A 205277-nucleotide genomic window follows, 5' to 3' on the forward strand; every position below is an offset into this window, starting at 1 on the left:
AGCAGCTGTTCGGTGAGGTCGAGCCAGGTCTGCAGGGTGTGCGCCGGGCTGGTGGTGTAGCTGAGGGTGCCCTGGGCATGGGCGCCGTGGCGGCGGACCGCCTGCAGGGCGGCCTGCATGTTGCGCGGGTCGTTCATGGCATCAAAGACGCGGAAGACGTCCATGCCGTTTTTGACGGCGCGCTCCACAAAGCGCTCCACCACGTCATCGGCGTAGTGGCGGTAGCCGAGCAGGTTCTGGCCGCGCAGCAGCATCTGCAGCGGAGTTTTCGGCATCGCTTTTTTCAGCTCGCGCAGGCGGACCCACGGGTCCTCGCCGAGGAAGCGGATGCAGGCGTCAAAGGTGGCGCCGCCCCAGCATTCGAGGGAGCGGTAGCCGACGTCATCCAGCTGAGCGGCAACGGGCAGCATATCGTCGAGGCGCAGACGGGTGGCGAACAGGGACTGGTGGGCGTCGCGCAGGACGACATCGGTAATGGCAACGGTCATGAATTCCTCCGTGAATTAAGAATTAAGGCGGCGATGGTGATGAATGGCGGCGACAATCGCCGGCTTTAAACGGGCGAAGTCGTCAGCGGGCGCGACGGCCGCAGGCGCCGGTTTGGGCGCGGCAGGCGGCTCAGGGAACAGACGGGTAACGGCGAGAGACATTCCCCGGATGGCGAAAATGAGCAGCAGCAGAAACGCCAGCACAAAGCCCATGCCGAGGAACATCAGGGTGAAGCCTTCGCCTAACAGAACGGCATCAGTCATAAAAAATCTCGAATAAGGGCACGATGGCGCGTTGGTTGGCGAGCTTGTCGACGCTTCCGGCTAAGGAGCAGGGTGGATTTCCCGCAGCCGCCCCCGGCGCTGGTCCCTGACTGGGTCAACTTCTTCGGCCGCTCAACGGCGCCATCGTGCGTATGGGTTAAATCATCATGCCGAACACGATGCTGGCGATGACCAGCACAATACCGCCGCCCAAACGGGAGGAGATTTGCGCATAAGAGATAAGGCTCATACGGTTACAGGCAGAAAGAACTTCCAGGTCGCCGGAACCGCCGCGGTTAGCCATACACAGGCCAGCGGTGATCGCTGATTCAATTGGGAAGAAGCCCATCATCCAGCCGCCGATCGCCGCGCCGATCACTGCGCCGATAACGATAATGGCGGCGATAACGACGTTAGCGAAGGTGATGGCGTTGATGATTTCCTGCAGGTCGGTGTAGCAAACGCCGACGCCGACCATCAGTACCCACAGCAGCTGTTTAGAGAAGAAATCAGACAGACGCTTGGCGCCGGCTTTGATTTCCGGTGAACACAGGCCGGAGGCGTTCAGCGCTGCAACGATCAGCACCATCCACGCGAAGTAGTGAATCGAAACGCCGCCAATGCTTGGCAGGATTTTCTTCGCGACGACGTACGCCAGCAGGAAACAGGTCGTGGCAAGCACCAGACCGACGGCGGTTTCACGATGCGTGATTTGTCCCGCTTTCTCGTCATCTTCGACTTTGAACGAGGCTTTACGCACCAGTTCGCCTTCGCCGCTCATCCAGGTGTGTTTTTTGCCGATGATATCGAGGACGGCGGCAAAGACGATGGCGAAGATGTTAGCGATGGTCAGAATAGCGATAGCGGTTGAGTAGTACTCTTCGCGAGAACGACCGGTGACGGAGTGATAGATCTCCGACAGCGGAACCGCGCCCGCGCCGTTGCCGCCGCCCATGATCGGCAGGACGTACAGCATCATGATGCGATCCACCGGAATACCGAACACCAGGCCGATAGCGATACCGAAAATAGACGCGCCGACAATGCCCATCAGGATGGTTGGAATATAGCCGAGCAGTGATTTCAGCAGCAGCCGGCGGTTTACCGACAGAATTGCTCCGGTAATTAATACCGCGATGAATAAGTTAAGGAAGTTACTCTTATCCATAACGTTGCTGATAGCATCGATTTCTTTCTGCGTAAAAATACCGGCGTAAACGAAATAGGCGGCTACCAGGAAAATCATTACTGGAGCACCGCCTATATATTTGTTGAATATTGGCAGGCGTTTGCCAATTTCACCGAATATAGCGCCGATGATAAACATGATGGCAAAACCGCCGACGATGTCGGTGGGTAAAGCGTTATAAAAATGTGAAAGTAATAGCGTAATTAACGCAAACGCGTAAAGGGGGAGCGGCATACCGAAGATTTTAAATCCCAGCAGGTCGCTAACGCCCTTTTTCTCCGTCGCCGGAGCCTGACTCATGTTAGTCATAAACGTTTTCCTGTTTATTGATGGAGTAATAATACCGGCGCATAGTAATAAATAGCTTTAGTGGTAAGGTGTGATTACCTTCACTGAATACTCGTGTTTTTTATTAATTTAATTGGTTTAATGATGCTGAATTAATTAACAACATAAAAACCATAAAGCCAATTAAGCCACGAGAAAAACTGTGACTTAAATACAAGTATCAACAGCCGAACGCTGGCGAAATACAGTTCGTTTTGGAATAACGAAGCGCTAAAAATGACTCTGATATTAAAACGCGTTCAGCTATTAAAAGATAAACCGCGGCGAGAAGCGATCGATCGGTTTCTTCGCCAGCATCAGCTGTCGTTAGAAGCCGACTGTGAAATGGCGATCGTCGCCGAGTATCAACAGCGGCTGGTCGGCTGCGGTGCTATTGCCGGCAATGTACTGAAATGTATTGCCATCGATCCCTCGCTGCAGGGGGAAGGGCTGAGCCTTAAATTACTGACCGAGCTCCTGACGCTGGCCTATGAACTGGGGCGCAGCGAACTGTTTTTGTTCACTAAACCTTGCAATGCCGCGCTATTTTCCGGCGCCGGCTTCTGGCCGATAGCCCAGGCGGGCGACCGCGCCGTGCTAATGGAAAATAGCCGCGAACGACTGACTCGTTACTGCCGACAGTTGGCGATGTACCGTCAGCCGGGAAGAAAAATCGGCGCTATCGTGATGAACGCCAACCCCTTCACCTTTGGCCACCGCTGGTTGGTGGAACAGGCGGCCAGCCAGTGCGACTGGCTACATCTGTTTGTGGTCAAAGAAGATGCGTCCTGCTTTTCCTATCACGATCGCTTCAAACTCATTGAACAGGGGATTGCCGGCATCGATAAGGTGACGCTGCATCCTGGTTCGGCGTATCTGATCTCGCGGGCGACGTTCCCCGGCTATTTCCTGAAAGAGCAGGGGGTGGTTGATGACTGCCACAGCCAGATTGACCTACAGCTCTTCCGCGAGCGTCTGGCCCCGGCGCTACAGATTACCCATCGCTTTGTTGGCACCGAGCCGCTGTGTCCCCTGACCCGTAATTACAACCAGCGCATGAAGTCCCTGCTGGAAGCGCCAGGCGACGCGCCGCCCATTGAAGTGGTTGAGCTGGCGCGAATCGAAAAAAATGGCGGACCCGTGTCGGCCTCCCGAGTGCGCGAACTCTATCGACAGCGCAACTGGCAGGCGGTCGCGGCGCTGGTACCGCCGGGGACCCTCTCTTTTCTGATGCAACTGGCGGAAAGCGAACATCAAACCGCCTGATTTTTATGCCCTAACTAAGGATTTTCCCCTATGGAAATGAAGATTGACGCCCTGGCCGGCACGCTGGAATCCAGCGATGTGATGGTCAGGATTGGACCGGCGGCGCAGCCGGGCATTCAGCTGGAAATCGACAGCATTGTGAAACAGCAGTTTGGCGCCGCAATTGAGCAGGTAGTCAGAGAAACGCTGGCGCAGCTTGGCGTGAAGCAGGCCAACGTGGTGGTCGATGATAAAGGCGCGCTGGAGTGCGTACTGCGGGCCCGCGTACAGGCCGCGGCGCTGCGCGCGGCGCAACAGTCCCAATTACAATGGAGCCAGCTATGAAACCACGTCGCAGTATGCTGTTCATCCCTGGCGCTAATGCCGCCATGTTAAGCACTTCATTCGTTTACGGCGCCGATGCGGTGATGTTCGACCTTGAAGATGCCGTTTCGCTACGCGAAAAAGATACCGCCCGCCTGCTGGTGCATCAGGCGCTGCAGCATCCGCTGTATCAGGATATCGAAACCGTGGTGCGCATTAACCCGCTGAATACGCCGTTCGGTCTCGCCGACCTTGAAGCGGTAGTCCGCGCGGGCGTGGATATGGTGCGTCTGCCGAAAACCGACAGCAAAGAAGATATCCATGAGCTGGAAGCGCATGTTGAGCGGATTGAACGCGAGTGCGGCCGGGAAGTGGGCAGCACCAAGTTAATGGCGGCGATCGAGTCGGCGCTGGGCGTGGTGAACGCGGTGGAGATCGCCCGCGCCAGCCCGCGTCTGGCGGCGATCGCGCTGGCGGCCTTCGATTACGTCATGGATATGGGCACCTCCCGCGGCGACGGTACTGAACTGTTCTACGCCCGCTGCGCTGTACTGCATGCCGCGCGCGTTGCCGGCATCGCCGCCTATGACGTGGTGTGGTCGGATATCAATAACGAAGAGGGCTTCCTGGCGGAAGCGAATCTGGCCAAAAACCTCGGTTTTAACGGCAAATCGTTGGTTAACCCACGACAAATTGAACTCCTGCATCAGGTCTATGCCCCGACGCGCAAAGAGGTCGATCACGCGCTGGAAGTGATTGCCGCGGCGGAAGAAGCCGAAACGCGAGGTCTTGGCGTGGTATCGCTGAACGGCAAGATGATCGATGGACCGATTATCGACCATGCTCGCAAAGTGGTGGCGCTCTCGGCTTCCGGTATTCGTGATTAAGGGGAATAAGATGAAAGAGACAGTAACAATGCTTAATCAGCAGTACGTGATGCCGGAAGGGTTAGCTCCTTATGCGGGCGTGACGGCGAAAAGCCCGTGGTTGGCGAGCGAAAGCGAAAAACGTCAGCGTAAAATCTGCGATTCGCTGGAAACGGCGATTCGTCGTTCCGGTTTGCAAAACGGCATGACCATTTCGTTCCACCACGCGTTTCGCGGCGGTGACAAAGTCGTCAATATGGTAGTGGCGAAGCTGGCGGAAATGGGTTTTCGCGATCTGACGCTGGCATCCAGTTCGCTGATCGACGCCCACTGGCCGCTGATCGAGCATATTAAAAATGGCGTGATCCGCCAGATCTACACCTCCGGCCTGCGCGGCAAGTTGGGCGAGGAGATCTCCGCCGGTTTGATGGAAAACCCGGTACAGATCCACTCCCACGGCGGTCGCGTACAGCTGATTCAAAACGGCGAGCTGTCGATTGATGTCGCGTTTCTCGGCGTTCCTTGCTGCGATGAGTTTGGCAACGCCAACGGCTTTAGCGGTAAATCACGCTGCGGTTCGCTGGGCTACGCGCGCGTTGATGCGGAACATGCCAAATGCGTAGTGCTGCTGACCGAAGAGTGGGTGGATTATCCTAACTATCCGGCCAGTATCGCCCAGGATCAGGTCGATCTGATAGTCCAGGTGGACGAAGTCGGCGATCCGGAAAAAATCACCGCTGGCGCGATCCGTCTGACCAGCAACCCGCGTGAGCTGCTGATCGCCCGCCAGGCGGCGAAAGTTGTTGAGCATTCCGGGTACTTTAAAGATGGTTTTTCGCTGCAGACCGGTACCGGCGGCGCCTCGCTGGCGGTGAGCCGCTTCCTCGAAGATAAAATGCGCCGTAACGATATTACCGCCAGCTTCGGCCTTGGCGGCATCACCGGGACGATGGTTGACCTGCACGAAAAAGGGTTGATTAAAACGCTGCTCGATACCCAATCGTTCGATGGCGACGCGGCGCGTTCATTGGCGCAGAACCCAAACCACGTTGAGATCTCCACCAACCAGTATGCCAGCCCGGGCTCTAAAGGCGCCTCCTGCGAGCGCTTAAACGTGGTGATGCTCAGCGCGCTGGAAATCGATACCGACTTTAACGTTAACGTGATGACCGGCTCTAACGGCGTGCTGCGCGGCGCGTCCGGCGGCCATAGCGATACCGCCGCCGGCGCGGATTTGACCATCATTACCGCGCCATTAGTTCGCGGCCGTATTCCCTGCGTCGTGGAAAAAGTGCTGACCCGCGTCACGCCGGGAGCCAGTGTAGATGTGCTGGTCACCGACCACGGCATAGCGGTAAACCCGGCGCGCCAGGATCTGATCGACAATTTGCGCAACGCGGGCATTCCGCTGATGACTATTGAGGAACTGCAGCAGCGTGCGGAACTGCTAACCGGCAAGCCGCAGCCGATCGAGTTTACCGATCGGGTGGTGGCGGTGGTGCGCTATCGCGATGGCTCCGTGCTTGATGTTATTCGTCAGGTGAAAAACAGCGACTAAATGCAGAGGGGGAAGGGCAATGAGCGAAGTGTTAATCAATCCGCAGCGTTCGCTGCGCGTGAAACCGCTGAACGCTGAAGAGGTGGTCAGCGCGGTAGAGCGCGCGCTGTTGACCGAAGTTCGCCTGACCCCAAAGCCCGGGTTGGTGGATATTCGTAACGCTGGCGCCCATCACGATATGGACCTGGCCTCGTTTGAGGCCAGTACCGCGGTGGTGGCGCCGTGGATGGAGAAATTTTTCATCATGGGCCACGATACCGCGGCGATCGTGCCGGAACAGGTGTTAATGATGCTGCGTCCAGTGGGAATGGCCTGTGAGAACGATATGCTGGAGGTCACCGGCGGGGTGAATACCCATCGCGGGGCGATCTTCGCTTTCGGTTTGCTGAGCGCGGCGGCGGGAAGGCTGGTATCGAAAGGCGAGCCGATTGAACAGCATCGGCTGTGCGATCAGGTGGCGCGATTCTGTCGCGGCATGGTTATGCAAGAACTCTCCGCTTCCAGCGGCGAACCGTTAAGCAAAGGCGAAGCCCATTTTCTACGTTATGGTCTCTCCGGCGCCCGCGGCGAGGCTGAGAGCGGCTTTCGTACCGTGCGAACCCAGGCGCTACCGGTGTTCAACCGCATGATGGAAGAGACTGGCGATAGCAACCTGGCGTTGCTGCAAACCTTGCTGCATCTGATGGCGTGGAATGATGACACCAATCTGGTCTCACGCGGCGGGCTTGCCGGCCTGAACTTTGTGCAGCAGGAGGCGCAGCGGCTGTTGTGGCAGGGCGGCGTCATGGCTGACGGCGGGCTGGAGGCGTTGCGTCAATTCGATGACGAACTGATTGCCCGCCACCTTAGCCCCGGCGGCAGCGCCGATTTGTTGGCGGTAACCTGGTTTTTGTCCGCTTTTCCCGCCGGTGAGCTTTTCCCTCTTTGATTTAGTACAACAACGCCTTAGCCCGCACCGCGCGGGCGGGGCGCTACCGTACCCCCACCCGAATTCCACTACTTAAACGCCGAATCGCGGCACAATCATATAGTTTTTACTGATATCGACCGCCGTTTGTCATAAATTTCTAATTATCGGCGTTTTTGAGTAGCGGCTATGCAACGGGCTGGTTACTCTGAAAACAATTCACGTGAAGTTAACAAAAGAGAATAGCTATGCAAGATGCACAAATCCGCGTGGCCATCGCCGGCGCGGGAGGCCGGATGGGACGCCAGTTAATTCAGGCTGCGCTGCAGATGGAAGGCGTGGCGCTTGGCGCGGCGCTGGAGCGCGAAGGTTCAAGCCTGGTGGGCAGCGATGCGGGCGAGCTGGCAGGCGCAGGCAAATCAGGCGTTACGGTACAAAGTAGCCTGGCGGCGGTAAACGATGATTTCGATGTATTGATCGATTTTACTCGCCCGGAAGGCACGCTCAACCATTTGGCTTTCTGCCGTCAGCACGGCAAAGGGATGGTGATCGGCACCACCGGTTTTGATGATGCCGGAAAGCAGGCGATTAGCGATGCCGCGCAGGACATTGCCATCGTCTTTGCCGCTAACTTTAGCGTTGGCGTCAACGTGCTGTTAAAGCTGCTGGAGAAGGCGGCGAAGGTGATGGGCGATTATACCGATATCGAAATTATCGAAGCGCACCACAGGCATAAAGTGGATGCGCCATCAGGTACCGCGCTGGCGATGGGCGAGGCGATCGCCGGGGCATTGAACAAAGATCTGAAGGACTGCGCCGTCTACAGTCGTGAAGGTCATACCGGCGAACGCGTTCCTGGTACCATTGGCTTTGCTACCGTTCGCGCGGGCGACATCGTCGGCGAACATACGGCGATGTTCGCCGATATCGGGGAACGTATCGAAATTACCCACAAGGCTTCCAGTCGGATGACTTTTGCCAATGGCGCCGTTCGTTCTGCTTTGTGGTTGAAAGACAAAAAAAATGGTCTCTTTGACATGAAAGATGTGCTTGATCTGAATGCTTTATAATGATTATTACCCATCGTGATGTGGTTATTGCATTCAATATGTGATTGATTGCAAAGGGCAATATTTTATTGCCCTTTTTTATTTTTCCCTTTTGAACTATTTTTCTTTGTTAGTGGTTTAAAAATCTGGATTATCTCATGATTTATGGTTATTGGATTGTAAATTTTGACCATCTGGTCCACTTTTTTCCCCTCCGGTGACTGATTTTACAGTTTTCCACGCCCGCAAGCGTTTTCTCAACCAGGTTAGTTGATCTTTTTACCGTAAAAATCGCCCGTTACGCGCCAGTGGCGTAAAATAAGGTTAAAAATATCTGCTTTAAGTTGACTTTTACCCGACATCTCTCCAGAATGCCGCCGTTTGCCAAAATTCTGCGGGCAAAAATTTGCATTGATTCAGATCTATGTCTGAATTAATATGCAAATAAAGTGAGTGAATATTCTCTGGAGGGTGTTTTGATTAAGTCAGCGCTTTTGGTTCTGGAAGACGGAACCCAGTTTCACGGTCGGGCCATCGGGGCAACCGGCACGGCGGTTGGGGAAGTCGTTTTCAATACTTCAATGACCGGTTATCAAGAAATCCTCACTGATCCTTCCTATTCCCGCCAAATCGTCACTCTTACTTATCCCCATATTGGAAATGTCGGCACCAACGCCGCCGATGAAGAATCTTCTCAGGTACATGCACAAGGTCTGGTCATTCGCGACTTGCCGCTGATTGCCAGCAACTTCCGCAATACCGAAGACCTTTCTTCTTACCTGAAGCGCCATAACATTGTGGCCATTGCCGATATCGATACCCGTAAGCTGACGCGTTTACTGCGTGAGAAAGGGGCGCAGAATGGCTGCATCATCGCCGGCGATAATCTTGATGCCCAACTGGCGCTGGAAAAAGCCCAGGCATTCCCTGGTCTGAACGGCATGGACCTGGCGAAAGAGGTCACGACCGCAGAGACTTACGCCTGGACCCAGGGGAGCTGGACACTGGCGGGCGACCTGCCGGAAGCGAAGGCGGAAAGCGATCTGCCGTTCCACGTCGTGGCTTATGACTTCGGCGCCAAGCGCAATATCCTGCGGATGCTGGTTGACCGCGGCTGCCGCCTGACTATCGTTCCGGCGCAAACGTCGGCAGAAGACGTGCTTAAGCTGAATCCGGACGGTATTTTCCTCTCCAACGGCCCTGGCGACCCGGCGCCGTGCGATTACGCCATCGCGGCGATTGAAAAATTCCTCACCACCGATATTCCGGTCTTTGGCATCTGTCTCGGCCATCAGCTGCTGGCGCTGGCGAGCGGCGCGAAGACCATTAAGATGAAATTCGGCCACCACGGCGGTAACCACCCGGTTAAAGATATCGATAACAATGTAGTGATGATTACCGCTCAGAACCACGGCTTTGCCGTTGATGAAGCGACGCTGCCTGCCAACCTGCGCGTGACCCACAAGTCACTGTTCGACGGCACCCTGCAGGGGATCCATCGTACCGACAAGCCGGCGTTTAGCTTCCAGGGGCACCCTGAAGCGAGCCCGGGCCCGCACGATGCCGCGCCGCTGTTCGACCACTTTATCGAGTTAATTGAGCAATACCGTCAGTCCGCGAAATAATCAGGAGTAAAAGAGCCATGCCAAAACGTACAGACATAAAAAGTATCCTGATTCTGGGCGCGGGCCCGATTGTTATCGGTCAGGCGTGTGAGTTTGACTACTCTGGCGCCCAGGCCTGTAAAGCCCTGCGCGAAGAGGGTTACCGCGTTATTCTGGTGAACTCTAACCCGGCGACCATCATGACCGACCCGGAAATGGCCGATGCGACCTATATCGAGCCGATTCACTGGGAAGTGGTGCGTAAAATTATCGAAAAAGAGCGTCCGGACGCGGTGCTGCCGACCATGGGCGGCCAGACCGCGCTGAACTGCGCGCTGGAGCTGGAGCGTCAGGGCGTGCTGGCAGAGTTCGGCGTGACCATGATTGGTGCGACCGCCGATGCGATCGATAAAGCGGAAGACCGCCGTCGCTTCGACGTGGCGATGAAAAAAATCGGTCTCGACACCGCGCGTTCCGGCATTGCGCACACCATGGAAGAAGCGCTGGCGGTGGCCGCTGAAGTTGGCTTCCCATGCATCATCCGTCCGTCCTTTACTATGGGCGGCACCGGCGGCGGTATCGCCTATAACCGCGAAGAGTTCGAAGAAATCTGCGAACGCGGTCTGGATCTCTCTCCGACCAACGAACTGCTGATTGATGAATCGCTGATCGGCTGGAAAGAGTACGAGATGGAAGTGGTGCGCGATAAGAACGATAACTGCATCATCGTCTGCTCGATTGAAAACTTCGATGCCATGGGGATTCACACCGGCGACTCCATCACCGTCGCCCCGGCGCAGACCCTGACCGACAAAGAATACCAAATCATGCGTAACGCCTCGATGGCGGTACTGCGTGAAATCGGTGTGGAAACCGGCGGTTCTAACGTACAGTTCTCGGTGAACCCGAAAGATGGTCGCCTTATCGTTATCGAAATGAACCCGCGCGTCTCCCGCTCTTCGGCGCTGGCCTCGAAAGCGACCGGCTTCCCGATTGCCAAAGTGGCGGCGAAACTGGCGGTAGGTTACACCCTCGATGAGCTGATGAACGATATCACCGGCGGCCGTACCCCGGCTTCCTTCGAACCGTCCATCGACTATGTTGTGACCAAAATTCCACGCTTTAACTTTGAAAAATTCGCTGGCGCTAACGACCGTCTGACCACGCAGATGAAATCCGTCGGCGAAGTGATGGCGATTGGTCGCACGCAGCAGGAATCTCTGCAGAAAGCGCTGCGCGGCCTGGAAGTGGGCGCCACCGGCTTCGACCCGAAAGTCAGCCTCGACGATCCGGAAGCGCTGACCAAAATCCGCCGCGAGCTGAAAGACGCGGGCGCCGAGCGTATCTGGTACATCGCTGATGCCTTCCGTGCGGGCCTCTCCGTCGACGGCGTCTTCAACCTGACCAATATCGACCGCTGGTTCCTGGTACAAATCGAAGAGCTGGTGCGCCTGGAAGAGAAAGTGGCGGCAGTGGGCATCAACGGCCTCGACGCTGACTTCCTGCGCCACCTGAAGCGTAAAGGCTTTGCCGATGCGCGTCTGGCGAAACTGGCAGGCGTGCGCGAAGCGGAAATCCGCAAGCTGCGCGATCACTACAACCTGCACCCGGTCTACAAGCGCGTGGATACCTGCGCGGCGGAATTCGCCACCGATACCGCCTACATGTACTCCACTTATGAAGACGAGTGCGAATCTAATCCGTCCGTCGACCGCGATAAAATCATGGTGCTCGGCGGCGGCCCGAACCGTATCGGCCAGGGTATCGAGTTTGACTACTGCTGCGTACACGCCTCGCTGGCGCTGCGCGAAGACGGTTACGAGACCATCATGGTCAACTGTAACCCGGAAACCGTTTCGACCGACTACGACACCTCCGACCGTCTGTACTTCGAGCCGGTAACGCTGGAGGACGTACTGGAAATCGTGCGCATCGAGAAGCCGAAAGGCGTCATCGTGCAGTACGGCGGTCAGACCCCACTGAAGCTGGCGCGTGAACTGGAAGCCGCAGGCGTGCCGGTTATCGGCACCAGCCCGGACGCCATCGACCGCGCTGAAGACCGCGAGCGCTTCCAGCATGCGGTTGACCGCCTGAAACTGAAGCAGCCGGCGAATGCCACCGTGACCGCGATTGAGCAAGCGGTTGAGAAGGCAAAAGAGATCGGCTATCCGCTGGTGGTGCGCCCGTCTTACGTGCTCGGCGGCCGCGCGATGGAAATTGTTTATGACGAAGCTGACCTGCGCCGTTACTTCCTGACCGCGGTGAGCGTCTCCAACGATGCGCCGGTACTGCTGGACCGTTTCCTCGACGACGCGGTTGAAGTCGACGTCGACGCTATCTGCGATGGCGAAATGGTGCTGATTGGCGGCATCATGGAACATATCGAACAAGCGGGCGTGCACTCCGGCGACTCCGCCTGTTCTCTGCCAGCCTACACTCTGAGCAAAGAGATTCAGGATGTGATGCGTGAGCAGGTGCAGAAACTGGCCTTCGAACTGCAGGTTCGCGGCCTGATGAACGTACAGTTCGCGGTGAAAAACAACGAAGTGTACCTGATTGAAGTCAACCCACGCGCGGCGCGCACCGTACCGTTCGTGTCGAAAGCCACCGGCGTACCGCTGGCGAAAGTGGCGGCACGCGTAATGGCCGGTAAAACGCTGGCGCAGCAGGGCGTCACCAAAGAAATCATCCCGCCGTACTACTCGGTGAAAGAGGTGGTGCTGCCGTTCAACAAATTCCCGGGCGTTGACCCGCTGTTAGGGCCGGAAATGCGCTCTACCGGGGAAGTGATGGGCGTGGGCCGCACCTTCGCGGAAGCGTTCGCCAAAGCGCAGCTGGGCAGCAACTCCACGATGAAGAAACAGGGCCGCGCGCTGCTCTCCGTTCGCGAAGGCGACAAAGAGCGCGTTGTCGACCTGGCGGCAAAACTGCTGAAACAGGGCTTCGAGCTGGATGCAACCCACGGTACCGCGATTGTTCTGGGTGAAGCCGGTATCAATCCGCGTCTGGTGAACAAGGTGCATGAAGGTCGTCCGCACATTCAGGACCGTATCAAGAATGGCGAATATACCTACATCATCAACACCACCGCAGGACGTCAGGCGATTGAAGACTCCAAGCTGATTCGCCGCAGCGCGCTGCAGTACAAGGTGCATTACGACACCACCCTGAACGGCGGCTTCGCCACCGCGATGGCGCTGAATGCCGATGCGACCGAGAAGGTGATTTCGGTGCAGGAAATGCACGCGCAAATCACTAAATAAGCGTACCGGCCGGGCCGGATAGCGACACACAGGGGCTGACGATATCGTCGGCCCTTTTTTTATGGCAATCATCTTCGGAGAGTTCTGCTTTTATCTGCCTGCCGGGTCAGGCTAACTATAGTTAGCACGATAACGATACCAATTGATGAAAAGACAGGAGGATACAATGCGGAACAAAATTCTGGTGGCATCCGCGCTGGCGGCAACGGCGCTGGTATTTGTGGCAGGTTGCTCATCAAATCAGTCGCTCAAAACGACAGATGGCAAAACAATTGTGACCAGCGGTAAGCCGCAGGTCGATGATGATACAGGCCTGGTATCCTACAAAAATGCGGAAACCGGTCGCGTGGAGCAGATTAATCGCGACCAGGTGAAGTCAATGGACGAGCTGGATAACTAAAAAAAAGCAGTGGCTTCGGCCACTGCTTTTTACCTTTCAGTGTATAGCCATTACCAACGGTGATTCAGCAGAATGTGGCCGCCATACGCGGCGTAGCTGTTTTCACCCCATTCGCCGCTGGCGCGCAGCGAGATGGTGGTCGTCTCGTTCACATTACCGGTTACGCCCAGCTCTAACTGACCGCGATCGTCCGGCGTATCGTTGCTGACTTTTTCGCCATTGAATGCCAGATCGTTTTGACCCGCGCCTTTCAGCCAGTTCACGGCAACATAAGGCTGCCACGCTTTAACATCGTGTTGCTCGAAATAGCTGCTCTTCACGCCGAGACGGCCAAACAGGCTATTGTTATCCACGGTCGTTACCCGCACGCCATCCGGATCGGTATGATTTTCCTGATCGAGATAGCTGTAGATCATCTGCGCCTGAGGTTCAATCTTCCAGGTACGCGCATTGTCTGAAGGGATCACCCATGCATGGCCGACTTCGACAGAGGCGGCAAAGCCTTTGCTATCATACTTTTCATTGTTGCGATTGCTGGTGACCGTGTTGTTATACCAGCTGTAGGACGCCCAGGTATCGATGTAGCTGCCCAGACGTAATTTCGGATCTTCCTGCCAGGTCGCGTACAGGCCAACGTTGAAACCGTCGACTTTACCCTGCGCGTCACGCACGTTGTGTTTCGCATCCGAGTCTGTTTTCGCCTGGCCCGCGCCAAACATGCCGCCGGCACGCAGTATCCCTTTGTCCATCGGCTTGCTCATGAAATCACTGCCGACCTGAAGCACGGTGGTAGTGGTGTCATAGCTGACTTTATCGCCGCCGGCATCGTTCTCATGATAGCGGCCCTTAACGTACATCCAGGTGTTCAGATTGTCTTCGTTGCGGAACGTGAGCTGGTCGCGATCGTCACGTTTATGCAGGAACATACTCTGTGCAGCAAGGTAGTTACCCAGATAAGCGCCGACTTCCGGCGCCATCACTTCTGGCGCGGATTGACCGCCATTATCGGTATTGCTGCCGCCATCAGTGCCGCTACCGCTATCGCTGCCGCTGTCACCATCGTCAGTATCATCCGACGGATCGTCAGACGGGGTCGCTTTGGATTCCAGATACCAGTTGCCGTTGTCATGTTGATACAGACCATACTCATAAGCCCCGGCGACAACCGGTTTGGATAAGGTTAGCTGGGCTTCGGAGCTGCCGCTGACGCTGACAATCTCCATACCATTGACGGTTTGCGCGCCCAGCCCGCCGATATTGGCGATGCTGACGCCAGACTGGCCGTAGCTGCTGCCGGTGATGGACAGATGGTCGGTCGGCGCGCTGTCTTCGCCGAGGGTGCTGTTCATTACGATCTGGCTGCCGGCGGAACCGGTATAGTCGCCGTTAATCGTAAAATTGTTGCCAACGCTATTATCGGCGGCGCTGAGTAACAGCGTACCGCTGTTGGTCACATTGCCGTTAATCGTATCGACGCCGGATGTTCTTAGCGTTGCGTTACCTTCAACCGCATTCCACGCCGCGAGGATACCGCCGCTGAGAATATCAATGTTGTTATTCACTTCGCCGGCGCTGGCAAATTGCGCGCCATTTTCGATGGTGATGGTGGCGTCGCTGTCTGCTACACCGAGAGTGGCGCCTTCCGCGACCAGAGTGGTGCCGCTTTTCAGAAGGGTATTGCCGGTATAGCTATTGGTGCCGGTTAAGGTCAGGGTATTGGCATCGACTTTCTCCACGTTGCCGCTACCGATGATGCTGGTGGCAAACGTAGAGTCGCTTCCCTGATTGAAGATTACTGTACCGTTGTTGGTCATGCTGCCGGTGAGGGTCGCGGTTTTCTGCCCGTTGCCTAACTGTAGCGTAGCCGCTTCCGCGACCAGCGTATTGCCGCTATTCGCGACAGCGCCCGCTAGCGTTAACTGGCCGCTATTAACCTGGAGGGAATCGCCGCTGCCGATGATGTCGAGGTTGCCGGTGAGCGTCCAGGCCTCGCCGTTCATTTTCACGGAGGCAAAACCGTCGCCGTCATTCAGGCCGACGAAGTTGCTGTCTTCTGTGCCAGAACCGACCAGCGAGAGTGTATTACCCGTTGAGCCCGTGGAGATGACATCGCCGATGAGCGAGGAACCGGTATTGAGCACCAGGCTGTTATTTTTGCTGCTGGCGAACATGACGGCCGTACCGCCGCCGCCGCCGAGTAAACCGCTGTTGATGATATCGGCTTTCGCGCTATCAACAACGTTGATCCCGTTCTCGCTGCCCTGCACGGTGCCGCTGTTGTTGATTTTGCTGTTGCCGTCGCTTAACGCAATACCATCGCCAGCGGTACCGGTGATGGCGCCGCTGTTATCTAACCCGACGCCAATTTGCGAACTCAGGCCGTTTTTGCCGGTAATCACGCCGGTATCGGTATTGGTGATACTAATTGCCGATGACTCTTCGCTAACGAAAATACCGTTGTTAGCGCCAGTAATGATTCCGCTATTATTAAACGTACCCGCCATTGATTGCACGTTAACGGCATTATCAGTTGCAGATGAAATAATTGCATTTTCATTATTATTAATTTCGACTGATTGTGCATCGATATTAATATCCAGACCGATACCCGCTCCGGCAATATTACCTTCGTTGGTGACTTTTTCTACGTTCATCCCGCCAACGGATACTGCTGGGGTGTTATCTGCGGAGGAGACGGTAACGTCTCTATTAATAACGTATTCGCTATCAGCCGAGAAGTCTTGCGGCGCGGAGGTTGACTGGTCAATGGTTGCCGCGCCGACAACTATTGGCGTTAACATTAATAAGGCGGGAAATATCCTTGCCAGCATTTTGGTTGTTCTGTTTAGTTCAAAGTGTTTATTGCTCATGTACACATCCATTTGAGTAAATAGCGGTCCGGGATATCGCTATAAATTAGTGTTTATATTTAGTGTAAAGAATGGGCTCAAAACGAAGAGCGTAAAATTATTGGATTTACTTTCTATGGTGTATAGGGTTATTTATTAAATAATGCTTTAAGGTTCCCTTAAAATATATGACGATTGTATTATTGATAATTATTAATTCGTAGAGTGGATTATTTTCGCTATCAACGCGTGTTTTGCTTACCAACATGTCACTACGGCAGGAAAACTTGGCAATAGCTGTGATTGCCTTTTCTCTCGCTATTCCCCCCTTTCAGTGAGCGAGTTAACTGTCTACACTCACTGCTACAAGAATACAAAAGACAGGCCCATTCATGATTCTGATAATTTACTCGCATCCTTATCCGCATCACTCGCATGCGAATAAACGGATGCTTGAGCAAGCAGGGACGCTTGATGGCGTAGAGATACGCTCCCTCTATGAGCTATATCCCGACTTCAATATCGATATCGCTGCCGAGCAGGCGGCGCTGGCGCGCGCCGATCTGGTTATCTGGCAGCATCCAATGCAGTGGTACAGCGTACCGCCGCTGCTAAAACTGTGGATGGATAAAGTGCTGTCTCACGGCTGGGCGTACGGCCACAATGGTATTGCGTTGCATGGTAAATCGCTGATGTGGGCGGTTACTACCGGCGGCGGCGAAAGCCATTTCGATATTGGTTCATTCCCCGGCTTTGACGTGCTGGCGCAGCCTCTGCAGGCGACGGCGCTGTACTGTGGCATGAAATGGCTGCCGCCGTTTGCCATGCACTGTACCTTTATCTGCGATGACGAAACGCTGCAGGCGCAGGCCCGTCATTATCGTCAACGCTTAATCGAATGGCAGGAGGCGCATCACAATGGATAGCCATACGCTAATACAGGCGCTGATCTACCTCGGATCCGCTGCGCTTATCGTGCCGATCGCCGTGCGTCTGGGGCTGGGGTCGGTACTGGGGTATTTGATCGCCGGCTGCGTTATCGGCCCGTGGGGGCTGCGCTTGGTCACTGACGCTGAGGCGATTCTGCATTTCGCCGAAATCGGCGTCGTACTGATGCTGTTTGTCATCGGTCTTGAGCTGGATCCGCAGCGCTTATGGAAGCTGCGCGCCTCGGTATTTGGCGGCGGCGCGCTGCAAATGGTGGTGTGCGGCGCGTTTATCGGGCTGTTCTGCATGCTGCTTGGATTGCGCTGGCAGGTTGCGGAGCTCATCGGGATGACGCTGGCGCTGTCGTCGACGGCGATTGCGATGCAGGCGATGAATGAACGTAACCTGACGGTGACGCAACTGGGGCGTAGCGCCTTTGCCGTGCTGTTGTTCCAGGATATCGCCGCTATTCCTTTGGTTGCGATGATCCCGTTGCTGGCGGCCAGCGGCGGCTCAACGACCCTGGCCGCGTTTGCGCTGTCGGCGTTGAAAGTCGCCGGCGCGCTGGCGCTGGTGGTGCTGTTAGGGCGCTATCTGACCCGGCCGGTACTGCGCTTCGTTGCCCGTTCCGGCCTGCGCGAAGTATTCAGCGCCGTGGCCTTGTTCCTGGTCTTCGGCTTCGGATTGCTGCTGGAAGAAGTGGGACTGTCGATGGCGATGGGCGCGTTTCTTGCCGGGGTGCTTCTGGCAAGTTCGGAATACCGCCATGCGCTGGAAAGCGATATCGAACCGTTTAAAGGGTTGCTGTTGGGGCTGTTCTTTATCGGCGTCGGCATGTCTATTGACTTCGGTACCCTCGTCACCCATCCGCTACGTATCCTGATCCTGCTGGTGGGTTTCCTGGCGATCAAAGCCCTGATGCTGTGGCTGATTGCTAAACCGCTGGGCGTACCGCGCGCGCAGCGCCGCTGGTTTGCCGTGCTGCTGGGGCAGGGGAGTGAGTTCGCTTTCGTGGTCTTCGGCGCCGCGCAGATGGCCGATGTGCTGGATAGCGAATGGGCGAAGGCGCTGACGCTGGCGGTGGCGTTATCCATGGCGGCAACGCCCATCCTGCTGGTGCTGCTGACGCGGATGGAGAAATCCGCCAGCGGCCAGGAGCGCGAAGCGGACGAGATTGATGAAGAGCAGCCGCGAGTGATTATCGCCGGTTTTGGCCGCTATGGGCAGATTGCCGGGCGCGTGCTGCTTTCCAGTGGCGTGAAAATGGTTATCCTCGATCACGATCCGGATCACGTTGATACCCTGCGCAAGTTCGATATGAAGGTGTTTTACGGTGATGCCACGCGAGTGGATCTGCTGGAATCGGCAGGGGCGGCAAAGGCAGAAGTGCTGATTAACGCCATCGACGACCCGCAGGCCAGTCTGCAACTGGTGGAGCTGGCGAAAGAGCACTTCCCGCATCTGCAGATCATTTCGCGTGCCCGCGATGTCGATCACTACATTCAGCTGCGCCAGGCCGGTGTGGAAGCGCCGGAGCGTGAGACCTTCGAATCGGCGCTGAAAAGCGGCCGCATGACGCTGGAAGCCCTGGGCCTTGGCGCTTATGAGGCCCGCGAGCGCGCCGATCTGTTCCGTCGTTTCAACCAACAGATGGTAGAAGAGATGGTGGCGATGGCGGAAAATGATGCCGCCTCGCGGGTGGCGGTGTTTAAACGGACCAGCGATATGCTTACCGGCATTATCAACGAGGACCGTAATCATCTGTCGCTGGTGCAGCGCCACGGCTGGCAAGGTACTGAAGAAGGACGGCACACCGGAGACGTTCGCGATGAGCCGGAGAATAAGCCTTCAACCTGAGGTGGTAAGCAAATGTTGCGTTAACTTTACAGCTAACATTTTGTTTTCAATTTAGTTCCTGATCTGGCGGCTCATAAGGGTTACGTGGGCTCGCCAGCAAATCTAAAAATTTTCATGTTCTTTACTCTTCGTTCAGTCGACGAAGTATTACGCTTTCCGTATAGTGGCGGCAATTTTTTGCATTCGGGAAATTTTCAATGATTAGTCTGATTGCGGCGTTAGCTGTAGATCGCGTAATTGGCATGGAGAACGCTATGCCATGGGACTTGCCTGCCGATCTCGCCTGGTTTAAACGTAATACCTTAAACAAGCCGGTGGTTATGGGGCGTTTGACCTGGGAATCTATCGGTCGCCCGTTGCCAGGACGTAAAAACATCGTTATCAGTAGCAAGCCGGGCAGCGACGATCGCGTGCAGTGGGTGAAGTCTGTTGATGAAGCGATTGCCGCCTGCGGCGACGCGGAAGAGATTATGGTGATCGGCGGTGGTCGCGTTTACGAGCAGTTCCTGCCAAAAGCGCACAAACTCTACCTGACCCATATTGATGCGGAAGTGGAAGGGGATACCCATTTCCCGGATTACGATCCGGACGAATGGGAATCGGTATTCAGCGAGTTCCACGATGCTGATGCGCAAAACTCCCATAGCTACTGCTTCGAGATCCTCGAGCGCCGTTAAGCGAAATCACATGGATTAAAAAACCCCGGTCGCGTCAGGCGTGGCCGGGGTTTTGTTTTATCAGGAATCTCCCGATTACCGTCCGGTACGGGCCGTAGGCCGGGTAAGGCGTTAGCCGCCACCCGGTAAACAAACGGCGCCGTGGGTAGATACTGTTATCAGTTTGCAATGGTTTCGCTCCTGGAAAAGCGGTTGTTCTGTGCTGTTTCCGAACATATTGCGCTCCCAATATTTCTTCTGCGTTATGTCTCTCATGGCGCAGGGAGCGCACAGAGGGCGGCCAGTCGCCGCCGCCCTCTGTACTCCCGGGCTCTGGCCGCCAAAATCGCCACTTCGTGGTGCCTTCGACTTATCCCTGCAGGCTTCGGGTCGGGCCGAGGCAGCGTCCTTGCAAATCACGGCCCTCAGCCCGCATCCATGCGGGCTGCCCCGGCCTGCCGGGAACGTCTCAGCGATTTTGAGGCCACCAACACCGGCAGTTTCAGTAGCCATGGGGAGAGAGGTAGAGTTGAGAGCTTCAGCTCACAACGGTACAGGCCGTAGGTCGGGTAAGGCGTAGCCGCCACCCGACAAAAAAAACGGCGCCGCGGGTAGCCCGGATAAGGCGCAGCGCGCCGCTATCCGGGATCGACTCAGGAGGCGACCGCTTCGCCCTCGTCGAGGCTTTTCTGGCGGTTGGAACGCTGGGTGAAATACGTTTTATCTTCCCAGCGCAGGCAGGTCAGATCGCCACCCCAGCAGCAGCCGGTATCCAGCGCGTAGATCCCTTCCGGCGTACCGCGGCCTTCCAACGACGCCCAGTGGCCAAAGGCGATACTGTACTCGCGAGCGACAGGGCCCGGAATGGCAAACCATGGCTTCAGCGGGGCGGGCGCGTCTTCCGGCGCCTCTTTGCTGTACATATCCAACTGGCCGTTCGGGAAGCAATAGCGCATGCGGGTGAAGGCGTTGGTGATAAAGCGCAGGCGCGCCAGGCCGCTGAGCTCATTGCTCCAGTGGTTCGGCATATCACCATACATCGCGTCGAGGAAGAACGGATAGGAGTCGCTGGCCAGCACGGCTTCGACATCGCGCGCGCACTGTTTGGCGGTTTCCAGATCCCACTGCGGCGTGATGCCGGCATGAGCCATCACCAGCTTTTTCTCTTCGTCCACCTGCATCAACGGCTGGCGACGCAGCCAGTTAAGGAGTTCGTCAGCGTCGGGCGCTTCCAGCAGCGGCGTCAGGCGGTCTTTGGGTTTGTTGCGGCTGATGCCGGCAAATACCGCCAGCAGGTGCAGGTCATGGTTGCCCAATACGATGCGCACGCTATCGCCGAGCGTTTTCACAAACCGCAGCACTTCCAGAGAGCCGGGGCCGCGTGCGACCAGATCGCCAGTGAGCCACAGTGTGTCCGTATCAGGGTTAAACTCCACCTGCTCCAGCAATGCGATCAGTTCATCGTAGCAACCATGAACGTCGCCAATAAGGTATGTAGCCATTGTTTTAATGTATAAGCGTTGGAACTGCGAGACGGAAGACAGGGATCTCGATATTGAACGGCACGCCGTTGCTATCAATCATCTCATAGTGACCCTGCATAGTGCCCAGCGGCGTTTCGATAACCGCGCCGCTGGTATATTGATACTCTTCGCCGGCAGGGATGTGCGGCTGTTCGCCGACCACCCCTTCACCCTGGACTTCCGTCTCGCGACCGTGTCCATTGGTGATAAGCCAGTAGCGGCCGAGAAGCTGAACCTGACTCCGCCCCAGGTTGCGAATGGTGACGGTGTAAGCGAAGACGTAGCGCTCTTCTTCCGGAGAAGATTGCGATTCGATATAGACGCTTTGCACCTGGACGCAAACACGAGGCGAATTAATCATGGTTAGCTCTCCTTCGAAGGCAGATTGTTGGATAACCAGTTGGCCATCTTACAGTACTGCTCTACAGAAATATTTTCCGCACGTACCGCCGGGTCGACGCCCAGCTCCGTCAGCACTTCAACGCTAAACAGATTGCCGAGACTATTACGAATGGTCTTACGGCGCTGGTTGAAGGCTTCAGTAGTGATACGGCTCAGCACGCGGACATCCTTCACCGGGTACGGCATGGTGCGGTGCGGCACCAGACGCACGACGGCGGAATCCACTTTTGGCGGCGGCGTAAAGGCGGTCGGCGGAACTTCAAGTACCGGGATCACCTGGCAGTAGTACTGCGCCATTACGCTTAAACGACCATACGCTTTACTGTTCGGCCCGGCAACCAGACGATTAACCACTTCCTTCTGCAGCATAAAATGCATATCGGCAATGGCATCAGTATAGCTGAAGAGGTGGAACATCAGCGGCGTTGAGATGTTGTACGGCAGGTTGCCGAAGACGCGCAGCGGCTGGCCCATTTTCTCCGACAGTTCGCCGAAGTTCATGGTCATCGCATCCTGCTGGTAAATGGTCAGCTTAGGTCCGAGGAACGGATGCGTCTGCAGGCGGGCCGCCAGATCGCGGTCCAGCTCGATAACGGTTAATTGATCGAGGCGTTCGCCGACCGGTTCGGTCAGCGCGGCGAGACCCGGGCCGATTTCGACCATCGCCTGGCCTTTCTGTGGATTGATGGCCGAGACAATGCTGTCGATCACGAACTGATCGTTGAGAAAGTTTTGCCCGAAGCGTTTACGGGCTAAATGGCCCTGATGGACTCGATTATTCATTGGGTATTAACAATCATTTTGATGGCGAGATTAAGCGCCGTGATAAAACTGCCGACGTCCGCTTTTCCCTGACCGGCTAATTCCAGCGCGGTACCGTGGTCAACGGAGGTACGAATAAAAGGTAAACCGAGCGTAATATTCACGCCACGGCCAAAGCCCTGGTATTTTAGCACGGGCAGGCCCTGATCGTGGTACATCGCGAGTACCGCATCGGCATTATCGAGATATTTTGGCTGAAAAAGGGTATCCGCAGGCAGTGGACCGCTAAGATTCATGCCCTTCGCCCGCATCTCTTCCAGCACCGGAATGATGGTATCGATCTCTTCCGTCCCCATGTGGCCACCTTCGCCGGCGTGGGGATTCAGGCCGCAAACCAGCACGTGCGGTTGAGCGATGCCAAATTTATGCCGCAGATCGGCATCCAGGATGGTAATCACTTCGCGCAGCAGCTCCGGCGTAATCGCCTCGCTTATTGCCTTTAGCGGAAGATGGGTCGTGGCCAGCGCGACCCGCAGCTCCTCGGTCGCCAGCATCATGACCACTTTACTGGCGTGAGCGCGCTCTTCGAAGAACTCGGTATGGCCGGTAAAGGCGATGCCGGCGTCGTTGATGTTGCCTTTGTGCACCGGCCCGGTAATCAGCGCCGCGAATTCGCCATTAAGGCAGCCATCGCAGGCGCGCGCCAGCGTTTCCACCACATAGCCGCCATTCTCGACATTGAGCACGCCCGGCTGCACCGGCGCGTTGAGGGGGACGGAAAGCAGCGTGAGCGTTCCTGCCCGCTGCGGCTGCGGAGGGCGCGTTGGATCGTAGGGGAGGAGCGATAAAGGAAGACCGAGCTGGCGGGCTCGGTCAGTTAACAGGGCGCCATCGGCGCAAATAACCAGTTCAACCGGCCAGTCGCGCTGCGCAAGCTCGGCGACAAGGTCGGGACCAATCCCTGCGGGTTCGCCGGGAGTGATAACAACACGTTGCATAGAAACGTTCCTTCGGGCTCGTTATTGCCCGGCTACGCAGTCAACCCCAGCGTTTGCTGGGGCGACCGGTCTACCCTCTGGCATGTCTTAACGTGGTGCAGAGGGCTGAACTTTAGTTGCTCAGAATTTTGACGTAAGCGCTGGCGCGCTGTTCCTGCATCCAGGTTGCCGCTTCTTCAGAGAATTTGCGGTTCATCAGCATGCGGTAAGCGCGGTCTTTCTGCGCGGCGTCGGTTCTGTCGACGTTGCGGGTATCCATCAGTTGGATCAGGTGCCAGCCGAAGGAGGAGTGAACCGGACCGCTAGTCTGGCCTTTGTTGAGGCGCATCAGCGCATCGCGGAACGCAGGATCGAAGATATCCGGCGTTGCCCAGCCTAAGTCGCCGCCCTGGTTGGCGGAGCCCGGGTCCTGAGAAAACTCTTTCGCTGCTTTATCGAAAGTCGTTTTACCGCTCTTAATGTCTGCCGCAATCTGCTCCAGCTTCGCCTGGGCCTGGGCGTCATTCATGATCGGCGACGGCTTCAGCAGGATGTGACGGGCATGAACTTCGGTGACGGAGATATTCTGGCTGCCGCCGCGCATATCGTTCACTTTCAGGATGTGGAAGCCGACGCCGGAACGAATCGGACCGACAACATCGCCTTTCTTCGCGGTGCTCAGCGCCTGCGCGAAGATGCCCGGCAGCTCCTGAATACGGCCCCAACCCATCTGGCCGCCTTTCAGCGCCTGCTGGTCAGCGGAATAGGTGATAGCCAGTTTGCCGAAGTTAGCGCCGCTACGGGCCTGTTCAACGACGGACTTCGCCTGTTCTTCCGCAGCCGCAACCTGATCGGAGGTCGGGTTTTCCGGCAGCGCGATCAGGATGTGGCTCAGGTTCAGCTCGGTGCTGGCATCGTTCTGATCGCCAATCTGCTTGGCCAGCGCTTCAACTTCCTGCGGCAGCACGGTGATGCGGCGGCGCACTTCGTTGTTACGCACTTCCGAAATCAGCATCTCTTTACGGATCTGGTTACGGTAGGTGTTGTAGTTGATGCCTTCATAGGCCAGACGGCTACGCATCTGATCCATCGACATGTTGTTCTGTTTGGCGATGTTAGCGATGGCCTGATCAAGCTGATCGTCGCTGACTTTTACGCCCATTTTCTGCCCCATTTGCAGAACGATCTGGTCCATGATCAATCTTTCGAGGATCTGATGACGCAGGGTTGCGTCATCCGGCAGCTGCTGTCCCGCCTGACCAGCGTTGAGCTTCACCGACTGCATCAGACCATCGACGTCGCTTTCCAGAACAACGCCATTATTGACGACAGCCGCTACTTTATCGACCACCTGCGGGGCGGCGAAACTGGTATTCGCGATCATGGCGATACCGAGAAGCAGCGTTTTCCAGTTCTTCATACTTTTTCCATTTCAATTAACCGCAAATGCGGATTACGTTTTAAACCAGACGCCTTACAGGGAGCTCTGGTACGGCAAAATGTTCGAGCGCAGCATCTGCTGGGTGCCAAGACCGTAGTTGGAGCTCAGACCACGCAGTTCGATGTTGATACCGAAGGTGTTATCGTATTTGCTCTCGCCGCCGTTGCTGTTGTTATCCCAGCCGTTGAGCTTACGTTCGTAGCCAAGGCGGATAGCGTAGCAGCAAGAGTTGTACTGCACCCCTAACATCTGGTTAGCCGCTTTTTTGGTATTGGTATCGAAGTAGTATGCGCCGACCACAGACCAACGATCGACAATCGGCCAGCTGGCGGTCATACCTACCTGAGAAATACCCTCTTTGTACTGCTGAGCGGTGGAATACGAAGGCAGCGTCGCCTGAATATATTCCGGACTCGCATAACGGTAGTTCAGTTGCACTAAGCGGTTTTCGTCGCGGCGGTATTCAATGGTTCCGTTGCCGGTTGCGACGTTATCCAGACGCGTATCATACTGGATCCCCCCGCGTAAACCCCAGTCATCGGAGATGCGCCAGTAAGTGTCGCCGGCCCACACCAGTGAACCCGTGGTGTCGTTATTCTCCCAGTTGATGTTGTCCGCACCGGTCCGAGACTCGGTGAAATAGTAGATTTGACCAACGGAAATATTAAAACGTTCAACGGCCGCGTCATCATATACGCGAGATGTGACTCCGGTGGTAAGCTGGTTTGCCGAGGCAATACGGTCCAGACCGCTGTAGGAGCGGTCGCGGAACAGGCCGCTATAGTCGGACTGCAGCAGGGTCGAGTCGTAGACGCCGATATGGCTCTGGTCGCGATACGGGATATACAGGTACTGCATGCGCGGTTCCAGGGTTTGGGTATAACCCTCCTGCATATCGCGCTCGAAGACCAATTTGCCGTCAATTTTGAATTGCGGCATCACACGGTTAACCGAATCTTTCAGAGCATTTGCGGAGTTTAGTGCGTTCTGATTATCGCTCGATGGATTGTTGTTATATTGCCGCTGCGCGTATGCACGGTACTCATCAATGTTGTTCTGCTGATAGTGGGTCGCCAGCAGCTTCGCCTCGGTATTGATGCTTCCCCAGCCGTTAGACAGCGGCAGGTTGATCGTCGGCTCCATGTGCAGGCGCGTTGCTTCCGGCATATCGCCGTTGGTGTTGACGAAGTGCACCGCCTGCGCATACAGATGGGTGTCGAACGGGCCAACGTCATTCTGATAGGCGTTAACATCCAGCTGCGGTTCGGCGCCGTAGGAGTTGCTTGAGCTACGGTCGAAGACCTGGAACTGCTTAGTCGACACGGTGGCGTCAAAATGCTGGTTAACGTAACCGGCGCTGAATTTCTGCGTCGCGTAGCCGTCGGTACTGGAGCCGTACTTAGAGCTAAAGTCGTTAAAGTAATCCGGGTCGCTGACTTTGGTGTAGTCGGCGTTCAGACGCCACACCTGATCGATAACCGCGTTGTGGTTCCAGTAGAACATCCAGCGGCGGCTGTTGCTGTCGTTGGAGTGATCGTCTTCGTACACTTTATCGGAAGGCAGGTAATCGAATTCGAATAAACCTGCGCCCGCCTGGGTCAGATAACGGAATTCGTTTTCCCACATTACGCCGCCGCGTTTATTCATATAGTGCGGCGTAATGGTGGCGTCGAAGTTCGGCGCGATATTCCAGTAATAGGGCAGCGAGAACTCAACGCCATTTTTAGTGCTGTATTTGGCGTTGGGGATCAGGAAGCCGGAGCGGCGCTTATCGCCGACCGGGAGCTGCAGATACGGGCTATAAAAAATAGGGACGGAGCCAAGCTTGAAGCGCGCGTTCCAGATTTCGGCAACCTGCTCTTCGCGGTCATGGATAACCTCGCTGCCGACGACGCTCCAGGTATCAGAACCCGGCAGACAAGAGGTAAAGCTGCCGTTTTCCAGAATGGTATAGCGGTTTTCGCCGCGTTGTTTCATCAGGTCGGCGGTACCGCGCCCCTGACGGCCAACCATCTGATAGTCGCCTTTCCAGACGTTGGTATCCTTGGTATTCAGGTTCGACCACGCCTTTGGTCCCTTCAGAATGACCTGGTTGTCGTCGTAATGAACGTTGCCAAGCGCATCAACGGTACGCACCGGCTGCGGTTGTCCCGCCGGCTGCTGCTGATGCAACTGCACCTCGTCGGCCTGTAGGCGACTATTCCCCTGATTAATATCAACGTTGCCGGTAAATACGGCATTATCAGGGTAGTTGCCTTTCGCATGATCGGCGTTAATCGTCACCGGCTGATCGTTAGGCTTCCCTTCAACGAGAGGGCGATTATAGCTTGGCACGCCAAGCATACATTGCGTGGCGAGATCGGCGGCCATGCCCTGTTGGCTATACAAGGCGCTGGCGATCATGGTGGCCAGGAGGCTGGGGATACGTTTTTTCATACGTTTTATTTGTTGTTCCGTCATCTTGTGGCAGCGGCTTGCAAACGGTCAGAGCCTAACGTACTCATCTTAATCGCGCTAGTCTTAATCCGCTCGTTTCGTTTCTGAGCGTTAGGCACCGTGTAGAATGGCGAGTATGATAAAGCAAATTATAGGCGATGTCCCACATGACCGTGGCGTCAACGCTTGGTAACGTGCGGTCAGATATAGCTTAACTGGTAGCGGAAAGATTGGGGAGTCTATGCAGTATTTGGGTAAAGTGATTGGTGTAGCGGTTGCATTATTGATGGGTGGCGGCTTCTGGGGCGTGGTGCTTGGCTTTTTAGTCGGCCATATGTTTGACCGGGCCCGTAGCCGTCGCCTGAATTTATTTGCCAACCAGCAGGAGCGGCAGTCGCTGTTCTTTTCCACCACTTTTGAAGTGATGGGGCATCTGACCAAATCGAAAGGCCGCGTCACGGAAGCCGATATTCATGTGGCGAATGTGCTGATGGATCGAATGAACCTGCACGGCGAGTCGCGCACCGCGGCGCAGCAGGCTTTTCGCGCCGGTAAGGCCGATAATTATCCGCTGCGCGAGAAAATGCGTCAGCTGCGTAGCGTCTGCTTTGGTCGCTTCGATTTAATTAGGATGTTTCTGGAAATTCAGCTGCAGGCGGCCTTCGCCGACGGCGAATTACATCCCAATGAGCGCGAAGTATTGTTTGTTATCGCCGACGAGCTCGGTATCTCGCGCGCGCAGTTCGAGCAGTTCCTGCGTATGATGCAGGGCGGCGCGCAGTTCGGCGGCGGCTCGCAACAGCAATCCTATGGTCAGCGCGGCGGCAATGGCGGCTGGCAACAGGCGCAGCGCGGCCCGACCCTTGAAGACGCTTGTAACGTGCTCGGCGTGAAACCGACCGATGATGCCACAACCGTCAAGCGCGCCTATCGTAAATTAATGAGCGAACATCATCCGGACAAGCTGGTGGCCAAAGGGCTGCCGCCGGAGATGATGGAAATGGCGAAACAGAAAGCGCAGGAGATCCAGAAAGCCTGGGAGCTCATCAAAGAGCAGCGCGGCTTCTGAAAACCGTGAGGCTTCTCCTGCGGGGAGAAGCCTTAGTTCGCGCCCCGCGCGCGGCGATACATCCGCCGCGGGTGGCCAATCTTACCGTACAGCATTTCCACTTCCAGAAAACTCACTTCTACGCAGTGCTCGAGATAACGACGGGCGGTGGTCTTGCTCAGTCCGGTTTCGCTGACCACTTCGTCCACTGAAAAGCAGTGCGTTTCGCGGCCATGAAATAAATTTTGCACCAGCGCCAGGGTCTTTTCCTCGATGCCCTTGCTGCCGTTATCGGCGCGAAAATTTTTAGCCTGCAGCTGATACAGGGAATCAACGTTTTGCTGATCGACGATTTTCCATTCCCGCTGCTGGTCATAAAACTGAATAAAGCGCTCCAGCGACTGGCTCAGCCGTTTCCATGAGACCGGCTTGAGAATGTAGTCGAAGGCGCCATTGCGTATCGCCTGGCTGCAGGTTTCCATATCGCTGGCGGCGGTGATGAAAATGACCGAACAATTGGCGTTGGCCAGAAGCGGGTCGGTCATCAGCGTAACGCCTTTGCCGTCCGGCAGATAATTATCCAGCAGGACCAACTGCGGCGGTCTGGCGTTCAGCATCTGCCGTGCCTGGGAAAGCGAGGCGGCCGTTCCCGCCAGCCGCATGCGCGGGTGTTTCTGAATGAGCTCGGCGTGCAGGCGGGCCAGCTCGTTTTCATCTTCGATGATCAGCACATCGACCAGATCATGATGCATCGTTGGTCTCCGGTTGCGGATGGGCTGGCGGGTCGGCGGGAATAAACAGAGTAAATATCGTTCCGCGCGGCGCATTATCGGCGACTTCAATCGTGCCGCCAGCCTGAGTCACATAATGTTCAATAAGATACAGACCAATACCGTGATCGCCACGGGTTTTCGTCGTCACTCCACGTTCAAAAATACGCTCGCGGATATCCGGGCGGATACCGACACCGCGGTCGGCCACCTCAATCATCAGCTCGCGGGCGTTGAGTTGAATCAGTACCTCGACCGGCTCGTGCGGTAGTTCGGCGCGTTGCGTGGCTTCAATGGCGTTATCCAGCAGATTGCCGATGATCGAAATAAGTTCCGACTCCATCAGCGACGACAGCGGGCGATCGATACGGCAGGCCGGATCAAAGCTCAGTTCAACGCCTTTTTCATAGGCGCGGGTGGCTTTACCCAGCAGTAGGCCGCATAGCGTCGGCGAACGGAAACGCGAGGAGATGAAGTCCAGTAGCTCCTGGGCATGCTCCGATTGCGCCTGTATATAGCGAATAGCTTCGTCGTAGTGGCCCATATGCAGCAGGCCAGATAGCGTGGTCATGCGGTTGAGCTGTTCGTGGCGCATAATGCGCAGGTTATCGACATAGCGTTTTACCTGGCTGAGTTGAGCGGTGAGGGCGTTAATTTCATCGCGGTCGCGGAAGGTGATCACCCAGCCCTGTAGCGAGTTTTCCAGCATGATGCGCACCCGGCTGGCGAGTACCGTCAACTGGTTAAAGCGACACAGTTCATCGTGAGTATCATTCGCCAGCATTGCGCCGCTGGCGAAGAACGGCTGCGGGGCGATCACGCTATCAATCGATTTGCCGCGCAGCAGATGCGCGGGCTGCTTAAGCCCCAGCAGGCTGCGGGCGGCGTGGTTAATCACCTCAATCCGTCGCTGGCTGTCGATAACGATAACTCCTTCGAAAATCGATTCCATCATCGCTTTTTGCTGGCGTACCAGCAGGCCAATTTCGCGCGGCTCCAGCGAAAAAATCTGTTTTTTAATACTGCGGGTAAAATACCAGGAGAAGATAAACAGGGCGATCAGCAACAGAATGGCGGCGACAAAAATATTCACCACCTTTTGCACGGTAATGCTGTCGAGATAGCTGGTCAGATAGCCGACGGAGACAATGCCGATCACCCTCCCGTTATCATCGACAATGGGCGTTTTACTGCGTAGCGAGACGCCTAAACCACCTTTACGGATGGTGGTGATAGTTTTGCCTTCCAGCACCGCCTGGTTATCGCCGCCCACTAAGCGGGTGCCGACCCATTCCGGGTGTACGGAATGAAACAGGTGCACGCCTTTATCATCACCGATGACGATAAAGCTGGCGTCGCTGTGGACGGCGATTTGCTTCATGAAGGCGCCGATAGCCTGCGGGTCGTGCAGGCTAACCTGCTGGCGCAGATTGGGCATCAGCGCAATCTCTTCGGCCTGAATTTTCGCCCTGGCGCTCATTTCCTGATACAGCTGGCGGCTGGCGTCGAGATAATAATAAACCCCAAGCAGAGCGAATAAGATGGAGAAAAAGGCCACCAGGGAGATGAACAGCTTAAATTGAAATGAAACTTTCATAGTTATGCGCACAGTATTTGAGATGCGGCAACGATATCGTCAGCGGCCAGAAGGACAATTTATCTACTGGCGCCTATTTATAAAGGGTAATTATCCGGTTATTAAAAAAACCATAAAAACCACGCTAAGAAATTAGATATATATCACTAGAATCAATAGAAACCATAAAAACCATAACGACCATTAAAACTTCTTTTTTAATCTGCCCCCTCTCACATTAACGCCGTGCTCCCCCCTCTACCCTGAACAGGAATAATAACTACAGGGCTGAATTTATGAGCACCACAGACAACGCATTCTCTGCAACCCTTGAACCTATTAACAAACCGAAGGCCTCGCTGAAGCAGCGCTGGTGGCACGTGATGGATAGCTGGAAAGTGGGGATTATCCCGCTGCCGCTATTTTTGTTGGCCGGCGGTCTTATCGCGCTGGACTGCCTTGGCGGCAAGCTGCCGAGCGATATCGTGGTGATGGTGGCGACGCTGGCCTTCTTCGGTTTTGCCTGCGGCGAGTTCGGCAAGCGCCTGCCGGTACTTGGTAAGCTTGGCGCGGCGGCGATTTGCGCCACCTTTATTCCTTCCGCGCTGGTCCATTACGGCCTGCTGCCGGATGTGGTGGTTGAATCCACCACCAAATTCTATAAATCGACCAATATTCTTTATCTCTACATCTGCTGCATTATCGTTGGCAGCATTATGAGCATGAACCGCACCACGTTGATTCAGGGGTTCCTGAAGATCTTCCTGCCGATGCTGTGCGGCGAAGTTGTCGGTATGTTGGTCGGCGTGGGAGTTGGCAGTCTGTTGGGGATGGATCCGTTCCAGGTCTTCTTCTTTATCGTGCTGCCGATTATGGCCGGCGGCGTGGGCGAGGGGGCGATCCCGCTGTCGATTGGCTATGCGGCGCTGATGCATATGGATCAGGGCGTTGCGCTGGGACGCGTGCTGCCGATGGTGATGCTGGGCAGCCTGACGGCGATTGTCATCGCCGGCTGTCTGAACCAGCTTGGTAAACGCTTCCCGCATCTGACCGGCGAAGGCCAGCTAATGCCGAACCGCAGTAATGAAACCCGCAGCCTGAGCGAAAGCGAAGGATTTGGCGGTAAAACGGATGTGGCGACGCTGGCCTCTGGCGCGCTGCTGGCGGTGCTGCTGTATATGATGGGCATGCTGGGACACAAATTGATTGGCCTGCCGGCGCCGGTTGGCATGCTCTTCCTCGCGGTGCTACTGAAGCTGGCGAATGTGGTTTCGCCGCGCCTGCAGGAGGGCTCGCAGGTGGTGTATAAATTCTTCCGCACCGCGGTGACTTACCCGATTCTGTTTGCCGTTGGCGTGGCGATTACCCCGTGGCAGGAGCTGGTAAACGCCTTCACGCTGACCAACCTGCTGGTCATTGTCTGCACCGTGTCGGCGCTGGTGGCCACCGGGTTCTTCGTCGGCAAGAAAATGGGGATGCATCCGGTCGACGTGGCGATTGTCTCCTGTTGCCAGAGCGGGCAGGGCGGCACCGGCGACGTCGCTATTCTGACTTCCGGCAACCGTATGAACCTGATGCCGTTTGCTCAGATAGCCACCCGTATCGGCGGCGCGATTAATGTGTCGTTAGGGCTGCTGTTCTTAAGTCATTTCTTATCGTGATTTAGTGCTGCGCTAATAGCAAAAACTGCCATTTCCCTCCGCAGGACGAAGAAAATTTCTTTGTCCTGCGCCCTAAATTCTGTGCAATTAGCGATACAATAGGCGGCGTTATCCGCGATAGCGACGGCAGCCCCGAGCTGTCTTTTTGATCATTAAAGGAGAGGAAAGAATGTCAGTGCATACTCCCGCCCGGGCGGGCGTCAGCATGGAAAATCTGCTGGCGGCGAAAGAGCAGCGCGCAGCCCGTCAACAAGACTGGCTCAACCATTATCAACAACCGGTCATTTCTCTCACTCTGGTAACGCCAGGGGCGGTAAAAGACAGTATTCGCTATCGCAATATGATGGGTGTTGCGCTGCAGGCCTGTGACCAACTTCTGTGGCAGCAGCGTTGGAAAACGCTCGACCGCCAGGTGTTGTGGCTGCCTACCGGCCCGGAAGCGATGTGGTGCGTTGAGCACTCCGCGGAAGAGATCAAAGCGCTATGCAGCGAACTGGAACAGAATCATCCGCTGGGTCGCCTGTGGGATATCGATGTCATTTGTCCGCAAGCGGGGCTGATTAGCCGCCAGGCGCAGGGCGAAGCGATGCGCCGCTGCCTGCTGTGCGATGAACCGGCCCACGCCTGCGCGCGCAGCCGTCGTCACGACACCGGGCTGGTGGTCGCTCGCGTTGAACAGATGATTGATGCGTGGTTTGCCCGCGATTAATCGCGTTAGCGTTAGAGACTTCCCCGGCGGCGTAGCGCGACCGGGGCGTCCGGATAACGACTTAAAAGTCGATCGGCGCGCGGAAGGTCATCGCGTTGCCGTAGGCGGGATGGGTGATGGTTAACGTTTCGGCATGCAGTAGCAGGCGCGGGGCCATCGCCAGCGCCTCCGGCGTGGCGTAAAAGCGGTCGCCGAGGATCGGATGCCCTAACGCCAGCATATGCACGCGAAGCTGATGCGAGCGCCCGGTAATCGGCTTCAGGCGCACGCGGGCGGTGTTGTCCTCCGCGTACTCCAGCACTTCATATTCGGTTTGCGCCGCTTTGCCGGTTTCATAACACACCTTCTGCTTTGGCCGGTTCGGCCAGTCGCAAATTAGCGGTAAATCCACCAGACCTTCCGCAGGCTGCGGATGACCCCAGACGCGGGCGACGTACTGCTTTTTCGGCTCGCGCTCGCGGAACTGACGCTTTAGTTCACGCTCGGCGGCCTTATTCAGCGCCACCACAATCACGCCGCTGGTAGCCATATCCAAGCGATGCACCGATTCGGCCTGCGGGAAATCGCGCTGGATACGCGTCATCACGCTATCCTTATGCTCCTCCAGCCTGCCGGGCACGGACAACAAGCCGCTCGGCTTGTTGACCACCATAATGTGCTCATCCTGATACAGAATCACCAGCCAGGGATCCTGCGGCGGATTGTAGTTTTCCATCGCCATTTTCGCGTTCCGTTACTGGTGAGTGACGACGATCAGACGCAGCGCGTCCAGACGCCATCCGGCCTGCGCCAGCGCATCCATCACCTGCTGGCGGTTGCTTTCGATAGCCGCCAGTTCGTCGTCACGGATGTTCGGGTTCACCGCTTTCAGCGCTTCGAGACGCGACAGTTCCGCCGTCAGTTTATCATCGGCTTCGTTACGCGCCGCATCGATCAGCGCCTGCGCCGCTTTGGCTATCTGCGCTTCGCCCTGCTGCAGAATCGCGTGAACGTCCTGCTGCACCGCGTTGACCAGTTTGCTACCGGTATGGCGGTTGACCGCGCTCAGCTGGCGGTTGAAGCTTTCGAACTCCACCTGCGCGGCGAGGTTGTTGCCGTTTTTATCCAGCAGCATGCGAACCGGGGTCGCCGGCAGGAAGCGGTTAAGCTGTAATTGCTTCGGCGCCTGCGCTTCGACAACGTAGATTAGCTCCAGCAGCAGTGTGCCAACCGGCAGCGCCTTGTTCTTCAGCAGCGAAATAGTGCTGCTACCGGTATCACCGGAGAGGATCAGATCCAGACCGTTGCGAATCAGCGGGTGTTCCCAGGTGATGAACTGCGCGTCTTCACGCGACAGCGCCACGTCACGCTCGAAGGTAATGGTGCAGCCATCTTCCGGCAGGCCCGGGAAATCCGGCACCAGCATATGATCGGACGGGGTCAGGACGATCAGGTTTTCGCCGCGGTCATCCTGGTTGATGCCGACGATATCGAACAGGTTCATCGAGAAGGCGATCAGGCTGGTATCGTCATCCTGCTCTTCGATGCTCTCCGCCAGGGCCTGCGCTTTTTCGCCGCCGTTGGAGTGGATCTCCAGCAGACGGTCGCGGCCCTGTTCCAGCTGCGCTTTCAGCGCTTCATGCTGCTGGCGGCAGGATTTGATCAGATCGTCGAAGCCATCGGTGGATTCTGGCGCGGCAAGGTAGTTTATCAGCTCATCATGGACGCTGTCGTAGACGGTACGGCCGGTCGGGCAGGTATGTTCGAAGGCGTCGAGCCCTTCGTGATACCAGCGCACCAGCACCGACTGCGCGGTTTTTTCCAGATACGGCACGTGGATCTGGATATCGTGCGCCTGGCCGATACGGTCGAGACGGCCAATACGCTGCTCCAGCAGATCCGGGTTAAACGGCAGGTCGAACATCACCAGGTTACTGGCGAACTGGAAGTTACGCCCTTCGGAGCCGATTTCGGAACACAGCAGCACCTGCGCGCCGGTGTCTTCTTCGGCAAACCACGCCGCGGCGCGGTCGCGTTCGATAATCGACATGCCTTCATGGAATACCGCGGCGCGGATACCTTCACGCTCGCGCAGTACCTGCTCCAGCTGCAGCGCGGTAGCGGCCTTGGCGCAAATCACCAGCACTTTCTGCGAACGGTGGCTGGTCAGGTAACCCATCAGCCATTCGACGCGCGGATCGAAGTTCCACCAGGTGCCGGTATCGCCTTCAAACTCCTGATAGATCTGCTCCGGATAAAGCATATCGCGCGCGCGCTCTTCCGCGGTTTTGCGCGCGCCCATAATACCGGAGACCTTGATGGCCGTCTGGTATTGGGTAGGTAGCGGCAGGCGAATAGTGTGCAGCTCGCGTTTCGGGAAACCTTTCACGCCGTTACGGGTGTTACGGAACAGCACGCGGCTGGTGCCGTGGCGGTCCATCAGCATTGAAACCAGCTCCTGACGCGCGGCCTGAGCATCTTCACGATCGCTGTTGGCAGCCTGCAGCAGCGGCTCGATGTCCTGCTCGCCGATCAGATCGCCAAGGGTATTGAGTTCATTATCGTTCAGCTTGTTGCCCGCCAGCAGCAGGGCGACGGCGTCGGCGACCGGGCGATAGTTTTGCTGTTCTTCAACAAACTGTTCAAAATCGTGGAAGCGGTTTGGATCCAGCAGACGCAGGCGCGCAAAGTGGCTCTCCATGCCCAGCTGTTCCGGCGTCGCGGTCAGCAACAGGATGCCCGGTACGTGTTCGGCCAGCTGTTCAATGGCCTGATATTCACGGCTCGGCGCCTCTTCGCTCCATACCAGGTGGTGCGCTTCATCGACCACCATCAGGTCCCACTCGGCGTCGCACAGGTGCTCCAGGCGCTGCTTGCTGCGGCGTACGAAGTCTAAGGAACAGATCACCAGCTGTTCGGTTTCGAACGGGTTGTAGGCGTCGTGCTGCGCTTCGGCATAGCGTTCGTCGTCAAACAGCGAGAAGCGCAGGTTGAAGCGGCGCAGCATTTCCACCAGCCACTGGTGCTGGAGGGTTTCCGGGACCACGATCAGCACGCGCTCGGCGGCGCCGGAGAGCAGCTGCTGGTGCAGGATCATCCCGGCTTCGATGGTTTTACCTAAGCCCACTTCATCGGCCAGCAGAACGCGCGGCGCGTGACGACGGCCTACGTCGTGGGCGATGTTCAACTGATGCGGGATCAGGCTGGTGCGCTGGCCGCGCAGGCCGCTCCACGGCATGCGGTACTGTTCGCTCTGGAACTTACGCGCGCGGTAGCGCAGGGCAAAGCGGTCCATCCGGTCGATTTGCCCGGCGAACAGGCGGTCCTGCGGCTTGCTGAAGGCGAGCTTACTGTCGAGCAGGACTTCGCGCAGGGTAACATGTTCTTCTTGCGTATCCAGGCGGGTGCCGGTGTAGGACAGGAGCCCATTTTCTTCATTTACTTCGTCAACGTGGAGCTGCCAGCCTTCGTGGCTGGTAATGGTATCACCCGGGTTAAACATCACGCGGGTAATCGGGGAATCGTTGCGAGAGTACAGACGGTTTTCGCCGATGGCGGGGAAAAGGAGAGTGACCATGCGCGCATCCAGCGCTACCACTGTCCCTAGTCCTAGTTCGCTCTCTGTATCGCTAATCCAGCGTTGACCAAGTGTAAAAGGCATATGTGTTCGGCTCTTTGTTCTTTAATTGCAGGCAATAGTGCATCCTCAGCATAGTTACGCTGAGGAATCAAAATTGGGTCCAGGAATGGAAAGGGCGCTATGGTACTGGATGCCGCGGTGTTAGTCACCTGTCAAAATAGCCCCAGTTGCCCTGTCACTATTGTAGCAAAGTCGTCGTTGACGAAGGGAAGGATTCCTTCCGCCACCGGCTGCAATTGCTTTGACAGATAGTGATCGTAATCGAGCGGCGACTGCTGGTAATCCACCGGCTCCGGGCCGCCGGTAGTCCAGACGTATTTAATGGTGCCGCGCTGCTGATACTGCTGCGCCCGCCCAAGCTTCACGTTGTGTTCATCCGCCAGCCTCGCGGCGCGCACGTGCGGCGGCACGTTACGTTGATACTCTGCCAGCGGTCGGCGCAGGCGCTTGCGATAAACCAGTTGCTCATCGAGCTCGCCGTTCATCAGCCTGGCGATAGTCTCCCGTACATAATCCTGATACGGCTGATGGCGGAAGATGCGTAGATACAGCTCCTGTTGAAACTGCTGGGCCAGCGGCGTCCAGTCGGTGCGTACCGTCTCCAGCCCCTTGAACACCATGCGCTGGGCATCGCCTTCCTGAATCATCCCGGCATAACGTTTTTTACTGCCGGTATCGGCGCCGCGGATCGTCGGCATTAAAAAGCGGCAAAAGTGGGTTTCATACTCCAGCTCCAGCGCGCTGGTCAGTTGGCTTTTAGCCAATTCCTGCGCCCACCAGTCGTTGACATAGGCAACCAGCTTGCGGCCGATTTCTGCCGCCTGCGCTTCGCTATGCGGGCGCTTGAGCCAGACGAAGGTGGAGTCGGTATCGCCGTAGATAACGTCATAGCCCTGGGCTTCAATCAGCGCTTTGGTCTGGCGCATGATCGCGTGGCCGCGCATGGTGATCGACGACGCCAGCCGTGGATCGAAAAAGCGGCAGGCGCTGGTCCCCAGCACGCCGTAAAAGGCGTTCATGATGATCTTCAGCGCCTGCGACAGCGGCTTATTATGCTGACGCTTGGCTTCATCGCGGCCGTGCCAGATCTGCCCGACGATGCCGGGCAGGCAGTGCTTTTCGCGCGAGAAGCGGGCGCCGAGAAATCCTTCGGTGCTGTGGCGGTCATCGGGCTGCGCCAGCCCTTCAACCAGGCCGACCGGATCGATTAAAAAGGTGCGGATGATCGACGGATACAGGCTTTTGTAGTCCAGCACCAGTACCGAGTCATACAGGCCGGGGCGGGAATCCATGACATAGCCGCCGGGACTGGCCTGCGGGGGAATTTCGCCGAGATTCGGCGCCACGTAGCCCAGCCGGTGCATGCGCGGGAAATAGAGATGGCTGAAGGCGGCGACCGATCCGCCGTGGCGATCGGCGGGCAGACCGTTAACCGTCGCCCGTTCGAGCAGAAACGGCATGATCTCCGTCTTGTGAAAGATCCGTGTCACCAGCTCGCAATCCTGTAGGTTATAGGTGGCCAGTGCCGGTTTATCTTCATGAAAGCGGCGATCGATTTCGTCCATCCGATCCCACGGGTTGTCGATAGCTTTACCTTCGCCCAGCAGCTCGCGGGCGACGGCCTCGAGTGAAAATGAGGAGAAGTTCCAGAACGCCGATTTTAGCGCTTCGATGCCGTCGATAATCAGCCGGCCGTTGGCTTGGGCGAAAAAGACGCCGTTCTTAAAACCGTGCTCGCGCCACTCCAGCTCGCTATTGCCGCGGCCGAGCAGCAGCGGGATGCGGTAGCGCTCGGCGTGTTTTTGCAGGACCCGCAGATCGAACTGCACCACATTCCAGCCGATCAGCACGTCGGGATCGTGTTCGGCAAACCAGGCGTTGAGCTTTTCCAGCAGCAGTGGGCGGCTGGCGACATAGACCAGGCTGAAGCCCACATCCGGCGGCGTGGCGGGCTCGGGGCCTAACATGTAGACCACCCGCTGGCCGCAGCCTTCCAGGCCGATGCAGTAGAGCTCGCCGTGGCGGCTGGTTTCGATATCCAGCGAGACCCATTTCAGCGGCGGGCGGTAATCCGGATTAGGTTTCATGCGCGCGTTAACCAGCTGCGAACCGCGCGTTTCGCCTTCTACCCACACCGGGGCGGTGATAAAGCGCTCCATCAGGTAGCGCTCCGGCGGGCGGATATCGCCTTCGTAAACGGTGACGCCGTTTTCACGCAGCTTTTTTTCCAGCCGCATCAGCTGGCGATGCGCGCGGCAGTACAGGCCGAAAACCGGCTGGCGGTGGAAATCTTTTAGCGCAAGCGGGGCCAGACGGTAGCCGTTTTCACCCTGCAACAGGCTTTCAGCCTGCCGCCGCTGCGTTTCGGGGATAAACGCCACGGATTCCTGCGGCGGCAGCGTGACCTGCAGCGGGCCGTTATCGGTCGCCAGCCAGAAGGCCAGTTCCGTTCCCTGCGGGGTATCCCGCCAGTGACGGGTGAGTAAAAATCCTGCTTGCGGCTGCGTCACGCGTGCTCTCAACGATAAAAAACCAGGCCTGATTATAGCCTGGTTTCACGATGGGTGCTGGGGTTTTATACAGGGGTGATTACTGGCCGTAGTAGGCTTTGGCCCCGTGCTTACGCAGATAGTGCTTATCGAGCAGCGTCTGCTGCATATCCGGCAACTGCGGCGCCAGCTGGCGGCAGAAGATCCCCATATAGGCGATCTCCTCCAGCACGATGGCATTGTGTACCGCGTCTTCGGCGTTTTTACCCCAGGCAAATGGGCCGTGGGAATGCACCAGCACGCCGGGCATTTGCGCCGGATCGATTCCCTGCTGACGGAAGGTTTCGACAATCACATTGCCGGTTTCCCACTCATATTCGCCGTTGATCTCCGCATCGGTCATCAACCGGGTGCAGGGGACCGGGCCATAAAAATAGTCTGCGTGGGTGGTGCCGGTCGCCGGAATAGATTGTCCGGCCTGCGCCCAGATGGTGGCGTGGCGCGAATGGGTATGCACAATCCCGCCAAGCGTCGGAAACGCCTGATACAGCAGGCGATGGGTCGGCGTATCGGAAGAGGGCTTTTTGTTGCCTTCCACCACTTCACCGGTTTCCAGGCTGACGACGACCATGTCGTCAGCGGTCATCAGGCCGTAATCTACGCCGGAGGGTTTAATAACCAATACCCCTTTGTCACGATCGACGGCGCTGACGTTACCCCAGGTTAAGGTCACCAGATTATGCTGCGGTAGCGCTAAGTTGGCCTCCAGCACCTGGCGTTTGAGATCTTCTAACATCTTGTTCTCCCTGCCCGATGAGCGGATTGTCATCGGGCATTATGCTTGTGCGCTTAGCGTTTGCTACCGTAATAGACTTCATTCCAGCGCAGCGCGTCTTTGAACGACGGCAGGCGGGTGTCGTTGTCGATGACGGTCAGCTCAATATCCTGCAGCTCGGCAAACTGGCGCATATCGTCGAGGGTTAGCGCATGGCTGAAGACGGTATGGTGCGCGCCGCCGGCGATGATCCAGGCTTCCGAGGCGGTACGTAGATCCGGTTGCGCCTGCCACAACGCGTTGGCCACCGGCAGCTTCGGCAGATCGTGCGGCGTCGCGACGGTTTCGATGGTGTTGACCAGCAGGCGGAAGCGATCGCCTAAATCAATCAGGCTGGCGACGATCGCCGGGCCGGTTTGGGTGTTGAAGATCAGACGGGCCGGATCGGCCTTACCGCCAATTCCCAGCGGCTGGACGTCGAGGATCGGCTTCTCGGCGGTAGCGATAGTCGGGCACACTTCCAGCATGTGCGAGCCCAGCACCAGATCGTTGCCGTTGTCGAAGTGATAGGTGTAATCCTCCATAAAGGAGGTGCCGCCCTGCAGACCGGTCGACATCACTTTCATGATGCGTAGCAGAGCGGCGGTTTTCCAGTCGCCTTCGCCGGCAAAGCCGTAGCCCTGCTGCATCAGGCGCTGTACGGCGAGACCCGGCAGCTGTTTCAGGCCGTGAAGGTCTTCAAAGGTGGTGGTAAAGGCGTGGAAACCGCCTTGCTCAAGGAAGCGTTTCATCCCCAGTTCGATGCGCGCGGCGTCCAGCACATTCTGGCGCTTATCGCCGTGCACCTGCGCTGCTGGCGTCAGGCGGTAGCTGCTTTCGTATTCATCGACCAGCGCGTTGATATCGCCGTCGCTGATGCTATTCACCACCTGCACCAGATCGCCGACCGCCCAGGTGTTGACCGAGAAGCCGAACTTAATCTGCGCCGCCACTTTATCACCGTCGGTTACCGCCACTTCTCGCATGTTATCGCCGAAGCGGCACACTTTCAGATGGCGGGTATCCTGCTTAGAAACCGCCTGACGCATCCACGCGCCGATGCGCTGGTGCGCTTCTTTATCCTGCCAGTGGCCGGTGACGACGCTGTGCTGCTGGCGCATGCGCGCGCCGATAAAGCCGAATTCGCGGCCGCCGTGCGCGGTCTGGTTGAGGTTCATAAAGTCCATATCAATGCTGTCCCATGGCAGGGAGGCGTTGAATTGGGTATGGAATTGCAGCAGCGGTTTGTTGAGGAGCGTCAGGCCGTTAATCCACATTTTCGCCGGTGAGAAGGTGTGCAGCCAGACCACTAATCCGGCGCATTTATCATCGTAGTTGGCGTCGCGGCAAATATGCGTGATTTCATCCGGCGTGGTGCCGAGTGGTTTCAGCACCAGCTTGCACGGCAGTTTTGCTTCCGCATTCAGGCTATTCACCACATGTTCGGCATGTTTCGTCACCTGGCGTAGGGTCTCCTGGCCATACAGGTGCTGGCTGCCAATTACGAACCATACTTCATAGTTATCAAAAATCGTCATTTTCGTATCCTTAATGGGTGAGCGCTGCCGGAGATTGCGGGGCGTTTTCCGCCTTTGCAGCCGAAGGGAGATAGTGTTGTTCCGCGCTAGCCGACCACTGCTGGTAGCGCTGATACAGTTGTTCGAAACGTTGCGCCTGTTGCGCGCGCGGCTGCAGGGTGTTTTCCACCTCGCTTGCCATGTTGCGCTGCGCGGCAGGGATATCCGGATAGACGCCCGCGGCGACGGCGGCGAAGATGGCGGCGCCCAACGCGCAGCATTGATCGGAGGCGACGATTTGCAGCGGGCGGTTCAGGACGTCGCAGCAGGCCTGCATGATGACCTGGTTCTTGCGCGCGATGCCGCCGAGCGCCATCACGTTATTCACCGGAATGCCCTGCCCGGTGAAGCACTCCATAATGGCGCGGGCGCCGAAGGCGGTGGCGGCAATCAATCCGCCGAACAATGCCGGGGCGTCGGTGGCCAGATTTAAATCGGTAATAACGCCTTTCAGCCGCTGGTTGGCGTTCGGCGTGCGGCGGCCGTTGAACCAGTCCAGCACCACCGGCAGGTGATCGAGGGAGGGATTATTGGCCCAGGCTTCGGTGAGCGCAGGCAGCAGCTGTTTTTGACTGGCTTTGATTGGCTCGCGCAATTCAGGGTGCTGTTGGGCCAGCTGTTCCAGCGGCCAGCCGAGAATGCGGCCAAACCAGGCATAGATATCGCCGAATGCCGACTGACCGGCCTCCATACCGATGAAATCCGGCACCACGCTGCCGTCCACCTGGCCGCAGATACCTTTCACCGTGCGGTTGCCCACGCTCTGTTTATCGGCGATCAGAATGTCGCAGGTGGAGGTGCCGATCACTTTAACCAACGCGTTAGGCTGCGCGCCGGCGCCGACCGCGCCCATATGGCAATCGAAGGCGCCGCCGGAAATGACCACCGTTTCCGGCAGACCGAGGCGCTGCGCCCATTCGGCGGTCAGGTTGCCGACGGGGAGATCCGCGGTCCAGGTGTCGCGGAATAGTGGCCAGGTAAGGTGGCGGTTAATAATCGGGTCGAGTTCGTCGAAGAAACTGGCGGGCGGCAGTCCACCCCAGCTTTCGTGCCACAACGATTTGTGCCCGGCGCTACAGCGACCGCGACGGATATCCTGCGGACGGGTGGTGCCGGAAAGCAGGGCGGGTACCCAGTCACAAAGCTCAATCCACGACGCCGCGGCCTGCGCGACGGCGCTATCTTCGCGAGTGACGTGAAGGATCTTGGCCCAGAACCATTCGCTGGAGTAGATGCCGCCGATATAGCGCGAGTAGTCTTCTTTACCCGGCGCGTGGCACAGGCGGGTGATGGCCTCCGCCTCTTCCACCGCGGTGTGATCTTTCCACAGCACGAACATGGCGTTCGGGTTGTCAGCGAATTCTTCGCGCAGCGCCAGCACGTTTCCGTCTGCATCAATCGGCGCCGGGGTTGAGCCGGTGCTGTCGACGCCGATACCGACCACCGTCGCCCGTTGTTCAGCGCTTAATGCCGCCAGTACGCTTTTCAGCGCTGATTCCATGGATTCAATGTAATCACGCGGGTGATGGCGGAAGCGGTTATTCGGCCCATCGCAGAACAGCCCTTCCTGCCAGCGTGGATACCACTCAACGCTCGCGGCCAGCTCCGCGCCGGTAGCGCATTCCACCGCCAGCGCGCGTACTGAGTCACTACCAAAATCGAGGCCAATCGCAATTGCCATCTTGTTACTCCATGCTGAAATCATTCATGCAGCAACAGTAGATATCCCCGGCCAAATCCGTCAGGCTGTATTCGCTAATCTTATGGATTATATTGCTGTCACCTTGCAAAGTGTGACGCCGTGCAAATATTCGATGTGGACTTTCCTGCCGTATTTATAGACACTTTTGTTATGCGCTGGATCAACGCGGAATGCGTGCTGGTAGCGCTTTTTTCGCTAGCCGTGCGGGTTTTTGTCTAAATTCCCACCGGTATCGCAGTCGAAACGGCGTGGATGGCGATAAAATGATGAATATGGACAATTGGTGTCAAAAAACTCGTGGAGAACGACGCTTATGGCCGAAACGCAAAACGATCCGCTGCTGCCGGGCTACTCCTTTAATGCCCATCTGGTCACCGGCCTGACGCCGATTGAGGCGCAGGGATATCTCGATTTCTTTATCGACCGCCCGCTGGGCATGAAAGGCTATATTCTCAACCTGACGATCCGCGGCGAGGGGGTGATCAACAACCACGGCGAACAGTTCGTCTGTCGCCCCGGCGATATGCTGCTGTTTCCGCCGGGGGAGATTCACCACTATGGCCGCCATCCCGACGCCAGCGAGTGGTATCACCAGTGGGTCTATTTCCGCCCACGTGCCTACTGGCATGAATGGCTCAACTGGCCGACGATCTTCGCCCATACCGGTTTCTTCCGCCCGGATGAGCAATGGCAGGCGCGGTTTGGCGAACTGTTCGGGCAGATCGTTGACGCCGGGCAGGGGGCGGGGCGCTATTCCGAACTGCTGGCGATTAACCTGCTGGAACAGTTGCTACTGCGGCGCATGGAGGCGATTAACGAATCGCTGCATCCGCCGCTGGATAACCGGGTGCGCGACGCCTGTCAGTACATCAGCGACCATCTGGCGGACAGCCATTTCGATATCGCCAGCGTCGCCCAGCACGTCTGTTTGTCGCCTTCTCGTTTGTCGCATCTGTTTCGCCAGCAGTTGGGGATAAGCGTACTTGGCTGGCGGGAAGACCAGCGAATTAGCCAGGCCAAACTGCTGTTGAGTACCACCCGGATGCCGATTGCCAGCGTCGGCCGCAACGTTGGCTTCGAAGATCAGCTCTATTTTTCGCGAGTCTTTAAAAAATGCACCGGCGCCAGCCCCAGTGAATTCCGCGCAGGATGTGAATAAAAAGTAAAGAAAGTGAAATGATGACCCGCTTAAATGTCACAGCCAGTAAACTATTAAGACAATTGGTGGCTTGACGACGACGTGACGGCTCCGGAGAATCCGGGCTTCGTTTTTTAACCGGGTACATTATGCAGGCATTGCTGGAACACTTTATCACCCAATCCACGGTCTACTCGTTGATAGCCGTGATGCTGGTGGCATTTCTTGAGTCGCTGGCGCTGGTGGGGCTTATCTTACCCGGCACGGTCATGATGGCTGGTCTGGGGGCGCTTATCGGCAGCGGCGAAGTTAACTTCTGGCAGGCGTGGCTGGCGGGGATTGTCGGCTGCCTGTTGGGAGACTGGATCTCATTCTGGCTCGGCTGGCGCTTTAAAAAGCCGTTACACCGCTGGTCGTTTATGAAAAAAAATCGCGCGCTGCTGGAGAAAACCGAACACGCGCTGCACCAGCACAGCATGGTGACGATTCTGATTGGCCGCTTTGTCGGGCCGACGCGGCCATTGGTGCCGATGGTCGCCGGGATGCTCGACCTGCCGGTAGCGAAGTTCGTGCTGCCGAATATTATTGGCTGCCTGCTCTGGCCGCCGCTCTATTTCCTCCCCGGCATTCTGGCGGGGGCGGCGATAGATATTCCTGCCGATGAAAACAGCGCCAGCTTCAAGTGGCTGCTGCTGGGCGCGGCGCTGCTGGCGTGGCTGGCGGGCTGGCTGTGCTGGCGGCTGTGGCGGAGCGCGAAAACTTCCGGCGATCGTCTGACCCGTTGGTTACCGCGTGGACGCCTGCTGTGGCTGACGCCGTTGATGGTGACGCTGGCGGTAGCGGCGCTAACGTTTGTCTTCCGCCACCCCCTGATGCCGGTCTACCTTGAGATACTGCATAAGGTCATTTCGCGCTAATTCCCAACAGCGCCGAGGCGCTGCTGTTGCCGCTTAACAGGTCGTCAGTGGCGCCGTCCCAGGCAATGCGCCCTTCGGCGACCACGATGGAGCGAGGCGCAATGCGCGCCGCATCCTCCACGCTGTGCGATACCATCAACAGCGTCAACTGCTGCCGCTGACAGACATCGGCGACCAGCGTTAGCATCTCCTGGCGCAGTGCCGGATCAAGCGCCGAGAAGGGTTCATCAAGCAGCAGCACCGGCTGTTGGCGCACCAGACAGCGGGCCAGCGCCGCCCGCTGCCGCTGGCCGCCGGATAGCTCGCCAGGCAGGCGATCCAGCAGCGTATCCATTCCCATCTGTCCGGCTATCGCCGTGACCTGCGCGCGCTGCTCGCGGTTCAGCTTCAGGCCGGGGTGAATGCCGAGGCCAATATTCTGCCGGACGGTGAGATGGTTAAACAGGTTGTTCTCCTGAAACAGCATAGAAACCGGACGCTGTGCCGGCGGCGTGGTGTTATGCTTCTCGCCATCGATCAGCAGGCTACCGCTGGCGGGGGGCAGAAACCCGGCAATCAGATTCAGCAGCGTGCTCTTTCCGGCGCCGCTGGGACCGAGCACGGCGATGCGCTCTCCGCGCTCGACGCTGAGCGTAAAGCGCATCGGCAAGTGCTGATACAGCCAGGTGACATCATTGAGTTTTAGCATCGCGTCCCGGTAGTTTCTCGATCAAAGTAAAAAGGATAAAGCACAGCAACAGGAGCAGGAGGGCGGTGACCGCGCCGTCCTGGCTGCGGTAGGAGCCGATCTGCTGATACAGATAGAACGGCAGCGTGCGGAAAGATTCATTGCCGAATAGCGCCACCACGCCGAAGTCGCCGATTGACAGCACGCAGGCGAAAGCCAGGGCCTGCGCCAGCGGCCGTTTCAGCGCACGCAGCTCCACTACCCGCAGCCGGTTAAAACCTTGTAGCCCCAACGACTGACACAAAGCGCCATAGCGGGCGGCAATATCGCGCATTGGATTTTCCAGCACTTTCAGAGCATAGGGGATAGCCATCAGCGCGTTGGTAAAGATGACAATCCCGTCGGCGGATTCCGGCAGGCCGACGCTGTTATTGAGCAGCAGGAAGAAACCGGTCGCCAGCACAATCCCCGGCATGGCGAGGATGAGCATACCGCTGAGCTCCAGCGTCTGCCCGGCCAGCGGCAGGTTGCGGGCGCGCAGTTCGCGACTGCTCCACAGCAGCATCATGGTCAGGATAACGCTGAGCACACCGGCGGCGAGGGCGATACGCAGCGAGGTCCACAGCGCCTGCCATAGTGCGGCTTGGCCCAGCACCTTCGGCAGATTGACGTTGAGACCATCGACGATCACCGCCAGTAGCGGCGGAAGCAGCAACAGCAGAGCGAGCGCGATTAGCGCGTAATCACACAGGCGACTATGCAGACGGTCGTCGGGGTCGCGCCAGCCTTGTACCTGACTGGCGCCGATCGCCACGGCTTTGCTCAGGCGCTGGCTCAGCAGCACCAGCCCAAGGCAGAAGATCATTTGAATAATCGCTAACAGCGCCGCCCGTGCCGGGTCGTAATCAAAGCTCAGCGCCTGATAGATAGCCAGCTCAATGGTGGTGGCCCGTGGCCCGCCGCCTAGTGACAGCACGGTGGCAAAACTTGCGAAGCACAGCATAAAAATCAGCGCGGCCACCGGCGGGATCTGCCGACGCAGCCACGGCCATTCCACAAGACGGAAGAAGACGAAACCGCGCATGCCGAGCTGAGCGGCGATTTGCCGCTGTTCGCCGGGGATGTTTTCCAGCGCCTGCAGCAGCAGGCGGGTCGCCATCGGCATATTAAAGAACACATGGGCCAGCAGGATGCCCTGTAAGCCATATGGCGAGAAATCCCACTGCCAGCCGAGCGCGTGGAATAGAGCGGCGAGCCAACCCTGGCGGCCATAGACGCTGAGGATGCCGAACACCGCCACCAGAACCGGCAGGATCAACGTCATCGCGCACAGGCGCAGCAGCAGCGTGCGCCCCGGAAAGCGGCGGCGATACAGGGCGCGGGCGAGGAATATCGCCGGCACTACCGAAAATAGCGCCGACAAAAACGCCTGCCAGAAAGAGAAGCGTACGACGTGCCAGAGATAGCTATCGCTGAGGATCGTCTGCCAGGGCGCCTGCGGCGCCTCCAACCACAGCGCCAGAAACGCCGCCAGCGCTACGATGACCAGTAAGCAGGCCGCGGCGCCGCCGGGGATCAGCCAGCCGAAACTTAGCGGCTGACGGCGCGTTGCCATGAACCGATCCAGTTTTGACGTTCAGCGGCGACCTGCTGCGGGGTGAACTGCAGCGTGGTTTGCGGTTTGGTTAGCGTATTGAAGCCGGCCGGCAGCGCCACCTGGGTCACCGGGTACATCCAGTTGCCGGTGGGGATGGCGTTCTGGAAGCCTGGAGAGACCATAAATTTCAGGAACTTTTCCGCCAGTTCCGGCTGCTTGCTGGCGGCGGTACGCGCGGCGACTTCAACCTGCAGATAGTGGCCTTCGGTAAAGTCCGCCGCGGCATAATTATCTTTTTTCTCTTCGATGAGGTGATAAGCCGGCGAGGTGGTGTAGCTCAACACCAGGTCGCTTTCGCCTTTCAGGAACAGGCCGTAGGCTTCGCTCCAGCCCTTGGTGACGGTGACGGTTTTGGCCGCCAGCTTCTGCCAGGCTTCCGGCGCCTTATCGCCATACACCTTTTGCATCCACAGCAGCAGGCCGAGCCCCGGCGTACTGGTGCGCGGGTCTTCGTAAATCACGCGCCATTTCTGCGGGCTCTCGACCAGCTCTTTCAGGCTTTTCGGCGGGTTTTTCAGCTTGTTTTTGTCATACACGAAGGCGAAGTAGCCGTAGTCGTAAGGTACAAAAGTGTCATTATCCCAGCCGCCCGGTACGCTGACTGCGCTGGCCGGCACGCCGCTTTTGGCAAACAGTTTGCTCTGCGCCGCCGCTGCCAGCAGATTGTTATCAAGGCCGAGCACGACATCGGCTTTGCTGTTTTTGCCTTCCATTCGCAGCCGGTTAAGCAGCGATACGCCATCTTCGAGGGCGACATATTTCAGCTCGCAGCCGCAATCGGCCTCAAATGCCTTTTTCACCGCCGGGCCAGGGCCCCAGTCGGCAGAGAATGAATCGTAGGTGTAAACGGTCAGGACCGGTTTAGCAAAGACCGGGGCGGCGACCAGCGCCAGCAGGGGAAGCAGTTTTTTCAACACTTTGCACCTCAGTATATGGGGAGGCAAAGGATTTTGAGTAGGCCTCAAATCCCTTCGCCGGCGTTATCCGGATCAGGTTCGACGGGTATTTTCTCAGCCCATACGCTTCATCCTTCAAGCCGCATCTGCGTTAGCTTCGCGCGTTCACCCCAGTCACATAGTTATCTATGCTCCAGGGGATTCACCCGCTTGCTGCCTTGATGCAACTTGAATGATATTGCGTATGTTTATTAGCACCCCGTTGAGAACGGCGATAGTGTAATGATTTTGTTAGATGACGCAAAGCATTCAGGGCTCCGGCGGGGCGAACCACGCCGATTTAAAGTCGAACCAGCCGAGGGTGTTCATGCGCACGCCGCGCATACTGCGCTGGCCCTGAATCATTAGCCAGTGGTGGATCAGCGGTACAATATGCTGCTTCTCCAGCAGTTGCTGGCTCCAGGTCGCCGGGTTGAACTCGCCTGCGCGCCAGCGGTTGGCGTCAGCCTCCCAGTCGATGGGAATGCAGTGATGCATCAGCGGCACTTCATATAAATAGGCGAACAGGGAAAAATCGATCGGCAACGTGAAATTGACGCTGTTGAGCCAGATATCGCTCACCGTTTCGCCGCGATGCCAGTCATCGTACTCCAGCTCCTGAATGTTCAGCCTCACCTGATGTTCCGCCAGCAGCGCCCGCATGATCCCGCCAATGACCCGATGTTCCACATGATCGCGATAGTAGGTGAGGGTAACTGACTCCAGGCCGGCTGGTTTTTCGCAGGCGTGACTGCGGGCGTGGTGCCAGCGCGGCAGCAAGCCGTAGGCCGGGAACCAGTTGCCTTGATAGTGCTCGCCGGCGTGATACAGCAGGTTGGCGGGCTGGAACAGATAACTTAACCAGCGGCGCACATCATCATTACCGCCCAGCGGACTGCGACTATCAAAGAGCAGGTAATAGCACCCTTCTTCCAGGCGGCTCTCTACGGCTTTTTCGCTCTCGGTATTGCCCTGCAGGGTTAAGCCGCCGTTGGGTTCTTCGCTAATTTCCGGCAGCACCCAGACGTTAACCTCATCGATCAGCGCCCGATAGCCGAAGTACTCTTCGAAGGCATGGATTTTTAACTGGTTTTGATTATTGCGCGCGACCGCGTAAGGGCCGGTACCGATAGGCATACTGGAAAAGTTCTCCATCGTCCGCCATTCCTGCGGCAGCGCCATCGCCGGGACCTGGCCTAACAGCCAGGGCAGCCAACGATCCGGCTGGCTGAGGTGAATATCCAGCGTCCAGGCGGTCGGCGAGACGATGCGCTCGATATGGGAAAATAGCGGCAGTTCGCTGCTGCGCTGTAGCGAGGAGATAACGTCGGCCATCTCCAGCTCCCGGCCATGATGGAAATGAATGCCGGGACGCAGAAAAAAGCGCCAGTGGTTAGGCGAAATTTGCTGCCAGTGGTGGGCGATATCGGCCTCCAGTTCCCCATTTTCCTCATTTACCCGCGTCAGCGCGCTAAAAATTTGCCGTGCGATGTGGGTCTCCGAACGGCGCAACGCGCTGCCAGGCAGCAGATTCTTCATCGGCCGATAGTAGAGCACGCGCAGGATGTGGCGCCCCTGGCGGAAGCTGCGGCCAAGATGGGAGATCAACATCTGTCTGACCGCGGTTTTATCGCCAACCAGTTGCACCAGCTGATCGATGCGATCCTGCTCCAGTAGATCCTCGGCGCGCTGCTGCTGTAGCGCCAGACCGGTATAAAGGAAGGTCAGTCGTGAACGCTTGCCGCGCCCGGCTTCGGATTCCCAGGCAAGCCAGCCGCGCGCTTCCATCAGATTAAGTAAGGTGCGCATATGGCGGCGCGAACAACTGAGCATTTCCGCCAGTTCGTTGAGGGTGGTCTGCTGCGACCTACCGTCGCAGCATTGCCACAGGCGGATGAACTGTTGTTGCAGACGACTGGAAGGCATAAAAGGGGAACTCCTGACGAAAACTCAGCAATTTATCAGTTCCTATATTAAGCCAATAATGGACCTCGATGAAGTAAGGAGATGAATATGACGAGGTCAACCACTAAGCAGTTCTATCAACGGTACTTTTCTGCGACGCAGGGAGCGTCCTGGCTGGCCCGCCAGTTAGCAGGTAGGCAGCAGAAAATGCTGGAGGAATTGATGCAGTGGGGAGTTACGTCGCCGACCTCCGATCGTTGACTTGCCGACATCATGTGTGACTGAGTATTGGTGTTATACTCGCCATCTTCAGGCTGCAAGCGCATTGGCTGCAACTCGAAATCCAGAGTATTGAATCACCCGCCAGCAGATTGCTTCTGCTGGCTTTTTTCGTTTACTTCGCGTGTGTTAAGGATATTTCATGCTGTGGTTGATGACGATGGGGCGACGGCTAAACGGCGTCTACGCCGCCTTTATGCTGGTGGCTTTTATGATGGGGGTGGCCGGGGCGCTGCAGGCGCCGACGCTTAGCCTGTTTCTCAGCCGTGAAGTCGGCGCGCAGCCGTTCTGGGTTGGCCTGTTTTATACGGTGAATGCGATTGCCGGTATCCTGGTGAGCCTGGCGCTGGCCAAACGATCCGATAGCCGCGGCGATCGTCGGCGGTTAATTATGTTCTGCTGCCTGATGGCGGTGGGTAACGCGCTGCTGTTCGCTTTCAACCGCCATTATCTGACGCTTATTACCTGCGGCGTCATGCTGGCTTCGGTCGCTAATGCGGCGATGCCGCAGCTGTTTGCCCTCGCCCGCGAATACGCCGATAGCTCTGCCCGCGAAGTGGTGATGTTCAGCTCGGTGATGCGCGCCCAGCTGTCGCTGGCGTGGGTCATTGGTCCACCGCTGGCTTTTATGCTGGCGTTGAATTATGGCTTTACGACCATGTTCTCCATTGCCGCCGGGATTTTTGTCATCAGCCTGGCGCTGATTGCCTTTAAGCTGCCTTCGGTGGCGCGAGTGACGCAACTGCAGGAAGGCAGCAGCCTGCCGGAGCTGGAAGGCGGCTGGCGCGATAAAAACGTGCGCATGCTGTTTATCGCTTCTACGCTGATGTGGACCTGCAACACGATGTATATCATCGATATGCCGTTGTGGATCAGTAGCGATCTTGGCCTGCCGGATAGCCTGGCAGGGATACTGATGGGCACGGCTGCCGGTCTTGAAATTCCGGCGATGATCCTGGCCGGCTACTACGTTAAGCGTTGGGGTAAACGCAAAATGATGGTGGCGGCAGTCGCCGCCGGCGTGCTGTTCTATGTGGGGCTGATTATGTTCCATGGCCGCACGGCGCTGCTGGCGCTGCAGCTATTCAATGCTATTTTCATCGGTATTATCGCCGGGATCGGCATGTTGTGGTTCCAGGATCTGATGCCGGGGCGCGCCGGGGCGGCGACCACGCTGTTTACCAATAGTATCTCCACCGGGGTTATTCTGGCCGGAGTGATTCAGGGAGCGCTGTCGCAAAGCTATGGTCACGGTAGCGTGTACTGGACAATCGCGGCGATTTCTCTGCTGACGCTGTTTTTGACCAGCCGGGTTAAAGATATTTAAGTCAATCTCCCGCGCCGGCCATGCTGGCCCGGCGCGGGATAGCGTTACTTCAGTACGATTCGCTTGATGTCGCCGATAATAAAGATGTAGGCAATCACCCCGATCAGGGCGGTCACGCCAACGTAAATGAGAGCGTAAAAGAAGTTACCGGTGGCTGATATAATCACGCCAATGATGAGTGGCGCGATAATTGATGCCAGGTTGGCGCAGAAGTTAAATATACCGCCGGTCAATCCAGCCATATTATCCGGGGCAATATCAGATATTAACGTCCAGCCCAGACCGACCATTCCCTGACCAAAGAAAGCGATCGACATAATAATAATCACCGTCGAATTCGCGCTGACCCAATTGGCGGCGATAATGCAGCTGGAAAGGAGTAATCCGGAAATTATTGGAAGTTTTCGGCTTATGTTTGCCGAGCCGGTACGCTTAAGTAGCCTGTCGGAAAGCCAGCCGCCGAAGATGATGCCAACCGCGGCGGCCAGGAAGGGCCAGGTGGCGAAAAAACCTACATGAAGCCACGGCAGATGGCGTTCGTTGGCGAGATAGGTTGGAAACCAGGTGAGGAAAAAGACCAGCGTGGTGTTACCGGCAAACTGCCCCAGGCTGGCGCCGATAATTTGTCGGCAGCACAGTAGCCGCCTGGCATCACGCCAGTTAAATGGAATGTTTTCACTCTTATTGGCAATCTGGTTGGCGCCAATATAATCCAGTTCTGCTTTATTTGCTGTTTTCGATTCATGTGGCTCATGATAAAAACGCCACCATACGAAAGTGAATAAAATTCCCAGCCCGCCGGTCAGAAAAAATAAGGTGCGCCAGCCGTGGTGTTCGAGGATTAAAAATAACAATGGCGAGAAGGCGGCTAACCCAATGTATTCACCAACCGTATAAGTTGCGGTAGCCCTGGCCCGTTCATGCTGGGGAAACCATTTGCTGACGATGCGGCTATTGGCCGGAAAGCAGGGGGCTTCACTGACGCCCAGGCCCAGACGCAAAAGGAGCAAAGATTTCAGCCCCAGAGAGAAGCTTTGCAGCAGCGTAAACAGAGACCAAAAGAAGATGGAGAGGGCGTAGGTCAATTTATTACCGAATCGGTCTAAAAACATGCCGCCAGGAATTTGCGCCAGCGCATAAGTCCAGGCAAAAGCGGAAAAAACAATGCCCATCATCGCCGGATCAATATGGATTTCAGTGGTTAATTTTGGAGCAACGATTCCAAGAATGGTACGATCGAGATAATTAATCATCGTACCCAGCGATAACAGCGATAAAATAAAAATACGCGTTCTGCTTCTTTTTAGCGTGCCGGGCGATGATGCCAGGCTCCCTTGAGCGTCAGGTATGCACATAAAGATTTCCTTTAAAGTTTAAAATATTTTTGCATGTATTTATGCATGCAGAAATACTCTAAGGATTCATAGACTGGGTCTATGAATGGCAACGCTTTGTTACGCACAAAAAGAAATATCAAATAATATTTGATGTGAATCTGATATTGACTCGTTGTAGCGTATTATCAACCTGCCGCATGGTATATTAAACGCAGTGGTCTTATTCTTATATTATACGGACAAAAATAATGAACCTGAAGCAACTTTATTATTTTAAGCGATTGAGCGAGACGGAGCATTACACCGAGGCAGCATCCAGTCTGTTCATTACTCAACCCTCGCTAAGCCACGCCATATCTGAGCTTGAGAAGGAACTTGGCGTGGCGCTGTTCGCCAGAAAAGGACGCAACGTCAAAATTACGCAAAACGGTAAACGTTTTTTGCCCTATGTGGAGGATGCGCTCGCTTCTCTGGAGAACGGGCGTCTGACGCTGCAAAACAATGATAGTGAAAAGAAAGAGAATATTCGTATCGCCTTTATTTATACGATGGGTGAATCTGTTGTTCCGCAGTTAATTAATAAATACACTAATTCACCTTCCAGTCACAAGGTGACTTTTTCCTTTACGCAAGGCACTTCGCTTTCGTTATTACAGGCGTTAAAGGCAGGAAAAACCGATCTGGCGATTTGTTCATATATTGCCGATGAACCCGAAATCGACTTTATTCCTATTATTCAGCAGGAGTTGGTGGTGGTGACCGCGAAAGATCATCCGCTTGCCCGGCTGTATGATAATGAGGTCGATTTGGTAGAGACGATTCACTATCCCTATATCTATTTTTCAGAGAACAGCGGTCTGCGGCCTTTTATTGATAATGTCTTTATGCAACAAAAACTGGTACCGGATATCGCCTGCTACGTCGATGAAGATACTGCGATGGCGGGGCTGGTTAGCATCGACTATGGCATTGCGATTATGCCGAGGATCTCCGCACTGGCAAATTATAACGTGCGCATTCTGAAGATTAAAAATGCGATCCCACCTCGTTATATTTACCTCGCAACAATGAAGGAAAGGGTACTTTCCTCAGCGATTCAATCGTTTAAAAACGTCATCATTAACGATAGCCAGAGAATCAACTGAGCAAGCGCCCGGAGACTGGCTCCGGGCAGCCTGTTTATCAGGACAAAATGTCCATTAGTTCGCGCAGCTTAGCGATGGCTATTTGGCCCGGCGCGGAGGCCTGGCCGACGGTGCCAAAGGTCATCGCTGAACCGAACAAGCGACCGGTTACCCGGCTCACGCCGCCGGATTTGCCCATCGACATGGTGATCAGCGGGCGCGTCGCATACTTCTCTTTCATGGTCAGCGTGGCGGAAAGCAGAGTGAGAACGTCCTGAGGCGTCAGTGGCATCACCGCGATCTTCGGCAGATCGGCACCCAGATCCTGCATTCGACGCAGTCGATAGATGATATCTTCCTGCGCCGGCGTTTTATGGAAATCATGATTGCTCATGATCACTTTTACGCCGGCCTGATGGGCGTCGTTCACCAGCGCGCGAATTTGCGCTTCATCGTTAAACAACTCGATGTCGATAACATCGACTAATCCGCTTAGCGCCGCCTGGCGGTTAAGTTCAAAATACGCTTCGTCGCTGATTTCCGTTTCGCCGCCTTCTTTCTTACTACGGAAGGTGAACAGCAGCGGGAGTGCTTTCAGGGTATGACGGATTTCCGCCAGTGCGGCCAGCACCTGGGGGATTTCCCGGACGTGAGTAAAATGGTCAACGCGCCATTCGATAATATCAGCGCCCGCGTCAACCAGGCCCTGAGCATTAGTCAGCAGTTCATCCAGCGTTTTTCCGATCAGCGGTACGCAAATTAAGGTTTCGCCTTCCTTGAAGGTGATGTTCTTTACGGTTACTGCAGTTGTCATGTAGGTATCCATTATTGTTGTCGTTGAACCTCAGGCGGTGACGGTGGTGCGAGACACTCTTTGCGCCGCGCGAGCCTGAAGTTGACGATAGCCGATGTACAGGGCGATCACAAAGCCGATGACGGCGATCAGGAAATCAAACCACATAATGCTGGCAATGCTAATCTGCGAAAGCTTTGCGGTGATAAGCGGGATCGTGAAGCTCGCGATGCTGCCTGCGGTGTAGAAAATCCCTGTTGCCTTGCCTTTGCCGTTCGGAAAGCTCATTGCCATGATGGTTGCCCCCAGCTGCAGTACCCCGCCCGCGGCGGCAAAGCCGATGACGAAAGCGAAACCGGTAACCATCATCGGTGTCGGGAATAAGCACACTAACAGCAGTGAGACCATCGACAGACAGGTGTAGATGATCATGGCTACCGCGGAACTGAACACCTCTTTGACGAAGGCGGCGGTCACGAAGACGCAGACCAGTGAACCGACGGTATAGATACTCAGCAGCTTGATCGCCGAGGCATAAGGCATACCGACCACGAACTGGCCATATTGCGCCAGCCACTGGCTTACCAGGTAAAAGGTCGCCATGCCGATATAGCCGTACAGGGTAAAGATTACCATGTCCAGTTTGTTGGCTTGCGGTTTAGCGGAAGCCGCTGCCTGCGCCGCTGGGATCTCTTCTTTTTTGGCCGCCTGGCTATCGGGGAACGGCATCTTGAGCAGATAGATTGCGCTCAAGATAAACAGAGCCGCCGCAATCACAAACGACCAGCCAAACCACAGATTTGCCCATATCAGCAGGCTGATAATGAACGGCAGCAGGAACTGCCCTGCGGAAACGAAGGCTTTGATGAGCACGTTAGCGCGGCTGGCGGAGTGCGGGAAAGACTCCATCAGCGCCGGATAGGTTGCGGAGTCGAGGAAGCTGTTCGCCAGACCAGCCATGATGCCGAACACGTAGGCCAGATAGATATTTTTGGTCAGCAGAATGCCGACGAAGAAGATCAGATAACTCAGGATCCCTAGATAGATAAAAGGCTTACGACCAAAGCGATCCGACAAAAAGCCGGTCACGATCGTCGCCAGCTTACCGATACCTAATGAGGAGATAACGATCGATACGCCGGCAGCGTCTGTTCCCCACTGTTCCTGAAGATGGGCCATGTTGAGGGTGATTAACAGCACCCCCATGCCATGGATCAGGTAGTTGAGATACAGCCCTGCCGCAGTAGGGATGTATTTATTTTTCATCTCTGGCCTCTTAGAACAGAATGCTCTTGACGTATTCAACCGGCATTTCTTTGCCCGTCCAGATTTCGAACGCGCGCGCGCCTTGCCACAGCATCATTCCCAGGCCGTTGAGGGTCCGGCAGCCTTTTTTCTCCGCCACTTCCAGCAGATAGGTTTTACGCGGGTTATAGACGACGTCGGAGACAATCAGGTCCGGGCGCAGGAAGCTGTCGTTTGGCAGCAGCATTTGGCCTTCGAAAGGCTTCATACCGACGCCGGTGGCGTTGGTGAGGATCACGCTGCTGTCGATTTCGGCGCGCAGCTTGTCATGATCGTCGAGATCGAAAAGGTGGATCTCGCAGTCGGTGTTATCGCGGATCTTGGCCACGGTCTGCTCGGCATTGGCGAAGAACTTGTCTTTGCGGTTGAAGATCGAGATGGCCTTCACGCCGTCGAGCGCGGCCTGTACGCTGATGGCGGTAGCCGCGCCGCCTGCGCCGAGGATGGTCATCTTTTTGCCGATGATATCGATACCAGCCTCCGACAGCGCGCGCATATAGCCGGTGCCGTCGGTAATGTGGCCGGTTAACACGCCATTATCGTTGACCACGGTATTGACCGCACCGACCAGCTGCGCCGCCGGCGAGAGCTTATCGAGATACTGGCAAATTTCGGTTTTATTCGGCATTGAGACGTTGTAACCGCGCAGCTTCAGCGCGCGGAAACCCTGTACGACATCTTTTAGCTCCTGGTTATCGACTTCGAACGCCAGGTAGGCGTAATCCAGGCCAAGATGCGCAAAGGCTTCGTTGTGCATAGTCGGCGACATGCTATGACGAATCGGGGTAGCGATTAAGCCAATCAGTTCGGTATGACCGGTAAGACGTTCTGCCATGATAAATATCCTCAATATGTTAAAAATGGAATCTGTTGCGCTTCGCGATTGCCGAGTACGCCCATGTCTTCGAGTATCTCCAGCACGTTGCGGCCTTCGCGCACGCCGTCGATAATTCGCCGGGCCGACAGGCTGTCGCCGATATTCATGATTTTTACGTTGTTGGCGGCGGCCCACTGGGCGATGTCGTCGAGACCAGCACGGTTGGCGCGCATCCCCAGGCAGACAAAGCCGTAGTCGAAGGGAATATCGAACGTGCCACTGGCGGTACTCACGGTGAAATGGTCTGGAGCGACGGCGGTTAATCGGGTCTGCATGTGTTGTTCCACCTGGTGTTCTTCCAGCATGGTCAACATCGCGTTTTTGGTAATAATGTCGAGGTCCTGCCCAGGCGCGTCCTGCATCTCGATCAGCACCGTCTCAGCGCCGCGCGTGGAGAAGTATTCAATGACGTCCAGGCCGACGGCGCCGCCGCCAACCACCACGATGCGTTTACCTGCGGCATCGGCAAAGGTGTCCAGATGGTTAATCATTCCGGTTATCGAGAACAGGCGACCACCTTCGGCGTCAATGTTCTCGCGCAGGCCGTCGATAGGCGGCAGCAGAGGAACCGAGCCGGTGGCATTGACGATGAGCTGTGGATGCAGCGCGGCGACTGAAGCGACATCGGCGCGTTTACCGACCTGCAGCATCAGATTGCTTAGCCCGGAAAGGCGGTTTTTCATAAATTGCGGGAAATCAGCGATCCGTTTTTTCTCCGGCAGCAGCGCAATGGTGCTGGCCAGGCCGCCGACGTGGCTTTTCTCTTCCAGCAGCCAGGTGTTGCAGCCGACTTCCGCGGCGGTACAGGCGGCTTCCATTCCGGCCGTGCCGGCGCCGATCACCACGACGTTGGTTTCTCGTGAGACTCGCTGCTGCTTGTAAGCGTCGCCGTGGATAATGTCCGGATTGATCGAGCAGCGCAGCGGGCGAGAGCGGGCGATACGGTGATCCGCACAGCCGATATTGCAGGAGATGCATTTGCGCATCAGACGCTCATTGCCGCTTTGTACTTTCTGCACCCATTCTGGCTCGGCAATCAACCCACGACCAATGGCGATCAGATCGGCATCGCCGGTAGCGAGGATATCTTCGGCGATTTTTGGCGAACGAATGTTGCCGGCGATCACCGTCGGCTTATGGAATTTGTCGCGTACCGCGCGGGAGAGGTAGCGCTTCCAGCCGTCTTCCAGCGACATCTGGTCGATTTGCAGGTTCAGGTTATCGTTCTGCGCGGCAGAGACGTTAATGATGTCGACTTTGTCCTGGCACAGTTCGAGGATGCGCAGCGAATCTTCCAGCGTGTTGCCGCCCTTTAAGAAATCGTCGGCGCTGATGCGCAGGCTGATTGGGAAACGCGGCCCGACGCAGGCGCGAACCTTATCGATAATCAGGCTTAATATGCGGGTGCGGTTTTCGATACTGCCGCCAAATTCGTCGGTACGTTTATTAAATAACGGTGACAAAAACTGGCTAATTAAATAGGAATGGCCGCCATGAATTTCTACACAGTCAAATCCGGCGCGGCGCACGCGCTCCGCGGCGTCGCCGAATTTGTCCACCGCGTGATAAATTTCCTCATGGGTCATTGGCCGCGGAATATTACCGTGCTTTTTCGACGGCGTGCTGGAAGCCGATAACGGCGTCTGCCCATTCAGGCGATAAGCATAAGCCGAAGCTCCCGCGTGGTTCAGCTGAATCGCTACGCAAGCGCCGTGTTTATGAAGGGTTTCGGTTAATTTAAACAGGCGTGGGATATATTGATCGTTATCGATGCGTAACTGCGTTGTACCATTGGAGGCGAAGGGAAAATCGATGCAGATATTTTCCACGGTAATGAGCCCGGTGCCGCCTTTCGCCCGCAGTTCGTAGTATTCAAGCTGTTCCTGCGAGACCTCGCCGTTGAGGGTAGCCATATTGGTGCCCATCGGCGGCATAATAATACGGTTTTTTATGGTCATCCCGTTGATGGTCAGCGGGCTGAATAGGTGAGGATAGTGGCTCATTTAGGCTCTCCACAAGAACGCCCGGCGGCCCACGAGGTGATGTAGGCGGCGTGGCGTATCTAAAGTTAATATTTCTCTGTCTGGAAAGATAACGAGCCGGGGAGGGGAAAAATAATGCTTTTTTTTGCGCTGAGCTATAGGGGTTTTCTATGGAGTTAACCGTTAATTCACATATTGCTCGGTTTGTTTTAAATAGTTCCGTTGATTATTTACTTGTCATTGTGGATATATACAAAAATAGCCTGCTAATGCCGGTATAAATGCACGATGAGGGATGGGAAGGATAAAATTATCTATTAATTATACGTATTAATATGCGCCTGAGAGGGGCAAAAAGAGAAAGCCCGGCTTGTTCACCGGGCTTGAAGATTAGTTCATAAAGGCGGGCTGTTGGCGTTCGTAGGCGGAAATCGCCTCTTCATGCTGCAGCGTCAGGCCGATGCTATCCAGGCCGTTGAGCATGCAGTGGCGGCGGAAGTCGTCGATTTTAAAGCTGTAGGTTTTATCCCCGGCTTTAACCACCTGCTCTTCAAGGTCTACTTCAAAGCTGATGCCCGGGTTAGCCTGTACCAGCTTAAACAGCTCGTCCACCTGCTCATCGCTGAGCGTCACCGGCAGCAGCTGGTTATTAAAGCTGTTGCCGTAAAAGATATCGGCAAAGCTTGGCGCAATCACCACTTTGAAACCGTAATCGGTTAACGCCCACGGCGCGTGCTCGCGCGAGGAGCCGCAGCCGAAGTTTTCACGCGCCAGCAGAATAGACGCTCCCTTATATTGCGGGAAGTTCAGCACGAACTCCGGGTTCGGTTGCTGCCCCTGGTCGTCGAGGAAACGCCAGTCGTTAAACAGGTGCGCGCCAAAGCCGGTACGTGTCACTTTCTGCAGGAACTGCTTAGGAATGATCGCATCGGTATCGACGTTTGCGGCATCCAGCGGAACCACCAGGCCAGTATGTTGGGTAAATTTCTCTGCCATGATGGTCTCCTTATTTCAAGTTACGGATATCGGCGAAATGGCCGGTTACCGCTGCCGCCGCGGCCATCGCCGGGCTGACTAAATGGGTGCGTCCGCCGCGGCCCTGACGGCCTTCAAAGTTACGGTTGCTGGTAGAGGCGCAACGTTCGCCGGGATTCAGGCGGTCGTTGTTCATCGCCAGACACATGGAGCAGCCCGGTAAACGCCACTCAAAACCGGCGTCGATGAAAATCTTATCCAGACCTTCGGCTTCCGCCTGCGCTTTCACCGGTCCGGAGCCGGGAACGACCAGCGCCTGTACGCCCGGCGCCACTTTACGCCCTTTGGCAATTTCCGCCGCCGCACGTAAATCTTCGATTCGCGAGTTAGTACAGGAACCGATAAAGACTTTATCGATCGCGACCTCGGTCAACGGCACGCCGGATTTCAGGCCCATATAGGCCAGCGCTTTTTCGGCACTGGCGCGCTCGACCGGATCGCTGAACGACGCCGGATCCGGGATAATATCGGTAACCGAGATGACCTGGCCTGGATTGGTGCCCCAGGTGACCTGCGGCGCAATCTCTTCCGCCTGCAGCGTCACCACGGTATCGAAGGTGGCGTCATCATCGGTTTTCAGCGTTTTCCAGTATTCCACCGCGTCGGCGAAATCCTGGCCCTTCGGCGCGTGCAGGCGGCCCTGCACGTAATTGAAGGTCGTCTCGTCCGGCGCGACCAGACCCGCTTTGGCGCCCATTTCGATTGCCATATTGCACAGGGTCATACGGCCTTCCATGCTCAGGTCGCGAATGGCTTCGCCGCAGAATTCGACCACGTGACCGGTACCGCCGGCGCTACCGGTTTTGCCGATGATCGCCAGCACAATGTCTTTCGCGGTAATGCCCGGCGCCGCTTTGCCACGAACCTCGATTTTCATGGTCTTCGCGCGACCCTGTTTCAGGGTCTGGGTTGCCAATACGTGTTCCACTTCGGATGTGCCGATACCGAACGCCAGCGCGCCGAATGCGCCATGGGTCGCGGTATGGGAATCGCCGCACACGATGGTCATCCCCGGCAGGGTGACGCCCTGTTCCGGGCCCATCACGTGTACGATGCCCTGGAACGGGTGATTTAAGTCATACAGCTCAACGCCAAATTCTTTGCAGTTCTTAATCAGTTCCTGCATCTGGATGCGGGCCATTTCGCCGGAGGCGTTGATATCTTTGGTCTGCGTCGAGACGTTGTGATCCATAGTGGCGAATGTTTTACCCGGCTGACGCACCTGGCGGCCATGGGCGCGCAGCCCGTCAAACGCCTGCGGAGAGGTGACTTCGTGCACCAGATGGCGGTCGATATACAGCAGCGGGGTTTCGTTCTGCGCTTCGTACACCACGTGCGCATCAAACAATTTTTCGTATAACGTCTTTGCCATGATTACACCCCTTCCGCGACATAGCGGGCAATGATATCGCCCATTTCATCTGTACTGACCGCCGCCGTACCGCGCGCTAAGTCGCCGGTACGAATGCCTTCTTCTAATGCGCGGTTGATAGCGCGTTCAATGGCGCTCGCCGCGTCGCCCGCATCCAGGCTGTAGCGCAGCAGCAGCGCCAGCGACAGGATTTGCGCAATCGGGTTGGCGATATTTTTGCCCGCGATGTCCGGCGCCGAGCCGCCCGCTGGTTCATACAGTCCAAAACCTTGCTCGTTGAGGCTGGCGGACGGCAACATGCCCATAGAGCCGGTGATCATCGCGCACTCGTCGGACAGGATGTCGCCAAACAGGTTGGAGCACAGCAGTACGTCGAACTGCGACGGATCTTTAATAAGCTGCATGGTGGCATTATCGATATACATATGCGCCAGTTCGACGTCCGGATACTCTTTGCCAATCTCGTTGACGATTTCGCGCCACAGGATAGAAGACTGCAGGACGTTGGCTTTATCGATTGACGTCACTTTATGGCGACGCTTGCGCGCCGATTCAAAGGCAATACGCGCGATGCGCTCAATTTCAAAGCGATGGTATACCTCGGTATCGAAGGCTTTTTCGTGCTGGCCGCTGCCTTCACGACCTTTCGGCTGACCGAAGTAGATGCCGCCGGTCAGTTCGCGCACGCACAGAATGTCGAAGCCATTGGCGGCGATATCGGCGCGCAGCGGGCAGAATGCTTCCAGCCCCTGATACAGTTTAGCCGGGCGCAGGTTGCTGAATAATTTGAAGTGCTTACGCAGCGGCAGCAGCGCGCCGCGCTCCGGCTGTTCGGCCGGCGGCAGATGTTCCCACTTCGGGCCGCCGACGGATCCGAACAGAATCGCGTCAGCCTGCTCGCAGCCATCAACGGTGGCTTGCGGCAGCGGCATGCCCTGACGGTCGATGGCGATGCCGCCCACGTCGTACTGGCTGGTGGTGATACGCATTGAAAAACGGTTACGAACGGCTTCCAGTACTTTCATCGCCTGGTTCATCACTTCCGGGCCAATTCCATCACCCGGCAAAACGGCAATATGATAATTCTTCGACATTACACGGTTTCCTTGTTGTTCTCTTTATTATGAGCCTGGCGTTGCAATTCTTTTTCGACTTCGGCGGCGCGCCAGATGTTGTTAAGCACATGTACCATCGCTTTTGCTGAAGATTCGACGATATCGGTCGCCAGGCCGACGCCGTGGAAGCGGCGACCGTTGTATTCCACGACAATATCCACCTGACCCAGCGCATCTTTGCCGTGGCCTTTGGCGCTTAAGCCATACTTCACTAAGTCGATGTTGTAGTCTGTCACACGGTTGATTGCCTGGTAGATAGCGTCAACCGGGCCGTTGCCGTTGGCGGCTTCGGTTTTGATGTCATCACCGCAGGCCAGCTTGATAGAGGCGGTAGCGATATCGCTGGAGCCAGACTGGACGCTGAAGTAGTCCAGACGGAAATGCTCTGGCTCTTCCTGCTGTTTATTGATAAATGCCAGCGCTTCCAGGTCGTAGTCGAAGACCTGGCCTTTTTTATCCGCCAGCTTCAGGAACGCGTCATACAGATGATCCAGGTTGTAGTCGCTCTCTTTGTAGCCCATCTCTTCCATACGGTGTTTCACCGCCGCGCGACCGGAGCGTGAAGTCAGGTTCAGCTGTACCTGGTTCAGGCCGATGGATTCCGGGGTCATGATTTCGTAGTTTTCGCGGTTCTTCAGCACGCCATCCTGATGAATACCGGAAGAGTGGGCGAAGGCGCCGGTACCGACGATAGCTTTGTTAGCCGGGATCGGCATATTGCAGATTTGGCTGACGGTCTGGCTGGTACGCCAGATTTCATGGTGATTGATATTGGTGTGCACGTTCATGATGTCTTTGCGCACCTTGATCGCCATGATGACTTCTTCCAGCGCGCAGTTACCGGCGCGTTCGCCGATACCGTTCATCGCGCCTTCTACCTGACGAGCGCCTGCGTGGACGGCGGCGAGGGCGTTGCCGACGGCGATACCTAAATCATCATGGGTGTGGACTGAAATAATTGCTTTATCAATGTTTGGTACGCGTTCATACAGGCCGCTGATGATGTTGGCGTATTCGAATGGCATGGTGTAGCCGACGGTATCCGGGATATTAATGGTCGTGGCGCCGGCGCGGATAGCCGCTTCAACGACGCGAGCCAGATCGTCGATCGGCGTACGGCCTGCGTCTTCACAGGAGAATTCCACGTCGTCGGTATAGTTACGCGCACGTTTCACCATATAAATAGCGCGTTCGATGACTTCATCCAGCGTGCTGCGCAGCTTGGTGGCGATATGCATCGGAGACGTGGCGATGAAGGTGTGGATGCGGAACGCTTCCGCCACTTTTAAGGATTCCGCCGCCACGTCGATATCTTTCTCAACGCAGCGCGCCAGCGCGCAAACGCGGCTATTTTTGATGGTGCGAGCGATGGTCTGTACCGATTCAAAATCGCCCGGGGAAGAAACCGGGAAACCGACTTCCATTACATCGACGCCCATACGTTCGAGGGCCATGGCGATCTGCAGCTTCTCTTTCACGCTCAGGCTGGCCTGTAACGCTTGTTCCCCATCACGTAAGGTCGTATCGAAAATAATGACTTGCTGGCTCATGGTTGAGATCCTTAATCTGTTGCCTGGCGCCTTGCTTCGAGCATAAAAAAACCCGCGCAATGGCGCGGGTTTAGTGTCTTGCTGGAAGATGACTTAACGCTGAACGTCGCCCAACAGCCTACCGCGCACAATGGATGCGTTTAGTAGTAGTAGGCTGGTGAAGCGAGTGGTGCGAATCATGCGTCATACTCCAGTTGAAATCGATATGCTTTTAGAGTTACTGGATAGCGGTTTTGATGTCAACCCCAGGCAAGATAAAAACTGTTTTTAACCCGTCAGATGAATTAGCTAATTGTGCTGGATTATCCCTCATTTCGCCGACGATCCTTTTTGAGACATTCATCGACTGCTGGAAAAATAAAACAATTAGAAAAAATAATTTTCATTCAAGGACTCAATGTCAATGGGGGATGCCTGGTTGATAAGGTAATGAAACATAAAGTGTTATATGCCTTTTACCTTTATGCGCTGCCGCATTTAGTCGTTCGAAAGGATAACGAAGTGTTAATTTTTATCAGGTAAAAAATAGATAGTTAATTAATACTTAAATTGCAATTAACTATTGGTGGTGTTGTTTATTCCTGTGATCTATGGGTACACTTTATATCATCAAGTAAATGATATGTTTTAGGCGGGTTCCGGTGATATCCAGTGAGGTTTTTCGTCGCTACTCATAACCTTGATATATTCCTAAAATTCCATTTTGCCCTTTTGCAGATTTAATATGCATGATAAATGATATTGTCTTAATTAATTACTGCACTTTGGTAAAAGGAATTTAGCGTGACGGTGGAGTTAGATATGTTAATTGAAAATACTGAATATAAATCAGCCCCGGGACAGGAAGTCGTCAAACCACAACTGCGGATGGTGGATCTTAACCTGCTGACCGTCTTTGATGCGGTGATGCAGGAACAAAATATTACCCGTGCGGCCCACACTCTCGGCATGTCCCAACCGGCGGTGAGTAACGCGGTATCTCGTCTCAAGGTAATGTTTAATGATGAACTGTTCGTTCGCTATGGGCGCGGCATTCAGCCAACGGCGCGGGCCTACCAGCTGTTCGGCTCAGTACGCCAGGCATTGCAACTGGTGCAAAATGAGTTGCCGGGTTCCGGTTTTGAACCGCTGAGCAGTGAGCGCGTATTTAACCTCTGCGTTTGTAGCCCATTGGATAATTACTTAACCTCGCTAATATTTAATAAAGTTGGTGAAATCGCGCCAAATATTCATCTGGTCTTTAAATCAGCGCTACATCAAAACACCGAACATCAGCTGCGTTATCAGGAAATTGAATTCGTTATCGGTTATGAAGAGTTCCGTCGCCCGGAGTTTGCCTGCATACCTTTATTCAAAGATGAAATGGTTCTGGTGGCCAACCGTAAACATCCGCGTATTTCCGGGCCGCTAACGGAAGCGGATATTTATCAGGAAGAGCACGCGGTCGTCGCATTGGATCGTTATGCGTCATTTAGCCAGCCGTGGTATGACTCCGTGGATAAACAATCCTGTATTGCTTATCAGGGTAATGCCATGGTTAGCGTATTAAACGTGGTGTCGCAAACCCACATGGTGGCAATAGCGCCACGTTGGTTGGCCAATGAATTCGCTGATAAATTAGATTTGCAGATCTTACCGTTGCCGCTGAAGGTCAACAGCCGTACCTGCTTCCTCTCCTGGCACGAAGCGGCCGGTCGTGATAAAGGCCATCAATGGATGGAAGAGTTATTGGCGAATATCTGTCAGCGCTAATCGACGTTATCGACCAACGGCGGCGAAAGCGCCAGCTTATCTGAGTAAACTTTAAAAAAGCAGAATATTATTCTGTTTATCACCGCGGGTTCTCGCAACCCGACGGTGAAAAATGGATGATTTTCTGCCGTAAGCCGTTTCTCCCGAGTATTGGCTATCTCATTTTGTTATTCCTGAAGCAATCCTCCATATATTTCTCCAGATGCTTTCTTTTCTGCTTTTAAGAGGCGCGCTATACGCTCTCAGGCGAATTGCCTGCCTGTTGGCGAGCAGTTATGTTAATGCACAGCAAGTCGTTCACCTCAATGCGCTGTCTTGACGGCGCATCATACGACGCGCGCGGAAAATGACTTCCGCCGTCGTGAAAACAATAAGCCTGGAGGCAAACCATGGAGATGTTGTCAGGAGCCGAGATGGTCGTCCAATCGCTTGTCGATCAGGGCGTCAAGCAAGTATTCGGCTATCCCGGAGGCGCGGTCCTCGATATCTATGATGCATTACATACCCTCGGCGGCATTGACCATGTGCTGGTCCGCCATGAGCAGGCGGCGGTGCATATGGCCGACGGGCTGGCGCGCGCAACCGGCGAAGTCGGGGTGGTGCTGGTGACCTCCGGTCCGGGAGCGACAAACGCTATTACCGGTATCGCAACGGCTTACATGGATTCTATTCCACTGGTCATTCTTTCCGGGCAGGTCGCCACCTCGCTGATTGGCTACGATGCCTTCCAGGAGTGCGATATGGTCGGTATCTCGCGCCCGGTGGTCAAACACAGTTTCCTCGTGAAACAGACTGAAGATATCCCCGGGATTTTAAAGAAAGCCTTCTGGCTGGCGGCCAGCGGCCGACCGGGGCCGGTAGTGGTCGATTTGCCGAAGGATATTCTCAATCCGGCGAAAAAGCTGCCTTATGTTTGGCCGGATGCGGTCAGCATGCGTTCCTATAACCCGACAACCAGCGGTCATAAAGGGCAGATCAAACGTGCGTTGCAAACGCTGGTGGCGGCGAAAAAACCGGTCGTATACGTTGGCGGTGGGGCAATCAATTCGCAGTGTGAAGCACAGCTGCGTACGCTGGTCGAAAAGCTGAAGCTACCGGTGGTCTCTTCATTAATGGGTTTAGGCGCTTTTCCGGCGACTCATCAGCAGGCGCTGGGGATGTTGGGGATGCACGGTACCTATGAAGCCAACATGACCATGCATCATTCCGACGTTATTTTTGCAGTCGGCGTCCGCTTTGACGATCGTACCACCAACAATTTGGCTAAGTACTGCCCGAACGCCACGGTGCTGCATATTGATATCGATCCCACGTCGATCTCCAAGACCGTCCCGGCGGATGTGCCGATCGTCGGCGACGCGCGCCAGGTGCTTGACCAGATGTTTGATCTGCTTGAGCAGGAAGAGAGCCAGCAGCCGCTGGATGAGATCCGCGACTGGTGGCAGCAGATCGAACAGTGGCGTTCCCGTCACTGTCTGCAATACGACACGCAAAGCGGCAAGATCAAACCACAGGCGGTAATCGAGGCTATCTGGCGCCTGACCAACGGTGATGCTTACGTGACTTCCGACGTTGGACAGCATCAGATGTTCGCCGCGCTCTATTATCCATTCGATAAACCACGGCGTTGGATTAACTCCGGCGGCCTCGGCACGATGGGCTTTGGCCTGCCAGCGGCACTGGGCGTGAAGATGGCGCTACCGCAAGAAACCGTTATCTGCGTGACCGGCGATGGCAGCATCCAGATGAACATTCAGGAGCTTTCCACCGCCCTGCAGTATGAACTGCCGGTGCTGGTGCTGAACCTGAATAACCGCTACCTCGGAATGGTAAAGCAGTGGCAGGATATGCTCTATTCTGGCCGCCATTCGCAGTCCTATATGGAATCGCTGCCGGACTTCGTTCGCGTCGCCGAGGCTTATGGCCACGTTGGTATTCGTATCAGCGAGCCGCAAGAGCTTGAAGCGAAGCTGGCGGAAGCCCTGGAGCAGGTGCGTAATAATCGTCTGGTGTTCGTTGATGTTACGGTTGATGGTAGCGAGCATGTTTATCCCATGCAGATCCGCGGCGGCGGCATGGACGAAATGTGGTTGAGCAAAACGGAGAGAACCTGATTATGCGCCGGATATTATCTGTATTACTGGAGAACGAATCGGGAGCGTTATCCCGGGTGATCGGCCTCTTTTCGCAGCGCGGCTACAATATTGAAAGCCTGACGGTAGCGCCAACCGACGATCCGACGTTGTCCCGCATGACCATCCAGACGGTGGGCGACGAAAAAGCCATTGAGCAGATTGAAAAGCAATTACATAAGCTGGTGGACGTGCTGCGGGTCAGCGAACTGGGTCAGGGCTCCCACGTCGAACGTGAAATCATGCTGGTGAAAGTGCAAGCCAGCGGTTATGGCCGCGAAGAGGTGAAACGCAACACCGAGATCTTCCGCGGGCAGATCATTGACGTCACGCCATCTATTTATACCGTGCAGTTGGCCGGAACCAGCGATAAGCTGGATGCGTTCCTGGCTTCTTTACGCGATGTCGCGCGCATTGTTGAAGTGGCGCGATCCGGAGTAGTCGGCCTGTCGCGCGGCGATAAAATCATGCGCTAACCCCTGACAAACTGACGTAAAAACAGCCCGACACGAACTGTCGGGTTATTTTTTTGCGAATTCCGTAGGAACTGTGGACGAAAGCGGTTGCCGCGCTATCTATTCTGCGTTTAGATGTTATAAAAATGGAACTCTATACTCTAATGAGTATGTCTATTTAATGGTTGTTTTTTGTACTTCTTACCCAAGGGGCAATTGTGAAACTGGATGAAATCGCCCGGCTGGCCGGTGTTTCAAGAACCACCGCGAGCTATGTGATTAATGGCAAAGCGAAGCAGTATCGCGTCAGCGATAAAACGGTCGAGAAGGTGATGGCGGTGGTGCGCGAGCACAACTACCACCCGAATGCGGTCGCTGCTGGCCTGCGCGCAGGACGCACGCGTTCAATCGGTCTGGTGATCCCGGATCTCGAAAATACCAGTTATACCCGTATTGCGAACTATCTGGAGCGCCAGGCGCGTCAGCGCGGCTACCAGTTGCTGATCGCCTGCTCGGAAGATCAGCCGGATAACGAAATGCGCTGTATTGAGCATCTGCTGCAGCGTCAGGTGGATGCAATTATCGTTTCGACTTCGCTGCCGCCGGAGCACCCGTTCTATCAGCGCTGGGCGAACGATCCTTTCCCGATTGTCGCGCTCGACCGCGCGCTCGATCGTGAACACTTTACCAGCGTCGTCGGCGCCGATCAGGACGACGCCGAGATGCTTGCCGCCGAGCTGCGCAAATTCCCCGGTGACCGAGTGCTCTATCTGGGAGCGCTGCCGGAGCTGTCGGTGAGCTTCCTGCGTGAGCAGGGTTTCCGTTCAGCCTGGAAAGACGACCCGCGCGAGGTGAACTTCCTCTATGCCAACAGCTATGAACGCGAAGCCGCGGCCCAGCTGTTTGAACGGTGGCTGGAAACGCATCCGATGCCGCAACTGCTGTTCACCACCTCTTTCCCGCTGCTGCAGGGGGTGATGGACGTCACGCTGCGCCGTGAGGGCAAACTGCCATCTGAGCTGGCCATCGCCACCTTCGGTGATAACGAACTGCTCGACTTCCTGCAGTGCCCGGTGCTGGCGGTCGCGCAGCGTCATCGCGACGTTGCCGAGCGCGTTTTAGAGATTGTACTGGCAAGCCTGGATGAACCACGTAAGCCGAAACCGGGCTTAAGTCGTATACGTCGTAATCTCTATCATCGCGGAAGTTTGAATCGTCGCTGATTCATTTGCGAAAAAAGGTTAAGATTCTTCGTAGGTTATTCGCCAGATGGATCAGCATCTGGCGATATTCCATACAATTTACGTAGAGATTCGTAAATCTATTCGCTTTCAGACAAATCCCTAAACTTCTTTACGCCTTATTTTGTTTTATTCTGGAGCAGGCTTTTTTTGTATCCAAATGGTGCAAGAAAAAGCGCAGCGGCATTAATTTGAATTGTTTTGTTACATTCTTCGTAATAATTGCTGAATTAACAATCGCTTTATCCCACCTTCACCGCCGCTGAGAGCGTCAGGCCGCGGCACAAGTGCTTCTCCGTCCACAACAGGCACTGTTAACGGACATCAGAATGACCTAAAATGCCGCTCGCGTCGCAAACTGACACTTTATATTTTCCCGCTGAAGATATTTTGTCGTTTTTAACTGTTACGGGTTTGTTGGTTATTTTCTTACACGTATTCATAACGTTAATTTGCCTCGTTTGTTGGTGATTTATTCATCAGGGCTAATATCGGCTGTAAATAATGGGTTTTTGCGCTCCGTTGGCATTAGTGCTGGCTTGACAAGCTTTTCCTCCGCTCCGTAAACTCCTTTAGGTGGGAATTTGTGGGGTAAAGTGGCGAAAAGGGGTGAGGCTGGCATGTTCCGTGGAGCAACGTTAGTCAATCTCGACAGTAAAGGCCGTTTGGCCGTACCGACGCGCTACCGCGACGGGCTGATCGAGGATGCTTCTGGTCAAATGGTATGCACCATTGACATTCATCACCCGTGCCTGCTGCTTTATCCTTTGCCTGAATGGGAAATCATCGAGCAAAAATTGTCGCGTTTGTCGAGCATGAATCCCGTTGAGCGGCGCGTACAGCGCCTGCTTTTGGGGCATGCCAGCGAATGTCAGATGGATAGCGCCGGACGATTGCTAATCGCGCCGGTGCTGCGGCAACATGCCGGGCTGACAAAAGAAGTGATGCTGGTCGGACAGTTTAATAAATTTGAACTGTGGGATGAAACGACCTGGTATCAACGGGTCAAGGAAGATATCGACGCTGAGCAGTCCGCTACCGGTGAACTGTCGGAGCGCCTGCAGGATTTGTCTTTATAAAATGATGGAAAATTTTAAACATACTACGGTACTTCTGGATGAAGCCGTTAACGGCCTGAATATTCGTCCAAATGGTATCTACATTGATGGAACCTTTGGCCGCGGTGGTCACTCGCGTCTGATCCTCTCCCAACTGGGGGCGGAAGGGCGCCTGCTGGCAATCGATCGCGACCCGACGGCTATTGCCGTTGCGCAAACCATCGATGACCCACGCTTTTCCATCGTACATGGTCCTTTCTCGCAGCTGGCTGACTACGTCGCCGAGCGCAATCTTACCGGCAAGATCGACGGTATTCTTCTCGATCTTGGCGTTTCTTCACCGCAGCTGGACGACGCGGAACGCGGATTCTCCTTTATGCGCGATGGTCCGCTGGACATGCGCATGGATCCGACTCGCGGTCAGTCCGCCGCCGAATGGTTACAGACCGCCGAAGAAGCCGACATCGCCTGGGTAATCAAAACCTTTGGCGAGGAGCGTTTCGGTAAACGTATCGCGCGCGCGATCGTTGAGCGTAACCGCATTGAGCCGATGACCCGTACCAAAGAGCTGGCGGAAGTTATCGCGGCGGCAACGCCGGTGAAAGATAAGCACAAACATCCCGCGACCCGTACCTTCCAGGCGGTGCGCATTTGGGTGAACAGTGAACTGGAGGAGATAGAGCAGGCGCTAAAAAGCTCGCTCGGCGTGCTGGCCCCCGGTGGTCGGCTGTCGATTATCAGTTTCCATTCGCTGGAAGACCGCATTGTGAAGCGCTTTATGCGTGAGCAAAGCCGCGGTCCGCAGGTTCCAGCAGGGATCCCGATGACTGAAGAGCAGCTCAGGAAACTGGGCGGCCGTCAGTTGCGAGCACTAGGCAAGTTGATGCCGGGCGAAGAAGAGGTGGCAGAGAATCCACGCGCCCGTAGTTCAGTGCTGCGTATCGCAGAGAGGACGAACGCATGATCGGCAGAGTGACAGTAGCCTTAAGCAAAGTTAAAGGATCGTTAGGAAGCAACGAGCGCCATGCCTTGCCTGGCGTTATCGGGGACGATCTTCTGCGGTTTGGGAAGCTGCCACTCTGCCTGTTCATTTGCATCATCATAACGGCAGTGACCGTGGTGACGACGGCGCACCATACCCGTCTGTTAACCGCGCAGCGTGAACAATTGGTTCTGGAGCGTGACGCTCTGGATATTGAATGGCGCAACCTGATCCTCGAAGAGAACGCCCTTGGCGATCACAGTCGGGTTGAGCGGATCGCGACAGAGAAGTTGCAGATGCAACACGTTGATCCATCACAAGAAAATATAGTGGTACAGAAATAAGGATTATTGCGACGCATGAAAGCAGCGCCGAAAACGCCAAAAGCAAAACGTCAGGAAGAACAGGCCAACTTTATTAGTTGGCGTTTTGCGTTGCTGTGCGGATGTATTTTAATCGCTCTCGCCTTCCTGCTTGGCCGCGTCGCGTGGCTGCAGGTGGTGAGCCCGGATATGCTGGTGCGTCAGGGAGATATGCGTTCCCTGCGTGTGCAGGAAGTGTCAACCGCGCGCGGCATGATTACCGACCGCTCCGGCCGCCCGCTGGCGGTCAGCGTGCCGGTCAAAGCCATCTGGGCCGACCCGAAAGAGCTGCATGATGCCGGAGGCGTGACGCTCGATAACCGCTGGAAAGCGTTAGCCGATGCGCTGAACATGCCGCTGGACCAGCTGGCATCGCGCATCAACAGCAACCCGCGGATGCGTTTTATCTATCTGGCGCGTCAGGTGAACCCTGACATGGCTGACTACATCAAAAAACTGAAGCTGCCGGGGATTCATCTGCGTGAGGAGTCTCGCCGTTACTATCCGTCAGGCGAAGTAACCGCTCACCTCATTGGCTTCACCAACGTCGATAGCCAGGGGATTGAAGGGGTTGAGAAAAGCTTTGATAAGTGGCTGACCGGCCAGCCAGGCGAGCGTATCGTGCGTAAAGACCGCTATGGTCGCGTGATTGAAGACATTTCTTCCACCGACAGCCAGGCGGCGCATAACCTCGCGTTGAGCATCGACGAGCGCCTGCAGGCGCTGGTTTATCGCGAACTGAATAATGCGGTGGCGTTCAACAAAGCGGAATCAGGCACCGCCGTTTTGGTTGACGTCAACACTGGTGAAGTGCTGGCGATGGCGAATAGCCCGTCGTACAACCCGAATAATTTCGCGGGTACGTCCAAAGATACCATGCGTAACCGCGCCATCACCGACGTATTCGAACCGGGTTCAACGGTCAAACCGATGGTGGTGATGACGGCGCTGCAGCGCGGCATCGTCAATGAAAATACCGTGCTGAACACCATTCCATATCGAATTAACGGCCACGAAATCAAAGACGTGGCGCGCTATAGCGAATTAACCCTGACCGGGGTGCTACAGAAGTCGAGTAACGTCGGCGTTTCTAAGCTGGCGTTAGCGATGCCGTCCTCAGCGTTAGTAGATACTTACTCACGTTTTGGGCTTGGAAAGGCGACCAATTTGGGGTTGGTCGGAGAACGCAGTGGCTTATATCCTCAAAAACAACGGTGGTCTGACATAGAGAGGGCCACCTTTTCTTTCGGCTACGGGCTAATGGTAACTCCGTTACAGTTAGCGCGAGTCTACGCAACGATTGGCAGCTACGGCATCTATCGCCCGCTGTCGATTACCAAAGTTGATCCACCGGTTCCGGGCGAGCGCGTGTTCCCGGAATCACTGGTTCGTACCGTCGTTCATATGATGGAAAGCGTGGCGCTGCCCGGCGGCGGCGGCGTGAAAGCGGCGATCAAAGGGTATCGCATCGCGATTAAAACCGGTACGGCGAAAAAAGTGGGGCCGGATGGCCGCTACATCAACAAATATATTGCTTACACCGCAGGCGTTGCGCCCGCCAGCCACCCGCGTTTCGCGCTGGTGGTGGTGATCAACGACCCGCAGGCAGGTAAATACTACGGTGGCGCCGTTTCCGCGCCGGTATTCGGTGCCATCATGGGCGGCGTATTGCGCACCATGAACGTCGAACCGGATGCGCTGGCAACGGGCGAAAAAAGTGAATTTGTGATTAATCAAGGCGAGGGAACAGGTGGCAGATCGTAATTTGCGCGACCTTCTCGCTCCGTGGGTGCCAAATGCGCCGGAGCGAATTCTGCGAGAGATGACGCTGGACAGCCGCGTGGCGGCGTCCGGCGACCTCTTTGTCGCGGTACAGGGTCATCAGGCGGACGGGCGTCGTTATATCCCGCAGGCGATAGCGCAAGGTGTTGCTGCCATTATTGCTGAGGCGCAGGGCGAGGCCGCAGACGGCGAAGTTCGCGAGATGCACGGCGTGCCGGTCATCTACCTGAGCCAACTGAACGAGCGGTTATCCGCGCTGGCCGGGCGTTTTTACCAACAACCTTCGCAGCAGATGCGTCTGGTGGGCGTCACCGGTACTAACGGTAAAACCACGACTACGCAGCTGTTGGCGCAGTGGGCAAAGCTGCTCGGCGAAACCAGCGCGGTGATGGGTACCGTCGGTAATGGCCTGCTGGATAAAGTGGTGCCGACCGAAAACACCACCGGCTCTGCGGTCGATGTTCAGCACGTGCTTTCCGGCCTGGTAGGGCAGGGGGCGACTTTCGGCGCGATGGAAGTCTCTTCTCACGGGCTGGTTCAGCATCGCGTGGCGGCGCTGCAGTTTGCCGCCTCGGTGTTTACCAACCTGAGCCGTGACCACCTCGACTACCATGGCGACATGGAACATTACGAAGCGGCGAAATGGCTGCTCTATTCCACCCACCATTGCGGCCAGGCCATTGTTAACGCTGACGATGAAGTCGGGCGTCGCTGGCTGGCGAAACTGCCGGATGCGGTGGCGGTGTCGATGGAAGATCATATCAATCCGAACTGCCACGGCCGCTGGCTGAAGGCGACCGCGGTCAACTATCACGACAGCGGCGCGACCATTCAGTTTGACTCGAGCTGGGGCAAGGGCGAAATCGAAAGCCGCCTGATGGGCGCCTTTAACGTCAGCAACCTGCTGCTGGCGCTGGCGACGCTGCTGGCGCTGGGCTATCCGCTGGCGGATCTGCTGAAAACCTCTTCGCGTTTACAGCCGGTGTGCGGCCGTATGGAAGTGTTCAGCGCGCCGGGCAAACCGACCGTGGTGGTTGATTACGCCCATACGCCTGACGCGCTGGAAAAAGCGCTGCAGGCCGCGCGTCTGCACTGCAGCGGCAAGCTGTGGTGCGTCTTCGGCTGCGGCGGCGACCGCGACAAAGGTAAACGCCCGCTGATGGGCGCTATCGCGGAAGAGTTTGCCGATATCGTGGTCGTGACTGACGATAACCCACGTACCGAAGAACCGCGGGCGATTATCAATGACATTCTGACTGGCATGCTTGATGCCGGGCAGGTGAAGGTGATGGAAGGCCGCGCGGAAGCGGTGACCGGCGCGGTGATGCAGGCGAAAGCGAACGACGTTGTGCTGGTAGCGGGCAAAGGCCACGAAGACTATCAGATCGTCGGTAACCGCCGTCTGGATTATTCCGACCGCGTTACCGTTGCGCGTCTGCTGGGAGCGGTAGCATGATTCGCTTTACATTAAGCCAGCTCGCCGAGATCACCCGCGGCGAACTGCAGGGTAGCGATATCGCTATCGATGACGTGACGTCCGATACCCGCAAAGTCACGGCAGGTTGCCTGTTTGTGGCGCTGAAGGGCGAGCGATTCGACGCGCATGATTTTGCCGAACAAGCGAAAGCGGCGGGCGCAGGCGCGCTGCTGGTTAGCCGCCCGCTGGCCTGCGATTTACCGCAGGTGGTGGTGAAAGATACCCGTCTGGCTTTCGGCGAGTTAGCGGCCTGGGTGCGTCAGCAGGTGCCGACCCGCGTCGTTGCGCTCACCGGTTCGTCCGGTAAGACCTCGGTGAAAGAGATGACCGCGGCGATCCTCAGTCAGTGCGGCAACACGCTGTATACCGCCGGTAATCTGAACAACGATATCGGGGTTCCGATGACGTTGCTGCGTCTGAATAAAGATCACCAGTATGCGGTGATTGAACTCGGCGCCAACCATCAGGGCGAAATCGCCTGGACCGTCAGCCTGACGCGTCCGGAAGCAGCGCTGGTCAACAACCTCGCCGCCGCGCACCTCGAAGGGTTCGGCTCGCTGGCGGGCGTGGCTAAGGCGAAGGGCGAAATCTTTACCGGTCTGCCGCAAAACGGCATCGCGATTTTGAATGCCGACAACAATGACTGGCTGAACTGGCAGAGCGTGATTGGCGATCGCAAAGTGTGGCGCTTCTCGCCGAACGCGGCGAACAGCGACTTCACGGCGACCAACGTGCATATCACCAGTCATGGTACCGAATTTACGCTGCAGACCCCGTTCGGCAACATCGACGTACTGCTGCCGCTGCCGGGGCGCCATAACATCGCTAACGCGCTGGCGGCAACATCGCTGGCGATGGCGGTCGGCGCCGATATGGCCGCGGTGAAAACCGGGCTGGCGCAGCTGCAAGCGGTGCCGGGACGTCTGTTCCCGATTCAACTGGCGGAAAACCAGCTGTTGCTGGATGACTCCTACAACGCCAACGTCGGTTCGATGACCGCCGCGGTACAGGTGCTGGCGGAAATGCCGGGCTTCCGGGCGATGGTGGTCGGCGATATGGCGGAGCTCGGCGCGGAAAGCGCGGCCTGTCATCGCGAAGTGGGCGAAGCGGCGAAAGCGGCGGGGCTGGATTGCGTCCTCAGCGTCGGTTCCCTGAGCGCGGATATCAGCAGCGCCAGCGGCGTGGGCGAACATTTTAACGATAAAGCCGCCGTGGTAGCTCGCCTGCGCGAGCTGCTGGCAGAGCATAAAATCATGACCATTTTAGTGAAGGGTTCACGTAGTGCCGCTATGGAAGAGGTAGTACGCGCATTACAGGAGATTGCGACATGTTAGTATGGCTGGCCGAACATCTGGTCAAATATTATTCCGGCTTTAACGTCTTTTCCTATCTGACGTTTCGCGCCATCGTCAGCCTGCTGACCGCGCTGTTTATCTCTCTGTGGATGGGCCCGCGCATGATCGCCCGTCTGCAAAAACTGTCCTTTGGTCAGGTCGTTCGTAACGACGGCCCGGAGTCCCACTTCAGCAAACGCGGTACCCCAACCATGGGCGGGATCATGATCCTCACCGCGATTACCGTTTCCGTCCTGCTGTGGGCTTATCCGTCCAATCCATACGTCTGGTGCGTGCTGACGGTATTAATCGGCTACGGCATCATCGGGTTTGTCGATGATTACCGTAAAGTCGTGCGCAAAGACACCAAGGGCCTGATTGCCCGCTGGAAGTATTTCTGGATGTCGGTGATTGCGCTGGGCGTAGCGTTCGCGCTGTATCTGGCGGGGAAAGACACCCCGGCGACCGAGCTGGTAGTGCCGTTCTTTAAAGACGTGATGCCGCAGCTGGGACTGTTTTACATCCTGCTGGCTTACTTCGTCATCGTCGGCACCGGCAATGCGGTCAACCTGACCGACGGCCTCGACGGCCTGGCGATTATGCCGACCGTCTTCGTCGCTGCCGGCTTTGCGCTGGTGGCGTGGGCCACCGGGAACATGAACTTCGCCAACTACCTGCATATTCCTTATCTGCGTCACGCCGGCGAGCTGGTTATCGTCTGCACGGCGATTGTCGGCGCGGGCCTGGGTTTCCTGTGGTTCAACACCTACCCGGCGCAGGTCTTTATGGGTGACGTCGGTTCGCTGGCGCTCGGCGGCGCGCTGGGCATTATCGCCGTACTGCTGCGCCAGGAATTCCTGCTGGTGATTATGGGCGGCGTTTTCGTCGTGGAAACCCTGTCGGTTATCCTGCAGGTCGGCTCGTTCAAGCTGCGCGGCCAGCGCATCTTCCGTATGGCGCCGATTCACCACCACTATGAACTGAAAGGCTGGCCGGAACCGCGCGTTATCGTGCGCTTCTGGATTATTTCGCTGATGCTGGTGCTGATTGGCCTGGCGACGCTGAAGGTACGTTAATCATGGCAGATTATCAGGGTAAAAAAGTCGTCATTATTGGGCTGGGTATGACCGGCCTGTCATGCGTGGACTTTTTCATGGCGCGCGGCGTAACCCCGCGCGTGATGGATACCCGCGTCGCCCCAGCCGGGCTTGATAAGCTGCCGGAAGCCGTTGAGCGCCACGTGGGCGGTCTTAACGACGATTGGCTGCTGGCGGCGGATCTGATTGTCGCAAGCCCCGGGATTGCCCTTGCGCACCCTTCACTGAGCGCTGCGGCCGACGCTGGCGTGGAAATCGTCGGCGATATCGAGCTGTTTTGCCGCGAGGCGCAGGCGCCGATTATCGCCATTACCGGCTCTAACGGAAAAAGCACCGTCACTACCCTGGTGGGCGAGATGGCGAAGGCGGCGGGCGTGAACGTCGGCGTTGGCGGCAATATCGGCCTGCCGGCGCTGATGTTGCTGGATCCGGCGCGCGAACTGTACGTGCTTGAACTTTCCAGCTTCCAGCTGGAGACGACCTCCAGCCTGAAAGCCGTCGCGGCAACCATCCTCAACGTGACTGAGGATCATATGGACCGCTATCCGCTGGGGCTGCAGCAGTACCGCGCGGCGAAACTGCGGGTCTATGAAAATGCTAAAACCTGCGTGGTGAATGCCGATGACGCGCTGACCATGCCGGTACGCGGCGCTGACGAACGCTGCGTCAGCTTCGGCGTCGATGTCGGCGACTATCACCTTAACCGCCAGCAGGGCGAAACCTGGCTGCGGGTGAAGGGTGAGAAAGTGCTGAACGTGAAAGAAATGACCATCAGCGGCCAGCACAACTACAGCAATGCCCTGGCGGCGCTGGCGCTGGCGGATGCCGCGGGCTTGCCGCGCGCCAGTAGCCTGAAGGCGCTGACTACCTTCACCGGCCTGGCGCACCGTTTCCAGCTGGCGCTGGAGCATAACGGCGTGCGTTGGATCAATGACTCCAAGGCGACCAACGTCGGCAGTACCGAGGCGGCGCTGAACGGCCTGCATCTTGACGGCACGCTGTATCTGCTGTTGGGCGGCGACGGTAAATCCGCCGACTTCACGCCGCTGAAACGCTATCTTGGCGGCGATAACGTTCGTCTGTACTGCTTCGGCCGCGACGGCGCTCAACTGGCGGCGCTGCGTCCGGAAATCGCGGTGCAAACCGAAACCATGGAACAGGCGATGCGGCAGATCGCTTCGCAGGTCAAATCAGGCGATATGGTCTTACTGTCGCCAGCCTGCGCGAGCCTGGACCAGTTTAAAAACTTTGAACAACGGGGCGATGTCTTTACCCGTCTGGCGAAGGAGTTAGGTTGATGCGTTTCTCTCTCCCACGCCTGAAAATGCCACAGCTGGGCCTGCCCCGGTTGAAGCTGCCGCGACTGCCGGGAATGTTTATTTTTGCCTGGCTGTTCGCCGCGCTGAAAGGTTGGGTGATGGGCTCGCGCCCGAAAGATAACGATAGCCTGGTCATGTATGACCGGATGCTGCTGTGGCTGACCTTCGGCCTGGCGGCGATCGGTTTTATCATGGTGACCTCGGCATCAATGCCGGTCGGACAGCGTCTGGCGAACGATCCGTTCCTGTTTGCTAAGCGTGATGGTCTGTACATTGTGCTGGCCTTCGCGCTGGCGATGATTACGCTCCGTCTGCCGATGGAGTTCTGGCAGCGCCACAGTACCGCGATGCTGATCGCCTCGATTGTGATGCTGCTGATCGTACTGGTGGTGGGGAGTTCGGTTAACGGCGCCTCGCGTTGGATCGCGCTCGGGCCGCTGCGTATTCAGCCGGCGGAGTTTACCAAGCTATCGCTGTTTTGCTACATCGCCAACTATCTGGTGCGTAAAGCGGATGAGGTGCGTAACAACCTGCGCGGCTTCTTAAAACCGATGGGCGTGATTTTCGTACTGGCGATTCTGCTGCTGGCGCAGCCTGACCTCGGTACGGTTGTCGTACTGTTCGTGACCACGCTGGCGATGTTGTTCCTGGCCGGCGCGAAGCTCTGGCAGTTTATCGCCATTATCGGCATGGGGATCTCGGCGGTGGTGCTGCTGATCCTCGCCGAACCGTATCGTATTCGCCGCGTCACTTCCTTCTGGAACCCGTGGGAAGACCCGTTTGGCAGCGGCTATCAGCTGACCCAATCGCTGATGGCCTTTGGTCGCGGCGAGATGTGGGGACAGGGCCTCGGCAACTCGGTGCAGAAACTGGAGTATTTACCGGAAGCGCACACCGACTTCATCTTCGCCATTATCGGCGAAGAACTCGGTTATATCGGTGTGGTACTCGCGCTTTTAATGGTATTCTTCGTCGCCTTTCGCGCCATGTCGATTGGTCGCAAAGCGCTGGAGATTGACCACCGCTTCTCCGGCTTCCTGGCCTGTGCAATCGGCGTGTGGTTTAGCTTCCAGGCGTTGGTTAACGTCGGGGCGGCGGCGGGGATGCTGCCGACCAAAGGTCTGACCCTGCCATTGATTAGTTATGGTGGTTCCAGTCTGCTGATTATGTCGACGGCCATTATGTTTTTATTGCGAATTGATTATGAAACGCGCCTCGAGAAAGCGCAGGCGTTTACACGGGGTGTTCGATGAGCGGTCAGGAAAAGCGGTTAATGGTGATGGCGGGCGGCACTGGCGGACACGTGTTCCCGGGGCTGGCGGTCGCGCACCATTTAATGGACCAGGGCTGGCAGGTTCGCTGGCTGGGCACCGCCGATCGTATGGAAGCGGATTTAGTGCCGAAACACGGCATTGATATCGATTTTATCCGCATCTCCGGCCTGCGTGGCAAAGGGCTAAAAGCGCAACTGTTAGCGCCGGTGCGGATCTTCAACGCCTGGCGGCAGGCGCGGGCGATCATGAAACGTTTCCAGCCGGATGTGGTGCTGGGCATGGGCGGTTATGTTTCCGGGCCTGGCGGCCTGGCGGCATGGTCGCTCGGGATCCCTGTGGTGCTGCATGAACAAAACGGGATTGCCGGCCTGACTAATAAATGGCTGGCAAAGATTGCGAAGAAAGTGATGCAGGCGTTTCCCGGCGCCTTCCCGCATGCAGATGTCGTCGGGAATCCGGTACGTACCGATGTTCTCGCGCTACCGCTGCCAGGGCAGCGTCTGGTGGGCCGGCAGGGGCCGATTCGCGTGCTGGTGGTTGGCGGCTCCCAAGGCGCGCGCGTACTGAACCAGACTATGCCGCAGGTGGCCGCGAAGCTTGGCGATGCGGTGACTATCTGGCATCAGAGCGGAAAAGGCGGCATGGATACCGTGCGCCAGGCGTATGCCGCCGCCGGTCAGCCGCAGCATAAAGTGACTGAGTTTATTGATGATATGGCGGCAGCCTATGCCTGGGCCGATGTGGTTGTTTGTCGTTCCGGCGCGCTGACGGTCAGCGAAATCGCTGCCGCAGGTTTACCGGCATTGTTCGTCCCGTTCCAGCACAAAGATCGTCAGCAGTACTGGAATGCGCTGCCGCTGGAAAAAGCCGGCGCGGCGAAAATTCTCGAACAACCCGAGTTCACGGCGGATGCTGTGGCGGCCACCCTGGCCGGTTGGGATCGGGAAACCCTGATGGATATGGCGGAACGAGCGCGTGGCGCTTCGATTCCGGATGCTACCGAGCGGGTAGCGGAAGAGGTCAGCGCCGTAGCTTTGGCGCGCTAATCGCGGTGATTTTCACCGCCCGAATAAAGAAGTTGATGGCGTAAAGAATGAATACACAAGATTTGGCAAAACTGCGTTCCATAGTGCCCGAGATGCGTCGCGTCCGGCACATTCACTTTGTCGGCATCGGCGGTGCCGGTATGGGCGGTATTGCCGAAGTGTTGGCGAATGAAGGCTACCAGATTAGCGGCTCCGATCTCGCGCCGAATCCGGTGACTCAGCAATTGTCGCAGCTTGGCGCCACCATTTATTTCAACCATCGCCCGGAAAACGTGCGCGATGCCAGCGTTGTCGTGGTGTCCAGCGCGATCTCCGCGGATAACCCGGAAATCGTCGCCGCGCACGAAGCGCGCATTCCGGTGATCCGCCGCGCGGAAATGCTGGCGGAACTCATGCGTTTCCGTCACGGGATTGCGATTGCCGGTACGCACGGCAAAACCACGACCACCGCGATGGTATCCAGCATTTACGCCGAAGCCGGCCTCGATCCGACCTTCGTCAACGGCGGGCTGGTGAAGGCGGCGGGCGTACATGCCCGTCTTGGCCATAGCCGCTACCTGATTGCGGAAGCGGATGAGAGCGATGCGTCGTTCCTGCATCTGCAGCCGATGGTCGCCATTGTGACCAACATCGAAGCTGACCATATGGATACCTATCATGGAGACTTCGAGAACCTGAAGCAGACCTTTATTAACTTCCTGCACAATCTGCCGTTCTACGGGCGCGCGGTGATGTGCGTGGATGACCCGGTGATTCGTGAACTGCTGCCGCGCGTCGGCCGCCAAATCACCACCTATGGTTTTAGCGATGACGCCGACGTACGCATTGAAGAGTATCGTCAGCTGGGCGCGCAGGGCCATTTCCGCCTGGTACGCCAGGATAAAGAGGTCATGCAGGTGACGCTGAACGCGCCGGGCCGCCACAACGCGCTCAACGCTGCCGCGGCCGTTGCCGTCGCGACGGAAGAGGGCATTGAAGACGAGGCGATTCTGCGCGCGCTGGAAAGTTTCCAGGGCACCGGCCGCCGTTTCGACTTCCTTGGCGAATATCCGCTGGCGGAAGTCAACGGCAAGAGCGGTAGCGCGATGCTAATTGACGATTACGGCCATCATCCGACGGAAGTTGACGCCACTATCAAAGCGGCGCGTGCCGGCTGGCCGGATAAAAATCTGGTGATGGTATTCCAGCCGCACCGTTATACCCGTACTCGCGATCTGTACGATGATTTCGCCAACGTGCTGACCCAGGTTGATGCGCTGCTGATGCTGGATGTATATCCGGCGGGCGAAGCGCCGATCCCAGGCGCCGATAGCCGCTCGCTGTGCCGCACGATCCGCGGTCGCGGCAAAGTTGACCCGATTCTGGTTTCCGATCCGGCGCAGGCCGCGGAGATGCTGGCATCGGTATTGACCGGCGACGATCTGGTGCTGGTGCAGGGCGCCGGCAACATAGGAAAAATCGCACGTCACCTGGCTGAAATCAAACTGGTACCGCAAAAAACGGAGGAGGACCGACATGGCTGATAAAATCGCGGTTCTCTTCGGCGGAACCTCCGCTGAACGTGAAGTCTCGCTGAATTCAGGCGCTGCGGTGTTGGCCGGGCTGCGTGAAGGCGGGGTGGATGCTCACCCGGTCGATCCGCGCGACGTTGATATCACCCAGTTGAAGAACATGGGCTTTAAGAAAGCGTTTATTGCCCTGCACGGGCGCGGCGGCGAAGATGGCACGCTGCAAGGCCTTCTTGAGCTCATTCAACTGCCGTACACCGGCAGCGGCGTAATGGCTTCCGCTATTTCTATGGATAAGCTGCGCAGTAAATTACTGTGGCAGGGTGCGGGATTACCGGTCGCGCCGTGGGTTGCATTGACCCGCGCGCAGTTCAACGCAGGACTTTCTGCTGGCGTTTCTGAGCAGATTGCGGCGCTGGGGCTGCCGGTTATTATCAAGCCGAGCCGCGAAGGGTCCAGCGTCGGCATGTCGAAAGTTAGCGAAAGTTGTGCAATGCAGGATGCATTGGCGCTGGCTTTTCAGCATGATGATGAAGTTCTGATTGAGAAATGGCTCAGTGGCCCGGAATTTACCGTCGCTATCGTCGGTGAAGAAATTTTACCGTCAATTCGTATCCAGACGGCTGGAACCTTCTATGATTATGAGGCGAAGTATCTCTCTGATGAGACGCAATATTTCTGCCCTGGTTTTGAGGAACCCGCCCGCGAGTCAGAAATCCAGAGCCTGGTGCTTAAAGCCTGGAATGTTCTGGGTTGCAAAGGATGGGGACGTATTGATGTGATGCTGGACAGCGATGGCCAGTTTTATCTGCTGGAAGCGAACACCTCACCGGGGATGACCAGCCATAGTCTGGTGCCGATGGCGGCCCGTCAGGCGGGGATGAGCTTCTCGCAGCTTGTTGTACGAATTCTGGACCTGGCGGGGTGATATGTCGCAGGCGGCGCTGAATACGCGGAACCAGGAAGAAGAATCGATTGCTTCTTCGCGTCGGAATAATGGAACCCGGCTGGCAGGGATCGTTTTCCTGCTGGCGGTGTTGTGTACCGTATTGGTCAGCGGATGGATGGTTCTTGGTTGGATGGAAGATGCGCAACGTCTGCCGTTGTCGAAAATGGTCGTCACCGGCGAACGTCACTACACGCGTAACGATGATATCCGTCAGGCTATTCTGGCGTTGGGCTCGCCGGGCACCTTTATGACTCAGGATGTCAACATCATCCAGAGCCAAATTGAGCGCCTGCCGTGGATTAAACAGGCGAGCGTAAGAAAACAATGGCCCGATGAATTGAAGATTCATCTGGTTGAATATGTGCCGATTGCGCGCTGGAATGATCAACATATGGTAGACGTCGAAGGAAATTCTTTCAGCGTGCCGGCGGATCGTACCAGCAAACAGAACTTACCGATGTTATACGGCCCGGAAGGCAGCGAAAATGAAGTGCTGCAGGGATACCGCGACATGGGACAGGTGCTGGCAAAGAATAAGTTCACGTTGAAAGTGGCGGCAATGACCGCGCGTCGCTCCTGGCAGTTGACGCTTAATAACGATATTAAGCTCAACCTTGGCCGCGGCGACACCATGAAACGGCTTCAGCGCTTTATGGAACTCTACCCGGTTCTTCAGCAGCAGGCACAGACCGACGGCAAACGGATAAGCTACGTTGATTTGCGCTATGACTCGGGTGCGGCGGTAGGTTGGGTACCTGCTCCCGTAGAGGAAAATAATCAACAACAGAATCAGGCACAGGCAGAACAACGATGATCAAGGCGACGGACAGAAAACTGGTAGTTGGACTGGAGATTGGCACCGCGAAGGTTGCCGCTTTAGTAGGGGAAGTTCTGCCCGACGGTATGATTAATATCATTGGCGTGGGCAGTTGCCCATCGCGCGGCATGGATAAAGGCGGGGTGAATGACCTCGAGTCGGTAGTGAAATGTGTACAGCGCGCTATCGACCAGGCTGAACTAATGGCCGATTGCCAGATCTCATCAGTGTATCTGGCGCTTTCAGGTAAGCATATTAGCTGTCAAAATGAGATTGGCATGGTGCCTATCTCCGAAGAAGAGGTGACGCAGGATGACGTGGAAAACGTCGTTCATACCGCGAAATCGGTACGCGTACGCGACGAACATCGCGTACTGCACGTCATCCCGCAGGAATACGCCATCGACTACCAGGAAGGTATTAAAAACCCGGTAGGGTTATCCGGCGTGCGTATGCAGGCGAAGGTACATCTGATTACCTGCCATAACGATATGGCGAAAAACATTGTTAAAGCGGTTGAACGTTGTGGTTTGAAAGTTGACCAACTTATTTTCGCCGGTTTAGCGGCCAGTTATTCCGTATTAACGGAAGACGAACGTGAGCTGGGTGTCTGCGTCGTGGACATCGGCGGTGGTACAATGGATATCGCCGTGTATACCGGCGGCGCGCTGCGTCACACCAAAGTGATCCCTTACGCGGGCAACGTGGTGACCAGCGATATCGCCTATGCCTTCGGTACGCCGCCGAGCGACGCCGAAGCCATTAAGGTTCGTCACGGTTGCGCATTAGGTTCAATCGTCGGTAAAGACGAGAACGTGGAAGTACCGAGCGTGGGCGGACGTCCGCCGCGCAGCCTGCAGCGTCAGACGCTGGCAGAGGTGATTGAACCGCGTTATACCGAACTGCTCAATCTGGTTAACGAAGAAATCCTGCAGCTGCAGGAACAGCTCCGTCAGCAAGGGGTCAAACACCATCTGGCGGCGGGGATTGTATTAACCGGCGGCGCCGCGCAAATTGAAGGCCTGGCGGCCTGCGCGCAGCGCGTGTTCCATACGCAGGTGCGCATTGGCGCGCCGCTGAACATCACCGGTTTAACGGATTACGCTCAGGAGCCGTACTATTCGACGGCGGTTGGGCTGCTGCACTACGGAAAAGAGTCACATCTCAGTGGTGAAGCAGAAGTAGAAAAACGCGTGACGGCGTCAGTGGGCTCGTGGATTAAGCGACTCAACAGCTGGCTGCGAAAAGAGTTTTAATTTTTTAAGAGAACGCAGACAATTAGCGTTCTCAGGCGACAGGCACAAGACGGAGAGAAACTATGTTTGAACCTATGGAACTGACCAACGACGCGGTGATTAAAGTCATCGGCGTCGGTGGCGGCGGCGGTAATGCCGTTGAACACATGGTGCGCGAGCGCATTGAGGGTGTTGAATTCTTCGCGGTGAACACCGATGCGCAGGCGCTGCGTAAAACGGCTGTTGGCCAGACTATCCAGATCGGTAGCGGTATTACCAAAGGTCTGGGTGCAGGCGCGAACCCGGAAGTGGGCCGTAATGCGGCTGACGAAGACCGTGAAGCGCTGCGCGCTGCGCTTGATGGCGCGGACATGGTCTTTATCGCGGCGGGTATGGGCGGCGGTACCGGTACCGGCGCGGCGCCAGTGGTCGCGGAAGTGGCGAAGGATCTGGGTATCCTGACCGTTGCGGTCGTCACTAAGCCATTTAATTTCGAAGGCAAGAAGCGCATGGCGTTTGCTGAGCAGGGGATCACCGAGCTGTCCAAGCACGTTGACTCACTGATCACCATCCCGAACGACAAGCTGCTGAAAGTACTGGGCCGCGGTATCTCTCTGCTCGACGCTTTCGGCGCGGCAAACGACGTACTGAAAGGTGCGGTGCAGGGTATTGCCGAACTGATTACCCGTCCGGGTCTGATGAACGTCGACTTCGCGGACGTCCGTACCGTGATGTCGGAAATGGGCTACGCGATGATGGGCTCCGGTGTGGCGAGCGGTGAAGACCGTGCGGAAGAAGCGGCTGAAATGGCTATCTCTTCTCCGCTGCTGGAAGATATCGATCTGTCCGGCGCGCGCGGCGTTCTGGTCAACATCACGGCTGGCTTCGACCTGCGTCTGGATGAGTTCGAAACCGTTGGTAACACTATCCGCGCCTTTGCTTCGGATAACGCGACCGTGGTTATCGGTACCTCTCTGGACCCGGATATGAACGACGAGCTGCGCGTAACCGTTGTTGCTACCGGTATCGGTATGGACAAGCGTCCGGAAATTACCCTGGTGACCAACAAACAGGTACAGCAGCCGGTAATGGATCGCTACCAGCAGCACGGTATGGCTCCATTAACTCAAGAGCAGAAACCGGTGGCGAAAGTGGTGAACGACAATACGCCGCAAACCGCGAAAGAGCCGGATTATCTGGATATTCCAGCTTTCCTGCGTAAGCAAGCTGATTAAGAATTGGCTGGAAGTTGGGCATCTGCGCTCTTTGTGCTAAACTGCCCTGCCGAATGTATAGTACACTTCGGTTGGATAGGTAACTTGGCGAGATTATACGATGATCAAACAAAGGACTCTTAAACGTATTGTTCAGGCGACTGGTGTCGGTTTGCATACCGGCAAGAAAGTCACGCTGACTTTACGCCCTGCGCCGGCAAATACCGGGGTCATCTATCGTCGCACCGACTTGAATCCACCGGTTGATTTTCCGGCTGATGCCAAATCTGTGCGTGATACCATGCTCTGTACTTGCCTGGTGAACGAGCATGACGTGCGGATTTCTACAGTCGAGCACTTAAATGCCGCACTGGCTGGCCTGGGCATCGACAACATTATTGTTGAAGTCGATGCGCCGGAAATCCCGATTATGGACGGTAGCGCCGCTCCGTTCGTTTATCTGTTGCTGGATGCCGGCATCGATGAACTGAACAGCGCCAAGAAATTTGTGCGTATCAAAGAGACGGTTCGCGTTGAAGATGGCGACAAATGGGCTGAGTTTAAGCCGTATAATGGTTTTTCGTTGGACTTTACCATCGACTTTAACCATCCGGCGATCGACTCCAGCACCCAACGCTATGCGCTGAACTTCTCGGCCGATGCGTTCATGCGTCAGATTAGCCGTGCTCGTACTTTCGGTTTCATGCGTGATATCGAATATCTGCAGTCCCGTGGCCTGTGCCTGGGCGGCAGCTTCGATTGTGCCATCGTTGTTGACGATTATCGCGTACTGAACGAAGACGGTCTGCGCTTTGAAGATGAATTTGTTCGCCACAAAATGCTGGATGCGATCGGTGACCTGTTTATGTGTGGTCACAACATTATCGGCGCATTCACGGCGTTCAAATCCGGTCACGCGTTAAATAACAAACTGCTACAGGCTGTTCTGGCAAAACAGGAAGCCTGGGAGTATGTGACCTTCGAAGACGACGCAAAACTGCCGCTGGCATTCCGCGCACCGTCAATGGTTCTGGCGTAAGCCTGACCATTCAGTAAATTCGACTGGTAACCTGGTACTCTCTCCGTCCAGGGAACCAGTCGTTTTTCTTTTTAGCCTCCCTAAACCGCTTTTCACTGTGTTTCGCCGGCAATAATATGTGCGCGTTCGCTGCTTTATTAAGCGTTTTCCCGCAGCATTAGCGTTCATTCCTGCTGTCTCGGCGCGGTATTAATGTTAGTATTTGGGCGCAAAATTTTTCTCTGGGTTGCTTTATCCTGTCGATTTCAGGCTGTACTGCGAAGACCGCCAATAAAATGGACCGCCTGAAAGGACGCAGGAATACCAACTAAAGGTAAAGAAAGTGAGTGGATTGCTGACGCGTTGGCGACAGTTTGGCAGACGGTATTTTTGGCCGCATCTCCTGTTGGGGATGGTCGCGGCTAGCCTCGGCCTGCCTGCGCTTAACAACAGCCACGAAACCACTACGCCGGCGAAAGCCACGGCCAGCAACCATAATCCGAATAAAGTTAACTTCTCCCAGCTGGCGCTGCTGGAGGCCAATCGTCGGCCGAACTTTACCGTCGACTACTGGCATCAGCATGCGATTCGCACCGTCATTCGCCATCTGTCGTTTGCGATGGCGCCGCAGGCTTTGCCGGTGGCGGAAGAATCATCGCCGCTGCAGGCCCAGCATCTGGCCCTGCTCGATACGCTCAGCGCGCTGCTGACCCAGGACAGCAAACCGCCGGTGGTTATCCGCCAGGCGGCTTATATCCCTTCTTCTTACTCTGCCTTCCGCGTCAGCGCCTGGATAAGCCAGGTAGCGGGGATCCGCGCAGGGCCTCAACGTCTCAGCTGAAAATAAACACGGACCATCCTATTTTTTTGACTCCGCACCGCGGGGCGTTTGAGATTTTATTATGCTAATTAAAATGTTAACTAAAGTGTTCGGTAGCCGTAACGACCGTACGCTGCGTCGTATGCGCAAAGTCGTCAACATCATCAACGGTATGGAACCGGCGATGGAAAAGCTCTCTGATGACGAGCTGAAAGCCAAAACCGGAGAATTCCGCGCGCGTCTGGAGAAAGGTGAAAGCCTGGAAAGCCTGATCCCGGAAGCGTTTGCCGTGGTGCGTGAAGCGAGTAAACGCGTCTTCGGCATGCGCCACTTCGACGTGCAGCTGCTGGGCGGTATGGTACTGAACGACCGCTGCATCGCGGAAATGCGTACCGGTGAAGGTAAAACCCTGACCGCGACGTTACCGGCGTACCTTAACGCGCTGACCGGTAAAGGCGTTCACGTCGTTACCGTCAACGACTATCTGGCGCAGCGTGACGCCGAAAACAACCGTCCGCTGTTTGAATTCCTTGGTATGAGCGTGGGCATCAATATGTCCGGCCTGCCTGCGCCGGCGAAGCGTGAAGCCTACGCGGCCGACATCACTTACGGCACCAACAACGAATACGGCTTCGACTACCTGCGCGATAACATGGCGTTCAGCCCGGAAGAGCGCGTACAGCGTAAACTGCACTATGCGCTGGTGGATGAGGTGGACTCCATCCTGATCGACGAAGCGCGTACGCCGCTGATCATTTCCGGCCCGGCTGAAGACAGCTCCGAAATGTATCGCAAGGTAAACAAAATTATTCCGCACCTGATCCGCCAGGAAAAGGAAGACTCCGACACCTTTACCGGTGAAGGCCACTTCTCCGTAGATGAGAAAGCTCGCCAGGTTAACCTGACCGAACGCGGTCTGGTACTTATTGAAGAGCTGTTGGTGCAGGAAGGCATCATGGAGGAAGGCGAATCACTGTATTCTCCGACCAACATCATGCTGATGCACCATGTTACCGCCGCGCTGCGCGCCCACGCGCTGTTTACCCGCGACGTTGACTACATCGTGAAAGATGGCGAAGTCATCATCGTCGATGAACACACCGGCCGTACGATGCAGGGGCGTCGCTGGTCCGATGGCCTCCACCAGGCGGTAGAAGCCAAAGAAGGGGTGGAGATCCAGAATGAGAACCAGACTCTGGCATCCATCACCTTCCAGAACTACTTCCGCCTGTACGAGAAACTGGCGGGGATGACCGGTACCGCGGATACCGAAGCCTTTGAATTCAGCTCCATCTATAAACTGGATACCGTTGTCGTCCCGACTAACCGTCCGATGATCCGTAAGGATATGGCGGATCTGGTCTACATGACCGAAGCGGAAAAAATCCAGGCGATTATCGAGGATATTAAAGATCGTACCGCTGCCGGTCAGCCGGTGCTGGTCGGTACTATCTCAATCGAAAAATCTGAAGTGGTTTCCCGTGAACTGACGAAAGCCGGCATCAAGCACAACGTCCTGAACGCCAAGTTCCACGCCAGCGAAGCGGATATCGTCGCCCAGGCGGGTTATCCGGCTGCGGTTACCATCGCCACCAACATGGCGGGCCGTGGTACCGATATTATGCTCGGCGGTAGCTGGCAGGCAGAAGTCGCCGCGCTGGAAAATCCAACGCCGGAGCAGATTGAAAAAATCAAAGCTGACTGGCAGGTGCGCCACGATGCGGTCCTGGCCGCAGGCGGTCTGCACATCATCGGTACCGAGCGTCATGAATCCCGTCGTATCGATAACCAGCTGCGTGGCCGTGCTGGCCGTCAGGGTGATGCCGGTTCTTCCCGCTTCTATCTGTCGATGGAAGATGCTCTGATGCGTATCTTCGCCTCCGATCGCGTATCCGGCATGATGCGTAAACTGGGGATGAAGCCGGGCGAAGCTATCGAGCACCCGTGGGTGACCAAAGCGATTGCCAACGCCCAGCGTAAAGTGGAAAGCCGCAACTTCGACATTCGTAAACAGCTGCTGGAATATGATGACGTCGCCAACGATCAGCGTCGCGCTATCTATACCCAGCGTAACGAGCTGTTGGATATCTCCGACGTGAGCGAAACCATCAACAGCATCCGCGAAGACGTCTTCAAAGCCACTATTGATGCGCATATCCCGCCGCAGTCGCTGGAAGAGATGTGGGATATTGAAGGCCTGCAGGAACGTCTGAAAAACGACTTCGACCTTGAGCTGCCAATCAAAGAGTGGCTGGATAAAGAGCCGGAGCTGCACGAAGAGACCCTGCGTGAACGTATTCTGCAGAGCGCGGTAGAAACCTACCAGCGTAAAGAAGAAGTGGTCGGCGCCGAAATGATGCGTCACTTCGAGAAAGGCGTCATGCTGCAAACGCTGGATTCCTTGTGGAAAGAGCACCTGGCGGCGATGGACTACCTGCGCCAGGGTATCCATCTGCGCGGCTACGCGCAGAAAGATCCGAAGCAGGAGTACAAGCGCGAATCCTTCTCGATGTTTGCCGCTATGCTCGAATCGCTGAAGTATGAAGTTATCAGCACGCTGAGCAAGGTACAGGTGCGGATGCCGGAAGAAGTCGAAGAGATGGAACAGCAACGTCGCGAAGAGGCAGAGCGTCTCGCGCAGATGCAGCAGCTGAGCCATCAGGATGACGATACACTGGCTGCCGCCTCGCTGGCTGAACAGACCGGCGACCGTAAAGTCGGGCGTAACGATCCGTGCCCGTGCGGTTCCGGTAAAAAATACAAACAGTGCCACGGCCGTCTGAGCTAAGGGCTGATAAAAAGAAAACCAGGGCGCAGATTTCTGCGCCTTTTTTATGGAGCTGTTTCAATGAAAAAACTGCAAATCGCCGTCGGGATAATTCGCAATCCGCAAGGCGAAATTTTTATTACCCAGCGTGCTGCAGACGCGCATATGGCCAATAAACTGGAATTCCCCGGCGGAAAAATAGAATCAGGTGAGACGCCGGAACAGGCGCTGGTACGTGAACTGCAGGAAGAGGTCGGGATTACGGTGACGACGTCCACGTTGTTCGACAAACTGGAGTATCAATTCCCGGATCGCCATATCACGCTATGGTTCTTCCTGGTGGAAAACTGGCAAGGTGAGCCGTGGGGCAAAGAAGGACAACCGGGGCAGTGGATGGCGCAGCAGGCGTTGGATCCGCAGGCATTTCCGCCGGCGAACGAGCCGATAATTAATAAACTTATTACGCTTGCCTGAGCGCCGGGCAACCCGGCGCAGGCCTGAAACGCTAATCCGGAACGTCCCGGATTAGCGATAGGAAAGGTTACTGCTGCGGCTCGCTCCAGTCATCGCTGTCGGATAAGTCGCCGGAACTGGGGATACGTTTCTCTTCCGCCGCCCACTCGCCAAGATCGATCAGCTGGCAGCGCTTCGAGCAAAACGGGCGAAACGGGCTTTGCTCGCTCCAGACGACGTTTTTACCGCAGGTTGGGCAGTTAACGATAGTCTCTTCTGACATAGTGTCTCCTTAGCAACAAGCCAGTTCAAAATCAAAGCGTTCCGGCACGATACCATGCTCGCTGTCCAGCGGCAGGAAGCGGATGGCAAAGCGGCTTTTATGGCCGGAAATTTGCGGGTATAGCTGGCTTGCGAGATCCAGGCGCAGGCGCAGCAGATCGGCATCGTCGCCATTATCCTGATAAAAGCCATTGAGGCTGGTCTGCTTACGGAAAGGCGCGGAGTTACGAATCAAATCAAGGATCAGCTCCAGCGACTGCATCAGCGGCGTCAGGCTCGCTAACCATTTTGCCACCTGCTCATCGCGATACTCTTGCGGCATATGCAGCCAGATATGTAGCGTTGGCAAATCAAAGCCGCAACAGCCGCCAGGGATGCTCAGACGCTGGCGCACCAGGCCAATCAGCCGATCTTCACGAAGAAACTGGCCAATACGCGGAGCGGAGATCAAGGTGCTGCCGGACAGTTTGAGCTGCTGACGTAGGGCTTCAATACGCTGCTGATCGACGCCGGGCACTTCGGCCCAGGTTTGTAATTTCCGCTGTTGTCGCTCCAGCTCTTTCAGCAAATCGGTACGCACTTCGCCACGTTCCAGCACGTCCAGTAGATCGCCGGTATTGCGGAAAAAATGGAGAGCGTCCGCGTAGCTGGCAATGGCCGGGCGGGAAGAGAGCTGCTGAAATAAAAATTCAATGCGCAGCCAGGTGCGCATTTTCTCATTGAGCGGATGTTCGAAGAGAACAGGGGTATGCATTACGGTTTTTCCTGTGAGGCGGCCTGCGATGCCAGCATTAAATACTTATCGTGCAGGCGGGCGACGTGGGATGCGACGGCATCCGCGGAGCCCATGTTTTCAATAACATCATCCGCTGCGGCAAGACGCTGTTCGCGCGTCGCCTGGGCGGCAAGAATATGTTCAGCGTGTTCACGACTGACCCCATCGCGGCGTATGGTGCGCTCGATTTGCGTCTCTTTTGGCACATCGACAACCAGTATGCGATCGGCTTTATCGGTCAGGCGGTTTTCGACCAGCAAGGGTACGACCCAGAGGAGATAAGGTGAGGTTGAGGCCTGCATCTGACGGCGCGTTTCTTGCTGAATCAGCGGATGCAGCAGCGCGTTAAGCCAGGCCTTGTCCTCGCTATGAGCAAAAATGCGTTCGCGTAAGCGGCGGCGATTCAGACTGCCATCGTCGTTGATCATCTGTGGACCAAACCTTTCAGCGATAGCAAGCAGGGCGGGAGTGCCGGGCTCTACAACCTGACGCGCAATAATATCGGCGTCGATGACGGTTACGCCCAGGTGAGCAAATTCGTCGGCGACGGTACTTTTACCGCTACCGATGCCGCCTGTTAACGCTACCGTATACCCCATACACTTCAATCCCGATGTCACATTATTGTTCAAAACCCTGGCGATTCACCGCGCCATTCAGACCCAGAGGATAGCTTAATCAAGATTTTGTTAAATCGAAAAAGTATCCATAATGTGAATTGTGATTCACTTTATATATAAAAAACAATTGGTTAAAAATGACGCAATGGTAAGGAAAGCACACGAACGTGTTTTTCGCTATTCACCAGGTAAATTTTAACGATTGTAGCGTAAAAAAAGTGAAAATCGCAGTCTTGCGCGGCTATGATTCGTGCGTATGATAGCGTCACTGGAGTTGTGCTCTCACATTAATGCAATTAACCCCAGGAATTCGCACATGCGTATTGAAGAAGATCTGAAGCTAGGTTTTAAAGACGTTCTTATCCGCCCGAAACGCTCTACCCTCAAAAGCCGTTCTGATGTTCAACTGGAACGTGAATTCACCTTTAAGCATTCAGGCCAGACCTGGTCCGGCGTACCGATTATCGCTGCTAACATGGATACCGTCGGTACCTTCAGCATGGCGAAAGCCTTGTCCGCTTTTGGAATTCTGACCGCCGTGCACAAACACTACAGCGTTGAAGAATGGCAGGCGTTTGTGCAGAGCGAGTCCGCAGAAGTGCTGCAGCATGTGATGGTTTCCACCGGTACCTCTGACGCGGACTTTGAAAAAACTCAGCAGATCCTGACCCAGAATCCACAGCTGAACTTCGTCTGCATAGACGTGGCTAACGGCTACTCTGAACACTTCGTTCAGTTTGTGGCGAAAGCGCGCGCCGCCTGGCCACAAAAAACCATTATCGCCGGCAACGTGGTGACCGGTGAAATGTGTGAAGAACTGATTCTCTCCGGCGCTGATATCGTTAAAGTGGGCATTGGCCCTGGCTCCGTCTGTACTACCCGCGTGAAAACCGGCGTTGGCTACCCGCAGCTGTCTGCGGTGATTGAATGTGCCGATGCCGCGCACGGTCTCGGCGGCCAGATCATCAGCGACGGCGGCTGCACCATGCCGGGTGATGTTGCGAAAGCTTTTGGCGGCGGTGCCGATTTTGTCATGCTCGGCGGGATGCTGGCGGGTCACGAAGAGAGCGGCGGTACCGTGGTGGAAGAGAACGGTGAAAAATTCATGCTGTTTTACGGTATGAGCTCTGAATCGGCGATGACTCGCCACGTCGGCGGCGTCGCGAAATATCGTGCCGCGGAAGGTAAAACCGTTAAGTTGCCGCTGCGCGGCCCGGTTGATAATACCGCGCGTGATATCCTCGGTGGCCTGCGTTCAGCATGCACCTATGTTGGCGCTTCCCGCCTGAAAGAGCTGACCAAACGTACAACCTTTATCCGCGTACAGGAACAAGAGAACCGCGTGTTCAACAGTCTGTAATGACGATGGCTGGCGCTCTGGCGCCAGCCATTAACTCCCCATTGTGCCCAGCGCGTCCCCCAGATGAAAAACAGGTAGGTACATCGCTACCACCAGCACACCGACGATCGTTCCGGTCACCACCAGCAGTATTGGCTCCAGCAGCGTCGCCAGATTATCCGCCTGTTGATGAGTTTGCTCGCTATGATGGCGCGCCAGGTTATCGAGCATCGTATCCAGCGCTCCTGATGCCTCGCCGGTACGAATGAGCTGCAGGCACAGCGAGGTAAATCCGCCACAATTCGTTAGCGCCTGCCAGATTGGTTGGCCATGGATAATCTCTGCGCGCGCCTGTGCAATCCGCTGCCGCCACAGCGGGCAGCCCACGGTTTCCTCGACGCTCTCCAGCCCCTGGACAAAGCTTATACCCGCGCTTTGGGTCAGTGAAAGAATGGTAAATACCTGGCTCAGTTGCTGACCGTTGAGCAGCCGACCCGCTATTGGAATCGCGTGAAATAATCTTTGCCTTAACAGCAGCCAGCGTGGCCGCCGCCGGGCCAGCCGGTTGAGAAATAGTGGAATAGCAAAAAAAGGCGGCAGCAACGGCCAGTAGCGGGCTAACGCGTCGCCAAGGTGAATGACCATTTGCGTCAGCAAGGGGAGCGGCGTGTTGAAGGTCCGATAGATGGCGGTAAATTCCGGCAGAACGAAAAACAGCATCGCCACGACCAGCGCCAGCGCTAATGTCAGGATAACGATCGGATAGCGCAGCGCCTTCTTTACCTTTTCTGTCAGACGCTGTTGTTCCTGCTGCTGTTGCGCGAGTTGAAAGCAGCAGCGTTCCAGCTTACCGGTGAGCTCGCCGGTGCGGATCATCGCCAGATAGAGCGGAGGGAAGACCTGCGGCCATTGCGCCAGGCCGCTGGAGAGAGAAACGCCATTTGCCAGTTCCTGCGCCAGCACTCGTAGCAACGCCTGCCACTGTTTGTGCGGCTGTTGTTGGGCCAGCAGCTCCAGCCCTTCAGCCAGCGGTAAACCAGCCTGCAGCAGCGTGGCAAGCTGGCGGATAACCTCACCGCTGTAGCGCGGGCGCCACAGCGAATTCTGTACCGTTTTACGCCGTAGCGCCAGCGGCAGGATCCGCTGCTGTTCCAGTGATGCCAGCGCCTGCCCACGCGTTTCTTGCCACAGGGCGCCCTCGCACATCATTCCTTGCTTATTCATCCCCCGCCACTGCCAAAGCTGCTTAGTCGCCATGTGGGATCCCCAGAACGCGCACGACTTCTTCCAGGCTGGTCAACCCGCGCTCCACCGCTTCACAGCCGCTTTCAAACAGTGTCATCATGCCGGCTTCGCGGGCCAGCGTTTCGATTTCCGCCGCGCTGAGATCGCGATTAATGGCCTGACGCAGCGCGCTATCCACCGGCAGCAGTTCGAATAAGGCCAGGCGGCCGTAGTAACCGTGGTAGCACTGTGGGCAGCCAACCGCCAGCCAGCCGGGTAATGGGCGTGGCCAAAGACTGTGCGGCACCTCGGTAGGGCGGCCGCCATCGCGCCGGCAGTGGGGACACAGTTTTCGCACCAGCCGCTGGGCGACTACCAGCGATAGCGCCGAGGAGATCATCCAGCGCGCTACGCCCATTTGTTGCAGGCGAATTAACGTTTCGCTGGTGGAGTTAGTATGCAATGTAGAGAGCACCAGATGCCCGGTTTGTGCGGCTTTAATGGCGATTTCCGCGGTTTCGGCATCGCGAATTTCTCCGACCATGACGATATCCGGATCCTGACGCAGCAGCGCCCGCAGGACGCTCTGGAAGGTAAGCCCGGATCGCGGGTTGATCTGCGTTTGGTTGAGCCCGGTAAGCGGGATCTCCAGCGGATCTTCCACGCTGCAGATATTGACCTCTTCGCGGTTTCGCGCCTGCAGCGCGCTGTACAGGGTGACAGTTTTGCCACTCCCCGTAGGCCCGGTAACCAGTAGCAACCCCTGCGGCTGGTTCAATGCGGCGCGGAAAAAAGCCAGCTGACGAGAGGAGAGCCCCAGAGCTTCCAGATCCAGCGCCTGCTCCACCTGGTGTAATAAACGCAGGACGATTTTCTCCCCGCCGCGGCAAGGGAGGGTTGCGATGCGAAAGGAGACCGTGCGCCCGGCCAGCGTCAGAGTGAACTGTCCATCCTGCGGTAGACGATGCTCGGCAATATCGAGGTTGCCCAGCACCTTAAGCCGTGCGGCTATTGGCGCAGCCAGCGCGGCCTCAAGTAACGGTAGGGCATGCAACACGCCATCGACACGCAGACGTATCCGCAGCTGATTTTCCGCCGGCTCAATATGGATATCAGAGGCTCGCTGGCGCAGCGCCTGCTCCAGAATTTGATTCAGCAGATCGGTTACGCCCTGGGGGGTACCCGTGGCGGAGTCTGCTGCTGACCGCTGTGCCTCATGCTGATGCTTATCCATCCGCTCCTGGCTCCAGCATTCAATATCGATGCGCTTTTGGGTAGCGAAGCGCAGCGCTTCCATCAGTTCTGGAGACGGCGTATCCACAACGGCGATAACAATGGTCTGCTCGTCGCTCTTCAACAACAGTGCGTGATGGCGCTGACAGAGTGAGAGTAGCTGTTCGGTTTTCATGGCTGTCACCTCAGTTAAAGCGGAAGACATCTTCGCAGGCCTGCTTTAACGCGCTGTCATCGCCGATGGCGCAGACGCGCTGCCAACCGGTGATACCGTTGGCGTTATCCCAGGAAGGGGTCAGGGTGACGGCCAGGCCGTTCAGACTCTCCTGCCCGGTCAGCGTGACCACCCCCTGGGCGACGCTCATCGCTGATACATAGCGGGTAGTCGACGGTGAAGGGATTCCGTTACTGCCGCCATCGCAGCTGGTTAGTCCGCCGTGGTCCAAGGCGCACAGCTCTATTGCCGTGCGGTAGGGCACAAAGGTTTGCAGCATATCGGTGAGGGCGGCTTTGCGTAGGTAGTTTTGGTAGGCAGGGATGCCGATGGCGCTGAGGATGGCGATAATGCCGATAACCACCATTAATTCGATCAGGGTAAAACCACGTTGCTTATCCATAAGTCACTCCTTGTTGGTTGTGGGGTGACTTTGGCGCGATTACGTCGCGGCGGCGAGGAGGAAAAATACGCTTAGGATGCAGGCATCCAGCTTTTCGGTAGCATTTTCAAAGATGCACGGGAAGCGTGCGAGGCGTCTCGCAAAAATAACCCCGATACCCGGCGGATATCGGGGAGAGAATTAACGAAAACGCATGGACAGGTCGAGGGCCCGTACGTGCTTGGTGAGTGCGCCGACGGAAATATAGTCAACGCCGGTTTCCGCGAATTCGCGAATGGTATCGAAGGTTACATTGCCGGAGACTTCCAGCGCCGCCTGGCCGTTGGTACGTTTCACCGCCTCACGCATCAGGTCGGTGGTGAAATTGTCGAGCATGATGATATCAGCGCCGGCTTTTAACGCTTCATCCAGCTCATCCAGCGTTTCGACTTCGACTTCCACCGGTACGTCCGGGTGCAGCCAGAAGGCTTTTTCCACCGCCTGACGTACCGAACCAGAGGCGATGATATGGTTTTCTTTGATCAGGAAAGCGTCGAAGAGGCCCAGACGGTGGTTCGCGCCGCCGCCGCACAGCACCGCATACTTCAACGCGGTGCGCAGGCCTGGTAACGTTTTACGCGTATCAAGCAGTTGCGTTTTGGTGCCTTTGAGCAGGTCGACGTAGCGGCGTACTTCGCTTGCTACCCCGGAGAGGGTCTGCACGAAATTCAGCGCGGTGCGTTCGCCGGTCAGCAGCACCCGCGACGGCCCGTCCAGTTCGAACAGCGGCTGATCGGCTTTTACCGTATCGCCGTCAGCCACGTGCCAGGTGATGCGGACATCGTCGCCGGCAAGCTGAATGAAAACTTCTTCTACCCAACGCTTACCGCAGAATACCCCATCTTCGCGGGTGATAACGACGGCGTGAGAGCGCGCGTCCGATGGCAATAATTGCGCGCTGATATCGTTGTTAGCGTCAACTTCGCCGCCCAGATCTTCGCGTAATGATTGCGCGACGGCGTCGGTAATATCGAGATTAATACGTTCCAGCAGCGCGTCACGGCGGCGGTCGGGGCTGTAGCGACGAGGCGTCATGATAAAGCTCCAGATAGATAAGATTCAGAAGTGGGAAACATGCTAACCTGAACCACGTTTCTGTACCACACATACCCAATGGATTTCGCGTCGCCTGTGGGGCCGCCGGGATCCACGTTTGCGAAAGGAGATTCCCCATGCAGTTGAATGGCGGATGGCTGGTGGGCGCGCGTCGGGTGCCTTCGCCGCATCACGATTGCCGCCCGGACGATGAAAACCCTTCTTTACTGGTGGTACATAATATCAGCCTGCCGCCGGGGGAGTTTGGCGGCCCGTGGATTGACGCGCTATTTACCGGAACATTGGATGCCGACGCGCATCCTTACTTCGCCGGGATTGCTCATCTGCGCGTTTCGGCGCATTGTCTGATTCGTCGCGATGGCGAGATAGTCCAGTATGTACCCTTTGATAAGCGCGCATGGCATGCGGGCGTCTCCAGCTATCACGGCCGCGAGCGCTGCAATGATTTTTCGATCGGCATTGAGCTGGAAGGGACGGATACTCAGGCCTACACCGAGGCGCAGTACCAGCAGTTAGTGGTGATTACCCAGGCGCTCATCCAGCGTTATCCTGGTATTGCTGATAATATTACCGGCCATTGCGATATCGCGCCGATACGTAAAACGGATCCCGGCCCGGCCTTTGATTGGGCAAAATACCGCGGTATGTTGGCCGCATCGTCACATAAGGAGATACCATGACGTTGTTTACTACGCTGCTGGTTCTCATCGCCGAGCGTCTGTTCAAACTTGGCGAGCACTGGCAGCTCGATCATCGCCTGGAGGTACTGTTCCGCCGCGTGAGGCATTTCTCGCTGTTCGGCACCGTGCTGATGACCGTCGTCGCGGTGGCGGTGGTATATGTTATTCAACGCCTGCTACAGGGGCAGCTATTTAACGTACCGCTGCTGGTGTTCTGGATTTTGCTTGGCCTGCTGTGTATTGGCGCGGGCAAGGTGCGCCTGCATTATCATGCCTATCTGAAGGCGGCGGCGAACAACGATAGCCACGCCTGCGATTCTATGGCCAGCGAACTAACGCTTATTCACGGCGTGCCGCCGGGCTGCGATCGTCAGGAGTATCTTCGCGAGCTGCAAAACGCACTGCTATGGATCAACTATCGCTACTATCTCGCGCCTCTGTTCTGGCTGGTGGTCGGCGGCCCGTGGGGGCTGTTGACGCTAACCGCTTATAGCGTCCTGCGCGCCTGGCAGACCTGGCTTGCGCGCTATCAGACGCCGCGCCATCGTTTACAGTCCGGCATTGACGGTATTCTGCATATTGTCGATTGGGTGCCGGTGCGCCTGGTTGGCGTGGTATACGCGCTGCTGGGGCACGGCGAAAAAGCGCTGCCTGCGTGGTTTGCCTCGCTAGGCGATCGTCACTCTTCACAGTATCAGGTATTAACTCGTCTGGCCCAGTTCTCATTGGCCCGCGAGCCGCACGTCGATGCGGTTGAGACGCCAAAAGCGGCGGTTTCCATGGCGAAGAAAACCTCGCTGGTGGTGGTGGTGATTATGGCGCTGCTGACCATCTACGGAACGTTGATTTAACAGCCCGAAGCCAGGCGCTGCTGGGCTTGGCGCCCTCATGTCGCCGGATGGCGCTGCGCTTATCCGGCCTACGCTCCGCGGCCCGGTAAGCGCAGAAGCGGTAGCCCTGCTAAGCGCAGCGCAAGCAGGGAAAATCCCAGTGGTGGCGTTGGATCCCGGACGGCTCGCTGTTCACTCGCTACAGCGTATCAGCGGGCGGGATGCCGAAGTCGGGCATCCCGTTTTCTTGCCAGCGCACTAACTTCAGCCGGGTGTGACGGTTAGGATCGTACAGCGGGTCGCCTTCGATTTCGGTGTAGTTGCGCGCGTGGTACACCAGCACATCTTCCCCCTCCGGCGTTTGCGTAAAGCTATTGTGGCCGGGACCATACTGGCGGTTTTCGTAGCTGGTGCGAAATACCGGCTGCGGGGATTTGTGCCAGTTAGCCGGCTGTAGCGGATCGGCCTGAATATCTATCCATAATAATCCCATGCAGTAGTTTTCATCGGTCGCGCTGGCGGAATAGCTGATAAACAGCTTATCGCCGTGTACCAGCACCGCAGGCCCCTCATTGACCATAAATCCCCGGCATTCCCAGGCAAACTCCGGCTTACTCAGCATGATCGGCGCGCCTTTTAGCGTCCACGGGTTTTCCAGCTCCGCCAGATAGAGATTGGTATTGCCGGCGATCTGCGGGTCTTTCTGCGCCCATAAATACCAGCGTTTCCCTTGATGGCAGAAAGTGGTGGCATCGAGGGCGAAGGTATCGAACGGGGTGATAATTTGCCCTTTTTCCTGCCAGCGGCCGCTGAGCGGATCGCTGTCGGTACACTCAAGGGCGAACATCCGGTGCTGGAACATCCCCTGGGCGTCGAGGTCATGGGTCGGGGCGGCGGCGAAATAGATATACCACTTGCCGTCGATGTGGTGGAGCTCAGGCGCCCAAATCAGCTGGCTCATCGGACCGCTTTGCGGCTTGCGCCAGACGGTCACCGGCTCGGCTTCACGCAGGCCTTCCAGCGTGGCGGCGCGGCGAATCTCCAGCCGATCGTATTCCGGCACGGAGGCAATAAAATAGTAGCTGTCGTGATGGCGCAGGATAAAAGGGTCCGCGCGTTGTTCAATAAAGGGATTCGGCCAGTTGTTCATCAGGCTTTCCTTACGTGTTCACTGGTTTTCAATTCCTGGAGTTCATTCAGTTCGCTGTAGTTACTGCGGCGTTTTTCCAGATCGCTCTGGATTTGGCGCATCAGATCACGGTCAACTTTCAACAGGCGTACGACGCCTGCGGTAATCAGGTAGCCAACGCCGGGGATCACTGAGAACAGCAGTACGATACCGTTTAGCGCCGAGGCGCTTTGCTGCTTCGCGCCGGCATCGTAGCCGTACCACGACAGCAGGAAACCCACCATGGCCCCGGCGACCGCCAGCCCCACTTTCAGGAAGAACAGGTTACCGGAGAAGCTGATGCCGGTGATCCGTTTACCGGTTTTCCACTCGCCGTAGTCATCAACGTCGGACATCAGCGACCAGTGCAGCGGCGACGGGATTTGATGCAGGATATTGAGCAGGAAGTAGAGCACCAGAATCAGCGTTGTGGCATGCGGATTAAAGAAGTAGAACGCGCAGGAGAAGACTGCCAGTACAATGTTGGTCCAGAAAAAGACCTGCAGTTTACACCAGCGGTCGGTCAGCACTTTCGCCAGCATGCTGCCGATCATCATGCCGACCACGCCAAGGCTGATAAACAGAGTGGCGAAGTGGGTGCTTTGCCCCATCACCCAGGTGACGTAGTACATGGTGGCGGCCATGCGGATAAAGCCGGGGCAAACGTTACATAGGGTTAAGAGCAAAATGCGAACCCACTGGTCGTTTTTCCACACGTCTTTGAGGTCTTTTTTCAGCTCGTCGTTGGTTTGTACCGCAGGACGTATGCGCTCGCGTACGGTGGCGAAGCAGAACAAAAACATACACATGCCGATGAACGCCAATACGGTCATCGCCATTTGATAACCTTTCGCTTTATCGGCGCCGCCGAACCACTCCGCCATAGGCAGCAGAGTCAGCGAGAGCAGAAGCGTCGCGATACCGACCAGCACAAAGCGGTATGACTGGCAGGCGACACGTTCTTGCGGGTCGGATGTCATCACCGTCCCCAAAGAGCAGTAGGGGATGTTAATCGCGGTATAGGTTATCGACAGCAGGAAGTAGGTGACGAAGGCATAGATAACCTTGCTGTTGTAGGTCCATTCCGGGGTGGTGAACATCAGCACGCTGAACAGGGCGTAGGGGAAGGCCATCCACAGCAGCCATGGGCGAAAGCGGCCATATTTACTGCGGGTGCGGTCGGCCATCGCCCCCATGATCGGGTCGGTGACGGCATCGATGACGCGCACCGAAAGCAGCAGCACCCCAACCAGCGCCGGCGCAAGACCAAAAATATCCGTATAAAAATAGTTAACGAACAACATGATGGCGCCAAAGATAATGTTACATCCGGCATCGCCCATCCCGTAGCCAATCTTTTCTTTCAGCGAAAGTGTATTGCCTGTCATCCTGGAACTCTCCATTGCAGTCTGGAGAGAATTATTGGTCTTAGCGTCGGGAATTACGTTGCAGTAATCCGTCATCGATATGGATAAAACTGTTACAGGAAGGAAAGTGTGAAGCAGATAACAATGCGCCGTGCCCGTCGCTCGAGGACGGACACGGCGTGACGAGATGTATTATTGTGCTTTTACGACGCCGGCGCTTTTCTGCTTAAACAGATAGCCAACGCCGAGAACGGCAATCCATACCGGTATCAGCCACACCGAAATCGCCATTCCCGGGGTCATCAGCATGATGGCCAGTACCGCGACCATAAATAGCAGGCATACCCAGTTACCCAGCGGGTAGAACAGCGCCGGGAAACGTGTTTTCACGCCTTCCTGCTGCTTAGCGCGACGGAATTTGATGTGCGCGAGGCTAATCATCGCCCAGTTAATTACCAGCGCGGAGACCACCAGCGCCATCAGCAGTCCGAACGCCGATTCCGGCGCCAGGTAGTTGATCAGCACGCACAGCGCGGTGACTACGGCGGATACCAGAATGGTGTTGACCGGTACGCCGCGTTTATCGAGAGTCAGCAGCGCTTTCGGCGCATTACCCTGCTGCGCCAGGCCGAACAGCATACGGCTGTTACAGTACACGCAGCTGTTGTAAACCGAGAGCGCGGCGGTGAGCACCACGATGTTGAGGGCGTTTGCCACCAGCGTATCGCCGAGTTCGTGGAAGATCAGCACGAACGGGCTGGTATCGGCGGTGACGCGCGTCCACGGCAGCAGGGAGAGCAGCACGGCCAGGGAGCCTACATAGAAAATAAGGATACGGTAGATAACCTGATTGGTGGCTTTCGGGATGCTCTTTTCCGGGTTGTCCGCTTCTGCCGCGGTGATGCCCACCAGTTCCAGACCGCCGAAGGAGAACATAATGATCGCCATCATCATCACCAGCCCGGTGAAGCCGTGCGGCAGGAAACCGCCCTGATCCCACAGGTTACTGACCGTCGCCTGCGGGCCGCCGTTGCCGCTGAACAACAGCCAGGCGCCGAACAGAATCATGGCCACTACCGCGACGACTTTAATAATCGCGAACCAGAACTCCATTTCGCCGAACACTTTTACGTTGGTCAGGTTAATGGCGTTAATGGCGATGAAGAAGACCGCCGCGGAGGCCCAGGTAGGGATTTCCGGCCACCAGAACTGGATATATTTGCCCACGGCGGTCAGTTCCGCCATGGCGACAAGGACATACAGCACCCAATAGTTCCAGCCGGAGGCAAAGCCGGCAAATCCGCCCCAGTATTTATAAGCAAAATGGCTGAATGAACCGGCTACCGGTTCTTCGACGACCATTTCGCCGAGTTGACGCATGATCAGGAAGGCGATAAACCCGGCGATAGCGTAGCCGAGAATAATACCAGGACCTGCAGATTGAATCACTGACGCACTACCCAGGAATAAGCCCGTACCAATAGCGCCTCCTAGCGCAATGAGCTGTATATGGCGGTTCTTCAAGCCGCGCTTGAGTCGATCGCCATGCTGTTGACCTTCCATCATGAAACCTCGTGTGTGGTTATTATGTTTATACGCTTCATCCTTCAGGTTGCTGCTTTGCTGTCCGTCTCTGCCAAATAGCATAGTTAGCTAATTTCAAGGCGTTTGAGGCCAGTTTTTACCCGAGTGACGCAACGCACACATTGTTGTGTTTGTGTAATTATGAAATTCCATTTTTGTATTGATTTCTTTACGGAAAGCAAAGCGGAAATTCCCTCAAAGACCTTTCGCCTGATGAAGAATAATGGTAAGGGCGTGCGAATGCACCTGCTTTATGAAGGGATGATGACGGAACGAACAAAAAGACACCGTTTGTCATTTTTTCTTACCACCGCCACCGCTACTCTTTATTGGTTATCTATTCACTTTATTGGTTTATAAATGCACTTTTTCGCTTCTTGAATCGGTTCAGAAAGCGTAATTTTTCGTTTATATAAAGTTAATGCTACCCCTTGCTGGGTAAATGTAAGTTTTGTGCAAGGTTACATTTCTGAAACGTTATTTCTGTAAGGTTGTTAAAAAAGGCCAGGTTTACTGATTTCAATCAAAACCTGTATGGACAGGAGGTGAATACTTTGTTACTTTAGCGCTACGAACTTTAAATTGGTAAGACCAATTGACTCCGGGCGAATGGCAGAGACAGGGAATATGGCCTACAGCAAGATCCGCCAACCAAAACTTTCTGATGTGATAGAGCAGCAGCTGGAGTTTCTGATTCTTGAGGGGACGTTGCGCCCCGGTGAAAAACTCCCGCCTGAACGCGAACTGGCAAAACAGTTCGACGTTTCCCGTCCCTCGCTCCGTGAGGCGATTCAACGCCTCGAAGCCAAGGGCCTGTTGCTTCGTCGCCAGGGCGGTGGAACCTTTGTACAAAGCAGCCTGTGGCAGAGCTTTAGCGACCCGTTGGTCGAGCTCCTGTCCGACCACCCTGAATCCCAATTCGATTTGCTGGAAACCCGTCACGCGCTGGAAGGCATCGCGGCTTATTACGCGGCGCTGCGCAGCAATGATGAAGATCGCGACCGTATTCGCGAGCTGCATCAAGCCATTGAGCGGGCCCAACAGTCCGGCGATCTCGACGCCGAATCCGGCGCTGTCGTCCAGTACCAAATCGCCGTCACCGAAGCGGCGCACAATGTGGTGTTGCTCCATCTGCTAAGGTGTATGGAGCCGATGCTGGCACAAAACGTTCGTCAGAACTTTGAATTGCTGTATGCCCGCCGGGAAATGCTCCCGTTGGTCAGCAACCATCGTACTCGCATTTTCGAGGCGATAATGGCCGGGGAGCCGGAGCAGGCGCGTGAGGCGTCGCACCGTCACCTGGCGTTCATTGAGGAAATTTTGCTGGATCGTAGCCGTGAACAGAGTCGTAGAGAACGTTCACTGCGTCGTTTACAGCAACGAAAGGACGAGAACTCCGGTTCTTAAGCGCCATTTTTTAGAGCGCGGCAACTAAACGCAGAACCTGTCTTATTGAATTCTTGGTTGTTCATCAGAGTGAAACGCTAAAGAGTTCAATGGGACAGGTTCCAGTTAAATCAACGATTAGATAGATAAGGAATACCCCCATGTCAGAACGTTTCCAGAATGACGTGGATCCGATCGAAACTCGCGACTGGCAACAGGCGATCGAATCGGTCATCCGTGAAGAAGGTGTTGAGCGTGCTCAGTATCTGATCGACCAGCTTCTTTCTGAGGCCCGCAAAGGCGGCGTGAAAGTAGCGGCCGGTGCGGCAGCGCATAATTACGTCAACACTATTGCCGTTGAAGATGAACCGGAATACCCGGGCAATCTGGAGCTGGAACGCCGTATTCGTTCAGCGATCCGTTGGAACGCCATCATGACCGTTCTGCGCGCATCGAAGAAAGATCTGGAGCTGGGTGGCCACATGGCATCCTACCAGTCTTCCGCTACCTTCTACGAAGTCTGCTTCAACCACTTCTTCCGTGCGCGCACTGAGAAAGACGGCGGCGATCTGGTTTACTTCCAGGGCCACATCTCTCCGGGCGTATATGCACGTGCCTTCCTGGAAGGTCGTCTGACTGAAGAGCAGATGAACAACTTCCGTCAGGAAGTTCACGGTAATGGTCTGTCCTCTTATCCGCACCCGAAACTGATGCCGGAATTCTGGCAGTTCCCGACCGTATCAATGGGTCTGGGGCCGTTGGGCGCAATCTATCAGGCTAAATTCCTGAAATATCTGGAACACCGTGGTCTGAAAGACACCTCTGCGCAAACCGTTTACGCCTTCCTGGGCGATGGCGAGATGGATGAGCCGGAATCTAAAGGCGCTATCACCATCGCGACCCGTGAAAAACTGGATAACCTGGTCTTCGTCATCAACTGCAACCTGCAGCGTCTGGACGGCCCGGTCACCGGTAACGGTAAAATCATTAACGAACTGGAAGGCATCTTCGGTGGTGCTGGCTGGAACGTTATCAAGGTTATCTGGGGCGGTCGTTGGGATGAGCTGCTGCGTAAAGACACCAGCGGTAAGCTGATTCAGCTGATGAACGAAACCGTTGACGGCGACTACCAGACCTTCAAATCCAAAGACGGCGCCTACGTTCGTGAGCACTTCTTCGGTAAATATCCGGAAACCGCCGCGCTGGTTGCCGACTGGACTGACGAGCAGATCTGGGCCCTGAACCGTGGCGGTCACGATCCGAAGAAAGTCTACGCTGCACTGAAAAAAGCGCAGGAAACCAAAGGCCAGCCGACCGTGATTCTGGCGCATACCATTAAAGGTTATGGTATGGGCGACACCGCGGAAGGTAAAAACATCGCGCACCAGGTTAAGAAAATGAACATGGACGGCGTTCGCTACGTCCGCGATCGTTTCAACGTGCCGGTGGCTGATGCCGATATCGAAAAACTGCCGTACGTGACCTTCCCGGAAGGTTCCGAAGAGCACACTTACCTGCACGCTCAACGTGAAAAGCTGAACGGCTACCTGCCGACTCGTCAGCCGAAATTCACTGAGAAACTGGAGTTGCCGACTCTGGCCGACTTCAGCGCGCTGCTGGAAGAGCAAAACAAAGAAATCTCTACCACTATCGCTTTCGTTCGTGCCCTGAACGTGATGCTGAAGAACAAGTCGATCAAAGATCGTCTGGTGCCGATCATCGCCGATGAAGCGCGTACTTTCGGTATGGAAGGTCTGTTCCGTCAGATCGGTATCTACAGCCCGAACGGCCAGCAGTACACCCCGCAGGACCGTGAGCAGGTTGCATACTACAAAGAAGACGAGAAAGGCCAGATTCTGCAGGAAGGTATTAACGAGCTGGGCGCAGGCGCATCCTGGCTGGCTGCTGCGACCTCCTACAGCACCAACGACCTGCCGATGATTCCGTTCTACATCTACTACTCGATGTTCGGCTTCCAGCGTATCGGCGATCTGTGCTGGGCGGCTGGCGATCAGCAGGCTCGCGGCTTCCTGATTGGCGGTACTTCCGGTCGTACTACGCTGAACGGCGAAGGTCTGCAGCACGAAGATGGTCACAGCCACATTCAGTCGCTGACTATCCCGAACTGTATCTCCTACGACCCGTCTTACGCGTACGAAGTCGCTGTCATCATGCATGACGGTCTGGTACGTATGTACGGCGAAGCGCAAGAGAACGTTTACTACTACATCACTACACTGAACGAAAACTACCACATGCCGGCCATGCCGGAAGGCGCCGAGGAAGGTATCCGTAAAGGTATCTACAAACTCGAAACCCTCGAAGGTAGCAAAGGTAAAGTTCAGCTGCTGGGCTCCGGTTCTATCCTGCGTCACGTTCGTGAAGCAGCGCAGATCCTGGCGAAAGATTACGGCGTAGGTTCTGACGTGTATAGCGTCACCTCCTTCACCGAACTGGCGCGTGATGGCCAGGATTGCGAACGCTGGAACATGCTGCACCCGCTGGAAACTCCGCGCATACCGTACATCGCTCAGGTGATGAACGACGCTCCGGCTGTAGCATCCACTGACTATATGAAACTGTTCGCCGAGCAGGTTCGTACTTACGTACCGGCTGATGATTACCGCGTACTGGGTACCGATGGCTTCGGTCGTTCCGACAGCCGTGAAAACCTGCGTCACCACTTCGAAGTCGATGCTTCCTACGTGGTCGTTGCGGCGCTGGGCGAACTGGCTAAACGTGGTGAAATCGATAAGAAAGTTGTGGCTGACGCCATTGCTAAATTCGACATCGATGCAGAAAAAGTTAACCCGCGTCTGGCGTAAGAGGTAAGAGAATAATGGCTATCGAAATCAAAGTACCGGACATCGGGGCTGATGAAGTTGAAATCACCGAGATCCTGGTCAAAGTTGGCGACAAAGTTGAAGCTGAACAGTCGCTGATCACCGTAGAAGGCGACAAGGCCTCTATGGAAGTTCCGTCTCCGCAGGCTGGCGTCGTGAAAGAGATTAAAGTCTCCGTCGGCGACAAAACCGAGACTGGCAAACTGATCATGATTTTCGATTCCGCCGAGGGTGCAGCAGCCGCTGCACCTGCGCAGGAAGAGAAAGCGGCTGCTCCGGCACCGGCACCGGCAGCAGCGCCGGCGGCAAGCGCAGCGAAAGAAGTTCACGTACCGGATATCGGCGGCGATGAAGTTGAAGTCACCGAGATCATGGTTAAAGTGGGCGACACCATCGCTGCTGAGCAATCCCTGATCACCGTCGAAGGCGACAAAGCTTCTATGGAAGTTCCGGCGCCGTTCGCGGGTACCGTTAAAGAGATCAAAATCAACACTGGCGACAAAGTGTCCACCGGCTCCCTGATCATGATCTTCGAAGTGGCGGGCGCTGCGCCTGCAGCCGCTCCGGCACAGGCTGCCGCTCCGGCTGCCGCGGCACCGGCTGGCGTGAAAGACGTTAACGTACCGGATATCGGCGGCGACGAAGTTGAAGTTACCGAAGTGATGGTAAAAGTCGGCGATAAAGTGGCTGCTGAGCAGTCACTGATCACCGTCGAAGGCGACAAAGCTTCTATGGAAGTTCCGGCGCCGTTTGCGGGTACCGTTAAAGAGATCAAAATCAGCACCGGCGACAAAGTATCCACCGGCTCTCTGATCATGGTCTTCGAAGTGGAAGGCGCCGCGCCTGCTGCTGCTCCGGCTCAGGCCGCGGCACCGGCACCGGCTGCTGCACCTGCACCGGCTCAGAAAGCTGCCGCGCCGGCTGCGAAAGCAGAAGGTAAAACCGAATTCGCTGAAAACGAAGCTTACGTTCACGCGACTCCGCTGATTCGTCGCCTGGCGCGCGAGTTCGGCGTAAACCTGGCGAAAGTGAAAGGGACCGGCCGTAAAGGTCGTATCCTGCGCGAAGACGTTCAGGCTTACGTGAAAGAAGCGGTTAAACGCGCTGAATCCGCACCGGCTGCTGCCGCAGGCGGCGGTCTGCCGGGCATGCTGCCATGGCCGAAAGTTGACTTCAGCAAGTTTGGCGAAATCGAAGAAGTGGAACTGGGTCGTATCCAGAAAATCTCTGGTGCGAACCTGAGCCGTAACTGGGTGATGATCCCGCACGTTACGCACTTCGACAAAACCGATATCACCGATCTGGAAGCGTTCCGTAAGCAGCAGAATGCCGAAGCTGAGAAGCGCAAACTGGACGTGAAATTCACCCCAGTGGTCTTCATCATGAAAGCCGTTGCCGCTGCGCTTGAGCAGATGCCGCGCTTCAACAGCTCGCTGTCCGAAGACGGTCAGCGCCTGACGCTGAAGAAATACATCAACATCGGTGTGGCGGTTGATACTCCGAACGGTCTGGTGGTTCCGGTCTTTAAAGACGTGAACAAGAAGAGCATCACCGAGCTGTCTCGCGAGCTGACCACCATCTCGAAGAAAGCGCGCGATGGCAAGCTGACTGCTGGCGAAATGCAGGGCGGTTGCTTCACCATCTCCAGCATCGGCGGCCTGGGTACTACCCACTTCGCGCCGATTGTTAACGCGCCGGAAGTGGCCATCCTGGGCGTGTCTAAGTCCGCGATGGAGCCGGTATGGAATGGTAAAGAGTTCGTTCCGCGTCTGATGCTGCCGATCTCTCTGTCCTTCGACCACCGCGTCATCGACGGTGCTGATGGTGCCCGCTTCATTACCATCATTAACAACACCTTGAGCGACATTCGCCGCCTGGTGATGTAAGCGAAAAAGCCGGCCTGACGGCCGGCTTTTTTCTGATAACCTCAGGCTGTTGAGGATTATCAGCAACAAAGGACAAAATCGTTTGCCGTTTGTTGTTTAAAAATTGTTAACAATTTTGTAAAATACACGCGGATAGAACGTCCCGGTGGACTTGGGCGTAATAATAAAAGCGTCAGACCCGCCGGATATAAATTACAGAGGTCATGATGAGTACTGAAATCAAAACTCAGGTCGTGGTACTTGGGGCAGGCCCTGCAGGCTACTCTGCAGCCTTCCGTTGCGCTGATTTAGGTCTGGAAACCGTCATCGTAGAACGTTACAGCTCTCTGGGTGGTGTTTGCCTGAACGTGGGTTGTATCCCTTCTAAAGCACTGCTTCACGTTGCTAAAGTTATCGAAGAAGCGAAAGCGCTGGCCGAACACGGCATCGTTTTCGGCGAACCGAAAACCGACATTGACAAGATCCGCACCTGGAAAGAAAAAGTTATCACTCAGCTGACCGGTGGTCTGGCTGGCATGGCCAAAGGTCGTAAAGTGAAGGTGGTTAACGGTCTGGGTAAATTCACCGGCGCTAACACCCTGGAAGTTGAAGGCGAAAACGGCAAAACCGTGATTAACTTCGACAACGCGATCATCGCGGCGGGCTCCCGTCCGATTCAACTGCCGTTTATCCCGCATGAAGATCCGCGCGTTTGGGATTCCACCGACGCTCTGGAACTGAAATCTGTACCGAAACGCATGCTGGTTATGGGCGGCGGTATCATCGGTCTGGAAATGGGTACCGTATACCATGCGCTGGGTTCAGAGATTGACGTGGTTGAAATGTTCGACCAGGTTATCCCGGCTGCCGACAAAGACGTGGTTAAAGTTTTCACCAAGCGTATCAGCAAGAAATTCAACCTGATGCTGGAAACCAAAGTGACTGCCGTTGAAGCAAAAGAAGACGGTATTTACGTTTCCATGGAAGGCAAAAAAGCCCCGGCGGAAGCGCAGCGTTACGACGCGGTGCTGGTAGCTATCGGCCGCGTGCCGAACGGTAAAAACCTCGACGCAGGCAAAGCCGGCGTGGAAGTTGACGATCGCGGCTTCATTCGCGTTGACAAACAAATGCGCACTAACGTGCCGCACATCTTTGCTATCGGCGATATCGTCGGTCAGCCGATGCTGGCGCACAAAGGCGTACACGAAGGTCACGTTGCCGCAGAAGTTATCTCCGGCCTGAAACACTACTTCGATCCGAAAGTGATCCCGTCCATCGCCTACACCGAGCCAGAAGTGGCATGGGTTGGCCTGACTGAGAAAGAAGCGAAAGAGAAAGGCATCAGCTACGAAACCGCCACCTTCCCGTGGGCTGCTTCCGGCCGTGCTATCGCTTCCGACTGCGCAGACGGTATGACCAAACTGATCTTCGACAAAGAGACCCACCGTGTTATCGGCGGCGCGATTGTCGGCACCAACGGCGGCGAGCTGCTGGGTGAAATAGGTCTGGCTATCGAAATGGGCTGCGACGCTGAAGACATCGCGCTGACTATCCACGCTCACCCGACTCTGCATGAGTCCGTTGGCCTGGCGGCAGAAGTCTTCGAAGGTAGCATTACCGACCTGCCAAACGCGAAAGCGAAGAAAAAGTAACTTTTTCTTTCAGCTAAAATGCATAAGCGGCTCTCAGAGCCGCTTTTTTTATCGCTAATGTTTAGAACTATGTCCCTGTTCACAAACCGCTACACCTCATACATACTTTGAAAATAGTAACTCAGTAAACTAATAGGTAGTTAATTATATGTCTGAGGTGTGAGATGAAACGCTTATTGACCACGGCGCTGTTAGCCACGATGTTCGTATCCGGTATGGCCTGCGCGGCTGATGCAACCATTCCATGGGCGGCGAACAGCGGCGGTACCGAAAGTACCCATATTGCGGCGATGGGCCAGGATCTGAATGCGCAGCATCAGTTGGTGACGAAGACGAATGAAGGGGTGTGGGCGGCGAATTCCGGGAGCATCAGCTCGGATGAAGCGGCGCTGACCAGTCAGAAACCTGCTTTTGCCGGTTATCCGGAGCTGATGCCGCACCAGGGCTAAGCATAAGAGAGTGCCCGGTTGCTATCGCGCAACCGGGCATTTTTTATTGATTGATCGGCTGCCATCCCGCTGCTGAATCGGGGGCAAAATGCGTAATTGCCTGCGCTTTCGTCGCGCTCTCTTCGCCCAGGTTCGCCTGCCAGACTCGATCATTCTGATCGATCATGAAGCTCATCACCCCGGTTTCTCCCCATTCCACCGGCCAGGCCAGTAAGGCGACGCCTTGGTTATCGTTATCGGCGATAATGCGGAAGCGGTAGCCATGATAACCGGCGCCGGGCTCCGTCGGGCTAAAGGCCGGCCCCAGCGGGCTGGGCGTTTCGCCCGGTGAGGTTGGCCAGTACAGGCCATCTTTTTTGCCTTCGCTGCTGATGATTTTTTGCGCCCAGCGATGATTCATTTGATAGTAATCCTGCTGGGCATCAACGTAGGCGTGCATGGCGGCAATTGCCGACAATTCATTGCGGCCGATGGCGCGTGTGAGAATTTCATCTTCTCCGGCCGCCATATCAAAACGCCAACCCTGTTCATCTTTGACAATGGGAATCGGCAACCGCCACGCTTCACTACCGACATCAAGCCAGGCGCTATTACCCTGCTGGACAATGACGTGTTTCACCTGCCAGTCGCGCTGAAAGCGGTCGACGGCATTGGGATCAATACCATCGGTGGGTAAAAACTGCTGCCAGTTATCGCCGAGCAGATTATTGAGCGCGGCTTTATCACGATGATTGAGCGCATCGGCCAGCGCGCTTGCGGCTTTCTCCGGCGTGGGGAACGGTTGCTGGGCGAAGGCGGCGAGCGGCGACAGCATTAGCGTTAATAGGGCGATCTGTAATGGTTTTCTCATCTGCTCATCCTCAGCGACGACGCAATTCATGATGTTCGGAAAGACGCTCTCTGGCGGCGCCGCGCTGTTCGCTGCTCAAGCCAGAAATATTACGGCTTTGCAGCCCGCGCGCCTGCTGTGATTGCCAGGAGGGGGAGCGACTTTCGTTGCCGCTTAAGGCATTGGCGCGTACTGTGCTCACCGCTTGCTGACGTTGGGCCGGCGTCGCGGAGTGAATCTGCTGACGGCGCTGTTGTTGCTGAGGCGTTGGATTCTGCACGTGGCTCTTCACGGCCTCGCGATGCTGTTGCTGCTGTGGCGTTGGGTGTTGCAGCTGCGTTTTCGCCGCTTCGCGACGCTGCTGTTTGGCAGGCGTCGGCGTGCTGTCGTAGCCACGGTAGCTGCTGCGCTGGGTGGCCTGCTTCAATTGCTGAGAGGCTGCCTGACGCTGCGCATCGCGCGAGGCGCTAGTGGCCGCCAGTTTGCCTGCGCTGGCGGCAGGGGCGTTGGGATGCTGGAGCTGCGTCATCGCCGCTTGCCGTTGAGCATTGCGATCGACCGGCGCATGCTGGGTTGCGCTGAGTCCGCCGGGCACATTGGTCTGATGATAGCGCTGGGCGACATTATTATTCGGATAAGGCACGTTGCCGCGATAGGCGGGGTTGTGCTGCCAGTTAACATGGTTACCCGGCAGATTCTGCCCGGTAATGCGGTTGAAATTATTCACATTAATATTGATGTTATCGCCATTGTGCTGGTAACCGCCGTGATGGTAATCGTCATCATGATGATGGTAATCATCGTCATCATCCCAGTCGATGCTGCTGAAGAGCGCCCAGGTGGTGGCGACGCCAAGGCTGTAACCAAAACCTTTGACGAAGCTATCGGTGAACTGCTCTCCTGGAGGTGGCGGCAGATAGACCGGGGGATAGGCGCTATTCGGCCAACTGCCGTAGACGGTCGAAGGGTTATAGCTTGGAACGTATACCACCTGCGGATTGGTCGGTTCAATTTTGATGATCTGCGAAGGCGCTGGCGATGGCGTTGAGGTTGTCGAGGTTGATACCGTGCTGCTATTCGATGACCTCGAAGAGGCCGGCGCGGCGGCCGTGACGGTCACCTTTTGTTGCGGTGTGGATTTTAATGTTCCGGTTTGTTGGGCAATAGCGCGCAGGCGCTGTACGGAATCCATCACGTCGTGCGGCTGGGCTAAAAATGCATCGCCAAGGTTTTCTACCCACGGCGGGTTTTCGCCCATCATTGCCAGCAGGGCGGGAAAAGCGACGAGGGATTTGACGCTCGGATCCCACGGCTGGTTGGCAACGGCCTGCACGGCCGCGTCGCCTTTCATCGACGGGTTATCCTGCGACCACTGCACCGCCTGCATGACGTTGTCCGGATAGGTGGAGGCCATCAGTACCTGCGAGAGTAAACTGTCCGGGTAGAGCGCGATTGGCGCGACCCATTGGTCGATTTGCGCCTGGGTATAGGTGGCGGCGACAGGTTGCGCTGGCGCAGTCGCTGGTGCTGACGTTGGCACAGGCTGCGCCGTCACCGGCGCTTCAGCGATAGTCTCTGGGGTACGGCTTTTAACATATAGCGTTCCCGCCGCCGCGAGTAAGCCGGCGCTGCAGAGCAGGGCGATAATATGGGGTTTGAACGGTAGTGACATGGAAGCTCCTGACACAGAAATGTTACCCATCTCGCTCAAGTATCGGCGAAAACGGTACGTTACGGGAGTATATGAAGACGATATTGTTTTTTTTGATTTTTGTTGGGATCCTGACATTAAATCTGTAACAGAAATAAATTTATCTACCAGCATTTGAACAGAAAGCCTGCAATATCCTGCCCTTAACGATTCAGCTAAATTTTAATGTTGCTTTTTTGTAAACAGATTAACACCCTTCAAAAATCCTGCTATGCTGCCCTCGCGGTATCGGGCATTTACCCTACAAACTGCTGTCTCACAGGAGCGTGAAGAAAATCGCCTACCGCATTTTACAATGAGAGCGAGGAGAACCGTCGTGCTAGAAGAATACCGTAAGCACGTAGCTGAGCGTGCCGCCATGGGGATTGTTGCCAAACCCTTAGACGCAACCCAAATGGCCGCGCTGGTAGAACTGCTGAAAAACCCGCCAGCGGGTGAAGATGAATTCCTGTTAGATCTGCTTACCAACCGTGTACCGCCGGGCGTCGATGAAGCCGCCTATGTTAAAGCCGGATTCCTTGCCGCTATCGCTAAAGGCGAAGCGACCTCCCCACTGGTTACCCCTGAAAAAGCCGTTGAACTGCTGGGCACCATGCAGGGCGGTTACAATATTCATCCCCTGATTGAAGCGCTGGAAGATGCCAAACTGGCGCCGATTGCGGCGAAAGCGCTGTCCCATACCCTGCTGATGTTCGATAACTTCTATGACGTAGAAGAGAAAGCCAAAGCGGGTAATGAATACGCTAAACAGGTTATGCAATCCTGGGCTGACGCCGAGTGGTTCCTGAACCGTCCGCAACTGGCGGAAAAAATTACCGTTACCGTCTTCAAAGTTACCGGCGAAACCAATACTGATGACTTGTCTCCGGCGCCTGATGCCTGGTCCCGTCCGGATATCCCACTGCACGCTCTGGCGATGCTGAAAAACGCTCGTGAAGGTATTGAGCCGGATCAGCCGGGCGCAGTCGGTCCGATTAAACAAATTGAAGCGCTGCAGCAGAAAGGCTTCCCGCTGGCCTACGTTGGCGACGTTGTCGGTACCGGTTCTTCGCGTAAATCCGCCACCAACTCGGTGCTGTGGTTCATGGGCGACGATATCCCGAACGTACCGAACAAGCGCGGCGGCGGCCTGTGCCTGGGCGGCAAAATTGCGCCTATCTTCTTCAATACCATGGAAGATGCGGGAGCGCTGCCTATTGAAGTGGACGTGAGCAACCTGAACATGGGCGACGTCATTGACGTTTACCCGTTCAAAGGCGAAGTGCGTAACCACGAAACCAACGAGCTGTTGGCAAGCTTCGAACTGAAAACCGATGTACTGATCGACGAAGTGCGCGCCGGTGGCCGTATTCCGCTGATCATTGGTCGCGGCCTGACGACCAAAGCGCGCGAAGCGCTGGGTCTGCCGCATAGCGACGTCTTCCGTCATGCGAAAGATGTGGCGGAAAGCAACCGCGGCTTCTCTCTGGCGCAGAAAATGGTTGGCCGCGCCTGCGGCGTTGCCGGTATCCGTCCGGGCGCTTATTGCGAGCCGAAAATGACCTCCGTCGGTTCTCAGGACACCACCGGTCCAATGACCCGCGATGAGCTGAAAGACCTGGCGTGCCTGGGCTTCTCCGCTGACCTGGTGATGCAGTCCTTCTGTCACACTGCAGCCTATCCGAAGCCGGTTGACGTCACCACGCACCACACTCTGCCGGACTTCATCATGAACCGCGGCGGTGTTTCACTGCGTCCGGGCGATGGCGTTATCCACTCCTGGCTGAACCGTATGCTGCTGCCTGATACCGTAGGTACCGGCGGCGACTCCCATACCCGTTTCCCGATTGGTATCTCCTTCCCGGCGGGCTCAGGTCTGGTGGCCTTCGCCGCCGCGACCGGCGTGATGCCGCTGGATATGCCGGAATCAGTACTGGTGCGCTTCAAAGGTAAAATGCAGCCGGGCATTACCCTGCGCGACCTGGTTCACGCCATCCCGCTGTATGCTATCAAGCAGGGCCTGCTGACCGTTGAGAAGAAAGGGAAGAAAAACATCTTCTCTGGCCGCATCCTTGAAATCGAAGGTCTGCCGGATCTGAAAGTCGAGCAGGCATTTGAACTGACCGATGCTTCTGCCGAGCGTTCTGCTGCTGGTTGTACCATTAAGCTGAACAAAGAGCCGATCGTCGAGTATCTGAACTCCAACATCGTCCTGCTGAAGTGGATGATCGCGGAAGGTTACGGCGATCGTCGTACGCTGGAGCGCCGTATCCAGGGCATGGAAAAATGGCTGGCGGATCCGCAGCTGCTGGAAGCCGACGCTGATGCGGAATACGCGGCAGTGATCGACATCGATCTGGCGGATATCAAAGAGCCAATCCTGTGCGCACCGAACGATCCGGACGATGCGCGTCTGCTGTCAGATGTGCAGGGCGAGAAGATCGACGAAGTGTTTATCGGTTCCTGCATGACCAACATTGGCCACTTCCGTGCTGCCGGTAAACTGCTGGACAGCCACAAAGGCCAACTGCCGACTCGCCTGTGGGTGGCGCCGCCAACCCGTATGGATGCCGCGCAGTTGACAGAAGAAGGCTACTACAGCGTGTTTGGTAAGAGCGGCGCGCGTATCGAAATCCCTGGCTGTTCCCTGTGTATGGGCAACCAGGCGCGCGTGGCTGACGGCGCGACGGTCGTGTCGACCTCTACCCGTAACTTCCCGAACCGTTTAGGTACCGGCGCCAACGTCTATCTGGCCTCTGCCGAACTGGCGGCGGTCGCTTCTCTGCTGGGCAAACTGCCGACGCCGGAAGAGTATCAGACCTTCGTCGCTCAGGTTGATAAGACGGCGGAAGATACCTATCGCTACCTGAACTTTAACCAGCTGGATCAGTACACTGAAAAAGCTGACGGCGTGATCTTCCAGACCGCCGTGTAATCCGTTCGGTCAGCCCGGCTGACCGTTTGGCTACAAACTCTCCAATGCCCGCTGAACATTGCATCAGCGGGCATTTTTATTTTTAAACCTCCCACCCGTTGCGCTTTTTTTCTTCCTGTCTGCTGCGATAATTAGGTTATGGGTACAGTGCAGCGGTGACGCATTGCCCTTGCAGAGGAAAAGATTATGGATTACGAATTTCTGCGCGATATTACCGGTGTGGTAAAGGTGCGAATGTCGATGGACCACGAGGCGATTGGTCACTGGTTCAACGAAGAGGTGAAAGATAACCTGGCCCTTCTGGATGAAGTGGAACAGGCAGCGCGCACCGTGAAAGGCAGTGAACGTTCCTGGCAGCGGGCCGGCCATGAATATACGTTGTGGCTGGATGGCGAAGAAGTGATGATCCGCGCCAACCAACTGGAATTTTCCGGCGATGAAATGGAAGAGGGGATGAATTACTACGACGAAGAGAGCTTCTCTCTTTGCGGCGTGGAAGATTTCCTGCAGGTGGTTGCCGCATACCGTGAATTTATGCAGCAGCGTTAATCATTCGTTCGGTGCCGGGCGGCGCGGAACCCCGTAGGCCCGGCAAGCAAAAGCGCCGCCGGGCATTTCAGTCATTACACCGCAGGGATATTGCGGGCGTAATAAATTTCCCGCATCTCTTTCCACAGCAGGTCGGTAATCACCTTGCGCTCTTGTTCGCTTAACTCTTCCGGTTTGGTGTGGAACATGTAGTGTTTCAGATCGAACTCTTTCAGCATCATTTTGGTATGGAACATATTTTCCTGATAGACGTTCACGTCCACCATGTCATAGAGCGACTTCATATCTTCTGACATGAAGTTCTGAATAGAGTTGATTTCATGATCGATAAAATGCTTCATACCGTTGATATCACGGGTGAAACCACGCACGCGATAATCAATGGTTACGATATCGGATTCCAGCTGGTGAATCAGGTAGTTCAACGCCTTCAGCGGTGAAATCACTCCACAGGTGGAGACTTCAATATCGGCGCGGAAGGTGCACAGACCGCCTTCCGGATGGCTTTCCGGATAGGTATGCACGCAGATGTGGCTTTTATCGAGATGTGCGACCACGGTCTCAGGCAGCGGGCCCGGATGCTCGCTCTGATCGATAAGCTGCGGATCGATAGGCTCTTCGCTAACCAAAATGGTGACGCTTGCGCCCTGCGGTTCATAATCCTGGCGTGCGATGTTGAGTATGTTGGCGCCAATGATTGAACAGGTCTCGGAGAGGATTTCCGTCAGGCGGTTGGCATTATAGAGTTCATCGATATAGGCGATATAGCCATCGCGCTCTTCGGCGGTTTTAGCGTAGCAGATATCGTAAATACAAAAACTCAGGCTTTTAGTCAGGTTGTTGAAGCCGTGCAGCTTAAGCTTTTTCAATTTGGTTCACCTCCTCGTTTCAGGTTAGCTGGCGGTCAGCGCATCCAGCAAGTATTGCGGTAGCGCGAAAGCCGCGGTATGAATTGCCGGGTTGTAATAACGGCATTTCAGCCCGGCGCTATGGAAGCGGGCCTGAATAATTTCCGTCGACAAATGACGCAGGGCTTCATTATCGGTCGCCCAGGCAAAGGTCATGATGCCGCCATAGTAGGTCGGGATCGCCGCCTGGTAGAAGCTGACATCGGTGAAATAGTGGCTGAGTTTGCGATGGCTGCCTACCGCTTCATCCTGCTGCAGGAAGCTTACGCCGTTCTGGGCAACGAAAATTCCGCCGGGGTTCAGGCAACGTTTACAGCCAGCATAAAACGCCGAGGTAAACAGGCTCTCACCGGGGCCGATCGGGTCAGTACAGTCGGAGATAATGACATCAAAAGTTTGTGACGTTTGGTTGACGAAGTTCACGCCGTCATCAATCACCAGCGTAAAGCGCGGGTCGTCATAGGCGCCGGCGTTATGGTTTGGGAGGTACTGGCGGCAGAACGATACCACTCCGGCGTCGATTTCCACCATGGTAATGGTTTCGATATGTTGGTGGCGGGAGACTTCACGCAGCATCGCGCCATCGCCGCCGCCGATGATCAGCACGTGCTTTGCGTGACCATGGGCCAGCAGCGGAACGTGGGTCATCATTTCATGGTAAATAAACTCATCGTGCTCGGTGGTTTGCACCACGCCATCAAGCGCCATCACGCGGCCAAATGCCGCATTTTCGAAGATGATTAAATCCTGATGATCGGTCTTCTCATGGTACAGCACGTTATCAACGGTAAAATATTGACCAAAATGGTCGTGCAGCGTCTCATGCCACTGATTACTCTCGGCCATGGCTTACTCCTCCTTTGTTAACTTCTGTGGTGCCCACAAAGCGGGCACCCCATCATAGCCAACTATAGATAGAGATTGATATGGCGAATAGTGAACCTTCTACTGTTTGGCTGAACTCTCGCTAGCGTGAGGTTTTCGGCGCAGGTGTTTTGGGTTGTTGATCGCTGTTGGGCCTGACGTCAACAATTCGCACGGTATACACCATCGTCGCGCCCGGCGGAATTTTTCCAGGGATCCCTTTGCTGCCGTAGGCGCGCTCCGATGGAACCACGATAGTGATGGCGCCATGGTTATTCAGGCGTTTAAGCGGTTCACGGAAGGTCACGGGATACTGACTTAGCGCCTGTGACCAGACCTTATCTTCGGCTTCCATATCGTTTATCACGGTACCGTCGATCAAGCTTTCTTTGATAACGACGGTGACGATATCGTTATCATCAATTTCACCTTTGCCGGGGTAGTCAATGCGGCTATAGATCCCGCCTTTGAGTAGAACGCCTTTCTGCGCGGCAAATTGCTGCTGATACTCTTTACCTTCGCGGAGGGTTTGCTGCTCAATTTTATCAATGTTTTTGTATAACCGCTGCGACACGTCGAAAAGCGCCTTATTGCGCGCTTGTTCATCCAGCGCCAGCTTACCGGCAAAAACATCGTTAATGCCCTTAATAACGGTCTCCTGTTGCAGATTTAACCCTTTCGCTGCCTGGCTGGACAGCGTTTTAAGCGCATCTTGCCCTATTGATACACCGACGGAGTATGCCTGCTGCTGTGGGGCATTACTGAGGTTTAGCGCGGGTGATTTGGTTGCCGCGGTGGTGGTTTTTACTGCGGCGAGTTCGGCGCTCAGCTTCTGCTTCTCCGCTATTGCCGCAGCCAGCTTATCGCTCAGGGCCTGCTTGTCTGTCTCCAGCGCGTTGAGCTTTACCGTTTGCGCCTGCAGAGCGGCGGCAGAGTGTTTGAGATTATCTGCGCCCTCGGTTTTTTCCTGCTGGAAGGTGCGGGCTTGCTGAACAAGCCGCTTGTTTTCCGTATCCAGCGCGGTTATCCGGCCCTGAAGCTGTGCGATGGTTTTATTCAACGCTGAATTATCTACCGGCGCTGGCGTGACGGCGGGAGATTGTGATTTTAGCTGTGCCTGCAGCTGGCGGATGGTCTTATCTTTGTCGGCAATGAGACTTTTTTGCGCGGCCAGTTTTTTTTGCAGCGCTGCCGTGTTGTTGTCGCGGGCCCTGACGGGTTTACTGGCCTCCGGCGCCGGAGGTATTTCTTTCTTCTCTTTTTTCTCCTGCTGCTGGACATAGTTGAGAAACGCAGGCGCGCCGTCATCCGCTTGCGCATGACCAATAAAAAGGGACGCCAGCAAAAGGAAGGCCAGCGTCATTATATTAAGGCGAATTATCATAGCGCCTGTCACTTCACCGCATTATCGCCGCGCATGACCAGACTATCGATCAGCGACTTTTCAATATCGGCGCAAAGCTTGATGGATTTAAATTGATACATGGAATCGATGCCCTGACGGGTGGGATCGGCGACTTTCGTACGCACTGAATTATATTGCGACGCCGCACCTATCAGCGCGGTGAATTCACTACCCAGTCTTGAGGCTTCTTTCGGATTAACCTCTTTTAACGAATCTAAAGCCTGGCGACAGGCATTAAGCCGCTCCTGTTCAGCGGCCAGCCGCAGCTTTTCATTCTGTTGCGCATCGGTGGCGATGGCGATTGGTGGCGTTATGGATGTGTTAGCCTGACGATGTGCCTGGCAGCCAGCTAGCATGATAAACGCGAACGGAAGTAAGCGAAAAAAAGGTGAGATATTCAAAATGTCATTCCATTGCAATAAGAGAGGTTACTGGCGATTTTAATTCGCTTGATGGCCTTTGCAATAAATGACGAGTTGAATTGTTTGCTCTTGAATGTGATTTTTACTGATAAATTAAGCTAACGGTTAATTAATAAAACTAAATAGTATCAGGGGGCGTCAAATATAAATACTGGTTAATGAATTCATATTTCGTCAATGTTGGTGGAGAGGGGGAGGCGTGAATACACAGATGCAGCCGCATCGCCGCGGCTGCAGATAGGCTTACTTCACATAGGCCAGCAGGCTGAGGGAGTCTCGGGCCAGAGCTTTGCATTTTTTGGCTGTTGGGATTTTGATACCGCTGAGATCGCGATAGCTGTCCTCACCTAATGCTTTCATATTAAAGCTGTCGTAGTTGCTGAGGTCCCATTGGTTTTGCTGGGCAAAAAAGACCAACGCGCGGCGAATTTGCGTATTTGGCAAATTTTGATAGCCGCAATCGTTTTTCAGGAATACAAATACCGCCGTTAAATCAGCCATATCTTCCGCTTCGGATTCACTTAATGCATAGCTATTGGCGGAGAGGGCGAGCAGGCTGCCAAACAGCATTGTTCTGAAAAACGTCTTCATTTTTTCTACCATTGAAACACGGACAATCAAAGTTAGCATACTTCTTTACACCACGCAGAGCTTTATTCACAAGCTTCTGCTTGACCTTCCCGTTGCGGGAGGGTTTAAGCTTAAATATTCACCAGCAGAATAAAAGGATGTGAAAATGCAACGTCGTGAGTTTATCAAATTAAGCGCCGCGCTTGGCGCGGTCAGCGCCTTACCGCTCTGGAGCCGTTCGGTATTCGCTGCTGGCCGTCCGGCTTTGCCGGTCCCGGATTTATTGACCGCCGACGCGCGCAATCGCATTACGCTGACGATTCAAGCCGGAAAGACGCAGTTTGGCCCGCATCTTGCGACGACCTGGGGTTATAACGGCAACCTCCTCGGGCCTGCGTTGAAGCTGAAGCAAGGTGAAGCGGTGACGGTAGATATTCATAACCGCCTGGCGGAGGAGACCACGGTCCACTGGCATGGGCTGGAAGTGCCTGGCGAAGTCGATGGCGGCCCGCAGGGCGTCATCGCCGCAGGAGCCTCAAGGACGGTGAGTTTTACGCCGACGCAGCGAGCGGCGACCTGCTGGTTCCATCCCCATCAGCATGGTAAAACCGGCCGTCAGGTCGCGATGGGGCTGGCGGGTTTGGTGCTGATTGAAGATGTCGAGAGCGGGCAATTACTGCTGCCGAAGCAGTGGGGAATTGATGATATTCCGGTGATCGTGCAGGACAAAAGATTCAATGCCAATGGAGAAATAGATTATCAGCTCGATATCATGAGCGCCGCCGTTGGCTGGTTTGGCGATACCCTGTTGACTAACGGCGCGCTGTATCCCGAACACGCTCCACCGCGCGGTTGGCTGCGCCTGCGTCTGCTTAATGGTTGTAATGCCCGCTCGCTGAATTTCGCTACCAGCGATCGCCGCCCAATGTATGTAGTAGCAAGCGACGGCGGCCTGTTGGCGGAACCGGTCAAAGTGAGCGAACTGCCGGTACTGATGGGTGAGCGCTTTGAGGTATTGATTGATACCCGCGACGGAAAGGCATTTGATCTCCTGACGCTGCCGGTGAGCCAGATGGGGATGGCGATTGCGCCATTTGATAAGCCGCAGCCGGTGCTCCGTATACAGCCGCTATTGATCCCGGCATCCGGTAAGCTACCCGATACTTTGGCGGCGATGCCCGCGCTGCCGTCACTGGAGGGACTGACGCAGCGCACGCTGCAGCTGTCGATGGATCCGATGCTCGATATGATGGGAATGCAGGCGCTGATGAAGAAATATGGCGACCAGGCGATGTCCGGTATGAACCATGGGATGATGATGGATCATGGCGACATGGGCAATATGAATCACGGTCAGATGAAGAATATGAACCATGGTGGCGGAATGGGACATGGCGCTTCATCTGATAAGGGCTTCGATTTCCATAACGCCAACCGTATCAACGGTAAAGCCTTTGATATGAATGTGCCGATGTTCGCCGCGGCCAGGGGGCAGTACGAGCGCTGGCTGATCTCCGGCAAGGGCGACATGATGCTGCATCCTTTCCATATTCATGGCACGCAATTCCGCATTCTGAGTGAAAATGGCCAGGCGCCAGCGGCGCATCGTCGCGGCTGGAAGGATACGGTAAGAGTGGAGGGCGGGGTGAGTGAAGTGCTGGTGAAGTTCGATCATCAGGCGCCCAGGGAGTTTGCTTATATGGCGCACTGTCATCTACTGGAACATGAAGACACCGGGATGATGTTGGGGTTCACCGTTTAGGAGTGTGCGGCCTGCCGCCCTCTCCCATAGGGGAGGGGGCAAACAAAAAAACGGCAACTTTCGTTGCCGTTTTGCGTTTTATTTCGCGTCATCCGGTAACGCATAGGCAACGATGTAGTCGCCCATTTTAGTACCGAACGAGCCATGACCGCCGGCAGAGATGACAACGTACTGCTTGCCATTCACTTCATAGGTCATCGGCGTCGCCTGGCCACCTGCAGGCAGACGCGCCTGCCACAGTTTTTCACCATTACTCATGTTGTAAGCGCGCAGGTAGTTATCGGCGGTGGCGGCGATAAACAGCACGTTACCGGCGGTTGAGATCGGTCCGCCCAGCATCGGCATACCCATATTGAATGGCAGCGGGACAGGCAGCGGGAACGGCAGACTATCCTGCGGCGTACCGATGCGTTTTTTCCACACTACTTCGTTGGTCTTCAGATCCAGCGCCGAGATATAACCCCATGCCGGTTGTTTACACGGCAGGCCAAACGGCGACAGGAACGGGTTCAGCGTGACGCCGAACGGTACGCCATACTGCGGCTGAACGCCGGACTCGGTACCAGAGCCTTTCGCGTCTTTTGGCGGTTCCATCGGGTTGCCCGGGCCGCGTGGGATCAGTTTAGAGACGAACGGCAGCGCCATCGGGTTGGCGATAGCCACCTGACGGTTTGGATCGACGGAGATACCGCCCCATTCAAACATCCCCAGGTTCCCCGGGAAGACCAGCGTGCCCTGTTCAGACGGCGGAGTGAAGATACCTTCATAGCGCATCTGATGGAAGATAACGCGGCACACCAGTTGGTCAAACATGGTGGCGCCCCACATATCTGCGCCGGTCAGGTCTTTCTTCGGACGGAAGCTCAGCTCGGAGAACGGCTGGGTTTTAGCAACATAATCGCCTTTCGCCGCACCTTGCGGAACCGGTTTTTCCGGCGCCGGGACCACCAGCTCGCCATTACGGCGATCCAGCACGAAGATGTTGCCGGTTTTGGCCGGAGCGTAAATCACCGGTACGGTTTTACCGTTCACATCAATGTCGGCCAGCGTCGGCTGCGACGGCATATCCATATCCCACAGATCGTGGTGTACGGTTTGGTAGCTCCATGCCAGTTTCCCGGTGGTTGCGTTCAGCGCTACGATAGAGCTGGCGTAACGTTCCTGTTCCGGCGTGCGATTGCCGCCCCAGATATCCGGCGTGGTAACGCCCATCGGCAGATAGACTAAATCCAGCTTCGCGTCATAGGCGGCAGGCGCCCAGGAGTTAGGTGAATTGAGTGTGAAGTGATGCTCATCGCTCGGGATCGCATTAGGGTCTTTCGCACCCGGGTCGAAGGCCCACAGCAGTTTACCGGTATTCACATCAAAGCCGCGGATTACGCCTGATGGCTCGCGGGTTGAGAAGTTATCGGTTACCGCGCCGGCAATGACGATAGTCTTATCGGTGATAATCGGCGGCGACGTCGGTTCATACATACCCGGCGTGGTTACCGGCATATTGGTTTGCAGGTTGAGAATGCCTTTGTTGGCAAAGGTTTCGCACAGCTTACCGTTGTCGGCGTTCACCGCGAACAGACGGCCATCGTTGACCGGCAGAATAATACGGCGCGGGCAGTCGGCGACGACGTCGGCAGGCGCGTTATCTGCTTTGGCTTCATGATAGGAAACGCCACGGCAGGTCACGTGCTGGAACGACGGATCGGCGTTCAGCTGCGGGTCAAAATGCCACTTCTCTTTACCGGTGGCCGCGTCAAGCGCGAACAGACGCTGGTGCGCGGTACACAGATACAGCATGTCGCCAACTTTAATCGGCGTCACTTCGTTAGTGATTTCACCCGGATCGTTCGGCTGCTTCAGGTCGCCGGTGCGGAATACCCAGGCTTCCTTCAGGTTCTTCACGTTATCGGTATTAATTTGCTTCAGCGGTGAATAACGCTGGCCTTCCTGGTTGCGGCCATAAGCCGGCCAGTCGCTATCGGCGACGGTAGAAATCGGCGCGGCCGGCGTCGCGTCAGCACTCAGCGTACCGTTCACTTCCTGCGGATCGTTGAAACCGGCCCAGGTCAGGATCCCGCCGCTAATCAGCAGGGCGATAACCAGACCGCCAACGGCGCCGGCGGAAGGGACCGGCAGACGACGCCAGACAAATGGCAGAATCAGCCAGATGCCGAAGAAGACCAGGATGTCGCTACGCGGCGTCAGCGCCCAGAAGTCGAAACCGACTTCCCATACCCCCCAAATCATGGTTGCCAGCAGCAGGGCGGCGTACAGCCACAGCGCAGCGCGCTTGCCGCGGAACAGCATAACGGTGACGGCCAGCATCACCAGGCCTGCGATAGGGTAGTACCAGGAACCGCCGATAGCGGCCAGCCATACCCCACCGATTAACAGATACAGGCCACAGAAGGCGGCAAACAGCGCCGTCAGCGTGACAAGTAACCGTGATTGTTGAGATTTTGTTTCTGCCATAGAAAGACACTCTTCAGTTGTTAATTTTTTAACTGCAATTAATTATAGGATTTAACAACTGTGATCGGAATCACAAATATGGCTTTATTATTCACTGCACCGAAGATTTCGTTTTGCTGGTATACTGTATCGCTTGCCGGTCAACGTCGATGTGAAAGCAACGGCTTTGAAGATTTATCCTAAGAATCAAATGGTTAGTTTAATGAAACATACTGTAGAAGTGATGATCCCGGAAGCCGAGATCAAAGCGCGTATCGCCGAACTGGGTCGTCAAATTAATGAACGCTACAAAGACAGCGGCAGTGAAATGGTGCTGGTGGGTCTGCTGCGCGGTTCATTTATGTTTATGGCTGACCTGTGCCGTGAGGTTCAGGTGCCGCATGAAGTCGACTTTATGACCGCCTCCAGCTATGGCAGCGGCATGTCCACCACCCGCGATGTCAAAATCCTTAAAGACCTGGATGAAGATATTCGCGGTAAAGACGTATTGATCGTCGAAGACATCATCGATTCCGGCAACACCCTGTCTAAAGTGCGCGAAATCCTCAGCCTGCGCGAGCCGAAATCACTGGCTATCTGTACGCTGCTGGATAAACCAAGCCGTCGTGAAGTGAACGTCCCGGTTGAGTTTGTCGGTTTTGCGATTCCGGATGAGTTCGTGGTGGGCTACGGTATCGACTACGCTCAGCGCTATCGTCATCTGCCGTATGTCGGCAAAGTGATCCTGCTGGACGAGTAATTATTGTTGCGGTCCCGGATAGGGCGAGCGCCTTATCCGGGGCGGTGAGGGCGGCGGCTATTTATGGTTGGCGTGCTTGCTCTTGAGATTGGAAATCCCGTGGCGATAGCGCTGCTCGAGGGTTTCCCGGCTGACGGCGGTGACATCAAGATCGCGCAGTAGTCCGTCGTGAATACCATAAGCCCAACCGTGGATCGTCACTTTTTGTCCACGTTTCCACGCCGACTGCATGATCGTCGAGTGTCCCAGGTTGTATACCTGCTCCATCACGTTCAGTTCGCAAAGTGTATCCAGACGCCGCTCTTCCGGCATTTCACCGAGCAGCGAACTGTGTTTAAACCAGATATCGCGAATGTGTAGCAGCCAGTTATCAATAAGCCCCAATTCCGGGTTTTCGACCGCCGCCTGTACACCGCCGCAGCCGTAGTGGCCGCAGATAATAATGTGTTCGACTTCCAGCACGTCAACGGCGTATTGCACCACCGACAGACAGTTCAGGTCGGTGTGGATCACCAGATTGGCGACGTTACGGTGCACGAACAACTCACCGGGTTCCAGGCCGGTTAAGCGCTCTGCGGGGACGCGGCTATCGGAACAGCCAATCCACAGAAAACGCGGTTTCTGCGCCTGCGACAATTTCGCAAAGAAGCCGGGGTCCTCTTCCACCAGCATTTTTGACCATAGTGCATTATTGCTGATGAGTGTATCTATATCATTCATGGACGTTTACGGCCTGTAACCAAGTAAGTGCGTTGCGCTAATATAGGGTAAGCTCACCTTTTTGAAAACAATCTTTACCCGTCATACTTCATGCTGCAGGTGCGTTGGCTGCACTCGTTCACCCCAGTCACTTACTTATGTAAGCTCCTGGGGATTCGCTCATTTGCCGCCTTCCTGCAACATGAATTATTTGGGTAAATTAGATGTGAAGACACGAGAAGAGATATTTAATGACCATTGCTCTGGAATTAAAACAGCTCAAGAAAACCTATCCCGGCGGGGTTCAGGCGCTGAAAGGCATTGACCTGCAGGTTGAAGCCGGCGACTTTTATGCGCTGCTGGGCCCGAACGGCGCGGGGAAATCCACGACTATCGGCATCATTAGTTCGCTGGTTAATAAAACCTCCGGTCAGGTTAACGTATTTGGTTACGACCTGGAAAAAGATGTGGTGAACGCCAAACGCCAGCTCGGGCTGGTGCCGCAGGAGTTCAACTTCAACCCGTTCGAAACCGTACAGCAGATCGTGGTTAACCAGGCGGGTTACTATGGCGTTGAGCGTAAAGAAGCTATCTTGCGTAGCGAAAAGTATCTGAAACAGCTCGATCTGTGGGAAAAGCGCAATGAACGCGCGCGTATGCTCTCCGGCGGGATGAAGCGCCGCCTGATGATTGCCCGCGCGCTGATGCATGAGCCGAAGCTGCTCATTCTTGATGAACCCACCGCTGGCGTTGATATCGAACTACGTCGCTCGATGTGGGGGTTCCTCAAAGATCTCAACGATAAAGGCACCACCATTATCCTCACGACCCACTATCTGGAAGAAGCGGAAATGTTGTGCCGCAATATCGGCATTATCCAGAGCGGCGAGCTGGTGGAAAACACCTCAATGAAGGCGCTGCTGGCAAAGCTGAAATCGGAAACCTTTATCCTCGATCTGGCGCCGAAAAGCCCGCTGCCGACCCTCGATGGATATCAATACCGGCTGGTTGATACCTCGACGCTGGAAGTTGAAGTCCTGCGCGAGCAGGGGATTAACAGCGTTTTCGCCCAGCTAAGCGCCCAGGGCGTGCAGGTATTAAGTATGCGTAACAAGGCCAACCGTCTGGAAGAGCTGTTTGTCACGCTGGTGCACGACAAAAAAGGAGAATCAGCATGATGCAGCTTTACTGGGTCGCGCTGAAAAGCATCTGGACCAAAGAGATCCACCGGTTTATGCGTATCTGGGTTCAGACGCTGGTGCCGCCGGTGATCACCATGACCCTCTATTTCGTCATCTTTGGCAATTTGATCGGCTCACGGATCGGCGAGATGCACGGTTTTACCTACATGCAGTTTATCGTGCCGGGGCTGATTATGATGGCGGTGATCACCAACGCCTACGCCAACGTCGCCTCGTCGTTCTTCAGCGCCAAGTTTCAGCGCAACATTGAGGAACTGCTGGTGGCGCCGGTGCCAACCCACGTGGTGATCGCCGGTTACGTCGGCGGCGGGGTGGCGCGCGGGCTGTGCGTCGGGATTCTGGTTACGGCTATCTCGCTGTTCTTCGTCCCGTTCCAGGTTCATTCCTGGCTGTTCGTCGCCCTGACGCTGATTTTGACGGCAATCCTGTTCTCGCTGGCGGGCCTGCTCAATGCGGTATTTGCGAAAACCTTCGACGACATCAGCCTGATCCCGACTTTCGTGCTGACGCCGCTGACCTATCTTGGCGGGGTGTTCTATTCGCTGACGCTGTTGCCGCCGTTCTGGCAGGCGCTGTCGCATTTGAACCCGATCGTCTACATGATTAGCGGCTTCCGTTTTGGCTTCCTCGGCATTCATGACGTCCCGCTGGCGACCACCTTTGGCGTGCTGGTGGTGTTTATCGTGGCCTTCTATATTCTGTGCTGGTATCTGATCCAGCGCGGGCGCGGCCTGCGTAGCTAATCCTCTCTGTTAGCGCCCCCGCTAATTTCACTGTGGCGGGGCGCTAAGCGGTAATTTTTGATACCCATCACCCCATCTCAACGCTTGCCCTGCTAAATTGTTTGCCTGCTAAGGAGGTAGGCGATGTTAGGTTGGGTAATTACCTGCCATGATGAACTGGCGCAGGAGATGCTGGATCGTCTGGAGAAAAAGTTTGGCCCGCTGGCGCAATGCCGGGCGGTGAATTACTGGCGTAATCTGAGCGTCAATATGCTGAGCCGCATGATGTGCGACGCGCTGCATGCCACCGACTGCGGCGATGGGGTGATTTTTCTCACCGATAAAACCGGTGCCGCGCCGTATCGCGCCGCCGCGCTGATGAGTCACAAACACACCCACTGTGAAGTGATTTCCGGCATTCGCTATCCATTGCTGGAAGAAATGTATTTACAGCGCTATACCCTCAGCAGTGATGCCTTCCGTAATGCTATCGTTAGCGCCGGAGGCCCCACGGTGAGCAGCCTGTGGCATCAGCAGCAAAAAAATCCGCCTTTTCGTCTCCTGCATGATACGTTCGGAAATTAGGCATTAGCATTGATGCCGCTTTTGTTACAATGGCGGCATTCAGGTTTACCGGTTCGATGCGCATGTTTGCCCGAGTCATTACATTGTTCCTTTTTCTGGCATCAGCCAGCGTTTCCGCCAGCCTGCTCAGCCAGCAGGGCGTTCCCGCACGCTATATGCAAGTCACGGAAGATGCCGATATCTGGGCGCAGGTCGGCAACCATGTGGTGAGCGTCGGCAACGTTCGCGCCGGGCAGATCCTTGCCGTGGTGCCGACCACGGCAGACTATTATGAATTCAATTTCGGCTTCGGTACCGGCTTTATTGATAAAGGACATCTGGGGGCGGTGCAAGGCGCAAAACGGGTTGAGGATAGCCTGGGCGATTTACGCCAGCCATTGAGCAACCAGAACCTGCTGACCTGGAAAGATACGCCGGTATACGATGCGCCATCAGTGGGCAGTCCGCCGTTTGGTACATTAGCGAATAACCTGCGCTATCCCATTATCAGCAAGCTGAAAGATCGCCTTAATCAGACCTGGTATCAGATTCGAATCGGCAACCGGCTGGCGTGGGTGAGTAGTCTGGATGCGCAGGAGGATAACGGCATTCCGCTACTGACTTATCACCATATTCTGCGTGATGAAGAAAATAGCCGTTTTCGCCATACCTCCACCACCACTTCGGTGCGCGCTTTCAGTAACCAGATGACCTGGTTGCGTGACCAGGGTTATACCACCCTGACGATGTATCAACTGGAAGGGTATCTGCGTAACAAGGTGAATCTGCCTGCGCGCTCGGTGGTGATTACCTTTGATGACGGCCTCAAGTCGGTGAATCGCTACGCTTATCCGATCCTCAAGCAGTACGGCTTCCACGCTACGGCGTTTATTATCTCATCGCGGATCAAACGTCATCCGCAAAAGTGGGATCCGAAATCGCTGCAGTTTATGAGTATCTCTGAGCTCAGGCAGATTCAGGACGTGTTTGATGTGCAGTCGCATACCCATTTTCTGCACCGGGTCGATGCCGCCCGTCACCCGATATTGCTCAGCCGGAATTATCACAACATTCTCTTTGATTTCGAGCGTTCCCGGCGGGCGCTGAGTCAGTTTAATCCGCACGTGCTGTATCTTTCGTATCCGTTTGGCGGCTATAACGCCACGGCGGTCAAGGCGGCGAACGATGCCGGTTTTCATCTGGCGGTAACGACGGTGAGAGGGAAGGTGAAACCGGGGGATAATCCGTTCCTGCTGAAGCGGTTGTATATCTTACGTACCGATTCGCTGGAGACGATGTCGCGGCTTATCAGCAATCAGCCGCAAGGGTAAACCGGCGCTGCGGCTGAGCGCAGCGCCGTAAGAATCAGGCGACCTGCACCGGAATAGCTTTCGCCTGGCGCTTCATTTCGTTATCGCCTTCGAAATAGGCGACTTTCGGCTGCCAGGTGCGGGCTTCTTCGTCAGACATGGTCACGAAGCTGGCGATAATGAGGATATCGCCGACGCTTGCGCAGTGCGCCGCAGCGCCGTTGACGGAGATAATCTTCGAACCACGCTCGGCGGCGATCGCATAAGTCGAGAAACGGTTACCGTTGGTCACGTTCCACAGATGAATGGCTTCATTTTCCAGAATACCGGCCGCTTCGAGGAAATCCTGGTCAATGGCGCAGGAACCTTCGTAATGCAGGTCAGCCTGCGTGACTTTAACGCGATGGAGCTTGCCCTGCAGCATATTACGCATCATAACTTCTACCTTCCAACCTTTATGTAGCAAAGCGGACACGGCATCCGCTTTGAGAAAATAACCCGATTTTTCGTTCCAGGCTACTGGCCCAGCTCGACGATTTTGTTATCAATCAGGCGCGCCTGGCCCAGCCATGCCGCCATCAGGATCACCGCGCGTTTGCTGGCTTCCGTTAGCTCCAGCAGAGTGTCGGCATCGCGGATCTGGATATCGTCGGCACGAAAACCTGATTCATTGAGCTCCTGCTCGGCGATGGCAATGATTTCCTCAAGGTTACGCTCGCCTGCGGCAAGTTTGCCCGCTACCGTACTCAGCACTTTGTACAGACCGGGGGCGATTTTACGCTGCTCGGCGGTCAGATAACCGTTACGTGAGCTCAGCGCCAGGCCGTCTTTAGCGCGGATGATCGGCACGCCGACGATCTCAATGTCGTAGCCCATATCGGCGACCATTTTGCGGATCAGCGCCAGCTGCTGGAAATCTTTCTCGCCGAAGCAGGCGACATCCGGCTGCACCAGGTTGAATAGTTTGCTGACAATGGTCGAGACGCCGCGGAAGTGGCCAGGGCGGCTGGCGCCTTCCAGCATGGTAGACAGGCCAGGAACGTCAACGAAAGTCTGTCCTTCAGTACCCTGCGGATAAATTTCCGCCGGCGCCGGAGCAAAGACAAAGTCGACCTTGCGCTTGTTCAGCTTTTCGCAATCCTCCTGCAGGGTGCGCGGATAGCGCGCCAGATCGTCCGGGCGGTCAAATTGCATCGGATTCACGAAGATACTGACCACCACGACATCCGCGCAGGCTTTGGCTTCATCGACCAGCTTCATATGGCCATCGTGCAGGTTGCCCATGGTGGGAACCAGCGCAATGCGCTTGCCTTCCTGGCGTAAACGACGGATATGCTGGCGCAGCAGCGGCAGGGTTTCAATTATCAGCACAACAAGACTCCTTAATGGAAACTATGTTCTTCGCCCGGATAGGCCTCGGATTCAACTTCGGCAATATACTGCCGTACCGCGGCGCGGATGTCGCCCGCTTCTGCGAGGAAATTCTTGGCGAATTTAGGAATATGGCCGCCGGTGATCCCGAAAGCGTCATGCATCACCAGAATTTGCCCGTCGGTCACGTTGCCTGCGCCGATGCCGATAACCGGGATCGTCAGCGCTTCGGTGATGCGTTTTGCCAGCTCTACCGGCACGCACTCCAGCACCAGCAGCTGCGCGCCGGCCGCTTCCAGGGCTAATGCGTCATCAAACAGCGCCTGCGCCGCATCGCCGCGGCCCTGAACTTTATAGCCGCCGAACACGTTGACCGACTGCGGCGTCAGGCCGAGGTGGCCGCAAACCGGTACCGCGCGCTCCGCCAGCATCCTGACGGTATCAGCCAGCCAGGCGCCGCCTTCAAGTTTGACCATATTGGCGCCGGCACGCATCACGACGGCGGCATTTTCGAAGGTTTGCTCCGGCGTGGCGTAGGCCATGAACGGCAGGTCGGCGAGCAGCAGGCTGTTCGGCGCGCCGCGGCGCACAGCACGGGTATGGTAAGCGATATCGTCAACGGTCACCGGCAGCGTGGAATCGTGTCCCTGTACCGTCATCCCCAGCGAATCGCCCACCAGCAGGACGTTAATGCCTTCGTCGGCAAAAAGCTTAGCGAAACTGTAGTCGTAGGCGGTGATAGTGGCGAAGCGCTTTTTCTCCTGTTTGCATTTCTGCAGCAGGGCAATGGTGGTCGGTTTCATAACGTTTCCTGATGATGAAAGTCATATTAACCGGCATTCTAACAGCAGCATTCAGGGGGGCAATGATTTTGGGCAACCGATTACCACTATCGCCGTAAATGCTAAAAAAGGGAGTAGGGGTTACCAGATGGCAGGCTTTTCGGCGCCCAGATTTTCCAGCGCGGTGCGAAGGGCGAGGCCATCGGGGAAGTGGAGCAGCGGGGCGATTTCAAACAGTGGCCAGAGCATAAAACCGCGATTTTTCATATCGTAGTGCGGCACCGTCAGGCGCTCGCTGTTAATGATTGCGTCGCCAAACAACATGATGTCGAGGTCCAGCGTACGCGGCCCCCAGCGTTCGGCTTTGCGCACCCGCCCCTGCTGCAGTTCGATGCGCTGAGTGTGATCGAGCAGCGCTTCTGGCGCGAGCGAGGTTTCAAGCGCGACGGCGGCATTGAGATAGTCAGGCTGATCCTGCGGCCCCAGCGGTGGCGTACGGTACAGTGAAGATACGCTCACCACGCGGCTGTCCGGAATGTCGGCCAGCGCGCGGATAGCCGCATTCACTTGTTCGAGCGGCGAGGCGAGATTACTGCCAATGGCGATATAGACCAGGGTCATGCGTTACCCTGGCGCGGCGCGCGTTTACGCGGGCGGCGATGGCGGCGGCGCGGAGCCGGATCGTCGCCGAGGTCGTTGAGCATATCTTTCTGTTCCGGCGGCGCGGCCACCTGGAACTCGCCCCACCATTTGGCCAGACGCTGCAGTTCGTGGTTGTTCTCGGCGCCTGCGCGCAGTTCAAGCAGGTCATAGGCGGCGCGGAACTTCGGATGCTCCATGAGTTTCCACGCGCGTTTGCCCTGACGGCGGGACATACGAAGCTGCAACTGCCAGATGTCGCGCACCAGGGTGGTGATGCGTTTAGGGATCGCCAGCGTCCGGCAGGCTTCATCCAGCACGTCATTCATTGCCAGCGCGAAGGCGTCGTAATAGGCCAGCCCGCTCTCCTGTGCGATTTTCTGCGCCATTTCCAGCAGCGGATACCAGAACATGACCGCGAACAGGAATGCCGGGTTAACGCGCATATCGTTATGCAGGCGGTTATCGGTGTTCTTCAGCACCTGAATGATGATGCGTTCCATCGGGCTATCGCCGCGCTCGGTGAAGTAGCGGGTGATCGTCGGGAACAGCGGCTGGAACAGGCTGTATTCGCGCAGCAGCTGGTAGGTTTCATAACCATAACCCGCCTGCAGCAGTTTCAGCACTTCTTCAAACAGACGCGCCGGCGGTACGTCGTGCAGCAGGGTAGCCAGACGTGGGATTGGCTCGGCGCTTTCGGCGCTGATGCGCATATGCAGTTTGGCGGCGAAACGAACCGCGCGCAGCATGCGCACCGGATCCTCACGGTAACGGGTTTCCGGGTCGCCAATCAGGCGTATCACCCCTTCCTGCAGATCGCGCATTCCACCAACGTAGTCGCGTACGGTGAAATCCGCCACGCTGTAATAAAGGCTATTGATGGTGAAGTCGCGGCGCTGGGCATCCTCTTCGATAGAGCCGAAGATGTTATCGCGCAGCAGCATGCCGTTCTGGCCGCGCTGGGAGGTGACGCGGTCGTTGGTGTGGCCTTCGTGATGGCCGCGGAAGGTGGCGACCTCAATGATTTCCGGCCCGAACATCACGTGCGCCAGGCGGAAGCGACGGCCAACCAGGCGGCAGTTGCGGAACAGTTTACGTACCTGGTCCGGGGTCGCGCTGGTGGTGACGTCAAAATCTTTTGGTTTCTTGCCCAGCAGCAGGTCGCGAACGCCGCCGCCGACCAGGTAAGCTTCGTAGCCCGCCTTGTTCAGTCGATAGAGCACCTTGAGCGCGTTTTCACTGATATCTTTGCGGGAAATTGCATGCTGTTCACGCGGGATCACCGTCATATGCGTTTGTTCGACGGCGGCAGCCTCTGCCTCGCGCTCTTCACGGCTTAGCACCTTGCGGCAAAAATTAGCGACTCGGGTAAAAATGGTGCACCTCGTAGTGTCAGACGAACTTCGGATAAAACATTACTCTATGGGCTTCAGGTTGCATTTAAACGGCAAATTCAGGGGCAACCTGAAGGGCGACGAGCAAAAATAGCGGCTAATCATAGCTCAGCGGGAGCCATTTGAGAATGCTGGATTTTTGCTGGCTGCCAGTTGGCTATCGCTTGTTTGAGTAAATCGTCAATACTCAGGGCTTGCCAATCCTCAACGACATCCTGATTCAAAAATGTTAATGCCCGCACAATTTCCGGGCGCGGATCGCCCTCCGGCAGGGCCGGGGCGTGGTTCTGTTTTGAGAGCTTATTACCTTCGGCATTCAGCGCCAGCGGCAGGTGTACGTAATCTGGTACAGGCCAGCCAAAGTGTTGATACAGCGAAATTTGTCGTACCGTTGGCTCGATGAGATCGGCGCCGCGGACGATTTCGCTGACCCCCTGAAAATGGTCGTCAACCACTACCGCCAGGTTATAGGCGAACAACCCATCGCGACGATGGATGATGAAATCTTCCCGCGCCAGCGGTTCGTCGGCGACGAGGGTCCCGCGCAACTGGTCATAAAATTCCAGTACCGGACGGGTCTGGCGCAGGCGCAACGCGGCGTTTTCGGCGCCAAGGCGCAAATCGCGACAGTGACCGTCGTAGATCCCGCCGACGCTGTGAATGCGCGCGCGGGTGCAGGTGCAGTAGTAGCAGAGATCCCGATCGCGCAGCCAGGCGAGGCGCTCGCGATAGGCATCGTGCCGCTGGGACTGCCACAGTACCTCGCCGTCCCAGTGTAGACCGTAGCGATCGAGCTGGCGCAAAATGGTGTCGGCGGCGCCGGGAACTTCCCGCGGCGGGTCGATATCTTCAATGCGTACGCGCCAGATACCGCCTTTCGCCCGCGCCTGTAGATAGCTGCCAAGGGCGGCGATTAATGAGCCGAAGTGGAGTTCGCCGGAAGGTGAGGGAGCAAAGCGCCCTATATAGTCTGAATCGGTCATGTTAAACACAAGGGGAATCAGGCGGGAGAAACTCCCGCCAGAGAGTGAGGTAGCTGGGAATTAACCCGCCATCTGTTTTTCGCGAATTTCCGCCAGCGTCTTGCAATCGATGCACAGGTCAGCTGTTGGACGCGCTTCCAGACGGCGAATGCCAATCTCCACGCCACAGGATTCGCAGAAGCCGAAGTCTTCGTCTTCGACTTTTTTCAGTGTTTTCTCAATCTTCTTGATGAGTTTACGTTCGCGGTCGCGGTTACGCAGCTCCAGGCTGAACTCTTCTTCCTGCGCGGCACGGTCGACCGGGTCCGGGAAGTTAGCAGCTTCATCCTGCATATGCGTTACGGTGCGATCCACTTCATCCCTGAGTTGATTACGCCATGCTTCAAGAATGCGCTTGAAGTGCGCCAGCTGGGCTTCGTTCATATACTCTTCGCCCGGCTTCTCTTGGTACGGCTCCACCCCAGCGATGGCGAGAATACTCAGGGACGATGTTTTACGGTTTTGCCCTTCTTGCATGTTGCTTCTCCTTAACACGCACTATCGATCCCCATGTGGGGGAAAAATCAGGCCGCTATAAATAGCAGATGCTTTTCCGGATAGCAATTATCTAAACGTTACACTTGACAACGCTGTGAAGAAAAGCGTATTTGCGCTCGCGAACCGGACACAATTTAGCCTTTTAATTACCGGGGGTTAACGCCACGGCGATCGGCTTATTCAGAGTCATCATTTTGGTAGAAAGTTCCGCTTTCCAGGCGAGAATTTCTACCCCCTTTTCCTGCGCCTCTATCAACAGCTGTGCGTATTTGGCATCAATATGATGCGCGGGTGAGAAACGGTCTATCGCCGAATGCAGCACGGCGAATAAAATCACGGCCCGATGGCCCGCGGCAGCGACGCTCATGAGTTCCCGCAGGTGCTTCTGACCGCGTGCGGTAACGGCATCGGGAAAATAACCGTACTCTTTTTCCGCCAACGTAACCGATTTCACTTCAATATAGCAGTTACGGCGGTCTTCTGCCTGTAACATAAGGTCGATTCGGCTATTTTCTTCACCATATTTTACTTCGCTTTTCATAATGTTATACCCGGCAAGCTCAGGGATATTTCCGGCGAGTACCGCTTCCTTCGCCAGGGTATTTGCCCGCAAGGTGTTAACGCATATGACGGCCCCCTGCCGGGTTTCAGTTAATTCCCAGGTATGCGCATATTTACGTTTAGGATTATCGGAAGTGGAATACCAGACGGTATCTCCCGGCGCGGCGCAACCGGTCATGGCGCCGGTATTCGGGCAGTGCAGCGTCAGCGCCTGGCCCTCCGGCGTGATGACATCGGCCAGAAACCGTTTGTAACGTTTAATTAAAGTGGCGGACTGCAAAGGCGGAGTGAACAGCATCAGAGTTCCCTGGTAAATGGATAACGTTCCAGCGCGTTGTAGCGGGTGCGCCCGCGGATAAAGCTGGACTCATAAAGCACGAATTCGTTGACCGGCACCTGCCAGCAAAAACCCGGCGGCGGGATCGGCACCGCGTGGCGGGCGTCGCGCAGGAGGGTGATATGCGGATGAAACGGCTGCGGGCTTTGATAGCAGCCGCTCCGCGCCGCCTGGGCGCGCAACATATTTGCCAGTTGCAGCATGCCGCGCGGCGGCTGGCGGGTACCGAGCCAGACTACGCGCGAACGCAGCCACTGGCCGGCGTCGTCGAGCGTCAGGGTAAAGGGCGGTTGCTGAATGCGTCCGGCCATCGCCGACAGCGCGCGCTGTTTTTCAGCGCTGACGTCGCCGAGAAACGCCAGCGTCAGATGCAGGTTATCGGCGGCGACCGGCCTTCCGGCATCGTCGGCAAAATGGGCGGCGCGCCAATGAATAATCTGTTTCTGTATCGCTTTCGGCAGTTCAAGAGCGAAAAACAGCCGTTTCGGCTCGGACATGATAGAGACTCGGTAATGAACTACGGGGATGCTACAATGCTTGCCCTCGAATGTTAACCTCCGGAGCCCTTCGTGTCCTCATTGCCGGTTGCCGCAATTCTTCCCGAACTTCTTTCCGCCCTGCAGCAGGCGCCGCAGGTGTTGCTTAATGCGCCTACCGGCGCGGGTAAATCAACCTGGCTGCCGTTACAGATCCTCGCCGACGGCAACATTGATGGCCGGATTATACTGCTGGAGCCGCGGCGGCTGGCGGCACGTAACGTCGCTCAGCGTCTGGCGGAGCTACTGGGAGAAAAACCGGGAGAAACGATAGGCTACCGGATGCGCGCTGAAAGCTGCGTAGGGCCAAATACCCGCCTGGAAGTGGTCACCGAAGGGATCTTAACCCGCACTTTGCAGCACGATCCGGAACTTTCCGGCGTGGGGCTAGTGATCCTCGATGAATTTCATGAACGTAGCCTGCAGGCTGATTTGGCGCTGGCGTTGTTGCTGGACGTCCAGCAGGGGCTGCGTGACGATCTCAAGTTGCTGATCATGTCGGCGACGTTGGATAACGATTGTCTGCAGCGTCTGTTGCCGGAGGCGCCGGTGGTGGTTTCCGAAGGGCGCGCGTTCCCGGTTGAACGTCGCTTTGCGCCGCTGGCGAGCCATCAGCGTTTTGCCGAAGCGGTAGCGATCGCCGCCGCGGATCTGCTGCGTGAGGAGCAGGGCTCGATGCTGTTATTCCTGCCCGGCGTTGGCGAAATTCAGCGCGTACAGGAACAATTGAGCGAGCGTGTAGCCAGCGATGTGCTGTTATGTCCGTTATACGGTGCGCTGCCGCTGAGCGAACAGCGCAAAGCGATTCTCCCGGCGCCTGCCGGGATGCGCAAAGTGGTGCTGGCGACTAATATCGCTGAAACCAGTTTGACGATCGAAGGCATTCGCCTGGTGGTCGACAGCGCTCAGGAACGGGTCGCGCGCTTCGATCCGCGCACCGGCCTGACCCGGCTAATCACCCAGCGGATAAGCCAGGCGTCAATGACCCAGCGCGCCGGTCGAGCCGGGCGTCTGGAGCCGGGGATCTGCCTGCATCTGCTGGCGAAAGAGCAGGCGGAGCGCGCGGCGGCGCAGAGCGAGCCGGAAATTCTGCAAAGCGATCTGTCGGGGCTGCTGCTGGAGTTGCTGCAGTGGGGCTGCCGCGATCCGGCCGAGCTTCGCTGGCTGGATCTACCGCCGGCGATCAATCTGGCGGCGGCGCGGCGTCTGTTGACGGCGTTATCGGCGTTGGAGGGCGAACGCCTTTCGGCTCACGGGCGCAAAATGGCGACGCTGGGTAACGACCCTCGTCTGGCGGCCATGCTGACAGCGGCCGATTCCGCGGATGACGCGGCGACGGCGGCGAAACTCGCCGCTATTCTTGAGGAGCCGCCGCGCGGCGGCAGCAGCGATTTAGGCGCCGCGTTTGCGCGCCAGCAGGGCAACTGGCAGCAGCGGACGCAGCAGTTATTGAAGCGACTGGCCAGCCGCGGCGGTCAGCCTGATGCTGAGCGGATGGCGGCGTTGCTGGCCCCAGCGTTTGCCGACCGGATTGCCCGTCGACGCGGCCAGGAAGGGCGCTATCAGTTGGCTAACGGCATGGGGGCGATGCTGGATGCCGATGACGCGCTCGGGCGTCACGAATGGCTAATTGCGCCGCTGCTACTACAGGGCAGTTCGGCACCCGATGCGCGAATTTTGCTGGCGCTGCCGCTGGATATTGATCAACTGGTGGCGCAGCGTCCTGAGCTGATACAACGCTCCGATACCGTGGAGTGGGATGAAGCGCAGGGGACGCTAAAAGCCTGGCGGCGTAGCTGCATTGGCCAGCTGGTGATAAAAACTCAGCCGTTGGCGAAACCGTCGGAAGCGGAGCTGCATCAGGCAATGCTCAACGGTATTCGCGATAAGGGGCTCGGGGTATTGAACTGGACGCCGGAGGCTGAACAACTGCGCCTGCGGCTGCACTGCGCCGCGCAGTGGCTGCCGGAAGCGGACTGGCCCGCCGTTGATGACGCATCGCTGTTAGCTTCGCTGGAGGCGTGGCTGTTGCCGCAGATGACCGGGGTGCATTCGCTTCGGTCGCTCAAGGCGGTAGACCTGCGGCAGGCGCTGCAAAACTGGCTGCCGTGGACGTTACGCCAGAAGCTGGATAGCGAGCTGCCGACCCATTACACGGTGCCGACCGGCAGCCGTATCGCTATTCGCTATCATGAAGATAACCCGCCGGCGCTGGCGGTACGGATGCAGGAGATGTTTGGCGAGGCGACGACGCCGCGCATTGCCGAAGGGCGGGTTCCTCTGGTGCTGGAGTTACTCTCGCCGGCGCAGCGACCATTACAAATTACCCGGGATTTAAGCGCCTTCTGGCAGGGGGCATACCGCGAGGTGCAAAAAGAGATGAAAGGGCGCTATCCGAAACATGTCTGGCCGGATGACCCGGCGAACACCGCCCCCACCCGGCGGACGAAAAAATACTCCTGAGGCACCGCGCCCTTGCTGTGGGCGTGGTTCCGAAAATCGCTGGCCGCAGTCACGCGACGCAACATTTATGTTATTAAAAAACATCATATTTTACCGTTTATCGCGTTTTACGGTTGTAAAATGCTGGTTAAGAATGGCGCGGATTAGTGCTATTCTCTGTGGCCTGGACAATTCGTGCTATGTCCGGAGATATTCTTCAGCTTAAACAGATAATTATATGATTTGTTTAATGAATTATTCTTCGAAGATGATATGAAAGACGTCGGCCGCGGCAGCGCGGCGGGTGTGAAATTGAGAGATATCTTCTTCCTCCTGCAGGGGGAAGTATTGAGAATCAGGCCTTTACGCCTGAAAGTTGCGGAGAAAAAGCATGGCGGGAGATGACCGCGAGCCTATCGGACGTAAAGGGAGACCTTCACGCCCGGCAAAACAAAAAGTCACCCGTCGCCGGGTCCGGGAAGAGGACTACGACGATGATTACGATGACGATTATGAGGATGAACGACCAATGCCGAAGAAAGGAAAGGGCAAAGGCAACAAGCCTCGTCGTAAGCGCAGCTGGCTGTGGCTGCTGGTTAAGCTGGGGATTGTCTTTGCGGTAATTATTGCCGCCTATGGCGTCTACCTCGACCAGAAAATTCGCAGCCGTATTGACGGTAAAGTCTGGGAACTGCCGGCGGCAGTGTATGGCCGGATGGTCAACCTTGAGCCGGATATGCAGATCAGCAAAAACGAGATGGTGCGCCTGCTTAATGCGACCCAGTACCGTCAGGTCAGCGCAATGACGCGTCCTGGCGAATACACCGTACAGGCTAACAGCATCGAAATGATCCGCCGTCCGTTCGATTTCCCGGATAGCAAAGAGGGGCAGGTGCGCGCGCGTCTGACCTTCGATGGCGATCATCTGGATACCATCGAGAATATGGATAACAACCGTCAGTTCGGTTTCTTCCGTCTCGACCCGCGCCTGATCACCATGCTGCAGTCGGCGAACGGCGAGCAGCGCCTGTTCGTGAAGCGCAGCGGTTTCCCGGATCTGCTGGTGGATACGCTGCTGGCGACCGAAGACCGCCACTTCTATGAGCATGACGGCATCAGCCTGTACTCAATGGGCCGCGCGGTGCTGGCGAACCTGACGGCGGGGCGTACGGTGCAGGGGGCGAGTACCCTGACCCAGCAGCTGGTGAAGAACCTGTTCCTGTCCAGCGAGCGCTCCTACTGGCGTAAGGCCAACGAAGCCTATATGGCGCTCATTGTTGACGCCCGTTACAGCAAGGATCGTATCCTTGAGCTGTATATGAACGAGGTGTACCTCGGTCAGAGCGGCGATAATGAAATCCGCGGCTTCCCGCTGGCGAGCCTGTACTACTTTGGCCGTCCGGTAGAAGAGCTGAGCCTCGATCAGCAGGCGCTGCTGGTCGGGATGGTCAAAGGGGCGTCAATCTATAACCCGTGGCGTAACCCGAAACTGGCGCTGGAGCGGCGTAACCTGGTGCTGCGTCTGCTGCAGCAGCAGAATATTATCGACCAGGAGCTGTACGATATGCTGAGCGCGCGTCCGCTGGGCGTGCAGCCGCGCGGCGGAGTGATTTCACCGCAGCCGGCGTTCATGCAGATGGTGCGCCAGGAGCTGCAGGCGAAACTGGGCGATAAAGTGAAAGATCTCTCCGGCGTGAAGATCTTTACCACCTTTGACCCGGTGGCTCAGGATGCGGCGGAAAAAGCGGCCATTGAAGGGATCCCGGTGCTGAAGAAACAGCGTAAGCTGCCGGATCTGGAAACCGCCATGGTGGTGGTCGATCGCTTTACCGGTGAAGTCCGGGCGATGGTCGGCGGCGCGGAGCCGCAATTTGCCGGCTACAACCGCGCGATGCAGGCGCGTCGTTCGATTGGTTCGTTGGCAAAACCGGCCACTTATCTGACCGCGCTGAGCCAGCCGAACCAGTATCGCCTGAATACGTGGATTGCCGATGCGCCGGTGACGATTCGCTTGTCGAACGGCCAGACCTGGTCGCCGCAGAACGACGATCGCCGCTTTAGCGGTCAGGTGATGCTGGTGGATGCCCTGACCCGTTCGATGAACGTGCCGACGGTTAACCTCGGGATGTCGCTGGGGCTGCCGGCGATCACCGATACCTGGCAGAAGCTGGGCGTGCCGAAAGACCAGTTGAATGCGGTACCGGCGATGATCCTCGGCGCCCTTAACCTGACGCCAATCGAAGTGGCGCAGGCATTCCAGACCATCGCCAGCGGCGGTAACCGCGCGACGCTGTCGGCGCTGCGTTCCGTGATTGCTGAAGATGGTACGGTGCTGTACCAGAGCTACCCGCAGGCGGAACGCGCCGTTCCGGCGCAGGCGGCCTATATGACCCTGTGGACCATGCAGCAGGTGGTGCAGCGCGGTACCGGCCGTCAGCTTGGTGCCAAATATCCTGGCCTGCATCTGGCGGGTAAAACCGGGACCACCAACAACAACGTGGATACCTGGTTTGCCGGTATCGATGGCAGCCAGGTGACGATTACCTGGGTTGGCCGCGATAACAACCAGCCGACCAAGCTGTACGGGGCCAGCGGCGCGATGTCGATTTATCAGCGCTACCTGGCTAACCAGACCCCGACGCCGCTGGCGCTGACGCCGCCGGAAGACGTGGTGGATATGGGCGTGGACAGCAATGGTTACTTCCAGTGCAGCGGCGGTATGCGTACGCTGCCGGTGTGGACCACCTCGCCGGATGCGCTGTGCCGTCAGGGCGAAGCCCTGCAGCAACAGCAGCAGCAACAACAGGAAGCCAATAACCCGTTCAACCAGTCCGGGCAGCAGCAGCCTGCTAACCAACCGCAGCAGCAACAGCAGCAACCTGCGAAGCAGGAGAAGAGCGATGGCGTTGCCGGTTGGATTAAAGATATGTTTGGCGGCAACTAAAACCGTTTAAGCCGAACGTCTGAACAGCCCCTTAATACGAAGGTATTAGGGGGCTTTTTTATTGCAGGCATCTGCGTAACACCGTGATAACTCCTTAATAACCGTCTGGTTATTTATTAATCCCTTGGCGCTTCCTGCCCGGCATAGCGCTTGCCTTAGATTCCGCGTTTCGCCTATTATGTCACCCGTCATAATAATAATTCTCGTTTACGTTATCATTCACTTTCATCAGAGATATACCAATGGCGCGTCTTAAAACTGCTCAGCCAAATCACTCGCTGCGTAAAATCGCAGTCGTAGTAGCCACGGCGGTTAGCGGCATGTCTGTTTATGCACAGGCTGCGGAACAACCGAAAGAAGAAACCCTCGTCGTTACCGCGGCGCCCGCCAGCCAGGAAAGCGCCTGGGGGCCGGCCCCGACTATCGCGGCGAAGCGTTCCGCCACGGCGACCAAAACCGATACTCCCATTGAAAAAACGCCGCAATCTATCTCCGTGGTGACAAATGAAGAGATGCAAATGCATCAATTCCAATCCGTTAAGGAAGCACTTGGATATACGCCTGGGGTGACGGTTAGCAGCCGGGGTGCATCGAACACTTATGATTTTGTTATCATCCGGGGGTTCTCGTCAGTAGGCTTGAACCAGAATAACTATCTAGACGGGTTGAAGTTACAAGGCGATTTTTACAACGATGCTGTCGTTGATCCGTACATGCTGGAGCGCGTTGAGGTAATGCGCGGGCCAACATCGGTACTTTATGGGAAAAGTAATCCCGGTGGCATTGTCAGTATGGTTAGTAAACGGCCTACGACTGAGCCACTAAAAGAAGTTCAGTTTAAGATGGGAACAGATAACCTGTTCCAGACAGGTTTTGATTTTAGTGACGCACTGGATGAGGATGGTGTGTTTTCGTACCGTTTGACGGGGGTTGCTCGCTCTAATAATGAACAGCAACAGAATGCGGAGCAGCAGCGCTATGCGATAGCGCCTTCTTTTTCATGGCGTCCTGACGATAAGACGAACTTTACTTTCTTATCCTATTTCCAAAATGAGCCGGAAACGGGTTATTACGGTTGGTTGCCGAAAGAAGGTACTGTTCAGCCACTCCCTAATGGCGGCCATCTACCAACCAGCTTTAACGAAGGCGCGACTAATAATACCTATTCACGTAATCAAAAGATGGTGGGTTATAGTTTCGAGCATGGTTTTAACGATACCTTCACAGTACGCCAGAATTTACGTTTCTCTGAAATGAAGGTTGCGCAGAAAAGCGCCTATGGTACCGGGCTGTGCAACAACAGTATGAATGCCTTCAACTCCTATTGCCAATCACTGACTCCAGAGCAGCAGGCTCATTATTTAGGACGAGGTACAGTCGTTGATAACGAGCGTTTACAGAATTTTAGTGTTGATACCCAGCTGCAAAGCAATTTTTCAACAGGGAACGTCGATCATATTTTGCTGACTGGTGTCGACTATATGCGTATGCGTAACGATATTAGTGCCCTGTTTGGTAATGCACCGTCACTTGATCTTAATAATTTACCGTCTATGAGCAGCGTTGATTTTGGTGATGCTGTTCCTTATCAAATGAATGAAAGTAAGCAGACAGGGATTTATCTTCAGGACCAAGCCGAGTGGAATAAATGGGTTTTGACGTTGGGCGGGCGCTACGATTGGTCTAAACAAGCGACCACCGTACGTAGTGACAATGGTTATATTGAGCGTAATGACCACCAATTTACCTGGCGTGGGGGAATCAACTATCTGTTTGATAACGGAATATCGCCGTACGTTAGTTACAGCCAGTCCTTCGAACCGAATGCTTTTAGCTTGTATAGTACTCCACGTGTTGCCTATGAGCCTTCTAAAGGTGAGCAGTACGAAGCGGGGGTGAAATATGTGCCGAAAGATATGCCCGTTGTTGTTACTGGTGCCGTTTACCAGCTAACTAAGTCAGATACATTGATGGCGGATCCTAACAATGCACTTAATCAGGTTCCGGCAGGTGAAATTCGTTCTCGGGGTGTTGAGCTAGAGGCGAAAGCGGCTTTGAATGCCAATATCAATATGACCGCTTCATATACCTACACGGATGCTATCTATACCAAAGATACTAATCTGAAAGGAAATACGGTTGTTCAAGTACCTAAACACATGGCTTCGTTGTGGGGGGATTACACCTTCTACGATGGGCCCTTGTCTGGCTTAACCCTTGGTACTGGTGGTCGTTTTATCGGCTCCAGTTATGGAGATCCAGCAAATACCTTTAAGGTAGGAAGTGCTGCGGTGATGGATGCTGTTGTCAAATATGATCTGGCGCGCTTTGGTATGGCTGGTTCAAATATCGCGGTGAACGTTAATAATTTGCTCGATCGTGAATATGTTGCCAGCTGCTTTGAAACATATGGTTGTTTCTGGGGCGCAGAACGTCAGGTTGTTGCTACCGCAACCTTCCGCTTCTAACTACTTACGGGCGCGGTTCGCCGCGCCCAATATCAGGTTGTTGCTATGCAGGAACAGACTCCGTACTCTGAAACGACGTTTGCGTTAAATCGCGTGACCTTTCGCGTGCCTGGCCGCACGCTGCTTCATCCCCTTTCGTTGACCTTCCCGGCAGGAAAAGTCACTGGCCTGATAGGCCATAACGGTTCCGGCAAATCCACGTTACTGAAAATGCTTGGCCGCCATCAGCCGCCTTCCGAGGGCGATGTGCTGCTTGACGGCCAGCCGCTGGACAGCTGGAGCAGCAAGGCGTTTGCCCGCAAAGTGGCCTATCTGCCGCAGCAACTGCCGGCGGCGGAAGGGATGACGGTGCGCGAACTGGTGGCGATTGGTCGCTATCCGTGGCACGGCGCGCTGGGGCGCTTCGGCGCGGCGGATCGCGAAAAAGTAGAAGAGGCCATTGCGCTGGTGGGGCTGAAACCGCTGGCGCATCGGCTGGTGGACAGTCTTTCCGGCGGCGAACGCCAGCGCGCGTGGATCGCCATGCTGGTGGCGCAGGATAGCCGCTGTTTGCTGCTCGATGAACCGACGTCGGCGCTGGATATCGCCCATCAGGTCGATGTGCTGGCGCTGGTGCATCGTCTCAGCCAGCAGCGTGGCCTGACGGTGATCGCGGTCCTGCACGATATTAATATGGCCGCCCGCTATTGCGATTATCTGGTGGCGCTGCGCGGCGGCGAAATGATCGCCCAGGGGACGCCGGCGGAACTGATGCGCAGCGAAACGCTGGAACAAATCTACGGCATCCCGATGGGGATCCTGCCGCACCCGGCGGGCGCAGCGCCGGTAAGTTTTGTCTATTGATGGAAAATTCGAACTTCTTCTCACGCCGACGCCTGTTGACGGCAATGGCGCTGTCGCCGCTGCTGTGGCAGATGCGCGGCGCGCAGGCGGCGAACGTTGATCCGCAGCGCGTCGTCGCGCTGGAGTGGCTGCCGGCCGAACTGCTGCTGGCGCTCGGCGTTACGCCCTACGGCGTGGCCGACATTCCCAACTATAACCTGTGGGTGAATGAACCGGCGTTACCCGCCTCGGTGATTGATGTCGGCCTGCGCACTGAACCCAATCTTGAATTACTGACGCAGATGAAACCGTCGTTTATCGTCTGGTCAGCAGGCTATGGCCCGTCGCCGGAAAAGCTGGCGCGTATCGCGCCCGGTCGCGGTTTCACCTTCAGCGACGGCAAACGGCCGCTGGCGATGGCCCAGCGTTCGCTGCAGGAAATGGCCGACCTGCTGGGTAAGCAACAGCAGGCGAAGCGCCATCTGGCGGAGTTCGACGCGTTGATGGAAAGCCTGCGTCCACGATTTGTCGACCGTGACGATCGTCCGCTGCTGATGATTTCGCTACTTGATGCTCGCCATGTACTGGTATTCGGCGAGAACTGCCTGTTCCAGGAAGTGCTCGATCGCTTTGGCATCAAAAACGCCTGGCACGGCGAAGCGGCATTCTGGGGCAGTATCACCGTAGGCATCGATCGGCTGGCGGAATTTAAAGAAGCCGATGTTATCTGTTTCGATCATGGCAACGATCGGGAGATGGCCCAACTGATGGCGACCCCGCTGTGGCAGGCGATGCCTTTCGTGCGCGCCGGGCGTTTCCAGCGTCTTCCGGCGGTGTGGTTCTATGGCGCGACGCTGTCGGCGATGCATTTCGCCCGCGTACTGGCCGATGCGCAGGGGAGGGCAGTATGAACGCGCGTTTCTCGCCGTTAGCCATGATCCTGCTGGCCGTACTGCTGGTTGCCGCTTTCGCGCTGAGCATCGTTAACCTTCAGGTGGCTTTACCTTACGCGCAGTGGCGTCAGGCGCTGTGGCAGCCGGATAGCGATAATATCGCCCAGATGCTGTTCCATTACAGCCTGCTGCCGAGGCTGGCTGTATCGCTGCTGGTCGGCGCCGGACTGGGGCTCGTTGGCGTACTGTTCCAGCAGGTACTGCGTAACCCGCTGGCGGAGCCGACCACGCTCGGCGTCGCCACCGGCGCGCAGCTCGGAATGACGGTGACGACGCTATGGGCGATCCCCGGTGTGCTGGCGTCGCAGTTTGCCGCGCTGGCTGGCGCTTGCCTGGTCGGCGCGCTGGTGTTCGGCGTCTCGTGGGGCAAACGTCTATCGCCGGTGACGCTGATTCTGGCCGGTCTGGTGGTGAGTCTCTATTGCGGCGCGGTCAATCAACTGATGGTGATTTTCCATCACGACCAGCTGCAAAGCATGTTCCTGTGGAGTACCGGTACGCTGACGCAGACCGACTGGAGCGTGGCGCAGCGCCTGTGGCCGCAGCTGCTTGGCGGCGCGATGTTGACGCTGCTGTTGTTACGCCCGTTAACGTTGATGGGGCTGGATGATGGCGTGGCGCGGAATCTCGGGCTGGCGCTCTCTCTGGCGCGCCTTGGCGTCTTGACCCTGGCGATAGTAATAAGCGCGCTGCTGGTCAACGCGGTCGGTATTATCGGCTTTATCGGTCTGTTCGCGCCGCTACTGGCGAAAATGCTCGGCGCCCGCCGCCTGCTATCGCGGCTGGTGCTGGCGGCGCTGCTTGGCGCGCTGATCCTGTGGCTTTCCGACCAAATTATTCTCTGGCTCAGCCGGATATGGCGAGAAGTGTCTACCGGGTCAGTCACCGCGCTGATTGGCGCGCCTTTATTACTGTGGCTGCTGCCGCGGCTGCGTAGCATCAGCGCGCCGGTGATGAATGGCGGCGATAAAGCGCTGATTGAGCGCCGCAACGTGCAGTGGTTCGCGCTGGGCGGACTGGCGCTGATGTTGTTGGCGGTAACCGCCGCGCTGACCTTTGGCCGCGATGCGCAGGGGTGGCAATGGGCCAGCGGCGATCTGCTGGAACAATTGATGCCCTGGCGCTGGCCGCGGGTGTTCTCGGCGCTGTTCGCCGGGGTGATGCTTGCCGTCGCGGGTTGTATTATTCAACGCCTGACCGGTAACCCGATGGCCAGCCCGGAAGTGCTGGGTATCAGCTCCGGCGCGGCGTTCGGCGTGGTGTTGATGCTGTTCTTCGTGCCGGGCAACGCTTTTGTCTGGCTGCTGCCAGCCGGCAGTCTTGGCGCGGCGGCGACGCTGCTGGTCATCCTGGTCGCCGCCGGGCGCGGCGGATTCTCGCCGCACCGGATGCTGCTGGCGGGGATGGCGCTAAGTACCGCCTTCACCATGCTATTGATGATGCTACAGGCCAGCGGCGATCCGCGCATGGCGCAGATCCTGACGTGGATGTCCGGTTCGACCTATAGCGCGACGCCTGAGATGGTGCTGCGTAGCGGCGTGGTAATGCTGGCGCTATTGGCGCTGGCGCCGCTCTGTCGCCGCTGGCTGACCATCCTGCCGCTCGGCGGCGAGGCGGCGCGAGCGGTAGGGATGGCATTGACGCCATCGCGTATTGGGTTGCTGCTGCTGGCGGCGAGCCTGACGGCAACGGCGACGCTAACCGTTGGGCCGTTAAGTTTTGTTGGCCTGATGGCGCCGCACATTGCGAGGATGATGGGCTTTCGCCGGACGATGCCGCATATGGTCATTTCCGGGCTGATTGGCGGGATGCTGCTGATGTTCGCCGACTGGTGCGGGCGAATGATAATGTTCCCCTACCAAATCCCGGCAGGTCTATTGTCGACGTTTATCGGCGCGCCGTATTTTATCTATTTGCTGAGAAAGCAGAGCCGCTAACGATCCCGATAGCCTCAACATCCCCGGTGGCGCTAGCGCTTACCGGGGCTACAGTGTTGTGCGATTTAGTAGCCCGGACAAGGCGCCGCCTCCGGGGAAAATCCCCGGTAGCGCTAGCGCTTACCGGGGCTACAGCGCTGCTCGATTTGCTAGCCCGGATAAGGCGCAATGCACCGCCTCCGGGAAAATCCCTGCGCCACCAGGCATTCAAGTACCTTACAGTTTGGCAAACACCCGACGCGCGGCATCGATAGTGTTGTTGATATCCGCTTCGCTATGGGCGACGGACATAAAGCCGGCTTCAAACGCCGACGGGGCGAGGTAAACCCCTTCTTCCAGCATCAGGTGGAAGAAACGCTTGAAACGTTCAACATCGCACTTCACCACATCCTGATAGCAGGTGACGGTTTCGGCATCGGTAAAGAAGATACCGAACATGCCGCCGACATTATTCACCACCAGCGGGATCCCGGTTTCGCGCGCCGCGTTCAGCAGGCCATCCGCCAGTTGATTGGTCAGCTCGGTCAGGGTTTCATGCACGCCCGGCTGCGCCACTTCGCTTAAGCAGGCGAAGCCTGCGGCCATGGCGATAGGGTTGCCTGACAGCGTACCGGCCTGGTATACCGGACCGGTCGGCGCCAGCGCGTCCATGACCTCGCGGCGACCGCCGAAAGCGCCCACCGGCATACCGCCGCCGATGATTTTACCCAGACAGGTCAGATCCGGCTCCACGCCGTAATAAGACTGGGCGCCCGCCAGCGCGACGCGGAAGCCGGTCATCACTTCGTCAATAATCAGCAACGCGCCAAACTCGTCGCACAGTGCGCGCAGGCCCGGCAGGAACTCCGGCTGCGGCGGAATGCAGTTCATATTACCGGCCACCGGTTCGACGATGATACAGGCGATATCCTGCGGATACTGCTCAAACGCCGCGCGTACCGAGGCAAGATCGTTATAGGTGCAGGTCAGGGTATGCTTCGCAAAATCCGCCGGTACGCCCGGCGAGTTCGGCTGGCCGAGAGTCAGTGCGCCGGAGCCGGCTTTCACCAGCAGGCAGTCGGCGTGACCGTGGTAGCATCCTTCGAACTTGATGATTTTGTCGCGGCCGGTGAAGCCGCGTGCCAGGCGAATGGCGCTCATGGTGGCTTCGGTGCCGGAGTTTACCATGCGCACCATATCCATGGTCGGCACCAGTTCAGTAACCAGTTCCGCCATTTTGACTTCCATTTCGGTTGGCGCGCCGAAGCTTAACCCGCGCTCTGCCGCTTCAATCACCGCGTTACGAATGGCCGGATGGTTGTGACCCAGCACCATTGGGCCCCAGGAACCGACATAATCGATATAAGCTTTACCATCGACATCGTACAGGTAGGCGCCATCCGCACGTTCAATAAACAGCGGGGTGCCGCCGACGCCAGTAAAGGCGCGGACCGGCGAGTTGACGCCGCCGGGGATAAGTTCGCGGGCGGCGTTATACAGATTTTCAGATTTGCTCATGGCCAGGATCCTGGTTCGTGAATAAAGTTATCGGGCTATTCTAAGTTATTCCATGAAGGTTATGAAAGTTTTGCCCAATTGAAACATTAAGCGGACGAAACAATTTTTTGGCGACGCGCGGCGCGGAGGCGGCTAGAATGCCTCTCTTCTCATTTGTATTACCAATAAATGATAATGGCATGAAAGCAGAAACTCCCTCTTTTGAAGCACATCAGTTTGTTCGCGTGCGCCGTAGCGATGCGGTCCGCCGTTTGATTCAACGCGACAAAACGCCGCTGGCGGTATTGTTGATGGCGGCGGTGGTCGGCACGCTGGCCGGGCTGGTGGGCGTGGCGTTTGAAAAGAGCGTGAACTGGGTGCAGAACCAGCGAATTGGCGCCCTGGTGCAGGTGGCGGACCACTGGTACCTCGTCTGGCCGCTGGCCTTCATTCTGTCGGGGCTGCTGGCGATGGTTGGCTATTTTCTGGTGCGCCGCTTTGCGCCGGAGGCCGGCGGTTCCGGGATCCCGGAAATCGAAGGCGCGCTGGAAGAGTTGCGCCCGGTACGCTGGTGGCGCGTGCTACCGGTAAAATTCATCGGTGGTATGGGGACGCTGGGCGCCGGGATGGTGCTGGGGCGCGAAGGGCCGATGGTGCAGCTTGGCGGCAATATCGGGCGCATGGTGGTGGATGTGTTTCGTCTGCGCAGCCCGGAAGCGCGGCACACGCTGTTGGCCACCGGCGCGGCATCAGGCCTCTCCGCGGCCTTCAACGCGCCGCTGGCGGGCATCCTTTTTATCATCGAAGAGATGCGCCCGCAGTTCCGCTACAATCTGATTTCGATTAAAGCCGTGTTTACCGGCGTGATCATGTCGAGCATCGTGTTTCGTATTTTTAACGGCGAAGGGGCGATTATCGAAGTCGGCAAGTTAAGCAATGCGCCGGTGAATACCCTGTGGCTGTATCTGGTGCTGGGCATGATCTTTGGCTGTTTCGGGCCATTGTTTAATGCTCTGGTGCTGCGGACGCAGGATATGTTCCAGCGCTTCCACGGCGGCAATATCAAAAAATGGGTGTTGATTGGCGGGCTTATCGGCGGCCTTTGCGGTCTGTTGGGCCTGATGCAGCCAACGGCGGTAGGCGGCGGTTTTAACCTTATCCCGATCGCTGCTGCCGGTAACTTCTCGGTTGGGCTGCTGCTGTTCATCTTTATTGCTCGCGTCATTACCACGCTGCTGTGCTTCTCTTCCGGCGCGCCGGGAGGGATTTTCGCCCCGATGCTGGCGCTGGGGACGCTGCTGGGAACGGCATTCGGCATGGCTGCCATCCCGCTGTTTCCCTCCTATCATCTGGATGCCGGTACCTTCGCTATCGCCGGGATGGGGGCGTTGCTGGCGGCTTCGGTACGCGCGCCGCTCACCGGAATTGTGCTGGTGCTGGAGATGACCGATAACTATCAGCTCATTTTGCCAATGATTATTACCTGCCTTGGGGCAACACTATTGGCGCAGTTCCTCGGAGGTAAGCCTTTGTATTCGACCATTCTGCAGCGTACCCTGGCGAAACAGAAGGCCGAAGAGGCGGCGAAAGCGCAGCAGGTACCCCGGGAGAATACTTGAACGATTTACCAGGGTATTAGATAATGGCTCAAAAGGCCCGGTTATTCTTTAATCGGCCGGAAGTATCAATGGGAGCAAAAAATGAGTGATGACGTAGCGTTGCCGCTGGAGTTCACCGAAGCCGCAGCGAACAAAGTAAAACATCTGATTGCGGATGAAGATAATCCGAACCTGAAACTGCGCGTGTACATCACCGGCGGCGGTTGCAGCGGTTTCCAGTATGGCTTCACCTTTGACGATCAGATCAACGAAGGCGATATGACCATCGAGAAACAGGGCGTCGGCCTGGTGGTTGACCCGATGAGCCTGCAGTATCTGGTTGGCGGCGCCGTCGACTATACCGAAGGCCTGGAAGGTTCACGTTTCATCGTGACTAACCCGAACGCGAAAAGCACCTGCGGCTGCGGCTCCTCGTTCAGCGTTTAACGCAAGCGAATCCAGCTCTCTCCCACAAAGAGAGCGGCAAACACGAAAAACGGTAACCTCAAGGTTACCGTTTTGCTTTTATGAACGTCCGTTATCATCCAACGCAAAGGTCGGTAGCTTCAGGTGCCAGCGAATCGCCGCCAGGCGTATTACCAGCGTCACCATCATGCCTAACATCGCCGAGTTTTCCAGCGACAGCTGAAAGGTATAGTGCGCCGTCGCGTGCACGATACCGCCGACAATGCAGGCGGTGGCGTAGATTTCGGTGCGCAGAATCATCGGAACTTCTCGCGCCAGCACGTCGCGGATAATCCCGCCGCCGACGCCGGTGACCACGCCCATGCAGATCGCTACCAGCGGGCCGGTATGGGCAATAAAGGCTTTATTCACGCCGATGCCGACAAACACCGCCAGGCCGACGGCATCCAGCACCGGCAGTACCCATTTCGGCATGCGCCGCGGCTGGCGGACCAGTAGAATCGTTAACATACTGGTGACCATCGCTACCACCAGATCGGTCGGATCCTTAACCCAGAACACCGGGCCATTGGCCAGCGCCATATCGCGGATGGTTCCGCCGCCCACGGCGGTAACCACGCCTAATACCAGCACACCGAAAGGGTCCATGCGTAATTTTCCTGCCAGCAATACGCCGGAGATAGCAAATACGGCTGTGCCAATAATATCCAGCCAATAGACAAGCATCGTCAGTTCCCGCTAAAAGCCTGCTGCCAGGCGGTTATTTTACCTGCTCAAGCGCAGTACAGAGTTGTTTTGCGGCAAGGATAATACGTGGGCCCGCGCGTTCAAACCAGTCGCTATGTAAGGCGATGAGCGAAATTGTGAGCTGATTTTGCCAATAGCGGTCCACGGCGGGAATTTTACGGGCGTCGCCGGTGATGACGATCGCCTGCGGATGCCGTGACAGCACCTGTTCGCGGCTGACCTGCGGCCAGGGAACGCGGCTGGCGGCAAAAATATTTTCCCCACCGCACAGGCTCAATACTTGATTCTGGATCGAGGCGCTGTTGCTGGTGAACAGCGGGTTGGCGCCAAACTGCAGAAATACGCGTTTTTTCGGCGCGTTGGCATAGCGGGCTTTTAGCGCAAGGTAAGCGTCTTGCATCTTCTGGGCAGCCTGACGAGCTGTTTCCGGCTGTGGGCTCCACGGCGCTAGCATCTGCAGAGCGCTGATGATTTGCTCAATCGAACCGGTTTCAACCCAGATAACTTTGATTCCCAGCGAACTGAGCTGATTCACCTGGCGTTCGGCATTGCCGCCGCGCCACGCCAGCACCAGATCGGGCTTCAGAGCGACAATACGTTCAAGGTTCATTCCCTGCCAACTGGCGACTTCTTCGATTTTCGCCGCGGCGGGAGGGTAGTCGGAATAACTGCTGACGCCGACCGGCGTAATGCCGGCAGCAAAGGCCAATTCGGTGTTGGCCGGGGAGAGCGTCACCACCCGCGGCGCGGCGAAAAGCCACGCCGGGGCGAGTAACAGCAGGGCGGTTAACGCCTTCTGTAGCGACTTAGCCACGCGCCAGGTTCTGTACCAGGTTTTCCACCATCAGGGTGGACTGTTTGGCGGCGACGGCGAGGAACTCGTCGAAGCTAAGATGCGACTGCTGGTCAGCGACGTCAGAGATTGCGCGCACCACCACAAAAGGAATGCTGAAGTTATGGCAGACATGGGCGATGGCGGTTGCTTCCATTTCTACGGCAACGGCCTGCGGGAAGTTGTGGCGGATTTTCGCCAGCCCTACCGAGCCGTTGATGAATGCGTCGCCGCTGACGATCAGCCCACGAACGGCGTTGAGATTCAGCGCCTTAATGCAGGTTTCCGCGGCGGCAATCAGTTTGTCATCAGCTTTGAAACCCGCCGGACAGCCAGGTAGTTGGCCGTATTCGTAGCCGAACGCGGTGACGTCGGCATCATGATAACGCGCTTCGTCAGAGACCACGATGTCGCCGACTTTCAGCGTCGGCGCCAGACCGCCCGCGGAACCGGTATTGATAATCACATCCGGCTTGCAGCGCTCCAGCAACAGGGTGGCGCCCATGGCAGCTGCTACTTTACCAATGCCGGATTTCAGCAGAGCAACCTCGGTACCGTGAAGTTGGCCGGTATAGATTTCGCTACCGCCGATAGAGATAGTCTGGCGGTTCTCGATTTTGTCGCGCAGAAGGGTAACTTCTTCTTCCATGGCGCCAATAATGCCAATTTTCATAGATTTACTCGCGATGTGTCAGGATTAGCTGCATAGTCTATCATGCGCTTAAGGGGAAGCGTATTGCTCGCGCGGGAGAGGCTATGGCAAATATTGATTTTCGCAACAAGATTCACTGGCGTCGGCGCTACCGTTCGCCGCAGGGTGTAGAGACGGAACGCGAGATCCTGCGGGTGTTTGAAAGCGATCGCGGGCGCATTATCAATTCACCGGCCATCCGCCGCCTGCAGCAAAAAACCCAGGTCTTTCCACTTGAGCGTAACGCGGCGGTCCGCACCCGACTCACCCATTCGCTCGAAGTCCAGCAGGTCGGGCGCTACATCGCCAAAGAGGTGCTAAGCCGCCTGAAAGAGCAAAAGCTGCTGGAATGCTACGGTCTGGATGAACTGAGCGGCCCGTTTGAAAGCGTGGTGGAGATGGCCTGTCTGATGCACGATATCGGCAATCCGCCATTTGGCCATTTTGGCGAGGCGGCAATTAACGATTGGTTCAGCAAACGGCTGGCGCCGAAAGATGCCGCCAGCCAGCCGTTAAGCCAGGATCGCTGCCAGGTTGACGCGCTGCGTCTGCACGACGGCGAAGGGGTGCTCAACGAACTGCGGCGTAAAGTGCGTCAGGATTTGTGCTGCTTTGAAGGCAATGCTCAGGGCATCCGTCTGGTGCATACGCTGATGCGTATGAACCTGACCTGGACCCAGGTCGGCTGCATTCTGAAATATACGCGGCCGGCGTGGTGGCGGGGAGAGACGCTTGCCAGCCATAGCTACTTAATGAAAAAGCCTGGTTATTATTTAGCCGAAGAAGAGTATATCGCGCGGCTGCGTAAAGAATTGGATCTGGCGCCTTACAATCGTTTTCCATTAACGTGGATTATGGAAGCTGCCGATGATATCTCATATTGCGTTGCTGACCTCGAAGATGCGGTAGAAAAACGAATATTCAGCGCGGAGCAATTGTATCAGCATCTGTATGACGCGTGGGGCACTCATGAAAAAGGATCGTTGTTCGCCCAGGTTGTAGAAAACGCGTGGGAGAAATCGCGCGCAAATTCACTGAGCCGCAGCACTGAAGATCAGTTCTTTATGTATTTACGGGTTAATACGTTGAATAAACTGGTGCCTTATGCGGCGCATCGGTTTATCGAAAACTTACCGGCTATTTTTAACGGCGATTTTAATCATGCGCTGTTAGAGGACGACAGCGATTGTAGTCAGCTACTTGAACTTTATAAAAACGTCGCCATAAAACAGGTGTTTAGTCATCCTGATGTTGAACAGCTGGAATTACAGGGCTATCGGGTTATCAGCGGTCTGCTGGATATCTACGAGCCGCTACTGAAATTATCGCTGGAGGAGTTCAGCCAATTGGTGGAACAAGATCGGGTACGCAGTTTGCCTATTGCTTCGAGGTTGTTCCAGAAACTTTCGACCCGACATCGGTTGGCTTATGTGGAGGCGGTAAATAAGCTTTCGCGTGATGCCGAAGAATATCCCGTGCTGGAGTATTATTACCGCTGTCGATTGATTCAGGACTATATCAGCGGAATGACGGATTTGTATGCGTGGGATGAATATCGCCGTCTGATGGCGGTGGAATAAGTCTGAGTTTTGTAAAGACGGACAATAAATTTTTACTTTTACCGAAACTTAACTCTGGAACTTCGCGCTATAAAATGACTCTGAGAGTGCGTACACAGCAACTTTTTCGTTATCCGAAATTTGAAATTGAGATTGAAACCTATGAAAAAAACCACGTTAGCAATGAGTGCTCTGGCTCTGAGTTTAGGTCTGGCGTTGTCCCCGCTCTCTGCGAGCGCGGCTGAAACGGCTTCCTCGGCGACCACTGCGCAGCAGATGCCGAGCCTGGCGCCGATGCTGGAAAAAGTGATGCCGTCTGTGGTGAGCATCAACGTCGAGGGCAGCACGACTGTTAACACGCCGCGGATGACGCGTAACTTCCAGCAATTCTTCGGTGACAACTCGCCGTTTTGCCAGGATGGTTCGCCATTCCAGAGCTCTCCATTCTGCCAGGGCGGCGGTCAGGGCGCGCCTGGCGATAACGCGCAGCAGCAGAAATTTATGGCGCTCGGTTCCGGGGTAATTATTGATGCGGCCAAAGGCTACGTGGTGACCAATAACCACGTGGTCGATAATGCCACCACGATTAAAGTTCAGCTGAGCGATGGCCGTAAGTTCGATGCGAAAGTCGTCGGTAAAGATCCGCGCTCCGACATCGCGCTGATTCAAATTCAGGATCCGAAAAACCTGACGGCGATTAAGCTTGCCGACTCTGACGCGCTGCGCGTCGGCGACTACACCGTGGCGATCGGTAACCCGTTCGGCCTCGGCGAAACCGTGACTTCCGGTATCGTCTCCGCATTGGGCCGCAGCGGCCTGAACGTGGAAAACTATGAAAACTTTATCCAGACCGATGCGGCTATTAACCGCGGTAACTCCGGCGGCGCGCTGGTGAATCTCAACGGTGAACTGATCGGTATCAACACCGCAATCCTTGCTCCGGACGGCGGCAACATCGGTATCGGCTTTGCTATTCCGAGCAACATGGTGAAAAACCTGACCGAGCAGATGGTCAAGTTTGGCCAGGTGAAACGCGGCGAACTGGGGATCATGGGTACCGAGCTGAACTCCGAGCTGGCGAAGGCAATGAAAGTTGATGCCCAGCGCGGCGCGTTTGTAAGCCAGGTGATGCCGGGCTCTGCGGCGGCGAAAGCGGGTATTAAAGCTGGTGACGTGATTACCACCCTGAACGGCAAGCCGATCAGCAGTTTCGCGGCGCTGCGTGCGCAGGTCGGTACGATGCCTATCGGCAGCAAAGTCGAGCTGGGCCTGCTGCGCGACGGCAAGCCGGTCAACGTTACCGTTGAACTGCAGCAGAGCAATCAGAACCAGGTTGACTCCAGCAGCATCTTTAACGGCATTCAAGGCGCGGAAATGAGCAACAAGGGCCAGGACAAAGGTGTGGTGGTGAGCAACGTGAAAGCGGGCACGCCGGCGGCGCAGATTGGTCTGAAGAAAGGCGACATCATTGTCGGCGCTAACCAGCAGCCGGTGAAAAACATCGCTGACCTGCGCAAAATCTTCGATGCAAAACCGTCAGTACTGGCGCTGAATATTCAGCGTGGTGATACCTCTATCTACCTGCTGATGCAATAATCTATCAGCGCGCATAAGCCCCTTTCCCGTGCCGGGAAAGGGGCTTTTTTTATTCTGCCCGCAAGTTCTGTGATTCCCCCCACAACTCCATACTTCTCTGTCACGCTTTGTGCATATGCACAGTGCGTAGTTTCAGACACTCTTTTATGCTGATGCCCTGCTCAGGGGAGGGTTACATGGCTGGCTGGCATCTTGATACCAAAATGGCGCAGGATATCGTGGCGCGAACGATGCGCATCATTGATACCAATATTAACGTAATGGATGCCCGCGGGCGCATTATTGGCAGCGGCGATCGTGAGCGTATTGGTGAATTGCACGAAGGCGCGCTGCTGGTGTTGTCGCAGGGGCGGGTGGTTGATATCGATGATGCGGTCGCTCGCCATCTGCACGGCGTGCGTCAGGGGATTAACCTGCCGCTGCGTCTTGAAGGGGAAATCGTCGGCGTTATCGGATTAACCGGCGAGCCCGAATCGCTGCGTAAGTATGGTGAGCTGGTGTGTATGACCGCGGAGATGATGCTCGAACAGTCGCGGCTGATGCATCTGCTGGCGCAGGACAGCCGCCTGCGTGAAGAACTGGTCATGAACCTGATTCAGGCGGAAGAAAATACCCCGGCGCTCAACGAATGGGCGCAGAGACTGGGCATCGACCTCAATCAACCACGGGTGGTGGCGATGATTGAAGTTGATAGCGGCCAGCTTGGCGTCGATAGCGCGATGGCGGAACTACAGCAGTTGCAGACAGCGCTGACCACGCCGGATCGCAACAACCTGGTGGCGATTGTCTCGTTGACCGAGATGGTGGTATTGAAACCCGCGTTAAATGCCTTTGGCCGCTGGGACGCCGACGACCACTGCAAGCGCGTTGAGCAACTGATTGCCCGTATGAAAGAGAACGGCCAGCTACAGTTCCGCGTTGCGTTAGGTAATTTCTTTACTGGTCCGGGCAGTATCGCACGTTCTTATCGGACCGCGCGTACGACGATGATGGTAGGGAAGCAGCGGATGCCGGAAAGCCGCAGTTACTTTTATCAGGATCTGATGCTGCCGGTGCTGCTGGATAGCCTGCGCGGCGGCTGGCAGGCCAATGAGCTGGCGCGCCCGCTGACGCGGCTGAAGGCGATGGATAACAACGGCCTGTTGCGCCGCACCTTGCAGGCATGGTTTCGTCATAACGTGCAGCCGCTGGCCACCTCAAAGGCGCTGTTTATTCATCGTAATACCCTGGAGTACCGGCTCAATCGGATTTCGGAACTAACCGGATTGGACCTGGGAAGTTTTGACGACCGTCTGCTGCTGTACATTGCATTGCAGCTGGATGAGCAACGCTGACACACTCCCGCCTCAGGCGGGAGTGGAAATGACGGATTACAGGCGCTGCAGCCCGCGGGTTGTCACTTGCCAGGTGACGGTATTGGGTTGTTGCCAGCTATTGCCATTGAGCGGATTAATAATAACGGAACGATTTCCCGCTTCGGCATGGAAGACTTCAATGGTATAGCCCTCATCCAGGATGGCGGTATCAACATAGTCGCCAAGCTGCGACGATCCTTTAATCGACTGGCGATACACCACCGAACCACGCGTATTGTAGACATTGACCGTGGCGTAAGTGGTCGTAAAGTGCTTATTCGGTACCACCGCATTGGCGCTAAAGGTCAACGCGCCGCTGCCAATATCCATCTCCATCCCGGCAAAGCAAACATCATCATCGCCAAGCAGTTGCCAACTGAAGCTATCGCCATACAGTGCGGTTTCCTCTTCTGTATCAGTGGCTTCCTCATCCGGTTCATCAGGCGCGAGCGCATAGACTTGGAGGCCCGTTTTCACCACGCGCCAGCGGTTATGCTGTTTCAGCGTGACGGCGTTTTGGGTCGTGCCATTAGTGGCGCTGGAGCGGTATGGTTCATCATGGAAAATCTCGATGATCATCCCTTCCGCGAGGGTAATCGTTTCGCTGTTTGCCAGATTGTTGGTAGCACCGGCGTAGCTGCGTTGATAAACAACCGTATCGTCCTCGGCAGTAACCGTAATGCTGGCATAGGTATGGGTGGTGTAATACGAGTGCGGTGTGCCGGCCCGTGTCGCGACCGTCATTGCGCGTTGTTTATTATCGATAACGATCTGGCAAAACTCGTTATTGCCCTGACCGCGGAGATCGAGCGTCACGCTTTTGCCCGTTAGCTCGCCCGGATCGTTATTATCCTGAGGCAGGACATCGGCATACGCTTTAAGCAGTTCACTGCGCCGGGGTTCTTCAATATGGGGGAGCATCAGCCAAAGATCGTTTTTACAGACGCACTCTTCCTGCGCTACCAGCGAGGGCTGAGTACGGATAGCCTGAGCGTTATGCTCGAAAATCGCCTCTAAGTCATCCGCCGGACTATTGCCGAGAATAAAGTTATACAGACCATTATCATCAATGCGTATCAGTTGGTATTTCTCACGCGCAACCAGGGTTAAATATCCCGGTGAGGTTTTCAGCCGTCCCGGCTCCATGTGGGTGATATATAAGTGATAGTGAGGGCTGAATGGAATAATCACTTTACCCGTCGCGCAGTTGGTGCCGGTCATCTTACGCTCAAACACTTTTTCACCGTTGGCGGAGAGTACACTGACTGCGGCATACAATGTCCCGGGGTAGTAGCTGTGCGGGTTGGCGCTGGTCACATTGAGAATAAGCTGCTGGTTTTCGTAATCAACATCCAGGTGGGCAAAAGGCGCATCGCTATAACCTAAAAAGGAGATCGTCACGTTACGTTCGCTGGTATCGTTTTGCTGAACGTAGTTGACGGTGACCGTATTGGCGCCTTCTTTTACGGTGATATAGCTGATATCCGGGCGATATTTTTGCGAGCGGCCTTTAGGCAGTTCGACCTGATACACGCCGATTGGCATGTCCTTCAGGGTCAGGACGTCACTATTAATCACCAGTGAATAATGGTTGCCGCAATTATCCTTGATAGCCAGCGTCTGACCGTAAATTTGCTCCGGGCGATCGATATTCAGCGTCAGGGTCAGCGCCCCCGTTTTGCCTAATATTGCCAGTTCGCTGTTATCCACCAGCCAGAAGAAGGAATCCAACCCTAACTGTTGGCGCGCGCTATCCCATTCGCTTTGCGGCAGAAAACGATACAGCGGATAGAGCGGTTTTGTCGCCAGCGAGACGATATTTTCCCGGGTGGCGTTTTTCAGCGTTAAACCGCAGAGCTCGATAAACGGCGTCACATCATATCCCGCGGAGGTAGCGATGGCGGTTGCCAGCATATCGGCAAGCTGATGATCCGACGGCTGGAAGCTCTCGCTATTGGCAAGTTGGCGATAGTTCTGATTAAAGGTGCGGAAGGATGCGATACCTGCTTTGAATAACATCAGCATCAGGAATTGCAGGCGAGAACGCAAACCCCAACTGGTGACCGGCGTCTTGTCGGTAATATAGTTAACCAACTGTGCTTCCTGCGCGGCCAGCTTACCGTAGTTGTATAGCCAGCCATCGGTATATAGATGATTATCCTGACTCAGCGTGAGCTGTTGATAGAAGGAAGCGTAAATATTGTTCCACACTTCGCTGACGGAAAGCGTGGGATCCTGCATAAATTTACCCTGATAGCCGTGGCCGATTTCATGCAGGATAACCCACTGCGTGGCGACGTTATCCAGCCAGCCTTCGCCAACCGTGGCGGCGGTCTGCGCGCACCAGTTGGTATTATAATAAGCCGAACCGACGCCATGTTTATCCGCCCGCAAAAAGTAGCGGTTGGCAACGTTCTGATTCCATTGCGAATCGGGATTTTCGCTTAGTCCGGCCCAATCGTTATAGCTGGTGAAAAGGTGGTTATAAAAACGGTGTAACGACGCTAATCCCGCTTTCATCGCGTTGTCGCGGTCGGCGTAGGGCAACAGCAGATTGATAACATCCAGCTCCACCAGCGCGAAAGACGATTTATTATTCTCCCAGTCCAGGAAAAACGTCTCTTCAGACTGTCCTGATTTCCAGCTGGGGAGCGGTTTCGTCGCCGCGGGTTGTTGGTAAATCACGGAGAACTCGCAGGGGCTGTCGGTAAACAACGTATCGACAAACGGCACAGAATCGACGGTGGTGCTAATCGTTGTCCAGTTGGTGGTCAGAGTGCTGGATTTTTCCACTGCGCTATCATCACACATCAGGCGCAGGGTCGAGATGCCGTTGCTGAGATCGGTTTGCCGAATTTTCAGCACCGTATTGGCGGGCAGAATAAAGCCCAGCGCCTGACGATCGTGTTTTCGTCCTTTCTCAAAACCCGCCTTATCCAGCCAGGTGGCGGATTGTAGGGTGTAACATTTTTGTTCAATTTCCTGTGTCATAGCTTGACCTCCTTTTAGGTGGAAATTGAACATAAATGAATTTAAAAAAATAAGTAATTCATATAGATACGTTGATGATGGGAAATGATGTTAGTGAGGTATAACTGAGTTTTGCTGTTAGCGAAGATGATCTACGGGTGACAAAATTGAGGATGGAGTCGGGGAAGAGGGCCAGTAGCTGGCCCGTAGCAGGCGGATTTATTTGCGCGTCAGTTTTTCCAGATCGGCTTCAATTTCACTGATCTTATTGGTGACGACGCTTTCCAGATGGCGTAAATCGTCAAGGATCTTACGCTTGAGGTCGATTTCAGTACGATCGCGCTGGCAGAGCTGATCCAGTTCGTCGATGACATAACGCAGGTTCGGACTAATCTCCTGCACTTCTTTGTAGCCCTGACCGACGCCGTCGGCGACCACAGTTTTACGCTGGCGTGGGTATTTAAACTTCACGCTTTTAGCGAAGAATTCGCCTTTATCTTTCTGGAAATAGATCTTCAGGATGTCGTTGTTAGCTTCCTGGCGCAGGCTATAGCGATCGATTTCATCAGGATTGGTAATGCCAAGACTTTTCAGATTATCGTACATAACGGTACCTTTGATATCATCATAACCATTGAATAATTAACGAAAAAATTCATCTTCGCCAGCGTCAGATATAAAAAAAGCGGGATATCTCCCGCTTTTTGTTCTGCTTAGTCGATGGTACGCAGCAGTTCGTTGATACCGACCTTACCGCGGGTCTTCGCATCAACCTTTTTCACGATCACCGCACAGTACAGGCTGTATTTACCATCTTTCGACGGCAGGTTGCCGGAAACGACAACCGAGCCCGCCGGCACGCGGCCGTAATGGACTTCGCCGGTTTCGCGATCGTAGATTTTGGTGCTCTGGCCGATGTACACGCCCATGGAGATCACCGCGCCTTCTTCAACGATAACGCCTTCAACGATTTCAGAGCGCGCGCCGATGAAGCAGTTATCTTCGATGATGGTCGGGTTAGCCTGCAGCGGCTCGAGAACGCCGCCGATGCCTACGCCACCGGACAGGTGAACGTTTTTACCGATCTGCGCGCAAGAGCCGACGGTGGCCCAGGTATCAACCATGGTGCCTTCATCAACATAAGCGCCGATGTTGACGTAGGACGGCATCAGCACGGTATTGCGCGCGATGAACGCGCCCTGGCGGACTGCCGCCGGCGGCACTACGCGGAAGCCTTCTTTCTGGAAGCGTGCTTCATCGTAGTCGGCGAATTTCATTGGAACTTTATCGAAGTAGCGGCTTTCCGCACCATCGATAACCTGGTTATCGTTAATACGGAAAGAGAGCAGTACCGCTTTCTTCAGCCATTGATGCGTCACCCACTGACCGTCGATCTTCTCAGCGACGCGCAGCGCACCGGAATCCAGCAGGGCAATAACCTGGTTCACCGCTTCGCGGGTGACGGTATCCACATTTGCCGGCGTGATGTCGGCGCGACGCTCAAAGGCGGACTCAATAACGTTCTGTAACTGCTGCATTGTTTCTTTCCATTCACTTAAAAAAAATACGTTACCCTTTATCGTTTGGATTGAGGGCCTCTGTCAACCGTTGTTGCACTTCTTGTTGCAGCTCATTATTAAGGGCACGCCGGTCGGCGGTGGCGATTATAAATAAATCTTCTACTCGCTCGCCAATTGTCGTAATTCGGGCTCCGTGAAGCGATATTCCGAGGTCGGCGAACACCTGACCGACGCGGGCGAGCAGCCCTGGCTGATCGAGCGCAATGAGCTCAAGAAATGATTTCCGGTCGGTATGGGTCGGCAGAAAATTCACCTCAGTGGCGACGGAAAAATGACGTAGTTTAGCCGCCTGGCGACGCGGGGCCGGCGGCTCCCAACTGCGTTGAGTTATTGTCTGCTCAAGACCGTGGCGAATCGCCTCGTGGCGATCGGCGGAAAGCGGGCTGCCGTCGGGTTCAAGGACGATAAAGGTATCCATCGCCATGCCGTCGCGGGTGGTGAAGATCTGCGCATCGTGAACGCTGAGGTTGCGCCGATCCAGTTCGCCGCAGACGGCGGCGAACAGGTAAGGGCGGTCCGGGCTCCAGATGAAGATCTCGGTGCCGCCGCGGGTGGCCCGCGAACTCAGCAGGATCATCGGTTTACTGAGATCGTGCTTCAGCAGGTTGCGGGCGTGCCAGGCGAGCTGGTTCGGCGTATGCCGCACAAAGTAGTTCGCCCGGCAGCGGTTCCAAATCTGGTGCAGCGCCTCTTCATTGATATTGTCCATGCGCAACAGCGCCAGCGCCTGCAGCTGATGGTGGCGTACCCGTTCACGCATATCCGGCGTGCTCTGCATACCGCGACGCAGCTGTTTTTCGGTGGCGAAATAGAGCTCGCGTAGCAGGCTTTGCTTCCAGCTGTTCCACAGCGTTTCGTTGGTGGCGCAGATATCGGCGACGGTCAGGCATACCAGATAGCGCAGGCGATTTTCCGTCTGTACCTCTTCGGCGAACTGTTTAATCACCTCCGGGTCCTGAATGTCGCGGCGCTGGGCGGTTACCGACATCAATAGATGCTGGCGTACCAGCCAGGCGACCAGCTGCGTCTCCCGCGAATTGAGCCCGTGGAGCTCGGCAAATTTCAGCACGTCTTCGGCGCCGAGAATCGAGTGATCGCCGCCGCGGCCTTTAGCGATATCGTGAAACAGAGCGGCGATGAGGATAAGTTCAGGATGGGCCAGCCGCGGCCACAGCTCAACGCACAGCGGATGGCGGCTGCGGGTCTCTTCTTTCGCGAAGCTTTCCAGTTTTAACAAGACTCGTATGGTGTGTTCGTCGACGGTATAGGCGTGAAACAGGTCGAACTGCATCTGACCGACAATATGCGACCACTGCGGCATATAGGCCCACAGCACGCTGTGGCGATGCATCGGCAGCAGGCCGCGACTCACCGCGCCCTGATGGCGCAGCATGCTGAGGAAGAGAGTTCGCGCCTCCGGGATATAGCACAGCGGCTGCGTCAGGTGGCGGCGCGCGTGGCGCAGATGACGCAGGGTCGTGGAGTAAATACCGGTGATGCTGCTGTTGCGCACCATAATAAAGAACATCCGCAGAATCGCCTGCGGCTCGCGCATAAACAGGGTGTCGTCACGCAGGTCTATCAGGGTGCCGCGCAGTTGGAAATCATCATCAATAGGCCGCGGTTTTTCGTTCTCGGTTAGCGCGAGGATCGCCTCGTCAAACAGCTGCAGTAGCATGTTATTGAGTTCACTCACCCGACGCGTGACGCGGAAGAAATCTTTCATCATGTGTTCGATCGGCTGATTGCCTTCGCCTTCATAGCCGAGGCGGTGGGCGACATTCAACTGACGATCGAAAAGCAGGCGGTTATCGTAGCGATTCACTTCAAGGTGCAAAGCAAAACGGATGCGCCAGAGCTGGTGCAGGCACTCGTTAAGCTCGTTGCGTTCGGCTTCGGTGAGGAAGCCGAAGCCGACCATTTCATCAAGCGAGGTGGCGCCGAAGTGGCGGCGGGCCACCCACTGCAGGGTATGTATATCGCGCAGGCCGCCGGGGCTGCTTTTGACGTCCGGCTCCAAGTTGTAACTGGTGCCATGGTAGCGCTGGTGGCGAACATTCTGCTCTTCAACCTTGGCGGCGAAGAACTTTTCCGACGGCCAGAAGCCGTCGCTAAAAATATGTTTTTGCAGTTCAAGGAACAGCGCGACGTCGCCGATGAGTAGGCGGGATTCAATTAAGTTGGTGGCGACGGTAAGATCTGAAAGCCCTTCGAGCAAACACTCTTCGAGGGTACGCACGCTGTGGCCGACTTCGAGCTTAACGTCCCACAGCAGGGTCAGGAGCTCGCCGACCTTTTGCGCCTGCTCGTCCGGCAGCTTTTTACGGCTCAGAATCAGCAGGTCGACGTCGGAGAGCGGGTGCAGCTCGCCGCGGCCATAGCCGCCAACGGCCACTAGCGCCAGGTCGCAGACGGATTCAAAACCATAGTCGACCCACAGCCGCTGCAGCAGCTGGTCGATAAACTCGGTGCGCGCCGCGATGAGCTGCTCTGCGGCGATGCCGTTATCAAATGCCTCTCCGAGCCAGTGCTGGAAGGTATCGATGTGCGCCTTGATTGCGGCACAGTTCAGATCGCCCTGCGGCCAGTTCACCGGATGTTCCGGCGGGATGGGCAGAAGAGGGGAGGCTGTGTCAGGTAAAGAGTTGCTCATCGCGTCACCATAAGAAAAAACTATCTAATAAAAAAGCCGGCGGGCGCCGGCTTTTCATTATTCGTCGTGCGAGATTATCGCCGGGATGGTGTCATCCTTGCGTAGCGTCAGAATTTCGCAGCCGTTATCGGTTACCACAATAGTATGCTCGTACTGCGCAGACAAGCTACGGTCTTTGGTTTTCACCGTCCAGCCGTCCTTCATGCTACGGATCTCTTTCTTACCGGCGTTGACCATCGGTTCGATGGTGAAGGTCATACCCGGCTTGAGCACCACGTCGGTTTCCGGCGAATCATAGTGCAGTACCTGCGGTTCTTCGTGGAAGCCGCGGCCGATACCGTGCCCGCAGTACTCGCGCACCACGGAGAAACCTTCCGCTTCAACGAATTTCTGGATCGCCGCGCCGATCGTGCGCAGGTTGATCCCCGGTTTAACCATCTTCAGCGCCAGATAGAGGCTTTCCTGGGTGATGCGGCACAGGCGCTCGCCGAGGATAGTCGGTTTACCGACGATGAACATTTTTGAGGTATCGCCGTGGAACTCATCTTTAATCACGGTCACGTCGATATTAACGATGTCGCCGTCTTTCAGCAGTTTGCCGTCATCCGGGATGCCGTGGCACACCACTTCATTAATAGAGATACAGACCGATTTCGGGAAGCCGTGATAGCCGAGGCAGGCGGAGACCGCTTTCTGTTCATTAACAATGTAGTCGTTGCAGATGCGATCCAGCTCGCCGGTGCTGACGCCCGGTTTGACGTAGGGTTCGATCATTTCCAGCACTTCGGCGGCCAGGCGGCCGGCAACGCGCATTTTTTCGATGTCTTCAGATGTCTTGATAGAGATAGCCATGGAATATGTCCAGCAGTGTCGATTTTTTCGACAATAATAGATTAAGTCCTGTCAATGGTAACAGTCCGGGTACGCTGGTGCCAAATTGAGAATCATTAACAGCACGAGACGTCAACAAGAGTTGGTGTCTGGCCAGGTTTTGTGGTATAAAGCGCGCCGGACTTCCGTTCCATCTCAGATACACAAGGATGGACGTAAGCGACATACTCATATTGTGTAAATAACACACACGTATCGGCACATATTCCGGGGTGCCCTTTGGGGTCGGTAATATGGGATACGTGGAGGCATAACCCCAATTTAATCTATAGAGGTTTTAAACATGGCAACTGTTTCCATGCGCGACATGCTCAAGGCTGGTGTTCACTTCGGTCACCAGACCCGTTACTGGAACCCGAAAATGAAGCCTTTCATCTTCGGCGCGCGTAACAAAGTTCACATCATCAACCTTGAGAAAACTGTACCGATGTTCAACGAAGCTCTGGCTGAGCTGAACAAAATCTCTGCCCGTAAAGGCAAGATCCTGTTCGTTGGTACTAAGCGCGCTGCAAGCGAAGCGGTAAAAGAAGCTGCTAACAGCTGCGACCAGTTCTTCGTGAACCATCGCTGGCTGGGCGGTATGCTGACTAACTGGAAAACCGTTCGTCAGTCCATCAAACGTCTGAAAGACCTGGAAACTCAGTCCCAGGACGGTACTTTCGAGAAGCTGACCAAGAAAGAAGCGCTGATGCGCACTCGTGAGCTGGACAAGCTGGAAAACAGCCTGGGCGGTATCAAAGACATGGGCGGCCTGCCGGACGCACTGTTCGTTATCGACGCTGACCACGAGCACATCGCTATCAAAGAAGCAAACAACCTGGGTATCCCGGTATTTGCTATCGTTGATACCAACTCTGATCCGGACGGCGTAGACTTCGTTATCCCGGGTAACGACGATGCAATCCGCGCAGTTAGCCTGTACCTGGGCGCTGTTGCAGCTACCGTTCGTGAAGGTCGCTCTCAGGACCTGGCTTCTCAGGCGGAAGAAAGCTTCGTAGAAGCTGAATAATAAGGTTTAAGCCCTTATTAGTACCGTGTATGAATAGGGGCCAATTTTAGGCCCCTTTTTTCAATTTATGCTGTTTGGCCGCAGGCCGGGCAGTTTCCACATCTCCCGAGGATTTTAGAATGGCTGAAATTACCGCTTCCCTGGTAAAAGAGCTGCGCGAACGTACTGGCGCAGGCATGATGGATTGCAAAAAAGCACTGACTGAAGCTAATGGCGACATCGAGCTGGCAATCGAAAACATGCGTAAATCCGGCGCGATCAAAGCGGCGAAAAAAGCAGGCAACGTTGCTGCTGACGGCGTGATCAAAACCAAAATCGACGGCAACTACGGTTACATTCTGGAAGTTAACTGCCAGACTGACTTCGTTGCTAAAGATGGTGGTTTCCAGGCATTTGCTGACAAAGTACTGGACGCCGCTGTTGCTGGTAAAATCTCCGACGTTGAAGTTCTGAAAGCGCAGTTCGAAGAAGAACGTGTTGCCCTGGTTGCTAAAATCGGTGAGAACATCAACATCCGTCGTATCGCTATCCTGGAAGGCGACGTTCTGGGCAGCTACCAGCACGGTGCGCGCATCGGCGTTCTGGTTGCCGCTAAAGGCGCTGACGAAGAGCTGGTTAAGCAGCTGGCAATGCACGTTGCTGCAAGCAAGCCGGAATTCGTTAAGCCGGAAGACGTTTCTGCTGAAGTAGTAGAAAAAGAGTACCAGGTTCAGCTGGACATCGCGATGCAGTCCGGTAAGCCGAAAGAAATCGCAGAGAAAATGGTTGAAGGCCGTATGAAGAAATTCACCGGCGAAGTTTCTCTGACTGGTCAGCCTTTCGTTATGGAACCGAGCAAATCTGTTGGTCAGCTGCTGAAAGAGCACAACGCCGACGTTACTGGCTTCATCCGCTTTGAAGTGGGCGAAGGCATCGAGAAAGTTGAGACTGACTTTGCAGCAGAAGTTGCTGCGATGTCCAAGCAGTCTTAATTTTTTAAAAAAGGAGCCGCCTGAGGGCGGCTTCTTTTTGCGCCTCTCTTGTAAAATCAGCCAATCGCTTATAGTGACTGCGCTGAACGATGACATACAATGTCGTCAGAATTAACTCATCTCAATCGTTGACAGTCTCAGGAAAGAAACATGGCTACCAATGCAAAACCCGTCTACAAACGTATTCTGCTGAAGTTAAGTGGCGAAGCTCTGCAGGGTTCAGAAGGCTTCGGTATTGATGCAAGCATACTTGACCGTATGGCTCAGGAAATCAAAGAACTGGTTGAACTGGGTATTCAGGTTGGCGTAGTGATTGGTGGCGGTAACCTGTTCCGTGGTGCTGGTCTGGCGAAAGCGGGTATGAACCGCGTTGTGGGCGACCACATGGGCATGCTGGCAACGGTCATGAACGGCCTGGCAATGCGTGATGCGCTCCATCGCGCCTATGTGAACGCTCGCCTGATGTCCGCAATCCCGCTGAATGGCGTGTGTGACAACTACAGCTGGGCGGAAGCGATTAGCCTGCTGCGTAACAATCGCGTGGTGATCCTCTCCGCAGGTACCGGCAACCCATTCTTTACTACCGACTCCGCAGCCTGCCTGCGCGGTATTGAAATCGAAGCCGACGTGGTACTGAAAGCGACCAAGGTTGACGGCGTGTTTACCGCTGACCCGGCGAAAGATCCTTCCGCCACCATGTATGATCAGCTGACCTACAGCGAAGTGCTGGATAAAGAGCTGAAAGTAATGGATCTTGCCGCCTTCACCCTGGCGCGCGACCACAAACTGCCGATTCGCGTATTTAACATGAACAAGCCTGGCGCGCTGCGTCGTGTGGTGATGGGCGAAAAAGAAGGCACATTGATTACGGAATAATTCCCGTCGGCGCTAATTCCGGGTAATATTCCGCTTTACTTTAGCGGGGAAGTTGCCCGGTTAATTGAATTAATCCGGACTATACTTAGCTCACTTTTGCGGTGAGCGACCGTGTGGTCTGTCTGAGACAAGTTTTCAAGGATTCGTAACGTGATTAGCGATATCAGAAAAGATGCTGAAGTACGCATGGAAAAATGCGTTGAAGCATTCAAAAACCAAATCAGCAAAATTCGCACGGGTCGTGCTTCTCCAAGCCTGCTGGATGGCATCATTGTAGAATACTACGGCACGCCGACTCCGCTGCGTCAGCTGGCAAGCGTTACGGTAGAAGATTCCCGTACGCTGAAAATCAACGTCTTCGACCGCTCTATGAGCCCGGCCGTTGAAAAAGCGATTATGGCGTCTGATCTGGGTCTGAACCCAAGCTCTGCGGGTAGCGATATCCGCGTTCCGCTGCCGCCGCTGACAGAAGAACGTCGTAAAGATCTGACCAAGATCGTGCGTGGCGAAGCTGAGCAGGCGCGTGTCGCCGTGCGTAACGTTCGCCGTGACGCGAACGACAAAGTTAAAGCTCTGCTCAAAGAGAAAGAGATCAGCGAAGATGACGATCGCCGTTCTCAGGACGACGTGCAGAAAATGACTGACGCCGCCATTAAGAAAGTTGATGCGGCGCTGGCAGAGAAAGAAGCGGAACTGATGCAGTTCTGATTTTCTGCCGTTACGCGGGCCCGGGATATTCGGGGCTGCGTAAAGTCTGAAACGCCGTACAGAAGACCGTACGCTCAATATTTGGGATTGCGTTAAAATAGCTGGCCTTGTAGCCTTCCGTTCTATACCGAAGGTCATTCGCCGCCGTTTTAGCCCCGAGGATTGATGCATAAAGGGCTTGCTGGCGGCGTTTTGCTTTTTATCCTGTCACAATTCTTCTGGACGTCTCATGAAGCAATTAACCGTTCTCGGTTCGACCGGTTCAATCGGCTGCAGCACGCTGGACGTGGTGCGCCATAATCCCGAAAGCTTTTCCGTCGCCGCGCTGGTCGCGGGGAAAAATGTCGACCGTATGGTTGAACAATGTCTGGAATTTTCCCCCCGCTTTGCGGTGATGGATGATGCGCAAAGCGCTGAGCGTTTGCGTACGCTGCTACGTGAACAGGGCTGCCGCACGGAAGTGCTGAGCGGTAAGCAGGCGGCGGCCGACGTCGCGGCGCTGGATGAAGTCGATCAGGTGATGGCGGCCATCGTTGGCGCGGCCGGTCTGGCGCCGACGCTGGCGGCCATTCGCGCTGGCAAAACGGTGTTGTTAGCGAATAAAGAGTCGCTGGTGACCTGCGGCCGCCTGTTTATGGACGCGGTTCAGCAGTATGGCGCTCGCCTGTTGCCGGTTGATAGCGAACATAACGCGATTTTTCAGAGTTTGCCGGAAACAATTCAAAACCATCTGGGATACGCTGACCTGACGCAGAACGGCGTCTCGTCGATTCTGCTGACCGGTTCCGGTGGACCTTTCCGGGAAACGGCGATTTCTGAGCTGGCGGCAATGACGCCGGATCAGGCTTGCCGCCATCCGAACTGGTCAATGGGACGCAAAATTTCCGTTGATTCCGCCACGATGATGAATAAAGGGCTGGAGTACATCGAAGCCCGCTGGCTGTTTAATGCCTCTGCTCAGCAGATGGAAGTCATTATTCATCCGCAATCGGTGATTCACTCCATGGTTCGCTATCAGGACGGCAGCGTGCTGGCGCAATTAGGCGAGCCGGATATGCGCACGCCGATCGCCCATACCATGGGTTGGCCTCAGCGCCTGAACTCCGGCGTTAAACCGTTGGACTTCTGTCAATTGAGCAACCTGAGTTTCTCAGCGCCGGATTACGATCGCTATCCGTGCCTGAAGCTGGCAATGGACGCTTTTGATGTCGGCCAGGCCGCGACGACGGCGTTGAATGCCGCTAACGAAGTTTCGGTGGCGGCGTTTCTGAATAGCGAAATCCGCTTTACCGATATTGCGGCGGTTAACCAGGCGGTGCTGGATAGTATGGCGCTCAATGAACCGCAAAGTATTGATGAAGTGGTTGCGATTGATGCCGAAGCGCGCGTCGCCGCACAGCGACAACTCCGATAACACATGGCGTAGGGGAGCCCCTGTAACGCGTTGTGATATTTGTGGGCGCTGGGCTTCGGTGATATAGTCTGCGCCACCCGATCGTTGCATTTTGTTGTGAAAGATTACGGTGGCCGTGGCAAGACACGGCTTTTTTGCGTAAAGCTTTTGGTTGTTCTCTGCGATTGGCTGTAGCTCCGGCGCCGGATAAAAATGCGTATTCAGCGCTGCCCGGCGGCGTGTGTGTTGTGGCTTAGCTAATCCTTATTATGGACTTAAAACGCGTTATGTTGTCTGCTAATCAAACTGTCAGCAAAATGTCGCCTGCGCATGGTTGTCGCCATGTCGCCATTATCATGGACGGCAACGGTCGTTGGGCGAAACAACAAGGTAAAATTCGCGCCTTTGGCCATAAAGCTGGAGCGAAATCTGTTCGTCGCGCGGTCTCCTTCGCGGCGAATAATGGTATTGAAGCATTAACGCTTTACGCATTCAGTAGTGAAAACTGGAACCGTCCGGCGCAGGAAGTGAGCGCGCTGATGGAACTGTTTGTCTGGGCCCTGGATAGCGAAGTAAAAAGCCTGCATCGTCACAATGTCCGCCTGCGGATTATCGGCGAGACGACACGCTTTAATGCCCGACTGCAGGAGCGCATTCGTAAGGCGGAAGCGTTAACGGCAAACAATACGGGGTTAACGCTGAATATCGCCGCTAATTACGGCGGCCGCTGGGATATTGTCCAGGGGGCGCGTCAACTGGCAGAACAGGTACAAAACGGGTTGTTAAAACCTGAAGAGATCACGGAAGAGTTGCTGAGCCAGCAAGTGTGTATGCATGAACTGGCTCCCGTCGATTTAGTTATTAGGACCGGGGGAGAGCACCGAATAAGTAACTTTTTGATTTGGCAAATTGCCTATGCCGAACTTTACTTTACGGATGTTCTTTGGCCCGATTTTGCTGAACAGGACTTTGAAGGTGCACTCCATGCATTCGTTAGTCGAGAGCGTCGTTTTGGCGGCACAGAAGAGCCGGGTGGCAGTCATGCCTGATGGGGGTCACTTTTGCTGAAGTATCGCCTGATTTCCGCTTTCGTTTTAATTCCCGTCGTTATTGCGGCGCTTTTTCTATTGCCGCCCGCGGGCTTTGCTATTGTCACACTGGTCGTTTGTATGCTCGCCGCGTGGGAGTGGGGGCAATTAAGCGGTTTCACCTCAACGACGCAGCGCGTGTGGCTGGCGGTGCTTTGTGGCCTGCTGCTGGCGCTAATGCTCTTTATGTTGCCCGAATATCACTATGACGCTCATCAACCGATGGTTGAGGGATCGTTATGGGCTTCGTTTGGCTGGTGGATTGTCGCGTTGGTGCTGGTACTCTCTTATCCGGCTTCGGCGGCGTTGTGGCGTCATTCGAAAGCGCTGCGTCTTATCTTCGGCGTGCTGACTATTGTCCCGTTTTTCTGGGGCATGCTGGCGCTGCGGGCCTGGCATTATGCCGATAACCACTATAGCGGCGCGGTGTGGCTGCTGTACGTCATGATTCTGGTGTGGGGCGCGGATTCCGGCGCCTACATGTTCGGTAAAATGTTCGGCAAGCATAAGCTGGCGCCAAAGGTTTCCCCGGGGAAAACCTGGCAGGGTTTCTTCGGTGGCCTGCTGACGGCCGCGGTTATCTCCTGGGCGTACGGCATGTGGGCTCATCTGGATGTCACCCCAACTGTGTTGCTGATTTGCTCGGTGGTGGCGGCGCTGGCTTCAGTGCTGGGCGATTTGACGGAAAGTATGTTTAAGCGTGAAGCCGGCATCAAGGATAGCGGGCATCTGATCCCTGGACATGGCGGTATTTTAGATCGCATTGATAGCCTGACGGCTGCGGTGCCGGTGTTCGCTTGTCTGCTGTTGTTAGTCTTCAGGACGATTTGACGGAAGGTTTTATGCTGAGCGTTCTCTGGAATTTGGCCGCTTTTATTATTGCGCTTGGCGTACTGATCACCGTGCACGAGTTCGGCCATTTCTGGGTGGCTCGTCGCTGCGGCGTGCGTGTTGAACGTTTTTCCATTGGTTTTGGTAAAGCGTTGTGGCGCCGTGTGGATAAGCAGGGTACCGAGTTCGTTATCGCGCTGATCCCACTCGGCGGCTATGTGAAGATGCTCGACGAACGCGTTGAGCCAGTGGCGCCGGAAATACGCCATTACGCGTTCAACAATAAAACCGTCGGTCAGCGTGCGGCCATCATTGCCGCAGGCCCTATCGCCAACTTCATTTTTGCCATCTTTGCTTACTGGCTGGTGTTTATCATCGGCGTCCCTGGCGTACGTCCGGTTGTTGATGAAATATCGCCCAATTCCATCGCTGCGCAAGCACAAATTGCAAAAGGAATGGAACTTAAAGCGATAGATGGCATCGAAACGCCTGATTGGGATGCAGTTCGTATGGCGTTAGTCGCGAAGATCGGCGACCAACAAACAATACTTACCGTCGCCCCTTTCGGGACGAACCAACGTCAGGATAAAATCCTCGATCTGCGTCACTGGGCGTTTGAGCCGGATAAACAAGATCCGGTGGCCTCGCTGGGTATCAAGCCGCATAGCGCGCAGATTGATACCGCCCTGGCTGAGGTACAACCTCAGTCGGCCGCGCAGAAAGCAGGTTTGCAAGCGGGAGACAGGATCGTTAAAGTCGATGGTCAACCGTTAACGCAGTGGATGACGTTTGTTAATCTGGTGCGCGATAATCCGGGCAAGGCGCTGGCTCTGGAGGTCGACAGACAAGGTACGCCGCTGTCGTTGACTTTGACTCCGGATACGAAGTCGGTGAAAGGCAAGGCTGAAGGGTTTGCAGGGGTAGTACCAAAGGTTATCCCGCTGCCTGATGAATACAAGACAGTGCGTCAGTACGGGCCGTTTGCCGCCATCGCCGAAGCCACGGATAAAACCTGGCAACTGATGTCGTTAACGGTCAGGATGCTGGGCAAATTGATAACCGGTGATGTCAAACTGAACAACCTCAGTGGGCCGATTTCTATCGCTCAGGGGGCTGGAATGTCAGCGGAATTTGGGTTGATTTACTATCTGATGTTCCTTGCGCTGATTAGCGTGAACCTTGGAATAATCAACTTGTTCCCGCTACCCGTCCTCGACGGGGGGCATCTGCTGTTTTTGGCGATTGAAAAGCTGAAGGGCGGACCGGTATCCGAGCGAGTTCAAGACTTTAGTTATCGCATTGGCTCAATACTGCTGGTGCTGTTAATGGGGCTTGCACTTTTCAATGATTTCTCTCGGTTGTAAGAGAGTTTGTTAGGAAGAACGCATAATAACGATGGCGATGAAAAAGTTGCTCATAGCGTCGCTGCTGTTTAGCAGCGCGACTGTATACGGTGCTGAAGGGTTCGTGGTGAAGGACATTCATTTCGAAGGCTTGCAGCGTGTCGCTGTTGGTGCGGCCCTCCTCAGCATGCCAGTGCGTCCTGGCGATACGGTGACCGATGATGATATCAGTAACACCATTCGCGCTCTGTTTGCCACTGGCAACTTTGAGGACGTCCGCGTCCTGCGCGATGGTGATACCCTGCTGGTGCAGGTGAAAGAGCGCCCAACAATTGCGAGCATTACCTTCTCCGGCAACAAGTCGGTGAAGGATGACATGCTCAAGCAAAACCTTGAGGCATCCGGCGTTCGCGTTGGGGAATCTCTCGATCGCACCAAGCTTGCCGATATCGAAAAAGGGCTGGAAGATTTCTACTACAGCGTCGGTAAATATAGCGCCAGCGTTAAAGCTGTCGTGACGCCGCTGCCGCGTAACCGCGTCGACCTGAAACTGGTTTTCCAGGAAGGCGTCTCGGCGAAAATCCAGCAGATTAACATTGTCGGTAACCACGCTTTCACCACTGACGAACTGATTTCTCACTTCCAACTGCGCGATGAAGTGCCGTGGTGGAACGTCGTCGGCGATCGTAAATACCAGAAACAGAAACTGGCGGGCGACCTTGAAACCCTGCGCAGTTACTATCTGGATCGCGGCTACGCGCGTTTCAACATCGATTCGACGCAGGTTAGCCTGACGCCGGACAAGAAAGGCATCTATATCACCGTAAACATCACCGAAGGCGAGCAGTACAAGCTCTCCGGCGTGCAGATTACGGGCGATCTGGCGGGCCATTCCGCGGAAATCGAATCGCTGACCAAAATTGAGCCGGGCGAGCTGTATAACGGCACCAAAGTGACCAAAATGGAGAATGATATTAAGAAACTCCTCGGTCGCTATGGCTACGCCTATCCGCGCGTCCAGTCGCAGCCGGAAATCAACGACACGGATAAAACCGTGAAGCTGCATATCAACGTTGATGCCGGTAACCGTTACTACGTGCGTAAAATTCGCTTCGAAGGTAACGACACCTCCAAAGATTCCGTCCTGCGCCGCGAAATGCGCCAGATGGAAGGGGCGTGGCTGGGCAGTGACCTGGTCGATCAGGGTAAAGACCGTCTTAACCGTTTAGGTTATTTCGAAACCGTCGATACCGATACCCAGCGCGTGCCGGGTAGCCCGGATCAGGTCGATGTCGTTTACAAGGTGAAAGAGCGTAACACCGGTAGCCTGAACTTCGGTATCGGTTACGGTACCGAAAGCGGCGTCAGCTTCCAGGCAGGCGTTCAGCAGGATAACTGGTTAGGCACCGGCTACTCTGTTGGCATTAACGGGACCAAGAACGATTACCAGACCTATGCTGAACTGTCGGTCACCAACCCGTATTTCACCGTAGATGGCGTGAGCCTCGGCGGCCGCATCTTCTATAACGACTTCGATGCGAACGACGCGGATCTGTCTGACTATACCAACAAAAGCTATGGTACAGACGTCACCCTCGGCTTCCCGATCAACGAATACAACTCGCTGCGCGCAGGTTTAGGTTACGTTCATAACTCCCTGTCCAATATGCAGCCGCAGGTGGCGATGTGGCGTTACCTGAATTCGATGGGGCAGTACCCGGATACCACCAACGACAATAACTCGTTTAGCGCCGACGACTTCACCTTCAACTATGGTTGGACGTACAACCGCCTCGACCGCGGCTACTTCCCGACTGAAGGTTCGCGTGTCAACCTGAACGGTAAAGTCACTATTCCGGGCTCTGATAACGAATACTACAAAGTGACGCTGGATACTGCGACCTATGTACCGATCGATGACGATCATCAGTGGGTCGTGCTTGGTCGTACGCGCTTCGGTTACGGTGATGGACTCGGCGGCAAAGAGATGCCGTTCTATGAGAACTTCTATGCCGGTGGTTCAAGTACCGTTCGCGGCTTCCAGTCGAATACGATTGGTCCGAAAGCGGTTTATCTCCCTTCAACTACCAGTCGTGATGACTATGATACGGAATGTGCGAGCACTGAAAGCGCGCCTTGTAAATCGGACGATGCGGTGGGCGGTAACGCCATGGCGGTCGCCAGCCTTGAGCTGATTACCCCAACGCCGTTTATCAGCGATAAATACGCTAACTCGGTGCGTACTTCCGTGTTTATGGATATGGGGACCGTCTGGGATACTAACTGGGATTCCACGAAGTACGGTGGCTACCCTGATTACAGCGATCCAAGCAACATTCGTATGTCTGCGGGTATCGCGGTACAGTGGATGTCGCCGTTGGGGCCGTTGGTCTTCTCCTACGCCCAACCGTTTAAAAAGTACGATGGAGACAAAGCCGAGCAGTTCCAGTTTAACATTGGTAAAACCTGGTAATTGTCGGCGACAACGGAATGTAAGTGCAGTATAGCGCTGACTGTAGGCGATGGCGGATGCTATCGCCTGGCCACGCAAATAACGGTACCCCTGGGTACTCATGGGATGGTAAGGAGTCAATTGTGAAAAAGTGGTTATTAGCTGCAGGTCTGGGTTTAGCAATGGTAACTTCCGCTCAGGCGGCAGATAAAATTGCTCTGGTTAACATGAATAACCTGTTCCAGCAGGTTGCTCAGAAAACTGGCGTTTCCAAAACGCTGGAGAACGAGTTCAAAGGCCGCGCTAGCGAACTGCAGCGTATGGAAGGCGATCTGCAGTCTAAAATGCAGCGTCTGCAGTCCATGAAACCGGGCGCAGATCGTACCAAACTGGAAAAAGACGTGATGTCTCAGCGTCAGACCTTCTCTCAGAAAGCACAGGCTTTTGAGCAGGATCGCGCACGTCGTTCCAATGAAGAACGTGGCAAACTGGTTACCCGTATCCAGACTGCCGTTCAGAGCGTAGCGAAAGATCAGAGCATCGATCTGGTTGTTGACTCTAATGCCGTGGCATACAACAGCAGCGATGTTAAAGACATCACCGCTGATGTACTGAAACAGGTTAAATAAGTAATGCCTTCAATTCGACTGGCTGACTTAGCACAGCAGTTGGATGCAGAATTACACGGTGATGGCGATATCGTCATCACCGGCGTTGCGTCCATGCAGAGCGCTAAAGCAGGCCAAATTACTTTCATGGTAAATCCTAAATACCGTGAACACCTGGCCGCTTGCCAGGCCTCCGCCGTTGTCATGACGCCGGACGATTTACCGTTTGCCCATAGCGCCGCGCTGGTAGTGCGTAATCCCTACCTGACCTACGCGCGCATGGCTCAAATTTTAGATACCACGCCGCAGCCGGCGCAAGACATCGCCGCAAGCGCGGCGATCGACCCAACGGCGAAGCTGGGTAACAACGTCTCCGTCGGCGCGAATGCCGTTATCGAATCCGGCGTGGTGCTGGGCGATAACGTGGTTATCGGCGCTGGCTGTTTCGTTGGTAAAAATAGCAAAATCGGCGCCAGCTCGCGTTTATGGGCCAACGTTACCATTTACCACGAGATTGAGATCGGTGAAAATTGTCTGATCCAGTCCAGTACGGTGATCGGCGCGGACGGTTTCGGTTACGCTAACGATCGCGGTAACTGGGTGAAGATCCCGCAGCTTGGTCGCGTTATTATTGGCGATCGTGTGGAGATCGGCGCCTGTACCACCATCGATCGCGGCGCGCTGGACGATACCGTGATCGGCAATGGCGTAATCATTGATAACCAGTGCCAGATTGCGCACAACGTGGTGATTGGCGACAATACCGCCGTCGCTGGCGGCGTGATTATGGCCGGCAGCCTGAAAATTGGGCGTTACTGCATGATTGGCGGCGCCAGCGTGATTAACGGCCATATGGAAATCTGCGATAAAGTCACCGTAACCGGGATGGGGATGGTTATGCGTCCTATCTCTGAACCTGGCGTCTATTCCTCAGGTATTCCGCTGCAGCCGAACAAGGCGTGGCGTAAAACTGCGGCGCTGGTGATGAATATTGACGAGATGAGCAAGCGCCTTAAAGCGGTTGAGCGCAAGGTTAATCAACAAGACTAAATTCATCATTCGGTCACGTTACATTCCCGGCCTGTTGCATTCGTTAATTAGATTGCCGCAGGCCGTGTTATTATTGCCTTTTAGTATATTTAGACAGGAAGAGTATTTTGACTACTGACACTCATACTCTGCACATTGAAGAGATTCTGGAACTTCTGCCTCACCGTTACCCGTTCCTGCTGGTAGACCGCGTGCTGGATTTTGAAGAAGGTCGTTTTCTGCGCGCAGTAAAAAATGTTTCCGTAAACGAGCCGTTTTTCCAGGGGCATTTCCCTGGTAAGCCGATTTTACCTGGCGTGCTGATTCTGGAAGCGATGGCGCAGGCCACCGGCATTCTGGCTTTCAAAAGCGTTGGAAAACTTGAGCCGGGCGAACTGTACTACTTCGCGGGTATCGATGAAGCGCGTTTCAAACGTCCGGTAGTGCCAGGCGACCAGATGATTATGGAAGTCACTTTCGAGAAAACCCGCCGCGGCCTGACCCGTTTCAAAGGCGTTGCGCTGGTTGACGGTAAAGTGGTTTGCGAAGCGACGATGATGTGTGCGCGTAGCCGGGAGGCCTGATACGTGATTGATAAAACCGCCTTTATTCATCCTACCGCCATTGTAGAAGAAGGCGCCGTCATTGGCGCTAACGTCCACATTGGTCCGTTTTGTATTGTGGGCGCCAACGTCGAAATTGGCGAGGGCACCGTACTGAAGTCTCATGTCGTTGTGAATGGCCACACTAAAATTGGCCGCGACAATGAGATCTACCAGTTCGCTTCGATCGGTGAAGTTAACCAGGATCTGAAATATGCTGGCGAGCCGACTCGAGTGGAAATTGGCGATCGCAACCGCATTCGCGAAAGCGTCACCATTCATCGCGGCACAGTACAGGGCGGTGGATTAACGAAGGTGGGCAGCGATAACCTGCTGATGATCAACGCCCACGTGGCGCACGATTGTACGCTTGGCGACCGCTGCATCCTGGCCAACAACGCGACGCTGGCCGGTCACGTGTCTCTGGATGATTTCGTCATCATCGGCGGCATGACTGCAGTACATCAGTTCTGCATCATCGGCGCGCACGTTATGGTAGGCGGCTGCTCCGGCGTCGCTCAGGACGTTCCGCCGTTCGTGATTGCCCAGGGCAACCATGCCACGCCGTTTGGCGTCAACATCGAAGGTCTGAAACGCCGCGGCTTTAGCCGTGAAGCGATTACCGCGATTCGTAACGCCTATAAACTGCTGTACCGCAGTGGCAAAACGCTGGACGAAGCCAAGCCGGAAATCGCCGAACTGGCAGCTCAGCATCCTGAAGTTCAGCCATTTGTCGATTTCTTTGCCCGTTCAACTCGCGGCTTGATTCGTTAATGGCCGAACAGCGTCCCCTGACGATTGCCCTGGTCGCCGGAGAAACCTCCGGCGATATTCTTGGCGCCGGTCTCATCCGCGCCCTCAAAGCTCGCGTCCCTGATGCGCGCTTTGTCGGCGTGGCGGGGCCGCTGATGCAGGCGGAAGGATGCGAAGCCTGGTACGAAATGGAAGAGCTGGCCGTGATGGGCATTGTTGAAGTGCTTGGTCGACTGCGCCGCTTACTGCATATTCGCGCCGATTTAACGCGCCGCTTCGGTGAACTGCGTCCCGATGTCTTCGTTGGCATCGACGCCCCTGATTTCAATATTACCCTCGAAGGTAACCTGAAAAAGCAGGGCATCAAAACCATTCATTACGTCAGCCCGTCCGTTTGGGCATGGCGACAAAAACGCGTTTTCAAAATTGGCAGATCCACCGATCTGGTCCTGGCATTCCTGCCTTTCGAAAAAGCGTTTTACGACAGATTTAACGTTCCCTGCCGTTTCATCGGCCACACCATGGCGGATGCCATGCCGCTGGATCCTGACAAGGGCGCGGCACGTGACCGTCTGGGTATCCCGCATGATGTTCACTGCCTGGCGTTGCTGCCCGGTAGCCGCGGCGCGGAGGTCGAAATGCTCAGCGCCGACTTCCTGAAAACCGCGCAGCTTCTGCGTAATGCTTATCCCGACCTGCAGGTTGTGGTGCCGCTGGTCAATGCCAAACGGCGGGAACAGTTTGAGCGAATCAAAGCTGAGACGGCGCCGGATATGACGGTACATATGCTGGATGGTCAGGCGCGCGATGCGATGATCGCCAGTGATGCCGCGCTGCTGGCCTCGGGGACGGCGGCGCTGGAGTGCATGCTGGCGAAATGCCCGATGGTCGTTGGCTACCGCATGAAGCCGTTTACCTTCTGGCTGGCGAAGCGGTTGGTGAAAACCGATTATGTCTCCTTGCCAAATTTGCTGGCCGGGCGCGAGCTGGTGAAAGAGCTGCTGCAGGATGAATGCGAGCCGCAGGCGCTGGCCGCCGCTCTGAAACCGCTGCTGGCCGACGGCAAAACCAGCCACGATATGCATGATACTTTCCGCGCGCTGCATCAGCAGATCCGCTGCAACGCGGACGAGCAGGCGGCGGACGCAGTACTGGAGTTAGCAAAATGATGGAGTTCGTTTATCCACATACCCATCTGGTCGCCGGTGTCGATGAGGTAGGCCGCGGGCCGCTGGTCGGCGCGGTGGTCACTGCCGCGGTAATCCTTGATCCGCGTAAGCCGATCGTAGGCCTCAACGACTCTAAAAAATTAAGCGAAAAGCGCCGCCTGGCGCTGTTTGATGAAATCAAAGACAAAGCGCTGTGCTGGAGCCTGGGACGCGCCGAGCCGCATGAAATCGACGAGCTGAACATCCTGCACGCCACGATGCTGGCGATGCAGCGCGCCGTCGCTGGTCTGAGTATTACCCCTGAGTTCGTGCTTATCGACGGCAACCGCTGTCCATCGCTACCGATGCCGTCGCAGGCGGTAGTGAAAGGCGATAGCCGGGTGGCGGAAATCAGCGCAGCGTCTATTCTGGCTAAAGTCACTCGCGATGCCGAAATGGCTACGCTGGATATTGCATTTCCGCAATACGGTTTTGCCCAGCACAAAGGCTATCCTACCGTTGTACATCTGCAAAAACTGCAGGAACACGGCGCAACAGAGCACCACCGGCGTAGTTTCGGCCCGGTGAAACGCGCGCTGGGCCTGGCGTCCAACTAAGTCACTGGGATCTAAAGATGTCTGAACCACGTTTCGTACACCTGCGGGTGCACAGCGACTATTCCATGATCGATGGGCTGGCGAAAACCGGGCCGCTGGTGAAAAAGGCGGCCGCTTTGGGCATGCCTGCGCTGGCGATCACCGATTTCACCAACCTCTGCGGTCTGGTTAAGTTCTACGGAACGGGCCATGGCGCCGGGATTAAACCAATTGTCGGCGCTGACTTCCATGTTCAGTGCGATCTGCTTGGCGATGAATTCACCGAGCTGACGGTTTTAGCGGCCAACAATACCGGCTATCAGAACCTGACTCTGCTCATTTCTCGTGCCTATCAGCGCGGCTATGGCGCGCTGGGGCCATGGATCGATCGCGACTGGCTGGTTGAGCATCAGGAAGGGCTGATTCTGCTGTCCGGCGGGCGTAAAGGCGACGTTGGCGTCAGCCTGATCCGCGGAAACATGCCGCTGGTAGAGCAGTGTCTCGCCTTCTATCAACAACATTTTCCGGATCGCTACTATCTGGAGCTGATCCGTACCGGTCGTCAGGACGAAGAAAACTATCTTCACGCCGCGGTTCAACTGGCAGAAGAGCATGGTTTGCCGGTAGTGGCGACCAACGATGTGCGCTTCCTGGAAACCGGCGACTTCGACGCTCATGAAATCCGCGTCGCCATTCACGATGGCTTCACCCTCGACGATCCGAAGCGTCCGCGTAACTACTCGCCGCAGCAATATATGCGCAGCGAGGAGGAGATGTGCGAGCTATTTGCTGACATCCCGGAAGCGCTGGAAAACACCGTTGAGATCGCCAAACGCTGCAACGTCACCGTGCGCCTTGGCGAATACTTCCTGCCGCAGTTCCCGACCGGCGACATGACTACCGAAGATTTTCTGGTGATGAAGTCGAAAGAGGGGCTGGAAGAGCGTCTCGAATTCCTGTTCCCGGATCCCGAAGAGCGCGCTAAGCGTCGCCCGGAATATGACCAACGTCTGGATGTGGAACTGCAGGTTATCAACCAGATGGGGTTCCCTGGCTACTTCCTGATCGTCATGGAATTTATCCAGTGGTCCAAGGATAACGGCGTGCCGGTAGGGCCGGGGCGAGGTTCCGGCGCCGGCTCGCTGGTGGCCTACGCGTTGAAAATCACCGACCTTGACCCGCTGGAGTTCGACCTGCTGTTCGAACGTTTCCTCAACCCGGAACGTGTTTCGATGCCCGACTTCGACGTCGATTTCTGCATGGAGAAACGCGACCAGGTGATTGAGCACGTGGCGGATATGTATGGCCGCGACGCGGTATCGCAGATCATCACCTTCGGTACCATGGCGGCGAAGGCGGTTATTCGCGACGTGGGCCGCGTGCTGGGCCACCCTTACGGCTTTGTTGACCGAATCTCTAAGCTGGTGCCGCCGGATCCTGGCATGACGCTGGCGAAAGCTTTTGAAGCGGAACCGCAGCTGCCGGAAATCTACGAAGCGGACGAAGAAGTTAAAGCGCTGATTGATATGGCGCGTAAGCTTGAAGGCGTAACGCGTAACGCCGGTAAGCACGCGGGCGGCGTGGTTATCGCGCCGACCAAAATCACCGATTTCGCGCCGCTGTACTGCGATGAGCAGGGGCTGCACCCGGTTACCCAGTTTGATAAGAACGACGTCGAATACGCCGGGCTGGTAAAATTCGACTTCCTCGGGCTGCGTACGCTGACCATCATCAACTGGGCGCTGGAGATGATCAACAAGCGCCGGGCGAAGAACGGCGAAGGGCCGCTGGATATCGCCGCGATTCCGCTGGATGACAAGAAAAGCTTCGACATGCTGCAGCGCTCGGAAACCACCGCGGTATTCCAGCTTGAATCGCGCGGCATGAAAGATCTGATTAAGCGCCTGCAGCCTGACTGCTTCGAAGACATGATCGCACTAGTGGCCCTGTTCCGCCCGGGCCCGCTGCAGTCGGGGATGGTAGATAACTTTATCGACCGTAAGCACGGCCGTGAAGAGATTTCCTACCCGGACGTGCAGTGGCAGCACGAATGTCTGAAACCTGTACTGGAGCCGACATACGGCATTATCCTGTACCAGGAACAGGTCATGCAGATAGCCCAGGAGCTCTCTGGGTATACCCTCGGCGGCGCGGATATGCTGCGTCGTGCGATGGGTAAGAAAAAGCCGGAAGAGATGGCCAAGCAGCGTTCTGTCTTCGAAGAAGGTGCGAAGAAAAATGGCGTTGACGGCGAACTGGCGATGAAAATCTTTGACCTGGTGGAGAAATTCGCCGGTTATGGATTTAACAAATCCCACTCCGCCGCCTATGCGCTGGTTTCCTACCAGACGCTGTGGCTGAAAGCCCACTATCCGGCAGAGTTTATGGCAGCGGTAATGACTGCCGATATGGACAACACCGAGAAGGTGGTGGGCCTGGTCGATGAGTGCTGGCGCATGGGGCTGAAAATCCTGCCGCCGGACATTAACTCCGGCCTGTATCATTTCCACGTCAATGATGATGGGGAAATCGTGTATGGTATCGGCGCCATTAAAGGCGTCGGCGAAGGCCCGATTGAAGCCATCATTGAAGCGCGTAACAATGGCGGTTACTTCCGCGAGCTGTTTGACCTGTGCGCCCGTACCGATATTAAAAAACTCAATCGCCGGGTGCTGGAAAAACTGATTATGTCCGGGGCGTTCGACCGCCTCGGCCCGCATCGCGCGGCGCTGATGAACTCGCTCAACGATGCGCTGAAAGCCGCCGATCAGCACGCCAAAGCCGAAGCCATCGGTCAGGCGGATATGTTCGGCGTGCTGGCGGAAGAGCCGGAACAAATCGAGCAATCCTACGCCAGCTGCCAGCCGTGGCCAGAGCAGGTGGTGCTGGATGGTGAAAGGGAAACGCTGGGGCTGTATCTGACCGGCCACCCGATTAACCAATATCTAAAAGAGATCGAACGCTACGTTGGCGGCGTGAGACTCAAAGACATGCACCCAACCGATCGTGGTAAAGTGACCACGGCGGCGGGGCTGGTTATTGCTGCGCGGGTAATGGTCACCAAGCGCGGCAATCGTATCGGCATCTGTACGCTGGATGACCGTTCCGGGCGTCTGGAGGTGATGTTATTCACCGACGCGCTGGATAAATACCAGCAGTTGCTGGAAAAAGACCGCATACTTATCGTCAGCGGACAGGTCAGCTTTGATGACTTCAGCGGGGGCCTTAAAATGACCGCCCGTGAAGTCATGGATATTGACGAAGCCCGGGAAAAATATGCTCGCGGGCTTGCTATCTCGCTGACGGACAGGCAAATTGATGACCAGCTTTTAAACCGACTCCGTCAGTCTCTGGAACCCCACCGTTCGGGAACCATTCCAGTACACCTCTATTATCAGAGGGCGGATGCGCGCGCGCGGTTGCGTTTTGGCGCAACATGGCGCGTCTCTCCGAGCGATCGTTTACTCAACGATCTGCGTGGCCTTATCGGCTCGGAGCAGGTGGAACTGGAGTTTGACTAATACAGGAATACTATGAGTCTGAATTTCCTAGATTTTGAACAGCCTATCGCAGAGCTGGAAGCGAAAATCGATTCCCTGACTGCTGTAAGCCGTCAGGATGAGAAACTGGATATTAACATCGATGAAGAAGTGCATCGTCTGCGCGAAAAAAGCGTAGAGCTGACGCGCAAAATCTTCGCCGATCTTGGCGCATGGCAGGTAGCCCAGCTGGCGCGTCATCCACGTCGTCCCTATACCCTGGATTATGTCCGCCTGGCTTTCGACGAATTTGACGAGCTGGCAGGCGATCGCGCCTACGCTGACGATAAAGCTATCGTCGGCGGTATTGCGCGTCTTGATGGTCGCCCGGTGATGATCATCGGTCATCAGAAAGGCCGTGAAACCAAAGAGAAGATCCGTCGTAACTTTGGTATGCCGGCGCCGGAAGGCTACCGCAAAGCGCTGCGCCTGATGGAAATGGCTGAGCGTTTCAAAATGCCGATCATTACCTTCATCGACACCCCTGGCGCCTATCCGGGCGTTGGCGCGGAAGAGCGCGGCCAGTCGGAAGCGATTGCCCGCAACCTGCGTGAAATGTCGCGTCTGAGCGTGCCGGTTATCTGCACTGTGATTGGCGAAGGCGGCTCCGGCGGCGCGCTGGCGATCGGCGTAGGTGATAAAGTCAACATGCTGCAGTACAGCACCTATTCAGTTATCTCGCCGGAAGGCTGTGCGTCCATTCTGTGGAAAAGCGCGGATAAAGCGCCGCTGGCCGCGGAAGCGATGGGTATCATCGCGCCACGCCTCAAAGAGCTGAAGCTGATTGATTCCATCGTTCCAGAACCGCTGGGCGGCGCTCATCGTAACCCTGAAGCGATGGCGGCGAGCCTGAAGGCACAGCTGTTGGCCGACCTGGCTGACCTGGATACTCTCAGCGAAGAAGAGCTGCGTAATCGCCGCTATCAGCGTCTGATGAGCTACGGCTACGCCTGATTTATCAGCGCATCACAATTCTCTAAGGGGCCGGATTTCCGGCCCTTTTTTTATCATTTTTTCACTGAGGTAAGATGATACGTCAATGAGGTGATGTGATTAGCCGATGATGTCTTTTTCCCGTGACACTGCGCTCACTGCCGGGGACAACGCCTGGGCAGACCGTTCATAAGGAAAAGGAGAATAATATTATGGCAATTCATAAAACCGTCGCCTTAAGCGCCGTGGCCGCAGGGATCATGTTAAGTCTGGGGGCCGCACAGGCGGCGCCGTTGCTCAGCGCCACTGAAACAACCACCATGACCGCCAGCGAACTGGCGGCAAAAGAAAAAGCGCTAACCGACTTTCCGCTGATGGAAGCGGTTAAATCCTCTATTCGCACCCTCGATAATGCCGTGGTGGAGCAGATTGAACCCGGCAGGGCTGCTAATCCAGAGAACGTTAAGCGCGTTGAAGGCATGCTTAGCGAGCAGGATTGGGATTATCTGTTCCCGATGCGCGCGCCGGAATATACCTACAGCAATTTCCTCAAGGCGATCGGTAAATTCCCGGCGGTATGCGGTACCTATACCGATGGTCGCGATAGCGATGCTATCTGCCGTAAATCGCTGGCAACGATGTTTGCCCACTTTGCTCAGGAAACCGGCGGCCACGAAAGCTGGCGCGATATTCCTGAATGGCGCCAGGCGCTGGTCTATCTGCGCGAAGTCGGCTGGACCGAAGGTCAAAAGGGCGGCTATAACGGCGAATGTAACCCGGATGTCTGGCAGGGGCAGACCTGGCCTTGCGGTAAAGATGCCGATGGCGATTTCCTCAGCTATTTTGGCCGCGGCGCTAAACAGCTCTCCTATAACTACAACTACGGCCTGTTCTCAGAGGCGATGTATGGCGACGTTCGCCCGCTGTTGGATAAACCACAGTTGGTGGCCGATTCATGGATGAACCTCGCCAGCGCCGTGTTCTTCTTTGTCTATCCGCAGCCGCCGAAACCTTCCATGCTGCACGTTATCGACGGTACCTGGCAGCCCAACGATCGCGATAAGAGCAATGGCCTGGTGCCAGGGTTTGGTGTGAGCATCCAGATCATCAACGGCGGCGTCGAGTGCGGCGGCGCAACGGAAAACGCCCAATCGCTTAACCGTATTGCCTATTACAAAGAGTTCGCCAACTACCTCAAAGTACCTATTGCCGATGATGAAGTGCTGGGCTGTAAGAACATGAAGCAGTTTGATGAAGGCGGAGCCGGCGCGCTGCCAATCTACTGGGAACAGGATTGGGTATGGGATCCGAACACCGCGGACGGTAAAACCAATGCCTGCCAGCTGGTGAGCTATCAGACGCCATACAGCGCGTTTAAAGAGGGGGATTACAGCAAATGCGTGCAGCACTACTTCAACGTAACCGTGGTTGATGATGCGGGTAGTGATGGCGCGTCTGATAAGACGGATGATGTTACGCCTGCTCCGCAGGTAAACGTCGCGCCGGTGGCGCGTATTGCCGGCCCGGTCGGCGCAGTCGAAGCCGGTAGCATGGTGTCACTGAGCGCGGAAGCCTCTACCGATGCCAACGGCGATAAGCTGAGCTATAGCTGGATGTCGCAGGATGGTCAGACGTTGAGCGGCGCGGATAAAGCGGTGATCAATTTTAGCGCACCAGAGAGCGACAAAGATGCCCAGTATGTCGTTAGCCTGACCGTTAGCGATGGCAGTTTATCCAGCATGGCCACCTATACTCTGAATGTGAAGGCGAAGGCGGCGGCGGATGACGCGAAGGATGAGCCGGCAGGCGATAGCGGCGCTATCAGCTATCCGGCATGGAGCGCCAGCCAGAGCTGGAAACCAGGTGACATCGTCAATAACCACGGCGCGCTTTTCCAGTGTAAACCGCTGCCGGAAGGGGCATGGTGCAACGTGGCGCCAACCTACTACGAACCGGGCGCTGGTCTGGCCTGGGGTGATGCGTGGAAAGCGCTGTAATCATCGCTTTGCTATGACTCAGGACTAAGATAAATCCGCCAGTGCTAAGCACTGGCGCGATTGATATTATGCTTACCTTAGGTAAATCCAGGAGGAAAGCGTGAATATCATCGCCATCATGGGGCCCCACGGCGTCTACCATAAAGACGAACCGATCAAAGAGCTGGAAGCCGCTCTGCAGAAGCAAGGATTCCAGACTATCTGGCCGCAAAACAGCGCCGACCTGCTGCAGTTTATCGAGCACAACCCGCGTATCTGCGGCGTGATCTTCGACTGGGACGAGTACAGCGTTGATTTATGCAGCGATATCAATCGCCTGAATGAATATCTCCCACTGTATGCTTTTATCAATACGCACTCGACGATGGACGTTAGTAGCCAGGACCTGCGGATGGCGTTGTGGTTCTTCGAATATGCGCTGGGTCTGGCGGAAGATATCGCTACCCGCATTCGCCAGTATACCAATGAGTATCTGGACAACATCACGCCGCCCTTTACCAAAGCGTTGTTTAATTATGTGCAGGAGGGGAAATATACCTTTTGTACACCCGGACACATGGCGGGAACCGCCTATCAGAAAAGCCCGGTCGGCTGCCTGTTTTATGATTTCTTCGGCGGTAATACGCTGAAAGCCGATGTTTCTATCTCTGTTACCGAACTGGGGTCGCTGCTGGACCATACCGGCCCGCATCTGGAAGCGGAAGAGTATATCGCTCGCGCCTTTGGCGCCGAGCAGAGCTACATGGTGACCAACGGCACCTCGACTTCGAATAAAATTGTCGGCATGTATTCGGCGCCCGCTGGCAGTACGTTGCTGATCGACCGTAACTGCCATAAATCGCTGGCGCATCTGTTGATGATGAGCGATATCGTGCCGCTGTGGTTAAAACCGACGCGTAACGCGCTGGGGATCCTCGGCGGCATTCCGAAACGGGAATTTACCCGCGATAGCGTCCAGCACAAAGTAGAGACAACTTGTGGCGCGCAGTGGCCGGTGCATGCGGTGATCACCAACTCCACCTATGACGGGCTGTTGTATAACACCACCTGGATTAAACAGACCCTTGACGTGCCGTCGATCCACTTCGATTCCGCCTGGGTGCCTTATACCCACTTCCACCCGATTTATCAGGGGAAAAGCGGCATGAGCGGCGATCGCGTACCGGGGAAAGTGATCTTCGAAACCCAGTCGACGCATAAAATGCTGGCGGCGTTGTCGCAGGCTTCGTTGATCCATATTAAAGGCAGCTACGATGAAGATACCTTCAATGAAGCCTTTATGATGCATACCTCTACCTCACCGAGCTATCCGATCGTCGCCTCGATAGAAACTGCGGCGGCGATGCTGCGCGGCAACTCCGGAAAACGCCTGATTCAGCGCTCCATCGAACGCGCGCTACATTTCCGTAAGGAGGTGCAGCGCTTGCGTGAGGAGGCCGACGGCTGGTTCTTTGATATCTGGCAACCAGAAGAGGTTGAAGAAGCGCAGTGCTGGCCGGTTTCCCCTGGAGAAGCGTGGCACGGATTCCAGGATGCCGATGCCGACCATATGTTCCTCGACCCGGTCAAAGTCACCATTCTCACGCCGGGTATGGACGAGCAGGGCAATATGGCGGAAGAGGGGATCCCGGCCGCGCTGGTGGCCAAATTCCTCGATGAGCGCGGCGTGGTGGTGGAGAAAACCGGGCCTTACAATCTGCTGTTCTTGTTCAGTATCGGTATCGATAAAACCCGGGCGATGGGCCTGCTGCGCGGTCTGACCGAGTTTAAACGCGCCTACGATCTCAACCTGCGGGTGAAAAATATGTTGCCGGATCTCTATGCCGAGGATCCGGACTTTTACCGCAATATGCGCATCCAGGATCTGGCGCAGGGAATCCACCGTCTGATCCGTCAGCATCAGCTCTCACAGCTGATGCTGCGGGCCTTTGACGTGCTGCCGGAGATGAAAATGACCCCGCATCAGGCCTGGCAGCGGCAGATTAAGGGCGAAGTCGAAACCATCGAACTGGAGAATCTGGTGGGGCGTATTTCGGCAAACATGATCCTGCCGTATCCGCCTGGCGTGCCGCTGCTGATGCCGGGGGAGATGATCACCGAAGAGAGCCGCGCGGTGCTCGATTTTCTGTTGATGCTCTGCTCGATCGGTCGCCACTATCCAGGTTTTGAAACCGACATCCACGGGGCCAAACGTGATGAAGACGGCGTCTACCGTGTACGAGTCTTAAAAAATAATTAGGGGCTTGCGCGGCGGCGGGCGGCGCGAGTAACGTGTTGGGCTTCAACAGGAGGAGAACAACCATGCTGGGTTTAAAACGAGTTCACCATATTGCCATCATCGCGACAGACTACGCGAAGAGCAAAGCGTTCTATTGCGATATCCTCGGGTTTACGCTGCAGAGCGAGTTCTACCGCGCCGAGCGTGATTCGTGGAAGGGCGACCTGGCGCTGAACGGCGAGTACGTTATCGAGCTGTTTTCGTTCCCGTTCCCTCCTGCGCGCCCAAGCCGTCCGGAAGCCTGTGGTCTGCGCCACCTGGCGTTTAGCGTCGACGATATTGATGCCGCGGTTGCACATTTGCAGGCGCATGGCGTCGCCTGCGAAGCTATCCGCATCGATCCGTTTACCGATAAGCGTTTCACCTTCTTCAACGATCCCGACGGCCTGCCGCTGGAGATTTACCAACAGTAATACTTGCCAGAACCAGCCCTGGCGCGTAACGTGCCGGGCTATCTCTTCTTAGCTGCGTAAGCACGATCATGACGCCGGATATTGCCTCATCGCTTCGACCACATCGTCAGTTTCTGCTGGCCTTCAGCGGCGGCCTGGACTCAACCGTCCTGCTGCACCGGCTGGTACGCTGGCGCCAGCGCGAGCCAGCGATTCAGCTGCGCGCGATTCACATTCACCATGGCCTGAGCGCCAACGCTGACCAGTGGGTTGAGCATTGCGAACAGATTTGCCTGCAGTGGCAGGTACCGTTACAGGTGGTGCGCGTGACGCTGGCGGATGAGGGGTTGGGGATTGAAGCGCATGCTCGCCAGGCGCGCTATCAGGCTTTCCGTGAGGCGCTGCTGCCAGGCGAGGCGTTATTGACGGCACAACATCTCGACGACCAATGCGAGACCTTCCTGCTGGCGCTTAAGCGCGGTAGCGGCCCGACCGGCTTGTCGGCGATGGCCGCCAGTAGCGAGTTCGCTGGCGGAAAATTGCTACGTCCGCTGCTCAATGAGAGCCGTGAATCCCTGCATCAATGGGCGCTGACTCATCAACTGCGGTGGATTGAAGACGAAAGTAATCAGGACGATGCCTACGATCGTAACTTTCTGCGTCTGCGGGTGGTACCGCTGCTGAGCGAGCGCTGGCCGCATTTTGCCGATGCTGTCGCCCGTAGCGCCAGCTTATGTGGTGAACAGGAACAGTTGCTTGATGAAATTCTGTCGGCGGAGCTTGCCGCGCTGGTTGATGAGCGTGGTTCGCTGGCGATAGAACCGCTGAGCGCGATGAGCGCGCCGCGTCGTGCGGCGCTGTTGCGCCGCTGGCTGGCATCCCAACAGGCGCCGATGCCGTCGCGCGAAATGCCGGAGCGCATCTGGCAGGAAGTGGCGCTGGCGCGTGAAGACGCCGCGCCTTGTCTGCGGTTAGGCGGTTTTGCCGTCCGGCGCTACCAGCAGCGCCTGTTTTGGGTAAAGCATCTGGCAAGCCTGACGGAACGGGAAATACCATGGGGTGATGCGACTAAAGCGCTGACACTACCGGCAACGCTGGGAGAACTGGCGTTGCAGCCCGGTGGGCCGCTACGCGCGCCGCGGGCGGATGAACCGGTATCGATACGTTTTCGCGCCAGCGGTAATCTGCACATCGTCGGGCGTCCGGGCGGGCGTAAGCTTAAGAAAATCTGGCAGGAAATGGCGGTCGCGCCCTGGCGTCGCGATACCACGCCACTATTGTTTTATGGCGAAACGTTGATCGCGGCGGCCGATGGGCTGTTTGTCACCAGAGAGGGGCAAGTACAGGAAGGCGAGGGGTTACAGCTGGTATGGCGGAAAACGGGCGGCTAAGCCGCCCGATGGGCTTCAGGATTCGCTGACCACCACGGTGCCGATTTCAGGATGGCTGAAACTGGCGATTTTATCCAGACGTAGCTCACGGACGTTACCGCCAAGTTCTACCACCAGATACTCGACATTTTTACGCGAGATAAGATCGTTTGCTTTGGCCTGCAGCTGTTCACCATCTTTCAGGGCCAGCGCCAGCACCAGGTGATGCTGGCAGGCAAGCTCGAGGTTGTCATAATCATCGCAGTTAATGGGTTGATAAGTATCATTCATTGACATAATCGCTCACCAATAAGTTTGCTGCCGCATAAGCGGCCTTTTCCCTGACTGACTCCGAAAGGGCCTGATCCGCCGCAACCTCATTTAATACTTTCAACACGCAGCCCAGCGCATCCGGGATATACCCTAAGTCTCCGCTGGCTATTTCCGCATACCGCTTGCGTATTAACTCACAATATTGATCCACATGCCCTCCTGTCAGCGTTCTGACTTAACCGTGGGATGCAAGTTTAAGCCTACGAAGATAAACTCTGTTTAGCAAGGTGACTATACCATAGTCATCTAAGCAATATCAGCAGGATGAAAGGAGGACCCGCGATTGACGACAGCCTTTTGTCGCTAGTTTCGCTACAATGTATGCCATTTTTTTCAGGAGTTTATTCATGGCGCTGAAAGCGACGATTTATAAAGCTGTGGTTAACGTTGCCGATTTGGATCGCAACCAGTTTCTGGATGCTAACCTGACGCTGGCGCAACATCCTTCCGAAACCCAGGAGCGTATGATGCTGCGCCTGCTGGCGTGGATAAAATATGCCAACGAGCGCCTGCAGTTCACCCGCGGGTTGTCCTCGGATGATGAACCGGAGCTATGGCAGTTAAACGACCATTTGGGCATCGATCTGTGGATTGAGCTGGGGCTGCCGGACGAGAAGCGCCTCAAGAAAGCCTGCTCGCGGGCGCAGGAGGTGGCGCTATTCGCCTATAATAGCCGGGCGGCTGAAATCTGGTGGCAGCAGAATCAGAATAAGCTTGCGGCGTATCCGAAGCTGACCATCTGGTATCTTGATGATGCGCAACTGGCGCAGCTGAGCGCTTTTGCCGATCGCACCATGACGCTGCAGGCAACCCTGCAGGACGGCGGCATCTGGTTATCCGACGATCGGAATAATCTGGAAATTCATTTAACGGCCTGGCAGCAGCCGGCATGATCATGATTAGCCGCAGCGTTTCCATCCCGGATGAGGAGATTTCGCTTACCGGGGTCCGCGCACAGGGGGCGGGCGGTCAGCACGTGAATAAGGCTTCGACGGCGATTCACTTACGTTTTGATATTAAAGCATCGAGCCTGCCGGAGTTTTATAAAGAGCGCCTGCTTGCCGCCAGTCACCACTTAATTTCTGCTGACGGTGTGGTTATCATTAAGGCTCAGGAATATCGCAGCCAGGAGATGAACCGCGAAGCGGCGATCTCGCGGCTGGTTGCGTTAATAAAAGAATTAACCGCAGTGCAAAAAAGCCGCCGGGAGACGCGACCGACTCGGGCGTCAAAAGAGCGACGACTTGCCTCCAAGGCGCAAAAGTCCTCAGTCAAAGCGCTGCGTGGGAAAGTTCGCCATTGAGAGGCGTGGCGGACGGGTGGAATGGATTATAAGGAATTCACAGTGAAGAAAATTGTATTTTCGCTCGCAGCGGCCTGTTCGCTCTTTGCGCTGTTTGGCTGTAACCATCGCGCTGAGGTGGAGACGGTACAGCCGACGGCAATGGAAGAGCTGAAGCCGATGCAGCAAAGCTGGCGCGGTATTTTGCCTTGCGCGGATTGCGAAGGGATTGAGACCTCGTTATTTCTTGAGAAAGACGGCACCTGGGTAATGAACGAACGTTATCAGGGCGTTAGCCGCGAGCCGTCATCTTTCGCTTCGTATGGCACCTGGGCGCGTACCGCTGATAAGCTAGTGCTGACCAACAGTAAAGGCGAGAAATCTTACTATCGGGCGAAAGGCGATAAGCTTGAGATGCTCGATCGCGACGGCAACCCGATTAACTCTGCGCTTAACTATACGCTGGAGTCGGTGAAGGCCAGCCTGCCGACGACGCCGATGGCGATGCGCGGGATGTATTTCTATATGGCGGATGCGGCAACCTTTACCGATTGCGTCACAGGTAAAACGGTGGCGGTTGCCAATAATGCCCAGCTTGAGCGAGATTATGCCGCTGCGCGCGGGACGGATACTCGTCCGGTATTGCTGGTGGTTGAAGGACACTTCACGCTTGAAGCGAATCCCGATACCGGCGAGATGATGAAAACGCTAATGACGGATAAAGACAGCAAATTTATTCCGGGTAAAGACTGCGGTAATTAATTCTTGCAGTTGCTATAAAAAAGGCCTCGCTATTGCGAGGCCTTTTAGCTTTTAAGGGGAAATTACCCCTTAATTTGCTGCACCAGGTAGTTCACGATATCCCCGGTCTTAATCAGCTGCTTCTCGCCGTTGCGACGATGTTTGTATTCGATATCATCGTTGTCGAGGTTACGGTCGCCCAGCACGATGGTGTGCGGGATGCCGATCAGCTCCATATCGGCGAACATCACGCCCGGACGCTCTTTACGGTCGTCCATCAGCACGTCGATGCCATGCGCGCGCAGCTCGGCGTACAGCTTCTCGGCCAGCTCCTGCACGCGATAGGACTTGTGCATGTTCATCGGCAAAATAGCGACCTGGAACGGCGCGATGGCGTCCGGCCAGATAATCCCGCGATCGTCAAAGTTCTGCTCAATGGCTGCGGCCACTACGCGGGTCACCCCAATACCGTAGCAGCCCATGGTCAGGACCTGGTTGCGACCGTCTTCACCCTGTACCGCGGCATTCATCGCCTGGGAGTACTTGGTGCCCAACTGGAAGATGTGGCCGACTTCGATACCACGCTTGATAAGCAGAGTACCTTTACCATCCGGGCTCGGATCGCCGGCAACGACGTTACGAATATCAGCAACTTCCGGGGTCGCGACATCGCGATCCCAGTTAATGCCGAAATAGTGTTTGCCATCGATGTTGGCGCCGGCGGCGAAATCGCTCATGGCCGCGACGGTACGGTCGATAACCACCGGAATCGGCATATTAACCGGGCCGAGAGAACCTGGCCCCGCGTTAACAATAGCGCGGATCTCTTCTTCGCTGGCGAAGGTCAGCGGGCTGGCGACCTGCGGCAGTTTTTCCGCTTTTACTTCGTTGAGTTCGTGATCGCCGCGTACCAGCAGGGCGACCAGCGGGTAGCTGCTATCTTCTACCGCTTTCACCAGCAGGGTCTTAACGGTTTTTTCGATTGGCAGATTGAACTGCTCAACCAGCTCGGCGATGGTTTTCGCGTTCGGCGTGTCTACCAGCGTCATTTCTTGCGTCGCGGCTGCGCGCGGCTCTTTCGGCGCGACGGCTTCGGCAAACTCAATGTTCGCCGCGTAGTCGGAGCTGTCAGAGAAGATCACGTCATCTTCGCCGCTCTGCGCCAGTACCTGGAACTCATGGGAAGCGCTACCGCCGATCGAACCGGTGTCAGCCTGTACCGCGCGGAAATCCAGCCCCATACGGCTGAAGATTTTGCTGTAAGCGGTATACATAGCGTCGTAGGTTTCCTGCAGCGATTCCTGAGAGGTATGGAAAGAGTAAGCATCTTTCATCAGGAACTCACGGGAGCGCATCACGCCGAAACGCGGGCGAACTTCATCGCGGAACTTGGTCTGAATCTGATAAAAGTTCAGCGGCAGCTGTTTGTACGAGTTCAGCTCGTTGCGAATCAGGTCAGTAATGACCTCTTCGTGAGTCGGCCCGAGGACGAATGGGCGATCGCCACGATCGGCAATGCGCAGCAGCTCAGGGCCATATTGCTCCCAGCGACCGCTCTCCTGCCACAGTTCAGAAGGCTGAACTACCGGCATTAACACCTCGATAGCACCGGCGTTGTTCATCTCTTCACGCACGATGTTCTCGACTTTTTTCAGAACGCGCACGCCGGTCGGCAGCCAGGTGTACAACCCTGAGGCCAGCTTGCGGATCATCCCGGCGCGCAGCATCAGCTGATGGCTGATGACTTCGGCGTCGGCAGGTGTCTCCTTCAGAGTGGAGAGCAGATATTGGCTAGTACGCATGTTGTTACGGTTCCATTTGGACGATCGGAACAGGCTGGAGAGCCAGCCTGAAACAAAAAAAGTGGTTTAGTTTACCAGTGTGGCAAAGATGCCAAAAGAGAGGAAAATAAAATTAGCGCGGTTCGAGAGAAAAGACTTCAAAACCGGAGGGGATTACCCGCCAGCGCACGTTGAAATCGAGCAACCAGACGGCGTAGGTTTTCCCTGCTTCTTCCTCTTTGCGATAAGCCGGACGCGGATCCTGCGCCAGTACTTCACGGATAAACGCTTTGATATGCGGGTAGCGTTTTTCCAGCGTCAGTAACTGTGCTTCTATTTCTGGCGTAAAGCTGACATTCATGCCTGCCAGCGGCGCCTGTTGCGCATAGCTGGCGCTGGCATCAGGCAGGGCTTCGGCAAAGGGAAGATAAGGTTTGATATCAACCACCGGCGTGCCGTCAACGAGATCGAGGCTGCCAAGTTCCAGTATTACCTGATCCTTCTGGCAGCGAACGCCTTTCAGTTCAACCAGCGACATGCCGATAGGGTTGGGGCGAAATGTCGAGCGGGTCGCGAAGACGCCCATGCGCGCGTTGCCGCCAAGGCGGGGAGGGCGCACGGTCGGGCGCCAGCCGCCAGCCATGGTCTGATGAAAGACGAACAGCACCCACAGATGGCTGAAGTTTTCCAGTCCACGCACGGCGTCAGCCTGGTTATAGGGCGCGAGCAGATGAAGTTCTCCGCCGCCGTGTTCAACCAGACCAGGCTGGCGAGGAACGGCAAACTTCTCTTTATACGGCGAGCGGATGACGCCTATCTGCGCGAACTGAAATGCACTCATTGCGCCGAGACGTTAAGCGCTGAACCCAGGCAAACGGCCTGACGGTAGCAGCCTGGCGTACCGCTGGTCACTTCGCAGCTGTGCAGCAGCACGGCGTTGGCCTTCATTTTGGCCGCGTTGATTTGCATGCGTTTACGGGCGGTCGGGATGTTCGGCGGGGAGTCCTGGTTTGAAGCCTGGCATGATTCGCCGCTCACTTCACCCAGATCGCGGAAGGGTTTCCCAACCAGCGCGGCGGCATCGGTATAGATTCTGACCGGCGCGGGACGTGAGACTTTTGGTTTAGCCGTTTCCGTCTGGACTGGCGTGGTTGCGGTGCTTTTAACAGGCTCAACGGGGGATCTGCTTAGCATAGAACAACCGCTTAACATGAGTGCTAACAAACAGACCGGTAAAGCACGCATAGTATTTCCTCAATGAATTATAAAACAGGGCGCTATTGAATCAGGTGCTTGCAAAAATGACAAGACGGGCATAAAGCCCGTCCTGAATGATATTACGCTGAAAGCAGATTACCAGCCTTTCACTGCGCCGCCGTTAAAGATTTTGTTAGCGGCTTCGTAAACTTCATCGCTTTGGTAAGCCTGAACAAATTTCTTAACATTTTCCGCGTCTTTATTATCTTCGCGGGCGACGATCAGGTTTACGTACGGCGAGTTTTTGTCTTCAACAAAGATACCGTCTTTCGCCGGCGTCAGGCCAATCTGGCTGGCGTAGGTGGTGTTGATGACTGCCAGAGCGATCTGCGCGTCGTCCAGAGAACGCGGCAGCTGCGGTGCTTCCAGCTCAACGATCTTCAGGTTTTTCGGGTTCTCAACCACATCCAGAGACGTCGGTAGCAGACCTACGCCTTCTTTCAGTTTAATCAGACCCACTTGCTGCAGCAGCAGCAGGGAACGGCCGAGGTTGGTCGGATCGTTCGGTACGGCAATCTGTGAGCCCGGCTGCAGTTCGTCCAGAGATTTGATTTTCTTCGAGTAGCCAGCGATCGGATAGACGAAGGTGTTGCCGACGGAAACCAGCTTATAACCACGGTCTTTAATCTGCTGGTCGAGATATGGTTTGTGCTGGAAGGCGTTAACGTCGATGTCGCCTTTGCTCAGCGCTTCGTTCGGCAACACGTAGTCGTTGAAGGTCACCAGCTCAACGTCAAGGCCATACTTCTCTTTTGCCACTTTCTGCGCGACTTCAGCAACCTGCTGTTCCGCACCGACGATCACGCCGACTTTAATATGGTTAGGATCTTTTTCATCCTGACCGCAACCCACCAGAGCCAGAGAACCGATTAATGCGCCAACTGCCGCAAAGGTTTTGAAATTAAAGGCCATGTTATTTCCTTCCTGTAAGAATTAGTGTTGTGTGTCAATAACGTTATTTGTGAGTCACAGCCCGGACGATACGATCGCCAGAGAATTGAATTAAATAAACCAGAATAACCAGCAATACCAGTACGGTGTTCATTACCGTCGCGTTATAGCCGATGTAGCCGTACTGATAGCCAATCTGACCCAGACCACCGGCACCGACCGCACCGCCCATTGCGGAATAACCCACCAGGGTGATGAGCGTAATGGTGGCGGCGTTCACCAGACCCGGCAGCGCTTCAGGGAGCAGGACTTTACGCACGATCTGCATTGGCGTTGCGCCCATCGCGCGTGAGGCTTCGATAAGCCCGGTCGGGATCTCCAACAGCGCGTTTTCCACCATACGTGCGATAAACGGCGCGGCGCCAACCGTTAATGGCACAATCGCTGCCTGCAGGCCGATAGAGGTACCGACGATCACGCGGGTAAATGGAATCATCCACACCAGCAGAATAATAAATGGAATCGAGCGGAAGATATTAACCAGCGCCGATAGCGTACGATACAGCCGGGCGCTGGCGGCAATCTGTCCCGGACGGGTAACGTACAGCAGTACGCCGACCGGCAGGCCGAGCACAAAGCCAAAGAAGCCGGAGACAAACGTCATAGCCAGCGTTTCCCACACGCCGCGAACCAGCAGCCAGATCATTGGTTCAGACATATCCCAGTACCTCTACTTTTACATGATGTTCTTGCAGCCAGGCGATCGCCGCCTGGGTATCTTCCTGTGTGCCGTGCATTTCGGTCAGCATGATGCCGAACTTCACTCCGCCGGCGTAATCCATCTGCGCGCTAATAATGTTGTTATTCACATTAAAGCGGCGGGCGGTTTCCGACAGCAGCGGCGCATCGACGGAATGGCCGGTAAACTCCATACGCAGCATCGGCACGCTGTCAGGCAGCTGCGTGGGCTTCAGGCGCGCCTGATAGTCATCCGGAATATCCAGATGCAGGGTAGATTGAATGAACTGTTGGGCGAGCGGCGTCTTAGGATGGGAGAAGACTTCGCTCACGGTGTCCTGCTCGATCAGTTGACCATTGCTAATGACCGCCACACAGTCGCAGATACGTTTAACTACGTCCATTTCATGGGTGATCAACAGAATGGTCAGCCCCAGACGACGGTTAATGTCTTTCAGCAGTTCGAGGATCGAACGGGTCGTTGCCGGGTCCAGCGCGCTGGTGGCTTCATCGCACAGCAGCACCTTTGGATTGCTGGCCAGCGCGCGGGCAATCGCCACGCGCTGTTTCTGGCCGCCGGAGAGGTTTGCCGGATAGCTGTCATGCTTATCGCCAAGACCAACCAGATCAAGCAGTTCATTAACACGGCGTTTGATTTCCGCCGGCGGTGTGTTATCCAGCTCAAGCGGCAGCGCCACGTTGCCGAAAACGGTACGTGAAGCGAGCAGATTAAAGTGCTGGAAGATCATGCCAATCTGACGGCGCGCGCGAGTCAGTTCTTTTTCAGTCAGCGCGGTGAGTTCCTGGTTATCTACCTGCACGCTGCCTTCGGTTGGGCGTTCCAGCAGGTTAACGCAGCGAATCAGCGTACTTTTACCTGCGCCGGAAGCGCCGATCACGCCGTAAATTTGCCCGGCAGGGACATGCAGGCTGACATTGTTCAGCGCCTGTATGGTGCGGTTCCCCTGCTGGAACACTTTGGTAATATTCGAAAGTTTAATCATCAGTTATTTATTATCGTTTAGCCGTTTGCCGTGGCATTTTCTTCTGCCGTGTGCAGGCGATGCCTGTCAATGAAATGGATGTTAAGGCATCCAGACGTCTAAATCAATCTGACTCTTTATAATGAGCACTTTCTTGCATGCCGAAACATGCGATACTAACGGCATTAGCCTTTATCAGGAGCAAACCGGTGGCAAAGTCTGTACCCGCAATTTTTCTCGACCGTGACGGCACGATTAATATCGATCATGGTTACGTCCACGAAATCGACAGCTTTGAGTTTATCGACGGCGTCATTGATGCCATGCGTGAACTAAAGGCAATGGGATTTGCGTTAGTGCTGGTGACCAACCAGTCAGGCATCGCGCGCGGTAAATTCACGGAAGCGCAATTTGTGACCCTCACCGAATGGATGGATTGGTCGCTGGCAGACCGCGGCGTGGATCTCGACGGTATCTATTATTGTCCGCATCACCCGCAGGGGAGCGTTGAAGAGTTCCGCCAGACCTGCGATTGCCGTAAGCCGCATCCGGGGATGCTCATTTCCGCACGCGATTTCCTGCATATTGATATGGCCGCTTCTTATATGGTGGGTGATAAACTCGAAGACATGCAGGCGGCTGCAGCGGCGAATGTCGGAACGAAAGTGCTGGTGCGTACCGGTAAGCCGGTTACCGAAGAAGCGGAAAGCGCAGCGGATTGGGTGCTAAATAGCCTGGCGGACCTGCCTGCGGCTATTAAAAAGCGGCAAAAATAAGCGTTGCGTATAAAAGATGAGCGGTTGAAATAAAAATGTATTTTTCCGCTTGTCATTCCCGGCGGGCTCCCTATAATGCGCCTCCATCGACACGGCAGATGTGAATCACTTCACACAAACAGCCGGTTCGGTTGAAGAGAAAAATTCTGAAATTCAGGGTTGACT

172 protein-coding genes and 1 pseudogene are annotated in these 205277 nt (G+C 55.8%); 96 read left to right on the forward strand and 77 right to left on the reverse strand.

The window, feature by feature from the left end:
- From AC2CGP_RS18365 to citS, 3 genes and pseudogenes are all read right to left on the reverse strand, one after another.
- Window positions 1-488: pseudogene (locus AC2CGP_RS18365) on the reverse strand (sodium-extruding oxaloacetate decarboxylase subunit alpha); the annotation flags it as partial.
- A 15-nt stretch (window positions 489-503) separates the two neighbouring features.
- Window positions 504-752 carry an oxaloacetate decarboxylase subunit gamma gene (locus AC2CGP_RS18370; RefSeq protein ID WP_015703617.1) on the reverse strand — a complete coding sequence of 83 codons (249 nt, stop codon included), beginning with the start codon at window positions 750-752 and terminating at the stop codon, window positions 504-506.
- Between the two features lie 157 nt (window positions 753-909).
- Window positions 910-2250, reverse strand: coding sequence for a citrate/sodium symporter CitS (gene citS, locus AC2CGP_RS18375; protein WP_042893961.1), 1341 nt, complete (start codon window positions 2248-2250; stop codon window positions 910-912).
- 255 nt (window positions 2251-2505) lie between these two features.
- Between citS and citC the strand changes: the two genes are divergently transcribed.
- The 9 genes from citC to AC2CGP_RS18420 all read left to right on the forward strand — a co-directional run bounded on the left by citC (window position 2506) and on the right by AC2CGP_RS18420 (window position 13484).
- Window positions 2506-3534, forward strand: a complete 1029-nt coding sequence (citC, locus tag AC2CGP_RS18380) for a [citrate (pro-3S)-lyase] ligase (protein ID WP_063410925.1) — start codon at window positions 2506-2508, stop codon at window positions 3532-3534.
- Window positions 3535-3564: 30 nt separating this feature from the next.
- Window positions 3565-3858, forward strand: coding sequence for a citrate lyase acyl carrier protein (citD, locus tag AC2CGP_RS18385; RefSeq protein ID WP_012542888.1), 294 nt, complete (start codon window positions 3565-3567; stop codon window positions 3856-3858).
- Window positions 3855-4724: a citrate (pro-3S)-lyase subunit beta gene (gene citE, locus AC2CGP_RS18390; protein WP_015368307.1), complete on the forward strand. Its 870-nt coding sequence runs from the start codon at window positions 3855-3857 to the stop codon at window positions 4722-4724. Before citD ends, citE begins: the two co-directional genes overlap by 4 nt.
- Before the next feature lie 10 nt (window positions 4725-4734).
- The gene (citF, locus tag AC2CGP_RS18395; RefSeq protein ID WP_086630737.1) at window positions 4735-6261 is read left to right on the forward strand and encodes a citrate lyase subunit alpha; all 1527 of its coding nucleotides are present in this window, start codon (window positions 4735-4737) and stop codon (window positions 6259-6261) included.
- A gap of 19 nt (window positions 6262-6280) precedes the next feature.
- A complete protein-coding gene (citG, locus tag AC2CGP_RS18400; protein WP_015368305.1) occupies window positions 6281-7189 on the forward strand; it encodes a triphosphoribosyl-dephospho-CoA synthase CitG in 909 nt (302 codons plus the stop codon).
- Between the two features lie 227 nt (window positions 7190-7416).
- Window positions 7417-8238, forward strand: coding sequence for a 4-hydroxy-tetrahydrodipicolinate reductase (dapB, locus tag AC2CGP_RS18405; protein ID WP_020079632.1), 822 nt, complete (start codon window positions 7417-7419; stop codon window positions 8236-8238).
- A gap of 455 nt (window positions 8239-8693) precedes the next feature.
- The gene (gene carA / locus AC2CGP_RS18410) at window positions 8694-9842 is read left to right on the forward strand and encodes a glutamine-hydrolyzing carbamoyl-phosphate synthase small subunit (protein ID WP_015704367.1); all 1149 of its coding nucleotides are present in this window, start codon (window positions 8694-8696) and stop codon (window positions 9840-9842) included.
- A gap of 17 nt (window positions 9843-9859) precedes the next feature.
- Window positions 9860-13084: a carbamoyl-phosphate synthase large subunit gene (gene carB / locus AC2CGP_RS18415; RefSeq protein ID WP_020079631.1), complete on the forward strand. Its 3225-nt coding sequence runs from the start codon at window positions 9860-9862 to the stop codon at window positions 13082-13084.
- Window positions 13085-13250: 166 nt separating this feature from the next.
- Window positions 13251-13484: a YgdI/YgdR family lipoprotein gene (locus AC2CGP_RS18420; protein WP_015368299.1), complete on the forward strand. Its 234-nt coding sequence runs from the start codon at window positions 13251-13253 to the stop codon at window positions 13482-13484.
- Window positions 13485-13534: 50 nt separating this feature from the next.
- Here AC2CGP_RS18420 and AC2CGP_RS18425 read toward each other — a convergent pair whose 3' ends face one another.
- Window positions 13535-16354, reverse strand: coding sequence for an autotransporter family protein (locus AC2CGP_RS18425; RefSeq protein ID WP_196795872.1), 2820 nt, complete (start codon window positions 16352-16354; stop codon window positions 13535-13537).
- Window positions 16355-16725: 371 nt separating this feature from the next.
- On the opposite strand from AC2CGP_RS18425, the gene kefF reads away from it, so the two are divergent.
- From kefF to folA, 3 genes are all read left to right on the forward strand, one after another.
- On the forward strand, window positions 16726-17259 hold the full coding sequence (kefF, locus tag AC2CGP_RS18430; protein WP_015368296.1) for a glutathione-regulated potassium-efflux system oxidoreductase KefF: 534 nt from the start codon (window positions 16726-16728) through the stop codon (window positions 17257-17259).
- A complete protein-coding gene (kefC, locus tag AC2CGP_RS18435; protein WP_015368295.1) occupies window positions 17252-19117 on the forward strand; it encodes a glutathione-regulated potassium-efflux system protein KefC in 1866 nt (621 codons plus the stop codon). Before kefF ends, kefC begins: the two co-directional genes overlap by 8 nt.
- A gap of 197 nt (window positions 19118-19314) precedes the next feature.
- A complete protein-coding gene (folA, locus tag AC2CGP_RS18440; protein ID WP_015368294.1) occupies window positions 19315-19794 on the forward strand; it encodes a type 3 dihydrofolate reductase in 480 nt (159 codons plus the stop codon).
- A 632-nt stretch (window positions 19795-20426) separates the two neighbouring features.
- Here the strand turns inward: folA and apaH are convergent.
- From apaH to lptD, 6 genes are all read right to left on the reverse strand, one after another.
- Window positions 20427-21275, reverse strand: a complete 849-nt coding sequence (gene apaH / locus AC2CGP_RS18445; RefSeq protein WP_015368293.1) for a bis(5'-nucleosyl)-tetraphosphatase (symmetrical) ApaH — start codon at window positions 21273-21275, stop codon at window positions 20427-20429.
- Between the two features lie 4 nt (window positions 21276-21279).
- Window positions 21280-21657, reverse strand: coding sequence for a Co2+/Mg2+ efflux protein ApaG (gene apaG, locus AC2CGP_RS18450; protein WP_015368292.1), 378 nt, complete (start codon window positions 21655-21657; stop codon window positions 21280-21282).
- A 2-nt stretch (window positions 21658-21659) separates the two neighbouring features.
- Window positions 21660-22481 (reverse strand): 16S rRNA (adenine(1518)-N(6)/adenine(1519)-N(6))-dimethyltransferase RsmA, encoded by an 822-nt coding sequence (rsmA, locus tag AC2CGP_RS18455; protein ID WP_015368291.1) that lies wholly within the window; start codon window positions 22479-22481, stop codon window positions 21660-21662.
- Entirely contained in the window at window positions 22478-23458 is a 981-nt protein-coding gene (pdxA, locus tag AC2CGP_RS18460) for a 4-hydroxythreonine-4-phosphate dehydrogenase PdxA (RefSeq protein WP_015368290.1), read from the reverse strand. Before pdxA ends, rsmA begins: the two co-directional genes overlap by 4 nt.
- 112 nt (window positions 23459-23570) lie before the next feature.
- Window positions 23571-24857 carry a peptidylprolyl isomerase SurA gene (surA, locus tag AC2CGP_RS18465; protein ID WP_015368289.1) on the reverse strand — a complete coding sequence of 429 codons (1287 nt, stop codon included), beginning with the start codon at window positions 24855-24857 and terminating at the stop codon, window positions 23571-23573.
- Window positions 24858-24911: 54 nt separating this feature from the next.
- Window positions 24912-27314: an LPS assembly protein LptD gene (lptD, locus tag AC2CGP_RS18470; RefSeq protein ID WP_047036769.1), complete on the reverse strand. Its 2403-nt coding sequence runs from the start codon at window positions 27312-27314 to the stop codon at window positions 24912-24914.
- 241 nt (window positions 27315-27555) lie between these two features.
- On the opposite strand from lptD, the gene djlA reads away from it, so the two are divergent.
- Window positions 27556-28383: a co-chaperone DjlA gene (gene djlA / locus AC2CGP_RS18475; RefSeq protein WP_015704375.1), complete on the forward strand. Its 828-nt coding sequence runs from the start codon at window positions 27556-27558 to the stop codon at window positions 28381-28383.
- Between the two features lie 32 nt (window positions 28384-28415).
- On the opposite strand, the gene AC2CGP_RS18480 is transcribed toward djlA, so the two are convergent.
- Together AC2CGP_RS18480 and AC2CGP_RS18485 are read right to left on the reverse strand one after the other, a co-directional pair.
- A complete protein-coding gene (locus AC2CGP_RS18480) occupies window positions 28416-29114 on the reverse strand; it encodes a response regulator (protein WP_015368286.1) in 699 nt (232 codons plus the stop codon).
- Window positions 29104-30729 (reverse strand): ATP-binding protein, encoded by a 1626-nt coding sequence (locus AC2CGP_RS18485; RefSeq protein ID WP_032713342.1) that lies wholly within the window; start codon window positions 30727-30729, stop codon window positions 29104-29106. Before AC2CGP_RS18485 ends, AC2CGP_RS18480 begins: the two co-directional genes overlap by 11 nt.
- A 275-nt stretch (window positions 30730-31004) precedes the next feature.
- Here AC2CGP_RS18485 and AC2CGP_RS18490 point away from each other — a divergent pair, with 275 nt between their 5' ends.
- Window positions 31005-32369 carry a 2-hydroxycarboxylate transporter family protein gene (locus tag AC2CGP_RS18490; protein ID WP_015368284.1) on the forward strand — a complete coding sequence of 455 codons (1365 nt, stop codon included), beginning with the start codon at window positions 31005-31007 and terminating at the stop codon, window positions 32367-32369.
- A gap of 169 nt (window positions 32370-32538) precedes the next feature.
- Window positions 32539-33078: a citrate lyase holo-[acyl-carrier protein] synthase gene (gene citX / locus AC2CGP_RS18495; protein WP_015368283.1), complete on the forward strand. Its 540-nt coding sequence runs from the start codon at window positions 32539-32541 to the stop codon at window positions 33076-33078.
- 61 nt (window positions 33079-33139) lie between these two features.
- Here citX and rluA read toward each other — a convergent pair whose 3' ends face one another.
- From rluA to araB, 6 genes are all read right to left on the reverse strand, one after another.
- Window positions 33140-33799, reverse strand: a complete 660-nt coding sequence (rluA, locus tag AC2CGP_RS18500; protein ID WP_002888348.1) for a bifunctional tRNA pseudouridine(32) synthase/23S rRNA pseudouridine(746) synthase RluA — start codon at window positions 33797-33799, stop codon at window positions 33140-33142.
- A 12-nt stretch (window positions 33800-33811) separates the two neighbouring features.
- Window positions 33812-36718, reverse strand: coding sequence for an RNA polymerase-associated protein RapA (rapA, locus tag AC2CGP_RS18505; RefSeq protein WP_047036766.1), 2907 nt, complete (start codon window positions 36716-36718; stop codon window positions 33812-33814).
- Window positions 36719-36849: 131 nt separating this feature from the next.
- Entirely contained in the window at window positions 36850-39207 is a 2358-nt protein-coding gene (polB, locus tag AC2CGP_RS18510; RefSeq protein WP_020079623.1) for a DNA polymerase II, read from the reverse strand.
- Between the two features lie 79 nt (window positions 39208-39286).
- Window positions 39287-39982, reverse strand: a complete 696-nt coding sequence (gene araD / locus AC2CGP_RS18515; protein WP_015368280.1) for an L-ribulose-5-phosphate 4-epimerase — start codon at window positions 39980-39982, stop codon at window positions 39287-39289.
- A gap of 53 nt (window positions 39983-40035) precedes the next feature.
- On the reverse strand, window positions 40036-41538 hold the full coding sequence (gene araA / locus AC2CGP_RS18520; protein WP_015368279.1) for an L-arabinose isomerase: 1503 nt from the start codon (window positions 41536-41538) through the stop codon (window positions 40036-40038).
- Between the two features lie 10 nt (window positions 41539-41548).
- Window positions 41549-43258 (reverse strand): ribulokinase, encoded by a 1710-nt coding sequence (araB, locus tag AC2CGP_RS18525; RefSeq protein ID WP_032709876.1) that lies wholly within the window; start codon window positions 43256-43258, stop codon window positions 41549-41551.
- Between the two features lie 334 nt (window positions 43259-43592).
- Here araB and araC point away from each other — a divergent pair, with 334 nt between their 5' ends.
- Window positions 43593-44438 (forward strand): arabinose operon transcriptional regulator AraC, encoded by an 846-nt coding sequence (araC, locus tag AC2CGP_RS18530; RefSeq protein WP_015368277.1) that lies wholly within the window; start codon window positions 43593-43595, stop codon window positions 44436-44438.
- Window positions 44439-44566: 128 nt separating this feature from the next.
- Window positions 44567-45334 carry a DedA family protein gene (locus AC2CGP_RS18535; protein WP_015368276.1) on the forward strand — a complete coding sequence of 256 codons (768 nt, stop codon included), beginning with the start codon at window positions 44567-44569 and terminating at the stop codon, window positions 45332-45334.
- Here AC2CGP_RS18535 and thiQ read toward each other — a convergent pair.
- From thiQ to sgrR, 4 genes are all read right to left on the reverse strand, one after another.
- Window positions 45321-46022, reverse strand: coding sequence for a thiamine ABC transporter ATP-binding protein ThiQ (gene thiQ / locus AC2CGP_RS18540; protein WP_032716012.1), 702 nt, complete (start codon window positions 46020-46022; stop codon window positions 45321-45323). The genes AC2CGP_RS18535 and thiQ overlap by 14 nt on opposite strands.
- Window positions 46006-47616, reverse strand: a complete 1611-nt coding sequence (thiP, locus tag AC2CGP_RS18545) for a thiamine/thiamine pyrophosphate ABC transporter permease ThiP (RefSeq protein WP_100279196.1) — start codon at window positions 47614-47616, stop codon at window positions 46006-46008. Before thiP ends, thiQ begins: the two co-directional genes overlap by 17 nt.
- Window positions 47592-48575 (reverse strand): thiamine ABC transporter substrate binding subunit, encoded by a 984-nt coding sequence (gene thiB / locus AC2CGP_RS18550; RefSeq protein WP_045411562.1) that lies wholly within the window; start codon window positions 48573-48575, stop codon window positions 47592-47594. The genes thiP and thiB overlap by 25 nt, the downstream gene beginning before the upstream one ends.
- Window positions 48576-48863: 288 nt before the next feature.
- The gene (gene sgrR, locus AC2CGP_RS18555) at window positions 48864-50519 is read right to left on the reverse strand and encodes an HTH-type transcriptional regulator SgrR (RefSeq protein ID WP_032709878.1); all 1656 of its coding nucleotides are present in this window, start codon (window positions 50517-50519) and stop codon (window positions 48864-48866) included.
- Between the two features lie 87 nt (window positions 50520-50606).
- Here sgrR and sgrT point away from each other — a divergent pair, with 87 nt between their 5' ends.
- Together sgrT and AC2CGP_RS18565 are read left to right on the forward strand one after the other, a co-directional pair.
- Complete coding sequence (gene sgrT, locus AC2CGP_RS18560; protein ID WP_015704385.1) at window positions 50607-50759, forward strand: glucose uptake inhibitor SgrT; 153 nt, start codon at window positions 50607-50609, stop codon at window positions 50757-50759.
- A 160-nt stretch (window positions 50760-50919) separates the two neighbouring features.
- On the forward strand, window positions 50920-52104 hold the full coding sequence (locus AC2CGP_RS18565) for a sugar efflux transporter (RefSeq protein WP_015704386.1): 1185 nt from the start codon (window positions 50920-50922) through the stop codon (window positions 52102-52104).
- Between the two features lie 44 nt (window positions 52105-52148).
- Here the strand turns inward: AC2CGP_RS18565 and AC2CGP_RS18570 are convergent, their stop codons facing one another.
- On the reverse strand, window positions 52149-53459 hold the full coding sequence (locus AC2CGP_RS18570) for an MFS transporter (RefSeq protein ID WP_015368270.1): 1311 nt from the start codon (window positions 53457-53459) through the stop codon (window positions 52149-52151).
- 230 nt (window positions 53460-53689) lie between these two features.
- Between AC2CGP_RS18570 and AC2CGP_RS18575 the strand changes: the two genes are divergently transcribed.
- Entirely contained in the window at window positions 53690-54586 is an 897-nt protein-coding gene (locus AC2CGP_RS18575; RefSeq protein WP_015704388.1) for a LysR family transcriptional regulator, read from the forward strand.
- 37 nt (window positions 54587-54623) lie between these two features.
- On the opposite strand, the gene aroD is transcribed toward AC2CGP_RS18575, so the two are convergent.
- The 9 genes from aroD to leuL form a co-directional block, all read right to left on the reverse strand.
- Window positions 54624-55379 carry a type I 3-dehydroquinate dehydratase gene (gene aroD, locus AC2CGP_RS18580; protein ID WP_032706637.1) on the reverse strand — a complete coding sequence of 252 codons (756 nt, stop codon included), beginning with the start codon at window positions 55377-55379 and terminating at the stop codon, window positions 54624-54626.
- Window positions 55380-55409: 30 nt separating this feature from the next.
- Complete coding sequence (locus AC2CGP_RS18585; protein WP_411303270.1) at window positions 55410-56624, reverse strand: MFS transporter; 1215 nt, start codon at window positions 56622-56624, stop codon at window positions 55410-55412.
- 10 nt (window positions 56625-56634) lie between these two features.
- Window positions 56635-57498: a shikimate dehydrogenase gene (locus AC2CGP_RS18590; RefSeq protein WP_015704391.1), complete on the reverse strand. Its 864-nt coding sequence runs from the start codon at window positions 57496-57498 to the stop codon at window positions 56635-56637.
- Window positions 57499-57509: 11 nt separating this feature from the next.
- On the reverse strand, window positions 57510-59543 hold the full coding sequence (locus AC2CGP_RS18595) for an oxidoreductase (protein WP_047076114.1): 2034 nt from the start codon (window positions 59541-59543) through the stop codon (window positions 57510-57512).
- A gap of 369 nt (window positions 59544-59912) precedes the next feature.
- Window positions 59913-60518 carry a 3-isopropylmalate dehydratase small subunit gene (gene leuD / locus AC2CGP_RS18600; RefSeq protein ID WP_015368264.1) on the reverse strand — a complete coding sequence of 202 codons (606 nt, stop codon included), beginning with the start codon at window positions 60516-60518 and terminating at the stop codon, window positions 59913-59915.
- A 10-nt stretch (window positions 60519-60528) separates the two neighbouring features.
- The gene (gene leuC / locus AC2CGP_RS18605; protein ID WP_015368263.1) at window positions 60529-61929 is read right to left on the reverse strand and encodes a 3-isopropylmalate dehydratase large subunit; all 1401 of its coding nucleotides are present in this window, start codon (window positions 61927-61929) and stop codon (window positions 60529-60531) included.
- A 2-nt stretch (window positions 61930-61931) separates the two neighbouring features.
- Window positions 61932-63023 carry a 3-isopropylmalate dehydrogenase gene (gene leuB / locus AC2CGP_RS18610; RefSeq protein WP_015368262.1) on the reverse strand — a complete coding sequence of 364 codons (1092 nt, stop codon included), beginning with the start codon at window positions 63021-63023 and terminating at the stop codon, window positions 61932-61934.
- Window positions 63023-64594, reverse strand: a complete 1572-nt coding sequence (gene leuA, locus AC2CGP_RS18615; RefSeq protein ID WP_370611198.1) for a 2-isopropylmalate synthase — start codon at window positions 64592-64594, stop codon at window positions 63023-63025. The genes leuB and leuA overlap by 1 nt, the downstream gene beginning before the upstream one ends.
- Before the next feature lie 93 nt (window positions 64595-64687).
- Window positions 64688-64774 carry a leu operon leader peptide gene (gene leuL / locus AC2CGP_RS18620; RefSeq protein ID WP_020079614.1) on the reverse strand — a complete coding sequence of 29 codons (87 nt, stop codon included), beginning with the start codon at window positions 64772-64774 and terminating at the stop codon, window positions 64688-64690.
- A 603-nt stretch (window positions 64775-65377) separates the two neighbouring features.
- On the opposite strand from leuL, the gene leuO reads away from it, so the two are divergent.
- The 23 genes from leuO to mutT all read left to right on the forward strand — a co-directional run bounded on the left by leuO (window position 65378) and on the right by mutT (window position 92707).
- Window positions 65378-66346 (forward strand): transcriptional regulator LeuO, encoded by a 969-nt coding sequence (gene leuO / locus AC2CGP_RS18625; RefSeq protein ID WP_015704394.1) that lies wholly within the window; start codon window positions 65378-65380, stop codon window positions 66344-66346.
- A gap of 389 nt (window positions 66347-66735) precedes the next feature.
- Window positions 66736-68460, forward strand: coding sequence for an acetolactate synthase 3 large subunit (gene ilvI / locus AC2CGP_RS18630; RefSeq protein WP_032706640.1), 1725 nt, complete (start codon window positions 66736-66738; stop codon window positions 68458-68460).
- Between the two features lie 2 nt (window positions 68461-68462).
- Window positions 68463-68954, forward strand: coding sequence for an acetolactate synthase small subunit (ilvN, locus tag AC2CGP_RS18635; RefSeq protein ID WP_015368257.1), 492 nt, complete (start codon window positions 68463-68465; stop codon window positions 68952-68954).
- 197 nt (window positions 68955-69151) lie between these two features.
- Window positions 69152-70156, forward strand: coding sequence for a catabolite repressor/activator (gene cra / locus AC2CGP_RS18640; protein WP_015704397.1), 1005 nt, complete (start codon window positions 69152-69154; stop codon window positions 70154-70156).
- 638 nt (window positions 70157-70794) lie between these two features.
- The gene (mraZ, locus tag AC2CGP_RS18645) at window positions 70795-71253 is read left to right on the forward strand and encodes a division/cell wall cluster transcriptional repressor MraZ (protein WP_015368255.1); all 459 of its coding nucleotides are present in this window, start codon (window positions 70795-70797) and stop codon (window positions 71251-71253) included.
- Window position 71254: 1 nt separating this feature from the next.
- The gene (gene rsmH / locus AC2CGP_RS18650; RefSeq protein WP_015368254.1) at window positions 71255-72196 is read left to right on the forward strand and encodes a 16S rRNA (cytosine(1402)-N(4))-methyltransferase RsmH; all 942 of its coding nucleotides are present in this window, start codon (window positions 71255-71257) and stop codon (window positions 72194-72196) included.
- A complete protein-coding gene (ftsL, locus tag AC2CGP_RS18655) occupies window positions 72193-72558 on the forward strand; it encodes a cell division protein FtsL (RefSeq protein ID WP_015704398.1) in 366 nt (121 codons plus the stop codon). Before rsmH ends, ftsL begins: the two co-directional genes overlap by 4 nt.
- 15 nt (window positions 72559-72573) lie before the next feature.
- Window positions 72574-74340, forward strand: coding sequence for a peptidoglycan glycosyltransferase FtsI (locus AC2CGP_RS18660; RefSeq protein WP_015368251.1), 1767 nt, complete (start codon window positions 72574-72576; stop codon window positions 74338-74340).
- Complete coding sequence (gene murE, locus AC2CGP_RS18665) at window positions 74327-75814, forward strand: UDP-N-acetylmuramoyl-L-alanyl-D-glutamate--2,6-diaminopimelate ligase (protein ID WP_015704399.1); 1488 nt, start codon at window positions 74327-74329, stop codon at window positions 75812-75814. Before AC2CGP_RS18660 ends, murE begins: the two co-directional genes overlap by 14 nt.
- The gene (gene murF, locus AC2CGP_RS18670) at window positions 75811-77169 is read left to right on the forward strand and encodes a UDP-N-acetylmuramoyl-tripeptide--D-alanyl-D-alanine ligase (RefSeq protein ID WP_015704400.1); all 1359 of its coding nucleotides are present in this window, start codon (window positions 75811-75813) and stop codon (window positions 77167-77169) included. The genes murE and murF overlap by 4 nt, the downstream gene beginning before the upstream one ends.
- Window positions 77163-78245, forward strand: a complete 1083-nt coding sequence (gene mraY / locus AC2CGP_RS18675) for a phospho-N-acetylmuramoyl-pentapeptide-transferase (RefSeq protein ID WP_004204335.1) — start codon at window positions 77163-77165, stop codon at window positions 78243-78245. The genes murF and mraY overlap by 7 nt, the downstream gene beginning before the upstream one ends.
- Before the next feature lie 2 nt (window positions 78246-78247).
- A complete protein-coding gene (gene murD / locus AC2CGP_RS18680) occupies window positions 78248-79564 on the forward strand; it encodes a UDP-N-acetylmuramoyl-L-alanine--D-glutamate ligase (protein WP_015704401.1) in 1317 nt (438 codons plus the stop codon).
- Window positions 79564-80838 carry a cell division protein FtsW gene (gene ftsW / locus AC2CGP_RS18685; RefSeq protein WP_015368247.1) on the forward strand — a complete coding sequence of 425 codons (1275 nt, stop codon included), beginning with the start codon at window positions 79564-79566 and terminating at the stop codon, window positions 80836-80838. Before murD ends, ftsW begins: the two co-directional genes overlap by 1 nt.
- Complete coding sequence (gene murG / locus AC2CGP_RS18690; protein ID WP_015368246.1) at window positions 80835-81905, forward strand: undecaprenyldiphospho-muramoylpentapeptide beta-N-acetylglucosaminyltransferase; 1071 nt, start codon at window positions 80835-80837, stop codon at window positions 81903-81905. Before ftsW ends, murG begins: the two co-directional genes overlap by 4 nt.
- Window positions 81906-81952: 47 nt before the next feature.
- Window positions 81953-83428 (forward strand): UDP-N-acetylmuramate--L-alanine ligase, encoded by a 1476-nt coding sequence (murC, locus tag AC2CGP_RS18695; RefSeq protein ID WP_048230126.1) that lies wholly within the window; start codon window positions 81953-81955, stop codon window positions 83426-83428.
- Window positions 83421-84341: a D-alanine--D-alanine ligase gene (locus tag AC2CGP_RS18700; protein WP_015368243.1), complete on the forward strand. Its 921-nt coding sequence runs from the start codon at window positions 83421-83423 to the stop codon at window positions 84339-84341. The genes murC and AC2CGP_RS18700 overlap by 8 nt, the downstream gene beginning before the upstream one ends.
- 1 nt (window position 84342) lies before the next feature.
- Complete coding sequence (gene ftsQ / locus AC2CGP_RS18705; protein WP_015368242.1) at window positions 84343-85176, forward strand: cell division protein FtsQ; 834 nt, start codon at window positions 84343-84345, stop codon at window positions 85174-85176.
- Window positions 85173-86435 carry a cell division protein FtsA gene (ftsA, locus tag AC2CGP_RS18710; protein WP_002888625.1) on the forward strand — a complete coding sequence of 421 codons (1263 nt, stop codon included), beginning with the start codon at window positions 85173-85175 and terminating at the stop codon, window positions 86433-86435. The genes ftsQ and ftsA overlap by 4 nt, the downstream gene beginning before the upstream one ends.
- Before the next feature lie 62 nt (window positions 86436-86497).
- Window positions 86498-87649, forward strand: a complete 1152-nt coding sequence (gene ftsZ / locus AC2CGP_RS18715; RefSeq protein ID WP_004857884.1) for a cell division protein FtsZ — start codon at window positions 86498-86500, stop codon at window positions 87647-87649.
- Window positions 87650-87749: 100 nt separating this feature from the next.
- Complete coding sequence (gene lpxC / locus AC2CGP_RS18720) at window positions 87750-88667, forward strand: UDP-3-O-acyl-N-acetylglucosamine deacetylase (RefSeq protein WP_015368241.1); 918 nt, start codon at window positions 87750-87752, stop codon at window positions 88665-88667.
- Between the two features lie 322 nt (window positions 88668-88989).
- Window positions 88990-89487, forward strand: coding sequence for a secA translation cis-regulator SecM (gene secM / locus AC2CGP_RS18725; RefSeq protein WP_015368240.1), 498 nt, complete (start codon window positions 88990-88992; stop codon window positions 89485-89487).
- Between the two features lie 61 nt (window positions 89488-89548).
- Window positions 89549-92254 (forward strand): preprotein translocase subunit SecA, encoded by a 2706-nt coding sequence (gene secA, locus AC2CGP_RS18730; RefSeq protein WP_015368239.1) that lies wholly within the window; start codon window positions 89549-89551, stop codon window positions 92252-92254.
- 60 nt (window positions 92255-92314) lie between these two features.
- Entirely contained in the window at window positions 92315-92707 is a 393-nt protein-coding gene (gene mutT, locus AC2CGP_RS18735; RefSeq protein ID WP_015368238.1) for an 8-oxo-dGTP diphosphatase MutT, read from the forward strand.
- Window positions 92708-92774: 67 nt separating this feature from the next.
- Here mutT and yacG read toward each other — a convergent pair whose 3' ends face one another.
- Genes yacG through coaE form a run of 3 tightly spaced genes read right to left on the reverse strand, consistent with a single transcriptional unit; the run spans window position 92775 to window position 94342 of the window.
- On the reverse strand, window positions 92775-92969 hold the full coding sequence (gene yacG / locus AC2CGP_RS18740; RefSeq protein ID WP_015368237.1) for a DNA gyrase inhibitor YacG: 195 nt from the start codon (window positions 92967-92969) through the stop codon (window positions 92775-92777).
- A gap of 9 nt (window positions 92970-92978) precedes the next feature.
- The gene (gene zapD, locus AC2CGP_RS18745) at window positions 92979-93722 is read right to left on the reverse strand and encodes a cell division protein ZapD (RefSeq protein WP_015368236.1); all 744 of its coding nucleotides are present in this window, start codon (window positions 93720-93722) and stop codon (window positions 92979-92981) included.
- A complete protein-coding gene (coaE, locus tag AC2CGP_RS18750; protein ID WP_042894009.1) occupies window positions 93722-94342 on the reverse strand; it encodes a dephospho-CoA kinase in 621 nt (206 codons plus the stop codon). The genes zapD and coaE overlap by 1 nt, the downstream gene beginning before the upstream one ends.
- Window positions 94343-94679: 337 nt before the next feature.
- Between coaE and AC2CGP_RS18755 the strand changes: the two genes are divergently transcribed.
- On the forward strand, window positions 94680-95723 hold the full coding sequence (locus AC2CGP_RS18755; RefSeq protein WP_015368234.1) for a GMP reductase: 1044 nt from the start codon (window positions 94680-94682) through the stop codon (window positions 95721-95723).
- Window positions 95724-95753: 30 nt separating this feature from the next.
- On the opposite strand, the gene hofC is transcribed toward AC2CGP_RS18755, so the two are convergent.
- The 4 genes from hofC to nadC all read right to left on the reverse strand — a co-directional run bounded on the left by hofC (window position 95754) and on the right by nadC (window position 99850).
- Window positions 95754-96959, reverse strand: coding sequence for a protein transport protein HofC (gene hofC / locus AC2CGP_RS18760; RefSeq protein WP_484502437.1), 1206 nt, complete (start codon window positions 96957-96959; stop codon window positions 95754-95756).
- On the reverse strand, window positions 96949-98334 hold the full coding sequence (gene gspE / locus AC2CGP_RS18765) for a type II secretion system protein GspE (protein ID WP_045359073.1): 1386 nt from the start codon (window positions 98332-98334) through the stop codon (window positions 96949-96951). The genes hofC and gspE overlap by 11 nt, the downstream gene beginning before the upstream one ends.
- A gap of 10 nt (window positions 98335-98344) precedes the next feature.
- The gene (gene ppdD / locus AC2CGP_RS18770; protein WP_020079603.1) at window positions 98345-98776 is read right to left on the reverse strand and encodes a prepilin peptidase-dependent pilin; all 432 of its coding nucleotides are present in this window, start codon (window positions 98774-98776) and stop codon (window positions 98345-98347) included.
- 180 nt (window positions 98777-98956) lie between these two features.
- On the reverse strand, window positions 98957-99850 hold the full coding sequence (nadC, locus tag AC2CGP_RS18775; RefSeq protein ID WP_015704410.1) for a carboxylating nicotinate-nucleotide diphosphorylase: 894 nt from the start codon (window positions 99848-99850) through the stop codon (window positions 98957-98959).
- 137 nt (window positions 99851-99987) lie between these two features.
- Between nadC and ampD the strand changes: the two genes are divergently transcribed.
- Together ampD and ampE are read left to right on the forward strand one after the other, a co-directional pair.
- Window positions 99988-100551 carry a 1,6-anhydro-N-acetylmuramyl-L-alanine amidase AmpD gene (ampD, locus tag AC2CGP_RS18780; protein ID WP_015704411.1) on the forward strand — a complete coding sequence of 188 codons (564 nt, stop codon included), beginning with the start codon at window positions 99988-99990 and terminating at the stop codon, window positions 100549-100551.
- Window positions 100548-101402: a beta-lactamase regulator AmpE gene (gene ampE, locus AC2CGP_RS18785; protein ID WP_032709890.1), complete on the forward strand. Its 855-nt coding sequence runs from the start codon at window positions 100548-100550 to the stop codon at window positions 101400-101402. The genes ampD and ampE overlap by 4 nt, the downstream gene beginning before the upstream one ends.
- 178 nt (window positions 101403-101580) lie before the next feature.
- On the opposite strand, the gene AC2CGP_RS18790 is transcribed toward ampE, so the two are convergent.
- The 3 genes from AC2CGP_RS18790 to aroP all read right to left on the reverse strand — a co-directional run bounded on the left by AC2CGP_RS18790 (window position 101581) and on the right by aroP (window position 105482).
- Window positions 101581-102531, reverse strand: coding sequence for a glycoside hydrolase family 43 protein (locus AC2CGP_RS18790; protein WP_020079602.1), 951 nt, complete (start codon window positions 102529-102531; stop codon window positions 101581-101583).
- Window positions 102531-103937, reverse strand: a complete 1407-nt coding sequence (locus AC2CGP_RS18795) for a glycoside-pentoside-hexuronide (GPH):cation symporter (protein WP_015368226.1) — start codon at window positions 103935-103937, stop codon at window positions 102531-102533. The genes AC2CGP_RS18790 and AC2CGP_RS18795 overlap by 1 nt, the downstream gene beginning before the upstream one ends.
- A gap of 171 nt (window positions 103938-104108) precedes the next feature.
- On the reverse strand, window positions 104109-105482 hold the full coding sequence (gene aroP / locus AC2CGP_RS18800) for an aromatic amino acid transporter AroP (protein WP_161799840.1): 1374 nt from the start codon (window positions 105480-105482) through the stop codon (window positions 104109-104111).
- A gap of 645 nt (window positions 105483-106127) precedes the next feature.
- Between aroP and pdhR the strand changes: the two genes are divergently transcribed.
- The 5 genes from pdhR to AC2CGP_RS18825 all read left to right on the forward strand — a co-directional run bounded on the left by pdhR (window position 106128) and on the right by AC2CGP_RS18825 (window position 113695).
- Window positions 106128-106907 carry a pyruvate dehydrogenase complex transcriptional repressor PdhR gene (gene pdhR, locus AC2CGP_RS18805; RefSeq protein ID WP_015368223.1) on the forward strand — a complete coding sequence of 260 codons (780 nt, stop codon included), beginning with the start codon at window positions 106128-106130 and terminating at the stop codon, window positions 106905-106907.
- Window positions 106908-107047: 140 nt separating this feature from the next.
- Entirely contained in the window at window positions 107048-109711 is a 2664-nt protein-coding gene (aceE, locus tag AC2CGP_RS18810; protein ID WP_045359070.1) for a pyruvate dehydrogenase (acetyl-transferring), homodimeric type, read from the forward strand.
- A gap of 14 nt (window positions 109712-109725) precedes the next feature.
- Window positions 109726-111615 (forward strand): pyruvate dehydrogenase complex dihydrolipoyllysine-residue acetyltransferase, encoded by a 1890-nt coding sequence (aceF, locus tag AC2CGP_RS18815; RefSeq protein ID WP_015368221.1) that lies wholly within the window; start codon window positions 109726-109728, stop codon window positions 111613-111615.
- 206 nt (window positions 111616-111821) lie between these two features.
- Window positions 111822-113246, forward strand: coding sequence for a dihydrolipoyl dehydrogenase (gene lpdA, locus AC2CGP_RS18820; RefSeq protein ID WP_015368220.1), 1425 nt, complete (start codon window positions 111822-111824; stop codon window positions 113244-113246).
- A gap of 164 nt (window positions 113247-113410) precedes the next feature.
- Window positions 113411-113695: a hypothetical protein gene (locus tag AC2CGP_RS18825; protein WP_015704416.1), complete on the forward strand. Its 285-nt coding sequence runs from the start codon at window positions 113411-113413 to the stop codon at window positions 113693-113695.
- 43 nt (window positions 113696-113738) lie between these two features.
- On the opposite strand, the gene AC2CGP_RS18830 is transcribed toward AC2CGP_RS18825, so the two are convergent.
- The gene (locus tag AC2CGP_RS18830; protein WP_045359065.1) at window positions 113739-114545 is read right to left on the reverse strand and encodes a DUF2950 family protein; all 807 of its coding nucleotides are present in this window, start codon (window positions 114543-114545) and stop codon (window positions 113739-113741) included.
- A gap of 10 nt (window positions 114546-114555) precedes the next feature.
- Window positions 114556-116196: a DUF3300 domain-containing protein gene (locus AC2CGP_RS18835; RefSeq protein WP_045359063.1), complete on the reverse strand. Its 1641-nt coding sequence runs from the start codon at window positions 116194-116196 to the stop codon at window positions 114556-114558.
- 355 nt (window positions 116197-116551) lie between these two features.
- Here AC2CGP_RS18835 and acnB point away from each other — a divergent pair, with 355 nt between their 5' ends.
- Window positions 116552-119149 (forward strand): bifunctional aconitate hydratase 2/2-methylisocitrate dehydratase, encoded by a 2598-nt coding sequence (acnB, locus tag AC2CGP_RS18840; protein WP_015704419.1) that lies wholly within the window; start codon window positions 116552-116554, stop codon window positions 119147-119149.
- A gap of 186 nt (window positions 119150-119335) precedes the next feature.
- The gene (gene yacL, locus AC2CGP_RS18845) at window positions 119336-119698 is read left to right on the forward strand and encodes a protein YacL (RefSeq protein WP_171830424.1); all 363 of its coding nucleotides are present in this window, start codon (window positions 119336-119338) and stop codon (window positions 119696-119698) included.
- 74 nt (window positions 119699-119772) lie between these two features.
- Here the strand turns inward: yacL and speD are convergent, their stop codons facing one another.
- From speD to AC2CGP_RS18870, 5 genes are all read right to left on the reverse strand, one after another.
- Window positions 119773-120567 carry an adenosylmethionine decarboxylase gene (gene speD, locus AC2CGP_RS18850; RefSeq protein ID WP_015368213.1) on the reverse strand — a complete coding sequence of 265 codons (795 nt, stop codon included), beginning with the start codon at window positions 120565-120567 and terminating at the stop codon, window positions 119773-119775.
- 24 nt (window positions 120568-120591) lie between these two features.
- Window positions 120592-121452: a polyamine aminopropyltransferase gene (gene speE, locus AC2CGP_RS18855; RefSeq protein WP_045359059.1), complete on the reverse strand. Its 861-nt coding sequence runs from the start codon at window positions 121450-121452 to the stop codon at window positions 120592-120594.
- Between the two features lie 121 nt (window positions 121453-121573).
- Complete coding sequence (locus AC2CGP_RS18860; protein WP_045359057.1) at window positions 121574-122854, reverse strand: FKBP-type peptidyl-prolyl cis-trans isomerase N-terminal domain-containing protein; 1281 nt, start codon at window positions 122852-122854, stop codon at window positions 121574-121576.
- A gap of 8 nt (window positions 122855-122862) precedes the next feature.
- On the reverse strand, window positions 122863-123276 hold the full coding sequence (locus tag AC2CGP_RS18865) for a hypothetical protein (protein ID WP_045359055.1): 414 nt from the start codon (window positions 123274-123276) through the stop codon (window positions 122863-122865).
- A gap of 264 nt (window positions 123277-123540) precedes the next feature.
- A complete protein-coding gene (locus AC2CGP_RS18870; RefSeq protein ID WP_015704423.1) occupies window positions 123541-123888 on the reverse strand; it encodes a YacC family pilotin-like protein in 348 nt (115 codons plus the stop codon).
- 145 nt (window positions 123889-124033) lie between these two features.
- Between AC2CGP_RS18870 and cueO the strand changes: the two genes are divergently transcribed.
- Complete coding sequence (cueO, locus tag AC2CGP_RS18875) at window positions 124034-125629, forward strand: multicopper oxidase CueO (RefSeq protein WP_032716038.1); 1596 nt, start codon at window positions 124034-124036, stop codon at window positions 125627-125629.
- Window positions 125630-125707: 78 nt separating this feature from the next.
- On the opposite strand, the gene AC2CGP_RS18880 is transcribed toward cueO, so the two are convergent.
- Window positions 125708-128098: a glucose/quinate/shikimate family membrane-bound PQQ-dependent dehydrogenase gene (locus AC2CGP_RS18880; RefSeq protein WP_015704425.1), complete on the reverse strand. Its 2391-nt coding sequence runs from the start codon at window positions 128096-128098 to the stop codon at window positions 125708-125710.
- Window positions 128099-128176: 78 nt separating this feature from the next.
- Here AC2CGP_RS18880 and AC2CGP_RS18885 point away from each other — a divergent pair, with 78 nt between their 5' ends.
- Entirely contained in the window at window positions 128177-128281 is a 105-nt protein-coding gene (locus AC2CGP_RS18885; protein ID WP_370429761.1) for a hypothetical protein, read from the forward strand.
- A gap of 19 nt (window positions 128282-128300) precedes the next feature.
- Window positions 128301-128837, forward strand: coding sequence for a hypoxanthine phosphoribosyltransferase (gene hpt / locus AC2CGP_RS18890; RefSeq protein ID WP_015368206.1), 537 nt, complete (start codon window positions 128301-128303; stop codon window positions 128835-128837).
- 57 nt (window positions 128838-128894) lie between these two features.
- Here the strand turns inward: hpt and can are convergent, their stop codons facing one another.
- On the reverse strand, window positions 128895-129557 hold the full coding sequence (can, locus tag AC2CGP_RS18895) for a carbonate dehydratase (protein WP_015368205.1): 663 nt from the start codon (window positions 129555-129557) through the stop codon (window positions 128895-128897).
- Window positions 129558-129787: 230 nt separating this feature from the next.
- On the opposite strand from can, the gene AC2CGP_RS18900 reads away from it, so the two are divergent.
- From AC2CGP_RS18900 to AC2CGP_RS18915, 4 genes are all read left to right on the forward strand, one after another.
- The gene (locus AC2CGP_RS18900; RefSeq protein WP_015368204.1) at window positions 129788-130714 is read left to right on the forward strand and encodes an ABC transporter ATP-binding protein; all 927 of its coding nucleotides are present in this window, start codon (window positions 129788-129790) and stop codon (window positions 130712-130714) included.
- Window positions 130711-131481, forward strand: a complete 771-nt coding sequence (locus AC2CGP_RS18905; RefSeq protein WP_015368203.1) for an ABC transporter permease — start codon at window positions 130711-130713, stop codon at window positions 131479-131481. Before AC2CGP_RS18900 ends, AC2CGP_RS18905 begins: the two co-directional genes overlap by 4 nt.
- Before the next feature lie 123 nt (window positions 131482-131604).
- A complete protein-coding gene (locus tag AC2CGP_RS18910; protein WP_015368202.1) occupies window positions 131605-132045 on the forward strand; it encodes a PTS sugar transporter subunit IIA in 441 nt (146 codons plus the stop codon).
- Between the two features lie 56 nt (window positions 132046-132101).
- Complete coding sequence (locus AC2CGP_RS18915; protein WP_015368201.1) at window positions 132102-133355, forward strand: polysaccharide deacetylase family protein; 1254 nt, start codon at window positions 132102-132104, stop codon at window positions 133353-133355.
- Between the two features lie 34 nt (window positions 133356-133389).
- On the opposite strand, the gene panD is transcribed toward AC2CGP_RS18915, so the two are convergent.
- From panD to thpR, 9 genes are all read right to left on the reverse strand, one after another.
- Window positions 133390-133770 carry an aspartate 1-decarboxylase gene (panD, locus tag AC2CGP_RS18920; RefSeq protein WP_015368200.1) on the reverse strand — a complete coding sequence of 127 codons (381 nt, stop codon included), beginning with the start codon at window positions 133768-133770 and terminating at the stop codon, window positions 133390-133392.
- Window positions 133771-133850: 80 nt separating this feature from the next.
- The gene (gene panC / locus AC2CGP_RS18925) at window positions 133851-134705 is read right to left on the reverse strand and encodes a pantoate--beta-alanine ligase (RefSeq protein ID WP_015368199.1); all 855 of its coding nucleotides are present in this window, start codon (window positions 134703-134705) and stop codon (window positions 133851-133853) included.
- Between the two features lie 11 nt (window positions 134706-134716).
- On the reverse strand, window positions 134717-135508 hold the full coding sequence (panB, locus tag AC2CGP_RS18930; RefSeq protein WP_484502438.1) for a 3-methyl-2-oxobutanoate hydroxymethyltransferase: 792 nt from the start codon (window positions 135506-135508) through the stop codon (window positions 134717-134719).
- Window positions 135509-135628: 120 nt separating this feature from the next.
- Window positions 135629-136108 carry a 2-amino-4-hydroxy-6-hydroxymethyldihydropteridine diphosphokinase gene (gene folK / locus AC2CGP_RS18935; RefSeq protein WP_015704426.1) on the reverse strand — a complete coding sequence of 160 codons (480 nt, stop codon included), beginning with the start codon at window positions 136106-136108 and terminating at the stop codon, window positions 135629-135631.
- The gene (gene pcnB, locus AC2CGP_RS18940; protein ID WP_026612395.1) at window positions 136105-137502 is read right to left on the reverse strand and encodes a polynucleotide adenylyltransferase PcnB; all 1398 of its coding nucleotides are present in this window, start codon (window positions 137500-137502) and stop codon (window positions 136105-136107) included. Before pcnB ends, folK begins: the two co-directional genes overlap by 4 nt.
- A 119-nt stretch (window positions 137503-137621) precedes the next feature.
- Window positions 137622-138503: a tRNA glutamyl-Q(34) synthetase GluQRS gene (gene gluQRS / locus AC2CGP_RS18945; RefSeq protein ID WP_015368195.1), complete on the reverse strand. Its 882-nt coding sequence runs from the start codon at window positions 138501-138503 to the stop codon at window positions 137622-137624.
- Between the two features lie 60 nt (window positions 138504-138563).
- Window positions 138564-139019: an RNA polymerase-binding protein DksA gene (gene dksA / locus AC2CGP_RS18950; RefSeq protein ID WP_007373199.1), complete on the reverse strand. Its 456-nt coding sequence runs from the start codon at window positions 139017-139019 to the stop codon at window positions 138564-138566.
- A gap of 163 nt (window positions 139020-139182) precedes the next feature.
- Window positions 139183-139899, reverse strand: coding sequence for a DNA/RNA nuclease SfsA (gene sfsA / locus AC2CGP_RS18955; RefSeq protein ID WP_484502439.1), 717 nt, complete (start codon window positions 139897-139899; stop codon window positions 139183-139185).
- Window positions 139899-140435: an RNA 2',3'-cyclic phosphodiesterase gene (thpR, locus tag AC2CGP_RS18960; protein ID WP_015368193.1), complete on the reverse strand. Its 537-nt coding sequence runs from the start codon at window positions 140433-140435 to the stop codon at window positions 139899-139901. Before thpR ends, sfsA begins: the two co-directional genes overlap by 1 nt.
- A gap of 72 nt (window positions 140436-140507) precedes the next feature.
- On the opposite strand from thpR, the gene hrpB reads away from it, so the two are divergent.
- The 6 genes from hrpB to fhuB all read left to right on the forward strand — a co-directional run bounded on the left by hrpB (window position 140508) and on the right by fhuB (window position 152040).
- A complete protein-coding gene (hrpB, locus tag AC2CGP_RS18965) occupies window positions 140508-142937 on the forward strand; it encodes an ATP-dependent helicase HrpB (RefSeq protein ID WP_484502440.1) in 2430 nt (809 codons plus the stop codon).
- A gap of 370 nt (window positions 142938-143307) precedes the next feature.
- Window positions 143308-145860: a bifunctional glycosyl transferase/transpeptidase gene (mrcB, locus tag AC2CGP_RS18970; RefSeq protein ID WP_015368189.1), complete on the forward strand. Its 2553-nt coding sequence runs from the start codon at window positions 143308-143310 to the stop codon at window positions 145858-145860.
- Window positions 145861-146102: 242 nt separating this feature from the next.
- Window positions 146103-148328 carry a ferrichrome porin FhuA gene (gene fhuA, locus AC2CGP_RS18975; protein ID WP_015368188.1) on the forward strand — a complete coding sequence of 742 codons (2226 nt, stop codon included), beginning with the start codon at window positions 146103-146105 and terminating at the stop codon, window positions 148326-148328.
- Between the two features lie 45 nt (window positions 148329-148373).
- On the forward strand, window positions 148374-149171 hold the full coding sequence (gene fhuC, locus AC2CGP_RS18980) for a Fe3+-hydroxamate ABC transporter ATP-binding protein FhuC (protein ID WP_015368187.1): 798 nt from the start codon (window positions 148374-148376) through the stop codon (window positions 149169-149171).
- A complete protein-coding gene (gene fhuD, locus AC2CGP_RS18985; RefSeq protein ID WP_032706657.1) occupies window positions 149171-150061 on the forward strand; it encodes a Fe(3+)-hydroxamate ABC transporter substrate-binding protein FhuD in 891 nt (296 codons plus the stop codon). Before fhuC ends, fhuD begins: the two co-directional genes overlap by 1 nt.
- Window positions 150058-152040 carry a Fe(3+)-hydroxamate ABC transporter permease FhuB gene (gene fhuB, locus AC2CGP_RS18990; protein WP_015368185.1) on the forward strand — a complete coding sequence of 661 codons (1983 nt, stop codon included), beginning with the start codon at window positions 150058-150060 and terminating at the stop codon, window positions 152038-152040. The genes fhuD and fhuB overlap by 4 nt, the downstream gene beginning before the upstream one ends.
- 216 nt (window positions 152041-152256) lie before the next feature.
- Here the strand turns inward: fhuB and hemL are convergent, their stop codons facing one another.
- Window positions 152257-153537 (reverse strand): glutamate-1-semialdehyde 2,1-aminomutase, encoded by a 1281-nt coding sequence (gene hemL / locus AC2CGP_RS18995; protein WP_045359039.1) that lies wholly within the window; start codon window positions 153535-153537, stop codon window positions 152257-152259.
- 179 nt (window positions 153538-153716) lie between these two features.
- Here hemL and clcA point away from each other — a divergent pair, with 179 nt between their 5' ends.
- Both clcA and erpA read left to right on the forward strand, forming a co-directional pair.
- On the forward strand, window positions 153717-155135 hold the full coding sequence (clcA, locus tag AC2CGP_RS19000) for a H(+)/Cl(-) exchange transporter ClcA (RefSeq protein WP_015368182.1): 1419 nt from the start codon (window positions 153717-153719) through the stop codon (window positions 155133-155135).
- An 81-nt stretch (window positions 155136-155216) separates the two neighbouring features.
- On the forward strand, window positions 155217-155561 hold the full coding sequence (gene erpA, locus AC2CGP_RS19005) for an iron-sulfur cluster insertion protein ErpA (protein WP_015368181.1): 345 nt from the start codon (window positions 155217-155219) through the stop codon (window positions 155559-155561).
- Window positions 155562-155639: 78 nt separating this feature from the next.
- Here the strand turns inward: erpA and AC2CGP_RS19010 are convergent, their stop codons facing one another.
- Genes AC2CGP_RS19010 through mtnN form a run of 3 tightly spaced genes read right to left on the reverse strand, consistent with a single transcriptional unit; the run spans window position 155640 to window position 157792 of the window.
- Window positions 155640-156266 (reverse strand): TRIC cation channel family protein, encoded by a 627-nt coding sequence (locus AC2CGP_RS19010; RefSeq protein WP_015704437.1) that lies wholly within the window; start codon window positions 156264-156266, stop codon window positions 155640-155642.
- A 34-nt stretch (window positions 156267-156300) separates the two neighbouring features.
- Window positions 156301-157101 (reverse strand): vitamin B12 ABC transporter substrate-binding protein BtuF, encoded by an 801-nt coding sequence (btuF, locus tag AC2CGP_RS19015; RefSeq protein WP_171830425.1) that lies wholly within the window; start codon window positions 157099-157101, stop codon window positions 156301-156303.
- On the reverse strand, window positions 157094-157792 hold the full coding sequence (gene mtnN / locus AC2CGP_RS19020; RefSeq protein WP_015704439.1) for a 5'-methylthioadenosine/S-adenosylhomocysteine nucleosidase: 699 nt from the start codon (window positions 157790-157792) through the stop codon (window positions 157094-157096). Before mtnN ends, btuF begins: the two co-directional genes overlap by 8 nt.
- An 83-nt stretch (window positions 157793-157875) precedes the next feature.
- Here mtnN and dgt point away from each other — a divergent pair, with 83 nt between their 5' ends.
- The 3 genes from dgt to AC2CGP_RS19035 all read left to right on the forward strand — a co-directional run bounded on the left by dgt (window position 157876) and on the right by AC2CGP_RS19035 (window position 162299).
- Window positions 157876-159390, forward strand: a complete 1515-nt coding sequence (dgt, locus tag AC2CGP_RS19025; RefSeq protein WP_032713395.1) for a dGTPase — start codon at window positions 157876-157878, stop codon at window positions 159388-159390.
- Between the two features lie 141 nt (window positions 159391-159531).
- A complete protein-coding gene (degP, locus tag AC2CGP_RS19030; RefSeq protein WP_484502441.1) occupies window positions 159532-160965 on the forward strand; it encodes a serine endoprotease DegP in 1434 nt (477 codons plus the stop codon).
- A gap of 176 nt (window positions 160966-161141) precedes the next feature.
- The gene (locus tag AC2CGP_RS19035; protein WP_015368175.1) at window positions 161142-162299 is read left to right on the forward strand and encodes a CdaR family transcriptional regulator; all 1158 of its coding nucleotides are present in this window, start codon (window positions 161142-161144) and stop codon (window positions 162297-162299) included.
- Window positions 162300-162335: 36 nt separating this feature from the next.
- Here AC2CGP_RS19035 and AC2CGP_RS19040 read toward each other — a convergent pair whose 3' ends face one another.
- The 5 genes from AC2CGP_RS19040 to map form a co-directional block, all read right to left on the reverse strand.
- Window positions 162336-165311, reverse strand: a complete 2976-nt coding sequence (locus AC2CGP_RS19040) for a putative mucin/carbohydrate-binding domain-containing protein (protein WP_316516103.1) — start codon at window positions 165309-165311, stop codon at window positions 162336-162338.
- A 198-nt stretch (window positions 165312-165509) separates the two neighbouring features.
- Window positions 165510-165896: a DUF3461 family protein gene (locus AC2CGP_RS19045; RefSeq protein ID WP_015368173.1), complete on the reverse strand. Its 387-nt coding sequence runs from the start codon at window positions 165894-165896 to the stop codon at window positions 165510-165512.
- Window positions 165897-166003: 107 nt separating this feature from the next.
- A complete protein-coding gene (dapD, locus tag AC2CGP_RS19050) occupies window positions 166004-166828 on the reverse strand; it encodes a 2,3,4,5-tetrahydropyridine-2,6-dicarboxylate N-succinyltransferase (RefSeq protein ID WP_015368172.1) in 825 nt (274 codons plus the stop codon).
- A gap of 31 nt (window positions 166829-166859) precedes the next feature.
- A complete protein-coding gene (gene glnD, locus AC2CGP_RS19055) occupies window positions 166860-169523 on the reverse strand; it encodes a bifunctional uridylyltransferase/uridylyl-removing protein GlnD (protein WP_020079581.1) in 2664 nt (887 codons plus the stop codon).
- 57 nt (window positions 169524-169580) lie between these two features.
- Window positions 169581-170375, reverse strand: coding sequence for a type I methionyl aminopeptidase (map, locus tag AC2CGP_RS19060; RefSeq protein ID WP_042893904.1), 795 nt, complete (start codon window positions 170373-170375; stop codon window positions 169581-169583).
- A gap of 322 nt (window positions 170376-170697) precedes the next feature.
- On the opposite strand from map, the gene rpsB reads away from it, so the two are divergent.
- The 21 genes from rpsB (at window position 170698) to tilS (ending at window position 196351) form a co-directional block, all read left to right on the forward strand.
- Window positions 170698-171423, forward strand: coding sequence for a 30S ribosomal protein S2 (rpsB, locus tag AC2CGP_RS19065; protein WP_004858107.1), 726 nt, complete (start codon window positions 170698-170700; stop codon window positions 171421-171423).
- Between the two features lie 119 nt (window positions 171424-171542).
- Window positions 171543-172394 carry a translation elongation factor Ts gene (tsf, locus tag AC2CGP_RS19070; RefSeq protein WP_015368168.1) on the forward strand — a complete coding sequence of 284 codons (852 nt, stop codon included), beginning with the start codon at window positions 171543-171545 and terminating at the stop codon, window positions 172392-172394.
- A gap of 150 nt (window positions 172395-172544) precedes the next feature.
- Window positions 172545-173270 carry a UMP kinase gene (pyrH, locus tag AC2CGP_RS19075; RefSeq protein ID WP_004098747.1) on the forward strand — a complete coding sequence of 242 codons (726 nt, stop codon included), beginning with the start codon at window positions 172545-172547 and terminating at the stop codon, window positions 173268-173270.
- A gap of 150 nt (window positions 173271-173420) precedes the next feature.
- Entirely contained in the window at window positions 173421-173978 is a 558-nt protein-coding gene (frr, locus tag AC2CGP_RS19080) for a ribosome recycling factor (RefSeq protein WP_015368165.1), read from the forward strand.
- Between the two features lie 229 nt (window positions 173979-174207).
- A complete protein-coding gene (ispC, locus tag AC2CGP_RS19085) occupies window positions 174208-175392 on the forward strand; it encodes a 1-deoxy-D-xylulose-5-phosphate reductoisomerase (protein ID WP_015704446.1) in 1185 nt (394 codons plus the stop codon).
- Window positions 175393-175658: 266 nt separating this feature from the next.
- On the forward strand, window positions 175659-176420 hold the full coding sequence (ispU, locus tag AC2CGP_RS19090; RefSeq protein WP_015368162.1) for a (2E,6E)-farnesyl-diphosphate-specific ditrans,polycis-undecaprenyl-diphosphate synthase: 762 nt from the start codon (window positions 175659-175661) through the stop codon (window positions 176418-176420).
- Between the two features lie 12 nt (window positions 176421-176432).
- The gene (gene cdsA, locus AC2CGP_RS19095) at window positions 176433-177290 is read left to right on the forward strand and encodes a phosphatidate cytidylyltransferase (RefSeq protein WP_015368161.1); all 858 of its coding nucleotides are present in this window, start codon (window positions 176433-176435) and stop codon (window positions 177288-177290) included.
- Window positions 177291-177301: 11 nt separating this feature from the next.
- A complete protein-coding gene (gene rseP, locus AC2CGP_RS19100) occupies window positions 177302-178654 on the forward strand; it encodes a sigma E protease regulator RseP (protein ID WP_015368160.1) in 1353 nt (450 codons plus the stop codon).
- Between the two features lie 31 nt (window positions 178655-178685).
- Complete coding sequence (bamA, locus tag AC2CGP_RS19105) at window positions 178686-181106, forward strand: outer membrane protein assembly factor BamA (RefSeq protein ID WP_015704448.1); 2421 nt, start codon at window positions 178686-178688, stop codon at window positions 181104-181106.
- Window positions 181107-181228: 122 nt separating this feature from the next.
- Window positions 181229-181714 (forward strand): molecular chaperone Skp, encoded by a 486-nt coding sequence (gene skp, locus AC2CGP_RS19110; RefSeq protein ID WP_015368157.1) that lies wholly within the window; start codon window positions 181229-181231, stop codon window positions 181712-181714.
- 3 nt (window positions 181715-181717) lie between these two features.
- A complete protein-coding gene (gene lpxD, locus AC2CGP_RS19115; protein ID WP_171830427.1) occupies window positions 181718-182743 on the forward strand; it encodes a UDP-3-O-(3-hydroxymyristoyl)glucosamine N-acyltransferase in 1026 nt (341 codons plus the stop codon).
- 107 nt (window positions 182744-182850) lie between these two features.
- Window positions 182851-183306: a 3-hydroxyacyl-ACP dehydratase FabZ gene (gene fabZ, locus AC2CGP_RS19120; RefSeq protein WP_004145858.1), complete on the forward strand. Its 456-nt coding sequence runs from the start codon at window positions 182851-182853 to the stop codon at window positions 183304-183306.
- A gap of 3 nt (window positions 183307-183309) precedes the next feature.
- Window positions 183310-184098 (forward strand): acyl-ACP--UDP-N-acetylglucosamine O-acyltransferase, encoded by a 789-nt coding sequence (lpxA, locus tag AC2CGP_RS19125; RefSeq protein WP_015368155.1) that lies wholly within the window; start codon window positions 183310-183312, stop codon window positions 184096-184098.
- Window positions 184098-185246, forward strand: a complete 1149-nt coding sequence (gene lpxB, locus AC2CGP_RS19130; protein WP_015704449.1) for a lipid-A-disaccharide synthase — start codon at window positions 184098-184100, stop codon at window positions 185244-185246. Before lpxA ends, lpxB begins: the two co-directional genes overlap by 1 nt.
- Window positions 185243-185842 carry a ribonuclease HII gene (rnhB, locus tag AC2CGP_RS19135; RefSeq protein WP_015368153.1) on the forward strand — a complete coding sequence of 200 codons (600 nt, stop codon included), beginning with the start codon at window positions 185243-185245 and terminating at the stop codon, window positions 185840-185842. The genes lpxB and rnhB overlap by 4 nt, the downstream gene beginning before the upstream one ends.
- 17 nt (window positions 185843-185859) lie before the next feature.
- Complete coding sequence (dnaE, locus tag AC2CGP_RS19140; RefSeq protein WP_045359006.1) at window positions 185860-189342, forward strand: DNA polymerase III subunit alpha; 3483 nt, start codon at window positions 185860-185862, stop codon at window positions 189340-189342.
- A gap of 12 nt (window positions 189343-189354) precedes the next feature.
- Window positions 189355-190314 carry an acetyl-CoA carboxylase carboxyl transferase subunit alpha gene (gene accA, locus AC2CGP_RS19145; protein ID WP_015368151.1) on the forward strand — a complete coding sequence of 320 codons (960 nt, stop codon included), beginning with the start codon at window positions 189355-189357 and terminating at the stop codon, window positions 190312-190314.
- 191 nt (window positions 190315-190505) lie between these two features.
- The gene (locus AC2CGP_RS19150) at window positions 190506-192290 is read left to right on the forward strand and encodes a chitinase (protein ID WP_171830428.1); all 1785 of its coding nucleotides are present in this window, start codon (window positions 190506-190508) and stop codon (window positions 192288-192290) included.
- A 100-nt stretch (window positions 192291-192390) separates the two neighbouring features.
- Window positions 192391-194529: a lysine decarboxylase LdcC gene (locus tag AC2CGP_RS19155; protein ID WP_032713402.1), complete on the forward strand. Its 2139-nt coding sequence runs from the start codon at window positions 192391-192393 to the stop codon at window positions 194527-194529.
- A gap of 62 nt (window positions 194530-194591) precedes the next feature.
- Window positions 194592-194981 (forward strand): VOC family protein, encoded by a 390-nt coding sequence (locus AC2CGP_RS19160; protein ID WP_015704453.1) that lies wholly within the window; start codon window positions 194592-194594, stop codon window positions 194979-194981.
- A gap of 68 nt (window positions 194982-195049) precedes the next feature.
- On the forward strand, window positions 195050-196351 hold the full coding sequence (gene tilS, locus AC2CGP_RS19165) for a tRNA lysidine(34) synthetase TilS (protein WP_047740035.1): 1302 nt from the start codon (window positions 195050-195052) through the stop codon (window positions 196349-196351).
- Window positions 196352-196366: 15 nt separating this feature from the next.
- Here the strand turns inward: tilS and rof are convergent, their stop codons facing one another.
- Together rof and AC2CGP_RS19175 are read right to left on the reverse strand one after the other, a co-directional pair.
- Complete coding sequence (rof, locus tag AC2CGP_RS19170) at window positions 196367-196627, reverse strand: Rho-binding antiterminator (RefSeq protein ID WP_015368146.1); 261 nt, start codon at window positions 196625-196627, stop codon at window positions 196367-196369.
- Entirely contained in the window at window positions 196614-196814 is a 201-nt protein-coding gene (locus AC2CGP_RS19175; RefSeq protein WP_015368145.1) for a YaeP family protein, read from the reverse strand. Before AC2CGP_RS19175 ends, rof begins: the two co-directional genes overlap by 14 nt.
- A gap of 196 nt (window positions 196815-197010) precedes the next feature.
- Here AC2CGP_RS19175 and AC2CGP_RS19180 point away from each other — a divergent pair, with 196 nt between their 5' ends.
- Genes AC2CGP_RS19180 through nlpE form a run of 3 tightly spaced genes read left to right on the forward strand, consistent with a single transcriptional unit; the run spans window position 197011 to window position 198707 of the window.
- Window positions 197011-197556: a YaeQ family protein gene (locus AC2CGP_RS19180; RefSeq protein WP_015368144.1), complete on the forward strand. Its 546-nt coding sequence runs from the start codon at window positions 197011-197013 to the stop codon at window positions 197554-197556.
- On the forward strand, window positions 197553-197966 hold the full coding sequence (gene arfB / locus AC2CGP_RS19185) for an alternative ribosome rescue aminoacyl-tRNA hydrolase ArfB (RefSeq protein ID WP_015368143.1): 414 nt from the start codon (window positions 197553-197555) through the stop codon (window positions 197964-197966). Before AC2CGP_RS19180 ends, arfB begins: the two co-directional genes overlap by 4 nt.
- Before the next feature lie 42 nt (window positions 197967-198008).
- Entirely contained in the window at window positions 198009-198707 is a 699-nt protein-coding gene (nlpE, locus tag AC2CGP_RS19190; RefSeq protein ID WP_015704456.1) for an envelope stress response activation lipoprotein NlpE, read from the forward strand.
- Between the two features lie 62 nt (window positions 198708-198769).
- Here the strand turns inward: nlpE and proS are convergent, their stop codons facing one another.
- The 6 genes from proS to metN all read right to left on the reverse strand — a co-directional run bounded on the left by proS (window position 198770) and on the right by metN (window position 204357).
- A complete protein-coding gene (gene proS, locus AC2CGP_RS19195) occupies window positions 198770-200488 on the reverse strand; it encodes a proline--tRNA ligase (RefSeq protein WP_015368141.1) in 1719 nt (572 codons plus the stop codon).
- Window positions 200489-200600: 112 nt separating this feature from the next.
- The gene (gene tsaA / locus AC2CGP_RS19200) at window positions 200601-201308 is read right to left on the reverse strand and encodes a tRNA (N6-threonylcarbamoyladenosine(37)-N6)-methyltransferase TrmO (RefSeq protein ID WP_020079574.1); all 708 of its coding nucleotides are present in this window, start codon (window positions 201306-201308) and stop codon (window positions 200601-200603) included.
- A complete protein-coding gene (gene rcsF, locus AC2CGP_RS19205; protein WP_015704458.1) occupies window positions 201305-201712 on the reverse strand; it encodes an Rcs stress response system protein RcsF in 408 nt (135 codons plus the stop codon). Before rcsF ends, tsaA begins: the two co-directional genes overlap by 4 nt.
- A gap of 108 nt (window positions 201713-201820) precedes the next feature.
- Window positions 201821-202636 carry a methionine ABC transporter substrate-binding lipoprotein MetQ gene (metQ, locus tag AC2CGP_RS19210; RefSeq protein WP_015368138.1) on the reverse strand — a complete coding sequence of 272 codons (816 nt, stop codon included), beginning with the start codon at window positions 202634-202636 and terminating at the stop codon, window positions 201821-201823.
- 43 nt (window positions 202637-202679) lie between these two features.
- A complete protein-coding gene (locus AC2CGP_RS19215) occupies window positions 202680-203333 on the reverse strand; it encodes a methionine ABC transporter permease MetI (protein ID WP_015368137.1) in 654 nt (217 codons plus the stop codon).
- On the reverse strand, window positions 203326-204357 hold the full coding sequence (gene metN / locus AC2CGP_RS19220) for a methionine ABC transporter ATP-binding protein MetN (RefSeq protein ID WP_015368136.1): 1032 nt from the start codon (window positions 204355-204357) through the stop codon (window positions 203326-203328). Before metN ends, AC2CGP_RS19215 begins: the two co-directional genes overlap by 8 nt.
- Window positions 204358-204545: 188 nt before the next feature.
- Between metN and gmhB the strand changes: the two genes are divergently transcribed.
- Window positions 204546-205112, forward strand: coding sequence for a D-glycero-beta-D-manno-heptose 1,7-bisphosphate 7-phosphatase (gmhB, locus tag AC2CGP_RS19225; protein WP_484502442.1), 567 nt, complete (start codon window positions 204546-204548; stop codon window positions 205110-205112).
- Window positions 205113-205277: the final 165 nt, after the last annotated feature.

This window comes from Klebsiella sp. SYXHC3 (assembly GCF_057196925.1).

Bases quoted from the DNA above. Each gene is read 5' to 3' on its own strand.
- can (WP_015368205.1), bottom strand. From the start codon at position 129,557: ATGAATGATATAGATACACTCATCAGCAATAATGCACTATGGTCAAAA.
- degP (WP_484502441.1), top strand. From the start codon at position 159,532: ATGAAAAAAACCACGTTAGCAATGAGTGCTCTGGCTCTGAGTTTAGGT.
- mtnN (WP_015704439.1), bottom strand. From the start codon at position 157,792: ATGAAAATTGGCATTATTGGCGCCATGGAAGAAGAAGTTACCCTTCTG.
- yacG (WP_015368237.1), bottom strand. From the start codon at position 92,969: ATGTCAGAAGAGACTATCGTTAACTGCCCAACCTGCGGTAAAAACGTC.
- coaE (WP_042894009.1), bottom strand. From the start codon at position 94,342: ATGGGGTATACGGTAGCGTTAACAGGCGGCATCGGTAGCGGTAAAAGT.
- rcsF (WP_015704458.1), bottom strand. From the start codon at position 201,712: ATGCGTGCTTTACCGGTCTGTTTGTTAGCACTCATGTTAAGCGGTTGT.
- murF (WP_015704400.1), top strand. From the start codon at position 75,811: ATGATTCGCTTTACATTAAGCCAGCTCGCCGAGATCACCCGCGGCGAA.
- citS (WP_042893961.1), bottom strand. From the start codon at position 2,250: ATGACTAACATGAGTCAGGCTCCGGCGACGGAGAAAAAGGGCGTTAGC.
- rof (WP_015368146.1), bottom strand. From the start codon at position 196,627: ATGTCAATGAATGATACTTATCAACCCATTAACTGCGATGATTATGAC.
- citX (WP_015368283.1), top strand. From the start codon at position 32,539: ATGTCAGTGCATACTCCCGCCCGGGCGGGCGTCAGCATGGAAAATCTG.
- glnD (WP_020079581.1), bottom strand. From the start codon at position 169,523: ATGAGCAACTCTTTACCTGACACAGCCTCCCCTCTTCTGCCCATCCCG.
- ftsL (WP_015704398.1), top strand. From the start codon at position 72,193: ATGATCGGCAGAGTGACAGTAGCCTTAAGCAAAGTTAAAGGATCGTTA.
- AC2CGP_RS18880 (WP_015704425.1), bottom strand. From the start codon at position 128,098: ATGGCAGAAACAAAATCTCAACAATCACGGTTACTTGTCACGCTGACG.
- AC2CGP_RS19160 (WP_015704453.1), top strand. From the start codon at position 194,592: ATGCTGGGTTTAAAACGAGTTCACCATATTGCCATCATCGCGACAGAC.
- arfB (WP_015368143.1), top strand. From the start codon at position 197,553: ATGATCATGATTAGCCGCAGCGTTTCCATCCCGGATGAGGAGATTTCG.
- panD (WP_015368200.1), bottom strand. From the start codon at position 133,770: ATGATGCGTAATATGCTGCAGGGCAAGCTCCATCGCGTTAAAGTCACG.
- araB (WP_032709876.1), bottom strand. From the start codon at position 43,258: ATGGCAATTGCGATTGGCCTCGATTTTGGTAGTGACTCAGTACGCGCG.
- rsmH (WP_015368254.1), top strand. From the start codon at position 71,255: ATGATGGAAAATTTTAAACATACTACGGTACTTCTGGATGAAGCCGTT.
- tilS (WP_047740035.1), top strand. From the start codon at position 195,050: ATGACGCCGGATATTGCCTCATCGCTTCGACCACATCGTCAGTTTCTG.
- fhuC (WP_015368187.1), top strand. From the start codon at position 148,374: ATGCAGGAACAGACTCCGTACTCTGAAACGACGTTTGCGTTAAATCGC.
- AC2CGP_RS18870 (WP_015704423.1), bottom strand. From the start codon at position 123,888: ATGAAGACGTTTTTCAGAACAATGCTGTTTGGCAGCCTGCTCGCCCTC.
- AC2CGP_RS18425 (WP_196795872.1), bottom strand. From the start codon at position 16,354: ATGAGCAATAAACACTTTGAACTAAACAGAACAACCAAAATGCTGGCA.
- nadC (WP_015704410.1), bottom strand. From the start codon at position 99,850: ATGACGCCTCGTCGCTACAGCCCCGACCGCCGCCGTGACGCGCTGCTG.
- sgrR (WP_032709878.1), bottom strand. From the start codon at position 50,519: ATGCCTTCCAGTCGTCTGCAACAACAGTTCATCCGCCTGTGGCAATGC.
- AC2CGP_RS19035 (WP_015368175.1), top strand. From the start codon at position 161,142: ATGGCTGGCTGGCATCTTGATACCAAAATGGCGCAGGATATCGTGGCG.
- citD (WP_012542888.1), top strand. From the start codon at position 3,565: ATGGAAATGAAGATTGACGCCCTGGCCGGCACGCTGGAATCCAGCGAT.
- leuB (WP_015368262.1), bottom strand. From the start codon at position 63,023: ATGTCGAAGAATTATCATATTGCCGTTTTGCCGGGTGATGGAATTGGC.
- rnhB (WP_015368153.1), top strand. From the start codon at position 185,243: ATGATGGAGTTCGTTTATCCACATACCCATCTGGTCGCCGGTGTCGAT.
- AC2CGP_RS18595 (WP_047076114.1), bottom strand. From the start codon at position 59,543: ATGAGCCACTATCCTCACCTATTCAGCCCGCTGACCATCAACGGGATG.
- folA (WP_015368294.1), top strand. From the start codon at position 19,315: ATGATTAGTCTGATTGCGGCGTTAGCTGTAGATCGCGTAATTGGCATG.
- tsaA (WP_020079574.1), bottom strand. From the start codon at position 201,308: ATGAGTGCATTTCAGTTCGCGCAGATAGGCGTCATCCGCTCGCCGTAT.
- pyrH (WP_004098747.1), top strand. From the start codon at position 172,545: ATGGCTACCAATGCAAAACCCGTCTACAAACGTATTCTGCTGAAGTTA.
- murC (WP_048230126.1), top strand. From the start codon at position 81,953: ATGAATACACAAGATTTGGCAAAACTGCGTTCCATAGTGCCCGAGATG.
- pdhR (WP_015368223.1), top strand. From the start codon at position 106,128: ATGGCCTACAGCAAGATCCGCCAACCAAAACTTTCTGATGTGATAGAG.
- kefC (WP_015368295.1), top strand. From the start codon at position 17,252: ATGGATAGCCATACGCTAATACAGGCGCTGATCTACCTCGGATCCGCT.
- proS (WP_015368141.1), bottom strand. From the start codon at position 200,488: ATGCGTACTAGCCAATATCTGCTCTCCACTCTGAAGGAGACACCTGCC.
- apaG (WP_015368292.1), bottom strand. From the start codon at position 21,657: ATGATTAATTCGCCTCGTGTTTGCGTCCAGGTGCAAAGCGTCTATATC.
- ampD (WP_015704411.1), top strand. From the start codon at position 99,988: ATGCAGTTGAATGGCGGATGGCTGGTGGGCGCGCGTCGGGTGCCTTCG.
- aroD (WP_032706637.1), bottom strand. From the start codon at position 55,379: ATGACAACTGCAGTAACCGTAAAGAACATCACCTTCAAGGAAGGCGAA.
- ilvN (WP_015368257.1), top strand. From the start codon at position 68,463: ATGCGCCGGATATTATCTGTATTACTGGAGAACGAATCGGGAGCGTTA.
- pdxA (WP_015368290.1), bottom strand. From the start codon at position 23,458: ATGCAACGTGTTGTTATCACTCCCGGCGAACCCGCAGGGATTGGTCCC.
- ftsW (WP_015368247.1), top strand. From the start codon at position 79,564: ATGCGTTTCTCTCTCCCACGCCTGAAAATGCCACAGCTGGGCCTGCCC.
- mrcB (WP_015368189.1), top strand. From the start codon at position 143,308: ATGGCGGGAGATGACCGCGAGCCTATCGGACGTAAAGGGAGACCTTCA.
- AC2CGP_RS18660 (WP_015368251.1), top strand. From the start codon at position 72,574: ATGAAAGCAGCGCCGAAAACGCCAAAAGCAAAACGTCAGGAAGAACAG.
- AC2CGP_RS18590 (WP_015704391.1), bottom strand. From the start codon at position 57,498: ATGGCAGAACGTCTTACCGGTCATACCGAACTGATTGGCTTAATCGCT.
- AC2CGP_RS18825 (WP_015704416.1), top strand. From the start codon at position 113,411: ATGAAACGCTTATTGACCACGGCGCTGTTAGCCACGATGTTCGTATCC.
- aroP (WP_161799840.1), bottom strand. From the start codon at position 105,482: ATGATGGAAGGTCAACAGCATGGCGATCGACTCAAGCGCGGCTTGAAG.
- AC2CGP_RS18420 (WP_015368299.1), top strand. From the start codon at position 13,251: ATGCGGAACAAAATTCTGGTGGCATCCGCGCTGGCGGCAACGGCGCTG.
- dnaE (WP_045359006.1), top strand. From the start codon at position 185,860: ATGTCTGAACCACGTTTCGTACACCTGCGGGTGCACAGCGACTATTCC.
- dgt (WP_032713395.1), top strand. From the start codon at position 157,876: ATGGCAAATATTGATTTTCGCAACAAGATTCACTGGCGTCGGCGCTAC.
- dapD (WP_015368172.1), bottom strand. From the start codon at position 166,828: ATGCAGCAGTTACAGAACGTTATTGAGTCCGCCTTTGAGCGTCGCGCC.
- AC2CGP_RS18910 (WP_015368202.1), top strand. From the start codon at position 131,605: ATGTTAGGTTGGGTAATTACCTGCCATGATGAACTGGCGCAGGAGATG.
- AC2CGP_RS18900 (WP_015368204.1), top strand. From the start codon at position 129,788: ATGACCATTGCTCTGGAATTAAAACAGCTCAAGAAAACCTATCCCGGC.
- AC2CGP_RS18790 (WP_020079602.1), bottom strand. From the start codon at position 102,531: ATGAACAACTGGCCGAATCCCTTTATTGAACAACGCGCGGACCCTTTT.
- rsmA (WP_015368291.1), bottom strand. From the start codon at position 22,481: ATGAATAATCGAGTCCATCAGGGCCATTTAGCCCGTAAACGCTTCGGG.
- folK (WP_015704426.1), bottom strand. From the start codon at position 136,108: ATGACCCTGGTCTATATCGCCATTGGCAGTAATCTCGCCTCGCCGCTC.
- araA (WP_015368279.1), bottom strand. From the start codon at position 41,538: ATGACGATTTTTGATAACTATGAAGTATGGTTCGTAATTGGCAGCCAG.
- AC2CGP_RS19045 (WP_015368173.1), bottom strand. From the start codon at position 165,896: ATGTACGATAATCTGAAAAGTCTTGGCATTACCAATCCTGATGAAATC.
- rapA (WP_047036766.1), bottom strand. From the start codon at position 36,718: ATGCCTTTTACACTTGGTCAACGCTGGATTAGCGATACAGAGAGCGAA.
- secA (WP_015368239.1), top strand. From the start codon at position 89,549: ATGCTAATTAAAATGTTAACTAAAGTGTTCGGTAGCCGTAACGACCGT.
- AC2CGP_RS18905 (WP_015368203.1), top strand. From the start codon at position 130,711: ATGATGCAGCTTTACTGGGTCGCGCTGAAAAGCATCTGGACCAAAGAG.
- sfsA (WP_484502439.1), bottom strand. From the start codon at position 139,899: ATGCTGTTCACTCCGCCTTTGCAGTCCGCCACTTTAATTAAACGTTAC.
- AC2CGP_RS18575 (WP_015704388.1), top strand. From the start codon at position 53,690: ATGAACCTGAAGCAACTTTATTATTTTAAGCGATTGAGCGAGACGGAG.
- citG (WP_015368305.1), top strand. From the start codon at position 6,281: ATGAGCGAAGTGTTAATCAATCCGCAGCGTTCGCTGCGCGTGAAACCG.
- AC2CGP_RS18565 (WP_015704386.1), top strand. From the start codon at position 50,920: ATGCTGTGGTTGATGACGATGGGGCGACGGCTAAACGGCGTCTACGCC.
- leuD (WP_015368264.1), bottom strand. From the start codon at position 60,518: ATGGCAGAGAAATTTACCCAACATACTGGCCTGGTGGTTCCGCTGGAT.
- ispU (WP_015368162.1), top strand. From the start codon at position 175,659: ATGTTGTCTGCTAATCAAACTGTCAGCAAAATGTCGCCTGCGCATGGT.
- rpsB (WP_004858107.1), top strand. From the start codon at position 170,698: ATGGCAACTGTTTCCATGCGCGACATGCTCAAGGCTGGTGTTCACTTC.
- kefF (WP_015368296.1), top strand. From the start codon at position 16,726: ATGATTCTGATAATTTACTCGCATCCTTATCCGCATCACTCGCATGCG.
- AC2CGP_RS18370 (WP_015703617.1), bottom strand. From the start codon at position 752: ATGACTGATGCCGTTCTGTTAGGCGAAGGCTTCACCCTGATGTTCCTC.
- clcA (WP_015368182.1), top strand. From the start codon at position 153,717: ATGAAAGCAGAAACTCCCTCTTTTGAAGCACATCAGTTTGTTCGCGTG.
- apaH (WP_015368293.1), bottom strand. From the start codon at position 21,275: ATGGCTACATACCTTATTGGCGACGTTCATGGTTGCTACGATGAACTG.
- thpR (WP_015368193.1), bottom strand. From the start codon at position 140,435: ATGTCCGAGCCGAAACGGCTGTTTTTCGCTCTTGAACTGCCGAAAGCG.
- AC2CGP_RS18795 (WP_015368226.1), bottom strand. From the start codon at position 103,937: ATGACAGGCAATACACTTTCGCTGAAAGAAAAGATTGGCTACGGGATG.
- aceF (WP_015368221.1), top strand. From the start codon at position 109,726: ATGGCTATCGAAATCAAAGTACCGGACATCGGGGCTGATGAAGTTGAA.
- carB (WP_020079631.1), top strand. From the start codon at position 9,860: ATGCCAAAACGTACAGACATAAAAAGTATCCTGATTCTGGGCGCGGGC.
- murG (WP_015368246.1), top strand. From the start codon at position 80,835: ATGAGCGGTCAGGAAAAGCGGTTAATGGTGATGGCGGGCGGCACTGGC.
- araD (WP_015368280.1), bottom strand. From the start codon at position 39,982: ATGTTAGAAGATCTCAAACGCCAGGTGCTGGAGGCCAACTTAGCGCTA.
- hpt (WP_015368206.1), top strand. From the start codon at position 128,301: ATGAAACATACTGTAGAAGTGATGATCCCGGAAGCCGAGATCAAAGCG.
- lpxB (WP_015704449.1), top strand. From the start codon at position 184,098: ATGGCCGAACAGCGTCCCCTGACGATTGCCCTGGTCGCCGGAGAAACC.
- AC2CGP_RS18535 (WP_015368276.1), top strand. From the start codon at position 44,567: ATGCAGGCATTGCTGGAACACTTTATCACCCAATCCACGGTCTACTCG.
- AC2CGP_RS18885 (WP_370429761.1), top strand. From the start codon at position 128,177: ATGGCTTTATTATTCACTGCACCGAAGATTTCGTTTTGCTGGTATACT.
- hofC (WP_484502437.1), bottom strand. From the start codon at position 96,959: ATGGCGACTAAGCAGCTTTGGCAGTGGCGGGGGATGAATAAGCAAGGA.
- leuL (WP_020079614.1), bottom strand. From the start codon at position 64,774: ATGATTCGCACCACTCGCTTCACCAGCCTACTACTACTAAACGCATCC.
- AC2CGP_RS18700 (WP_015368243.1), top strand. From the start codon at position 83,421: ATGGCTGATAAAATCGCGGTTCTCTTCGGCGGAACCTCCGCTGAACGT.
- murD (WP_015704401.1), top strand. From the start codon at position 78,248: ATGGCAGATTATCAGGGTAAAAAAGTCGTCATTATTGGGCTGGGTATG.
- ppdD (WP_020079603.1), bottom strand. From the start codon at position 98,776: ATGGATAAGCAACGTGGTTTTACCCTGATCGAATTAATGGTGGTTATC.
- panB (WP_484502438.1), bottom strand. From the start codon at position 135,508: ATGAAACCGACCACCATTGCCCTGCTGCAGAAATGCAAACAGGAGAAA.
- AC2CGP_RS18490 (WP_015368284.1), top strand. From the start codon at position 31,005: ATGAGCACCACAGACAACGCATTCTCTGCAACCCTTGAACCTATTAAC.
- AC2CGP_RS19215 (WP_015368137.1), bottom strand. From the start codon at position 203,333: ATGTCTGAACCAATGATCTGGCTGCTGGTTCGCGGCGTGTGGGAAACG.
- lpxC (WP_015368241.1), top strand. From the start codon at position 87,750: ATGATCAAACAAAGGACTCTTAAACGTATTGTTCAGGCGACTGGTGTC.
- leuA (WP_370611198.1), bottom strand. From the start codon at position 64,594: ATGAGCCAGCAAGTCATTATTTTCGATACGACCTTACGTGATGGGGAA.
- gluQRS (WP_015368195.1), bottom strand. From the start codon at position 138,503: ATGACCGATTCAGACTATATAGGGCGCTTTGCTCCCTCACCTTCCGGC.
- speE (WP_045359059.1), bottom strand. From the start codon at position 121,452: ATGGCCGAGAGTAATCAGTGGCATGAGACGCTGCACGACCATTTTGGT.
- ampE (WP_032709890.1), top strand. From the start codon at position 100,548: ATGACGTTGTTTACTACGCTGCTGGTTCTCATCGCCGAGCGTCTGTTC.
- AC2CGP_RS18835 (WP_045359063.1), bottom strand. From the start codon at position 116,196: ATGTCACTACCGTTCAAACCCCATATTATCGCCCTGCTCTGCAGCGCC.
- AC2CGP_RS19180 (WP_015368144.1), top strand. From the start codon at position 197,011: ATGGCGCTGAAAGCGACGATTTATAAAGCTGTGGTTAACGTTGCCGAT.
- metN (WP_015368136.1), bottom strand. From the start codon at position 204,357: ATGATTAAACTTTCGAATATTACCAAAGTGTTCCAGCAGGGGAACCGC.
- rluA (WP_002888348.1), bottom strand. From the start codon at position 33,799: ATGGCGATGGAAAACTACAATCCGCCGCAGGATCCCTGGCTGGTGATT.
- AC2CGP_RS18585 (WP_411303270.1), bottom strand. From the start codon at position 56,624: ATGAAAAATAAATACATCCCTACTGCGGCAGGGCTGTATCTCAACTAC.
- zapD (WP_015368236.1), bottom strand. From the start codon at position 93,722: ATGCATACCCCTGTTCTCTTCGAACATCCGCTCAATGAGAAAATGCGC.
- dksA (WP_007373199.1), bottom strand. From the start codon at position 139,019: ATGCAAGAAGGGCAAAACCGTAAAACATCGTCCCTGAGTATTCTCGCC.
- yacL (WP_171830424.1), top strand. From the start codon at position 119,336: ATGGATTACGAATTTCTGCGCGATATTACCGGTGTGGTAAAGGTGCGA.
- leuC (WP_015368263.1), bottom strand. From the start codon at position 61,929: ATGGCAAAGACGTTATACGAAAAATTGTTTGATGCGCACGTGGTGTAC.
- mraY (WP_004204335.1), top strand. From the start codon at position 77,163: ATGTTAGTATGGCTGGCCGAACATCTGGTCAAATATTATTCCGGCTTT.
- ftsQ (WP_015368242.1), top strand. From the start codon at position 84,343: ATGTCGCAGGCGGCGCTGAATACGCGGAACCAGGAAGAAGAATCGATT.
- citE (WP_015368307.1), top strand. From the start codon at position 3,855: ATGAAACCACGTCGCAGTATGCTGTTCATCCCTGGCGCTAATGCCGCC.
- rseP (WP_015368160.1), top strand. From the start codon at position 177,302: ATGCTGAGCGTTCTCTGGAATTTGGCCGCTTTTATTATTGCGCTTGGC.
- gspE (WP_045359073.1), bottom strand. From the start codon at position 98,334: ATGAAAACCGAACAGCTACTCTCACTCTGTCAGCGCCATCACGCACTG.
- AC2CGP_RS19150 (WP_171830428.1), top strand. From the start codon at position 190,506: ATGGCAATTCATAAAACCGTCGCCTTAAGCGCCGTGGCCGCAGGGATC.
- sgrT (WP_015704385.1), top strand. From the start codon at position 50,607: ATGACGAGGTCAACCACTAAGCAGTTCTATCAACGGTACTTTTCTGCG.
- AC2CGP_RS18755 (WP_015368234.1), top strand. From the start codon at position 94,680: ATGCGTATTGAAGAAGATCTGAAGCTAGGTTTTAAAGACGTTCTTATC.
- map (WP_042893904.1), bottom strand. From the start codon at position 170,375: ATGGCTATCTCTATCAAGACATCTGAAGACATCGAAAAAATGCGCGTT.
- AC2CGP_RS19010 (WP_015704437.1), bottom strand. From the start codon at position 156,266: ATGCTTGTCTATTGGCTGGATATTATTGGCACAGCCGTATTTGCTATC.
- thiP (WP_100279196.1), bottom strand. From the start codon at position 47,616: ATGGCAACGCGCCGTCAGCCGCTAAGTTTCGGCTGGCTGATCCCCGGC.
- citC (WP_063410925.1), top strand. From the start codon at position 2,506: ATGACTCTGATATTAAAACGCGTTCAGCTATTAAAAGATAAACCGCGG.
- fhuD (WP_032706657.1), top strand. From the start codon at position 149,171: ATGGAAAATTCGAACTTCTTCTCACGCCGACGCCTGTTGACGGCAATG.
- ftsZ (WP_004857884.1), top strand. From the start codon at position 86,498: ATGTTTGAACCTATGGAACTGACCAACGACGCGGTGATTAAAGTCATC.
- surA (WP_015368289.1), bottom strand. From the start codon at position 24,857: ATGAAGAACTGGAAAACGCTGCTTCTCGGTATCGCCATGATCGCGAAT.
- AC2CGP_RS18480 (WP_015368286.1), bottom strand. From the start codon at position 29,114: ATGCATCATGATCTGGTCGATGTGCTGATCATCGAAGATGAAAACGAG.
- AC2CGP_RS18570 (WP_015368270.1), bottom strand. From the start codon at position 53,459: ATGTGCATACCTGACGCTCAAGGGAGCCTGGCATCATCGCCCGGCACG.
- AC2CGP_RS18830 (WP_045359065.1), bottom strand. From the start codon at position 114,545: ATGAGAAAACCATTACAGATCGCCCTATTAACGCTAATGCTGTCGCCG.
- mutT (WP_015368238.1), top strand. From the start codon at position 92,315: ATGAAAAAACTGCAAATCGCCGTCGGGATAATTCGCAATCCGCAAGGC.
- aceE (WP_045359070.1), top strand. From the start codon at position 107,048: ATGTCAGAACGTTTCCAGAATGACGTGGATCCGATCGAAACTCGCGAC.
- metQ (WP_015368138.1), bottom strand. From the start codon at position 202,636: ATGGCCTTTAATTTCAAAACCTTTGCGGCAGTTGGCGCATTAATCGGT.
- ispC (WP_015704446.1), top strand. From the start codon at position 174,208: ATGAAGCAATTAACCGTTCTCGGTTCGACCGGTTCAATCGGCTGCAGC.
- hemL (WP_045359039.1), bottom strand. From the start codon at position 153,537: ATGAGCAAATCTGAAAATCTGTATAACGCCGCCCGCGAACTTATCCCC.
- mraZ (WP_015368255.1), top strand. From the start codon at position 70,795: ATGTTCCGTGGAGCAACGTTAGTCAATCTCGACAGTAAAGGCCGTTTG.
- fhuB (WP_015368185.1), top strand. From the start codon at position 150,058: ATGAACGCGCGTTTCTCGCCGTTAGCCATGATCCTGCTGGCCGTACTG.
- dapB (WP_020079632.1), top strand. From the start codon at position 7,417: ATGCAAGATGCACAAATCCGCGTGGCCATCGCCGGCGCGGGAGGCCGG.
- cueO (WP_032716038.1), top strand. From the start codon at position 124,034: ATGCAACGTCGTGAGTTTATCAAATTAAGCGCCGCGCTTGGCGCGGTC.
- accA (WP_015368151.1), top strand. From the start codon at position 189,355: ATGAGTCTGAATTTCCTAGATTTTGAACAGCCTATCGCAGAGCTGGAA.
- lptD (WP_047036769.1), bottom strand. From the start codon at position 27,314: ATGAAAAAACGTATCCCCAGCCTCCTGGCCACCATGATCGCCAGCGCC.
- AC2CGP_RS18860 (WP_045359057.1), bottom strand. From the start codon at position 122,854: ATGATAATTCGCCTTAATATAATGACGCTGGCCTTCCTTTTGCTGGCG.
- djlA (WP_015704375.1), top strand. From the start codon at position 27,556: ATGCAGTATTTGGGTAAAGTGATTGGTGTAGCGGTTGCATTATTGATG.
- erpA (WP_015368181.1), top strand. From the start codon at position 155,217: ATGAGTGATGACGTAGCGTTGCCGCTGGAGTTCACCGAAGCCGCAGCG.
- lpxD (WP_171830427.1), top strand. From the start codon at position 181,718: ATGCCTTCAATTCGACTGGCTGACTTAGCACAGCAGTTGGATGCAGAA.
- citF (WP_086630737.1), top strand. From the start codon at position 4,735: ATGAAAGAGACAGTAACAATGCTTAATCAGCAGTACGTGATGCCGGAA.
- AC2CGP_RS18485 (WP_032713342.1), bottom strand. From the start codon at position 30,729: ATGAAAGTTTCATTTCAATTTAAGCTGTTCATCTCCCTGGTGGCCTTT.
- thiQ (WP_032716012.1), bottom strand. From the start codon at position 46,022: ATGCTAAAACTCAATGATGTCACCTGGCTGTATCAGCACTTGCCGATG.
- ftsA (WP_002888625.1), top strand. From the start codon at position 85,173: ATGATCAAGGCGACGGACAGAAAACTGGTAGTTGGACTGGAGATTGGC.
- tsf (WP_015368168.1), top strand. From the start codon at position 171,543: ATGGCTGAAATTACCGCTTCCCTGGTAAAAGAGCTGCGCGAACGTACT.
- AC2CGP_RS19040 (WP_316516103.1), bottom strand. From the start codon at position 165,311: ATGACACAGGAAATTGAACAAAAATGTTACACCCTACAATCCGCCACC.
- bamA (WP_015704448.1), top strand. From the start codon at position 178,686: ATGGCGATGAAAAAGTTGCTCATAGCGTCGCTGCTGTTTAGCAGCGCG.
- ilvI (WP_032706640.1), top strand. From the start codon at position 66,736: ATGGAGATGTTGTCAGGAGCCGAGATGGTCGTCCAATCGCTTGTCGAT.
- lpdA (WP_015368220.1), top strand. From the start codon at position 111,822: ATGAGTACTGAAATCAAAACTCAGGTCGTGGTACTTGGGGCAGGCCCT.
- AC2CGP_RS18915 (WP_015368201.1), top strand. From the start codon at position 132,102: ATGCGCATGTTTGCCCGAGTCATTACATTGTTCCTTTTTCTGGCATCA.
- araC (WP_015368277.1), top strand. From the start codon at position 43,593: ATGGCCGAAACGCAAAACGATCCGCTGCTGCCGGGCTACTCCTTTAAT.
- fhuA (WP_015368188.1), top strand. From the start codon at position 146,103: ATGGCGCGTCTTAAAACTGCTCAGCCAAATCACTCGCTGCGTAAAATC.